We start from the raw sequence: 225,546 nt of genomic DNA, 5'->3' as shown, positions 1-225,546 counted from the left end.
CGCTGAGCCCCCCGCGCCGCGAGAGATTGGCCAGGCCGAAACGCAGCGCCATGCCACCGTGGTTGCGCAGGGGCCGCAGGGCCCAGACCAGCCCCATGCCGAGCAGCGCCAGCACGCTGATGGCAATGGCCGTCCCCAGCAGCACCCAGGCGGCCAGTCCGGGGTCGGCGGCCTGCCAGTACAGCAGGCCGCCGAAGGCCAGCAGCGCGAGCAGGCCGGACAGCCACACCGAGGTCGGCGGCAGGCCGAGATCGCGCCGCAGCACGCGCAGGGGCGAGACCTGCCCGATGCGCAACAGCGCGGGCAGGGCAAAGCCCACGGCGGTGACCAGGCCCACGCCGATCCCGGCCACGGCCGGGCGCGCGCCGGGTGGCGGCAGATCGCCGGCCAGCCACTCGCCCAGCATGGAGGCCAGCACGAACTGGGCGGAGTAGCCGATTGCAAGGCCGATGGCACTGGCGATCAGGGCCACCAGCAGCACGCGGCCGAAGTACGTCAGCAGCACGCGGCGGCCGCTTGCGCCCAGTGCCCGCATCACGGCGGCGGGGTCGGCCCTGCGCTGCGCGAAGTGATGCGCGGCCACCGCGATTGCAGCACCCGCCAGCAGCACCGCCATCAACGAGGCCAGGCCGAGAAAGCGTTCCGCGCGTTCGATGGCGGTGCGCAGCTCGGGGTTGGCATCCTCCAGGCCCAGCAGGCGCTGGCCGGATTCCAGCTCGCCCTCGAGCCAGTCGCGAAAGCGGGCGACATCGGCACTGGCACCCGCCGCAAAGAATTCGTAGCGCACCCGGCTGCCGGGGCCGATCAGGCCGCTGGCGTCGAGATCTTCAAAGGCCAGCATCAGCCGCGGCGCGATATCCAGCAGGTTGGACCCGCGATCCGGCTCGTGGCTGATGATCGCGGCCACCTCCAGGTCCAGATCACCCACCTCGATGTGGTCGCCAACCTCCAGATCGAGCGCCTCCAGCAGGGGTGCCTCCAGCCAGGCCGTGCCGGATTCCGGCCCGCGCTCGCGTGGCGCCTCCGCGGCGTCCCGCGAGGGGCGGGTGCGGGCCTCGCCATGCAGCGGCCAGCCCGGCTCGACCGCCCGCAGTGCCGCCAGGCGCGATTCGTCTGCCGGGCTGAACACCACGCTGGGCAGCGAGGCGGTGCGTACCGTCTGCAGCCCGAGTGTGGCGGCCTCGTCCGACCAGGCCTTCGGGAGCGGGTTGTCGCTGACCACGGCCAGGTCGCCGCCGAGCAGGGCGGTGGCCTGCTGAGCCATGCCGCGATCGACGCGGTCGGTGAAAAAGCCCACCGCCGCAACGGCAGCCACGGCGACCACCAGTGCTGCGGCGAGGACGCGCAGCTCCGCGGAACGCCATTCGCGCCAGGTACCGCGCAGGAAGCCGCTCAGGCGGCTGCGCCGATGCGAACGGCTCATGCGAGCACACCGTCCTGTATGGAGATCACGCGGTCACACTGCGCGGCCAGCTCGGGGTCGTGGGTCACCAGCACCAGGGCCGTCGCCGGGGCATGCTCGCCGGGATCGCGCGCCAGCCCGAACAGCAGCTCAATAATGCGATGGCCGGTGCGGCCATCCAGGTTGCCGGTGGGCTCGTCCGCGAACAGGATGGCGGGGTGGTCCACAATGGCGCGCGCGATGGCCACGCGCTGCTGTTCGCCGCCCGAGAGCTGGTGCGGGTAGTGGGCCGCGCGCGGCCCAAGGCCGACCCGTTCCAGGGCCTGGTTCGCGCGCCGGTTCAGCTCCGCCTGACTGGTCTCGGCGTGGGCCGGGTTGAGCTCCAGCGGCAGCAGCGTGTTTTCAAGCGCCGTCAGCGCCGGCAACAGCTGGAAGGACTGAAACACAAACCCGACGCGCCCGGCGCGCAGGGCCGCGCGGCCGTCCTCGTCCAGCTGGCTGATGGCCTGCCCGAGCAATCGAACTTCTCCGGCACTTGGGGCGTCCAGACCTGCCAGGAGGCCGAGCAGGGTGGATTTTCCCGATCCGGAAGCGCCAAGGATCGCGACCGTCTCGCCGGCCTGGACCGCAAGCGAGATGCCGCGCAGGATATCCAGCCGGCCGCTGGGTCCATTGATTCGCTGCTCGAGGTCGCGGGCCTGCAGTACATACGACGAGGTTGTATCCATGTTCCGTGTTCCGTTGGTCGTAATCGGCTTGATTGCGTTGCTATGGAGTCCCTGCGCGCTCGCAAATTCCCCGGCGGGAGAAAATCCGGCGCAATCGCCACTGCGCATCCTGGTGTACGGCGACTCCCTCAGCGCCGCCTACGGCATGCCCGATGCCTCCGGCTGGCCGGCCTTGCTGGAGGCGCGGCTGGAAGATCGCGACGCCCATTGGGAGGTGGTGAACGTATCGATCAGCGGCGAGACCACGGCCGGCGGGCTCAGCCGTCTCCCGCAGGTGCTGGAGCGGGAGGAGCCGATTCTGGTGATCCTGGCGCTGGGTGGCAACGACGGCCTGCGCGGGCTGCCACCGCAGGCCATGCGCGAAAACCTGGAGGCCATGGTCGATGCGATCCGCGAGGCGGGGGCCGAGCCGCTGCTGCTGGGCGTGCGCATACCACCCAACTACGGGCGCCGCTATACCGAACGCTTCGAGGGTGTGTATGCCGACCTCGCGCAGGCGCGCGGCCTGGTCTTCGAACCCGGATTCCTGGATGACTTCGTGCTGGAGGACGGCATGCTGATGGACGATGGGATTCATCCCAGCGAACGCGCCCAGCCGCGTCTGCTGGACGCGATCTGGCCGCACCTGGAACCGATGATCGAGGGCGTGGAGGCCTGTACGAACGCGCGGCAATCGGCCGCGAACTGAAAACGACCCGCCGGTGTCAGCGGCTGAGCAGGCTGCGCAGCTCGTCCACCACGTCGTCCGGCAGCAGGTGGCGCAATACCGGATGCAGGTCGCGCTCGATCTCCGAGAGGATGGCCAGGGTGCGGATGCGGGAATGCCGGCACAGCGGATTGCCATACTGGTTCGCCTGGATCGCACGGTCCGAACCCATCTCCATCAATGCCACGCCGGGGAGCCCGCGCGGGCCCTCGTCCAGGACCTCGACCAGCTCCACCATGCAGCCGTCCACCTCGCCCTGAATCCCGATCAGGGGGGCGAGGACGTCGATCATGCGGCTGGACTGTTCGGTCGTCAGCAGATCCATCCGCCTACCTTACGGCCGATACGTGCGCGGCGCCAGCACTGCGCACGGCCCCCAACGCCACACCTCTCATACCGGAAACCGCGTAGCGGTTATCCGGGATCGTGTAGCCGGGTTACTCGTAGTGGCTCCATAAACGAATCACCTTGACCACTCTCTCGTCTTCAAGCACCTGGTACACAAGCCGGCGCTGAATATTGATGCGCCGCGAGTACGCGCCGGAGAGATCACCCACCAGCCTCTCGAGAGGTGGAAGTTTTCGATACGGGTCTTCGGCGATCAGCGTCAGCAGTTCCTGTGCCTTCGGCTTCAGGCCGCTGGCCGCCAGCTTCTTCGCATCCTTCTGAGCCTGTCGGGTGTAGACCAACTTCCATGTCACCAATCCAGCTCCTCGTGGCATTCATCCGCCGGGGTCTCCATTCCCTCGCGGATCGACTCCCGCATGCCTGGCACCGATAGCAGGTACAGGGTCTCCTGAATGGCCGACCAGTCCGACTCGGATAGCAGGACTGCGTTGTTCCGTTTGCCGGTGATCACAATCGGCTCATGGGATTCCGCCGTTTCGTCGATCAGTCGGTAGAGGTTGCTGCGCGCCTCTGTAGCCGTAATTCCCGTCATGGCGTACCTCGCAAGTGTGTGGTCTTCGACCAAGAGTACGCCTTCACGTACGTCCAGTAAACCGTACGTGTATTCCGTCACCGCCAGCAACCGCAGCAACCGTTCGGATCGTTCCAGGAATTGCCCTTTCGCCCAGCCTGGAAGGTCATCCCGGAAACCGCGCAGCGGTTATCCGGGATCTCGAGCGCCGGGGCAGGAGCGGACGCCGGAGATCCCGGCTCTCCGCTTCGCTCCGGCCGGGATGACCGTTTGCCGCCAGGGAGAAGCTGGGTGTCCTCTTTCTCTTGATTCATGGCCTGTGTTCTTTCAGGCGTAATTGTTACCTGTTACGTTACGCGTTACATTAGCTGAATGATTCGAAGCTTCAAGCACAAGGGATTGGCGAAGTTTTTCTACTCCGGTAGTGCTGCGGGGATTCAGGCGGTGCACGCAAAAAGGCTTCGACTCATTCTGGGCCGACTCCATGCAGCATCACAGCCCGCAGATATGGACCTGCCCGGCCTGCGGCTACACGAATTCACGGGCGCGCGTGCCGGAATCTGGTCCGTCTCTGTCAGTGGCAACTGGAGAGTGACGTTCCGCTTCAAGGATGGAGATGCCGAAATCGTCGATTACGAGGATTACCACTGAGGTGGCGCCGATGTTGATGCACAACCCCCCCCATCCAGGTGAAGTATTGCGCGAGCTTTGCCTTGAGCCCCTTGGGCTGTCCGTGACCGAAGCGGCAGAAGCCCTGGGCGTAAGCCGAAAAACCCTGAGCGCCGTACTTAACGGCAAAGCTGGGATCAGCCCTGAAATGGCCATCCGCCTTTCCATCGCGTTCGACACCTCGGCGGAAAGCTGGCTGAACCAGCAGTCTCAATATGAGCTCTGGCATGCGGAGCAGCATCGGAAAGACCTCAAGGTAAAGAGGCTCGTAGCCGAATGAATCCAGCTCTTCCCCCTGGCGCAATGCCCGTACCGATGCAGGGCATGCCCCCGATGCAACGCATGGTCATCCCGGAAACCGCGCAGCGGTTATCCGGGATCTCGGGCGCCGGGGCAGGAGCGGACGCCAGAGGTCACGGCTCTGCGCTTCGCTCCGGCCGGGATAACGGTGTGGCACTTCGAAGAAGATGGGTGCTCCCTTCCTCCCTAGGGTGCTCTCAATAGCCCTTTTAACAGGTGCTATAGTCCGCCCTAACGGCGGTTTATGATGGAGCGGATTGTGATGATCAAATTTTCCGAAGACCTAGTCCCCCTGACCGACCTGAAGACGAATCCCGGACGGGTTATGAAACACGTGGCCGAGGTTCACCGGCCCGTACTGCTGACTAGCCGGGGCAGGGGTGTTGCCGTGGTTCAGTCGGTCGCGGATTTCGAAAAGGCCGAGGAAGAGCGGGAATTCATGCGGGCCGTCGTGGCGGGTCTGGCGGACCTGGAGGGCGGTCGGGAAGTCTCGCTGGACGAGGCCAGGGCGCAGCTCGGTCTCAAATAGGGAAACACTGATCAATGTACACACTCGCGTTGGTACCCCAGGTTTTCCGAGACAAGGCGCGGTGCGCAGCCGGTAGTGGTTCTACCGGCAAGGGCCGCAACGCAGGATCGGGGAACATGGGGTACCAACCCCACCAACCATTCAATGCAGGGGCTCGGCCGCTTTTGCGCGGGAACGGCGTTGCGGCTCCCTTGTGCAGAATGACTGCACGGCGGTCACCGCGCCTTGTTCGCACGCAAAAGCGACTCGAGCGCGAGCGTTTACATTAATCAGTGTTTCCCTAGCAGTATGCCCGGCATACGATCACGTTTGCCGAATCCGCCATGCGCGATCTCAAGCAGATGCAGGAGTGGTACTCGGAACAAGGTGTGCCGGAGGTCGGACAGAGGCTGGTGCAAGAGATTTTCCAACGAGTCCAGGCCCTGAACGACCACCCCGACATCGGCAGGGTAGTTCCCGAATTTGACCAGCCATTCCTGCGCGAGCTCGTCCATCCACCGTTCCGCATCGTGTACCGGCGTGATCCCGATCGGGTGAGGGTTGTCCGGGTCTCGCGAAGCGAACGCCTGCTGCACCTCCCTGGTGGAGCGTCGAACAGGAACTAGGCCGCCACCAGACCTCCGCTCACGGTTCGTGGCGAGCGCCATCCCGGAAACCGCAAAGCGGTTATCCGGGATCTCGGCCGGCGGGGTAGGCGTTAGCGTCAGCGATCTCGATTCTCCGCCTCGCTCCGGCTGGGATGACGTTTTGGCCGCGGAAAAATAAATCTGTCCCAGTTTCCCACGGTGATCCGAGGGCAAAAAGCAAGGTCTGAAATCCAAAGGTAGACCCCCGAGTTTCTGCAGCGGAAAACCAGCCCGACAACATGCGATTGTTAGCCATTACCTGCGCCTCGGCAACATGAGCGGGTTGCTTACCCTCCAGTTATAACTTGGAAATTCGTACATATACCACTCAATTGCAATATGAGCAAAAGTTCGAAATTCTTCATCATTCCACAAATCAACTATTAGGTCTCTTTTAAGTCTTTTTATTTGTTTAGATCCCTGATACACCCAACCCAAATAGGAGTCTAATTTAGGCTGATTTTTACCCTTGAAGTGACCATGTGGTATAGATGGATGAAAATCGCGGTCAAACTGATGAAAGACCCAATCATTTAAACCCTTCTTTCTCGAGATAAACTGAAAGTAACCTTTTTTGTCTCTTCTCAAGCCCGGATGAGCTTCATCTTCGCTTGATTTGTTCACGTGTGATGGAGGTGAATCGTCGTCACGCTCATCGTTTTCGAGAGACCAACCCTCTTCGCTATTCCACTCTTCCACAAGAAGGATTCTTTTCGCTTGTTCAGAGACTGGATCGTCTGGCTCACACATGTTTTTCAGTGCCAGCATTCTGTCAAGGTAATGGGTCCAACTGAGTTTCTCAGCATGAAAGTAAAATCGGGATAGTTCAAAATAAAGTTCAGATGCCTCCCTTTCTAGATAAATCACCAGGAATCTCCTTTTGGCTAACAGGGATTGGAAGGCGCGCACGGATATTGGATGAACGTGCGCGCGTGTTTAATTGGATATTGAACCGGGTGCCTGGCGTAAGAAAGCGTGGTTAAATCAGTCGGATGGCGCACGGGGCGGTTTTTAGGACCGTGTTCACCCATGGGGTCAGACCTTGCCTTTCGCCTCTCCCTTGATGCGGGGGGGGGCAAAAGGCAAGGTCTGACCCCCGTGTTAGGGTGGAGATAGTTAGCGTGTTCTGACCCCGTTATGACCGACCCGGTCCGGCCCCGCGACTCCTTGCGCTGGGTGGACTGTGTCGGTTTGGGAATTCCTTCTGGGAGCGTGCGATTTTCGCTTTCATCAACTCGTCCGGATAGCCGTTATGGACCAGCGTGTCGCGGATGTGGCCATAGTAACGGTGGTAGCCCTTGCAGTAGATCGAGGGATTGTCGAAGCCATTTTTCGCAGAGTACCGGTTCTCGATGTCGCCACCCCTGCAGATGCCGCGCCACTCACAGGATAGACATTCGTCAGCTGCGCTAGCCTGGATGCGCTCGATGTCCTCGAAAATGGGGTCATCCAGGAACTCCCGCAGGCTGTGCTGGTGGATGGAGTAGCGGGGCGTGCGGGAATACCAGTCCAGCGCCGGGAGAAAGGAATCGTTCACCGAAACGCTGCCGTCGCTGTGCATCACCACGACCTGGAAGCCTTCCCGTCGGCCCCCCGCGCTGGGGTCTCCCTCTACGTCGTTGTCCTCGCGGACCTGCAGGTGTTGAAGGACCTCGCTGATCTGGCGGACGAAGATGCTCTTGTCGTCCTCTTCCAGCCAGGCCTGGAACAGCTCCGCCAGGCGCTCACCGTAGCGTTCGCTGCTTTCGTCTGGCTCGCTGAAGCCATCATCCCGGTTCCGGTCAGGCAAAAGGAAGCTCATTTGCCGCACCCCCAGGGAGCGCAGGTAGTGGTAGACCTCGGCGTAGTCGTTGCGGTGATCCATCACCGAGATGGTTGACACCCCGCGTCCGTTGCCCGCATCGGCCCATGCGAGAAACCGTTTGAGATTGTTCTCCACCTGTAGAAAGGTGGAGCGGCCCTGATGATCGAGCCGGAAACGGTCGTTGGCGGTGTGGTCGCCGTCGATGCTCAGGCCCACGTGAACCCCGTATTCGTGGAACAAAGCCAACCATTCATCGGTGAGCACGGTCCCATTGGTCTGGATCGTGAGTCCCATCGGCACTTGCGGTTCAATCCGCTGACGGAAGGTTTCGCAGATTTGTTCGAACTCTCGCGGCTTGACCAGCATCGGTTCGCCACCATGAAAGGCGATTAGCACGCGGCGGAAGCCAAGTTCCTGGCAACCCTGGGTGATCCAGTCCGCCATGGCCTCCACAGTCTCGAGTGTGGCCTTCACCGGGCGGTCGAAGGGGGTCTTGTCGCCCATGTTGAAGTAGTAACAGTAGGAGCAGTTGATGTTGCAGCGCTCCACGAGTTTGAAAACCACCTGGAGCGTGGTTCCCGCGAAGCGTCTTTCGGTCGTCTCGGATTGCACCCAGGCTTCCTGCATGTGGGGCTTCCTCCTGTGGCAAACGCCATACACGCCGCAACGGGCAATCCACCGCAAGCCTGCATGCGTGACCTGCAGGCACGGCAGTGTCCGTGCGTGGATGGTTAGGAATGTGAACCGCCCCGCCAGCGGAAACTGACGGGGCTGAGAGGCTAGCGAGGCAGTTCCGACGACTGGGTGTAGTCTCCCCCGCCGGACTGCGAGTAATCCCCGCCACCGCTCTGGCTATAGCTGCCACCGCCGCTTTGGCGGTAGTTGCCACCCTGGCCATGGTTCTGCAGGAGGTCGCCAATCCCGGGGAGGACCTCCGGACGCAAGAGTCCGTCGATAATGGATTGGCCTATGAAGTCCTGGTAACGCTTCTGGAAAGCTTCCTGCTTGCGCGGGTCAAAACTGTCGTCCATGCCGGTCTCCTTTCCTTGGATTAACCTGTCAAGATGTTGTTGCTGTGATTGCCCGTCCGGGACTTCCGAGTCTCGCGCGGGCCAGCAAGGTCGAGCGTAGACGTTGACCGGGGCCGAATCAATAGACGACTCCTGCCAACACGCCATGGCATCCTGCAACGAAGAACATGGGTGTCCACCTTCTTTGGGTCGCTATCGTCGCCTTGCGCGACCCCCTCCAGGGAGCCACAGCGGCCGTTTCCACGCAAAAATGGATGGTTTAAGGCTTTGTACAAGCCTTATAGGAACGCGAATCCCCTTCAATTCAGTAGGTTACTGTGGTCCGACCCCGTTATGAAGCGCCTTAGGCGCCACCAGACCTCCGCTCACGGTTCGTGGCGTTTGAACGCCATCCCGGAAACCGCAAAGCGGTTATCCGGGATCTCGGGCGGCGGGGCAGGCGTTAGCGTCAGCGATCTCGATTCTCCGCTTCGTTCCGGCCGGGATGACGGTTTTGCCGCGGAAAAACAAATCTGTCCCCGTTTCCCGCGCTTCCAGCCATGTCTGGCGATTGAACCACCCCAACAATCGGTTTATATTCGTACGGAGTTACCGTACGGTTGGGGGCAACCATGGAAACAGTTAGCGTCAACCGGTTTCGTGAGAACCTGAAGGCATTCGTGGAGGAAGCAGTTTCCACGCACACCCCGCTCAAGGTCACACGGCGCGCGGGTGAGGCCTTCGTGGTGATGAGCGCGGACGACTGGGAACGTGAGCAGGAAACGCTCTATGTCCTCCAGAACTCCAGCTTGATGCAGCAGATCGCCGACTCGGCTGCCACCCATCGGAAGGGAGAAGGCTACCGTCCCACGGAAGGGGAGATGGATGAGATCACTGGTATTCGAGGGTAATACCTGGGCCGCTTACGAAACGCTCCGAGAGCGCGACCCAAAGCTGCATCGCGCCCTACGCCGCATCCTAAAGGAAATGCTCCGAAACGATCCGGCCACAGGTACTGGCAAGCCAGAGCCCCTGCGTCATTCCCTCTCGGGCTTCTGGTCCCGCCGTCTTTCCGCCCGGGATCGCCTGATCTACCGCTTCGACGATCAAGCCATCTATATCTTCGCGATCGGCGGCCATTACGACACGTTGTGAATCGAGGCGACCTATCCCTCCGCTCGGGCGCGCACAGGCAAAAGCCAAGGCTGGACGCCGAGGCCGCTGGGATTGTCCGGAGTGCGTGAAGGCCCCATTTCGGGGGCAAAATCCCTGGTCTAAGGCTCACAAATCGCCTTTGAGCGCCCGAAAGTCCATTTTCTACAATGCGTTACCGTGGTCCGACCCCGTCATGGCAGGCCGGCCACCAGGCTCTGCATTTCCCAGGCATCCAGACGGCTCACTCGATCCTTGATGATCTCCACCGCCTCTTCACGGTAGCGTTTCAGCAGGGCTTCCTCGTCCTCGCCGTCATCCTGCTCATCTACGGGAACCGGTGCGGTCGCTTGCCCGGTCACCAGGGCCTCGATCTCCTGCCTGACCGCATCCGAGAGCCGGAACAGCGTGAGGGTAGACCCGAGTGAATTCCGCGCAGCGAGCGACAGACGGTCCCGATCCAGCTCCGCCTGCCACTCCACGGCGCGCACGTTTTCGCAGGGCGGCAGCACTGCCGTGTCGTGCTGATATTCCCCTGTGATCGTGCCAACGTGATAGATACGGCGACTGGAGTCGTACGTCAGTACCCGGTCTCCTGCGGCCATCTCGTCCCGAAAACGGATCAGCTGGCTCGCCGCGCTCAGGCGTCGGCCGTCGGGCCAGTCCGGAAAGCGTGAGCGGTACTCTTGTACCAGCGATGCCTTGTCCGCGAAGGCGGACAGATCACCTATCTCTTCCCAGCCGATGCCGACATGGCCCTTCTCACGAAACTCATCGGCCTGCCGCCCTCCCTGGCCCGCACGCACCATCCACATATTCGTTTTAGCCATCGTGCACCTTGTTTAACGTTTCCATGCGGAGCATTGGCCCATTAGCCAAGTCTCCCACCAGCCCGCGTCTGCGGCTGAAGCTCATGCACCTGTCTTGTTCCATGCTGGTTTCAACGTGGAGACCAGGCTGTCTTCGAGGCCGGCGGCCAAGTTCACGTGAAACCCGCCGTAATGAAGTAACCCATTGTCCGGGAGGGCGTATACGGTGACGGCCCTTCCAGCACGTAGCGCCTCAATGATCAATTTGTTGCCCTTGATGTTTGTTGACTGAGTTGGCCCAGGGTTCTGGTAGCCGTAGAGCCGGGACTTCAAGGTGCGGACGGTCTTTCCGACGTACATCACTTCACCGTCCACTACTAGCGCATACAGGATATTTCTTTCAAAGGCGCAATCTGTGAGCGTGCATCGGGCATTGCCGTCTTCAAGCGCCCAGTTCCCTGCGGGTCGAAAGCCAATATGCTCCAGTCTCTGGAGTGCTGTTTCGTCGGTGCTCATGGCGAATTGTGGTCGTATCCTTTAACGGAAGCTGTATGTCGGTTCCTGCCGGGGCAGGCTTGGCCGATGCCGTGCGGTTTCCGTGTCTAGTTGCCGGGGGTGGCTGGCTGCTCAAACACCACCCACTCGTGGGCGCAGTCCTGGCAGGCGCTGGTGTAGGTCGGGCCGGATTTGGTCACTCGGACCTTGCGCGACTGGCAGGCCGGGCAGGGGACCTTCATTGAGGTGTTCGTGCCGCAGGAGTCGCAGCGCACGTAGTAGCCGTATTTGCCGTACATGCCGGTCAGCTTGTCTTGTTCGCCGCATTTCTTGCAGGCGAGAGTGGAGGCCTGACTCGGGCTCGTAGCCGGTGAGGGTGCGGCTTGGGTGGGCTGCGGTTCCGGCGTCGACGGTCGCTGCGAGTTTTGTGCTGGCTCGGGCTTGGCGGAAACGGGCGGCTCCTGGACACGCGGGGCCGGCTCGGCCACGGCCGAAGTATTCGCGCTTGGCCCGAGGTGGCTCTGGAGCAGGAAGTCGCCGATGCCTTCGATTTCCTTTTGGCTGAATCTCGGCCGGGCCGTGACCAGCCCCTTGGCTCGTGAGCCGACTAGCTCGCGCACCTTGTCCGCGACGAACTCGCTCTTCACCACGCGGTTCGCAATCGCACGGGGCATCTCATCGCGATGCAGGATCGCGCTGCTGGATACGGCGCAGAGCGTCCTCCAGTCACGTCCGCCAATCTGGGTCTGGAGGCCCAGCAGTCGGCCCAGGAACTTCTCCACGTTCTGGCGAAGGAGATCCTTGACCAAGGCCTCTTGCAGCTCCGCCTGCCGCACAGGGGAGGGCATGCCGTACCAGTCGCCGCGGTAGCTACGGGACCACTCCCCATGGCCGTTCACCTTCACCTCGCCGTAGATGCTCTTTGACTCGATGATGACCAGCCCATAGGGGTGCACCACCAAGTGATCGATCTGCGCGCGCTCCCCGTTATGCTCGATGCGCAGGTCGTTGATGATCCGTACGGTCTCATCGTCGCCAAATTCGCGTCGCAGGTAGAACGCCACATCCTGTTCCTGCTGGTGCCCGGCCTTTGAGCGTTCATCCTGACCGCTCGGGCCGTCCTTCTCCTTAAGAATCATCGAATCTCCTGAGTTGAGTCGTACAGCCTCTCTGTCGCCGCCCTACACGATTCCCGCCAGGTTCCCCCAGTGGCCGATTTCAACGTCGAAATGGCCGCTTTAAGGCGTTGAACAAGCTTTTGGGGGACGTTAATCGTTTTCAATACAGATGGTTACCGTGGTCCGACCCCGTGATCTTCGCCGTACTGGGTAACAACTGCTCCCGCTCTTCGTCGGTCAGATCGAACGTACTGGCAAGCGCGTCATGCGCATCCCGCAGCCGGCGTTCGTCAGCTCCCGCGGCGTATTCGAGCAACGGACGGTACAAAGTCTGGAAATCGGGTATAGCCATTAGCTCTCGTCTTCGGGTCCGGGTGTGAATCGCAGGTGTGAGTTGGCAGATGGTTGCCGTGGTCAGCCCCCGTCAATTGTCCTGCTGTTGACAAGGCGGCGAAATAGCGGTAACCTGAAATTGCAGATTTGCCCAATCACGATGATCTTTGGCTCCAAGCTGAGGTAGTGTGCGGGCAAATTTTTCTCCCGACTTCTCCTCCGTTTTTTCCTAATTCCCCGTTTCTTCGACCTTTGGTCAAGTGTACTTTGAGATTTGCGTGCCGCTCAAGGGCGTATATTTTCGGAGAATGCGATATTTGAGATCGTTTCGATGCTTATGGTCGAGCTTATTAGCTAGCGCGCCACGCGTAGATGACACCGACTTTTCCTCATCCAGGTATTCGACCATGGCGTGAATCACGATTGTATATTTAACGAATTCGTGCCTGAATTCTTTATCCTCGAACGCTCTAACAAAAAGCATGTTCACGCCGTTTAAGGTTTCGGCAAAAAATGGGTCTTTTTGAACCATTTTGGTAAACCGGTAATAGGATACACCCTCTTTTACACCAAGTTCGTCCGAAAAAGCATCCCCTACGAGACGTTGATAAGATCGGGGTACGATCGATACCTTGATAGCCTCAAGACAGTCCAAGAACCGCAACAGGCTCTTCCCTTCCGGTGTCTGGCTCAGCTTGTAAGACAGGATGTTTTTTCGTATGGCGCTCGTGTGAGCCCAGAAACGCGCCCAGAGATAGACATCATATAGCTGATCTGGATTGCTGACTGCATCGACGGTCTCCGGGCGCCCGTCGTCGCGTTTGAAGTCGTCTTTAGCATGATGATATGTCCGACCCACAAGCTCGTCAGATACCCTAACAAGCGGGTAAAGTAGATCGTCAACGGTTAACTTTCTTATTTTTCTTGAATCAATAAAGTCCTTAGCCCAATAGGATGCCACTTGCAGAAAATAGCCGATGACCATAGAAATAATGGCAATTACGGCGGAGATTATCGATCCGTTCATGTCAGGCGCCAGTGGTCGTTGTCGGTGGTGGCCTGGCCGAGGATTTGGAGGGCGGCGAGGACCTGGGTGATGGATTTCGTGGGTTTGCGCTTGAAGTGGCTGGCCAGGGCTTCGGGGGTTTGGGGGCCGATGGCGAGGAGGCGGCGGACGGCTTCGACCTGGTCGGGCATAGATTTGGGCCAGGTGGGCTTTTTGGCTGGTTCGGTCGGGGTCTCGGCGGCGGCCTCGGGTTTGGCTTCCAGCGTGGCGGTAGTCTGGGTGGCTTCGGGGGCCTGGTAGTCGGGGCGCAGCCAGCGGATGTGGCCCTGGGCTTCTTCTGCGGCGCGTTCGGCGTTGAGCGCGACGAGGCGGCTGAGGAGTTCTTCTTCGGCTTCGGCCTGGTCGGCGGGCTTGTCCGGCAGCGGGGTGGTGGCGCCGGGGCGACCGACGAGGCGGTCGGCGAGGTCGTTCCAGCCGTAGGCGTCGAAGACGGCGTGGTCGAGGTCGTCGTGCAGTTCCCGCAGCAGGGAGACGAGGCCCTGTTCGTGGATGGTGCGTTCCTTGGCGGTCAGCGGTTCTTCGGCGCGCAGTTTTTCCAGCACGTTGTACATGCCGGTGAGGGTGAGGTCCGGGTGTTCGGTCTGGCGCGTCTTGCGGTGGGCATCGATGCGTTCCGCGAGGTCCCCGATGGTGGCGGCCTGCTGGTCGTCGAGTTCCGGGAAGGGGAAGGTCTCGAAGCAGCGGGAATTGTTATAACGGGGATCGTTACCCATCCCCAGGCGCCCGCCCGTTGAAAGGGCCCAAAGGACATGAAGTCGGCTACTGAGCAGCCCTATATGGTCTTCCCGTTCCAGCGAAATAACTATTAGCCCTTGATCCGGGAGCGTAGGCTTAGACACGGTCAAGAATAGGCGGTGCTTGGCAGTCATCGCGGTAACGATAAACCTCTCAAGGGCGTCGATCCCTCCCCTCATTCGTGGCTGATTTTCGGCAAAGAGCCACCACCTCTCTCGACGGGTTTTGCGGGTATCTTGATCTCTGTGTGGCTTCACTCTTGTTCGCACCCACTGGTAGGCGTCTGGGTACATGAGTTTCGCTTGGTGTAAATCTATGCCATAGAAGTCAATAACAAAAACCCCGCGGGGCTTTGACATGACATCTCGACCATTGATGAGCGGCTTCACTATGGTTTCGTATTCAGGCGAAGTCTCATGGAAGCGCCGAGCCTGTTCGGGTTCGAGAACGAATCCGTCGCCCATCAAAACAATCCCGCGATTGCTTAAGCCGCTATTTGAATAAAGCCGCTCTACGTTAGATACGTCGGCACCAACGGTCAGGTCAGGGTATATCTTTCCGGATTTTTTTCGTAGCTTGACTGTTATCGAATCTTTTCCCGCATTGCGTTCGTTCGTTGACGTTTTAAGGACACCAGACTTCTCTCCGGGTACGCCTACGGTCATGGCAATGCGCACGGCGGCGCCATCGGCGCTGTCCACCCAGGGGTGGTCGGGGATGGCGAAGGCGAGTGAGAGGGGCTTCTTGCTGTCGTTCAGGTGGGGTTCGAGCACGCGGCGGTTGAAGGTCTGGCGCAGGCTGTTGGTGGTGATGAACCCGAAGCGTCGCGCCTCGCCCTTGCGGACTTTCTCGGCGGCGATGTGCCACCAGTACATGACGAAGTCGGCGGAGTCCGGGACGATGCCCTTGAAGACCTTGCGCACGGCGTCCACGTAGCCGTCGCCCAGTGCGCGGCGCATGGTGGCGGCGCCGATAAACGGCGGGTTGCCGACGATGTAGTCGGCTTCGGGCCATTCGGTGCGGCGCGGGTTGCTGTAGTGGTAGACGGGGGTGCGGGCGGTCTCGTCGGGGATGAGTTCGCCGGTGATGGGGCTTTTCTTGTAGCTGATGCCGTCCCAGATGGTCACGGGCTGGCCGTGGTCGTCGGTCATGGGTTCGCGGGCATCAAAGTCGATCAGCGCGTCGCGGCATTCGATGTTGTGGAAGTCGCGCAGGATGGGTTCGGGCAGGCTGAGGCGGCCGTGCAGGCGGTAGTGCCATTGCAGGTAGCCGATCCACAGTACGATTTCGGCGATGGCGGCGGCGCGCGGGTTGATCTCGAGCCCGAGGAACTGGTGCGGGTCGACGGTGAGGCCTTCGGTGTCGAAGGTGGCCTGGCCGGCGCTCAGGTCGCGGATGAGGTTGAGCACTTCGCCTTCGAGGCGCTTGAGGTGTTCCAGCGCCACGTAGAGGAAGTTGCCGGAGCCGCAGGCGGGGTCGAGCACGCGCACTTCGCGCAGGCGTTGATGGAAGCGGTGCAGTTCGTCCAGGGCCTTGTCGGGCTTGTTCTGCTGCAGCCAGGCCTCGGCGGCGACCTGCACGGTGTTCCATTCGGCGCGCAGGGGCTCGATGAGCGTGGGCATGACCAGGCGTTCCACGTAGGCGCGCGGGGTGTAGTGGGCGCCGAGCTTGTGGCGTTCGCGCGGGTCCAGTGCGCGTTCCAGCAGGGTGCCGAAGATGGCGGGTTCGACGAAGCGCCAGTCGGCCTTGCCGGCCTGGATGAGCAGGCTGATCTGGTCGGCGTTGAGCGGGATGGGGTCGATGTTCTGGAACAGGCCGCCGTTGAAGCGCTGCAGCTTGTGCATCAGCTGGCCTTCGTAGCCGCCGGTGTTCATCGTCTCCCACAGCGAGCGCATGGCGTCGGGGAAGTGTTCGGGGTTTTGCTGCAGGCGCTCCAGCAGGGCGGTGAAGCTGCCCTTGGGAAGGAGTTCGACGTCCTCGCTGAACATGGTGAACAGGCAGCGCTTGAGGAAGTGGGCCACGCGCTCGACATCGTAACCGTGCTGTTCGAGGGATTTGGCGAGTTCGGCCAGGCGCGCGCTGACCTCGCGGGTGACGCGGGCGGCGTGCTTGCTGGCGTCGAGCTGGTCCGGCGCCAGCCACAGGTGGTGCAGGCGCTGCTGGATCTCGGGGTCGCGCAGGTCTTCCAGGCGGATGCGGTGGCGGCTGGGGTCCGGGTACGGGACGTAGGTGCCGCCGGAGCGGGAGAACTCGGCGTAGAGCTCGAGGCTGCGGCCGACATCGGTGACGACGATGAAAGGCGGGCGGCCTTCGTCTTCCGGCAGGGCGCGCACGTACTGGTCGGCCTGGTTCTGCGCGGCGAGCATGGCCTTGTCCCAGCCCTGGGTGTGCAGGCCCTTGCCGGTCTGCTTGGCCTCCAGCACGAAGCAGCCGCGGCGGTAGAGGTCGATGTAGCCGCGGTTCTCGCTGCCGTCCGGGTTGCGGATGGTGACGCGGCGTTCGAATACGTAGGCGTTGTCGCGGGTGTCGTCGCTGGCCGGGTCGGGCTGGGGAAGGCCCAGCAGCGCGCACAGCTCGGTGAGGAAGAGCTGGTAGTTGGCGCGCTCGCTGCCGCCGGTGTCGCGCCAGCGGTCGAGGAAGGCCTCGACCTGTTCCGGCGCGGCGATGGGGGCGGGGCCGGATTCTTCGGCATGGGCCGGGCGGGCCGCGAGTCCATCCATGTGACAAAGGTCCTTTTGAGTGCTGGGTCCGACCTTACCGCTTCTGTTGGCGGTTGTCCTGTGGGGTGCGGCGGTCAGCGCGAGCTTTGGATTGCTGTGGCGAGCTGTTTCCGGGATGGCCCGTTATCAGGATGGGGCCCGGTGGGTTCGTGCGTGGGAGATCCCGGCTCTCCGCTTCGCTGCGGCCGGGATGACTGAAGATGCGTGCGGCGGCCGGGATGACTGAAGAGGTGCGCTGCGGCCGGGGTGACCGAAGGGGCTTGTGCGGCCGGGATGACTGAAGGCGCGCGGGGGCGACGGTGGCGAGGTGGTGATGCCGGGGCGGGGGACGAGGTGGTGGTGATGCGACAGGGGTGAGGTAGCTGTGCGCGGAGTGCGGGGTGGTGGCCGGGTGCGGCTGCAGAATGGGGTGATGGGCTTCTGCTCGTGTAGGAGCCGCCTTGGCGGCGAAGGGTTTGGCTGGCTTTGACTTTGGCAGGGGCTTCGCCTGCGAGCAGGCTCCCACCGGGGGGGCTGGTGGTGGTGCGCGTAGTGGGGGGCGGGGTGCTCGCGCCATGGTGGGGGAGTTGAGCGGCAGATCCAGCCGCTGGCCACCTTCTTGCCACACCGAAGTGGACGATTGGCCTGGATTGACGCGGACTGGTCGGATGGGTGATGTCTTGTAAGTGGCGGGGACTCAAGGGAGAGGTGGTGTCCCCGGCAGGATTCGAACCTGCGACCTGCCCCTTAGGAGGGGGCTGCTCTATCCAGCTGAGCTACGGAGACGAATGCGACGCGAGTATAAGCGCGCGGTGGGTTTCTCGCCAAAGGCCGGGGAGGTGTTTTCGGCTCGGTAACGTTCAGGGCAGGTCGGTGACGGGCGCTTCGAGGATGAGGGCGACACGGCGGTTTTCGGCGCGGCCGTTGGGGGTGTCGTTGCTGGCGACGGGTTGGGTGTCGGCGCGGCCGACGGCGCGCAGGCGCGGGGCGTCCAGGCCCTGGTCGAGCAGGTAGCGGACGACGCCGCTGGCGCGGGCGGAGGAGAGTTCCCAGTTGGAGGGGAAGCGCTCCGTTGCGATGGGGATGTTGTCGGTATGGCCTTCCACGGTGATGACGCCGTGGTGAGCATCCAGCATGGGTTCGAGCTGGGCGAGGAGGGCCTGGCCTGCCGGTTGCAGGTCGGCCTGGCCGCTGGCGAACAGGATCTCGTCCTGGATGCGCAGTTCGGTGCGGCCGGGGTGTTCGACGACCTCGACGCCTTCCGGGGTCTGTTCGCGCAGGCGGGCGGTGGCCGTGCCCGCAGGTTCGGAGTCGGGTGTTTCCGCTTCCGCCGGGAGTGCCTGCAGCCCCTGTTCGAGATCGCCCAGGTCTCCCAGCAGGGGGGCGATCAGCGGGTCGAGGATGGATTGTCGATCCGGGTGGGCGAGCTGGACCGGCTGCGCGGCGCTGGCCAGCGGGCGGTCGTCGCGCGGGTCGAGGAAGGTCATCAGGATCACGAATACGACGATCACCAGCGTGAGGACGTCGAGATAGGTGAGGATCCAGGCGTGTTCGTCGTCGCGCTGGCGTTCGCCCGGGTAGGAGCCGAGAAAGGCCTGCTCCGGACGTGTGGCGGCGTGGGCGTCCATCTCCGCCTGCAGGGCGGCCCGTTCGGAGGAGGAATAGGCGGGTCCGGGCATGAGGTCAGGGCCGATCGGTGGTCTGGCTGTCGCCGCCGGCGGGTGTGTCCGGGGCCTCGTCGCCGTTGGGCGCGGCCTGGCGGATCTCGTCGCTGTGGTTTTCCATGAACGAGCGCAGGGTCTCGCGGATGTAGCCTGGCGAGCGGCCCTTGCGCATCAGCATGATGCCTTCCAGCACCATGGTCATGAGGACGACGCGCTCTTCGGTGCGGCGCTCGAGCTTGATGGCGATGGGGCGGAATACCAGGTTGGCCAGCAGGATGCCGTAGAAGGTGGTGATGAGGGCGATACCCAGGTTGACGGCGATGACGGTGAAGTCCTCGCTCTCGGTGGTCAGCAGCAGGTTGATCAGGCCGATCAGGGTGCCCAGCATGCCGAAGGCCGGGGCGTAGGTGGCCATGGTGCGGAACATCTGGGCATCGGCCTGTTCGCGGGCGCGCAGACGGGCCATGCGCCAGTTGAGCAGGTCGGATACGTCGTCCATCGGGGTGTCGTCGATCACCAGCTGGATGCCGGTGCGCAGGAACGGGTTGCGGATCTGGTCCAGCCGGTCCTGGATACGGCCGAGGTTCTGCGAGAACCAGTAGCGCGAGACCTGCACGATCTCTTCGAGGTCCTGGGTGACGTCGTAACGCTCTTCGCGCACGGCGTTCGCGCCGGCCCGGAACACGCGCATCACCTCGTGAAAGGGGTAACTCATCAGGGTGGCGGCAATGGTGCCGCCGAGCACGATGCCCAGCCCGGGCAGGTTCAGGAAGGCGTCCAGGTCCTGCGAGGAAAAAACAATGACGCTGCCGAACACCAGCAGGCTGCCGAGAATGCCGAGAAGGGTGGAAAGATTCATGCGGGCTTCCGGGAAAGTGGCGGGGTCAGGATAAATCAGTCCGCTGGTGGCGTCTTTGGGCGTTGGGCGGGCCCGTGCATCCGGCGTACACTCGGGGCTCCAACGGTGAAGGAGTGTGGCGGGATGGATACGAAGTGGGTGGTGCTGGTAATCCTCGTACTGCTGGTGGTGTGGGCGGTTTGGACGTACAACCGGCTGGTGACGGCGCGAAACCGCTACAAGAACGCCTTTGCCCAGATCGATGTGCAGCTGACCCGCCGCTATGACCTGATCCCGAACCTGGTGCAGGTGGCGGAACGCTACATGAGCCACGAGCGCGATACCCTCGAGGCGGTGATCGAGGCGCGCAACCAGGCCAAGGGCAGTCTGCAGCAGGTCGCCGGCGACCCGACCAATGCCGAGGCCATCCGCCAGCTATCCAGTTCCGAGCAGGGGCTGTCCGGTGCGCTTGGGCGGCTGTTTGCGCTGTCCGAGAACTATCCCGAGCTCAAGGCCAACGAGAACATGATGCAGCTCTCCGAGGAGCTGACCAGCACCGAGAACCGGGTGGCCTACGCGCGCCAGGGGTTCAACGATGCGGTCATGCAGTACAACATCCTGCGCGAGATGTTCCCGAACAGCCTGATCGCCAACAACTTTGCATTCCGTCCGGCGCAGCTGCTGGAGATCGAGGACGCGCGCAAGCGCGAGGCGGTGCAGGTCAACTTCTCCTGATGCGGGCGGGTCGATGAACTTCTTCGAACACCAGGATCGTGCGCAGCGACGGACCCGCTGGCTGCTGGTGCTGTTCGGCCTGGCGGTGCTTGCCATCGTGCTGGTGATGAATGCCATCGTACTGGTGCTGTTTGGCCAGGCGGAGCCGGTGGCACAGGGCGAACCCTGGCTGACCCGTGATTTCCTCGCGCGCAACATCGGCGTGATGGTATGGACCAGCGTGCTGACCCTGGGCCTGATCGGCCTTGGCAGCCTCTACCGGACTCTCGGCCTGCGTGACGGCGGAGGGGCGGTGGCGCGGGAACTGGGCGGGACTCGGGTCGACGGGGATACCGGCGATCCGCTGCGGCGGCGTCTGGTGAACGTGGTGGAGGAGATCGCGATCGCCTCCGGCGTTCCGGTGCCGGAGGTCTACGTGCTCGAGCAGGAGTCCGGTATCAACGCCTTTGCGGCCGGGTATTCGCCGGATGATGCGGCCATTGCTGTCACCCGTGGCGCATTGGAGCAGCTGGACCGCGACGAACTCCAGGGCGTGGTCGCGCACGAGTTCGGGCACATCCTGAACGGCGACATGCGACTGAATATCCGCCTGATGGGGATGCTGTTCGGCATCCTGGTGATGGCGCTGATCGGTCAGCGCGTGTTGCTGGCCATGCGCCTGTCGCGCAACAACCGCAACGCCGGGGGCATCGTCGCCGCGGGCCTGGCACTGATGGTGGTGGGCTATATCGGGCTGTTCTTCGGGCGCTGGATCCGGGCCTCGGTATCGCGCCAGCGCGAATACCTGGCGGATGCCTCGGCGGTGCAGTTCACGCGCCAGCCAGAGGGCATTGCCGGGGCGCTGAAGAAGATCGGGGCCGGCCAGGGCGCGCTGCGGGCCGACACCGAGGAGGTCGGCCACATGCTGTTCGCCTCGGGTGCCCTGGGCCAGATGTTTGCCACTCATCCGCCGCTGGTGCGACGGATTCAGGCCATCGAACCCGGGTTTCGCGAGGACGAACTGGAGACGGTGCGCCAGCGCATGCAGGAGGACGCGCAGGCCCGGCGCGCAGAGAAAGAGGCGCAGGCCGAGGTCGAGGCCCGGGAGCAGCCATCGCAAGGGCCGGGCGGCCTGATGCTGGACCCCTCGCGCCTGATGGAACAGATCGGCGACCCGGGGCTGGCGCAGATCCTCGGGGCCGGCCTGCTGGTGGCGGCCATGCCAGGGCCCCTGGAACGGGCCGCGCATTCCGATGCCTGGGGCGTCGAGGTGCTGCTGTACCTGCTGATCAGCCCGGAACAGGACGTCCGCGACGCGCAGCTCTTGCGTGTGGCCGCGGTGCGTGGCGGCGAGAGCGAGTCGCGGGTGCGGACGCTACTGAATGCGGTACCGGAACTGCAGGCGGACCTGCGCATACCGCTGCTGGAGATGAGCTTCCCCGTGCTGCGCCACCGCCCGCGCGAGGAACGTGAGGCATTGCAGGGCCTGATCTCCGAGCTGATCCAGGCCGATGGCCGTGTATCGCCGTTCGAGTACGCGACCGGCCTGCTGCTGCGGCGGCAACTGCGCGACCTGGAGCAGCCGGAGCGGGCGCGACCGGGTGGCCGCGCCCCGCTGGCCCGGAATGCAGGATCCGCGCAGGAGGTGCTGGCCATTCTGGCGCGACACGGGCACCCGGACGATGCCGCTGCCGCGCGCGCGGCACTCGCCGCAGGCCTGACTGCCCTGGGGGTGGAAAACGCGGAAACATCCGCCGACCAGACCCTCGCGCGTGTGGGTGAAGAGGGCGCATGGAATCAGGTGCTGGATCGCGCCCTGGAGACTCTGGATCACCTGCGTCCGGCGGACAAGCAGGCGCTTACCGCTGCGATGCTGGCAACGATCACACACGGCGGCCAGACGGTGATCGCCGAGGTCGAGCTGCTGCGTGCCATTGCGGGTGCGCTGCACGTACCGTTGCCGCTGGCCGAACTGGCGGCGGCAGGGGTCACGGCGGACGGAACAGGCGCGCCCGGCGCCTGACCCCGGCTGGCTGCAACGGGTGCGGCGCTCCAGGGTGCGCGGTATGATGCGGCCGCTCCGGGGGCGTGGCGGAACTGGTAGACGCATCGGACTTAAAATCCGCTGGCCGCAAGGCCGTGCCGGTTCGATTCCGGCCGTCCCCACCACTTGAATGTTCCAGGCCGCAAGCCGCCGGCGTGTTGCCGAGCCCTCAGACATGGCGTGAATCGGCCAGCGTGAGTTGGTGGTTGGCAGGCACGGCTGCCGCTGCGTTCCCGTACGCGCGGGAAAGGCGCATAGTAGGAGCCTGCTCGCCGCGACAAGACCCTGAATGACCCAGTCCACGGACACGACGGAAAGCCTGCAGCAGCCGGTTCGAGAGGCCCGCACCACGGATCCGCACGTGAGTGGCCCCATGGTGGCCGCGCTCGTGGCGGGGTTGCTGTTTGGTCTGCTGTTTATCGGGATCGATCAGGCCTGGAAACAGCAGCTTGCCGACCGCTACAAACAGGCCGTCGCGACCGAGGCCAACAGCCTGCGCTCGCAGCTGGAGAGTGTCCTTAATGCCTCGGTGCACGGAACCATAGGGCTTGCCGCCTATGCCTACGCCCACCCGGATCTGAGCGAAGAGGAATTTGCCCGGGCGGCGGATCGCCTGTACCGCGTGCAGCCGGATCTGATCCGCTCGCTGACCCTTGCCCGTGGCGAGATCCTCGCGCTGGTTTACCCGCGCAGTGGCAACGAGCAGGCCATTGGGCTCAACCTGGCCGAGCACCCGCAGCAGGCGGCGTCCTACCACCGGGTACTCGACCAGCAGGAGACGGTGGTCGCCGGCCCCTGGCCACTGGCTCAGGGCGGGCGCGGCCTGCTGGTCCGCGCGCCGGTGCAGACCGAGGCGGAAGATATCGCTGCGACGGATAACCCGTGGACGATCTCCAGTATTGCGCTGGACTTCGACACCCTGCTGGAGCAGGCCGGGCTGGTGCCCGGGCCGGAAAACATGCATGTGGCGCTGCGTGGCCTGGACGGCAGTGGCGAGCGTGGCGACATCTTCTATAACCCCGATGGCCTTGATCCGGCCACGGCGCCGCTGCTTCTCGACGTGATCTTTGCCGGCGGGCGCTGGCAGATGCTGGCCGAACCCGTGGCCAGTCCCACGGCCACCGCACGTCCGGCGGCCTGGTGGGTGATGGGCACCGTCGGGCTGCTGGCCGTGGCGGGCTACACCTTCCGGGTGGGGCAGGGCATCCAGCAGCGCCGGGATGCGCTGTCGCGGTATCAGGCCCTGGTTAACCGTCTGGAGGATGCGACGCTGGTGATCGGTGCCCGCAGCATCCTGTGGGCGAACCCGGCCTTCACCCGCATGACTGGCCTGGCACCGGAGCCCGGCGAGGCACTGGCGGCGCTGGACATGATCCACCCGGACGACCGTAGCCGACTGCCGCCCGGGCTTGCGTTCTGCGGTGCTCCGGAGGACCCGAAGGGTCGCGAGATTCGGGTGCGCACGGCATCCGGAGAGGAGCGCTTCCATCTTCTGCGCTGGGTCTCCATCACCTGGGAGGACCGTCCGGCCGCCCTGCTGAGCTTCGTGGACGTGCATGAAAACCGCATGCTGTTCAACGCGCTGAGCGAGGCACGTGATCTTCAGGATGCACTGTTCGAGGCCATGCCCGGCGATGCCCTGGTGATTGACGACAATGGGCTGGTGCGCCGTGCCTTCGGCGAGGCTCGCCGCGGAACCGGGCTGCAAGGCAGTGTGATTGGCCATGCCCTGGACGAATTGCTGCCGGAGGAGGTGGCGCGGCGCTTCGAGGGCATCGTGCGGCGGGCCCTGAGCGAAGGCCGCCTGCAGGAGCTGCAGTACCGTCTGCCCGCGGGCCAGTTGCATGGAGCGCAGGAGGGTGCCGCGGGTATGGAAGACACCCGCTGGTACGAGGCTCGCATCCGCCCGATCGACGCCCCGTTCGAGGGGGCGGCCGCCGTGGTCTGGCATGCGCTGGATGTCACCGAACGCAAGCAGCTGGAAGAGCGCATGCAAGCGCTGGCCTGGGAGGATCCGCTGACCGGAACGGCGAACCGGGCCGCGCTGGACCGTGCCTTCCCGCGTCTGGCGGCACGGGCCGATCGGCGAGAGGGGCAGCTGGCGCTGCTGTTCATCGACCTCGACCGGTTCAAGCCGGTGAACGACCAGTACGGTCACGCCGTGGGCGACGAACTGCTGCGACAGTTGGCCCAGCGTCTCGCCGCCAGCCTGCGCCCGGACGACTTGCTGGTACGCCTCGGCGGTGATGAATTCATCGTACTGAGCGCGCCGCTGCGGCATCCCGACGAGGCGTCTGGCCTGATCGAGCGGTTGCGCGGCGCGTTTGAGCAGCCGTTCGAGCTGCGCCCCGGGCATCTGGAGCCGGTGGAACAGACCCTGTCCTGCAGTATCGGCGTGGCGTTCTATCCGCGCGATGGTCAGCGCCTGGCGGATCTGATGATGGCGGCGGACCACGCGATGTACCGGGTCAAGGCGGCCGGTCGCAACGGTGTTGGTTATGCCTCGGCGGAGGAGCCTGCGGGCTGAACGGCCGCGCGCATCGGGTCGAGGCGGGCCCGGCTATGCACGTCGAGGGGCTCGATCAGCCCCAGCAGATGATCCGCCAGCCACTCCCCGGCGAGCGGTGCGTACAGCAGGCCACGCGAGCCGTGGGCCAGGCTCAGCAGCACCCGGGCGTCGGGGTCCATGCGGCTGGCGCCAACCAGCGGCAGCCGATCCCGCACCACGGCCCGGGTGCCGGCCCAGCTCTCCAGTATCGTTACCGCCGAGGCGTCTTCCAGGCCCGGCACCCAGGCAAGGTGTCGAAGGTTGGCCCGGTCGTCCTCTGCGATGGTCTCGGCGGTGGTCGCGGCCGCCCGCGCGTCCGTGTGCCGGTAGGTGGCCCCGATCCAGGCCCGCCCGTCGGCTTTCGGGATGCAGTAGCCCTGTCCGGTGGCCACGAACCCGCCCCAGTCCGGTAGCGGGGCCTGTACCCGGGTCATCTGGCCGTCAACGGTCGCGATCGCCGTCTCCTCCGGGCACAGGGGGCGGTCGCCGCCGGCTGCCATGGCCAGCACGACCGCATCGTACTCCGCGCCCCCGGAGACGCCCTCAAGCCGCAGGGGGCCATCCGGGACGGCCTGGATGCCCTGCACGGCTTCGCGCTGCACGGGAGCGAGCTCCGCCGCGAGCGCCTCGCAGAGGGCGCGCATGTCGAGCGCGAGGGCGTCGGGATAGAACAGGTGCGGGGCCGAGGCGCAGCCCGGCCCCGCGGGGTCGAAGAGCAGGCCGGCGCGTGCCGGGCCGGCCTTTTGCAGGCGCTGTACGCGCTTGCGCCCGTGCGCGCTGATGCCATGAAAGGCAACGCCCGCCGCGAGTCGGATGGCTTGGCCCGTGGCGGCCTCGAGCTGGCCGACGAGGGACGCGGTGCGACGCATCCCGGCCAGTGCGAGCTGATTCAGTTCGGGGTCCTGCGGATGCAGGTTGGGCAAAAGCACGGCGGCCGGGTTGCCGGAGGCGCCTCCCGCTATTCCCGCAGGGTCGAATACATCCACCGCGACACCACGCGCGCGCAGCGCATGTGCCGCGGCAAGGCCGGCAAGTCCCGCACCCACCACCGCGACGCGCTCAGGGATGGCGGGTGCCGGCGGCGCGTCCTGCGGGCGGGTGTGAAGTACTCCCTGGAGCCGCTCGCGCTTGCGGCCGTGCCCCGGCACGCGCTGGACCTCGAACCCGACTCCCTCGAGGTCACGGCGAACCTGCCCGGCCGCGGTGTACGTGCCGAAGGTGGCGCCGGGTGCCGACAGGCGCGCCACCTGCCGAAAGACGCCCGTGTTCCACAGCGCCGGATTGTTGCGCGGGGCGAACCCGTCCAGGAACCATGCGTCCACCTGCCCCTGGATGCCGCTTAACAGCGGCGCGGCATCGCCCAGCGCCAGGGTCAGGGCCGCGCGCGCCTCGGGAAATTCGATGCGGTGGAGCCCGGCCACGGGGGGCGGGTACTGACTGCGTAACCGCTGTGCGTCGACGCCGTCCAGCCCCAGGCGCGCATGAATCGCGGCCAGGTCCTCCGGCGAAAGGGGGTGCGCCTCCAGGCTGAGCATCGACAGAAATGCGCCAGGGGGTGCCTCGCGCCGCCATGTCTCCAGGGCTAGAAGCAGGTTGAGCCCGCTGCCAAAGCCGGTCTCGGCCAGCACGAAGCGGCGGCACTGGCGGAAACGGGCGGCGAGGGCGTTGGCCTCGATGAAGACCTCGCGCACCTCGGCGCGGGGGTCGCTGGAACCGAAGTAGCCGTCACCGTAATCCACGGCGAACGGCTGCCCGTTACGCCATTCGAGGCGCGCCCAGTCGAGCACGGGGTGGGATACGGGTACCGATGTCACGTGCCAGGCCCGAAGGCGTCGGGCCGATGCCGGCCCGACAGTGCCAGTCCCCGCCTAGCGGGTGAGTTCTTCGAACGGGGTGAAGGCGACTTGCTGGTTGCGCTGGCCGTTGTCCAGTTGCGCCAGGAGGGTCTGGCTGATGGACTTGAAGCGGTCCAACTCGTCGCCTTCGAGCGCGTCGCTTTCCGGCAGTTCGACGCGCATGGGGTTCTGCGGCCGGTTGTTCACGTGGATCTCGTAATGCAGGTGCGGGCCCGTGCTGCGCCCGGTATTGCCGGACAGGGCGATGCGGTCGCCACGCTCCACCGTCTGCCCCGGGCGCACCAGCTGGCGGTCCAGGTGCAGGTAGCGGGTGGAATACCCCTGGCCATGCTCGATCACGATAAAGCGGCCGGCATAGGGGTGGTTTTCGACGCGGGTCACGCGGCCATCGGCCGGCGCGAGGATCGGCGTGCCGATCGGCATGGCAAAGTCGGTGCCGTGATGCGGGGCCACGCGGCCGGTGACCGGGTGGCGGCGCCGCGGATTGAAGCTGGAACTGATGCGGTAGTTGCCGGCGAACGGGCGTCGATCGAACGGCGGCAGCAGGCTCTCGCCTTCCGGGGTGTAGAACCGGCCATTGACGTTGCGAGCGGCCCGGACCTGGATGCGCTGGCCTTCGTAATCGAAGGCGAGCAGGCGCAGATTGTGTGGCGTGTCGTCGCCGACCAGGGTCTCCTGCTCGACCAGCAGGGTGAACTGGTCGCCGGTACGGGCGTGCGTGCGCACCGGGAGGTACCGGTCCAGCAGGACCGCCAGGGCATTGGCCGCACCCGGGGAGAGGTCCGCGCGCTCGGCCAGCGCCGAGGCGATGTTGCCGTCGATCTCGGCGTGGATGATCAGGTGGCTGACCTCGCGCCCGTTTTCGACCTGGCCGCGTTCGAAATCCCAGCCTTCGGCCTCGCGCACCCATTCGTGGCCGCTGGCGCGATCGGTCCACAGGCGCATGCGGGTGAGGTAGCCGTCGTCGTCCACCTGCCATTCGATCTCCTGCCCCGGGCGCACGCGGTTCAGGATGGAGGCGTTGTCGCTGTCATCCAGCAGGCGGTAGAGGGTGGCCAGCGGCAGGTCCCACTCGCGTTCCCACAGCCCGGTCAGGCGCTCGCCTTCCTTCAGGGTGTGGCTGTACCAGTCGGATTCCGCGGGGTCGGTCTCGCTGAGGGCCTCGTCATCGTCGAGATCGAAGGTCTCATAGGAGGTCGGGGCGTCGGCGTCGGGATCGATGGTATCCGGGGCGTAGCCCGGGGCGGAGTCGTCCAGCATGTCGGTGGCGAACGCTACGGTCTGCGCGCGGCCACCGGCCTGGCCATTCAGCGCGGGGCTGATGGTGGCCCCGCCGGCGGGGTGCTCGAGCGGCGCCACCGGGATCTGGGTGCTGGAAAGGGGTTTGCCCGCGCCAATCTGGAGCGGCTGGGAGCTCTCGCCGGGTTGCGAGGCCAGGAGCAGGCTGGTGCCCACCAGAATGGTGAGACCGGCGGTGCCCGCCAGAAAGAAATGCGATGTCTTTCTGCTGTTACCCATAAGCCCCTGAACCGGAGAAGTTTCCGCTTTATACCACGTTTTTTCCGCCAATAAACACTGTTGCGGCGCCATCCGCGGCCGTTTCGCGGCGTGCGGGTCTCAGGATCGAATGCCCACACCCCGGTTGAGCAGGACCAGGGCAACGCTGTAGAGCACGGCGATGAAGCCGGCGATGATCGCAAACGACAGCGCGACGGGGAAGTCGCTGTGTCCGAGGCTGCCGTAGCGGAAGGCATCGACCATGTACAGGATGGGGTTCAGCATGGAGAGGCCCTGCCAGAATTCGGGCAGGAGGCTGATGGAATAGAACACCCCCCCGAGGTAGGTCAGCGGTGTCAGCACAAAGGTCGGCACGATGGAGATGTCGTCGAAGGTGCGGGCAAACACGCCGTTGATCAGGCCGGCAAGGGCAAACAGGATCGAGGTCATCAGCACGATTACCAGCATGACCAGTGCGTTGTGCACGCTGAGGGGGCTGAAGAACAGGGAGATCAGGAGGACGGCCACGCCCACTGCGAGCCCGCGCGCCACGCCCCCGAACACGAAGCCGAGGATGATCACGCTGTTGGGGATGGGCGAGACCAGCATCTCCTCGATGTGGCGCTGGAATTTGGAGCCAAAGAAGGACGAGACCACGTTGGCATAGCTGTTAGTGATTACCGCCAGCATGATCAGACCGGGGACGATGAAGTCCATGTAGCGGTGGCCCTCCATCTCGCCGATGCGCTCGCCGATCAGCCCGCCAAAAATGATGAAGTAGAGGGCGGTCGTGATCACTGGGGGCAGGACGGTTTGCACCCAGATCCGGGCGAAGCGCAGGACCTCCTTGGTGACGATGGTGCGGAAGGCGATCCAGTACTGGCGCAGGTGAGATTCGCTCATGCCTGGTTCTCCGGCTGCTCGCTGGTACCGCCGGCGCCCGGCGTCAGGTGGCTCGGACTCTGGCCGTTGCGGGTCATGCGCAGGAACAGCTCCTCCAGGCGGTTGGCCTTGTTGCGCATGCTCTGCACCCGGATGCCGGCCTGATCGAGTACCCGGAACAGGTCGTTCAGGTGCTCGCCGCGGCGGATGTCCGCCTCCAGGGTCAGATCATCGATCTGGCGCAGCGCCACCGGGGCATCCTGCGGGATACCGGGCGGCGGCTCGCTCAGATCCAGGACCATGGTCTCGGTCTCCAGCTTGGCCAGCAGCTGCTTCATGGTGGTGTTCTCGATGATGCCGCCGTCATCGATGATCGCGATGTTGCGGCACAGCGTCTCCGCCTCTTCCAGGTAGTGCGTGGTGAGGATGATGCTGCGGCCGTCGGTGTTGATGCGGGTGAGGAAATCCCACATCGAACGGCGCAGCTCGATATCCACCCCGGCGGTGGGCTCGTCGAGGATCAGCAGGCGCGGCTCGTGCACCAGGGCGCGCGCGATCATCAGGCGCCGTTTCATCCCGCCGGAGAGCGTGCGCGCCATGTCCTTGCGCTTCTCCCACAGGCCCAATTCCTTCAGGTAGTGCTCGCAGCGCTCCCAGGCCTCGTGCCGCGGGATGCCGTAATAGCCGGCCTGATTGACCACGATCTCGCCAATCGGCTCGAAGTTGTTGAAGTTGAACTCCTGTGGCACCAGGCCGATGGAGCGCTTCACCGCCTGCAGGTCGGTGTCGAGGTCGTGGCCGAAGACCTTGACCGTGCCTGCGGTCTTGTTGATCAGCGAGGTGATGATGCCGATGGTGGTCGACTTGCCGGCGCCATTGGGCCCGAGCAGGGCGAAAAAGCTTCCGGGCGCGACCTCGAGGTCGATGCCCTTGAGGGCCTCGAAGCCGTTCTTGTACGTCTTTTTGAGCCCGCGGATCTCCAGCGCTGGCGTCATCGTCACATCCTGTTCGACATGGGGCGGGGTTGATCCCTGGGGATCGACAAGGTGCGTATTATGGAGGCTTTCGCCCCTTTTCGAGGAAAGCCGCGTGGATTCTGCTTTTGTTGCGTCGTCCGATACCGCCGTCCCGTTGATCCCGGTGAGCCGCGAGTCGCTGCCGGTGCGTCTGGAGAGTGCGCCGGAGGCCTGGCGCAACTGGGTGGCGGCCTCCGGATACGAGGCGGAGCCGGGCACTACTCTGCGCATCCCCGATGCGGAGGGCGGCCTGGCCGCGGTGCTCGCGGGTTTTGATGCGGAGACCCCGATCTGGATGCTGGCCGCCGCTGCCGAGAGTCTTGGCACCGGCGACTATCAGCTGGAGGTGGATTTTCTGAACCCCGACGTACAGAACCTGGCCGCGATCGGCTGGGGGCTGGGCCGCTATCGTTTCGACCGGTACCGCGAGGCCCCGGATCGCGCCCCGCGTCTGGTATGGCCCGTGGATGCCGATCGCGAGCGGGTGCTGGCGTTTGTGGAATCCATCGCACTGACCCGCGACCTGATCAATACCCCGGCGGCCGACATGATGCCGGCCAATCTGGCGCTGCAGGCACGGGATCTGGCCGAGGCCTACGGCTGCAGCCTGCACGTGGTGAGCGACAGCGACAAGCTGGAGAAGGAGTTTCCCTGCGTGCATGCGGTCGGGGCCGCCAGCGAGCACGGCGCGCGCGTAATCGAGCTGACCTGGGGGCAACCCGATGCCCCCTCCCTGGTGCTGGTGGGCAAGGGGGTGTGCTTCGACTCCGGCGGCCTCAACCTGAAGCCGGGTAACTCCATGCGGCAGATGAAAAAGGATATGGGCGGTGCGGCGATCGTGCTGGGCCTGGCGCGCCTGATCATGGCGCAGGCCCTGCCGGTGCGGCTGACGGTGCTGATCGGTGCGGTGGAGAACGCGATTGGTGCGGGCGCGTTCCGGCCCGGGGATGTACTGACCGCCCGCAATGGCAAGCGCATCGAAATCGACAACACGGATGCCGAGGGCCGTCTGGTGCTGGCCGACCTGCTGGATCGTGCGGGTTCGTTCCACCCCGATCTGCTGGTGGATTTCGCCACTCTGACCGGCGCTGCGCGCGTGGCGGTGGGGACCGAGATCAGCGCCTGCCTCACCCAGGACGAGGGCTGGGCGCGAGCCCTGGTGGAACCCGCGCGCGAATGGGACGACCCGATCTGCCAGCTGCCACTGCATACCCCGTATCGATACATGCTCGACAGCGACGTGGCCGACATCGCGAACAGCTCCAGCGGGGGCTATGCCGGGGCGATCACCGCCGGTCTGTTTCTGCAGGAATTTGTCCCCGAGGGGGCCACCTGGCTGCATTTCGACATCATGGCGTTCAATGTCCGTGCCCGCCCGGGCCGCCCCAAGGGGGGCGAGGCTATGGGCCTGCGGGCGCTGTACGCGGCGCTGGAATCGCGCTACGGGCAGGCGGGGTAGGGGTGTCCGGCCCCGGAGATACCGGGGCCCGCCGGTCACAGGGCCGAGTCAGATCAGCTTCAGGTCGCTGCGCGCACGGATGATCTTGCGCAGGGCGATCAGGTAGGCGGCGGTGCGGTAGTCCAGCAGTTCGCCGTTACTTTCCACCTCGCGCACCTCGTACATCTCGCTGAAGGCCTCGCGCATGGTGTCCTCCAGCCCCGAGCGGACCAGGTCGATCTCGTCGGCGCCGCGCACGACGGCATCGCGAATCCATTCCGGGATGCTTTCGTTGGTCATCATCTCGATCGCGGACACGATGTGCTGGCCCTGGGCCTGGTCGTAGCGCCGCTCCAGGCGCCCGAAACGCATGTGCGACAGGTTGCGCACCCATTCGAAGTACGACACCACGACCCCGCCGGCGTTGACGTACACGTCCGGCAGGATGGTGATGCCACGTTCGCGCAGGATCTGATCCGCTTCCCAGGTGCAGGGGCCATTCGCGGCCTCGACGATCAGGCGTGCCTGGATGCGCTCGGCGTTGCCACGGTGAATGGCCCCCTCCAGCGCGGCCGGGATCACGATGTCGCAGTCGCGCTCAAGGATGCGGTTGCCGTCGCGTTCGAATTCGACACCGGCGAACCCTTCCATGGTGCCGCTGCGGCGGACGTAGTCATGCAAGGCCTCTACGTCGATACCGTCCTCGGAGTAGACCCCGCCATCGCTCTTGATCACACCGACGATCGTGGCGTGATCGTCGTTCTGCAGGAAGCGCGCCGCGTGGTAGCCCACGTTGCCGAAGCCCTGGATAATGATGCGCTGATCCCCGAGCCCCCCCCTCGAACCCGGCCTCGCGGGCGGCGGACCCTTCGCGGAAAAAGGCCTGGAGCGCGTACTGCACCCCGCGGCCGGTCGCCTCGAGGCGTCCGACGATGCCGCCCAGTTCGACCGGCTTGCCGGTGACCGAGGCGGCGTGATCGAGATCCTCCGGATGGCGTTCGCGATAGGTTTCCATGATCCAGGCCATCTCGCGCTGGGAGGTCCCGACGTCGGGCGCGGGCACGTTCTGGGCCGGGCTGATGTAGTCGCGCTGGATCAGTTCGTGGGCGAAGCGGCGGGTGATGCGCTCCATCTCCCACTCGTCGTATTTCTGCGGATCGACCCGCAGGCCGCCCTTGGAGCCGCCAAAGGGGATATCCACAATCGCGCACTTGTAGGTCATCAGGGCCGCCAGCGCCTCGGCGTGTTCCTGGTCCATGCTGGGGGAGAAGCGCAGACCACCCTTGGCGGGCAGGCGATGCGAGGAGTGCACCGCGCGCCAGCCCTTGAACACCTCGATGCGGTCGCGAAAGCGGATCGGAAAGCTGACCTGGATGACGGAATCGCAGGTCTTCAGTGCGTCGCGGGCGCCCTCCGGAAGCTCCAGGTAGGCCATGGCCCGGTCGACCATGTGTGAGACACTATCGAGAAAAGTTTCCGGTGCTTCGCTTTCCGACATGATGGCAAATCCTTTCTGGCTTGAGGTTGCGGGCGGCCCCGCGTGGAGACTCGCTGGTGACTGACGCGGTCCGCCATTGCGACCCACGGTTCTCGGTGGCCCCGATGATGGACTGGACGGATACCTGGTGTCGCCAGTTCCATCGGCTCCTGACCCGGCGGGCATTGTTGTACACCGAGATGGTGCATGCCAACGCGGTGATTCATGGCGACCGCGACCGGCTGCTCGGTTTTGCCGCGGTGGAGCACCCGGTTGCACTGCAGCTTGGCGGGTCGGACCCGGCCACCCTGGCCCAGGCGGCGCGTATTGCTGCAGAACGCGGCTTTGACGAGATCAATCTGAACGTAGGCTGTCCGTCCGACCGTGTACAGTCCGGGGCATTCGGTGCCTGCCTGATGGCGCAGCCCGCCCTCGTGGCCGAATGCATCGCCGAGATGCAGGACGCGGTCGCTGTGCCGGTCACGGTCAAGCACCGGATCGGGATCGATGACCAGGACTCCGAGGGTGACCTGCACGCCTTTGTGGGCGCGGTGGCCGCGGCGGGCTGCCGGACCTTCGTGGTCCACGCACGCAAGGCATGGCTCAAGGGGCTGAGCCCGAAAGACAACCGCGATGTACCCCCACTGGATTACGGGCGTGTATATCGACTGAAGGCGGAATTTCCGGAGCTGGCCATCGTGCTGAATGGCGGGCTGGATGATGTCGCCGCGGCACGTTTCCACCTGGCGCATGTGGATGGCGTGATGTTCGGGCGGCTGGCCTATCATCAGCCGTGGAGCCTGGCCGGCGTGGACCGACTCTACTTCGGCGCCGACCGCGATCCAAGCCGCGACGAGGTGCTGGCCGGAGTAATCGCGCTGGCCGAGGCGATGCGCCGCGACGGAATTCCGCTGGCGCGCCTGACCCGGCATATCCTCGGGCTGTTTCACGGCGCGCCCGGCGCCCGTCAGTGGCGGCGCATCCTCACCGAAGGGGCGCATCACGCCGATGCGGGCCCCGAACTGATCGAACGCGCGGCTCGGGCCTGTCTCCCTTACGCTGCCTGAGGTCGTTACGGGCGTGAGGTCGTTACGGCCCGGCGTTGAAATCCCGCGGTGCAAGCCAGCCGGCCTCGAGCCCGTCACGCAGGATGTCGCGGATATTCGGTATCGCCTCGCGCCATTCCGCGACGCTGAGGGATTCGGCAGCGCAGAAGGCCTCCAGTACCTCCGGCGCGACCGGCGGCAGCGGATAGTTTTTTCCGGCCAGGCACAGCACGGGGCCGTCCGTACTCTGGAACCAGGCCCGGCGCACCCCCGGATGGATGTCGAAGACCGCGTCCGGGGGCGCGGTGGTGGCCTGTTCCGGATCGTCCGGGGCCAGCTCAAGCGCCGCCGCTGGCCGGGTCAGGAAGCGCCCCAGGTAGGCGTCCAGCTCGGCGTCGTCGGCCGCCAGCAGGGCGCGCAGTCGGTCGCGCAGCGCGCGCCGGTCGCTCGACGGGATCTCGCTCGGATGGACGGCCGGGGCGCGGCCCGGGTCCTCGAACCGTGTCGATTCCTCGAGCGCGCTGGCGCGTTCGTCAAAATAGCCGCCGATCACGTCCACCAGGCTCGGGGCCCGAAAGCCCACCGACCAGGTCATGCACTGGGCATCCAGCGCCAGCCCGTAATGGGGCAGGCTGGGTGGCAGATACAACAGGTCTCCGGGGCCCAGATCCCAGCTGTCGCTGGGCGTGAACTCGCGCAGGATTGCGAGCGGGAGATCGTCGTGGCAGTCCAGCGCGCCGGGCGGGTCCTGGATCTGCCAGCGTCGGTGTCCGGCTGCCTGGAACAGGAATACGTCGTACTGGTCCACGTGCGGCCCCACCGAGCCGCCCGGGGCCGCGCAGGAGATCATCAGGTCGTCACGGCGCCAGCGCGGGATGAAGTCGAAGCGCGCGAGAAAGTCGAGACCGTCGGGCCAGAAACGCTCGACGTCGGTGACCAGCAGGGTCCAGTCGCGGTCGGGCAGCTGTTCCAGTCGCTCGGCCGCGAACGGACCATATTCGACTGCCCAGTCCTGGCGGTCCTGATGGCCGAGCACGAGGCGGCTGCCCGCGTCCGGGTCGGTCGCCAGTCCGGCGAGGTCGTCGGGTTCGATCGGGTTCTCGAAGCCCGGGATCGCGCCGCGCACCAGCAGGGGGCGCTGCTGCCAGTAGTCGCGCAGGAACTCGGCGGGTGTGAGTCCACCCAGCAGGGTCAGCGGCTGCTGCGGGTCCGGCGCGGTCACGCGGCCCTCAGGACTCGCGGGCGAGCCGGCCGGCAATACCGACATAGGCGCCCGGCGTCAGTTCGCGCAGCCGCGCACGCGCCTCTTCGGGGATCTCGAGGCCATCGATGAAGGCGCCCAGGGCCTCGGGGGTAATGCGCTGCCCGCGGGTCAGTTCCTTCAGCTTTTCGTAGGGCGACTCGATCCCGTAACGCCGCATCACGGTCTGCACGGCCTCGCCCAGGACCTCCCAGTTCTGGTCCAGGTCCTCGGCCAGACGGCCGGGCTCGATTTCGAGCTTGCCCAGCCCGCGCCCGAAGGCCTTGTAGGCGATCAGGGACCAGGCAAATGCAATGCCGATATTGCGCAGCACGGTGGAGTCGGTCAGGTCGCGCTGGAAGCGCGACACCGGAAGCTTGCCGGCGAGATGATCGAACAGGGCATTGGCCAGGCCCAGGTTGCCCTCGGCGTTCTCGAAGTCGATCGGGTTGACCTTGTGCGGCATGGTCGAGGAACCGACCTCGCCGGCCACCACCTTCTGCTTGAAGTAGCCAAGCGAGATGTAACCCCAGATATCGCGGGCCGCATCCAGCAGGATGGTGTTTGCGCGCATGCAGGCGTGGAACAGTTCGGCCAGGAAGTCGTGCGGCTCGATCTGGGTCGTATGGGTGTTCGGCACCAGGCCCAGGCTCGTGACCATGCGCTGCGAGAGGGTGGGCCAGTCCACCTCGGGGTAGGCCACGGTATGGGCATTGAAGTTGCCGACCGCACCGTTGATCTTGCCCAGGCACTCGACACCGGCGATCTCGGCACGCTGGCGTTCCAGGCGCCGGACCACGTTGGCCAGCTCCTTGCCCATGGTGGTGGGGGAGGCGGGCTGGCCGTGGGTGCGCGCCAGCATTGGCTGGTCGGCAAAGCGTTCGGACAGCTCGCGCATGGGCGCCAGTACGGCATCCAGCGCCGGCAGCATCACGTGATCGCGCGCCTCGCGGACCATCACGCCGTAGGCGAGGTTGTTGATGTCCTCCGAGGTGCAGGCAAAGTGCACGAACTCGATCTGGCTCTGCAGGTCGGCACGGTCCGCCATCTGCTCCTTGATGTAGTACTCGATGGCCTTGACGTCGTGGTTGGTGGTGGCCTCGATGTCCTTGACCCGGGCACCCGCGACCTCGTCGAAGCTGAACGCAATCTCGTCCAGGAAGGCTGCGGCCTCGTCGGTCAGCGCGGGGACCTCGGGAATCGCCGGCTCCGCCGCCAGGGCCTTCAGCCAGGCGATCTCGACGCGTACCCGCGCCTGCATCAGGCCTTGTTCGGAGAAATAGGGGGCCAGGTCGCGGGTGTGGCGGGCGTAGCGGCCGTCGACAGGGCTGATGGCGCTCAGTGGGGTCAGAGACATGGGGCTTCCGGGGTCGGGTTCGAGACAGGCGGCGCAGTATACTAGGGGGTTCAGGTGCAATACAGCATCGTGCCGGGCCCGGTCGGTCCCGCGGGTCGGTCGGTTTGGCTTGACCCGGACGTCCGGCGCCCGGCGCGGACTCAACCAGGAGGAAGGCATGTCGAAGCCCGCAATGCGTCAGGAACAGGACAGTCTGGGGCCGGTGGAGGTCCCGCAGGAGGCCCTGTGGGGCGCCCAGACCCAGCGAGCGATCGATAACTTCCGGATCAGCGGCCGTCCGCTGCCGCCGGCCTTCATCCGTGCGCTGGCACTGACCAAGGCCGCCTGCGCCGAGGCCAACCAGGCCCTGGGCCAGTTGCCGGATGCGGTTGCCGGCGCGATTGTCGCGGCGGCTGACAGTCTCGCCAGCGGCGATCACGCCGATGCCTTTCCAGTCGATGTGTATCAGACCGGCTCCGGCACCAGCAGCAACATGAACATGAACGAGGTGATCGCCCGGCTTGCCTCCGATGCCGCGCTGACGGTGCATCCGAACGATCACGTGAACCGCTCGCAGAGTTCCAACGACGTGATCCCGACGGCCCTGCATGTGGCGGCCTCTCTGGAGGTGGAGCGGCGGCTGCTGCCGGCCCTGCGCCATCTGATCGCGACGATCGCGCGGCGCGAGGGCGAACTGACGGCGATCGTGAAGACCGGGCGCACCCACCTGATGGATGCGATGCCGGTCCGCATGAGCCAGGAGCTGTCCGGCTGGCGCACCCAGCTGGAGCTGGATGCCGAGCGCATCCGCGACACCCGCATCCGGGTAAACCGGCTGGCCATCGGGGGTACCGCGGTGGGCACGGGTATCAACGCCCCGGCGGATTTTGGTGATCGTGTCGCTCGGCGCCTGGCCGAACGCACAGGGGTGGGCTTTGTGCGCGAGCTGAACGGCTTTGCCGCGCTGGCCAGTCAGGATACGGCCGTAGAGCTGTCCGGACAGTTGCGCACCCTTGCCACCAGCCTGATCAAGATCGCCAATGATCTGCGCTGGATGAATTCGGGGCCACTCGCGGGGCTGGGCGAGATTGCGCTGCCGGCCTTGCAGCCGGGGAGTTCGATCATGCCGGGCAAGGTCAATCCGGTCATTCCGGAGGCCGTAATCATGGCCGCGCAGCAGGTGGTCGGGCTGGATGTGGCGGTCGCGGCGGCCGGGCAGGGCGGCAACTTCCAGTTGAATGTGGGCCTGCCCCTGATCGCCGACAATCTGCTGCAGCAGATCGGCCTGCTGACCGGGGCGGCCGAGCATCTCGCGGACCGCGCCATTGCCGGTTTCACGGTGAATGAGGCGGTGCTGCGTGCGGCGCTGGACCGTAATCCGATCCTGGTGACCGCGCTGAACGCGGAGATCGGCTACGAGGCAGGTGCACGTATCGCCAAAGAAGCCTATGCCAGTGGACGCCCGATCGTGGATGTCGCGGCGGAGCAGACCGATATCCCGCGGGAGCGTCTGCTGGCCATGCTGGACCCGGCGGCCCTGACCGCGCCGCAGCCGAAGTCCTAGCCCCGGCGCGGCGTCAGGTTGCCACCGCCAGAGCTTGGGTCCAGGCCTGGATCAGGCGGTGGCCGTGGGCAGTGCCACCGCGTCGCGCAGCCAGGTGCGGAATTCGCCGAAGGGGACCGGGCGCGAGTACAGGTACCCCTGTGCGGTGTGGCAGTCGAGCTCCTGCAGGATCTCGGCCTGGCGTGCCGTTTCCACGCCTTCCGCGATTACGTCCAGGCCCAGGGTCCTGGCCATCAGGATGATGGCGCGCACGATCTGGGAGTGGCCGTCACCCTGGTCCAGGTCCATCACGAAGGAGCGGTCGATCTTCAGGGTATCCGCCGGGAGCTGCTTGAGCTGCATCAGCGAGGCGTGGCCGGTGCCGAAGTCATCCACGGCCAGCGACATCCCGAGCTCGCGCAGGCGCTGGAAGACCCGTAACGCACCCTGCGGGTCGTCAACAATGGTGCTCTCGGTCAGTTCCAGCTCGATGCAGCGGGGCGGGATGCCCGCGTCGCCAATGATCCGGTGAAAGTCGCCGGCCAGATCGGGCTGGCGCAGTTGCCGGGCGGAGACATTGATGGCGATACGCGGCAGCTGTTCGGGTGCCACACGCAGGGACTGAAGGTCCCGGCAGACCTGGCGCAGCACCCACTCTCCGATCTCCTCGATCAGGGTCATGTCTTCCGCGAGGTCGATGAAATGGCTGGGGGGCAGCAGTCCGAGGGTCGGGTGCTGCCAGCGGATCAGGGCCTCGGCCCCGAGGATGCGCCCGCTGTCGAGCGCGACCTTGGGCTGGTAGTGCAACACCAGCTGGTCGTTGGCAATGGCCTGCCCGAGTTCATTTTCCAGCTCGAAGTGGCGGAAGGTGCGCGAGTTAAGGTCCTGGGTGTAGAAACGAAAGCCGTTGCGGCCGCGCTGCTTGGCCTCGTACATCGCCGCATCGGCGTTGCCGAGCAGGGTGTCCGCGTTTTCCCCGTCATAGGGGTAGACGGCAATCCCGCAGGAGACACTGCTGACCACGGGCTGCTCGAAGATCTGGCGTTCAGTCGCGGTCTTGCGCACGACGTCGGTCACCAGGCGCACGATCCCTTCCAGGCCGAGGGCGTCCTCGACCAGGATGCCGAATTCGTCGCCGCCCAGGCGCGACAGCGTGGTGCGCAGCCGGCGCCCGGAGCGTTCGCGGGCCTGGTCGAGCAGGTCGGACAGATCCTGCGCGACCTTGCGGATCAGTTCGTCACCGGCGCGGTGGCCCAGCGAGTCGTTGGTGCGCTTGAAGTTGTCGAGATCGAGGAGGATGAGCGCGACATGATCGGGGCTCCCGGCATGGCGCTCGATGGCCTGCGACAGGCGGTCGCTGAACAGCATGCGATTGGGCAGGTTGGTCAGCGAGTCATGTGACATGTGGTGCAACAGTTCACGCGACTGCCGCTCGGTAATCCGCTGCAGGGCCTTCTGGCGCCGGTCCATCATCTGGAACAGATCGGCGCTTTCCAGGGCGTAGGCCGTGTTGAACAACACCATGGTCAGCGTCGACAGGATCATCTCGTACCGCTGCAGTTGCGCCTGGCGGAAACGCGCGACGAACATCCCGCGAATCCGGGTGCGAGTGGAGATCACGTGCAGCATGATGCTCTCCTCCGCGACCGGCGAGGGCAGGCAGACCGGGTGGTTCTGATGCAGGGCCCAGGCAAACTGACCGTCCTCGATCAACTGCTCGACGATGCCGGCGAGGTCCGGCTCCAGTGTGTCCGGGTGTTCCTGGTGGGCGAGGTTGAACGAGCAGTCGTTGTCGAGGATGTACACCGCCATGTCCTGCGCCGGAAGCAGGCGGCGAATCGCCTCGATGGTGTTCTGGATGATCAGTTCCGGACTGCGGTTGCGGTCGGTGTCGCCGAAGATCGCCGTGGTGGAGGCGAGCACGTCCATTGCATAGGCATTGGCCTCCAGCGCTTCCTCCAGGAAGTGGATGCGCTCCTGGAGGGCGTTCACCTCATCGGGCGTGCGATAGGAAGGGCTCATGCGACAGGGTCCTTTGCCGGCATAGCGGGTCAGTCGAGGAGGATCGTCTGCATCTGCTCTAGATGCTTTCGGGCGTGGCCGATGATGTCCTCGTAGACCGGCATCTCCAGGCCGACACGGTCGAATGTTTCCGGTGTCACGGGGGGCACGAAGCGTTCCCCGGATGAGCCCAGGCGCAGCGAATTGGCGATGCTGTCCGCCACATGCACGATGGCCGTTTCTACCGGGAAGGCCGGCGCCTGTTCCGGCGCATGATGGTAGCGCGTCGCCTCCACCTGGGCCGGAGTCATGCCCCATTCCTCGAGCAGGGCTGAGCCAATTGCCGCGTGATCGAAGCCGAGCAGCTCGCGCTCGGCCTCGAACAGCAGACATTGTTCGCGCTCGCGGATGTTGATCAGTTCCTCGCTGCGCTGTCCCAGATGCAGGAACAGCAGCAGTCGACCCAGGTCGTGCATGATCCCGTACAGGTACAGGCGCTCGATGTTGGCCTCGCGCCGGAAGCGGGCAATGGAGCGGCTGAGCACACCGACCGCGATGCTGTGGCGCCAGAAGGATTCCATGTCGACTCCGATCACCGGCAGGTCACGGAAGTGCTGGATCACGATCGTGGACATCACGATTTGGCGGATCTGCTGCAGGCCGATGATGGACACGGCCCGGTGCAGGGTCTCGATGGGTTCGGGAAAACCGTACAGCGAGGAATTGGCCATACGCAGCGTCTTGGCCGCGATGGTCGGGTCCAGTTCCACGGCCTCGGTGATCCCGGCCACGTTTGCGGTAGGGTCGTTAAGGCGCGTGAAGATTGTGTTGTAACTCCCTGAGAAACTGCAAAGAGAGTCGTCCTGCTCCAGGAATTCCGCGATGCTCGTCATGGATTGCGGGCCCGTTGACCACGTTGCATCAGCTCCTCGAGGAGTCGCTGGCGCGCAAGGCGGTAGAGCCCATCCATCGGGTGCCGGTTTACGTCGCAGTGGCGGAAGCGTTCCTCAAGGACCAGATCGGCCTGTTCTTCCATCGCGGGGGTGGGCCCGGCATCCGGATCGCCCTGCGGGCCGATTTCCTCAGAGATGTCGGATGTGTCGTTGGCGGCATCCTGTTCGTCATCGACGACTTCGACCGTGCTGATGCCCCAGGACAGCAATACACGGATCTGCTTGTCCTGGAGCACCATCCCGGCCGGGATCAGGAGACGGCCGGAACGGTCATGTACCGCCCCGGCGAGCGTCTGACCGGACTGGATCGCGTCCGTGGATATCCTCCGTCCCATTGGTCGACTTTATGCCGAAGCCGCGAGCTGGCGCAACACGTAGGGAAGGATGCCGCCGTGGCGGAAGTAGTCCACTTCCTGTGGCGTATCCAGGCGCACGCGCACACTGAACGTCTTGCGCTGGCCGTCATCGCTGACGGCGGTGACCGTAGCCTCGCGCGCTTCGCCATTCTCGACCCCGGTGATGCTGTAGGTCTCGCGCCCGGTCAGCCCATGGCTGGCCGCGTTCTCGCCCGGCAGGAACTGCAGCGGGAGGACGCCCATGCCCACCAGGTTGGAGCGGTGGATACGCTCGAAGCTCTCGACGATCACCGCCTTCACGCCCAGGAGCAGGGTGCCCTTGGCGGCCCAGTCACGCGAGGAGCCGGTGCCGTATTCCTGCCCCGCGATCACGATCAGCGGGGTGTCCTCTTCCTGATAGCGCATGGCGGCATCGTAGATGGACATCTGCTCGCCATCCGGCAGGTGCTGCGTGACGCCGCCCTGGGTGCCCGGGGCCAGCAGGTTGCGCAGGCGCACGTTGGCGAAGGTGCCGCGCATCATCACTTCGTGGTTGCCGCGGCGCGAGCCGTAGGAGTTGAAGTCGGCCGGCTTCACGCCCTTGGACTCGAGGTAACGGCCGGCGGGGCTGTCCTTGGCGATGGAACCGGCCGGGGAGATGTGGTCGGTGGTGACCGAGTCGCCCAGCAGTGCCAGTACGCGCGCACCCTGGATGTCGTTCAGGGGCATCGGCGTCATGCCCATGCCCTTGAAGTAGGGCGGATTGCGCACGTAGGTGGAATCCTCCTGCCAGTCGAAACGTTCGCCCTGCGGGGCCTCCAGGTTGCGCCAGCGCTCCTCGCCGGAGTAGAGATCTCCGTAGGCACTGGTAAAGCTGCCGGCGCCGACGTGGCTGGCGACGGCCTCGCGCACCTCGTCGGTGGTCGGCCAGATGTCTTTCAGGTAGATCGGCGCGCCCTCGGCGTTCTCGCCGATGGGATCGTTGTACAGGTCGATATTGCTGCGCCCGGCCAGGGCGTAGGCGACCACCAGGGGCGGCGAGGCGAGGAAGTTCATCTGCACCTCGGAATGAATGCGCCCCTCGAAGTTGCGGTTGCCGGAGAGCACCGAGCTGACGACCAGGTCGTCCTTGATGATGGCCTCGGAGATCGGCTCCGGCAGCGGGCCCGAGTTGCCGATGCAGGTGGTGCAGCCATAGCCGACCACGTGAAAGCCAAGGGCCTCCAGATCGGTCAGCAGGCCGGACTTTTCCAGGTAGTCAGTGACCACGCGCGAGCCGGGGGCCAGCGAGGTCTTCACCCAGGGCTTGACCTGAAGCCCGGCCTCGCGCGCCTTGCGCGCGACCAGGCCGGCCCCCAGCATCACCGACGGGTTGGAGGTGTTGGTGCAGGACGTGATCGCCGCGATCACGATGTCGCCGTGATCCAGCGTGAAGGTCTCGCCGTCCATCTCGATGGCGGTGTGATGGGGCTCCTCCGCCTGGTGTTCCACGCCCACGGCGGTATGCCCGCCCTCGGCCGCGAAGCGCTCGGCCTCGACCGGTTCGTCGGCCCCGCTCTCGCGCTCCTTCAGCATCGTGTCCAGATGGCGGCTGATGGTGGCGCCGGCCTGGCTCAGCGGGATGCGGTCCTGCGGGCGCTTGGGCCCGGCGAGGCTGGGTTCCACGGTGGACAGGTCCAGTTCCAGCTGGTCGCTGTAGCGCGCGACCGGCGCGCTGTCGTCGCGCCACAGGCCCTGGGCCTTGGCATAGGCCTCGATGAACTCGATGTGGCCGGCATCGCGCCCGGTCAGGCGCAGGTAGTCCAGGGTCTCGTCGTCGATCGGGAAGATGCCGCAGGTGGCGCCGTACTCCGGCGCCATGTTGGCGATGGTGGCGCGATCGGCCAGGGGCAGATCGGCGAGGCCGTCGCCGAAGAACTCGACGAACTTCCCGACCACGCCCTTCTTGCGCAGCATCTCGACGATCACCAGCACCAGGTCGGTCGCGGTGGCGCCTTCGGCCAGCTTGCCGGTCAGGCGGAAGCCCACCACCTGCGGGATCAGCATCGAGATCGGCTGCCCCAGCATCGCAGCCTCGGCCTCGATACCACCCACGCCCCAGCCGAGCACGCCGAGGCCGTTGATCATGGTGGTGTGGGAGTCGGTGCCCACCAGGGTATCCGGGTAGGCCATGCAGCCGCCGGCGGCCTGGTCATCCACGAACACGGTGCGCGCGAGGTACTCCAGGTTGACCTGATGCACGATGCCGGTGTCCGGCGGCACCACCTTGAAGGTGTCGAACGCCTGCTGACCCCACTTCAGGAAGCTGTAGCGCTCGCGGTTGCGCGAGTACTCCAGCTCGGCGTTGAGGTTCATGGCGTTGGCGTTGCCGTGGGCATCCACCTGCACCGAGTGGTCGATGACCAGCTCCGCCGGCTGGAGCGGGGTGATCTTCTTCGGGTCGCCACCCAGCGCCTCCATGGCATCTCGCATCGCGGCCAGATCGACCACCGCGGGCACGCCGGTGAAGTCCTGCAGCAGCACCCGCGCCGGGCGGAATGCGATTTCCTGGGCCGGTTCCGCCTGCGGGTCCCAGTCCAGCAGCGCCTCGATATCGGCGCGGCGCACGGTACGCTCGTCCTCGAAGCGCAGCAGGTTTTCCAGCAGCACCTTGAGCGCAAAGGGCAGGTCCTGCGCCCGCGCATCATCGGTGATCGGGACGTAACGGCACTCGCGGCCGCCAGCATTCAGGGTGCGGGTGTTCTTCGGTTCGGCGTGGCTCATGTTGCGTCTTCCGCGGTCAAGTGTTGAGTCGATTGAGGATGTCGTGGGCCTCCCGGATCAGCCGCTTGCGCCCGAACAGCAGCTTCCAGCGCGATCCCCCGGCCTGGCGCCAGAGCACGGCGGCCCGGATCCCGGCCAGCAGCAGCGCCCGGATGCGCGCGGCGGTGTCGGGATTGGAGAGGTTGTTCTGTTCGCCCTGCACGATGATGCGCGGGCCGAGTTCGGAGATGGTCTCCTTGTAGACCTCGGCCAGGCGGGCAATCACGCTTTCATGCGTGATGTGGAAATAGTCGATCTGGCGCTGCGCGCCCTGCAGGCCGTCGGTGAGCTTCTGCAGCATGTCGTCGCGCTTTTGCAGCTTGCGCTCGAGGAAGATCAGCCCGACGGCATACCGGGTGATCTCCATGTCCGGCGGCTTGCTGCCGTTCTGCAGCTGGCTCTCGATGCGTTCGAGCCCACTGCGCAGGCTGACGGCCTCGCGGTAGATCGCCTCGGGGGTGTCGGCATCGAAGGCGAACAGACTGCCGATCAGGATCTCGAATTCGTATTCATCGCAGCTCCCGCGCCAGGCGAGGTCCTTGACCAGGCTGGCGCACTGGAAGAGGGCGGCAAGCGCCAGCGTGCGGTTGTGATCGGAGCGGTCCAAGCCAGTTCATTCCTTGGTGGATCGGGGGCGGGGCGCCAGGGAGGGCTCACTATACCGGAAGTGACCCGGCGGACTCACTCAGGGAGACGCGGATTGAATGGCGCCCGCGCCGTGGTCCATCGTGGTCCGAGTCGCGATCACCGCGCCGCCCAGGCAGACATCGCCGCGGTAAAAGGCGATGGACTGCCCGGGGGTGGCGGCGCGCTGCGGGCTGTCGAACACCACCGTGGTACCCGCCGGCGTCAGCGTCTCGATCCGGCAGTCCTGCAGGGGCTGGCGGTGGCGCAGGCGGGCCCGGAGCGGCTCGCCGGGCGCCGGGCGCTGGTGGATCCAGTGCACGGGCTCGGTGGACAGCGTCGGGCTCATCAGTCGCGGATGCTGCGGGTCCTGGGCGACGACCAGGGCATTGTGCTTGAGGTCCTTGTCGACCACATACCACGGGGCCTCGGCGAAACCGTCGACCCCGCCAATACCCAGGCCCTGGCGCTGGCCGAGGGTGTAGAACATCAGGCCCTGGTGGCGGCCGACGACCTGACCCTCGGGGGTGCGCATCTCGCCCTCGGCGGCGTTCAGATACTGCGCGAGGAAGTCGCGGAAGCGCCGCTCGCCGATAAAGCAGATCCCCGTGGAGTCCTTGCGGGCGTGGTTCGGTAGACCCAGTTCGCGGGCGCGTTCGCGCACCTGCTGCTTGGGGATGTCGCCAAGCGGGAACAGGGCGGGGCGCAGCTGCTCCTGGGTCAGGGTGTGCAGGAAGTAGGTCTGATCCTTGTTCGCATCGGCCGCCAGGCACAGTTCGCTGTACGCGGGATGGTGGCGCACTCGGGCGTAATGCCCGGTGGCGATCCAGCGCGCGCCGAGGGCGCGCGCATGATCGAGAAACGAACGGAACTTGATCTCGCGGTTGCAGAGGATGTCGGGGTTGGGCGTGCGTCCGGCCTCGTATTCGCGCAGGAAATGGGCGAACACTCGCTGGCGGTAATCCTCGGCAAAATTGGCCTTGTGCAGCGGGATCTCGAGCGTCGCGGCCACCTCGCAGGCCATGCGGTAGTCGTCTTCGGCGGCGCAGTACTCGGCGTCGTCGTCATCCTCCCAGTTCTTCATGAACAGGGCCTCGACGCGGTAGCCGGCCTCGAGCAGGCGGCTCGCGGCCACGGCCGAATCTACCCCGCCGGACAGGCCGACGATCACGCGTTCGCCGGCACTCATGCGAAGGGGGCGCGCACCAGGTTGCCGACCGCGGCCAGCGGGAAGCGCCAGCCCTCGCGGTAGCGCTGGATGCTGCGCAACACCAGCGGACTGCGCAGTGGCCAGCCGCGTTCGGCCTCGTCGGGGGTGAGCCAGTGCAGGGCGTGGATGGCCGCGTCGCGCGGTGCGGGTGTCGCGGCGCGGCGCGTCGGGCCACAGAAGCTGACACGGAGGATTACGCTGCCATTGGCCAGTTCCAGCAGGTCGCAGCCCAGCGTCGCCTCGGGCTGGAATTCAAGGCAGGTCTCTTCGCGCACCTCGCGGATTACGGCGGCCACCAGGTCCTCGCCGGCATCGAGGTGGCCGGCGGGCTGGTTCAGTACGTGGCGGCCGGCCTCGGTTTCCTCGACGAACAGGAACCGGCCGGCATCCTCGATGACGGCGGCCACGGTGATATGGCAGGGGAGGCGGTCGGTCATGGCCGCCATGATAACGCAGCACGCGCGGGCACCGACTGCCGGGAACGGGATCGGGGCCGTTCAGAGCCGGCCCGGCTCGCCGGAAAAACGGGCTCGCCATGTATAATCCCGGTATACGCTTTCAACCATTCATTGATCTCTGGATTCCCACAAGGAGTTGGCATGGCCTATCAGCACATTCAGGTCCCGGCAAAGGGCGAGCGCATTACCGTGGACAAGCAGGGCAAGCTGACCGTACCGGATCGTCCGATCATCCCGTTCATTGAAGGGGACGGGATCGGGGTGGACATCACGCCGGTCATGCGCCGCGTCACCGATGCCGCGGTGGAGAAGGCCTATGGCGGGAAGAAGGCCATTGAATGGATGGAGGTCTATGCCGGCGAGAAGGCCACGCAGGTCTACGACGACAATTCCGGACTGCCGGACGAGACGCTTGCGGCGGTGAAGGAATACAGCGTTTCCATCAAGGGTCCGCTGACGACGCCGGTGGGTGGCGGCTTCCGCTCGCTGAACGTGGCGCTGCGCCAGAAGCTGGACCTGTACGTGTGCCTGCGCCCGGTGCGTTACTACGACGGCACCCCGAGCCCGCTGAAGGAGCCGGAAAAGACCGACATGGTGATCTTCCGCGAGAACTCGGAGGACATCTACGCCGGCATCGAGTTCGAATCCGGCACGCCGGAGGTGAAGAAGGTCATCGACTTCCTGCAAAACGAGATGGGCGTGACCCAGATCCGTTTCCCGGATACTGCCGGCATCGGCGTGAAGCCGGTCTCCAGCGAGGGTACCAAGCGCCTGGTGCGCAAGGCGATCGAGTACGCGATCGACAACGACCGCCCTTCGGTGACGCTGGTGCACAAGGGCAACATCATGAAATTCACCGAGGGCTCCTTCAAGGCCTGGGGCTACGAACTGGCGCGCGAGGAGTTTGGTGCGAAGGATCTGGACGGTGGTCCGTGGCAGACCTTCAAGAACCCGAAGACCGGCCGCGACATCGTGATCAAGGATGTGATCGCGGATGCCTTTCTGCAGCAGATCCTGCTGCGCCCGGAGGATTACTCGGTGATCGCCACGCTGAACCTGAACGGCGACTACATCTCGGATGCGCTGGCTGCCCAGGTGGGTGGCATCGGTATCGCCCCGGGTGCGAACCTGTCGGACACCACCGCGATGTTCGAGGCCACCCACGGCACGGCGCCGAAGTACGCCGGTCAGGACAAGGTGAACCCCGGCTCGCTGATCCTGTCTGCGGAGATGATGCTGCGTCATCTGGGCTGGTCCGAGGCGGCGGATCTGGTGGTCAAGGGGATGGGTGGCGCGATCAGTGCCGGCGAGGTGACCTACGATTTCGCGCGGCTGATGGACGGGGTCGAGCCGATTGCCTGCTCGGCCTTTGGCGAGGCGCTGATCAAGCACATGTGAGGGCGGGTGGTCGGAGTGTCCGTGGGGGCACTTGGCTGGAACCCGGAACCATTCGAGGATGGAGACACCCCAAACGAGTAACCGCTGAACGCGTGAGTTCGACCGATGAGTGATGACAAGCCCCAAAACCCCGATCGAGACGACTCGGTAACGGTCGAAGAATCGAGGCCGGAGCTCAAGCCGCCGCGACAGTTCAAGGTGGTCCTGCTCAACGACGATTTCACGCCAATGGAGTTCGTGATCGAGGTACTGGAGACCTTCTTCAGCATGGATCGCGAGAAGGCCACCCGGGTGATGCTGCACGTGCACACGCGCGGCAAAGGAGTATGCGGCATCTTTACCCGGGATGTGGCCGAGACCAAGGTGGCGCAGGTGAACGACTATGCCCGCAGTCATCAGCACCCACTGCTTTGCTCGATGGAGGAGGCCTGACTCCCATGCTCGACAAGGAACTCGAATTCAGCCTGAACATGGTCTTCAAGGAGGCCCGCGAAAAACGCCACGAGTTCGTGACCGTGGAGCACCTGCTGATGGCGCTGGCACAGAACCCCAGCGCGGCCACGGTGCTGCGGGCCTGCGGAGGCGATCTGGACCGCATCCGCGAAGAGCTTGAGGCCTATATCGACGAGAATACGCCGCGCATACCGCCCACCGACTCGCGCGAGACCCAGCCGACCCTTGGCTTCCAGCGCGTGCTGCAGCGGGCCGTGTTCCATGTGCAGTCCAGTGGCCGCAAGGAGGTCTCCGGGGCCAATGTGCTGGTGGCGCTGTTCGGCGAGCAGGACAGCCAGGCCCTGTACGTCCTCGCTCAGCAGAACATCTCGCGCCTGGACGTGGTGAATTTCATCTCCCACGGGATCTCCAAGGTCGGCGAGGAGGACCTCGGTTCACAGACTGGCCCGAACGAGTCGCAGGCCGAACCGGTCGAGGGCGACCGCGAGGAGAAGACCAACGCGCTCCAGCTCTACGCGGCCAACCTGAACGAAAAGGCACGCAAGGACGAGATCGACCCCCTGATCGGGCGCGATCACGAGATCGAGCGCACCATCCAGATCCTCTGCCGGCGGCGCAAGAACAATCCGCTGCTGGTCGGGGAGGCCGGGGTTGGCAAGACCGCGATTGCCGAAGGGCTGGCGCGCCGGATCGTCGATGAAGAGGTGCCGGAGGCCATTGAATCGGCCACGGTGTACTCCCTGGACCTGGGTGCACTGGTCGCCGGTACCAAATACCGCGGCGACTTCGAAAAACGCCTGAAGGGCGTGCTGGCCCAGCTCAAGAAGGAGCCGGGTGCGGTCCTGTTTATCGACGAAATCCACACCATCATTGGTGCCGGGGCGGCATCCGGCGGCGTAATGGATGCGTCCAATCTGATCAAGCCGATGCTCGCCTCGGGCGAGCTGAAGTGCATCGGCTCGACCACCTATCAGGAATATCGCGGCATCTTCGAGAAGGACCGCGCGCTGGCGCGGCGCTTCCAGAAGATCGAGGTGCCGGAGCCGACGGTGGACGAGACCGAGCAGATCCTGCGCGGCCTGAAGTCCCGGTTCGAGGCGCATCACAATGTGCGCTTCACCAAGCCGGCTCTGCGCGCGGCGGCCGAACTGGCGGATCGCTACATCACCGATCGTTTCCTGCCGGACAAGGCCATCGACCTGATCGACGAGGCCGGGGCCAGTCGCCAGCTGCAGCCGGCCAGCCAGCGCAAGAAGACCATCGGCGTGCAGGACATCGAGACCATCGTCGCGAAGATCGCACGCATCCCGCCGAAATCCGTCTCCAGCTCGGACAAGGAGACCCTGCGCAATCTCGACCGCAACCTGAAGATGACTGTGTTCGGCCAGGACGAGGCGATCGGTACGCTGGCGACGGCGATCAAGATGGCGCGTTCCGGTCTGGGCGACATGGACAAGCCGATCGGTTCGTTCCTGTTTGCCGGGCCCACCGGTGTCGGCAAGACCGAGGTTACGCGACAGCTGGCGCAGCAGATGGGCATCCATCTGGCGCGGTTCGACATGTCCGAGTACATGGAGCGCCATACGGTCTCGCGCCTGATCGGGGCGCCTCCGGGCTATGTCGGCTATGACGAGGGCGGGCTGCTGACGGATGCGATCCTGAAACATCCGCATTCGGTCCTGCTGCTGGACGAGATCGAGAAGGCCCATCCGGACGTGTTCAACGTGCTGCTGCAGGTGATGGATCACGGCACGCTGACCGATACCAACGGCCGCGAGGTGGATTTCCGCAACGTGATCCTGGTGATGACCACCAACGCCGGCGCCGAACAGGCCAGCCGGCCGTCGGTGGGCTTCACCCAGCAGGATCACTCCAGCGATGCGATGGAGGCCATCAAGCGGACCTTCACCCCCGAGTTCCGCAATCGCCTGGATGCGACCATTCAGTTCGGCCCGCTCGACGAGGCGACCATCCTGAATGTGGTGGACAAGTTCCTGACGCAGCTGCAGGCCCAGCTGGACGAGAAGAAGGTACACCTGACGGTGGAGCCGGATGCCCGGGCCTGGCTGGCGGAACACGGCTACGATGCCAAGATGGGTGCCCGTCCGATGGCGCGCACCCTGCAGGAGCACATCAAGAAGCCGCTGGCCGACGAACTGCTGTTCGGCCGCCTGATCCATGGCGGGGAGGTGGTGGTGCGCCTCGGCGAATCCGGGCTGGAACTGGATGTGCAGGAGACCGCCGTCTCTTCCTGAGCGGCCGCCTCGCAGGCACAGGGGCCATGGAGGGCCCACAAACGAAGAAGCCCCGGTCCTGCCGGGGCTTCTTCGTGAAAGAGGGGGACCTACTTGTTGCGGTAGACGATGCGACCCTTGGTCAGGTCGTAGGGCGTCATCTGCACGATCACCTTGTCTCCGCGCAGGATGCGGATGTAGTGCTTGCGCATCTTCCCGGAGATGTGCGCCGTGATCGTGTGCCCATTTTCGAGCTCCACCCGGAAGGTGGTGTTCGGCAGCGTCTCGACGACGGTGCCCTCCAGCTCGATTTCGTCTTCCTTCGCCATACAGTTCCTCTCGTATTGAATCAAGGTGGCGACATTATCCGGATGCGTCGGGGGAACACAAGTATTCGCATTTTGTGACCGGGCCGGAGATCCCGCGCATCCGCCGGCTCCGCTGGGGATGCCCCCGTTTCGTGGACATCGGGTCCGTTTGCCGACGTTCACGCGAGCGCCTACACTACGCGCGCTTTCACGAGCGAGACCGACGACGAATGACAACGAATTGGGCAGCCGTATTCCCTGGCCAGGGTTCTCAGTCCACCGGCATGCTGGCGGACCTGGGCGACGATCACGCCATTGTGCGGGACACCTTTCAGGAGGCATCGGACTGCCTTGACGCTGATCTCTGGAGCCTGTGCCAGCACGGCCCGGTGGAACAACTGAATCAGACCGAATGGACCCAGCCGGTGATGCTGGCGGCGGGTGTTGCCGCCTGGCGCCTGCTCTGCGCGCAGACGGATGCCCGTCCGCAGGCCCTGGCGGGCCACAGTCTGGGCGAGTACAGCGCCCTGGTTGCCGCCGATGTGCTGCGCTTCCCCGACGCCGTCCGCCTGGTCGCCGAGCGGGCACGTGCCATGCAGGCCGCAGTGCCGGAGGGCGAGGGTGCGATGGCCGCGATCCTTGGGCTCGAAGACGAAGCGGTGCAGGCGCTCTGCCGCGCCCACGCCGGCGATCAGGTGCTGGAGGCGGTCAATCTGAATGCCCCCGGGCAGGTGGTGATCGCCGGTAACACGGCAGCGGTGGATCGTGCAGTGGGGGCCGCCAAGGAGGCCGGCGCGAAGCGGGCATTGAGGCTTCCGGTCTCGGTGCCGTCGCATTGCGCCCTGATGCAGCCGGCCGCCGAACAGCTGCAGGCAGTTCTGGACCGGACCGCATTCAGCTCGCCGACGATCCCGGTCTGGCAGAATGTGACTGCAGGGCCGGTGGAGTCGGCCGCAGACATCGAGGCCAACCTGGCGGCACAGCTGTACCGGCCGGTGCGCTGGGTCGAGACGATTCGCGGGCTTCGGGCACAGGGGACTGGCGTCCAGGTCGAGTGCGGCCCCGGGCGGGTTCTGAGCGGTCTGGCCAAGCGCATCGACCGCGAACTGGAACTGTTCGACGTGGCCGACCGCGCGACCCTCGAGGCGACCATCCAGCGCCTGTCCGGCAACGGCGCCTAGAATCCGCCCGCACCCACTCTTCTCATTTCGACGTAAAGGCTCAGACATGTCCGACAGCAAACGCGTAGCCCTGGTGACCGGAGCCAGCCGTGGTATCGGCGCCGCGATCGCACAGCGCCTGGCCGCCCAGGGCCTGCAGGTCATTGGCACCGCCACCAGCGAGGCCGGTGCCGGCCGAATCACCGAGGCCCTGCAGGAATATGGCGGCCGCGGTATCGCGATGGACGTGACCGATGCGGAATCCGTGGCCACCGGTCTGAAGGACATCCAGGACCGGGAGGGCGCCATCGAAGTCCTGGTGAACAATGCCGGCATCACGCGTGACAACCTGTTCATGCGGATGAAGGACGAGGAATGGGATGCGATCATCGATACCAACCTTTCCGCGGCAGTGCGACTGACCCAGCGTCTGCTGAAAGGCATGATGAAGCTGCGCCGCGGCCGCATCATCCTGATTGGTTCGGTGGTCGGTTCCGCCGGTAACGCCGGGCAGACCAACTACGCCGCTGCGAAGGCCGGTCTGGCCGGTTTCGCCCGTTCGCTGGCACGCGAGGTGGGCAGTCGCAACATCACTGTGAACACCGTGGCCCCCGGTTTTATCGATACCGACATGACCCGCGAGCTGAGCGATGACACCAAGCAGGCGCTGCTGGGGCAGATCCCCCTGGGGCGTCTGGGCGCGCCGGAGGAGATTGCCGCGGCCGTCGGCTTTCTGGCCTCCGAGGAGGCCGGGTACATCACCGGCGAGACCCTGCACGTGAACGGCGGGATGTTCATGCACTGATCTTCGCGGGCCCACTCGGTGCGGCCCGTGGCCCCCGCGGCGTTGATCGCTAGATCGCGGCGGGGCTTTTCTCTAGAATGGCGGACCTTTAATCGAAGCCGCCTCAATCCGAAGGGGATTTCTGAACCATGAGTAGCATTGAAGAACGCGTCAAGAAGATCGTTGTCGAGCAACTGGGCGTGAAGGAAGAGGACGTGACCAACACGGCTGCCTTCGTCGACGACCTGGGTGCGGATTCGCTGGACACGGTGGAACTCGTGATGGCGCTCGAAGAGGAATTCGAAACGGAGATCCCCGACGAGCAGGCGGAAAAGATCACCACCGTGCAGCAGGCGATCGACTACATCAACGAGCACATGAAGGACTGATCCGACGCCTGCGGGCGCCGGTCAGAACGCGAATGGCGAACGGGCCTTCCTGTGCGCAGGGCGGCCCTTCGTCGTTTCGCTGAACGCGCATTTTCAGTCTTTCGAGGAGAACATCATTGGCTAAGCGACGTGTCGTGATTACCGGACTCGGGATCGTATCCCCGGTCGGATCCACTATCGACAAGGCCTGGAGCAACATCAAGGCCGGCAAGAGCGGCATTTCCCCCATCGATGTATTCGATGCCTCGGAGATGCCGGTGAAGATTTCCGGTGCCGTCCGGGACTTCGAAGCCAATGACTACGTCCCGACGAAAGACCAGAAAAAGATGGACACCTTCGTCCTCTATGGCCTCGCGGCTGGGCTGCAGGCGCTGGACGACTCCGGCCTCGAGGTGACCGAGGAGAACGCCGACCGTATCGGCGTGGCGATCGGCTCCGGCATCGGCGGGCTACCGTACATCGAGCGGTCCTATGGCGCCTACCTCAAGGGTGGTGCGCGCAAGATTTCGCCGTTCTTCGTGCCCAGCGCCATCATCAACATGGTCGCGGGCAACCTGTCGATCATGCGCAACCTGCAGGGCCCGAACATCTCGATCGTCTCGGCCTGCGCGACCGGAACCCACAACATTGGCGATGCGGCGCGCATGATCGCCTATGGGGATGCCGATGCCATGGTGGCCGGTGGCGCCGAGATGGCCACGACCCCGCTGGGGATCGGCGGCTTCGCGGCGGCGCGGGCACTGTCTACCCGCAACGACGATCCGGAACACGCCTCGCGCCCCTGGGATCGTGACCGCGACGGCTTCGTGCTCAGCGATGGCGCCGGCGTGATGATGCTGGAGGAGTACGAGCACGCGAAGGCCCGTGGCGCGAAGATCTACTGCGAGCTGGCCGGCTTTGCCTGGAACGCGGATGCGCACCACATGACGCAGCCGGTTCAGGACGGCTCCGGTGCAGCCAAGTGCATGCACCGCGCGCTCAAGGACGCGGGGGTCAACCCGGAAGAGGTCGGTTACATCAACGCCCACGGCACCTCCACGCCGGCCGGCGATCTGGCCGAGACCCAGGGCCTGAAAAAGGCCTTTGGCGATCACGCCCGCAAGCTCCTGGTGAATTCGACCAAGTCGATGACCGGGCACCTGCTGGGGGCCGCCGGTGGCATTGAGGGTGTGTTTACCGCGCTCGCGCTGCGCGACCAGGTGTCGCCGCCCACGATCAACCTGGAGAATCCGGGCGAGGGCTGCGATCTGGACTACGTCGCCAACGAAGCACGCGACATGAACACCCAGGTCGGCCTGTCGAACTCGTTCGGGTTCGGGGGCACCAACGGCACCCTGGTCTTCCGCACCATCTGACGACGGTTCACCGCCATGGCGGTCCATGAGCTGGCCGCCGGGGCCGATTTCGTCGCCCTGGCGCGGCGGTTTCCCGAACGCTATCCTCACCTGCTGGAGTCGGCCCTGATCGGGCAGGCTCCCGCACGGTTTTCCATCCTCTTTGCCTTTCCCGGGTGCACGCTTTCCAGCGCCACGGGGGATGATGTCCTGGCCGCGCTGGAGCAAGACCTGTCGGCCCCGCAGGCGATCGATCCGGCGTGGGCGCCCTACGCGCATCTGCCGTTTCTGGGTGGCTGGTTCCTGTATGCGGGCTACGAGCTGGCGTGGCGGCTGGAGCCCGCGCTCGGGGACTGTCGTACCGATCCCTGGCTTCCCGATGCGCTGGCGACCTATTTTCCGGCGGCCCTGATACGGGATCATCACGAGGGCCGCACCTGGTTTGTGGACGAGGCCGATAAGGACGCGCGCCGGCAACAGCTGCTGCGCGATCTCGCAGCGCTGGAGGCAGCGTCCCCGATGGAGGCCAGGCCCCTGCCGGATCTGGCCCTCAAGGAAGAGCCGGCGCAGCGGTATCTTGATGCGGTGGCGCGCGGCCTCGAATACATCCGCGCCGGCGATACCTTTCAGGTCAACCTGTCGCGGGAATGGCGGGCGACCGCCGCGGATGAACTGGACGCAGGCGTGCTCTACGAGCGCCTGCGGCGGGCGAACGCGGCTCCGTTCGCGGCCTGGCTGCAGCTGCCCGGCGCTCACGTGATCAGCTCCTCGCCGGAAAGACTGGTATCGGTCGAGGCCGGAGAGGTGGAAACCCGACCGATCGCCGGCACCCGACGTCGGGATCCGGACGCCGCGACCGATCAACGCCTTTTCAGTGAGTTGACGTTCAACCTGAAGGAACGAGCCGAGCATGTGATGCTGGTGGATCTCGAGCGCAATGACATCGGACGCGTGGCCGAGACCGGCAGTGTCCGCGTCGCGGAGCTCATGACCATCGAGAGCTATCGGCGCGTACACCACATCGTGTCCAGCATTGTCGGGCGCCTGCGTCCGGGCACCCGGGCGGGAGAGATCCTGCGGGCGGTGTTTCCGGGCGGGACCATCACCGGATGCCCGAAGATCCGCAGCATGCAGATCATCCAGGAACTGGAAGGGTCCGCTCCGCGCGGCGCCTACACCGGTGGTTGCGGCTATGTGAGTCGGCACGGGCGCATGGATACCAACATCCTCATTCGGACACTGGTGGTGCGCGGGCGCGAACTGCGCTTCCGGGCCGGCGCCGGCATCGTTGCCGACTCAGACCCGCAGCACGAGCTTGAGGAAACCCGTCACAAGGCCCGGGGGCTGATCGAGGCCCTGCTGCAGGACGAGCCGGGGCGGGACACGTGATCCTGGTCGATGGCGTGGCCGCGGATACGGTGGCAGCACTGGACCGGGGCGTCCTGCTCGGCGATGGTCTGTTCGAGACCGTGCGTATGCGGGGAGGTCGGCCGCAGCTCTGGCGCTACCATCGCGAGCGTCTCGCTCGCGGCCTGAGCCGGCTCGGGTTCCCCGGGCTGGAGGAGGGCGCGCTGCTCGAGGAGCTGGGCCGTGCCGCTGCGGGAACGCCTTGTATGGCGCGTCTGACGATCACCCGGGGGGTGGGGCCGCGTGGTTACGCGCCACCCTCGGTGCCCGCACTCACGCGCATTGTCAGTGCCGGTCCCGCCCAGACGTTCGCCGCGCCTGCGGAGGCCGTACCACTGACGATGGGCTGGGCCGAGGTCAGGATCGGGGTCAATCCCGCACTGGCCGGGCTCAAGCATACGAGCCGGCTGGAACATGTGCTTGCGCGCAGTTGCTGGCAGCCCGGGTGGGACGAGGCCATCCTGCGGGATGCGCTGGGGCGGGTCGTGAGTGCGACGCAGGGCAACCTGTGGCTGCGCGAGGGAAGGACCCTGGTGACCCCGCCAGTGGATGAGTCCGGCATTGCCGGCACCCGGCGCGCATGGATACTCGAACACGCGCGCCGCTTTGGTTTGCAGGTGAGCGAGGCCTATCCCGAGCCGGCGCGCATCCGGGCCGCGGATGCGCTGTATGTCAGCAATGCGCGGCTCGGTATCACCCCGGCGCGGCTGGTCGATGCGGACAACCTCGGCGGCGCATGGCAGGATGATCCGCTGTATCCAATGGGAAATGCGTTGCATGAAGCGGATTAGTCTCGGCTTGCTGGGCCTGGTGGTGGTGCTGGCGCTCGCGGCGGCCTGGTGGCTGGGCGAGCACTACCGCGCGCAGCTCGACCGGCCGCTGGCGCTCGAGGAGGTGGAGCGTTTCCAGCTGGAATCCGGACAGGGTCTGCGCCAGATCAGCAACACCTTCGCCGAGCGTGGCTGGGTCGACTCGGCCTGGGTGCTTGAGGTCTACGGGCGCCGTCAGGGCATTGCGCCGCGTCTCCAGGCGGGCGAATACGCGGTGACGCCGGGGATGAGCGCCCGCGAACTGGTGCACGCGATGGCGCGCGGGGACGTGGTGCAGCACCGGCTTACGTTCCCCGAGGGCTGGACCATCCGCCAGGCACTGACGGCCCTGCGCGGGCATCCGGAAGTGATCGCCCCGCCGGAGTCGGTCGGGGTGCACAATCTGCTCGAGGTCCTGGGTCTGGACGACATCGAGCATCCGGAGGGCTGGTTTCTTCCCGATACCTATTTCTTCGGTTCCGGCACCGATGCCATGACCATCCTGCGGCGTGCCCATCAGTCGATGCGGATCCAGCTGGAACAGGCCTGGGAGGACCGCATCGAGGACCACCCGGTGGAGTCTCCCTACGAGCTGCTGATCCTGGCCTCCATCATCGAACGGGAGACCGGTCGCGGGGACGAGCGCGAGCGTGTGGCCGGGGTGTTCGTGAACCGCCTCAAGCGCGGCATGCGGCTGCAGACCGACCCGACCCTGCTCTACGTGCAGGACCCCGGGGTCCAGCGCCTGACCCGCGCCGAACTCGACCGCGACCACCCGTACAACACCTATACCCGGGCCGGCCTGCCGCCAACCCCGATCGCACTGCCCGGGCGCGCGGCCCTGCGGGCAGCCGCGCGGCCTGCGGACACCAGTGACCTGTTCTTCGTCTCGCGCGGGGACGGCAGTCATCACTTTTCCGAGACCTACCGCGAGCATCGCGAGGCCGTCATCCGCTACCAGCTGGGCGGCGACGGCAGCCGCTACGGCATCCGCAATCGCTGAGGGGGAACGCTACGACATGGAACGCGCGCGCCATTCCGGCCGCTTTCTGGTCCTCGAGGGCATCGAGGGCTCAGGCAAGACCACTCAGATTGAACGTCTGGACGCCACCCTGCGCGGCGCCGGCCAGCGCATTCGCCTGACCCGCGAACCCGGCGGCACGGCCCTTGGCGAACGCCTGCGCGGCCTGCTGTTGGATCCAGACCTCCCGGGCATGTGTCCGGAGTCCGAATTGCTGCTGATGTTCGCGGCCCGCGCCCAGCACCTGCAGGAAGTGATCCGGCCCGCACTGCAGTCCGGGGAATGGGTACTCAGCGACCGTTTCACGGATGCCTCGTTCGCCTACCAGGGCGCGGGGCGCGGGCTGGGTGCGGCCCGCGTGGCCCAGCTCGAGTCCTGGCTGCAGGGGGATCTGCGGCCCGACCTCGTGATCCTGCTCGATATCGAGGCCGAGATCGGCCTGGGCCGGGCGGTGCAGCGCGGCCGCCGGGACCGGATCGAACACGAGGCACTGGATTTCTTCGAGCGCGCCCGGGCAGCGTATCTGGAGCGTGCGGCGCAGGCCCCCGACCGCTATTTGGTCGTGGATGCGAACGCGGACCCGGATTGCGTGGCCGAGCGTATCCTCGAGGGCCTGCGCGAACGTCTGCCACTGGCGGCACCGCGAGGCTAGGGATGGATGCGCAGGATACAACCGAACCCCTGCCGCCCTGGCTGCAGGCACCCTGGCAGGTCCTGGTCCAGCGCGGACGCGCCGGGTGCCTGCCCACCGGGCTTCTGGTTCACGGTGCCGCAGGCGTGGGCAAGACCCTGCTGGCCCGCTCTCTGGTGCAGACCCTGCTGTGCCGACAGGCCGCGGGTACCGCGGCGCCCTGCGGCGTCTGCAATGCCTGCCGCGCGTTTCTCGGCGGGGTGCACCCCGAGGTGATGACCCTGGAGCCGGAAGATGCGGGCAAGGAAATCCTGATCGCCGCGGCGCGCGAGGCGATCGAATTCCTCGGCCTGTCCGGCTCCGGCGAGCTGCGCTGCGTGCTGATCCAGCCGGCCGACGCCCTGAACACCAATGCCGCCAATGCCCTGCTGAAGACACTGGAAGAGCCGCCTCCCGGGGCCGTCCTGATCCTGGTGGCCGATCAGCCGGCGCGGCTGCCGGCGACCATTCGCAGCCGTTGCGAGATGGTCGAGATCCCGACGCCGGACCCGGACGCGGCCGGCGCATGGCTGCGCGGGTTCGCCACCGACTCCGAGGCCGCGGACGAGGCCTATGCCGCAGGGCTGGGCCGCCCGCTGCTGGCGCGCGAGATCCTGGTCGACCCGGAGCGCATGAAGCAGTGGCAGACAGACCGTGAGGCCCTGACAACCCTGCTGCGTGCGCCCGGCGTGACCGCAATGGCCAGCGCCATGCAGCGCAGCCTCCCGGAATCCCTGATCCCGCGGTTGCAGGCGCTGCTGCTCGCCGCCCAGCGCCTGCTGGTCAGTGAGCAGGTGGATGCCTTCGGGCGCCAGTTTCCGCCTGACCTGCTGGAGGCGTTCGCGCGCCGGCAGGGGCCCCGGCGTCTTGCCGAACTGTCGTCGCAGGCCCGCGTCTGGCAGCGCCAGGCATCGCGCCAGCTCAATCCTCAGCTCCGTCTGGAGGATATCGCCCTGAGCATCCTCGTGCGCTGAGCCGATGGCGGCGGCCCGAACACGCGCCACACCGTCAGCCCGAACTTACGCCACGACCGGCCCCGGGCTGGCGTGCCGCGGGCTCGATGGGCGATACTCCACCATCCAGCACGTTTTCAGGTCACTCGGGAGGTTCTATGGCCGGGCAGGGCATGCTCACCTTGGCAATCAAGGAAAAACCCGCGCTTTACGCGGCCTACATGCCGTTCGTGACCAACGGTGGCCTGTTCATCCCCACCGAAAAGGCCTACAAGCTGGGGGATCAGGTCTTCCTGCTGCTGTCGCTGCTGGAGGACTCCGATCGCCTTCCGACACCCTGCACCGTGGTCTGGATCACACCCCCGCGTGCCCAGGGCAATCGCCTGCGCGGTATCGGCGTCCAGTTCAACCAGTCGGACAAGGGCGTTACCCACCGCCGGATCGAAGAGCACCTCGGCGGCATGCTGAACTCCGACCGCAAGACTCACACCTTCTAGTCAGCCCGGCCTTACCGCGGGGCTGAGCCCCCGGCATTCCACGAAGGCCTAGCCGCACGTCCTCAGGCGCGCCCGCGCCCCGCCATTCAGCCAATCGCTGACCCTCAGGGCGGGCGGCAGCCTTCAGATCCGTCGTCCGACCGTGGGTGCCGCATCCTCCCGCAGCGCGGCGTCCAGCCCCTGCAGGGCCTGATCGAGCTGCGACCGCGTCAGGTAGAAATGCGGCGCGAAGCGAATCCCGCCACCGCGCAGGGCACAGAGGATGCCGTGCCCCTGCAGCCGGCCGTACAATCCTTCCAGGTCCTCCACCGGCGGCCGAAAGGTCAGGATACCGGCACGCCGCCCGGGCGGTGTCAGGATCTGGCAGCCCCGGGCCCGCAGGCCGCCTTCGAGATACAGCCAGTGCTCGCGGATCTCGTGGTCGATGGTGTCGAGGCCAGTCTCCAGCAACAGCGACAGGCTGGCATGCAGCGCATGGATACCCAAAAGGTTCGGGCTGCCGGGTTCGAAGCGACGGGCGCTGCTTGCCGGCTCGATGCCGGGGTTGGAGAAGTCACCCGCATGCGCCAGCATGTTCCAACCGTATTCCTGCAGCGTCAGCCGCTCACGGACCTCGGGATTTACGTAGAACACACCGATACCTTCGGGACCGAGCATCCATTTGTGGGCATCGGCCATCACGAAGTCCGCATGGCAGCCGGGTGCATCGAAGGGCAGGGCGCCCAGATGCTGGATCGCATCCACGCAGTACAGGATGCGGCGCGCCCGCAGCTCCGCGCCCAGGGCCTGAACGTCGATCCGCATGCCGGAGTCGTAGCGCACGGCGCTGGTGGCCAGCAGGCGGGTCCGTGCGTCACAGGCGGCCAGCAGCGCCAGTTCCGGTTCGCCGTCGATCGGTACCTCCCGCGCCTCGATCCCATACCGGCGCGCCGCCTCCAGCCACACCACGCGGTTGGAGGGAAACTCCCCGGCGGGAAACACCACGTTGTCGCCGGGCTGCCAGTCCAGGCCGAACGCCACCATGGACAACGCCTCGGAGGTGTTCTTCACAAACGCAATATCGGACGCCGCAGGGGCGCCGATCAGGCTGCGGGCCAGCTCGCGCGTGGCCTCGATATGACGAAGCCACGCCGGATAGTCGCGCGACCCGTGGACGACATTCTCGCGCGCGAACGTGCATACCGCCGCTTCGGTTCGTCGCGGCCAGGGGCCTACCGCGGCATGGTTGAGATGGATAATCCCTTCCTGTGGAAATTCCGGGTGCATGCGATCCTCCTGAACAGGAGCCGAAGGGTACCCCGTTACGGCTGGGCTTAGAACCACCGCAGACCGCGGCGCCCGGAGGCACGCTTTTGGCACAATACCGCCCATGGACAACGACAGCCTGAAAAAACGCGACCTGCGTGCCCTGTGGCACCCGTGCACGCAGATGAAGGACTACGGGGAGGAGGGCACGTTGCCACTGCTTCCCATCCAGCGCGGGGAGGGCGTCTGGCTGTATGACTTCGACGGCAACCGCTATCTCGATGCCATCAGCTCGTGGTGGGTCAATCTGTTCGGTCATGCCAATCCGCGCATCGGCGATGCCGTGAAGGACCAGCTCGACCGGCTGGAACACGTGATCCTCGCCGGCTGCACCCACGAACCAGTCGTGGAACTGTGCGAACGCCTGATCGACATCACCCCGGCGGGTCTCAACCGGGTGTTCCTCGCCGACAACGGCAGCGCCGGCGTCGAGGTCGCGCTGAAGATGAGCTTTCACTACTGGCGCAACTGCGGCCAGCAGCAGAAGACCCGCTTTATCCGCCTGTCCAACAGCTATCACGGCGAGACGCTGGGTGCGCTGTCGGTCAGTGACGTACCGCTCTACAGCGCCACCTACGAACCCCTGATGCTGGACGTAATTACCGTGCCCGCACCGGACTGTTTCGAGCGCGAGGCGGGCGAGAGCTGTGCGGAGGTGGCCCGGCGCCAGTTCGGGCACATGGAGGCGGCTCTCGAGCGCCACGCCGACGAGGTCTGCGCCGTGATCGTCGAGCCACTGGTGCAGTGCGCCGGCCACATGCGCATGTACGACCCGGAATATCTGCGACTGCTGCGTGCGGCCTGCGACCGCCACGGGGTGCACCTGATCGCCGACGAGATTGCGGTGGGCTTCGGCCGCACCGGAACGCTCTTTGCCTGTGAACAGGGTCCAATCACGCCAGATTTCCTGTGCCTGTCCAAAGGTCTGACCGGCGGATACCTGCCGATGGCAGCCGTACTGACCACGGAGACGGTGTACCAAGCGTTCTATGACGATTACGAGCGCCTGAACATGTTCCTGCATTCCCATTCCTACACCGGAAACCCGCTGGCCTGCCGGGCGGCGCTGGCCACCATGGACATCTTCGATTCCGATCCGGTCCTCGAACAGAACCAGAGGCTTGCCCAACATATCGCGAAACGACTGGAACCATTGCGCGAGCACCCCCATGTAGCCGATGTGCGCCAGCACGGGATGATTGCAGCCGTGGAGCTGGTCCAGGACAAGTCGAGCCGCACGCCGTACCCATGGCAGGAACGTCGCGGGCTTCACATCTATCGGCACGGTCTCAGCCGCGGGGCACTGCTGCGTCCGCTCGGCAACGTGAGCTATCTGATGCCGCCGTATGTCATCACCGAAGAACAGATCGACTTTCTGGTCGAGGTCATGACCGAAGGGATCGAACGCGCCGTGCGCGCCTGACCGTCGAGCTGCAATCCGCCTGATTACCAACCGGCGCCTGCGGCGCCCAATACCGATCGCGTGATGCAGCGGGAAAACGATCCCGGCGGGCCGGTGCTCAATCCCTCCCTCCCGACACCGCCATAACGTCGCATAATACATATTATGTTAAATATCGATCGCCCTGCCGTTTTTCCCCAACACGAGCCAGTTCGATGATGAGGCGTTGATGGAGCGGCTCGGTGAACTCGAGGCCGAGCTGGAACAGGCGGCCAGCGCGCAGGAGGAGCTGGAGGCAGCGCTGAAAGATGCGCAGACAGATACGGAACGGTTGGCCGAGGTCGTACAGCGGCTTGAGGTCAGGCCGATGGACGTGGTGGTGGTGGTCGATGTGACCGGCAGCATGCAGCACGCGATTGACGGCATCAAGAACGAGACCTCGGAACTCCTGGCAGTCCTCCAAAGGAGTTTCAGTGCATCGTGACGGTGCACAATCCCCTGACGCTCTGCAATCCGGGCGACAGTTATCCGCCCGCCCCGCTCGCCGTCTCCGATATCGATGTCCCGGCGGCCGAGGAGGAGCTGAACCACTACCTGAAGAACATTCTCGCCATCAACATCGGCATGGGGACCGGTCGCCACTCCGGAAACGTCCCCGAGGACATCCATCTGGCAATGGAACAGGTATCACGCATCCAGTGGCGAAGCGAGGCCGAAGAACGGCATGTGGTGGTGTTCACGGACGCGCCGGCGCGCGCCGGATTCCAACAGCGTACGCTGGATGCCACCCGGGCCTTTGCGGAGGCGGATGACAGACACTTCGTATCGACGGTCCAGGTCAGACACGAGATACCCGAGGGTAATGAATTCTGGGAAGACCTTGATCGCCGGACCAGCGAACTACTGGAGGCGATGGCGGCCGTCGGCAATGGCCATTATGTCGACCAGAACCAGGGTCGATCGGTACTGGCCGCCTTGTTGCTCGCCGTGGTTCGCGACCGCACCGCAATGTAGAAACGCTGCCGCTAAAGGCCCTGCGGTCGCGTCCCAGGCGATCCGGAATCCCTGCAGCATGGCGCATGTGCCGCGCGCGGGTGTCCCCATTCCCTCAGGAAAGTGCGTGGATCACGTGGGTCAGCACCTGCTTGACCTTCGCCATGCCCACGTTCAGGTTGGCGGCGATGTCGTCCATGGTGATCTCGCCCGCCGAGCGGCCGGCGGCCCAGTTGGCGATGACTGCGCAACAGGCGTAGTTCAGCTCGAGTTCGCGTGCCAGTGCCGTTTCCGGCATCCCGGTCATGCCCACCAGATCACAGCCGTCGCGCTCCATGCGGTCGATCTCCGCTGCGGTCTCCAGGCGCGGGCCCTGGGTCGCGCCGTAGGTCCCGTGGTCGACGGCATCCAGCTCCAGGTCGTCCACCGCCCGCAACAGCGTTTCCCGAACGGCCTGGTGGTAAGGCCAGGTCATGTCGATGTGGGTGACCTCCTCCAGGTCGCCCCCCTCGAAAAAGGTGCTGGCGCGCGACCAGGTGTAGTCGATGATCTGGTCGGGAATCGCGATCATGCCCGGTCGCATGGCGTCGGTGATGCCGCCGACTGCCGCGACTGCGATCACGTTGTCGACACCGGCATGCTTGAGCGCCCAGATGTTCGCGCGGTAGTTAACCTGATGCGGCGGAATTGTGTGCCGTGCCCCGTGCCGCGGCAGAAACACGATCTCGGTATCGTTGAGGTGGCCGAAGACCAGTGGCCCCGAGGGCTCGCCATAGGGCGTGTGCATGACCTGGCGCCGGGTGATCTCCAGATCCTTCAACTGGGTCAAGCCGGTGCCGCCGATGATGGCGAGTCGGGGGGTCGACATATCGAAATCCCTCAAGGGTCCGCTGGATCAGTGGCCCGCGACGGCAAAGATGCCGGGCGCGTTGCGGAGGTAGTCCTGGTAGTCCATGCCATAGCCGAACACATAGCGGTCCGGGACCTCCAGGGCGGCAAAGTCCACCGTGATCGCCGGGTCGCGCTGCGGGTTGTCCTTCTCGACCAGGACGATGGAATACACCTGTTCCGCGCCCTGCTCGCGGCAGAAGGTATGAATCCCGTCGAGCGTGATGCCCCCATCGAGGATGTCGTCCACGATCACCACGGTGCGGCCCGTCAGTGGTGTCTGAGGCCGTGCGAGCCAGTGCAACTGCTCGCCGCCACGGGTACCGCCGCGGTAGCGCGTGGCGTGCAGGTAATCCACCTGCATCGGGAAGGACCAGCGGGTCAGCAACCCGCCCATCAGTACCACACCCCCGTTCATTACACCGAGCACCAACGGATTGCGGTCTTTCAGCTCCGCAGCGGTGCGCTCTGCCAGCCGGTCAATCGCCGTCTCGACGGCATCCCGACTGAAAAGGCAGTCCGCATCGCGCAGCGTGGCTCGGGCCTGTTCGGGGCTCATGGTCGATCCTGAAATGGGGATGCGAGAAATCATGTGGGAGCGGCCGGAAGTGCGCAAGGCGCCCGGTTCCGCCCCCCACAAACGCAACCGGCCGGCACATGGGCCGGCCGGCTGGCAAACGACGCGTGGAGACCTTAGTAGGTGAAGGTCACGGTGTCGTCGTCCATGGCTTCGGAGATCACGTAGGCGCCGCCCACGGTTTCTTCGATCTCCGGAATCAGGTCGTTGCCCCACAGATCCAGGGTCGGGGTGCAGACCTTCATCACGACGCCGGCTTCGTGGGCGTCCTTCATGAAGTCATAGACGCTCTTGCTGGAGCCTTCCTGCACGAACAGGTTTTCGGCCACGCCCTTCTTGGCCAGCTCACCGGCACGACCGGTCATGATGACCTCAACGTCGTATTCCATCGCGGCGGCCACGGTGGCCTGGAAGAACGGGGCACCCAGTTCGGACGGGCTGCTCGGGTCGGTGTTGACCATGACGATCAGGAGCTTGTCGGCCATTTTTAATCTCCAGCTTAAGTGGTGAGTGTGAATATAACCATTGGCTCAGGTGCTAACCGGTGGCGCATTATAGGCGCGCGAGCGAGCGGGCGCCAATGCCGGGCGCCCCGCGGCCCGCGTGCGGCATGCGCGGAGGCCTTCATACGGAGGTGACAGAACTGGCCGCAAGCCAGTGTTGCAGCTGCGCGCGCAGGGCCTGCAGGCGCCGCGGTGCGGGCTCCACCGGCCGTGCACGCAGGGCCTGCAGGCGCCGCAGGGCCGCCGGGTCCAGCCTGTCCGCGGCACAGGATTCGAGGATTACGTCGGCCTGCTCGGGCTGGTTGCAGATCAACACCATATCGCAGCCGGCCGCCCGGGCGGCTGCGGCCCGCTGGGCCGGGGTGCCCAGCGCCTCCGCGCCGACCATGGCCAGGTCGTCACTCAGGATCGCGCCACGAAAACGCAACTCGCGACGCAGGATGTCCTGCAGCCAGATGCGCGAAAAACCGGCCGGGCGGTCGTCGACCTGCGGATAGACCACGTGTGCCGGCATGATGGCGTCGAGATCGCCCAGCACCGGCCGGAAGGCCGCGAGATCATCGGCCTCGATCTCGGCCAGAGGCCGATCATCCACCGGCAGTGCCACGTGGGAGTCGGCGGCGATGGCCCCATGGCCGGGGAAATGCTTGCCGACACTGGCCATGCCGCCGGCCGCCAGTCCGCGAATGAGCTCGCCGGCCAGCCGAGCAATCACGTCCGGGTCATGGTGAAAGGCGCGATCGCCAATGACCTCGCTGACCTCGATATCGCGATCGAACACCGGGGTAAAGCTGAAATCGATCCCCGCCGCGCGCAGCTCCAGCGCCAGCAGCTCGCCGACCGCATGAGCCAGTTCGCAGGCCTTGTTGCGGTCATAGTCATCGACCAGTCCGAGCTCGCGCATTGGCGGGATACGGGTGAAGCCATCGCGCAGACGCTGTACCCGCCCGCCTTCCTGATCCACGGCGATCAGGATGCCGGGACGTTCGGCCCGGATGGCGTCGGTCAGCGCCCGCACCTGTTCCGGCGTGCCGGCATTGCGAGCGAACAGAATGACGCCACCTGTGGCGGGATGGCGCAGGCGTTCGCGGTCTTCGGCAGTCAGTTCGAGCCCGCTCACGTCGAGCATGACGGGGCCAAGGGGCAGTTCCGGGGGGGCAGCCATGGGTTCGGGCATGAGTTCGGATCTTGAATAGGGCTCCTGCGAGCGATCCTTTCAGGATAGCGAGGCTTCGGGCAGAAAGGCGAGCGCCTTCAGCTTCTCGATCCGGTCGCGCAGCCGCGCAGCCTCCTCGAATTCCAGATCGCGCGCCTTCTGGAACATCTCCTGCTCCAGCCGCTCGATCTCCCTGGCGGCATTTTCCGGGGCGTCGATGTAGTCGGCTCCCTCCTCCGCTACCTTCTTTTGCCCGCGACGGCGGCCGGAACCCGGGGTCGTATGGCGTGCCTCAAGGATATCCGCGACATTCTTGCGGATGCCCTGCGGGGTGATGCTGTGCGCCTCGTTGTGGGCGATCTGCTTGGCGCGGCGGCGTTCGGTCTCGTCGATCGCCCGCTGCATCGAGCCGGTGACCTTGTCGGCATACAGGATCGCCTTGCCGTTCACGTTGCGCGCGGCACGGCCGATGGTCTGGATCAGGGAGCGGTCGGAACGCAGGAAGCCCTCCTTGTCGGCATCGAAGATCGCCACCAGCGAAACCTCGGGCATGTCCAGGCCCTCGCGCAGCAGGTTGATCCCCACCAGCACGTCGAACTCGCCCAGGCGCAGGTCACGGATGATCTCCATGCGCTCCACGGTGTCGATGTCGGAGTGCAGGTAGCGCACGCGCACGCCATGTTCCGACAGGTAGTCGGTCAGGTCCTCGGCCATGCGCTTGGTCAGCGTGGTAATCAGCACGCGCTCGTCGCGCTCCACCCGGTCCCGCACCTCGGACAGGCAGTCGTCGACCTGGCTCCCGGCCGGGCGCACCTCGAGGATCGGGTCCAGCAGCCCGGTGGGCCGGACGACCTGGTCCACGATCGCTCCGGCATGCTCGCGCTCGTAGGCGCCGGGCGTGGCGGACACGTAGATGGTCTGCGGCTGCAGGGCCTCGAACTCCTCGAAGCGCAGCGGGCGGTTGTCCAGCGCCGATGGCAGACGGAAGCCGTACTCCACCAGCGTCTCCTTGCGCGAGCGGTCGCCCTTGTACATCCCGCCGACCTGCGGGACGGTGACATGCGATTCGTCGATCACCAGCAGCGCATCCTTCGGCAGGTAGTCGAAGAAGGTCGGCGGCGGCTCGCCCGGGGCGCGGCCCGACAGATAGCGCGAGTAGTTCTCGATGCCGTTGCAGTAGCCGATCTCCAGGATCATCTCGAGGTCGAACAGCGTGCGCTGCTCCAGGCGCTGGGTCTCGACCAGCCGGTCTTCCTTGCGCAGGAAGTCCAGGCGCTCCTTCAGCTCGTCGCGGATCTGGTCCACCGCGCCCAGCAGGGTCTCGCGGGGCGTCACGTAGTGGGTCTTCGGGTAGATGGTCAGCCGCGGAACGGTGCGTAGCTGCTCGCCGGTCAGCGGATCGAAGTACGACAGCCGTTCCACCTCGTCGTCGAACAGCTCGATGCGCACCGCCTCGATCTCGGACTCGGCCGGGTGGATGTCGATTACCTCGCCGCGCACCCGGTAGGTCGCGCGCCGCAGCTCGGCGTCGTTGCGGGTGTACTGCAGCTCGGCCAGCCGGCGCAGCAGGTCGCGCTGGTCGATGCGGTCGCCGCGCTGAATGTGCAGCACCATGGACAGGTACTTGCGCGGATCGCCCAGGCCGTAGATGGCCGATACCGAGGCGACGATGATCGCGTCGCGCCGTTCCAGCAGGGCCCGCGTCGCGGACAGGCGCATCTGCTCGATGTGGTCGTTGATGGAGGCGTCCTTCTCGATGTAGGTGTCCGACGACGGGACGTAGGCCTCCGGCTGGTAGTAGTCGTAGTAGGAGACGAAGTACTCCACCGCGTTGTTCGGGAAGAACTCCTTGAACTCGCCGTACAGCTGTGCGGCCAGGGTCTTGTTCGGGGCGAGGATGATCGTGGGTCGCTGCAGCTTCTCGATCACGTTGGCGATGGTGAAGGTCTTGCCGGAGCCGGTCACCCCGAGCAGGACCTGGTGAGCCAGACCGGCCTCGATGCCATCCGTCAGCGCGCGGATCGCCGTCGGCTGGTCGCCGGCGGGCTGATACTGCGATACGACCTTGAACTGTTCGCCCTCATCTGCCTGCACGCCTTATCCTCCGCGCCTGATTTCAGTATTATTTCGCAACCTTTCGGCCCGTTCGCGTGCGGGCCCCACGCATTCAACCCGCAAGAGGCCCCGCCTTGGATATCGAGCTCTCCGATCGCGTTCAGCGCATCCAGCCCTCCCCCACACTGGCCGTCAGCGCGCTGGCTGCGCAGCTGCGCGCCGAGGGCCGCGATATCGTCGGCCTGGGTGCCGGCGAGCCCGACTTTGATACACCCGAGCATATCAAGCAGGCCGCGGTGGACGCGCTTGCCCGCGGGGATACCAAGTACACTGCCGTGGACGGCACGACGGCGCTGAAGGACGCGATCATCCGCAAGTTCGATCGCGATAACCGGCTTTCGTTCGAACGTGACCAGATCCTGGTGTCCTCCGGCGGCAAGCAGAGCATCTTCAACCTCTGCCAGGCCCTGCTGAACCCGGGTGACGAGGTCGTGATCCCGGCACCCTACTGGGTCTCCTACCCCGACATCGCCCTGCTCGCGGGCGCGCGACCGGTGATCGTCAGCGCCACCCAGGAGGCGGGGTTCCGTATTACCGCGGAGCAACTGGCGGCGGCCATCACCCCGAACACCCGCCTGGTGTTCCTGAACAGCCCGTCCAATCCGACCGGCGCGGCCTACTCCGCGGACGAACTGAAGGCGCTGGCCGAGGTGCTGCGCCAGCATCCACGCCTGGTGATCGCCACTGACGACATGTACGAACACATCCGCTTCGGCTCCACCCCGTTCGTGAACATCGTAAACGTCGCGCCGGATTTGCTCGAGCGCACCGTGGTGCTCAATGGCGTATCCAAGGCCTACGCGATGACCGGCTGGCGGATCGGCTATGCCGGGGGTCCGAAGAACCTGATCGCCGCGATGAAGAAGATCCAGTCGCAGAGCACCTCCAACCCGACCTCGATCGCCCAGGTCGGGGCCCAGGCCGCGCTGGATGGCGACCAGGGCTGCGTAATCGCAATGTGCTCGGCCTTTGCCGAACGCGCGCGCCATGTCGTCGACGGCCTGAATGCGATCGACGGCATCGAATGCCTGATGCCGGATGGGACCTTCTACTGCTTCCCGCGGGTGACCGGTCTGATGGCGGCTGCGGACATCGACACCGACGTGGCGCTGACCAAGCAGCTGCTGGACGAGGTCGGGGTCGCCCTGGTGCCGGGCAGTGCCTTTGGCGCCCCCGGGCATGTGCGGGTGTCCTTCGCCACCAGCATGGACATGCTCGACAAGGCCCTGGAGCGGCTGCGCCAATTCGCCGAAACCCATCGCTAAAGCGGTATGGGCGATACCGGAGGCAGATTTTCCTTGACGCCTCCGCCCCGCCCGATTACGATCTGCGCCCAATTCCCCGGTAGCTCAGTCGGTAGAGCGGGTGACTGTTAATCACTAGGTCGGCGGTTCGAGCCCGTCCCGGGGAGCCAGATACAGAAAAAGGCCAGGTCGAGATGACCTGGCCTTTTTTCGTTGCGGGCCACCCGCGGGTTTGCCCTACTCCGGTTCGTACTCGATCGGATCCAGCGCGCGCAGATAGACGGCAATGGCCCGGCGATCCTCGGACGTCAGGTGGGATGTCCCGTGATCAATCACGTCGGCCATGCTGCCCCCGGCGAAATCCCCATCCCGGGTGATGCCCATCTCCAGGTAGCGGGCGATGTGGCGTTCGCCCCAGCGACCGATACCGGTATCGCGGTCAGGCGTGATGTTTGGAGCGACATCGCCATCCGGCAGCCGTGACCCCGCCCCGAGCCGGCCCAGCTCCAGACCACCGGTACGGGTTCTCGGGCTGTGGCATTCCATGCAATGCCCCAGGGCCAGGGTCAGATAGGCGCCACGATTCCACTGTTCCGACTGGTCCGGGTCCGGTTCAAAGCGCCCGGGCTGGAAATGCAGCCACTTCCAGCCAATCAACGCCGGACGAAAACGGGCGAACCAGTCGAGTTCGTGGGATCGGTTTTCCTCGGCCACGGGCTCGACCTTGGACTGCAGGTAGGCCCACAGCGCCTCGATGTCCTCGTCTCGCATCCTGGTATACGCGGTATACGGAAACGCCGGGTAATAGTGGTGGCCATCCGGGCTGCGGCCCTCCTGCAGGGCACGCCTGAAGTCGGCCTCCGACCAGTCGCCGATGCCGTACTCCGGGTGCGGCGTGATGTTCGGCCCGTAAAACACACCGAAGGGACTTTCGATCGCGCGCCCTCCGGCCAGAAACTCGCCGTCCTTCGCGGTGTGGCAGGTGACACAGCCCCCGGCGCGCAAGACGTACTCGCCGTACGCGATCCGCTCCTCATCGCTGGCAGCGGGATCCACCTCTCCAATTGCAATCTCGGCCTGGACGGGTGTTAGTGCCGTCAGCCCGGCAAACAAAAGGGCGGCGGGCAGCCAGGCTGCCCGCCGTCTGGATACGGGAACCCCCGCCACGGGTTCAGTCGCGGCGGAAGTCATCGTGGCAGGCCTGGCAGGACTGCCCCAGGTTGCGGAACCGGATCGGATACTCGGACTCGTCCCCGGATTCGACTGCGGCATGCAGGGCCTCTGCGGCATCCCGGCTGTCGTTGGCGAGCTCGACGTAACGGTCCCAGTTGTCCCAGATCTCCTCGCGGGCATCAGTGTCGGGGAAGTCGCTACCCTCCGGGAACAGGGACGGGATGTCACGGGTCAGGTCGACCAGCTGCTGGGTATGGATCTTCAGGTTATCGCCAAAGTCGGCCCCGTCGATCACGATGGCCGCGACCGAACCCATGTTGCCCCCAATGGCACGCATCACACCCTGGCGGTAGTCGATCGTCGCCTCGTGCTCGTCGAAGGCCTGTACCGAGCTGGTGGCAGCCAGACCCAGCGTAAGTGCTGCCGCGACGGAGGCGGCGGTAAAAAGACGTGCGGATCGCTTCATGGTAATTCCTCCCTATTTCAACAAACCGATGCACCCGGGGCCGCTGGGTTGCGGATCGGGCGACGGAGCAAGGACTCGGCCTCGGGGACGATTGCAGCATATCCGCGCCGTCCAGGCACGCGTCTCGGCCAATTGACCACGTAAAATGCGCGGTGTTCCCGCTGCTACAATGTGGTCTCCCTCAGAAGCGAAACCGTTCATGCCCCCTGCCCCCGCCGACCCCAATGAAAACGAACTGCGCGAGGCCCTGATTACCACTGCGCTCGAGACCAATCGCCGTAGTCTGAATCAGGGCACCTCCGGCAATGTGAGCGTGCGCCTGGGCGACGGGATGCTGATTACGCCGTCCGGCGTACCGTACGAGGCCCTGCGTCCTGAAGATCTTGTGTTTGTCGACGCCGACGGGCGCTGGGAGGCGTCCCGCCGCCCCTCCAGCGAGTGGCATTTCCACCGGGCCATCCTGCAGGAGCGTCCGGAGCTGGCCGCAGTGATCCACGTACATTCGGTGTATGCGAGTGTTGTGGCCATCCAGGGGCGGGACATCCCCGCGCTGCACTACATGGTGGCGGCGGCGGGTGGGAACTCCATTCGCTGCGCGCCGTATGCGACCTTCGGCACGGAGGAGCTCTCGCGGCACGCACTGGAAGCGCTGCGCGGGCGCACCGCCTGTCTTCTGGCCAATCACGGCATGATCGCCGCCGGCGCGAATCTGGAACGCGCGCTGTGGCTGGCCGAGGAGGTCGAATTGCTGGCGCGGCAGTACGTGCTGAGCCTGCAGATCGGAGGGCCGCGACTGCTCGACGATGCCGAGATGGAACGCGTGCTGGAAAAATTCCGCGACTACGGGCCGCGCGAGCGCAGCTGATCCGTTCGAGTCAGAGCCCCACCACCCCTCCGCTGGTGTCGGGGCCAAGGCCGCTCAGCGGTGCCGAACGCGGGGCAAAGTCGGTCTGGTCCTGTGTCTCGAGGTAGTGCTGCAGCGCCCAGGAAACGGAGGGAAAGGCCAGTGTCGACGGCAGCCGGTCGAACTCGAACAGCCCTACTTCCTCCGATTCCGGGCCCGGGGCAATCGGATCATCCAGCAGGCGCGCCCGATAAATCAGCTGCACATGACCGATATGCGGCACGCTGTAGACACCGAGCAGCTGGTCGATCTCGAGCTTTGCACGCGCCTCTTCCCAGGCCTCGCGGCAGGCGCCTTCGGCCGGGCTTTCCCTCTTTTCCATGAAGCCCGCCGGAAGGGTCCAGTATCCCTTGCGGGGCTCAATCGCCCGGCGGCAGAGCAGCACGCGTCCGTCGCGGATGGCCACGCTCCCGACGATGATCCGCGGGTTTTCGTAGTCGATGAAACCACAGTGGTCGCAGACCCGCCGTTCGCGGTCGTCGTCCTGCGGGATGATGCGCTGGAATCGGGGCGCGAGGCCCGGCTGCTCATGACTCATGAGGGTTCCGTAACGGGATTGAACGAATCGGGTTTGGGGCCGACCGGCAGCAGACGGTGACGCGCGCCCTGCACGAACACGCGCAATCCTCTACGGTCCACAGTACAGTCGCGCACGAAGCCGTACAGAGGGGAACATGACCACACGCACCCGCTTTTCCGTCGGTGAGCTCGTTCACCATACCAAGTTCGATTACCGTGGTGTGATCGTCGACGTCGACCCGGTCTACGCCGGATCGGACGAATGGTACGAAACCGTGGCCCGGAGCCGCCCGCCCAGGGATCAGCCGTGGTATCACGTCCTGGTCGACGGCTATTCGCACAGCACCTACGTCGCGGAACGCCACCTGGAGCCGGATCTACGCGGCGACCAGATCGAGCATCCGGCACTGGGGCAGTTCTTCGACCACTTCATCAACGGTCGCTACTCGCGGCAAGGCGAACCCGGTGCCCACTAAACCACTTGCCCGTATCGCCCGGGTTCTGACAGCGCGGGCGACGCTAACCCTTCATCGGATACCCGGGAGCCCGCTTCGTCGATGACCCACCCCGATCCCCGGCATCCCGATTTCCGTATCGTGCCACCTGTCATCGGTTTTTTGCTGGTGACCAACGTCGCCCTGTTCCTGGCCATGCCCTGGCTGGGTGACTGGCTGGTCGGGCATTTCGGGCTCTGGCCGGTGGGCACCCCCGCGACCGTTCACCAGGACGGAATCTGGATGCGGGTCCCCGACTTCCAGTTGTGGCAGCTCGTGAGCTACGGCTTCCTGCACGGCGGCCCCCTTCACCTGTTCGTCAATCTGTTCGCCGTCTGGATGCTGGGGGTGCAGATCGAGAACGCCTGGGGGTCGCGCACCTTCGCCATCTACTTTCTGATCTGCGTGATCGGGGCGGGCCTGGTGCAGCTGGTCGTCACCGCCTACGGCAATGGCGACATGATCTACCCCACCATTGGTGCCTCTGGCGGGGTGTTCGGCGTTCTGCTCGCGTTCGGGATGATGTTCCCCAACCAGCGCCTGTTTCTGATCTTCCTGCCGATTCCGATCAAGGCCAAGTACTTCGTGATCGCCTACGGTGCGCTCGAACTCTACCTGGGCATTTCCGGCACCCTCGCCGGCATTGCCCATTTCGCCCATCTAGGCGGCATGGCCTTCGGATTCCTGCTGATCCAGTACTGGCGTGGACGCCTTCCAGTGCGCCCGCGCCAGCGCCGTTTCTGGTGGTAGCGCCGGGTTCAGACCCGGTCACGAACGACCCGATCAGCCCTCCGCGCGCGTCCGCAGGTACGCGGCGAAGCCGTCCTTCAGCTCGGGATGATTCAGCGCAAATTCGACCGTGGCCTCCAGATAACCCAGCTTGCTGCCGCAGTCGAAGCGCCGGCCCTCGAAGTTGAACGCGGTTACGCGTTCATGTTCCAGCAGACGTGCGATGGCATCGGTAAGCTGGATCTCCCCGCCGGCACCCGGTGTCTGCGTCGCCAGCATCTCGAAGATCTTCGGCGTCAGCACATAGCGACCGACCACGGCTACGTTGGACGGTGCCTGATCCGGCTTGGGTTTTTCGACAATACCCTTCACGTCCCAGGCACGCGGTCCCGTCTGTACCGGGTCGATGATGCCGTACTGGTGGGTGCGATCGGCCGGCACCTCCTCCACCCCCAGGACACTGCAACCGTGCTCGGCATACTGCTCTACCATCTGACAGGTGGCGCCGCCATTGGCGGACTCGATCAGGTCGTCCGCCAGGATCACCGCGAACGGCTCGTTGCGCACGATCGGATGGGCACAGGCGACCGCATGCCCCAGCCCGAGCGCGTCCGACTGGCGCACGTACACACAGGTCACGTTGGGCGGAACGATATTGCGCACCTGCTGCAGGAGTTCCGTCTTGCCGCGCTCCTCCAGCTCGTGTTCCAGCTCGTAGGCCTTGTCGAAATGGTCCGGAATGGAGCGCTTGTTGCGTCCGGTCACGAACACCAGGGTCTCGATGCCCGCCGCAACCGCCTCCTCCGCCGCATACTGGATCAGCGGCTTGTCGACTACCGGCAGCATCTCCTTGGGGTTGGCCTTGGTGGCCGGTAGAAACCGGGTACCCATGCCGGCAACCGGGAACACCGCAGTACGGATCGGGGCGTGATTCTGGCTCATTCCATCTCCTGTTGACTGGCGCAAACGCCGTGGCACCGGCGATCGACGTTTCTTCAAGGAAGCACGGATCCATGTTTCCTTAACGACAAACCCCCAGCCGATGCGTCCTGCTGGACCCATCGACCGGGGGCTTGCCTTGGGGTGGCCAGGGCCACCCCTGCGGGACTACTCGACGACGATGCGGTCGAGATTCATCTCCACCGTACGTTCGCCGATCCCGGAGACCTCGGTCAGTGCCTGCACCGACGCAAAGTCACCATGTGCCTCGCGATGCTCGACAATTGCCTGCGCCTTGACCGGACCGACATTGGTCAGCGCTGCAAGCTCCTCGGCCGTGGCCGCGTTCAGGTCCAGTGGCTGCCCCCCGGACGCAGTCATCACCGCCAGAGGCAGCACGCACACTGCCGCCAGGGCCCAGCATTTCGCACACTGAAAAAGCTTCTTCATGAAAACCCTCCTTATCTTCACTGGTTGGCCGGTGCATCCATGCACCATCGGCATCCTAGCCCGATTATTCTTGCGGGAAAACCCTGGCGTTAGTCCGCCCCGCCCAGGCGGCTCACGAACACGTCGACGGCCGCGGCCGGATCGGGCGCACGGGTGATCGGGCGCCCCACAACCACGGCGCTCGCGCCCGACTCGATGGCGCGCTCCGGGGTCATTACCCGCTTCTGGTCATCCCCGCCGGCCGGCTCCAGCCGAATCCCCGGGGTCACCAGCAACGGCGCCGGCCCCAGGCGTTCCCGGAGCATGCGCGCCTCCTGCGCCGAGCACACCAGCCCTTCTAGCCCCGCCTCCTGGATCGCCAGTGCGCCCAGCAGACCGACCTGGTCCACCGGCTCCCGATTCACCCCAATCTCGCGCAGTGTCTGCACGTCGCTGGATGTCAGGACGGTCACTGCAAGCAGGGCCGTGGTGTCGTTGGTTTCGCGGACCGCCGCGTGTGCCGCCTGCATCATTTCCAGACCGCCGCTGGCATGCACATTAAGCAGCCAGACCCCGGTGCGGGCCGCCGCACGGCAGGCCGCGGCCACGGTGTTGGGGATGTCATGGAACTTGAGATCCAGGAACACGCGGAAGCCAAGGTCATGCAGCCGGCTGAGTAGATCCGGCCCCGCCACCACAAACAGCTCGAACCCCACCTTCACCGCACAACGGGTCGGATCGAGCCGCCGGGCAAAGCTCAGGGCGGTATCGGCGTCGGCAAAGTCGAGCGCGACGATCAAACGGATTGCAGGTTCTGTCGGGGCTGAATTCATGGGTTCGGGTTTCCTTCTCGGATCAGCGCCTCTTCGGCCGCCTCTGTACTCTGGTCGATGTCAAAATCGAGGCCGCGCAGCGTATCCCAGCGTCGACAACTCGGGCATTGCCAGACGTGCGCCCGCCCCTGGTAACCGCAGTTCACGCACTGATACAGGTGCTGGCTGCCAAGCTGGTCGGCCAACGCCTTTTCGAAGGCGGCGAACTCCGTGCTGTAGGGCTGTACCGCGGGGAGAATCTTCATCCAGCGCACGGCCTCCAGGAGTCCCGACGTCGGAACCGGACGTTGCGCCAGGATCATCCCCAGTTCCGCCAGGGCCGCATCCAGGCGCTGCGTCCGCCGATACAGTCGCATCAGCGCAATCCGCGCCATGGTAATGCCACGGTTGCGCGCGAGATCGTCCAGGACCTCCTCGAGCTGGGCGAGTCGGTTCTCCCCCGGGAGTTCCTGGTGAAGGCGCTCCAGCCGCGGCACCAGCAGGGGCGCCAGCTGCGGCGTTCGCGCCACGGCATCGCGCCCGAGCGTAATCGCCTCGCGAACCTCGCCCTTCCGGGCTGCGATCTCCGACTGGATCAGCAGCGCTCGCGACAGCCTCGGCACGATCGCCTGCGCACGATCTGCAAAGCCACTCGCGGCTTGCCAATCGCCTTTCTCCAGTGCCGTCTGCGCCAGTTCGCAGTAGTAATGGGCGATACGTTGGTCCTCGTGCGCGACGCCATGCGTCTTCAGGCGATCGCCCACCTCGATCGCTCGCTCCCATTCGCGCTGGGTCTCGTAGACCTGCCGCAAGCCATCCAGCGCGGGTACCGCCTGGTGGGGAGAATCCACCAGTTCCCGAAACACCGCCTCTGCCCGGTCCAGCACCCCCGCGAGCAGGAAATCCTCGCCCAGTTCGCACAGCGCCTGGGCCCGATGCGCGGGCGACAGCGTGGGCCGCGCGACCAGGTTCTGGTGAATCCGAATCGCGCGATCCACCTCGCCCCGGCGACGAAACAGGCGCCCCAGGATCACATGCGTCTCGAAGGTCTCGTGATCGACCTCCACCATCTCGATGAAGGCCTGCAGGGCGTCATCGGTGCGGTCATCCAGCAGATGCCGTACCCCCTCGAGATAGCGATCCAGGGAGGGCTCCTGTTCCTCGCGATCCTCGGGGATGCCATACCGCGCCAGCCACCAGCCGCTCGCGGCCGCAATCGGGAGCAGCAGCCAGAACCAGTCCTCGATCATGGATGGACCGCTGTCACGAATTCGGAGGGGGAATGGAACAGCGCCAGTGGTCGACTCGCGCCGGCTGGGCCAACCGTCCGTCGAACCCAGGGGTAATCGTTTACCCATGCGATGTATCGAACAAGGCTTATGCGAGCACACGATCCATCCGCCGCGCTCTGGGCGTCGAGAGGCCGGAAACATGGACTCGCGACAGGGCGACGCTGGCGACAATCAGCCAAGTCCGCGATGCTCCTAGTAGAAGTCCCGCATCGGTGCGGTACGCAGCTGTTCAACCTCGACCTTGAGGGCATGATTCTGATCGCGCAGGTCGGCGATCTTCTGCCGCAGCCGCCGCAGGCGCAGCCAAAGCACCAAGGTTGCCAGCAGAACGCCGAACAACGCCGACACACCGAGGAGCACCACCAGTGGCGCCTCGATCTGCAGGCCGGGCAGAGCCAGCGTGACCAACTCTTCATTGAGGACGACGAGAATACCCACTGCCGAGGAGATCAAGATCAACGCAGCGAACGCCACGATGTTGCGAATCTTCTGCCGGCGTCTCTCGTCCATAAACGCGCGCCTACTCCGTGCCGGAGATGGCGTCGTTCACCCGTTCGCGCAATTCCTTGCCGGGCTTGAAATGGGGGACATGCTTGCCGGGTAGAGCCACGCTCTCTCCGGTCTTGGGGTTGCGCCCCAGCCGCGGTGGCCGGAAGTGCAGGGAAAAACTGCCAAAGCCGCGTATTTCGACGCGTTGCCCATTGGCGAGGGCATGACTCATCCGTTCGAGCAGTGCCTTGACCGACATCTCCACATCCCGGGCGGGCAGATGGGGGGATTTACGGGCCAGGTTCTCGATCAATTCCGATTTGGTCATCTGGGACTCGTCAGAGAGAAAGGCAATCCGGTTGCCCGGTACAAAATGGCCCACGGCACCCAATGGCGCCGTGGGCCCGGTCGGAACGGACTTAGTCGTTCTTGTCCATCTGTTCCTTCAGCAGGTCGCCCAGGGTGGTACCACCACCGGTGCTGCTGCCGTAGTCGGAGACCATCTCGGCTTCTTCGGCACGATCCTTGGCCTTGATCGACAGGCTGATGGCACGGGTCTTCTTGTCCACGCCCATGAACTTGGCCTCGACCGTATCGCCAACCTTCAGCACGGTGCTGGCATCTTCCACACGGTCCTGGGAGATGTCGGCGGCGCGCAGGATGCCATCGATACCATCGGCCAGTTCGATCACGGCGGCCTTGGCGTCCACTTCCTTCACGGTGCCGGACACGATGCTGCCCTTGCTGTGCTCGGCCACGAAGTTCGCGAACGGGTCGCGATCCAGCTGCTTCAGACCCAGCGAGATACGCTCACGCTCGGGGTCCACGGACAGCACCACGGCCTCGACCTCGTCACCCTTCTTGAAGTTGCGGATCGCCTCTTCGCCGGCTTCGTGCCAGGACAGGTCGGACAGATGGATTAGGCCATCGATGCCCCCTTCCAGGCCAACGAACACGCCAAAGTCGGTGATCGACTTGATCTGGCCACGGACCTTCTCGCCACGGTTGTGGTTGGCGGCGAAGTCGTCCCACGGGTTGGACTGGCACTGCTTCATGCCCAGCGAGATGCGGCGGCGCTCTTCGTCCAGATCGAGGATCATCACCTCGACCTCGTCGCCGATCGCGACCATCTTGCCCGGGTTCACGTTCTTGTTGGTCCAGTCCATCTCGGACACGTGCACCAGGCCTTCCACGCCATCTTCGATTTCCACGAAGCAGCCGTAATCGGTGATGTTGGTGACCTTGCCGAAGATGCGGGTGCCGGTCGGGTAACGGCGGGTGATGTTCTCCCACGGATCCTCGCCCAGCTGCTTCAGGCCCAGCGACACGCGCATGCGCTCACGGTCGAACTTGAGGACCTTGACCTCGACTTCTTCGCCGATCTCGACCACATCGGACGGATGCTTCACGCGCTTCCAGGCCATGTCGGTGATGTGCAGCAGGCCGTCGATACCGCCCAGATCCAGGAACGCACCATAATCGGTCAAGTTCTTGACGATACCCTTGACCTGGGCGCCTTCCTGCAGGTTCTTCAGCAGCTCTTCACGCTCAGCGCTGTATTCCTGTTCGACCACGGCGCGACGCGACACCACCACGTTGTTGCGACGGCGATCCAGCTTGATGAGCTTGAATTCCAGCTCTTTGCCTTCCAGATACGCGGTATCGCGCACCGGTCGGACATCCACGAGTGAACCGGGCAGGAACGCACGGATATCGCCCAGCTCGACGGTGTAACCGCCCTTGACCTTGCCGGAGATCTTGCCAGTGACGTACTGCTCTTCTTCCATCGCACCTTCGAGACGGTCCCAGGCCTTGGCCCGCTTGGCCTTCTCGCGCGACATGCGTGTCTCGCCAAAACCGTCTTCCGGGGTTTCGAGGGCCACCTCGACGACATCGCCGACCTTGACCTCGAGTTCACCCTCGTCGTTCATGAACTGCTCGGTGGGAATGACCCCCTCGGACTTCAGCCCGGCGTTCACCATGACCACTTCCGGGGTGACCTCAATGACGGTGGCACTGAGGATGGCACCCGGCTGCATCTGGGTGTAGGCCATGCTCTCTTCGAGCAGTTGCGCGAAACTTTCACTCATGGGTTTGTGAACCTGTGGTTTAACAAATGCTTGCAGAAACTTCCTGCAACCAGTTCTAGAGGTTGGTGGTCCCGCTTCCGACGGCTTATTCCGCGGGGCGGGGGCTTTGTTCCGGGAGTACGTCCCGGAGGCGTTCGAGGATCATATCCACCACGCCAACGATGTCGAGATCCGTAGTATCCAGTTCCCAGGCATCCTCGGCCGGCTTCAGGGGGGCTACGCTGCGCTCGCGATCGCGGCGGTCACGCGCCTCCATCTCGTCCCGAAGGGCGGAGAGATTAGCACTAAGTCCTTGTTCCTTCAACTGCATGTAACGCCGCCGCGCCCGCTCTTCGGGCGAGGCCGTCAGGAAAACCTTCAGGTCTGCCTGCGGGAACACCACCGTCCCCATGTCGCGGCCATCGGCGACCAGTCCCGGGGCCTTCGCGAACCCTCTCTGACGCTCCAGCAGCGCCTCGCGCACCGCGGGAATGGCCGCCACCTTCGAGGCATCGCTGCCGGCCTGCTCGGTACGCAGCAACTGGTCGACCGGGTCCCCTTCCAGCAGCGTGGTGACGGCAGTGGCGTCCGCATTGACCTCGAAATCCACATCCAGGCCCGCGGCCAGTCGCACCAGGGCGCCCTCGTCCGTCAGCTCCACGCCGTGCTGACGCGCCGCGAGGCCCAGCAGGCGGTACAGCGCGCCGCTGTCCAGCAGGTGCCAGCCCATGGCGGCGGCGATGCGCATGCATACCGTGCCCTTGCCCGCGCCCCCGGGTCCGTCGATGGTCAGTACCGGAATGGTCGTGCTCATGCCGCCTCCACCTGCAGGCCGGCGGCCTTGGACAGCTCGACAAACCCGGGGAAGGAAGTCCCGACATTGGCGCAGTCACGAATGCGGATGGGGCCACGGGCACGCAGCCCGGCCATCGCGAATGCCATGGCAATCCGGTGATCACCATGGCTGTCGATCTCGCCGCCCTCGAAGGCGCCGCGACCCTGAATGCGAATGCCGTCCGGCAGCACCGTGCAGTTGATCCCCAGCGCGGCGAGCCCGTCCGCCATGACCTGGATGCGGTCACTTTCCTTCACGCGAAGCTCCTCCGCTCCGGTCAGCACCGTCTCGCCGGAGGCGCAGGCAGCGGCCACGAAGATCGCGGGAAACTCGTCGATGGCCAGTGGCACCAGCTCCTCGGGAATCGCAATGCCCTGCAGCTGGGAGGCCTCGACTTCCAGGTCCGCCACCGGTTCGCCGCCCGCCTCGCGCGCGTCCAGCACATCGATCCGCGCGCCCATCAGCCGCAGGATGTCGATCACGCCGGTACGGGTCGGGTTGATCCCCACATGCTGCAGCCGCATCCGCGAGCCACTGGCGATCGAGGCCCCCACCAGAAAGAAGGCCGCCGACGAGATATCCGCCGGCACATCCACTGGACTTGCGGTCAGCACCCCGCCGCCTTCCAGGCAGGCCTGCGGCCCGTCGCGCTCGACGCTGTAGCCAAAGCCAGCGAGCATACGCTCGGTGTGGTCACGGGTCGGCGCCGGCTCGGTCACACAGGTGCGCCCGTCCGCCCACAGCCCGGCCAGCAGCAGTGCGGACTTCACCTGGGCGCTGGCCACCTGCAATACATGGTCGGTTCCACGCAGGGGGGCCCCGCCCTGCACCCGCAGCGGTGGCGTGCCAGTCTCGCTGGTGGTGATCCGGGCCCCCATCCGCGCGAGCGGATCGGTCACCCGCCGCATTGGCCGCCCGGTCAGCGAGCGGTCGCCAACCAGTTCGGTGTCGAACGGCTGCCCGGCCAGAACCCCGCACATCAGTCGCATCGCCGTGCCGGAGTTGCCCATGTCCAGCGGTGCCGTCGGCACACGCAGGCCGCGCAGCCCAACCCCGCGGATGCGCACGTCCCCGGGCCCCAGGCGTTCGATCTCCACACCCATCGCCCGAAATGCCTCCAGCGTGGCAATGCAGTCGGCCCCCTCAAGGAAGCCGGTCACGCGGGTCTCGCCTTCGGCCAGCGCACCCAGCATGATCGCCCGATGGGAAATGGACTTGTCGCCCGGCACGCGGACGTGACCCGACAGGTGCCCGCCGGGCTGTACGGTAAAGATATTCATTGTGTCTCAGGTATCCAGTTGTGCATCCGCGGGATCGCAGAGGCGATCGCGGGTTTCCTTGGCATGTTCGAACTGCTGCTCGATGGTGGCGGCATCGCCACGCTCGATCGCGCCCCGGAGGGCCTCCAGGTCGCGTTGATACTGCGCGATCACTTCCAGGATCGCGGCGCGATTCGCCAGACAGATATCGCGCCAGACCACCGGGTCGCTGGAGGCGATGCGGGTGAAATCGCGAAACCCGCCGGCCGCATAGTGAAAAATTTCGTCACGCTCGCTCATCCCGGCCAGCGATTCCACCAGGGTGAAGGCCAGCACGTGCGGCAGGTGACTGGTCGCGGCCAGAACCCGGTCATGATGAGCCGGTGTCATGTACTCCACCCGTGCACCGGTGGCCTTCCACATCGCGGCCACGCGATCGGTGGCCAGCGGGTTGGTCGCATCCGCAGGGGTCAGGATCACCAGGCGGTCGCGGAACAGGCTGGCAAAGGCCGCGCCCACGCCGCTTTTTTCGGTGCCGGCAATTGGATGCCCCGGTACGAACTCGCGCGGGACGCGACCAAACCCGGCCCCGACCGCATCGATAACGGCCTGCTTGCTGCTGCCGACGTCCGTCAGCGGGCTGCCCGCGGGCCAGACGCCCGCTAGATCGCGTGCCAGCGGCTCCATCGCCCCGAGTGGCACGGCCAGCACGCCGATATCGGCACCCTCCGCCGCGGCCGCGACATCCGTGGTCCAGCGATCGATCACGCCCAGGCGCTCGGCCTCGCGCAGGTTGTCGGCATTGCGCGAGCAGCCCACGATCTCGCCCACGGCACCGGCCTCGCGCAGTGCGAGCGCCAGCGAACCGCCGATCAGGCCCACCCCGAATATGACCAGTCGTTCGATCACGCCAGGGCCTTTTTCAGCGCAACCAGAAAGCGGTCATTGTCTTCCCGGGTCGACACGGTCACGCGCAGGTGCCCCGGCAGACCGTAATTCTCGACCGGCCGCGTGATCACGCCATCCCGCAACAGCGCCTCGTACACGGCGCCCGCCTCGCGGCCGGTGTCGAAGGTGATGAAGTTGCCCACCGACGGGATGACCCGCAGACCCATCTCCCGCAGTGCGGCATCCACCTGCTGCAAGCCCTCGCGGTTGATCGCGACCGACTTTTCCACATGCGCGCGATCGTCCAGCGCGGCGAGGCCCGCGGCCTGGGCCACCGCGTTCACGTTGAACGGCTGCCGGACCCGGTTCAGCAGGTCCGCGACCGCAACGGAGCTGACCGCATAGCCCAGGCGCAGCCCGGCCAGGCCCTGGATCTTGGAGAAGGTTCGGGTCACGATCAGGTTGGGATAGCGATCCAGCCACTGCGTGCAATCCGGGTACCCCGCCGCCTCGACGTATTCGAAGTAGGCCTCGTCCACCACCACCAGCGTCGTCTCAGGCATCGCCGCCACAAAGCCCTCGAGCGCCGTTGCATCCACCCAGGTGCCGGTCGGATTATTGGGGTTCGCCACGAACACCACACGGACATCCTGATCCACCCGGGCCTGCATCGCCTCGAGGTCGTGGCCATAGGGCTGCGCCGGGTGACTCGCCGGCAGCGCGGGCACCACCCGCGCCTCGGCATCCACCGCCTGCGTGACCAGCGGATACACCGCAAAGGCATGCGCCGAAAACACCGCCGCCCGGCCCGGTGCCAGCCAGGTGCGCGCGATCAGCTCCAGCACCTCGTTGGAGCCGTTGCCCAGCGTGATCTGTTCCGGCATCACGCCATGACGCTGCGCCAGGCGCGCCTTCAGCTCGAAGCCGTTGCCGTCGGGATAGACATGCGCCTCCGCCAGCGCCGCACGGCCAGCCTCCACCGCCAGCGGTGACGGCCCCAGCGGGTTCTCGTTGGACGCCAGCTTGATCGCCTGGCGAATCCCCAGCTCGCGCTCAAGCGCGGCGACGGGCTTGCCCGGCTGGTACGGGCTCAGCCCCTGCACGCCGGCCACGGCGAGCGCGACAGGGTCGAATACCGGGCCGGCCGTACTGGATACGGAGGAGTTCATTGCCATCAGGAAAAACCTCGACGCGTTCGGGTAGTCGTGTCAGGTCGCGGCCTGGGGGTAACTCCCCAGTACCTTCACGGTGTCGGCGCTCGCCCGCAGCTGATCGAGGCAGTCGCGAATCAGCGGATCCTGCTGATGCCCGACCAGGTCCAGGAAGAACACGTAGTTCCAGGGCGTGCAGCGCGAGGGCCGCGATTCGATGCGGGTCAGGCTGATGCCCGCCTCCGCGATCGGCTTGAGGAGCGAGTACAGCGAGCCGGGGCGATTCGCGGTGCTCAGCATGATCGAGGTGCGGTCGGCGCCACTGGGCTCGGTCATCCCGGAACCGATGATCAGGAACCGTGTGGTGTTATCCGCCCGGTCCTCCACATGCGGGGCCCGCACCGGCACGTTGTAGTGTTCCGCCGCCGCCTCGCTGGCCAGCGCCGCAGCGTTCGGGTCCGCGGCCGCAATCGCGGCCGCGCGGGCGTTGCTGGACACCGCCTCACGCTCGGCATGGGGCAGTTCGCTGTCCAGCCACTGGCGGCATTGCGCCAGCGCCTGGGCATGGGCGAGTACTCGTTTGACCTGACTCAGGTCTTCCGCCTGCGCCAGCAGGTGATGGTGCACCGGGGTGATCACCTCCCCGCAGATCAGCAGGTCAGAATCCATGAAACAGTCGACGGTGTGGGTGACCACGCCCTCGGAGCTGTTCTCGATCGGCACCACGCCAAACTGCGCCCGTCCAGTCTCCACCGCCCCGAATACCGCATCGATCGATGCCAGCGGCTGGGTTTCCACCGCATGCCCGAAGTGCTTGCGGGCCGCCAGGTGGGTGAAGGTCCCGACCGGGCCCAGGTAGGCCACGTTGAGCGGATGCTCGAGCGCCAGACACTCCGACATGATCTCGCGGAACAGGCGCGTGACCGCCTCCGCAGAGAGCGGCCCCGGGTTCTGTTCGCGCACCCGGCGCAGGATCTCGGCCTCACGCTCCGGCCGATAGAACACCGGGTTGCTTTCCTGGCGACGCTTCACTCGTGCGACCGCCTCGGCGCAGCGAGCGCGCTCGCTCAGCAGCCCCAGCAGCTCGCCGTCGAGACTGTCGATGCGCGCGCGCAGGGCCGGCAGGTCCTCCAGCTCGGAGGCCGGGCGCTGCGGATGCTGATCCCCGGCCATGACCTACAGCACCCGTGCTCGCAGCACGCCGTCGATTGCGTGCAGCGAATCCAGCGTGGCCTGGTCCGGGTGGCCGTCCACATCGAGCAGGGTGTAGGCGAGATCGCCGCGCGAATCGTTCATCAGATGCAGGATATTGATATTGGATTCACCCAGGGTGTGCGAGATCCGCCCCACCCGGTCCGGCAGGTTGCGGTTGACGATCGCGATGCGGGTATCCCCCTTGCGATCGAGCACCAGGGTCGGCAGGTTCACCGAGTTGACCACGTTCCCGTTCTCCAGATAATCACGGAGCTGGTCAGCGATCATCACGGCGCAGTTTTCCTCCGACTCGGTGGTCGAGGCGCCCAGATGCGGCAGGGTGATCACCCGCGGGTGCCCCACCATGCCGCGCACCGGGAAGTCCGTGATGTAGGCATGCAGGCGTTGGCTGTCGAGACCTTCCCGCACCGCGTCGTCGTCGACCACGCCCTCGCGGGCCAGGTTCAGCACCATCGCCCCGGGATTCATCCCGGCAAGGTTGCGGGCATTGACCAGCCCGGCCGTGTTTTCGGTCAGCGGAACATGCACCGTGACCGCATCGGCCCCCTCCATCGCCGCCTCCACCGAGCGCGCGCGCTCGATGCCGGAATCCAGGCGCCAGGCATTCTCCACCGTAACCTTGGGATCGAACCCGACGACCTGCATGCCCAGAGCCCGCGCGGCATTGGCAACCCCGACCCCGATCGCCCCCAGCCCCAGCACCGCCAGACGACGCCCGGGCAGCTCGAAACCGGTAAATTTCTTCTTGCCCTGTTCCACCGCGGACATGAAGTCCTCTTTCGATGGGTCGAGTTCCTGAACGTAGCCGGCCGCGGGAAGCAGGTTGCGGGCCGCCAGCAGCAGGCCGGCGATCACCAGTTCCTTGACCGCATTCGCATTGGCTCCCGGGGCATTGAATACCGCGACCCCGCTTTCCGAAAGAGCCGCCACTGGGATGTTGTTCACGCCACTCCCGGCTCGCCCCACGGCCAGCACGGAGCCCGGGATCTCGACCGAATGCAGGTCGAAGGACCGCAGCATCAGGGCATCCGGCTGGTTAATGTCGGATGCAACCTCGTAGCGCTCGCGCGGAAAGCGCTCCAGCCCGCGCAGTGCGATGTTGTTGTAGGTCTGTATGCGGTACATCCGGGCCCTCCGTGATCGGTTACCCCAAGGAGACACGCTCAGGCGTGGCGGTTCTCGAAATCCGCCATGAACTCGATCAGCGCATCCACCGCGCTCTCGGGAACCGCGTTGTAGATGCTGGCGCGCATACCGCCCACGGAGCGATGCCCCTTGAGCGAGGACAGACCGGCCGCATCCGCCTCATTCAGGAAGGTCCCGTCCAGGGAATCGTCCGCCAGGATGAACGGCACATTCATCCAGGAGCGCGCCGACGGCTCCACCGGATTGCGGTAGAACGCCGAGTTGTCGATGAATTCGTACAGCTTGCCGGCCTTGCGCTGGTTGATTTCGGCCATCGCCTTCAGCCCGCCCTGCTCCAGCAGCCACTCGAACACCAGCCCCGCCAGATACCAGCCGAAGGTCGGCGGCGTGTTGTACATGGAGTCGTTCTTGGCTTGTAGTGCCCAGTCGAACACCGCCGGGACCGGGCCCTTTTCCCGTTCCAGGAGGTCGTTGCGCACAATGACCAGCGTCAGCCCGGCCGGCCCGATGTTTTTCTGCGCACCGGCATAGATCACACCGAAACGGGAGACATCGATCGGGCGCGAGAGGATGGTTGAGGACATATCCGCGACCAGTGGCACATCACCCACCTCCGGGATGTCGTGAAACTCCACCCCTCCGATCGTCTCGTTGGGGGTGTAATGCACGTAGGCGGCGTCCGGGTCCAGGTTCCAGCCGGCATGCTCCGGGATGGAGGCATACCCGCTGGACTGCGAACTGGCGACGATATTAACCGAGCCATATTGCTGCGCTTCCTTGATCGCCTTGCCGGACCAGGCCCCGGTATCGACGTAGTCCATGCCGCGGCCACCGCCCAGATTCAGCGGAATGGCGGCAAACTGCCCGGTGGCTCCACCCTGCAGAAACAGGACCGAGTAGTTGTCCGGGATCGCCAGCAGCGTGCGCAGATCCTGCTCCGCTTTCTCGGCCACGGCCATGAACGGTTTGCCGCGGTGACTCATCTCCATCACGGACATGCCGGAACCACGGAAGTCCAGCAACTCGTCCCTGGCGCGTTCCAGCACCGCCTGCGGCAGGGCGGCCGGCCCGGCGCTGAAGTTCATCACTCTGTTCATGCCTGCTCTCCGTTATCGCTGGATTCAGCGCCCGCCTCCGGGTCCTCGCCACCCTCGGCGCCCTCGGGGTCGTCGTCGCCTTCGTCCTGCAGCTGGGCCACGCGCGCAAGTTCCACCAGGTTCTCGCCCTCGTCCAGACGAATCAGACGCACACCCTGGGTATTGCGTCCGATCAGCGGGATCTGGTCGACCGGTGTGCGCACCAGGGTGCCGCCGTTGGTGATCAGCATCACTTCGTCGTCGTCCAGCACGCGCGAGGCCCCGACCAGCGGGCCGTTGCGCCCCTCGGTCTGGATGGCAATTACGCCCTGCCCGCCGCGACGGTGTACCGGGAACTCGTCAAAGCGGGTGCGCTTGCCATAGCCGTTCAGCGTGGCCAGCAGCGCCGAACCCTCGTCGACATTCAGCAGCGCAATCACCCGCTGACCCTCCTCCATGCGCACGCCACGCACGCCACAGGCCGTCCGGCCCATCGCCCGCACGTCGCTCTCGTGGAAACGGACCGCCTTGCCGGCGGTGGTCACCAGCATCACGTCCAGGGTGCCGTCGGTCAGCGACACATCCACGAGGTGATCGCCCTCGCGCAGATCCACCGCAATGATCCCGGTGGCGCGTCGACGCGAGAAATCCGTCAGCGGGGTCTTCTTGACCGTCCCCTGTGCGGTGACCATGAACACGTAGTGATCCGGATCGTATTCGCGCACCGGGAGGATCGCATTGATGCGCTCGTCGGACTCCAGCGGCAGCAGGTTCACGATCGGCTTGCCGCGCGAGGCCCGCGAGCCCTGCGGCAGCTCGTAGACCTTCAGCCAGTACACCCGGCCCCGGCTCGAGAAGCACAGGATCGTGTCATGCGTGTTGGCCACCACCAGACGGTCGATAAAGTCCTCTTCCTTGAAGCTGGTCGCCGCCTTGCCACGGCCGCCACGGCGCTGGGCGCGGTAGTCGGCCACCGGCTGATACTTCACGTAGCCCGCGTGGGACAGCGTGACGACGACGTCCTCCTCGCCGATCAGGTCTTCCAGCGTCAGGTTCGCCTGACGCTCGCGGATCTCGCTGCGGCGTTCGTCGCCGAACTGTTCGGCCACGGCCAGCAGCTCGTTGCGGATCTCCAGCTGCAGGCGGTCGCCGGAGCCGAGGATATCCAGCAGGTCGTCGATCAGTTCCAGCAGCTCGCGGTATTCATCGAGGATCTTGTCCTGCTCCAGCCCGGTCAGGCGGTGCAGACGCAGGTCCAGGATCGCCTGTGCCTGCGTCTCGGACAGGCGGTAGCCGTCGTCGCCGACCCCGTACTGGGCGGCCAGGTCTTCCGGACGCGAGGCGCTGGCGCCGGCCCGGTCCAGCATGTCGCTGACCGCACCCAGCGGCCAGCTGCGCGCCAGCAGGCCGGCCTTGGCCTCGGCCGGGTTGGGGGCGGCCCGGATCAGTTCGATCACCGGGTCGATGTTGGCCAGCGCGATCGCGAGGCCTTCCAGGATATGGGCTCGCTCGCGCGCCTTGCGCAGGTCGAAGATCGTGCGGCGGGTGACCACCTCGCGGCGATGCCGCAGGAAGGCCTCCAGCACCTGACGCAGATCCAGCACCTTCGGTTGACCGTCGACCAGAGCGACGATGTTGATGCCGAAGACGTTCTGCATCTGCGTATGCATGTACAGGTGGTTCAGGACCACCTCGGCCATCTCGCCGCGTTTGAGCTCGATGACCAGGCGCATGCCGTCCTTGTCCGACTCGTCGCGCAGCTCCGAGATGCCCTCGACGCGCTTCTCCTTGACCAGCTCCGCGATCTTCTCGGTCAAGCGCGCCTTGTTGACCTGGTATGGCAGCTCGGTGACCACGATCGCCTGCCGCTGCCCGCCTTCCAGGTCCTCGACGTGCGAACGTGCCCGGATCAGAACCCGGCCGCGACCGGTACGGTAGGCCTCGCGCACGCCGTCAATGCCATTGATGATGCCGGCGGTGGGGAAGTCCGGGCCCGGCAGGTGCTCCATCAGGCCGTCGATGGAGATCTCGGGATCGTCGATCAGGGCCACACAGGCGTTGATCACCTCGCGCAGGTTGTGCGGCGGGATGTTGGTCGCCATGCCCACCGCGATCCCGGCGGAGCCGTTGACCAGCAGGTTGGGGAATTTGCTCGGCAGCACCGCCGGCTCGCTCTCGGAGCCGTCGTAGTTGTCGATGAAGTCGACGGTTTCCTTGTCGATATCGGCCAGCAGCTCGGCCGCGATACGCGCCATGCGCACTTCGGTGTACCGCATGGCCGCCGGGGAGTCGCCGTCGATGGAGCCGAAGTTGCCCTGCCCGTCGGCCAGCATGTAGCGCATCGAGAACGGCTGCGCCATGCGCACGATGGCGTCGTAGACGGCGGAATCGCCATGCGGGTGGTATTTACCGATCACGTCACCGACCACGCGCGCCGACTTTTTGTACGGCTTGTTGTAGTCGTTGCCCAGCTCGCGCATCGCGTAGAGCACGCGGCGATGGACCGGCTTGAGGCCGTCACGGACATCGGGGAGGGCCCGGCCCACGATTACGCTCATTGCGTAATCGAGGTAGGACTGCTGCATCTCGTCTTCGAGATTGACCGGGAAGATTTCCTTGGCAAATTCAGCCATCGAGGGTTACGCCGTCCGTCTGAACAAGCTCGCGATCATACCACAGGGGTAACCAGTGGGGTGCGCATTTCGGCCCTTAAAACGGTTCTCCGAGGCTCTCAGACGCACGCGCGGGGCTTCGACCCCGGGTTTGGCCCGCTGTCAGCTCGATGAGGGCGAGGATGGCGCCTCGCGCAGCGCCGCGAGCCGTTCCCGCGTCGGCGACTCGATGACGCCCCGCTCGGTCACGATCGCGTCGATCAGATCCGCCGGGGTAACGTCAAAGGCCGGGTTGAAGGCACGCGCCCCTTCGGCCGCCACCCGGGTGCCCCCCAGCTGCAGCACCTCGTCCTCGCCTCGCTGCTCGATGGGGATGCCCGCGCCATCCTCCATCGCGAAGTCGATGGTGGCGACCGGCGCGGCCACCATGAAGCGCACCCCGTGCGCACGCGCCAACAACGCCAGACCATAGGTCCCGACCTTGTTGGCGGTATCCCCGTTCGCCGCGATCCGGTCGGCCCCGACAATCACCCAGCCTACCCGCCCGGACCGCATCAGGCTGGCCGCGGCCCCCTCGCACAGCAACTGCACCGGGATGCCGTCGTGGACCAGCTCCCACGCGGTAAGCCGGCTCCCCTGCAGCCAGGGCCGGGTTTCATCCGCGAACACCTCGCCAATACGACCCGCGTCCCAGGCCGCCCGGATCACGCCGAGCGCGGTGCCGTACCCGCCGGTTGCCAGCGAACCGGTGTTGCAGTGCGTCAGTACGCCACTGCCCGGGGGGATCAGCGCCGCGCCCAGGGCGCCGAGCTGGCGATTGCCGGCAATATCCGTCGCCAGCATCTCGCGTGCGTGTTGCCCCGCGGCCGCCAGGGCGGTCTCGGCATCAGCACACCCCGATACCACTGCCTCCATGCGATCCAGGGCCCAGAACAGATTGACCGCGGTCGGCCGCGCGGCCCGCAGGGTTTCGATATCCGCCGCGACGCGTTCGCGCCAGTCCGCCTGCCCCAGTGCGTTCTGGCAGGCCAGCACGACCCCAAATCCGACCGTGATTCCGATGGCCGGCGCCCCACGAACGACCATCGCCCGAATCGCCTCCGCCACCGCCGGGGCGGCGTCATAGGAGTGCCACAGGGTCTCCTGCGGCAACCGCCGCTGATCCAGCAACTGCAGACGGCCCTCGGCAAAATGGATCGGACGGATGGTATCGGAGTGTTCCTGGCGCATCCGGCTATTCTAGCGATGAATGCATATGCCCGCGCAGCGGGCCCCTTTCAAGTCGGTCCGGCTTCCGGTGCTTGCGGGCGGGGAAGCCCGCCGTCCTGCCTACAAGCATGCGGCGGGTTCGGGGCATCGGCCGGTGCCGGGCGCCAAAGCCGGGGCGTGCTGGCCCGAAACCCCGGGCCGACCTTCAGCGTCTGCCGCGCATCCAGGCGTAGCGCCCCGGCTATGCCTGTCTCCTGCAGAGGCACACAGGCCCGTGCCAGGCGCTCGCGCACGGCCACATCGAGGCCACGACCGGCCGTATCCGTGCTCGCCCATGCCAGTGTCGGTGGAGCGTCCTCCAGCCAGCCGCGGGAAAGACTCGACATACCGGCCCCGCGCGGAAGTACCAGGACATCCGCCTGACGCTGCGCGGACGGCCCGCGCATGAATACCGCCTCGCCAAGCCCGCTCAGGCCGCCGGTCAGCAACAGCCGCACACCGGCGTGCGAGGTCACCGCCAGTACACAGGAGGCGGCGGCGGTGTCGTCCCAGCCGGAGGGCGGGTGGAGCACCTCGAAGCGCACGCCGTCCCACTCCCAGGCCTGGCCCGCGCGGCAGGCCCGTTCCCCGGGGTGCTGCGGGCGCCGGCGCAGAACCTCATCCACCGGCAATGCCGCTTGCACCCCCGGCGCGCCGCCCGCATGCGCGGCGTGCTCGTGGCTCAACAGCATGCGGTCAATCGAGCGCACCCCGAGCCGGCGCAGCGTCGGCGCCACCACCTGCTCGCCCGCGCTGTAACCACCCTCACGCCCGAAACCGGCGTCGTACAGCAGGGTGTGATGTCGGGTCTGCACAACTACCGACTGGCCATTCCCAACGTCCAGAAGGTGCATCCGCACCGCCCCGTACTCGATCCCGGGCCGCAACGGCAACACCAGGGCCAGTCCGGCCAGCAGCAGCCAGGGAAGTGCACTGCGTAGACGCGGCTGCAGGGCCAGCAGCACCGCAACGCCTCCCAGCACACTGGCCGCCACCGGGACCTGGCGCTCGTCCACCAGGACCGGAATCCGCGCCAGCTCCATCAGGATGCGCACCAGAATCGCCAGCAACTCGTCGCCCGCATGCAGGAACGGTCGTCCGAGCGGGGCCCACAGGACCGCCATTCCCGCACCCACCAACAGCAAGGGCAGCACCAGCAGGCTGATCACCGGCACCGCAAGCAGATTGGCGACCGGCGCCACCCAGGATCCCAGTTGAAACCAGGCCAGGCTCAACGGCAGCATCGCCAGGGCCAGCATCACCTGGACCGCACCGGCCTCGCGCCAGCCCGGCTTGGCGCCGCGTCCGTGCAGCAGAAGCAGGATCACCGCCACCGCGCCAAACGAGAACCAGAACCCCGGTGCCAGCACGCTGGCTGGCTGCCACAGCACGACAGCGACGGCGGCCAGCATCAGTCCGCGCCAGGCCACCGGGCCGCGCCGCCACCAGATGGCCACCATAAACGCGGCCAGCATGATCAACGCCCGCTGGGTCGGAATACTGAAACCGGCCAGTGCGGCATAGAGTGCGGCGCCGGCCAGCCCCACCAGACCCATCACGGCCGCCTTCCGCGCGAGCGACTGAACCATTGGGAGCCACACCCACAGCCACCCGGCCAGAAGCGCGGAGAAACCGGCCACCAGCCCCACATGCAGCCCCGAAATGGCCATCAGATGGTTGGTTCCAGTGCGCAGGAAAGCCTGCCATTCCAGCGTCGTCATCGCCTGGCGATCGCCGATGATCAATGCCTGGACCAACCCCGGGTGCCGCAAGTCCGGGGCCGCGCGCTCGAGGCGGGTCCGCAGGGCTTCACGCTTGCGATGCAGCTGCGCACGCGCCGCGGCCTCGCGAGCTGCCGGTCGGGCACCCGGGACGAACTCGAACGCCTGCAGGGTGGCGGATCCGTGCAGGCCCTCGCGGTAATACCACCCGGCGCGATCAAACCCGCCCGGATTCGACGGACCGGCCGCGGGCCGCAGACGCAGGGTCATGCGGCCGTAGTCGCCCGCCCCCACCTCCGGACGCCCGGGGTAGGCCGCGACGAGCAGCTCTCGGGCACGGAAAGTCTCCGGTCCCGCCTCCACCGCATCCACGGTGATACGAAAGCGGCTGCGCTCGTCACCATGCTCCGGCAGGCTGGTGACTGTCCCGAGTACTGTGACCTCCTCCCCCGCCAGTTCGGGGCCCAGCACATGCTGCAGCCACTGGCTGGCGCCTGCGGTGACCACCAGCCAGGCCAAAGTGGCCCCCAGGACCATAGCCAGCACAGGCCCCGCCCAGGCACGCCGGAAGGCCCGGCCGGCAACGGCGATCAACGCGATACCGGCAACCACGAGCCCGACGCCGGAGGACAGCGTCAGCGGCTCCGGAAGGCGATGCAGCCACCAGGCCGTGGCCAGCAATCCCAGCGTGAAGCCGATCACGATCGACACCGCCAGGGGATACCTTGCGCCCGCCGCGCACACGAGGCACGCACCGGACTGGCACAATCGGCGACAATGAGAAGAACAGAAGGCGCGGAAACCGCGACGCTGAGGCAGGATCGACAGCCCGGACCATGGCAAGACACATCATCAAGAAGCTGTTTCCCGGCATGGAACACATGCGCGGGCACAAGGCGCTGTCGCCACTGGGGCCGCGCCTGGGGTCGCCGGATCTGTGGCATCTGAACCGCCGCTCCGTGGCTGGTGCGTTTGCCGTCGGGCTGTTCGTGGCCTTCCTGCCACTGCCCATGCAGATGCTCATCGCGGCCGCCGTGGCCCTGCTGGTCCGCGTGAACCTGCCAATATCGGTGATTCTGGTCTGGATCTCGAACCCCATCACCATGCCGCCCATGTTGTATACGGCGTACACGCTCGGGCGCAAGCTGCTCGACGAGCCGCGCCGCGACATTCACCTCGACTGGAGCTGGGAGTGGTTCACCACCGAGCTGCTGACCATCTGGCAACCGCTGCTGCTCGGGAGTGTCCTGATCGGGGCCGCCGCCAGCCTGTCCGGTTATCTGCTGGTGCGCTTCCTGTGGCGGCTCAACGTGGTGCAGCGCGCCCGCAGCCGCCGCTATCTGCGACGCCTGCGCAGGGAAATGGCGGAACGCGAGGCCGCTGCAAGGGACTCCGACCAGGGCCCCGGCAATGGCGACCGGCATCCACGCTGACGATAGCCCAGGCCGGAAATCAGACGCTGCGGGGCTGCACACGCCCCAGAACTTTCAAGGGCTTGGCGCCGCCGGCTACGCTTGCGGTGCCGGGCTCGCGGCCGCGAGTGACGACTGCTTGAGGTGCCCCTTGACCAGCTCAACCGACTGATCCAGTTCGCGCGCCAGGGTGACGTCATGGGTGACCAGTGCCAGCGCCGTTCCGGTGGAACGGTTCATCGCCCGCAACAGCTCGAACACCTGAGCGGCTCGCTCCTGATCCAGATTGCCGGTCGGCTCGTCCGCCAGGATGGCCGACGGTCGGGTAACCAGTGCCCGGGCAATGGCGACCCGCTGGCGTTCCCCTCCGGAGAGCTCCGCCGGCTTGTGATCGAGGCGATGAGCCAGATCCACCTGCCCGAGCCAGTGCTGCGCCTCTTCCCGCGCCTTGCGACTCCCTATGCGGCGGATCAGTAGCGGCAGAGCGACGTTCTCGGCCGCGGTCAGCTCCGGCAGCAGATGATGAAACTGGTACACGAAACCGAGATGCTGATTGCGCAGGTGGCCACGGCGGGCCTCGCTCATCCGGGTCCAGTCTGTTCCGAGCAGTCGGACCTCGCCCGCCGTCGGCCGGTCCAGTCCGCCCAGCAGATGCAGCAGCGTGCTCTTGCCACTGCCCGAGGCGCCGATGATCGCCGTCTGATCCCCCGGATGCAGCACGAAGTTGACGCCGCTGAGCACGGCGACATCCAGCCGGCCGTCACGGAACCGCCGTTCCAGGCCGCGTGCCTCCAGGACCGGGGTATGCGGGTCAGTCATAGCGCAGGGCCTCCGCCGGCTGGGTACGCGACGCACGCCAGGCCGGGAACAGGGTCGCCACCACCGTCAGCAGGAAACCGAGGATCCCGACACGCAGGACATCCGAAAGTTTAAGTTCCGAGGGCAAGTCACTGATGTAATAAACATCCGCTGACAGGAACTCGATCCCGGACACCCGTTCGATAAACGGCACCACCACATCAATATTGGTGGCCAGCGAGACCCCCGCCAGCGTGCCAATCAGAATACCAATGGCGCCGATGACCACGCCCTGCACCATGAAGATGATCATGATCCCGCCGGGCGACAGGCCCAGCGTCCGGAGGATCGCGATATCGCCCTGCTTGTCCGTCACCAGCATGATCAGGGTGGACACGATATTGAATGCGGCGACCGCGACGATCAGCGACAGGATGACGAACATCACCATCTTCTCCATCTGGATAGCGCGGAACAGGTTCGCGTGCTGACGCGTCCAGTCGGACACCCGGAACAGGCCATCCAGTTGCGACGCGACATCGCGCGCCACCACCCCGGCCTGCATCATGTCGGTCAACCGCAGCCGCAGACCGGTGATCTGATCCCCCGTCTGGAAGACGGCCTGGGCATCCTCGAGGTGGATAAAGGCCGTGCCGCGGTCGTATTCGTACATGCCGACCTCGAACAGGCCGGAGACCTCGAAGCGCCGCATGCGCGGCATCACCCCGGCCGGCGACACCGATGCCTGCGGCGCCATCAGGATGATCGAGTCCCCTACCTGAACCCGCAGCTCGGCCGCCAGTTCGCGGCCCAGCACCACCCGGTAGCTGCCGGCCTCGAGGCTGCCCAGCTCGCCGCGCAGCATGTGTTCGCCGATCCGCGCGACCCGTTCCTCGGCCTCCGGCTGTACGCCCCGCACCAGGGCCCCAGAGATGTGGCCCCGGGCACTGAGCATTGCCTCGCCCTGGACGTAGGGGGCCGCGGCAATCACGCGGTCGTCGATCTCGGGCGCCTCGCGTTGCAGGCGCTCCCAGTCCCGGAGCCCGCCATTGACCCCCTGAATAGTCGCGTGCGACGCCATACCGAGGATGCGCTCGCGCAGTTCGCGCTCGAAACCGTTCATCACCGACAGCACGGTAATCAGCGCCATCACGCCAAGGGCCAACCCGATGATGGAGACCACCGAGATGAACGAAATGAAGTGATTGCGCCGTTTGGCCCGCGTATAGCGCAGCCCGATGGCGAGAGTCAGGGGGCGAAACATGCCGAAATCATGCCAGAGATCCCCTGCCCCGCCTATCCCCGAATGCGCCGAACCCTGCGCGAGCCGGCGTCGGGGAGGCACGCTGCCACGGTTGACGCTACCATGGAGATATCCAGCAAACGGAGAGTTGGCGATGCCAGGGAAAAGCGACGTGTCGAACCCCACCCCGAAAACCGGCCAGCGCCGGTCGCGATGCCTTGCGGCCGTGGCCGGCTGGGCACTGGCCGTGACCCTGCTGGGCGGCATCCCCATCACGGCGTCGGCCGACATCCTGCGCAGCCCCGATGGCGGTTTCACCGTACTGCAGAAAGACGGCCTTCCCGTACGCGGTCAGACGCAGACCGCGGTGATCCGCGATCACGGCGAGCCCGAGACGCGCCACGCCACGGTCGGTGACCCGCCCATCACGCGCTGGGACTACACCGATTTCTCGGTGTTCTTCGAGGGGGAATACGTGCTGCACAGCGCCGTTCGCGGCGGATCCCGCTCCGATCGTCCATGAGTACCGGGGAGCCATCCCCGGCACGCAGGCGGCTGCCCGCGGAGTGGGAGCCGCAGGGCGCAATCCAGCTGACCTGGCCGCATGACCAAACCGACTGGGCCGCCACCCTGGATCAGGTGCACCCGGTGCTGGCCACGATCGCCGCCACCATCAGCCGCTACGAGCCGGTACTGATCGTCGCGCGCGACCCCGAGCACATCGAAGAAATCTCCGGCTTTCTGAGCGAGGCCGCCATCCAGCCCGACCGGCTGTGGTTCGCCCTCGCCCCCAGCAACGACAGCTGGGCCCGTGACCATGCCGCGATCACCGTGCTGGAGGACGAAAAGCCCCGCCTGCTCGATTTCGTCTTCAACGGCTGGGGCGGCAAGTATCCCGCGGCGCTGGACGACGCGATTACCCGGGCGCTGGCCAGCCAGGGCGTCTTCGGCGCCTGTGTGCCGGAACCGGTGGATATGGTCCTGGAAGGCGGTTCGATCGAGTCGGACGGGACCGGCACCCTGCTCACCACCAGTCGCTGCCTGCTGACCCCGACCCGAAACCCGGCCCTGGATCGGGCCGCGATCGAACAGCGCCTGGAACAGTACCTGGGTGCCAGCCGCATCCTCTGGCTGGAACACGGGCAGCTGGAGGGGGACGACACCGACGCCCATATCGACACCCTGGCGCGCTTCTGCGCGCCGGACACGATCGCCTACGTCCACTGTGACGATCCACAGGACGCCCACTACCCCGAGCTACAAGCCATGGAGGCGGAACTGCGCGCTCTGCGCCAGCCCGGCGGCGAACCCTACCGCCTGATCCCGCTGCCCTGGCCGGACGCGATCATCGAGGACGGCCATCGCCTCGCCGCGACCTATGCCAATTTCCTGATCATCAACGGTGCGGTCCTGCTGCCGGTCTACGGCGACCCGGCCGATCGCGTTGCCCGCGAACGTCTGGCGACGGCCTTTCCGGGGCGCGAGGTCGTCGCAATCGACTGTCGCCCGATCATTCGTCAGGGTGGCAGCCTGCACTGCCTGACCATGCAGTACCCGGCCGCCGCCCTCGGCATCCCGCAGGAATAAGCCGCCCCCACCGAGCCTGTCCGATGCAATCCAGCCACCTGCCAATAGCCCTGATCCAGCACCGCGACGCCGGTGACGTCGCGTCCAACCTCGACGCCACCGCGAGCGCGGTCGCCACGGCCGCGGCCGCCGGCGCGCGCCTGGTGGTCCTGGCCGAACTGCATACCGGGCCGTATTTCTGCCAGACCGAAGACCTGGCCACCTTCGACCGCGCCGAACCCATTCCCGGTCCCAGCAGCGAACGCCTGGGAGAGATCGCACGGGCCCACGGCGTGGTGCTGGTCGGCTCCCTGTTCGAGCGCCGCGCGCCGGGGCTCTATCACAACACCGCCGTGGTCTACGAGGCCGACGGGCGCCTGGCCGGCTACTACCGCAAGATGCACATCCCGGACGATCCCGGGTACTACGAGAAGTATTACTTCACCCCGGGTGACACCGGCTTCGTCCCCATCGACACTTCGGTCGGGCGCCTCGGCGTCCTGGTCTGCTGGGACCAGTGGTATCCCGAGGCGGCGCGGATCATGGCCCTGTCCGGGGCCGAACTCCTGATCTACCCGACCGCGATCGGCTGGGACCCGCAGGACACCCCCGACGAACAGGCACGCCAGCGCGAGGCCTGGATCACCGTTCAGCGCGGCCACGCCGTCGCCAACAACCTCCCGGTCATCGCCTGCAACCGCTGCGGTCACGAGCCCGACCCCAGTGGCCAGTCCCCCGGCGCGCAGTTCTGGGGCAGCAGCTTCATCACCGGTCCGCAGGGCGAATTTCTCGCCTCGGCCGGCACCGACGACCCCGAGACCCTGCAGGTCACCCTTGACCGCGGACGCACCGAGGCGGTCCGGCGGCAATGGCCGTTCCTGCGCGATCGCCGCATCGACGCCTACGCCCCCATCCTCAAGCGCTACATCGACCCCCACTGATGCAAACAAAAGCATTCACAGGAAGAAGGGAAGATTGGAAGGGTGATGATTTGCACGGCCGCAGGGGCACGACAGGCACCGTGTCAGGCAACGGCGTCCTCATAATCTCTTCACCCTGAAACCCTTCTCGCCTTCCAGACTTCCTGTGAATCGCCCTTGACCGACCTAAGGACCTCGCGCACCCATGCGGTGGAATCCGTATAATTGCGCCCCTTTCCCGCAGCCCCGACAGCGCACTGGCCCATGTCCGATCAACGGCGTAATCCGCTCCATCCCGGCCGCTTCCCCGGCTCCGGCTTCGAGGTATGGTCGGGGCTGAATGCCTCTGCGGCCACCCTTGCCCTGGCGCAGAACGGCGGCGACTTCGACCGCCCCGTTCTGGTCATCACCGAGTCCAACGAGACCGCCGACCGCTGGCAGGAGGAATGGGAGTTCTTTGCCGGCGCACGCAAGCTCCCGCTGATGCGCCTGCCGGACTGGGAGACCCTGCCCTTCGATGTCTTCTCCCCGCATGAGGACATCATTTCCGAACGCCTGCGCACCCTGTATCACCTGCCCGCGCTGGAACGCGGCATCGTCCTGATGCCGGTATCGACACTGATGCAGCGCCTGCCTCCGCGCGACTGGCTGACCACCCAGGGGCTGTCCCTGCGCACCGGCCAGCGCCTGGACCGCATGACCCTGCGCGAGAACCTCGCCAATGCCGGCTACAGTGCGGTTCAGCAGGTCATCAGCCATGGCGAATTCGCCGCCCGCGGCGAGATCCTCGACCTGTTCCCGATGGGGGCCGACGAGCCGGTACGGATCGAATTCCTCGACGACGAAATCGACTCCCTGCGGCGGTTCGACACCGAATCCCAGCGCTCCACGGAAAAAGTCGAACAGCTGGAGATCCTCCCCAGCCACGAATTCCCGCTGAACGACGACTCCATCCGCGAGTTTCGCACCCGCTACCGCGCCCAGTTCTCGGGCGACCCCAGCAGCCACCCGGTGTACCGCGACATCAGCGAGGGCGTGGTGCCGCCCGGCATCGAGGCCTACCTGCCCCTGTTCTTCGAACACATGGACAGCGTGTTTGATTACTGCCCAGACGCGCAGGTCGTGCAAGTGGGCGACATCGCCGGCGCCGCCGAAGGGTTTGCCCAGGAGATACGGGAGCGTTTTGAGCAACTGAGCCACCAGTACGATCGCCCGCTACTGCCTCCGGAACGCCTTTATCTCGACCTCGACCAGCTCGGCGAGCGGCTGGCAAAGTACACCGGGATCGCCCTCGGGGACCCGGCCGCCCCGCTTCCGCCCGGACGCGGGGGCCAGATCGCCTTCGCCTGCGACGCCCTGCCGGATCTTGGCCTGCAGCAGGGCAAGGACGCTCCGGCGCAGCGCCTGAAGACCTTTGTGGGCGACCAGCAGCGGGTGCTGCTGACGGCCGAATCCGCCGGACGCCGTGAGGCCCTGCTGACCCTGCTGCGCGATCAGGGCGTCGCCCATCAGGCGGTCGACAACTGGCGCGCCTTCCTCGCGGCCGAGCCGGGCCTGCACGTAACGGTCGCCGCGGTGGGCGAGGGCTTCGTACTGCCGGAAGGCGTCGCGCTGGCGCCGGAGGCCGCCCTGCTCGGCGAGCGCGCACGGCAGACCCGGGGCCGCAGCCGCCCCACGCGCGATGCCGACGCCATCATCCAGAACCTCAGCGACCTGACCATCGGCGCGCCGGTCGTGCACGAGGAACAGGGCGTGGGCCGTTACCTGGGTCTGCAGACGCTCGATTTCAGCGGTCAGCCCTCGGAATTCCTGACCCTCGAATACGCCGATGGCGCCAAACTCTATGTACCAGTCTCGTCGCTGCACCTGATCAGCCGCTACACCGGGGCCGATGCCGACCATGCCCCGCTGCATCGCCTCGGCAGCGAACAGTGGAGCAAGGCCCGCAAGAAGGCCGCCGAAAAGGCCCGTGACGTCGCCGCGGAATTGCTGGATATCCATGCGCGGCGGGCGGCACGCCAGGGCACGGTATTCACCACCGACACCCCCGAGTACCACGCCTTCGCCGCCGGCTTCCCGTTCGAGGAGACCCTGGACCAGCAGCAGGCCATCAATGCGGTCCTCGCCGACATGGCCGACACGCGCCCGATGGATCGCGTGATCTGCGGCGATGTGGGCTTTGGCAAGACCGAGGTCGCGATGCGTGCGGCATTCGTGGCCGTCCAGAACCACAAACAGGTCGCCGTACTCGTGCCCACGACCCTGCTGGCGCAACAGCACCATCAGAACTTCAACGACCGCTTCGCCGACTGGCCGGTCCAGATCGAGTCGCTGTCGCGATTCCGCAGCGGCAAGCAGCAGGCCGCCGTCCTCGAAGGCCTGAAGGAAGGCAAGGTCGATATCGTCATCGGCACCCACAAGCTGCTGCAGGCGGACCTGGATTTCTCCAACCTCGGCCTGGTCATCGTGGACGAGGAACAGCGCTTTGGGGTGCGCCACAAGGAGGCGCTGAAGAAGCTGCGTGCCGAAGTGGACATGCTGACCCTGACGGCGACCCCGATCCCGCGCACCCTGAACATGGCCCTGGCCGGCCTGCGCGACCTCTCGGTGATCACCACGCCGCCGCGCGAACGCCTGGCGATCAAGACCTTCGTCAACGAATGGAACGATGCCATCATCCAGGAGGCCTGCCTGCGCGAGATCCGCCGCGGCGGCCAGGTGTACTTCGTGCACAACGAGGTCAACACCATCGAGCGCACTGCACAGCGGGTACAGGAACTACTCCCCGGGGCCCGCGTGGGCATCGCGCACGGCCAGATGCGCGAGCGCGAGCTGGAACAGGCCATGCTCGACTTCTACCACCGTCGCTACAACATCCTGGTGTGCACCACCATTATCGAGACCGGGATCGACGTCCCCACGGCCAACACCATCGTGATGAACCGCGCCGACAAGCTCGGACTGGCGCAGATGCACCAGCTGCGCGGACGCGTCGGGCGTTCCCACCACCGCGCCTATGCCTACCTGCTCACCCCGCCGGAAAAGGCCATGACCGCGGATGCCCGCAAGCGCCTGGAGGCCATTGCCTCGCTGGAGGATCTGGGTGTCGGGTTTACCCTCGCCAGCCACGACCTCGAGATCCGGGGTGCCGGCGAACTCCTGGGCGACGAACAGAGCGGGCAGATCCACGAGGTCGGGTTCTCGATGTACAACGACCTGCTGAACCGCGCGGTCAATGCGCTGCGCTCCGGCAAGATGCCGGAACTGGATACCCCGGAGGCCGCCGGCACCGAGGTCGAACTGGGCCTGCCCGCCCTGCTCCCGGCGGACTACGTGCCGGACGTGCACACGCGCCTGATCCTCTACAAGCGGGTAAGCTCCGCGACCTCGCCGGAGGCCCTGCGCGACATGGAGATCGAACTGGTGGATCGGTTCGGGCTGCTGCCCGACCCGGCCAAGGCCCTGTTCGAGGCCGCGCGGCTGCGCCTGCGTCTGACCCCTCTGGGCATCCGCAAACTGGAACTGGGGCCGGCCGGCGGTCGCCTGGTCTTTGGCACCCGTCCCAATCTCGACATCGCCGCGCTGATTCAACTGGTGCAATCCGACCCGCAGGCGTACAAACTGGACGGGCAGAAGGCCTTCCGCTTCTTCGGCCCGATGGAGACCCTGGAAGCGCGCGTCCAGACCGTACTGCGTCTACTGAACACCATCAGCCCCGAACAACAGGCCGCCTGAATGTCCGATCCGAACCCGAACCGCCCCCACCCCCTGCGTCGCCGTCTGCTTGGCGCCCTGGCCACCCTGCCGTTCGTGGGCATGGCCGGGCCGGCACTGGCGCAGGCCGGGCGCGAGTACCGTATCGAGCTGGTGATCTTCGAGCACCGCACCGAAGAAAGCCGCCGTCTGCAGCAGGAACTGGCCATGCCGCGCGAGCCGCGATTCGGCGAATCGGAGCTGGGCGGGCGCATCTACCGCGATTCGCGCCGCGGGTTCCAGTTGGACCGCGTCGTGCGCCGGGTGGAGGACTCCGGGGCCGGGCGCATCCTGACCCGCCTGGCCTGGGATCAGACCGGACGCGATTACGCCTCCGCCCCGTGGCTACGGGTACAACAGGGCCGCCAGATCGGCCTGCGCGACCTGATCGACGAGACGCCGGGGCTACAGGCCCCGCGGCCCCTTCTGGTCGAGGACCACGAGGCGCGTTACGAGCTGGAGGGACGGCTGCGGATCTGGGTCGGGCGTTTCCTGCACCTGGAGACCGACCTGATCTATCACGTGGACGAGCCCCTGCCGGCCGATGCACGCCCGCGCGCGGTCACCGTGCGCGGCAGCCAGCGGATGAATTCCGGCGAGGACCTGTTCTACCTCGACCACCCGGTGATCGGCATGATCGCCCGCGTGACACGGATCGACGAGGACCCGCCCGGCTAACGGGGCAAGCTGCCGCCGTCCTCGTACGGCGATCTACCTCGCCAGGGCGCCCAGGGAGCCGCTGACTTAAACGCACGTACGCGCTCGAATTTAATCGCAGGCAAAAGCGACTCGAGCGCGAGCGTGTACCTGAATCAGTGTTTACCTAGCGCCACTGCGGGGTCGATTCCCAGCTCAGCCACTGCTGCATCGCCGCCATGCCGAGGTCCTCGAACAGCAGCTGCAGCGGCGAGCGCCGCGGCTTGAAGACCACCAGCTTTTCCACGCCAATCACGTCCCGCGCCACGCTGCGGTCGGTACCCAGGCCATCGATCAGGCCCAGCTCCACGGAGCGGTCACCGGTCCAGATCAGCCCGTTGAACAGATCGTCCTCACCCTCGACCAGACGCTCGCCGCGACCGGAGCGCACCACGTCCACGAACTGCTGGTGCACACCGGAGAGCACGCCTTCGAGGTGGTCCACATGGCCGGCATCCAGCGGCAGGAAGGGATCCAGGAAGCCCTTGTTGTCGCCTGCGGTAAACAGGCGCCGCTCCACACCGATATTGTCGATCAGGTCGACCAGACCGAAGCTGTCCATGCGCACGCCGATGGAACCCACCATGCTGGCCTGGCTCGCGTAGATCTCGTCCGCCGCCACCGCGATGTAATAGGCCGCCGAGGCCCCGACGTCGCCAATCACCGCATACACCGGGATATCCGGGTGCTTGTCCTTCAGGCGCAGGACCTCGTCATGCACGATGGCCGCCTGTACCGGGCTCCCCCCGCCGCTGTTAATGCGCAGCATCACGGCGCGGGTGCCCTTCGCCTCGAAGGCATCATTCAGCACCTTGGAGATGTCTTCGGCGTTCGCCCCCGCGCTGGACGCGATCAGCCCCTCGACCTCCACCACCGCTACATGGTCGGCCGGTTCGCGCTCGCTCTCGAACATGCCGGCCAGCCCCATGTCGCCCCCGCGCACCAGGATCAGCAGTGCGATCAGGTACAGCAGGAACAGCAGCTTGAAGAAGATCCCCCAGCGGCGCGCCCGGCGCTGCTCGATCACCTGCGCCTGGACCAGACGCTCGAGGGTCTCGCGTTCCCAGCCCGGTTTGTTTTCGTTCGCCCATCCCATGGTGGTTCCTTTATCCGGTTACGCCTTCGGCCTGCCGGAATACCTCCAGCAGGGCCTCGAGATCCGTCTGTAGCGCCAGCGGCGCCTCCGCCCGGAGACGGTCCCTGGAGTGCACTCCATGGGTAACCGCCACGGCGGGGACGCCGGCATGGCGCGCCATCTGCAGATCATAAACGCTATCACCGACCATGCGGGTCCGCGTGCGTTCCACCCCGGCCCGTTCCATCACGTGTTCGAGCATGGCCGGGTGTGGCTTGGAGGGGTGCTCGTCGCCGGTCGCGGTCGCCACGAAGCGCGCGCCCAGTCCGGTGACTTCAAGGGCTTGATCCAGCCCGCGACGCGACTTGCTGGTGGCGACCGCCAGCAACACCTCGCGCGCATCCAGCCAGTCGAGAAGCCGCGCGACGCCGGGGTACAGCGGGGTTGGCGGGGCGTCGCCGGCCTCCAGATAGCAGGCCCGGTAGGCCGTGGCAAAACGGTGCACAAACGCCGCATCGGCCTCCGGGTAGAGTTCGCGCACGGCCGCGTCCACCCCCAGGCCGATGATGTTGCGCAGGGCCGCCTCGTCCCGCACCTCCACCCCCAGCGCCTCGGCGGCGCGCTGCAGGCAGTGCACGATGCGCAGCGGCGAATCCATCAGCGTGCCGTCCCAGTCGAACACCACCAGGCGCAGCCCACCCGCCACCGGCGGCAGCAACGGCGCTGTCATGCCCCCTCCTCTCCGGCATCGAGGCTGTCCAGCACCGCCACCAGTTCATCCGGCAGGGGCGCGGAGAACAGATGCTCCTCGCCATCCGCCGACCGATAGGACAGCGACTGGGCGTGCAGGAACAGGCGCTGCAGCCCGTGTCGCCGCAACACCCGGTTGGCATCCGGCAGGCCGTAGTCATGGTCCCCGGCCACCGGATGGCCGATCGCCTGGCCATGCACTCGAATCTGGTGGGTACGACCGGTACCGATACGCACCTGCGCGAGCTGGAAGGCGCCATGGGTCTCCAGCGGCTGGAATACGCTGTGGGCATCGCGCCCGCCGGATGCGTCCTCGTCGGCCCGCATGCGGCGACGACCGTCGTCCAGCCGGCCACTGGCGATCGACAGGTCGCATTCGATCGCCTGCTCGCCGCGGAACCGCCCGACCAGCAGCGCCAGGTAGCGCTTCTCGACGCGCCCTTCACGCAAGGCGGCGTGGAAGTCCTGCAGGGCTTCGCGCCGCTTTGCCAGCAACAGGCACCCGCTGGTCTCGCGATCCAGCCGGTGGCCCAGTTCCAGTTCGGTGTCAGGGCGCAGCTGGCGCATCGCCTCGATGATCCCGAAGGCCAGGCCGCTCCCCCCGTGCACCGCAAGCCCTGAGGGCTTGTCCAGCACCAGCAGGCGATCGTCTTCGTGGATAATAGCCCGCCGCAGTCGGTCCAGCACACGTGGCGGGATCTCGGCGCTCGCGGCCTGCGGCCGGTCGAGGTCCGGTACGCGCACCTCGTTGCCCAGTGCCAGGCGCTTGTGGGCCTTGGCCCGGCGCCCGTCCACCCGCACCGCGCCCTGGCGCACCAGACGGTAGATCAACCCGCGTGGCACGCCTTTCAGCTCGCGCAGCAGGAAATTGTCCAGACGCTGGCCGTCACCGCGTTCGGTCACCTTCAGGGTGCGGGGGCCGGATGTTTCGCGCCGGGTATTCATGGCGCGCGATGCTACCCGACGGACGCGCGCCAGGCTACTGCGCGCCACGCGCGGCGACCGGAAAAACTTGCCGAGACGCGGGGTTATGCCCTACATTGGCGCACGGTGCCCTGCTGCAACCGACCTGCAACGCACCTCGAATCACCCGCCGCTCCGATCCCGGGCTCACCGCCGCGCGTTCGGAGGGCCATCGCCGCAAAGCGACACTGTGACACTATTTCTTCTAACCCAGTCCTGTCTCCCCGGCTCCGCCTCCCGCAGGCGGCTGATCCCGTGGTTACTGGTGAACTCCTGGCTGGCGCGCTGGCTTCCGCTACGCGCCGCCGCTGCGAGCGCGCGGATCTACCCGTTGCTGTCTCGCCGCGCGTTCGCCGCTGCCAGGATCCCCGGTTTCGCCGCCGGTCGTCAGGACTTCCTACCGAGTCCATTGCATGAAACGCATCCTGATCAATGCCACGCAGCCGGAAGAGCTGCGTGTCGCCATGGTCGACGGCCAGCGGCTGTACGACCTGGATATTGAACTTCCCTCCCGCGAGCGCAAGAAGGCCAACATCTACAAGGCCAAGATCACCCGCGTCGAACCGAGCCTGGAGGCCGCGTTCGTCAACTTCGGGGCTGATCGCCACGGCTTTCTCCCATTCAAGGAGATCGCGCACTCCGCGGTCGGCGCACCCGCCGACAGCGACAAGCCCATCCGCGACTTCCTTAAGGAAGGGACCGAGCTGCTCGTCCAGGTTGAAAAAGAAGAGCGCGGCAACAAGGGCGCGGCGCTCACGACCTACATCAGCCTGGCCGGCCGCTATCTGGTCCTGATGCCCAACAACCCGAAGGCGGGCGGCGTGTCGCGCCGGATCGAGGGCGAGGATCGCGCCTCCCTGCGTGATGCCCTCTCCGGTCTCAACATGCCCGAGGGTATGGGCGTGATCGCGCGCACCGCCGGCGTCGGTCGCAGCACCGAAGAGCTGCAGTGGGATCTGGACTACATGACGGCCCTCTGGTCCGCGGTCACCGAGGCTGCTGAAAAGGCCAAGGCGCCGGCCCTGATCCATCAGGAAAGCAACGTCATCATCCGCGCCCTGCGCGACCACATGCGCAACGACGTCGGCGAGGTCATCATTGACGATGACGGCGTCTACCAGCAGGCGGAGGACTTCGTTCGCCTGGTCATGCCCAACAGCCTGCGCAAGCTGAAGCGATATGACGACCCGGTCCCCCTGTTCAACCGCTATCAGATCGAAAGCCAGATCGAAAGCGCGTTCGACCGCGAAGTCACCCTGCCCTCCGGCGGCGCACTGGTGATCGACCATACCGAGGCCCTGATCTCCATCGACGTGAACTCGGCCCGCTCCACCAAGGGCGGCGATATCGAGGAAACCGCGTTCCACACCAATCTCGAGGCAGCCGAGGAAGTCGCACGCCAGCTTCGCATCCGCGATCTGGGTGGCCTGATCGTGATCGACTTCATCGACATGAACGCCAACAAGCACCAGCGCGAGGTCGAGAACCGCCTGCGCGAGGCGCTGGAAATGGACCGCGCCCGGGTCCAGGTCGGGCGTATCAGCCGCTTCGGGCTTCTGGAGATGTCGCGCCAGCGCCTGCGTTCCTCGCTGGGCGAATCCTCCCAGAACACCTGCCCGCGCTGTCAGGGCCATGGCCAGGTACGCAGCGTGGAATCGCTGGCGCTGTCGATTCTGCGCCTGATCGAGGAAGAGGCAATGAAGGACCGCACTGGACTGGTCCTGGCCCAGGTCCCGGTCGACGTCGGCACCTTCCTGCTCAACGAAAAGCGCGAGTCGATCACCGATATCGAGGATCGTCACAAGGTCGACATCAGCATCATCCCCAACCCGCAGTACCTCACCCCCCGTTTCGAGGTGCGCCGGGTCCGTGGCGACGAGCGCGAAGACGCCGTCAGCGACCGCGGCTCGCACGAGCTGGTCGAGATCGTCGAAGAAGACAGCGACTCGCACCGCGAACGTCGCGGCAAGGTGGAAAAGCCCCTGGTCCAGGGCGTGAAGATGACCGGACCCGCGCCAGTGGGAGACACCGCGCCGGAGGCCCCGGAGCCCTCCGCCCCGGTCGAGCAGCCCGGATTCTTCACCCGCATCTGGTCGTCGCTGTTCCCCAATGCGCGCCCGGCAGCGAACCAGGAAGAACAGGAAGGCGCGCCAAGGAAGGGCGGTGGCCGCAAGTCCGACGGCAGCCGTGGTGGCAAATCCGGCGGCCGCGGCCGTGGCGGCAACGGCAAGCCCGGTGACAAGCCCGAGGCGGCCGGCAAGGGCCGCTCCCGCCGCGCGGGCGGCAAGAAGGATGGCGCCCCGCAGAAGCCCGAGGCCGAAAAGACTCCGGCAGCGGATGCGGCCCCCGGAAAGTCCGCCGACAAGGCGTCTGACCGACCCGCCGACAAGCCCGCCCGCAGCAAGGACGAGACCACGGCCGGCAGCGATGCCGGTACCAATGGCGAATCCCGCGGCCCCGAGGGTCAGGAGCAGGATGATAGCGGCAAGGGCCGCAGCCGCAGCCGGCGGTCGCGTCGGGGTGGTCGCCGTCGCGGCGGCCGCGGCCGCTCCGGCGAGCAGACGGGGGACTCGTCACGCGAGGCCTCCGGCGACAAGACCGCTGAATCCGGCTCCGGTGACGCCGACGACCGCGGCGCGCCCGCGCCGTCCGGTCGCGGCAACAGCGACAAGCCCGCCGCAGCAAGCGACACCGGGGAACGCGGCAGCGAGCCGGCGGGTACCGAACCGGCCAGCACCGAGCCGAAGCCCGTCAAGGCCAGGGCGCGCAAGCCGGCCGCCGAAAGCGAACCGGGCACCGAGCGCAGCGACACCGCTCCCGCAGCGGCCGATGGCCCGGCCGAAAGCCCGGCGCCGCGCCCCCGCGGCGGCCGCACCCGCAAGCCCGCAGCCGATGCTGCCCCGGCCGCGGATGCGGGCGAGAAAAACGCCCCCGCAACCAGCAGCGACACGGATAGCGGCACCCGGCCGGCACTCGCTGCAAAACCGGATGCAGACACCGCCGCCGGCGCGACGGACGCGGACAAGTCCGCACCCAAACCCCGGCGCAGCCGTGCCAGGAGCAAACCGACCGGGGACGAGGCCGGCCCGGCATCCCCTGCGGGCGAACCGGCCGCAGGCTCGGCGCCGCAAGCACCGGAACAGGCCAGCAAGCCGGCGGCGAAGCCGGAAGCCCCGAGCGCGGCACCTGCCAGCGACACGCCGGAGGCGGCCAAGAAACCGGCTGCCGAGAGCCCGCAACCGGAGCAGCCTGCGACCACAGGTAGCGAGACGGAGCGCAAGGGCGGCGACTGATCGACCGGCCACCTGCGCAGCCAGCGAAGCCCGCCCTTGTGGCGGGCTTTTTATGCGACGGACACGACCCGCTGAGCCTGCGTGGCCCTCGACTGGACAGAAGGAGACGGCTTCCGCAATGCGCTACTGCAGCGGTCCGCCGGCGCGGCCGTCCGTTCGCGGGCCAGGCCCTGGCTGGCCGATCGCGCGCGCCTTACACAACCGTCGCGCAGGACCCGGCCTGTTTCTGAAGGATTCGGACCGCAACGCAGGATCGGGTAACCCGGGGGGCGACCCCGAAGGGGTCGGTCTCCCGTTCCTGCCAAAAATGGGCGAGGGTCCGGCGTTGCGGTTCCCTTGTGCAGGGTGACGGTACGGCAGTCCCCGCGCCTTGTTCGCACGCAAATGCGACTCGAGCGCGCGCGTGCACATTTATCAGTGTTTCCCTAGGAGGCCCTCAGCGCATGCCGCGAACGAATGTGCTCCATCAGGCCATCCGCACCCTTCTCGACCAGGTCCATCACGTGGGCGAATCCCTCGTCGCCCCCGTAATAGGGGTCCGGCACCTCGGTCTCCCCGCTGCCGGGGGCAAAATCCAGAAAGCGCAGGAGTTCGGCGCGCGCATTGTCCGGGCGAATGCGCTCCGCGTTCCGGAAATTCGCATCATCCATGGTCAGGATGTAGTCGAATTCCAGAAAATCCTCCGGTTCCAGCTGTCTGGCCCGCAAGTGCTCCAGGTCGTAGCCGCGTGAACGGGCCTCCTGGCGGGCACGCCGGTCCGCCTGCGCGCCAATGTGGTAGCCGGCTGTCCCGGCCGAGTCCACCTCGATCGCGTCTGCCAGGCCGTGTTCGCGCACGCGCGCCTCGAACACCCCGTGCGCCATCGGCGAACGGCAGATATTGCCCAGACACACCATCAACACCCGAATCTTCGACATCGCCTCAAAACCGGTAATGGGAACCGCATCAGGATAACAAACCGCTCGCAGGCCCGGTCCAGCCAGTTCTTGCACCACCGCCAAGTGTGCGATGCTGAGCCTTTGAGTGGATCTCGGAGCAGCCCATGGCCGATCTCAGCGGCCCCCGGATGCCCGGCTGGACCTCACCGGGTACCGGCGCGACCGGGACAAGCAGTAGTGAACGACTCCCCCTGGTGCCCGGGGCCCGTATCGAGGTCCAGCTCGTGGAACGCGTCGGGGATCGCGGTGTACGACTGCGTCTGGGCCCGGCATCCACAGGCGCGACCGCTGCCACCGCGCCCCCACCGACCTCCGCTCGCCCCGCCGCGGCCCCGGTCGTGACCGCCCAGGTCGCCGGCCAGCTACCGGAGGCACTCCTGAACCGCGCCCCAACCGGCACGCGCAGCCCCGGCATGCTGATGGAGGTCATCCGGACGGAACCCCGCCTGGAGGTGCGGCTGATGCCCCTTCCGGGCGAACGGGCCCCGACCCGCCCGGCGGCGGGTTCGGCATCGCAGATCCCGGCCCAGCAGTGGCTGGGACAGGAACTGCGCCAGCACCTCCCCGGTGCGCGTCCGCTGGCGGCGGCGCTGCAGAGCCTGGCCAGTCTCGCCGGTACCGGTCTGCGCATGGATGCCATGGCCCCAGCCACCCCTGCCGCTCCGGCTCCGGCCGCGCTGCAGCGCGTCCTGGAATCCCTTCCGACCCCGGGGCAGCTCGCGCGCCCGGACACCCTGCGCCAGCAGGTCCAGCAGTCGGGTGTGTGGCTGGAGGCCATGCTGGGTCAGACGGCACGCGGGCACGCCGCACACCCGGCGCTCGCCGCCGACCTCAAGGCACAGCTGCTGCGGGCCGCCGACCAGCTACGCCAGCTGCGCACGGAGGCACGCCCCAATGCCCCGGCGACCGCGCCCCCGGCAGCAGCGAATGCCGCCGCCCTGCCCGCCATGAACTCGCTCCTCGAGGGGCTGCTCAAGCGCGTGACCACGCTGCAACTGCAGTCGCTGCAAACCCTGTCCAGCGACGAATCGGGGAACCCGCGCTGGTTCTTCGAACTGCCTCTTCGCAGTGAACAGGGTCTGCAGGGCATCCTCGCGGAGATCCGCCGCGAAGCCCGCGCGGCCTCCGACGAAGAGGCCCGCTGGTCGATTGTTCTGACCCTGGATCTGCCCGGCATGGGGCCCACCCGAATCGCGGTGGCCTCACGCGCGGGGCATATTCAGGTGCATTTCACCGCGAGTCAGCCCGACACGGTCGCAAGGCTGCGGATGCAGCTCCCCGACCTGCGGGAACGCCTCGGTCAGCGGGAACTGCAGGTCGCCGCCATGTCGGTGCGTCAGGGCGAGGTCGACCCCGAGCCGCACCCGCGCGCAGACGCCCGAATGCTGAACGAACAGGCCTGAGTCATGGCCAGACGCGGGGACGGAAAAACCGGAGCGGAACGGGGCACGGAGCGCCCGGCTCGTGCGGTGGCGCTGGAATGGGATCGGCGGCGGGCACCGCGGATCACCGCCAGTGGCTCGGGGCTGACCGCCGAGGCTATCCTGCGCGTGGCCGAGGAGCACGGCATCCCCCTGCACCAGGACCCGGCGCTGAGCGAGGCCCTCGCGCAGATTCCGCTTGGCAGCGAGATTCCGGAGGAACTGTACGTGGCGGTGGCCGAGATCCTGGCCTTCGTTTTTGTGCTGGCGGGGATTACGCCAGATGATCGCGACGACGACTATCGCGGCCGCGGCCCCCGGCCGCGTTCATGACGATCGCCCCATGCCGGCGCCATCCGCGGTGCCGGAGCCGTGCAGGCTGAACAGCAGGTCCAGCTCGTTGGTCGTCAGCCCGCAACGGCGCCGCACCTCTTCGCGTCCGTGGCCCTCCTGGATCAGGCGGATCGCCTGTTCGTAGGTGCCACTGTCGCCCTCGCGTGCCCGCAGCTCGCTGTGCTGGTCGTGCAGGCGTTCCAGCGCGCGCTGTACCGAGGCCTGCGCCTGACCATGCGTGGCCACCCCCTCGGACAGGGCCTTCATCGCGCCCTTCAGGGCCATGACCGACGTGGCCTGGCGCTGGTAATCCTCGCGCAGGGCAGCGAGCTGACGACGCAGCAGGATCACCAGCCCGACCGCAAAACCGGCAATCACGGTCGCAAGCAGCGCCACCAGTGCGGCCAGCCATATCAGTAATCCATCACCCATCGCACCTGTTCTCCTCGATCCCTGCGCGGATCGATTGTCGCGTGAATCGAGGCCGGCTGACCAGCCGGGCGGATCGGGTAGACGGGATAGGCAAAGTCGGCAGAGACCGGGCGGCTCCCGAGGCTCACCAGTGCGGCGCGCAATCGACCGTAGCCGGTCCAGGTTCAAGTTCAGGCGTAATCGTCGATCAAGCCACGGCGCGGGCGGCGTTCTTCCTTGCGTGGCGGGCGCTGCTGGGTCGGGCGAATCGCAGGGCGAAACACCGGGTCACGGTCATGGTCGTCACTCAGGCGACGACCCGGTACGGTCGTATGGACCGGGCGCACGGTCCGATCCGGCTGGAGCTCGTCGACCATGGTGCACCTCCCGGCTACCGCCTCTCATGGCCCCGTCAGATTGGACCCATCGGGTATCGCTACAGTTCGCGCAGCTGCGCCCACTCCTCATCGGACAGGAGCTTGTTCAGATCGACCAGGATGGTCAGCCCCTCCTCCGTGCTGGTCACACCCTCGATAAAGCGGCTGCTGTCGTCGTTGCCGACCTCCGGGGCCGGCTCGACTGCATCCGCCGCAATCCGCACCACCTCGGATACCGAGTCCACCAGGATGCCGACGTTCTGATTGTCCACATCGATGATCACGATGCGCGAGGCATCGCTCGGCTCCTGCTCGTCCAGGCCCATGCGCCGCCGGGCATCGATGACCGTGACCACGTTGCCGCGCAGGTTGATGATTCCAAGGATATAGTCGGGAACGCCCGGCACGGGCGCGATCTCTGTGACCTTGAGGACCTCCTGTACCTGGAGGACATCGATCGCGTAGGTCTCGTCCGCCAGACTGAAGGTCACGTACGGAGCGGTGTCGGCCTTGGCCATGGCTTCTACGTCTTGTGCGCTGCTCATGTCATCCTCGTTGTTCGGTCCGGGGCGATGTTCGCCAGTGGTATGCGGTCCTGACCGTTGTATCGGCCGCCAGCAACAATGCTTGAATGGGCCGCGGGGCGCGCCCTACTCCCAGGCGCCCTCGTCCAGGGTTCGGTCCAGTGCCGCCAGATCCAGCAGCGTGGCCATCTGTTCGCGCTCCACGCCGGCCAGCCACGGCAGCCGCCGGCGCTGACTGCGCCAGCGCAGCGACTCCGGCTGGATCACCCGGGTACCGTGGATGGCACGGCAGGCCAGCGCAAAGCGCGAACCCGCCAGGAACACCACCTGGCGCGCGGTGTCTGGCTCGTAGTCCCGGTCTTCCGGGGTCACCACCGCGGCCAGGTCGATCAGCTGCACACGGCCCTGCTTGGTATCGGCCAGTCCAAGGTACCAGACCGAGTGATTCGGGGTCGGCCGCACCTCCAGGCTGTCCAGCGGGGCCACGCCCCCAAGGGCTTCCAGCGGGGCGAGCAGGGTCAGGTTGCCCGCCTCGATCACCAGTGCGGAAAATGGCGCTTCCGGCCGCGCATACTCGCGCTCCGCCGGCTCGATCCTGGCGGGAGGGGGCTCCACCGCCACCACCGGGGATTCCGCGACAGCGGCCGGCTCCGGCTCCGGCTCCACCACCGGGCGCGGCTCCAGGATATCGGGGGGCAGTAGCGGCCGCGCCGGTGCCGGCTCGTCCAGCAGGCTGCCGAAGTAGTCATCCAGCGCCTCGGGCTCCGCCTTCAGCGCCAGGTTGTCCGGGCTGGTCCGATTCATCCTCGCCGCCTCCGTTCATGGGGTTCCGACAGGCGTCCGCCAATCGCCTCAAGCAGGTCCGAATACGCCAGTACACCGCGCGCATCCGGGATCATGAAGCACAGCGGCTGTCCTGCGCTCGAAGCATCCCGGAACTTGGTATCGACCGGGATCACGCCCGGCCAGACATCGTCGCCATACAGCCGCCGCAACTCCGCCAGGGCCTCGTGGGCGGCCCGCGTGCGGCGATCAAACAGGGTGGGGATGATGCGGTACTTGAGTTCGGCCTTGCGCGACTTCTGTACCATCTTCAGCGTATTGATCATCCGCTCGAGCCCCTTCAGGGCGAGAAATTCCGTCTGCACCGGGATCAGCAGTTCGTCGCACGCGGCGAGGGCGTTCACCATCAGCACCCCCAGCATCGGCGGACAGTCCAGCAGCACGTAGTCGTACTGGCCCTCCACCTTTTCCAGCGCCTGTCGAAGCACCAGCCCCATGCCACTGCGGGTTCCCAGCTGCCGATCCAGCGTGGCCAGAGCGGTACTCGCCGTCAGCAGGTCCAGGCCGGGAAACCGGCTTTCGCGGATCAGGGCAGTCGGATCGGGCGTAGCACCCTCGGCGCACTGACTGAACAGCTCGTACACCCCCCGCGTGGCGGTCTCGGGGTCGTGTCCGAAGTACGCCGTCAACGAGCCGTGCGGGTCCACGTCCACCAGCAGCACTCGCTGCTCGGGCCCGGACAGCAAACCGCCCAGCGTGACCGTGGTGGTGGTCTTGCCCACCCCACCCTTCTGGTTCGCGACTGCCCAGACCTTCATGGTGTATCTCCGTCCGTCGGAAGCGGTGCCGGTCCCAGATCCTCGCGCAGACGTTCCGGTTCCTGAGCGCCCTCCGCACGCGGACGCGCCCCCGGTAGCACCACGATGGACACCCGCCGATTCTCCGCCCGCCCCTCTACGGTCTCGTTGCTCGCGATGGGGCGATGTTCGCCATAGCCGAGTGCGACCAGGTTCTCGGGATCGACCCCGACACCCTCGAACACGCTCACCACCGCCGCGGCGCGACCGGAGGACAGCTCCCAGTTCGAAGGATAGACCGCCGTCTGGATGGGGACATTGTCGGTGTGCCCCTCGACATGGATCCGCGAGACCCGGGGTGCCAGGATCGCGCCCACCTCCTGCAGCAGGTTCTCGGCCGCCGGGTTCAGCGTGGCCGAGCCGGAAGGAAACAGCAGGCGGCTGGTGATCTCGATCTCCAGCCAGTAGGCCTCGCGGCTCACCCGCAGATCGCCGTCCTCGATCCACTGCGCCATGGCCTGTTCGATCTCGCGCGCGGTATCTGCAAGTTCGTCCAGAAAGGCCTGCATCCCGTCTTCCGGCTCCGCGTCATCCAGCATGCCGCTCAGGGCCATGTCGATGGGCTGTGGGCCGTCCTCCACCAGACCGGGCTGGACCTCGATGGGAACCAGCGCGCGCAGATCCTGTGGCGTGCGATCCTGCGCCACCGTCGGCTCGCCGATCTGGATCGGCTCCGCCTGCATCGGCGCCCGAAACGCATCCACCAGGGATTCCGACAGCACACGGTATTTGCCGTCGTCCACCGAGGAGATTGCGTACATCACCACAAAGAAGGCCAGCAGCAGCGTGACCAGATCCCCGTACGGGATCGCCCATGCCTCGTGATTCTGGTGCTCCTCTGCGCGTTTGCGACGTGCCATGGTGACCTCACTCGTGGATGAAGCCACTCAGCTTGCTTTCGATGTTGCGCGGGTTTTCCCCTTCCGCAATCGCGATCAGCCCTTCCATCAGCATTTGCTGGTGTTGCGAGCGATTCTGGATAATCGACTTCAACTTGTTCGCCACCGGCAGGAACAGCAGGTTGGCCGAGGCAATCCCGTAGATCGTCGCCACAAAGGCCGCGGCAATCCCGGCCCCGAGCTTGCTGGGGTCGGCCAGATTCTGCATGACCGCCATCAGACCCATCACCGCGCCGACAATGCCCAGGGTCGGGGCGTAGATCCCCATGCTCTCGAAAACCTTCGCGCCCTGCATGTCGAAGTGCTCGCGGGTATCGAGATCCGCCTCCATGATCTGGCGGATGGCCTGCGGCTCGCTGCCGTCGACCAGCAGCTGCAGACCCTTGCGGGCAAACGGGTCGGACTCCTCGTCGGCCAGTGTCTCCAGGCCCAGAAGGCCTTCCTTGCGGGCCACGTTGGACCACTCGACGATGCGCTCGACCATCGCCCGGTTGTCAATCCGCGGCGGCTTGAACGCCCACGGCAGGATACGCATCCCGTGCAGAAATACCGCCATCCGCGCCTGCACCAGGGTGGCCCCGAGCGTACCCAGCACCACGATCACGAAGGCCGCGGCATTCCAGAGCGCCCCAAGGCCACTGCCCTTGGCGATGCTCCCACCCAGCACGGCAATCAGCCCCAGGGTGACCCCAACGAGGCTCAGAATGTCCATCTCAGCAGAACCCCTTGACCAGGGCGGGTCCGATCTCCGGCAACGGATAGACGTGGTCGGACAGCCCGGCCTCAGCGACCGCCGCCGGCATCCCGTAGACGACACAGGTGGCCGCATCCTGCGACCACACCTGGGCGCCGCTCGCCTTGAGTGCACGGGCACCCTCGCGGCCGTCCGCCCCCATGCCGGTCAGCACGACCGCGAGCACCTGCCCGCGCAGGGCATCCACGGCGGAACTGAACGCGGCGTCCACACTCGGCTTGTAGATCGTGCCCAGCGGACTTTCGGTCACCCGTACTCGCGTCTGGCTGCCGCGCTCCAGGGTTGTCTGCATACCGCCCGGGGCCAGCAGCGCAAGCCCCGGCTTCAGTACGTCCCCATCGACGGCCTGGCGTACCTCGATGTTGCACATCGCGTTCAGACGCTCCGCGAATGCCGGCGTGAAACTGGCCGGCATGTGCTGCACCAGCAGGATGGGCTGCGGGAAATTCTTCGGTAACGGTTTTAGTACTTCCTGCAGCGCGACCGGGCCGCCGGTCGAGGTGCCAATCAGCACCGCGCGCAGCTGCCGCAGCGGGGTCGGTGGCCGAGTGCTGGCAACCGGTGGCGCCTGCCGGCGGGCATCGGCGGCCGCCTGGCGGTCGGTCTCCTCGCGGCGTGCCGAGGGCCGCGCCTCGCGCGCGGGCGTCGAACTCCCGGGGGCGCTGACCGACCGCGCACGGCTGCGCGACAGAGAGCGCACCCGCCGGCGCAGCAGCATGCGCGCGCTGTCCTCGTCGCTCGCCATGTCGCTGAAACGCTTGGGCAGGAAATCCACCGCACCGGCCTCGAGGGCGTCCAGGGTAGCCTGAGCACCCTCGGTGGTGAGGCTGGAGAACATCAGGATTGGCCGCGGGTTCTCGGCCATGATCTTGCGCACCGCGGTGATCCCGTCCATCACCGGCATCTCGATGTCCATGGTGACGACATCGGGATCGAGTTCGCGGACCTTAGCAATCGCCTGCTCGCCGTTCTCGGCCGAGCCGACCACCTCGATGCCGGAGTCGGAATCGAGGATTTCCGTGATGCGCCGGCGGAAGAAGCCGGAATCGTCTACGACCAGGACCTTGATCGGCATCCTCAGCCCTCGCTCGAGCGCGGCGGGCGCCGCGGACGACCGTGCATCTGCAACTGCCGCATCAGGATGGTGACCAGATCGGCTACATCCAGGATCAGCGCAATGCCGCCATCCCCGGTGATCGTCGCCCCGGCGAGTCCTTTCACGCCCTGCAGGTTCTGTCCCAGCGGCTTGATAACCACCTCTTCCTGACCCACCAGGTCATCCACCACCAGCCCGACCTTGCGATCGGCCGTATGCACCACCACGACGTGGGCATCCTTGCGCGGCTCCGGCTCGGAACCGGGCTTGAGCCAGCGCTTCAGGTAGTGAATGGGCAGCGCCTGCTTGCGCACGATGATGACCTCCTGGTCATCCACGTAGTTGGTCCGGGTCAGGTCGAGATCCAGGATCTCGGACACCGAGGCCAGCGGGATCGCAAAGCGGCGCCCGTCCAGGATCACCATCAAGGCGGGCAGGATCGCCAGGGTCAGCGGCAGCTTCACCCGCAGCGTGGTCCCCACACCGATCTCGGAATCGATCTCGATGGTGCCGTTCAGCTGCGAGATCCGGGTCTTCACCACATCCATGCCGACGCCACGGCCGGATACGTCCGAGATCTCGGTCTTGGTGGAGAAACCCGCCATGAAGATCACGTTGAAGGCCTCGCGATCGCTCATGCGTTCGGCCATCGCTGGCTCCATCAGCCCCTTCTCCACCACCTTGCGGCGCAGGGCCTGCGGGTCCATGCCGCCGCCATCGTCCTTGATCAGCAAGGCGATGTGGTCGCCCTCCTGGGCCGCCCCCAGCACCACGGTCCCTTTGCGCGGTTTGCCGGCGGCTTCGCGCACCTCGGGGGTCTCGATCCCGTGGTCCACCGCGTTGCGCACCAAGTGCACCAGCGGGTCGGAAAGGGCCTCCACCAGGTTCTTGTCGAGATCGGTATCCTCGCCGAAGATCTCCAGCTCGATCTCCTTGCCGAGATTGCGCGAAAGGTCGCGGATCACGCGCGGGAAGCGGTTGAAGACCTTCTTCACCGGTTGCATCCGCGTCTTCATCACCGAGGTCTGCAGGTCCGAGGTCACCAGCGCCAGCGAGCTGATGGCCTTGCCCAGTTCGTCATCCACATGCTGCGAACGCAGCATGCTCAGGCGATTGCGGACCAGGACCAGCTCGCCGACCAGATTCATGATCTCGTCCAGGCGTTCGGTGTCCACCCGCACCGAGGTCTCGCCCTGCGGCGCGGAACGACCGCCTGCCTCGCCGCCACCACCGGCACGTGCACCACCCCCGCCCTGGCCACCCGCCGCGGCCGGGGCCTCCGGCTCGCGGGCGGCGACGGGCGCCGGCGTCTCGGGCGCGGCTTGCGCCGGCTCCGGTGCTGGCGGCGGCGTCGACGCTGCGGCCGGTGCGGAAGCCGCGGGCCCCTCGCCGCGCGCCTGCAGCTCATCCAGCAGGTTCTCGAACTCGTCATCGGAGATCAGGTCACCCCCAGCGCCGGCGGGTGCCGACGCATCGCTGCCCGCGTCGGCATCCGCGGAAGCGTTGACCGGTTCCGGGGCGCCATCGCCATGCAGGCTGTCCAGCAGGGCCTCGAACTCGTCGTCGGTGATCTCGTCGTCTGCTCCGACCAGCGCATCGCCGGCGGCCGGTGCTTCCGGCTCCGGGACAGGTTCCGGCTCGGGTGGCGGTGGTGCCGCCGCCACCGCATCCCCGACATCCTCGTTATTGGCCATCCGACGAAGGTTCTCCACCAGGTCGGCCTCGGCGGGGGTCGGGTCCACCCCGGACCGCAAGTCACCAAACATCACGTTCAGCGCGTCCAGCACCCGCAGCATGGTGTCCATCAAGTGGCTGTCCGCCCGCCGCTCACCGTTACGCAGGAGGTTGAAGACATCCTCGGCGTGGTGACAGACGGTCACCAGGGCATCCAGGCTCAGGAAACCCGCTCCGCCCTTGATGGTATGAAAGCTGCGAAAGACCGCGTTCAGCAGATCCCGGTCATCCGGATTCTGTTCCAGGTCGATGAGTTGCTCGTTGAGCCCCTCCAGCAGTTCCCCGGCCTCGATCAGGAAGTCCTGAAGGATTTCGTCATTGGGGTCGATGGCCATTCAGTCTCTCCAGTCCCGTGGCGCCAGTCGCATGAGGGGTGTCGCCTTAGAAGCCCAGGCTCGACAGCAGATCATCCACCTCGTCCTGTCCTTGAACGACATCTGCGCCGGATTCTTGAGTTTTCGGCACCGTAGGACCGTGGCCCTTGCGATCGGCCTCGCGCGCCTCCTGGCCGCGCTCCAGGGACGCCTCGGCCGCCTCGACCTGCTCCATGCGCCCGCTGGAGAGCCGGATCAGCGAGACCAGGTTCTCTTCCAGATCGGTCACCAGCTGGATCACGCGGCGAATCACCTGCCCGGTAATGTCCTGATAGCTCTGGGCCATCAGCACCTCCGACAGGAGGCGGCGCAGTTCCTCGGTATCGGTTCCGGCCTGGACGAAAAAGGCATCCAGCTCGCGCGCGAACTCGCGGAACTCGTCGACCGAGAGCTCGCGATTGCGAAAACGCGTCCATTTGGCCGTGAGATCGGCCGCGTGCTGACTGAACGATTCGGCGATCGGGAGGCTGGTCTCGATCGCGTTCATGGTGTCGTGGGCGGCCTGCTCGGTCATCGTGACCACGTAGTTCAGGCGCTCCTTGGCATCCGGGATCTCCGCCTGTGCCAGTTCCACCAGCCGCGAATCCCCGCGGAAGCTCTGCAGGGCCTCATGCAGATCCCGGGTCAGTTTGCCCAGTTCATCGAAGAGTTCGCGATCGTAGGGGCGGGCCAGGTCCTGCACCAGGGCCCGGGCGCTGGCGTCATCCCCCGCCTCCAGCGTCTGCACGAGTTGCCGGGCAAGCTCTAGCTGGCCATCGCGGGGCGGATGTTCCTGTTCACTCATGGGGAGCCTCTTGCTGGTACGGCACTGACCGGGCCGGGGTCATATCCGCCCATACAGGCGAAAGGGGCCGGGATTTCCGACCCTGCCCGGGCATTCCGGGGAACGATTTATCCCTGCGCTTCAATGCGCTCGAAGATCTTGTCGATCTTTTCCTTCAGGGTTTCCGCGGTAAAGGGCTTCACGACGTAACCGTTCACACCGGCCTCGGCCGCCTCGACGATCTGGTCGCGCTTGGCCTCCGCCGTGACCATCAGGACCGGCATGGTCTTCAGGTTCGCATCCGCACGGACGGCCTTCAGCAGGTCGATGCCCGGCATGTTGGGCATGTTCCAGTCGGTGATGAGGAAGTCGAAATCGCCGTTTTGCAGCATGGGCAGTGCCGTGCTGCCGTCATCGGCCTCCTGGGTGTTGTTGAAGCCGAGATCGCGCAAGAGGTTCTTGATAATGCGCCGCATCGTGGAAAAGTCGTCCACGATGAGAATTTTCATTCCCTTGTCCACACGTCACTCCGGGGTTCGTAGGGTGAGTTTTAGAATAACTGCAAAGCGGTTCCGTCTTCGAGCCAGGAACCCAGCCTCGCCCGCAGCCGAATCACCGCCTGGCTGCGAATCTGGCTGACGCGCGACTCGGTCACACCCAGTACGGCGCCAATCTCGCGCAGGTTCAGCTCCTCGATGTAATACAGCGACAGCACCAGGCGTTCACGTTCGGGCAGGTCACCAAGCGCCTGCGACAGTTCCTCGCGGAACTCACCGGCCTCCAGGTGCCGCCCGGGAGAGACCTCCTGCCCCTCGATGACCCGGTCGGCGCCGTCCTCGCCGCCGCCGAGGTCATCGAGGGCAAATAGATGCGCCCCGGCATGATCCTGCAGCATTTCGTAGTACTGGTCGATCGGCACCTCCAGCTCGGCTGCGACCTCGCTGCCCCGTGCCGCGCGTCCCTCGCGGGCCTCGACCATCTGCACAGCCTGGGCGATCCGCCGACTGTTGCGGTGCACCGAGCGCGGCGTCCAGTCGCTGCGGCGCAGTTCGTCGATCATGGCCCCGCGGATGCGAATCCCGGCGTAGGTTGCGAAGGTCGCCCCCTGGCCGCCCTCGAACTGGCGTGCGGCCTCGAGCAGGCCGACCATCCCTGCCTGAATCAGGTCATCCACCTGGACCGAGGCCGGCAGCCGCGCCATCAAGTGATGTGCGATGCGATGCACCAGCTCGACGTGATCCGCAATCAACTCGTCGTGACCGCTGGCGGTCGCGGACACCGTCTCGTAGCCGGTCAGTCGATTACGCGTCATCATCATGCGCTCTGCAGCATCCGTTCGATGAAAAACCCGACACCCCCATGGTCACCGCCGCCCACCGGCCAGCGATCGACCGTGCGCGCCAGATCGGCGAAGGCCTTGCCGGCCGGGCTGCCGGGATACTCCTGCACCACCGGCACCCGTTTCTGCACGGCCTTGCGCAAGTGTTCGTCCATGGGAATATAGCCGGCGAGATCCAGCACCACTTCCGGCAGATAATTGCCACAGACGCTATTGAGCTTGCGCATCAGGCGGTCGGCGCCATCGCGTCCACTGACCATATTGGTAACCATACGGAAGCGGCGCATGCCATGATCCCGGTGCAGCACCTTGATCAGGGCATAGGCATCGGTAATCGACGCCGGCTCGTCGCAGACCACCACCACGGTCTCCTGCACTGCTCGGCAGAACGATGTCACCGATTCCTGCAGGCCCGCAGCGGTATCCACGATCAGAACATCCAGCGGCTTGCGATAGGCACTGAAGGCGTGAATCAGCCCGGCGTGTTCAGCCGGCGTCAGGTTCGCCATCGCGGCAATGCCGGAGGCCGAGGGCACGACCTTGACCCCGTCCGGCCCCTGCACCAGCACGTCATCGAGGCTGTCCACCGCGCCCGTGACCAGATCATGCAGGGTGCGCTCCGGGCGCATCCCCAGCAGCAGATCCACGTTCGCCAGGCCGAGATCGGCGTCGAACAGCATCACCTCGCGCCCCAGACGCGCCAGCCCCACCGACAGGTTGACCGACACATTGGTCTTGCCGACCCCGCCCTTGCCCGAGGCCACCGCAATCACCTTCAGTGGCTTGTTAGTGCGTGGCATAACGCCCCTTGCCCACCGGCTGAATCAGTTCCAGGGTCGCCGGCTCGGCGCTGCGGGCCGCTCGCGGCTGCGAACCGGCGCGACGCGGTGGCTGCATCTCGGCGATGCGTTCCGCGGCCCAGCTCTCGCGCGCATTGCCCGTGGCTCGCGCGCCCGTGTCCGGCCCATCCAGCGCCAGACCGGTCAGGTATCCAGTATCGACCCGGTGAAAGTCTTCCGCGATACGCTGCCCGTCACTGACGAAGGCCAGCCCCAGGTATTGATCCAGCAGCACCGAAAGCACCTCCCCGAGTTGTTCCGCCTCGTCCAGCTTGGTCAGCACCAGCGCCGAGGGCTCGGCCTTCTGAAAGGCTTCCAGTACGCGCCGCAGCACGCCGCCCTGGGTCGTCGCGGACACCACCAGCCAGCTCTCGGCGCGGATATCCGGTGGCAGGTGCGCGAACAGGGATTCCTCCTCCACAGCCCGCGGCGCCTGCCCGGCGGTATCCACCAGGATCAGGTGCCCGTCATCGACCCGACGCGCCAGTTCCCGCAGCTCGCGCGCATCGCGCAGGGCCCGCACCGAGATCCCCGCCATCTGGGCAAAGGCCTGGAGCTGGCGCGTGGCACCGATGCGCTGGCTGTCCAGAGTCACCAGCGTAACCGAATCGGGGCCCATGCGGCGGATCTGACGCAACGCGATCCGGGCCAGCGTAGTGGTCTTGCCGACCCCGGTCGGCCCCACCATGGCCAGCAATCCGCCCTCGTCCAGGATCGACGAGCGGTGGGTCGCAATGGCGCCGGACAGACGTGCACGCAGGCGCTCCCAGGCCTGCTCCGGGGAGCTGTCATCCAGGATGCTGCCGGCCAGACTGCCCGCCAGCGCGGGGCTGAAGCCGCGGTCGATCAGGCGTGCCTTGCACTCGGCAGCCAGCGGGTGACGTGCGGCCCAGCGAGCCTCCTCGCTCTCGGCATATTGCCGGGTCATCAGACTGCGCAGATCCCGCAGTTCCTGGCGCATCGCGGTCAGCTCCGGATCAGCCGGCCAGGAGCCCTGGGCCTGGCCACTGGCACGATCCGTGACCCCTTGCGCCGGGCGCGGGGCGCGGGTCTCCTGCGCGCACACCGGCTCCGGACCCGCGCCATCCTCGAGCGCCGCGACCACCTCGAGCCAGCCATCGACCCGGCGACTGGACAGGATGACCGCATCCTCGCCCTGCTGCTCGCGCACCTGGCGCATCGCATCGCGCATGTCCCGGGCCCGGTATCGTCTGACATTCATGCTATCTCTCCTGTGCCGCTGACGCGGCGGAACCCTTCATCGTTTCGCTCAGGCGGGCTGCTTCGGCGTCTCTTCCTGACCAACCGTAGCCACGACCCGGATTCGCCGGTTGTCGGGAATCTCGGTGAACGCGAGCACGGTCAGGCTGCGCACAGCGCCCCGCAGCCAGCTGGCGATCCACGAGCGGATCTCCGGCGCCACCACCAGGATGGCGGGCTGCCCGGCCATCTCCTGGCGGCGGGCGGCATCGGCGACCGAGCGTTGCAACCGCTCCGCCAGCCCGGGCTCCAGTCCTACAGTGCCGCCCGAGCTGCCCTGCAGGGACTTATGCAAGAGCTGTTCCAGAGACGGGTCCAGCGCGACCAGCGGCAGCTCTTCCTCCGGTCCTACAAGGTCCTGGACGATGGAGCGCGAGAGCGCAACGCGCACGGCCGCGGTCAAAGTGCCGGGATCCTGACTCTTCACACCCTCGTCTGCCAGCGTTTCGGCGATGGTGCGCAGGTCCCGGATCGAGACCTGCTCGGCCAGCAGGTTCTGCAGGACCTTGAGCACGATCGACAGCGACAGCGTCTTGGGTACCAGGTTCTCCACCAGCTTCGGGGAATGCCGCGCCAGCTGGTCCAGCAGGTGCTGGGCCTCCTCGTGCCCAATCAGGCGGTGGGCGTTCTCGCGGAACACCTGCGACAGGTGCGTTGCGATTACCGTGGAACAGTCGACCACGGTATAGCCGGCCCCCTGCGCCTGGTCGCGGTCGGCGGGATCGATCCAGAGCGCATCCAGGTTGAAGGTCGGATCCTTGGTGGGGGTCCCCGGCACGGTCCCGAACACCTCGCCCGGATTGATCGCCAGTTCGCGCTCGGGGAAGACCTCGGCCTCGGCCACGGTCACGCCCAGCAGGCTGATGCGATAGGCATTCGGACTGAGTTCCAGGTTGTCGCGGATGTGCACCGGCTGCAGCAGGAAGCCCAGCTCCTGCGAGAGCTTGCGGCGCACGCCCTTGATCCGGCCCATCAGCTGGCCATCCTGAGTGCGATCCACCAGCGGGATCAGGCGATAGCCGACTTCCAGCGAGACCAGATCGACCGGGGGCACGTCTTCCCAGGTCAGGTCGCGATCCTCGGAACGCGCGCCGCCCTCGTCCTCCGCCGGGATACGTTCCACCTCGACCTCGGCCTCCCGCGCCTGACGCTTGAGCAGGTAGGCGCCGCCGAAGATCAGGCCCGCCAGACCCAGGAACACCGCATTCGGCATACCCGGCACAATCCCGAGAGTCGCGATCACGCCACCGGCGACATACAGCACCCGCGGGTTGGAGAACATCTGCCCGAAGACCTGCTGCCCCATGTCCTGGCTGCTGGTCACGCGGGTCACGATGATCGCGGTCGCCGAGGACAGCACCAGCGAGGGAATCTGAGCGACCAGGCCGTCGCCGATGGTCAGCAGCACGTAGTTGGTCGCCGCATCGCCCAGCGACATGCCGTGCTGTACCGCGCCGATGGTCAGGCCACCGATGATGTTCACGAACAGGATCAGGATGCCCGCGATCGCATCGCCGCGGACGAACTTGGAGGCACCGTCCATGGAGCCGTAGAAGTCCGCCTCGCTGGCGATCTCCTCGCGGCGCTTGCGGGCCTCCTCCTGGGTCAGGATGCCGGCATTCAGGTCGGCATCGATCGCCATCTGCTTGCCGGGCATGGAATCCAGGGTGAAACGCGCGCTGACCTCGGACACACGACCGGCACCCTTGGTCACCACCACGAAGTTGATGATGATCAGGATCGCGAACACCACGAGACCCACGGTGTAATTCCCGCCCACTACAAAGTCCCCGAAGGCCTGGATCACCTTGCCAGCGGCATCGGTCCCGGTATGCCCTTCCAGCAGGATGACCCGGGTCGAGGCGATGTTCAGCGCCAGGCGCAGCAGCGTGGCCACCAGCAGCACGGTCGGGAACACCGCGAATTCCAGCGGTCGCGGGGTGTAGATCGCGACCATGATGACCACGAGCGACAGCGCGATGTTGAAGGTGAACAGGACATCCAGTGCCAGTGGCGGCAGTGGCAGCACCATCATCGACAGCATCGCCACCAGCAGGATGGGTGCCCCCAGCCCCCACTTGCCGACGTTGCCCATGCGATCCAGGAAGGCCATCAGCGATTCCTCCGCTTGCCGCGCTGCTGGTCAGGGTCGAGATAGTCTTCCGGTACCGGCAGGTCATCCGGCATCTGCGCATCGGCGTCCGCGCGCTTGAGCTGGTAGACGTAGGCCAGGATGCGCGCAACCGCCACGAACAGGCCGTTGGGGATTTCCTGGTTGAGGTCGGTGGTGAAGTAGATGGCGCGCGCCACCCGCGGTGCCTCCACGCGGATGATCTTGTGCTCGTCGGCTACCGCACGAATCGAGGCCGCTACCTCGTCGGCGCCCTTGGCCACCACTTTCGGGGCCGCCATGCGCGAGGCCTCGTAGACGATCGCGACGGCGTAATGGGTCGGGTTGGTAATCACCACGTCGGCCTTGGGTACCTCTTCCATCATGCGCCGCTGCGCCATCTCCTGCTGCAACTGGCGGATCTTCTGCTTGACCTCCGGCTTGCCGTCGGTCTCCTTGTATTCGTCCTTGACCTCCTGGCGCGTCATCCGCAGCTGCTTCTGGTGATTCCACATCTGGAACGGGGCGTCGATCGCGGCCACCACGATCAGCGCGGCCGAGACCGCGATGAAGGTCCCCAGCACCAGCTGCGCGGCATGGATGATCCCCTGATGCACCGGCTCGTAGCCGAGCATCAGCAGGCGGTCGGAGAAGGTCGCCAGTACCGCCACCGCCACACTCGAGATCAGCACGAACTTGGCAAAGGTCTTGCCGAACTCCATCAGCCCCTGCCAGGAAAAGATCCGCTTCAGCCCCTTGAGGGGGTTCAGCTTGGACGCCTTGGGTGCGGCGGCCTTGAACGAGAAGTTGGCGCCACCGATGACAATCGGGGCCAGCATCGCCGCCACAATCAGCACCGCGAACAGCGGAAACAGCGTGCGCAGGGTGCGGAAGATCTCCTCCGCCAGGTACGGCAGCAGTAGCTGCGGGTCGTAGGCGAGTTCGCGCTCGAAGGCGAAGCGATTGCTCATCTGGTCCGCCAGCTGCGCCCCCATGTTGGGCCCGAACAGCAGCAGAAAACTGCCGGCCGCCATCAGCACCAGGAAGGTGCTCAGCTCGCGCGAGCGCGGAACCTGCCCCTTCTCCTTTGCCTCGCGCAGGCGCTTCGGAGTGGGCTCTTCGGTTTTCTCCTGTCCGCTCTCGTTCTCGGCCATGTCAGAAGCCCATCCGCGTCTGCATCAGGTTGAAGCCCTCGAGCATCAGCTCGCCGAAGCGCTCCGGCAGGCCCGGCAGCGTGAACATCAGCAGCACAAAGCCGATCAGGATCATCATCGGAAAGCCGACCGCAAAGATGTTCAGCTGCGGCGAGGCCCGGGTGATCACGCCCATGGAGATATTCACCAGCAGCAGCGAGGCCACCGCCGGCAGCGCCACCAGGATCGCACCCACGAACATGGTGGAGCCGAACGCGACCAGGGCGTAGAAGGCCTCCGCGCTCAGCCCCGACGGGGCCACCGGCATGGTCTCGAAACTGGTCAGCAGCAGCTCAAGCGCAATCAGGTGCCCGTTCATCGCCAGGAACAGCAGGGTCGAGATGATCACGAAGATGGTGGAGACCACCGGCACCTGCACGCCCTGGGCCGGGTCCACGATGGAGGCGAAACCCAGACCCATGCCCAGCGCGATGACCTCGCCGGCCTGGGTCACCGCGGAAAACACCATCTGCAGGATGAAGCCCATGAACACGCCAATCGCGACCTGGTGCAGGGTGACCAGCAGCCCTTCCAGGCTCAGGGGGTCAACATCCGGGAGTACCGGGCCCTGGAGCGCCACGAAGATCGCCAGCAGCAGCGCCAGCCCGATGCGCACGCGCGCATTCACGGTGTCAGCGCCGAAGATCGGCATCGCGACCAGCATGGCGCCGATGCGCGCGAACGGCCACAGGACCGCCCCCACCCACAGCACCAGTTGCTCGGCCGCCAGCGTCATGCGACTAGCCCACCATTCCCGGCGCGCCCTCGTAGAGCCGCTCGGTGAAATCGATCAGCAGGGCGAGCATCCAGTGCCCGCTCAGCAGCAGCGCCGCGAACATCGCCAGCAGCTTGGGGATAAAGGACAGGGTCATCTCCTGCACCTGGGTGGCCGCCTGCAGCATGCCGATCGCCAGTCCGACCGCCAGTGCGGTCAGCAGCGGCGGGGCCGCCAGCAGCGTCACCACCATCAGGGTCTCCTGCCCCAGATCCACGACCAATTCGGGTGTCATCTCGAACTCCTATACGAAGAAACTGGTGGCGAGGGTGTTCATCATCAGCGCCCAGCCATCCACAAGGACGAACAGCATCACCTTGAACGGCAGCGAAATGATCAGCGGCGACAGCATCACCATCCCCATCGACATCAGCACCGACGCCACCACCAGGTCGATGATCAGGAACGGGATCAGGATCAGGAATCCAATCTGGAAGGCCGTCTTCAGCTCCGAGGTCACAAACGCCGGCACCAGCAGGCTCAGAGGCACGTCGTCCGCGTCCTCGAAGCCGTCAATGCCGTTGATCTCCGCAAACATGGCCAGATCGCTCTCGCGGGTATGCGCCAGCATGAACTCGCGCAGGGGCTGCACCCCGGCCGCCAGCACCTCTTCGGTGCCCATCTCTTCATTCAGGTAGGGCACCACCGCGGTGTCGTAGATCTCCTCGAACACCGGCGCCATTACGAACAGCGTCAGGAAGAACGCCAGGCCGATCAGGATCTGGTTGGACGGCGTCTGGGTGGTCCCCAGCCCCTGGCGCAGGATCGCCAGCACCACCAGGATGCGGGTGAAGGCGGTCATCATGATCAGGATCGAAGGCAGCAGGGTCAGCAGCGTCATCAGCAGGATGATCTGCAGCGTCACCGAATAGGTCTCGCCACCATCGCCGTTGGTCGTGACCGTCAGCGCCTCGATCCCCTGGGCCATCTGAGCCCCGGCCAGCCCGGGTAGCGCCAGCAGGCCCAGCGCCAGCAGCAGACGCGGGATCAGGGCGCTCATGAGCCCCCCCGCTCGGTGTCCACACGCCGGCTTACGGCGCGCTTCAGCGCACCGGAGAAATCCGCCCCGCCACCCTCGGGTGCCGTGACCGGGCTGTTCATCGTGTGCAGCGTGCGCATGCCCGACGGTGCCACGCCAACCAGCACCTGCTCGTCGCCAACTTGCACCAGTACCAGACGCTCACGCGTCCCGACCGAACGCGCCGCGACGATCTCGATCACCTGGGAGCCGCGATTCAGCCCGCCCTGGGTGCGGCGCAGCACCCAGCCGAGGATCACGATGGCCCCGATCACGAGCACGAGCCCGCCAATCAGCTGCGCCAGGTAGCCGGCCGCGCCAATGCCGCCACCCTCGGCCTGAGCCGCCAGCGGCCAGAGCGGGCCCGCGGCCGCCGTCAGCAGTACGGCCAGTTTGCGTGGGATCCGTGGATACATGGCTATTTCAGCTTGCGGATGCGCTCGCTGGGGCTGATCACGTCGGTCAGACGGATCCCGAACTTCTCGTTGACCACCACCACCTCGCCGTGCGCGATCAGCGTGCCGTTCACGAGGACATCGAGCGGCTCCCCGGCCAGGCGATCGAGCTCGACCACCGAGCCCTGGTTGAGCTGCAGCAGGTTGCGAATCGGGATGCGCGTACGACCGATCTCCATGGAGATGGTCACCGGCACATCCAGCACCATTTCCAGGTTCATCTCTTCGCCATCGCCCTGGACCACACCGGAGAGCTGCTCCGGCTTCAGGGCCTCGGCCCCCGGGTCCGGCTGGTGCTTGCGCTCGCGCTTTGCGGATTCCGCCGGCGCGGATTCGCCGCCGCCAGCGTCGCCGCCCTGGGCGGCGTTCAGCAGTTCGTCAGGGTCAGCTGCCTCCGCGCCGTCGTCGTCCTTCTGCTCGGCCAGCGCGGCGGCCCATTCGTCCGCCAGGGCCTGGTCGTCAGCACCACCCTCGGCGGCCGCGTCCACCGTCTCCTGCCCGGTGGTGGAGTCCTCCGGGGTCGCGGTTTCCTGTTTCGGATCGTCGGTGTCTGCCATGTTGCCGCCCTCTATCGTTTAATCATGCGTTCCAGAACCTGGAACGCATTCATGCCATTGGATACCCCGAATTTCCCGCGGAACATCGGGATGTCCTCGACCTGCAGGGTGATCTTTTCGGGGAGCTCCACCGGGATGATGTCGCCCGGCTGGATGTCCAGAAGTTCGCGCACAGTGACCGCGGTCTCCGCAAGGACCGAGCTGATCTCGACCTCGGCGCTCTGAATCTCGTCCTGCAGCGCGTGCATCCAGCGCTGGTCCACGTCGGAACGGTCCGACTGGATGCCGGTGTCCAGCTGTTCGCGGATCGGCTCGATCATCGAGTACGGCAGCGTCACGTGCAGGTTGCCGCCGCCACCGTCCAGCTCGATGTGGAATTCGCTGATCACCACGATCTCGGTCGGCGAGACGATATTCGCGAACTGCGGATTCACCTCCGAGTTCAGGAACTCGAACTGCAGCTCCATGACCGGCTGCCACGCCTTCTGCATGTCCTCGAAGGCGCCCTGGAGTACCCCGTGGACCACTTTCATCTCCATCGGCGTGAAGTCGCGGCCCTCGATACGCGTGTAGTAGCGCCCGTCCCCGCCGAAGAAGTTGTCCACAAGGATGAACACCAGCTTGGGATCAAACACGAACAGGCCCGTACCGTGCAGCGGATGCGCGCGGACCAGGTTCAGGCTGGTCGGCACGAACAGCGAATGCATGTATTCGGAAAACTTGGTGATGCGGGTGCCGACCACCGAGATCTCGGCGGAGCGCCGCAGCAGGTTGAACAGGCGTACGCGCAGATGACGGGCAAAACGCTCGTTGATCATCTCCAGCGTGGGCATGCGCCCACGCACGATCCGGTCCTGAGTGGCAAAGTTGAAGTCGCGCGCCTGGCCGTCACTCGGATACGGGTCTTCGGTCTCGACCTCGCCCTCGTCTACGCCATGCAGCAGGGCATCGATCTCGTCCTGGCTGAGGATGTCCGTCTGCGCCATGACGAGCCCCTACTGCATGACCAGTTCGTTGAACAGCACCGCCTCGACCGCCTGCGGGGCATCACGCGAGGCCAGGATCTCGCGGACCGTATCGCGCAATTCCTCCGCCAGCGCCTCCTTGCCGGCACGCGTATTCAGGTCTTCGTAGCGCTGCTCGCCGAGAATGCCGAGGATGTCGTTGCGAATGGCCGGAAGGTGGCGTTCGATGGCCTCGCTGACAGCGGGCTCGTGGGTGACCAGGCTCAGCTGGATGCGCAGATAGCGGATACGCCCCGGCGCCTCGATGTTCACCGTCATCGGCTCCAGGCTCACATAGAAACGCTGCGGGGGGCCGGGCTCGGCCTGCTCGGTGTCCGCGTCGCCGCCCCCGAGCAAGAACCAGGTCGCCGCCGCACCCCCTGCCACCAGGATCACCGCCACGAGCAGCAGAATGATCAGCTTGCCCTTGCCGCCCTTTTTCCCGGCGCCGTCTTCGCCGCCCAGATTGACTTCTTTCTCTGCCATGTCACACCCGCTGTCCGCCGAGCCCAGGATTCGCTCTTTCCAGGGAACATAGCAAAGCAGATGCCAAGCATCATTTTTATTAACGTTTTTAGTGGCTTGTATTGTTCTGGAGGAAAACAGAGCACGCGCCAGGACGGCGCGCGCGGCCGCGAACGTCAAGAATCAGCCAGCCCCGCAGGCCGGGAGACGGATTCTTGGCGCCAAATCGGCGGGAGAAATGAAACGGTGGCGAGGCTGTTCAAGGCAGCGGTGGTCTGCGTGCCGGCACGGACAACAGGGGCCGACTCCCAGACCCGCAACCGCGATCAGGCAAACAGATCCAGACGACGATTAAGCAACGACAGGGTGCTGCCGTCATGGGCCTCGTCGCCCGGCTCGTCACCCGCGCCCTCGCTGGCGGCACGCGCCTGCGATGCGTCACTCGTATCCTCGCGCTGTTCTTCGGCGGCGTGATCGGAGACGGTCGCATCCTCCAGCTTCAGCCCGCTCTCCGCCAGGCTGTCACGCAGTCGCGGCATCGCGGCCTCGAGCACCTCGCGGGTCACCGGATTGGCGCTGATAAACTGGATGCTGGTGCGGTCACCATCGACCAGCACACGCACATCTAGACTGCCCAACTGAGGTGGATGCAGCTTGAGTTCCGTCCGCCCCCCCTGAGCCTGGGCGAGCATGCGCACCTGATCGGCCAGTTCCCGGGCGCCGTTGGGCTGCTGCAGCAGACGCGTCAGGTCCAGCCGCGGCAGGGCGCGCGCGGGCTCACCGGCCTCGGCCTGACCGGCCGCGGCCGGCAGTACCGCGCTCAGCACATCCGAGCGTCCACGCCGCCCCTCGTCCGCCCCCTGAGTCATCCATTGTGCGAGCACATCCAGTACGTTTTCGCGGGTCAGGCCCGGCATGCCCGTCGGGTCCAGCTTCAGGGACGCGCCGCCCTCGCGGCCTGCCGTGGCCTGGCTGGCGTCGAGGAACAGGCGCATCAGGGCCGCCGGCAGCGGTTTCACCGGGGCCGCCTCGGAGGCGGCGGCCGAGCGACCGGATCGCTCGTTTCCGGTCGCCTCGCCGCGCCCGACCGCGCGTGGCTCGCCCGCGTCTGTGGCCGCCATCAGTGCGGCCAGCGGCAAGCCCTTGCCATCCGCACTCGCGGAAGCGGCCAGGTCGTGCCCGTCCAGCAGGTCCTGCAGGCGGGCCAGCATGGCCTCAAGGTCCAGCCCCTCCAGCTCGTCGGCGGGCACACCCAGTTGCGCCAGAAGCGCCTCCATCTGCGGCTCGAGCACGGAAAGGAAACTGCCTTCCGCATCGGCCTCCAGCGTCTGCAGGCCGTTCTGCAGCGCTTCCAGGTCCTGGGCCGCGCCATTGCCGCCCAGCAACTGCAGCAGCGGCAACATGCCCTGGCCGGTGTTCTGTGTCGCGATCATGTCCGGATCCTCTGTATGCCGGGGACTGCCCGGCGCCCTTGCCTTGGGGAAACACTGATTAATCGTTTACCAACAGGGTCCATTCAAGAACCCTGCCAATCCGTGGCGCCCCCGCGTGCATGCGCCTGCCGCGTCGCCCACATGTCCTGTTCCACCTGCTGCCGCCGGGCATCCTGCTGCGCGGTCTCGGCTCGGCGCCGTTCCAGCAGCTTCTCCAGCGAGAGGCAGTTGCGGTGGCGTTCCAGCCATTCCTGGCGCGCGGTATCCACCTGCGACTCCGCGGCCTGCAGGCGCAGATCCTGCTGCTCCAGCGCCGAACGCAGCTGATCCCGCATCCCGGCCAGCCACTTCAGGGCATTGGCGTCGTCCGGCAGGGTCGCGTGCAGGTAGTCCTGCTGGTAGGTCTCCAGCCGCTCCCGCTGCCCCGCAATCGTGTCCAGTTGCTGCAGGCGTTCCCCGAGCTGACGCGTCGCCTCACTCTCCTCGATCCGCCGCAGCCGCAGCAGTCGCTCAAGACGCCTCGGGTTCATCCCGTCACCCCGCGGCTCCGACCAGCGCCAGCAGTTCGCTGCGCGCCTGATCGAAGCCCACCGCCTCGTTGCGGCCCTGCGCCAGATACGCCTCCAGCCGCTCGTGCATGGCGACCGCCTCGTCGAGGTGCGGATCGGCACCCTTGCGGTAGGCCCCGACCGCGATCAGGTCGCGGTTACGCATGTATGTCGCCGACAGGTCGCGGAAGCGGCGGGCGGCGCGCTCGTGTTCCGGCGCAATCAGCGCCGACATCACGCGCGATACCGAGGCGCCGACGTCGATCGCGGGATAACGGCCGGTTTCCGCGACCTCGCGCGAGAGCACGACATGTCCGTCCAGAATGGCACGCGCGGCGTCCACGATCGGGTCGTTCTGGTCATCGCCTTCGGCGAGCACGGTGTAGAAGGCGGTAATGGACCCGCCCCCGGTATCGGCATTGCCCGCCCGCTCCACCAGTTGCGGCAGGCGTGCGAACACCGAGGCCGCATAGCCCTTGGAGGCCGGGGGTTCGCCAATGGCCATGGCGATCTCGCGCGCGCCCTGGGCGAACCGGGTCAGGGAATCCATCAGCAGCAGGACATGCAGCCCCTGATCGCGAAAGTGCTCGGCCACGGCAGTCGCGACCCAGGCCCCATGCTGACGCAGCAGCGGAGACTGGTCCGCCGGCACCGCCACCACGACCGTTCGCGTCCGCGACTCCTCGTCCAGGATCTCGTGGATGAACTCGTTCACTTCCCGGCCACGCTCGCCGATCAGCCCCACCACGATCACGTCGGCCGTGGTGTTTCGCGTCATCATGCCGAGCAGCACGCTCTTGCCCACCCCGGAACCCGCAAACAGGCCCAGGCGCTGGCCACGGCCGACCGAAAGCAGCCCGTTGATGGCGCGAATGCCGACATCCAGGGGCTCACGCACCGGTGCCCGCTGCAGGGGATTGATCGGGCGCCCGGCCAGCGGTCCGAACACATGCGTCCGGATCGGGCCCTTGCCATCCAGCGGCTGTCCATTGGCGTCAATCACGCGACCGAGCAGGCCTTCGCCCACCGGGATTTGGCGCTGGTTATCCAGGGGCTCGATGCGGGCCCCGGGGGTCAGGCCGGTCGCCAGCTCCTCCGGCATCAGAAAGGTACGGTCGTTCTGGAACCCCACCACCTCGGCCGGTACCGGCGGTCCGTTCTCGCCGTGGATCAGGGCGCGCCCCCCGATTGGCAGGCGCAGGCCCTCGGCCTCGAAGGTGAGTCCCGTCAGGCGGGACAGATGGCCCTCCGACTGTGGCGGATTGACGCGCTCGACCCGCCCGCGCGACTGCTGCAGGCGATCCAGCAGACCACTGCTCAGGCGTTCCCGCCCCTTGCGCCGTACCTCTTCGATCGGGCTGCTCACGTATCCTCCCGGCCGGGGCCGTCCGTACGCGGTTCAGGGTCTTGCTCCGCTCCCGCGTGCGCCTCGGGATCGGGGTAGTCGCCATCCCAAAGCGCCTCTACCGTCTGCTGCAGGCGCCGCTCCAGACTGGCGTCCACACTCGCGGCGCCCGCCTCCACACGGCAGCCGCCGCGAGCCAGCGCGGGGTCCGCGACCCAGGTGATCTCGTTTGGCGCCGCCGCGCCGTAATCCTGTACCAGGGCCTGGTCGTCGGGATTCAGGTAGACCCGGACCGTCTGATTGCGGCCGGGCAGTTGGGCCAGGGCCTCCTTCAGCACAGCCTCGATCTGTTCCGGGCGGGTGTGCAGTTCGCCCTGAACAACCTTGCGCGCCAGCGCCGTCACCAGCGCGAGCAGTTCCGGCTCGAGCGCATCAGTGGCATCGGCCAGCGGGTCCACCAGGCCGCAGGCGACGGCCTCCAGCGCGGCCACGGTCTCCCGCAGCTTCTTGTCCTCGCGCGCCCGCGCCGCCTTCTCGGCCTCCCTCTGACCGAGTTCATGACCCTCGGCATAGCCGGCTTCAAAGCCGTTCTTGCGCGCCTCTTCCTCGATCGCCTCGATCTCGGCAGCCGTGGGTAGCCGCCGGGGCGGCTGCAGGCCATCGGCGCCGATCTCCGGCGGTTCCCAGCGCGACGCCGAGGCGTCCGTGTACAGCCGGGCCGCGGGGGCGTCGGTCACAGCATCGCCTCGCTACCCCCACCGCCCAGCACGATGTCGCCGTTCTCCGACAGGCGCCGTGCAACGGTGAGGATCTCTTTCTGGGCCGCTTCGACCTCGCTGACCCGAACCGGCCCCTTCGCCTCCAGGTCCTCGCGCAGCATTTCGCCGGCGCGCTTGGACATGTTCCGGAAGATCTTGTCCTTCAGGTCGTCATCGGCGCCCTTCATCGCGAGCACCAGCGACTCGGTCTGGATCTCGCGCAGCAGGGTCTGGATGCCACGATCGTCGATCTCCACCAGGTTCTCGAAGATGAACATCTCCTCTTCGATGCGCGACCCCAGATCGGCGTCGGACTCCTTGATCGACTCCATGAGCTCCGCCTCGCGCGAGCCCTCCATCAGATTCATGATGTTGGCGGCGGAACGCACCCCGCCCAGCATGGAGGTCTTGCTCGCGGCATTGCCGGACAGCTGGCGATCGAGGATATCGTCCAGCTCCTGCAGGGCCTGCGGCTGAACGCCGTCCATCGTCGCGATCCGCATCAAGATGTCTGACTGCACGCGCGAAGGGAGGTACTTCAGCGTATCCGAGGCCTGGTCCGCATCCAGATGCGACAGCACGATGGCCACGATCTGCGGATGTTCGTTGCGCAGCATGTCCGCGATGGCGCGCGGATCCAGCCATTTGAGCGCCTCGATACCCTTGGAATTGCGCCCCAGCAGGATCCGGTCGATCAGACCCGATGCCTTGTCGCCCAGCGCGCTCTCCATCACGCTGCGCACATACTCGTCGGCGCCCACGCCCAAGGCCGTCTGTTCCTGCACGTGGGTAGAGAAGTCATGCAGGGCGGCGTTCACGTCGCTGCGCGAGATCCGGTCCATCGCCGCCATCGCTGTGCCGATCTTCTGCACCTCCTTCGGGCCCATGTGGCGCATGACCTCGGCCGCGGCCTCCTCGCCCAGGCTCATCATGAACACCGCGGCGCGCTCGGCGCCTTCCAGTTTGGAGGTCTTTTCAGCGGCCATCTTCACCCAACCACGTCTTCATCACCTGGGCCACGCGCTTCGGATCCTCGCGGACCATCTCGCGCACCGCCTCCAGATCCATTTCCTGCTGGTCCGGCCCCTTCGGCCCGGTCAGCGCGGCCACGGCTGAGCCCTCACCGCTGGCGCCCATCGCCATGCCACCGGATTCGTCCGTCAGCGCCTCGCGTTCATCCTCGCGCCGGGGTGGCGGTTCCGGGCGCTTCATCAGCTGTTTCATCGCCGGGCGCACCACGGTCAGCAGGATGATCAGCGCCAGCAGCAGGGCCGCCACGATTTTGACCAGTTCGAGGAACCAGGGTTGCTCCCAGAACGCGATCTCGTCGGCCATGATCTCCTCGGCCGGGGCCTCGAACGGGGCCGTCACCACGTTGATCGTATCCCCGCGCGCGGCATTGAAGCCAACCGCCTCGCGCACCAGGGCCTCGATCCGGTCCAGTTCCTCGGCATCGCGCGCCACCTGCACGCTCTCGCCGTCCTCGTTGACCTCCTGACGGAAGTCCACCACCACCGCGGTCGAGACCCGCTGCACGCCACCCGGCATTTCACGAATGTGGTTGATGCGACGGTCCACTTCGAAATTGCGCGTGACGCTGCTGCTGCGACTGCCGGGCAGCGGCGCCGGCTGGCCCGCGCCGTTCTCGGCGTCCGCCGCGTCATCGCCGATCACGCCACCGGCGGGCGGCTGGTTGGTCAGGGCCCCGGGCACGCCCCCGGCGCCGGCATCGGGGCCGGTACGCTCGTCGTCGCGCGTCTGCTCGGAACGCAGCGCAATGGTCTCCGGGTCGTACAGCTCCTCGGTCCGCTCCACCCGCGAAAAGTCGATATCGGCATTGACCTGCACCCGCACCCGATCACGCCCGACAATCGGGATCAGCAGGTCCTGGATGCGGTCGGTGTAACGCTGTTCCACGTCGCGGGTAAAGCTGAGGCGATCACTGCTTCCGCCCATGCCGGCCTCGGCGCCGTCCTGCGTCAGCAGCCGTCCACGCTGATCCACGACCGTCACCCGTTCCGGGTCCAGATCCGAGGTGCTGGAGGCCACCAGATGGACGATCGCGCCCACCTGCGACTCGCTGAGCGAGCGCCCGCCGCGCAGGTGCACCACCACCGACGCACTGGCCGGGCGCCGATCCCGAACGAACACGGACTGTTCGCCCTCGGCGATGTGCACGCGCGCCCAATCCACCGCATCCAGCGATGCGACGGTACGCGCCAGTTCGCCCTCCATCGCCCGGTGTCGCCGGGCACCCTCGATCATCCGGCTGGTGCCGAGGCCGGTATCCTCCTGCAGCAGCTCGAAACCCAGATCGCCGGAGCGCGGCAGCCCCTCGCTGGCCAGCTGCAGGCGCGCACTGGCGACATCGCCCTGCGGCACCTTGACCTGCCCCGTGGTGGAATCCACCTGATACTGAATCCCGGCCTGCGACAACACCTGGACCACCTCGGCCGCATCCTCGGCATCCATACGCGGAAACAACGGTACGTAGGTTGGACGCATCGCCCAGTACAACAAGGCCACAATCACGACGACCGCCCCGGCGGCCATACCCATCAGCGCCAGCTGGCGCCCGGCGGGCATCCCGTTGAACTCCCGGATCCCGCTGGTCACGACCGCCGGCAGGGACTGTGCATTTTCGGCCATTGTCCGTTCTCTCCCTCAGCCCGCGCGCCGATCAGACCTGCATCCGCATGATTTCCTGATACGCGGTCAACAGCCGGTTGCGTACCTGATTGGTCGCCTCGAAGGCGATACTGGACTTGCTCATCGCGGTCATCACCTGCGGCAGGCTCACGTTCTCGTCGCCGAGCTCGAAGCGCGTCTGCAGATCGGTCGCTTCCTGCTGCACCTGGTTCACGCCGCGCAGCGATTCGGTCAGGACATTCTGAAAGTCGACCCCGCCCACCCGCTGCGACTCGCGCACGGGCTGGGCCGGCTGCGTATTCTGCACACCGCTGGCCTGGGTCAGCTGACGCATCTGCTGCAGCACATTCTGGATCTGCATCTCGCTCATGTTCTCTACCCCTCGGTGGCCGCGCGGCGGTCACGATCCGTCCGTCCGCCGAAACCCCTAATGTCCTGAACTGTTGAAAAATTCAATGCAAGGCACATGCCACAAACGTCCGCCCTAGCCGGAGGCCGGAACCGCAAACCCGTGTTCGCGCAGTCGCGCAATCTTGTAACGCAATGTTCTGGGGCTGATTCCCAGCCGGTCCGCGGCCTCCTTGCGGCGCCCGCCGGACTCGCGCAGCACGTTCAGGATCACCCGGCTTTCCTGTGTCTGCAGGGTCTGTTCGAGCAAGGGCGTCGGATTCTCGTCAATCGCACCCACCGCGCTTGACGGATACGTGTCCCCGGCGGGTGCGGTCCATGCACCTAGCATGTCGGCGTCCAGCCATACCGACTCCGCGGTCAGCGGCCCGGCGCCGCCCTCGTACAGCGTGATCGCGCGTTCCATCACATTGGCCAGCTCGCGCACGTTGCCCGGCCAGTCATGGGTCTTCAGGCGACGCCGGGCGCCCTCATCGAGATCCTGCAGGCGGCCGCGGCTGAGGCGGCGCAGCAGCGCCTGTGCGAGCGGTACGATGTCCTCGGCGCGCTCGCGCAGTGGCGGGATACACAGGGGAAACACGTTCAGGCGGTAGTAAAGATCCTCGCGCAGCACGCCATCGGCCACTGCCTCGCGCAGGTCACGGTTGGAGGTCGCGATCACGCGCACGTCCACCCGCTCGGCCTGACGCCCGCCCAGCGGTTCGACCTCGCGCTCCTGCAGCGCGCGCAGCAGCTTGGCCTGCAGATGGACCGGGATCTCGGTCACCTCGTCCAGCAGCAGCGTGCCGCGGTGGGCGCGCTGGAATTTGCCCGGCCGTGCCTCCAGCGCACCGGTGAACGCGCCCTTGGCATGCCCGAACAGCATCGCCTCCAGCATCGCCTCCGGGAGCGCCGCGCAGTTGATCGCTTCGAATGGCCCCTGGCTGCGCGGCGAACGCGCGTGCAGCTGGCGCGCCAGCACCTCCTTGCCCACCCCCGACTCACCGGTCACGAAGACCGTCCCGTTACTGCGTGCGATCCGCGAGACGAAACGATCCAGGGCCTGCATCGCGTCACTGCACGCAACCATCGGCGGTGCCTCGAAACCACCCTCGGTGCGCAGCAGCGGCCGCAGCCAGTGTGCGAGGCCGGCCGCCATCTCCGGCAACGCAAAATGCGCCTCGGCCCCGGCACGCATCGCGGCCAGCTCGCGTTCGTGGCTGGGTTCGCGGCTGACGGCGGCGAGCGCGGGACCACCCTGCGCGAGCGCCGGCGGGCTCCAGCCATCAAGCCCCTCCACCTCACCCAGCAGAATCGCCGCCGGCCGCCCCGCCTCGAGCATCGATTCGACCTCCTCCGCGGAAGCACAGGTCTGCAGACGCACCCGGGGAATAGTGGCCAGGACCTGCACCACGGCCTCGCGCACATTCGGATCGGAATTGACCAGCAGGATTGTCGCTCGTGACATGGATGCCTTCCGCAAGAGATTCGGGAGACATAAAGCAAGACATGCGCCAGGTCTTTAGGGGATTGTTTTTTGGAGGGTTATTCGAGCCGTCCTGGATTTTTCGTCGAACTTCCGACGCGTCTGGCCTGCATGCTGGACCGCGGAAGCGACGGGATTCCGTCCCTTCAGCCCTTCCCCAAACCGAACTTGCGCATACGCTCGACGAGGGTCGTGCGGCGCATGCCCAGCCGCCGGGCCGCGCGGGCGACCACATGCCCCGTCTCCTCCAGCGCTCGGATAATCATGTCGCGCTCGAGATCGTTCAGGAAGCTGCGCAGATCTACGCCCTCCGGTGGCAGCCCACCGACCAGCGACAACCCTTCCGCGGCCGCGCCGCCGCTGTTCTCGCGTCCCGCCGTGGGCGGCAGGCTCAGGTCCTCGATGCCGTCCGGGCGCACCCGTGCCGGGAGTTGCGCCAGATCCACCGGCAGATCGGGATACATGATGGCGAGCTGTTCCAGCAGGTTGGCCAGCTCGCGGATGTTGCCGGGCCACTCCAGTTGCCCCAGATGCGCCACCACGGCCGGGGTCAGATGGGCCGGGGTCATGCCCTGCTCGCGCACTCGTTCCTCGAGCGCCGCGATCAGCTGCGGCATATCGCTGGTGCGCTCGCGCAGCGGCGGCAGCTCGATGGGGAATACGCTCAGCCGGAAATACAGATCCTGGCGAAAGCCGCCATCCGCCACTGCGGCATCCAGGTCGCGGTGGGTCGCGGCGATGATTCGCGCTCGCGCCGGGATGGACTTGTTGGAGCCCACACGTTCGAACACCCGCTCCTGCAGCACCCGCAGAAGCTTGACCTGCATGGGCAGCGGCATGTCACCGATTTCGTCCAGAAACAGCGTGCCGTCCTCGGCCAGCTCGAAGCGCCCGGCGCGGGCGGTGAATGCCCCGGTGAGGGCACCCTTCTCGTGGCCGAACAACTCGCTTTCCAGCAGGTCGCCCGGGATCGCCCCGCAGTTCACCGCGACAAAAGGCTTGTCCGCGCGCTCGGAGGCATTGTGAATCGCGCGGGCCACGACCTCCTTGCCCGATCCCGTCTCGCCCAGGATCAGGGCGGTGGCATCGGTCCGTGCGACCTGGCCCACCAGGCGCTTGACCGCCTGCATCGTTGGATGGGACCCGACCAGGCCGGGCATGTCGTCATAGCCCGGCTCGCGGCCAAAACGCAGCCACTGCAGGACCTGGGAGACCCGGGCGATGGACAGCGGATGCTCGACCACGCAATCCACACCATCGGCCTGGACCTCGCCTCCGTCGGTCGGCTGCACCACCACCGCGGCCGGGTCGCCGCGCTCCTCCTGCAGGCGCGCGTCCAGCTCCGCGGCCGGGCCGCAGAGCCACACCGCCGCCGCGGGCGAGCCATCGGTCAGGTCACTGGGATTGCTGTGCGTCTCCGCCTCGCAGCCCATGCAGTTGAGGATGGCCCGTGTGGCCTCCGTCGCGCCGACGTCACCACTCAGCGCAATGCGCAGGGTCTGCTGAACTTCGCCCGGATCCGACATGCTGCTGTGCCTCGGTGGCCGTGACCGTTGCGGACTCCGGGGAGCCCCGGGCCGCATCCGGCGCTGTGATCGAGTTCGCAGTATCCGGCCTAGTTGCGATTGGCGTCAACTTTCTGGCGTTTCTCCGCCACCTCGCGCCGGTGCAGGCGAAAGATCCAGCGCCCGATGGCCTCCTCCAGCGGACCGTCGATGCCGGTCCAGCGTGTGAATTGCTGCGCTCCGCGGGTTGTCGGAGTCTCGACACCCAGCACGCACGGCTGCGGCAGCAAACGGCTGAGATAGATCTCCACGCGGTCGCAGTCCTCCGGCAGCGTGCCTTCCGGCAGCACAATTCCGCGGGCGCTGATGGTGACCGCGACCGGATCGGGCCGCTCGGGGTGCAGGGACTCCGCCACCAGGTGCAGCAGAAGATCCAGCTTGTGTTCCAGCCGCTGCACCTCGGGCGCGCCCTCTTCCTCGTGCGGCGAGACCGCGCGCGACTGAGAGTCGTCGAACAGGTCGAGACTCTCGATCAGACGCTGCGCCAGCACGGGATCGGTCAGCGGGCGGCTCGACGGCCCGATCATCAGGGGGCTGGAAACCCGGAGCTCCTCGCCGAGGAACTCGTTCTCGCTGGCCTCATCCATGCACGCCCCCATGTCCCTGACTGCTCCGGAAACTGCCTTCCTTATAGACCATCCCGGCGCAGCCCCTCAGTTGACGAACACCCTGGCATTGCGGAACAGCCGCATCCACGGTCCGTCGTCGCCCCAGTCCTCGGGGTGCCAGCTGTGCTGGACCGTGCGGAACACCCGTTCCGGGTGCGGCATCATGATCAGCGCACGGCCATCGCCGCTGCAGAACCCGGTGGCGCCACCGGGCGATCCGTTGGGGTTGGCCGGATACCGTGTGGCCGGGGCATCATCGGCCTCCACGTAACGCAGCGCGGCCTGGTCATGGACCGGTGTGTCGCCCGGGTAGCGCACGCGGCCCTCGCCATGTGATACCACGACCGGCAGCACGGACCCGGCCATGCCGTCCAGCAGGGCCGCCGGTCCCGGCTCGACCCGCACCTGCGAGAGCCGCGCCTCGAACTGCTCCGAACGGTTGCGCACGAAGCGAGGCCAGTGATCGGCCCCCGGGATCAGCGGTGCCAGGTGCGACAGCATCTGACAGCCATTGCAGACCCCCAGAGTGAAGGTCTGCCCGCGCTCGAAGAACGCCTGGAACGCATCGCGCAGGCTGGCGTGATTCAGGATGGTCTGCGCCCAGCCACCCCCGGCACCCAGGACATCGCCATAGGAGAAACCGCCGCAGACCGCCAGTCCCTGCATCGAGTCCAGATCCTGACGGCCCTGCAGCAGGTCGGTCATGTGCACATCCACCGGCGCAAAGCCGGCCCGCTCGAAGGCCGCCGCCATCTCCAGCTGCCCGTTCACACCCTGCTCGCGCAGGATCGCGACCCGCGGGCGGACACCCGTTGCGATCATCGGCGCCGCCACATCCTCGGCCGGGTCGAAGACCAGTCGTGGCTGCAGGCCATCGTCCGCGTCCACGCGCTCCAGCTCCTCGTCGGCGCACTCGGGATCATCGCGCAGGCGCTGCATCTGCGCCGAGGTCTCCTGCCACTGGCGCTGCAGGTCCGAGCGGGTCGCGTGCAACAGCGGGCTGCCGCCCTGCTGCACCGTGATCGCTTCGTCCGCACGCAGACGCGCTACCGGGTGCAGATGGGCCTCCAGCCCGGCGGCCGCCAGCGCGTCGCGCAACGCCGATTCGGCGCCTGCCGCAACCTGCACCACCGCGCCCAGCTCCTCGTTGAACAGCCAGGCCGCGGCCGGATGGTCCGCGGGCACCTCGATATCGAGTCCGCAGCGCCCGGCAAAGCCCATCTCCAGCAGCGTGGTGATCAGACCGCCATCGGAACGGTCGTGATAGGCCCGCAACAGCCCGTTACGCCGTAGCGTTGTGATCGCATCAAAGAAGGCGCGCAGGCGCCCGGCGTCCACCACATCGGGGACCGTCTCGCCAATGTGTCCATAACTCTGGGCCAGCGCCGAGCCACCGCTGCGCATCCGGCCTTCGCCCAAATCGATCAGCCACAGGCGGTCGTCGGCGGCCACATCCGGCATCGGGGTCAGCGTCCGCCGCGCGTCGACCACGGGTGCGAACCCGGACACAATCAGCGATACCGGCGCATGCATGTGACGCGACTGGCCTTCGGCGGTCTCCCATACCGTGCGCATCGACAGCGAATCCTTGCCCACCGGGATCGAGATCCCCAGTGCCGGACACAGGTCCTCGGCGATGGCACGCACGGTGTCGAACAGATTGGCGTCCTCACCCGGCACGCCGGCGGCCGCCATCCAGTTGGCCGACAGACGGATCGCATGCGTACCGTCGATATCCGCGCCCGCGAGGTTGGTCACGACCTCGCCGATCGCCATTCGTCCGGAGGCCGGTGCCGACAGGATCGCCAGTGGCGTGCGCTCGCCCATCGCCATCGCTTCGCCGCTGTGGCCGTCGAAATCGGTCAGCGTCACCGCGCAGTCGGCCACTGGCACCTGCCACGGGCCCACCATCTGGTCGCGCGCCACCAACCCGCCCACGCTGCGGTCACCAATCGTAATCAGGAAGTGCTTGGCCGCGACCGCCGGCATGCGCAACACCCGCCCCAGGGCCTCCGCCAGCGGCGCGCCCTCCGGGTCAAACGCGGTCACCGGCGCGGGCAGGCGCCGGTCCTCGCGCGTCATCCGCGGCGTCTTGCCCAGCAGCATGCCCATCGGCATGTCCACCGGCGGCTCGTGAAACAGGCGATCCTCCACCCGCAGGTGTCCGGCATCGGTGGCCTCTCCGACCACCGCGAACGGCGCCCGCTCGCGTTCGGCCAGGGTGCGGAAGGTCTCCAGACGATCGGCGGCGATCGCCAGTACGTAGCGCTCCTGTGCCTCGTTGCACCAGAGCTCCATTGGCGACAGTCCCGGTTCCGCGGTGGGCAGATCGCGCAGCTGGATGACCCCGCCACGCCCCGCATCATCCAGGATCTCCGGGATCGCGTTGGAAAGCCCGCCGGCCCCGACATCATGAATGGAAAGAATGGGGTTGCCGGCACCCAGCGCGGTGCAGCGGTCGATCACCTCCTGACAGCGCCGTTCCATCTCCGGATTGCCGCGCTGCACAGAGGCAAAGTCCAGCTGCTCGGAACTCGCGCCACTGGCCATGGACGAAGCGGCCCCACCGCCCAGACCAATCAGCATCGCCGGGCCGCCCAGCACCACGATCGGGGTACCCGCCGGCACATCCTGCTTGTGCACATGCTCGCCGCGGATCGACCCGACCCCGCCCGCCAGCATGATCGGCTTGTGGTAGCCGTACAGTCGCTCGCCCCCGCTCCCGTCCGGCAACGCCATCTCCAGGGTCCGGAAGTAACCGGCCAGCGCGGGGCGGCCGAATTCGTTATTGAAGGCCGCGGCCCCGATCGGGCCGTCCAGCATGATCTGCCGCGCACTCTCGATCCGCCCGGGGCGACCGAAATCGCGCTCCCAGGGCTGGGCAAAACCGGGGATCTGCAGGTTGGACACCGAGAAACCGGTCAGCGCCGCCTTCGGCTTGGAGCCCTGGCCGGTGGCGCCCTCGTCACGGATCTCGCCGCCGGAGCCCGTGGCCGCGCCCGGAAAGGGCGAGATCGCGGTGGGATGGTTGTGCGTCTCCACCTTCATCAGGATCGGCAGGTCCAGCGTCTCGCGCCGGTACTCGCCGGTGATAGCATCTGGCATCAGGCGGGTTCCCTGGTGCCCGGCGATCACGGATGCGTTGTCACTGTAGGCCGACAGCACACCCTCCGGGTGGCGCGCATGGGTCTGCCGGATCATCCCGAACAGGGTGCGTGCGTCCTCCTGACCGTCCAGCACCCAGGCGGCATTGAAGATCTTGTGCCGGCAGTGCTCCGAATTCGCCTGCGCGAACATCATCAGCTCGGCATCGGTGGGCGCGCGACCCAGGGCGGAGAAGCCCTCGGCGAGGTAGTCGACCTCGTCCGCCGACAGCGCCAGCCCCAGATCGGCGTTGGCGCGTTCCAGGGCCGCGCGGGCATCGGCGCCCAGCTCCACGCGCGCCAGCGAGCGCGGCGTTTCATCATGGAACAGACGGGCCGCATAGGCCGGGTCTTCGATCACGGCCTCGGTCATGCGGTCATGGAACACCCCTGCCAGCACGTCCGCATCGGCGGTCCGAGCCGGCTCTCCGCCGAGCTGCCAGTGCACCCCGCGTTCGATCCTTTCGATCGCACCCTCAAGACCCGCGTGATGTGCGATTTCGGTGGCCTTGGACGACCACGGGCTGATCGTGCCGAAGCGCGGGATCACCACCAGCTCGCGACACACCGCGAACCGCGGGGGAGTCCAGGCCTCACCCTCGTTCAGCAGGCGCCCGAGCACGGCTTCCTCGGCGGCGCTCAGCCGGCGGCGGGTGGCCACGAAATAGACAAACCGAGCGGCCAGCGGACCGGCCCCCGGCACCACCGCCCGCAGCCCAGCCTCCATTGCCTGCAGCCGAAACGGCGAGACCGCCGCGCCCCCTTCCACAACCCGCATTGCGCTTCCTCGAAACCCGACGTGGCAAAAGCAGCGCATTGTACCGGACACGCCCGCCGCGCGGGACCTGTCAGACCGATCTCACCTCGGAGCCCACAGAGGGCACGGAGAAGGTCAAGCGACTGTTCACGGGAAGACGGGAAGGCAAGAAGGTTCTGGGGTGACGAGGATCGCCCTGAACGGTGCCAGTCATCCCATTAAAAATCTTCCCGTCTTCCAATCTTCCTGTAAATCGACCGGCTCTGTGTCCGCTGTGCCCTCCGTGATAAATCCGCCCTTGACCTGCTCCTGGGCGACAATCACATGGCCGGGGAACTTCGGATGCGCTACCATGTCAATGAAGTACTTGGGGGCGACTTGGCTTCGACGCGGGTCGCGAAACCTTAGGTGCATGCCGAGGATGTGGTGAACCTCGTTAAAATCACTGCAAAAAAATAGTTGCCAACGACGACAACTACGCACTCGCCGCTTAAAAACCGGTAGATGCCGTCCGACTGGAGCCGTGCTTATGCGTCCAGTATCGGGCGTCGACTCTCATAAGCTCGTGGTGAAGCGCGCCCGGCGTGGATCCATTAAAACTCAACCGGGATCGCCAGTTGCATTCCCTGCCTGTCGGGTAGTGGCTGGTTAAACTCAAAGACAGAATAAGCATGTAGAGCCGAAGGCGGAGGTCCTGCGGACGCGGGTTCGATTCCCGCCGCCTCCACCACTTTTGACCGACCAATCAAGCGCCTGCGGGCGCTTTTTTGTTTGCATTCGAGAACGCTCATGGCCGTCTACCAGGACACCCTCACACAGCAGACCCGGGGGCGCGGCACCCTCGACATCACCCAGGCGGTGGAACATGTGGTCCGGGCTTCCGGCATCACCACCGGGACCTGTCACGTCTTCCAGCATCACACCAGCGCCTCGCTGCTGATCACCGAGAACGCGGATCCCGATGTGCGCCATGATCTGGAAACCCTGATTCAGCGCATTGCGCCGGACGCCGACCCCGCCTACCGCCACGACATGGAAGGCGACGACGACATGGCCGCTCACGCGCGCGCCATGCTCACCCACAACGACCTGACCCTCCCGGTTGGTCACGGGCGCCTGGTACTCGGCACCTGGCAGGGTCTCTTTTTGTGGGAACACCGATACGCGCCCCACAGTCGCCGACTCACCATCACCATTCAAGGCGAATAGCGCCGCCGCTAACCCTGACCGCCAGGCTCAATCGCGCACCACGTGCACGGTGATCTCCTCGCGGTCGTGATACAGCTGCCGCGCCCGCAGCCGGTAACCCACCCCTGTTGCCTGCAGGCGCTCTTCGATATGGCCGAGACACTGGCGCACCGTCTGCCAGCGGCTCTTCATCGGCAGCTTGAGGTTGAAGATCGTCTCCTGGCACCAGCCGGCCTCCAGCCAGTCCGCGATGCGTGCGGCCACCCTTGCGGGCTTGTCGACGATATCGCACACCAGCCAGCGCACCGGGTTCGGAGGTTCCCAGGTAAAGGCATCCGCGCGGTGGTGCTCCACCTGGGTGGTCGCCATCAGCCGGGCATCCATGGGCCCGTTATCCACCGCATGTACGTACATCCCGCGCCGAATCAGCTGCCAGGTCCACCCGCCCGGCGCCGCCCCCAGGTCCACCGCCTGCATCCCTTGCGCCAGACGTTCCTCCCAGGCCTCGCGGGGGATAAAGGTATGCCAGGCCTCCTCGAGTTTCAGGGTGGATCGGCTGGGGGCCTCCCGCGGTGAACGCAGGTGCAGGATGCCCCCCGGCCATTCGCTGCGCCGTCCCGGCTGGCTGAGCCCGAGCTGGACCCGGTCACCCGCGCGCCAGAACACATGCAGGCGCCGCCCACCCGCCGCTGGTCGCAGCACGCCACGGCGTTTCAGCACCGCCGACAGCGGGCGCTCCACCGCCCGTATCAACCGCCGCAGCGCCTTGCCCTCGTTGGTATCCGGAGTCTCGTGCCAGATCGAGTCGACCCGCCACCCGGCCGCGACCACCTGTTCGATGATCGGCGTCAGACGGTCGCTGCGATCCAGCCCCTCGAGCACGGGCAGAGCCGGAAAGACCTGGCGCGCGAACACCAGCGGCTCCAGCGCCAGCACCGACTCCAGCGACGCCACACAGCCGTCCGCGGGCTCGAACAGGACAAACCCCGCACCCGCCTCCACTCGCGCAAAGCCGGCCAGGCCCGCGGCTGCGGCGCGCTCGGTCAGTTCGGCGGTCAGGTCGCCCTCGAATCCTGCGCGGCAGTACAGCAGCAGGCCGGCAAAACCCTCTTCCCGAGTATCCATCCGCAAGTGCTCTCCCCTGATCGCCGCCCGTCGGGCAAAAAAAACCGCCGTGCACGGCCTGACGTGCACGGCGGCGAGACTACCCGGCCCGCAAAGGCGGGCCAAGTACAGGGCGGCGCCTAGCGCGCCAGACCGGGGTCCCCTTCCACGTTTTTCAGCTTCGGCAGGTACGGCTTGCCGGGCCGGATCGTGTCCTGCTCGCGCAGGTAGTCAGCGACCACATCCCAGACCGGGTCGGTATCCAGCGGCTCATGGACGTTGGCCCAACCGGCGACCACGTAGTTCTTGTCCGCATCCACCGGCTCGCCATTGATGTACATGTCGCTGATTCGGCTCCCCATCGACTCGTGCGGGTCGATGGTGTACTCGATACCGGCGGTACGCACCATGTCGCCACCGCGGTGGTGGTAGGGGTTGGAGTTGAAGATCGAGTTGGCCACATCCTCCAGCGCGTTCTTCAGCTGCGCACCGGTCATCTCGTTGCGCTGCGTCTCCGAATAGGTGGTCGCCGTCTGGGTCATCAGCTCCTCGAAGGTGATCGGCTTGCCCGGCAGCACGCTGATACCCCAGCGGAAGCCCGGAGACAGCGCCACCTCGGCATCCATCTTCTTGATCATCGCGTCCATGATGACCTCGTCAAACGTGCCGTTGAAGTTGCCGCGGCGGTACAGCACGCCCTCGGTAACAGCCAGTTCCTCGTTCAGCTTGTCCTCGTACGGCTCGCGCACCTTGCGGATGTGTTCTTCCATATCCGCATCCGGCTCGATCAGGTTGGAGAACACCGGCAGCAGGGTGAACTTGTAGTCGCGGATGCCGCGATCGGTCACGTCCAGATCCATCACGCCGAGGAACTTGCCATTCGAGCCGGCATTGGTCACCAGGGTACGGCCACCATCGGCATTCTCGATCTCCATCGCGCCCGGGACCGCATCATGCGTATGACCACCCATGATCACGTCCACATCGCGCAGGCGACGCGCCATTTCCATGTCGGTCACCATGCCGTTGTGCGACAGGATCACCACGACCTTCGCACCCTTCTCGCGGCACTCGTCGACCATACGCTGCATGTTCTGGTCACGGATACCGAAGCTCCAGTCCGGGAACATGTAGTCCGGGTTGGCCACCGAGGTGTACGGGAACGCCTGACCGATGACCGCCACCGGCACACCGTTCATCTCGCGGATGGTGTAGGGATCAAACACCGGGTCGCCCCAGTCCCGGTCCTCGATGTTCTGCGCCAGGAAGTCGATGCCGTTCGGCTTGAACTCGTTTTCGACCACCTCGGTCACGCGTTCGGCCCCGAAGGTGAACTCCCAGTGCCCCACCATGATGTCGATCCCCAGCATCTTCTGGGCGTCGACCATGTCCTGTCCGTCGGTCCACAGCGAGGTGGCGGTACCCTGCCAGGTATCGCCGCCGTCCAGCAGCAGCGAATTCGGGCGCTCGGCGCGCAGCTTCTTGACCAGCGTGGACAGATGCGAGAACCCGCCCAGGCGGCCGTATTTCTCCGCGGCGTACTTGAAGTCCAGATGGGAAATGGCATGCGCCATCGGAGTGCCGGGTTCCACGTCGAAGTACTCGAGTATGGCGTTGCCCGCCAGCACCGGCGGCTTGCCCTGCATGTCCCCCACGCCGATATTCACGTCCGGCTCGCGGAAGTACACCGGCTTCAGCTGCGCGTGGCAGTCGGTGTAGTGCAGCAGCGACACGTTGCCGAACTTCGGGAGGTCGTACATATCCGCTTCGGCAGGTCGCCAGCTGCCCTTCTCGCCCGCCCAGGCATTCATCGAGAATCCGGCCGCGCTGGCTGCAACCATGGCTTCAAGAAACTCTCTGCGCGTAAGACTCATTCACGTTCTCCTCGGTGGCTTAAATCGTTTCGGACAATAACGTCCTTCCCGCTTCACGACGCACGTGGCCGCAGAATGTTCCCTGCAAGGGCCCCATTGCCCCGCTCGCATCGCCTTTTTTGGCCGATATTTCCGCTTTATTTGCGTATTTTTCCGGACAATCGCGGACGTTAACGATTTTCATCATTTTTGGACGGGGCTTCACATTTCCCCGGCCCGGACACAAAAAAGCCTGCTATCCGCAGATAGCAGGCCAAGACGCGACATACACCGTCGAAAACGAGCGGACCGCGCGCACGCTGGGGGAGTCGTGCATCCCACGCGGCCCCGCAGTCGAGTCCGACCGCTTCAGGCTAGTAATGCCCGCTACGTCTTTTCTTGATCCAGATCAATAACGCGTGCGATCCGGGGCCGTTCGCCCAGGGCTCAGGCCGCATACCGACCCTGGGAGGCCAGCCCGTTGTCGCGCGCACGCTCGTACACAGTCTGCTGTGCCTTCTCGTAGTTCGCGGCCATATCCTGCCCCCACAGTTGCAGCGCGGCCTGCTGCATGCCGCGCCCGTAGGAAAACGACAGCGGCCACGGTGCCGCGCCGATCCGGTTCATCGCGTCCAGGTGCCGGGTCGCATCCGCATCGCTCTGGCCGCCGGAAAGGAACACGATGCCTGGCAGGATGGCCGGTACCGCGGACTCCAGGCAGCGCAGCGTGGCGTGCGCGACGTCCTCTGCGTCCGCCCGCTCCGGACAGTCCTTCCCGGGCAGCACCATGCTCGCCTTCAGGATCGTGCCCTCAAGCAATACGTGATGTTCGTACAGGGCGCGGAATACCGCCCGCAGGGTGGCCTCGGTCACGCCGTAGCAGGTCTCGATGTCGTGATCCCCGTCCATCAGCACCTCCGGCTCAACGATGGGCACTACCCCCTGCTCCTGACACAGCGCCGCATACCGGGCCAGGGCATGCGCGTTCGCTTCGATACAGGTGTCCGTGGGCATGGTCTCGCCAATCGTGATCACCGCACGCCACTTGGCAAACCGCGCGCCCATCCCGGCATACGCCTCCAGGCGCTCACGCAGACCGTCCAGGCCCTCGGTCACCTTTTCCCCCGGAAAACCGGCCAGATCCTTCGCCCCGGTATCCACCTTGATGCCGGGAAGAATGCCGGCCTCCCGCATCACGTCGACGAACGGGCGGCCGTCCCGGGTGGACTGGCGAATGGTCTCGTCGTAGAGGATCGCCCCGGAGATGTATTCGTTCAGACCCGGAGTGGTCAGCAGCAGCTCGCGGTAGGTGCGCCGGTTTTCCTCCGAGTTCTCCACTCCGACCGCTGCCAGGCGCTTGGCAATCGTACCGGTGGATTCATCAATGGCGATGATGCCCTTGCCGGGCGCCACCATCGCCTCGGCGGTCTCAACCAACTGGTCAATCTTCATGCCTGCTCCTTGCATGCCTTTGCGGCAATGCGCTGTAAGGGCTGAATGCCTTCCACAGGAGCGTAGTCACCCGCCATGCCTTCTTCCAACGGGACGGCGGGTGCTGAACCAGGTTTTTGCGCACGGCCTGGCAGCCGGACTGCCGCGGGGCTCAGGCGTGCTCCCCGGCCGCGTGCCCGGAGGCCCAGGCCCACTGAAAGTTGTGCCCGCCCAGATGGCCAGTCACGTCCACCACCTCGCCAATGAAGTACACACCGGGGACCCGCCGGCACTCCATGGTCTTGGAGGACAGCTCGCCGGTATCCACCCCACCCAGGGTCACTTCCGCCGTGCGGTAGCCCTCGGTCCCGGAGGGCCACACCGTCCAGGGCTGGCAGGCCGCGACCACCCGCTCGATATCGGCGTTGCTTAGCTGTTCCAGGGTCCGGTTCTCGACCCACAGTTCGCACCAGCGCTGCGCCACACGGCGCGTCAGCTGCTCTCCGAGCACACTTTTCAGTTCGACCTTGGGACGTTGCGTGCGCAGCGCCTGGAGGTGCGCGGACAGATCCAGATCCGGAAACAGGTCGATCATCACCGCCTGCCCCTCCTCCCAGTAGGACGAGGCCTGAAGCACGGCCGGCCCGCTCAGCCCGCGGTGTGTGAACAGCAGGTTCTCGCGAAATCCCATCCCGCCGGCCGTCGTCACCGTATCCAGCGCCACACCGGAGAGCCCCTCCAGTTCCTCAAGGGGGCGCCCACTCAGTGTGAACGGCACCAGAGCCGGGCGCGTCGGCTGCAGCAACAGTCCCAGCGTGCGCGCGAGGTCCAGACCGAATCCGGTCGCCCCCATGCGCGGGATCGAGTACCCCCCGGTGGCGATCACCAGCGACTCGCAGGCGATCGCCTCGCCGCCTGCCTCCAGCCGGTGCGGTGCGCCCGGCTGGACGTCGCGCACCGGTGTATCCGTGCGCACCGAGACCCCGACCGCTGCGCACTCGTCCAGCAGCATGCGCACGATATCCCTGGACGAACGGTCGCAGAACAGCTGTCCCAGCTTCTTCTCGTGGTAGGGAATGCCGTGTTTCTCCACCAGGGCGATGAAGTCCCACTGGCTGTAGCGACTGAGCGCGGACTTCACGAAATGCGGGTTGGCGGAGATGAAATTGTCCGGCTCGCAGTACAGGTTCGTGAAGTTGCAGCGGCCACCACCGGACATCAGGATCTTCTTGCCGACCCGATTGGCGTGGTCCAGCACCAGTACCCGGCGACCGCGCCCGCCCGCGGTCAGCGCGCACATCAGCCCGGCCGCGCCACCCCCGATCACGACGACATCGAAGACCTCCGTCGGCTTCGCATCCGCCGTCACTGGTAGCGCCTCGCGCGGCATAGGTCCCGCGACGGTCTCGGCACCTTCAGCGCAACCATTCCTTGCGCACAACCAGGGTGTTCGCGATCAGGTCATGCAGCGCCTGACGCCGCCGGGTGAACGCCACCATGATATAGCCGATCATCAGGATCAGCCCGGACAGAATGGTCGCGAAATGGCGCCCGGTCGCGCGCAGGAACGTGATCCGGTCCCCGTTGAAATCCACCACTCTCAGGCCGAACACCATCTTCCCAAGCGTTGCCTGATACCGGGAGCTGTGCATCCCGGCCCAGTACAGCCAGGCGACCACGACATTCACCAGGAACCAAGCGGCCTCGCCCGGGGGCACGGGATCATCCGGACCGCGCGCCACCATGGTCTCCGGACTGATCAGCGCCTGTGCCACCACCTGCGGCACGCCGATAATCACCGCATCCAGAAGATAGGCCCCGACCCGGATCCAGAAACCACCATAGGCCGCGCGATCCTCTGGCGGGCCGTCGGCCCGCGCGATGGCCCCGTCCAGCTCTGTCCCGCACTGCGCGCAGAAACGCGCATCCGGGGCATTCTCCTTGCCGCACTGTCCACATTCCATGATTGATCGCTCTCCGTTTTCTCTGTACCTGGGGTTTGCTCGTGCCGCCTACAGCAATGGTTCCACCGGCAGAATCCGTGTCATCCCGGACACGAATCGCTGCCAGAATCCCGCCTTGGGCTCGTAGCGACGGGCATTGCCGGATCCGTCCCGCCAGATCAGCCCTCCGACTGCATCCCGGTCCACGCGGTAGGCGACCTCGGAACGCAGCCCCTGCCCGTACAGCTCGGCCAGGCGCTCCACCAGCACCGGATCGCGCAGAAACATGCCCGACTCGCTGTTGGTATGGGCCGAGCGCGGGTCCATGTTGAACGACCCTACGAAGGCCTCCTCGCGGTCGAACACCAGCAGTTTAGTATGCAGGCTGGCCTGCGACGGGTGGATGTCGCGGTCGCGTTCCAGCCGCGCCCAGCGCGGCGGTCCGGTCGGGCGCAGCTCGAACAGCTCGACGCCCGCGTCCAGCAGCGCGTGGCGGCGGCGCGCATAGCCGCCATGGGTAAACGCCACATCATTGGAGGCCAGGGAATTAGTCAGCACCTGCACCCGCACGCCCGAGGTGCTCATGTGCGAAAGCTGCGCGGTACCATCGCGTCCGGGCACGAAGTACGGCGACATAATCAGCAACTCCCGCTCCACTTCCAGCAGCCGCTGGGCCAGCGCATCCGCGACCCGCGAGCCGTCACCGCGTCCGCGCGCCTTGGCCTCGGCATCCACCACGAACTCCGCCTGCGCGGTCCACACATAGGCCGCGGCATCGGCCATCGGCTGCGGCACCGGCAGGCCATTTAACGGCTCCATCTGCATCAACGGATGGGTGTGATTCTGTGCCACCCAGGCGCGCAACGCGCCCTGCTGCACCGCCAGCCGCTCCGGCGCCCCCTCCCCCGGCGCCAGTCGCGCCATGCCGATGGCCCCCGGGCTGTTCCAGAAATCCAGGAAGGACTGCTCGATCTCCCGGACCAGCGGGCCGGCTACCACCAGATCCAGGTCCGCGAAGTTGTAGTCCGGGCTCGCCTCGAAGTATTCGTCGCCGACATTGCGCCCCCCAGTGATTGCCAGATGGCCGTCCACGACCCAGGCCTTGTTGTGCATCCGGTGATTCAGGTCGCTACCGCGGAAGAAGAACTCGGCGCTGGCCCGCAGCAGGCCCTCGCGAGTATGGAAGGGGTTGAAGATCCGCACCTCGATATGCGAGTGCTGGTCGATCGCCGCCAGCTTCGCGTCGCGCCCGCGGGCATCGATGTCATCCAGCAGCAGCGATACCTGCACCCCGCGATCGGCCGCCGCCAGCAGCTCGCCCATGAGCACGCGACCCGCGGCATCATCGCGCCAGATGTACGCCTGCACCTGGATCCGCTCGCGCGCCTTGCGAACGCTCATCACCCGCCAGCGAAAGGCCTCCGCACCCTCGTCGAGCAAGCGAAATCCGCTCTTCCCATCGATCCGGGCTGGCTCGTAGCCCTCCAGCCAGTGCGCCAGAGGCCCGTCCGTGGCAGGCGGCGCCAGCTTCGCCCACGCACGGTCCGGTGCCGGCTGCATCGGCGCACAGCCCACCACCAGCCCCAGCACCGCGGCCAGGACGAACGCCCCGTACAGCTTCCAGTGTCCCATGTGCCCAGCAGATCCCCGTGCAGGCCGCTCCCCCGGCCCGGCCCAAGCATACACAAACCGCCACCCGCAGCCAGGCGCCCATCTGCACCGAGCCCTTCAGGCCATTGGCCAGCGCAGCTCCGAGGAATCAGCGCCAGAGGGTTCCGGGCATCGATCAGGTCCCGACCCGTATGCCCGCAAGCCAACCGGTGCGGAAGTCTTTGACACCCCCGCAAGACGCTGTAGAATACGCCGCTTGAACACGACAGGCGCGTAGCTCAGCTGGTTAGAGCACCACCTTGACATGGTGGGGGTCGTTGGTTCGAGTCCAATCGCGCCTACCAGATCCAGAAAAGGCCGCCCCGGGAAACCGGGGCGGCCTTTTTATTTCCGACGCAGCGCGCGGTTGTGGCCGCCGAAGGGTCCGGGCCTATCCACGCACGGCGTCCAGTAGCCGCTCCAGGTTCTTGCGGAAGGCCTCCTGCTGCGCCGCGGCTGCGGTCTTGAAGCGGGTGTCCTGCTCCACCAGTGTCTGCAGGATCGGGCCCGCACCGGTGAGGGCATCGCCAGCGAACGGCAGCTCCGGGGTCTTCAGACTTTCCCGCAGGGCCTCGATCAGCTGGCCCAGGCGCCGCACCGGCGCCGACTGCTCCGGGGCATCGATCTTCTGGGTCTGTTCGTAGGCCTGTGCCATGCGGTAGACCTCGGTGCGCGTCATGCGCAGGTCCATGGACTTCAGCTGCTCACGGTCGAAGCGCAGGTCCGGCAACATTGCAAAGGCCTGTTGCACGTCGCCGTTGAAGAATTCGTCGGCCACCTGCCCGATATCCCGCACCAGGCCCTGCACGGCGCGGATTTCGTCGGCATCGAGGCTGCCCTGTACGGAGAAACTGAACCCGCTCTCCTGATAACGGCTCACATCCATCCATGCCCCGGCGCCGTCGGCCCCGGTCTCCAGTGCGAGCTGTGCCCGCGCATCCTGGACGCTCTGGAACTCGATTCGGACCTCCGCACCGGAGCGGGTCTGGATGTTCAGCTCCAGGCTCTCCGCGCGCTGGAAGCGCTCCGCGCGCACGAAGCGGGCCTCCTCGGGGGGCATCGTGGCCATCGGGTCGGTCCGCAGTTCTTCCAGACCCGCGAAGATCAGGCGTTCGGTTTCATCCACGTCCGCCGCGATCTGCCCGTTCAGGAGGTTCAGGCCGGACAGGATCTCGCGCGCCTCGCGAAAGCCCTGTTCCACGCCGGCAACCGCCTGTTCCTTCAGCTTGCCAAGTTCCGCCTCCGAGGCCCCGCGGGCGCGTGCATGCGCCAGGCCCAGCTCGACGAAACCGACAATGCGCTCGGCCACCTTTTCCGGGGTGAAATCGTTCGCGTCCAGCCGTTTCAGACTGCCCGGGCTCTGCCCGGGAAGATGCTGCGCGAGCTGATGCAGCAGCTGATTCTGCAACGCTGTGAGGCTGCGCGTAGCGGCCGAGGGGCCACCGGCGGGGCCGGCACCCGGCCCTTCGGAGCCCGCACGCAGGCTGGCAGGAATGGTACGGTTGGAAGCGGCAACGGGGGTATCGATCATCATATCGGTCACGCACACACGGGGACGGGTACGGAAGGTAACGGCCGCGTTTTTGATTTCTTGAGTGGTGCGTTGCACCGCCGCCCGTGCCTGCGCACACTGCCGGCCCCTTAACGCCGCCTGCCGCGAGGCCGGACACCATGCTCAGAAGCCTGATCTACGACCGCCTGATCCTGCGCCTGACCACGCAGTGGTATGCCGCCGTGTTCCAGCGCCTGGCGCCGGGGGCCACGGTACTGGATGTCGGCGTGGGCACCGCCGGGGCCCTGCTCGCTCACGAGCGCCGGATCCGCGAATGCGGGCTGCGCGTGACCGGTATCGACGTTGACCGGGACTATATCCACCGCGCCCGTGCCCGGGTCCGTGCAGCGGGGCTGGAAGACCAGGTCGAGCTGGCGCTGGAATCGGTGTACGACCACGCCGGCGGACCCTATGACGCGGTGTATTTCTCCGGCAGTTTCATGCTGCTTCCCGATCCCGAGCGGGCGCTGCGCCACTGTGCGGGCCTGCTGTCCGACACGGGCCGCATCTACTTCACCCAGACCTTCCAGATTCGGCGTTCGCCGCTGCTCGAGCGCCTCAAGCCATGGCTGCGCCGGTTGACCACCATCGACTTCGGGCAGGTGACCTACGCGGCGGACTTTCGCGCGCATCTTGCCCATGTCGGACTGACCATCGAGGACTGGACCACGCTGGATGAACACCGGAGCCGCGCCGCCTGCCTGGTGGTCGCAAGACCGGCCCGGTCAGACGCCGGCGGGCAAGAACCCCGTCACCAGCACCAACGCCGGGTACGGAACCCGGGGTAATCCGCCGCGAGGGATCGTTTGCAGCCGGGGACGGTCGTAGCACAAACACGATCTCCGCCAGGGGCCGCGCATGACATCTCCCTCCTCCCCGCATGACCGCACGGTCGATCCCGCCGAAGTGGCGCGCTACCGCGCCCTGGCCGACATGTGGTGGGAGCCCGGGGGCCGCCTGTGGCCGCTGCATGTCCTGAACGGCCTGCGCACGGGGTACATCCGTGATCAGCTCTGCGCCGCGCTCGGACGCGACCCGGCACAGCCGGCCCCGCTGGCCGGGCTGCGCATGCTCGACATCGGCTGTGGCGGCGGCCTGCTGAGCGAGGCCATGGCCCGGCTCGGCGCCGACGTGCTGGGCGTGGACGTGGTCGAAAGCAACATCGCCGTTGCCCGCCAGCATGCGCAGGACACCGGGCTCGGCGTGCGCTACGAACTGGCAACCGCCGAGGCACTCGCCGCGCGCGACGAGCGCTTTGACGTGGTCCTGAACATGGAAGTGGTCGAGCACGTGGCCGACCTGTCCGGGTTCCTGCAGGCCGTGCACCGGATGGTCCGGCCGGGCGGATACGGCTTCGTCGCCACCATCAACCGCAACCCGGTGTCCTACCTGGTGGCCATCCTCGGGGCCGAGTACATCTTCCGCATCCTGCCTCGCGGCACCCACCAGTGGCGGCGCTTCGTCACCCCTGCGCAGATGCAGACCTTCTTCGAGCGCGACGGACTCCAGCCGGTGGCCAGTACTGGCATCAAGGTGAACCCCCTGACGCGGCGGATGTGGCTGTCACGCTCGCAGAGCGTCAATTACATGCTGATGGCACACAGACCGGCGTAAGGGCGCCTCAGAGGTCCGGCTCCGGGAACAGATCCAGCTGATCGCCGTCCGGGTGGCCCTGCGGCGATCCACGCCGCCCGCGGGCCGCGCGCCGGCTGCCGTGACGCTTCCGGATGGCCGCGCTCTCGCGCCGGGCGGCCGCGTCCCCACGGATCCCCCGGAACCGCTCGCGGGCGCGCTGGGCCGCGTACGCGTGATCCACCAGCGGGGCTGGATAGTCGACACCGATGCGGCAGCCGGCCCTGCGCTGCAGTGGTTCCGGCATCCGCCACGGCTGGTGGATCCAGTCACCGGGTACCGCCGCCAGCTCGGGCACCCAGCGGCGAATGAACCGACCCTCCGGGTCCTGATCCTGTGACTGCTTCACCGGGTTGTAGATGCGCAGGGCATTGATGCCGGTGGTGCCGGACTGCATCTGCATCTGGCTGTAGTGAATCCCGGGCTCGTAGTCGGTAAACATGCGGGCCAGGTGCAGCGCCGGCTCGCGCCAGTGAAGCCACAGATGGTAGGCGGCGAAGGCCACGACCATCGCCCGCATGCGGAAATTGATCCAGCCGTGATCGCGCAGGACCCGCATGCAGGCGTCCACCAGCGGGAACCCCGTGCGGCCCGCCTGCCAGGCCTCGAAATGGTCACGGCTGAAGCCCTCCTCGCGCAGCCCGTCGCAGGCGCGATGCAGGTTGCGAAACTCGATCGACGGCTGATCCTCGAGCTTCTGCATGAAGTGGCAATGCCAGTGCAGCCGTTCCTCGAACTGGCGCAGCGAGCGCTGCCAGGCCCGGCGCGCCGGTTCCGGGGCACCCCGTAGCGAACGCTGGCGCTCGCGGGTCGCCTGCAGCACCCGCCGCAGGGAGAGCGTGCCGTAGGCCAGATGCGGACTCAGGCGCGAGCTGGCGGTCCAGGCGCGCTCCGGGCTGCTGATGCCGCCGGCGTAGTGGCGCCCCCGGTCCCGCAGGAAATCCCGCAACACCTCGCGCCCGGCCTCCAGACCCGGCGGCTGCAAGTCGATCGGTGGCTCCGCTGCAACCGCCTCGGGGCTGTCCGGAAGCCGCTCGATCCCGCCGGTTACGTCCTCGCAGCCGGTGATCGCCACGGGTGCGGCCTCGGCGGGCTCGGCCATCAGCGCCTCCCATTGCGCGGCCCAGCCATCGCGGCGGCGCAGGCGCCGCACCACCCCGTGCTGGCGGTATTCATGCCACGGTATCCCCCGCGCCGACAGGAAACGCGCAACCGCCCGGTCGCGGTCGAAGGTCCACTGGTTGCCCGTTTCCTGGTGGCTGTACAACGCGGCCACCGGTACGGTCGCGCACAGCTGTTCGATCACGTCCGCGGCATCGCCATGGCGCACGATCAGCGGCTGGCCCAGGCCGCGCAGCGCCCGGTCCAGCGCCACCAGGCTGCCACGGATGAAGTCCCAGTGGCGGCGGCTGGTATCCGCCTGCTCCCAGTATTCCGGTTCGACGACATACAGTGGGAGCACGCGACCCGCCCGCGCCGCCTGCACCAGCGGCAGATGATCGTCAATCCGCAAATCGCGCTTGAACCAGACCACCTGAACCGGTGACGACATGCGAAACCTCCACGGTGACGGGTTGACCGACCCGCTCCATCCCGGCCTCGGTCGGGAGGAACACGAGCTGATTCGACCCATGCCGTTCTGAATGCCAAGGGGCCACACGACGATCCCTGTCACCTGTTCCCGCCTCTGCTTGCGCATATGCGGTACGAGCGCGCCCCTAGCACTGACTCCGCTCGACGCCCCCGGTTCCGGGGCACCGCCCGAAGGGAACTTGCCGGCCCCGTACCGGCCATAGTTCTCATTCGCGGGTGCGACCCTGCGTCCGCCTCCTCACCTACGAACGGGACCTGCCGCCATGAGCCCCCGGACCCTGCTGATCACCGGCGCCACCGGTGGCATCGCCCGCGCCCTGCTGGGGCAGCTCGAACCCGGGCGCGACCGCGTAGCCCTGGCCGCGCGCGACGCCACCGCCCTGCACGAGCTCGCTGCAACGCTCCCGTCGGCATTCGAAGCCATCGCCATCGACGCGGACACCAGCACCCCGGAGGGCGCCCGTGAGGCGGTGCGGGCAGCCTCGGAGCATTTCGGCGCCGCCCCGGTCTGCCTCGCCCACTGTGTCGGAAGCGCCCTGCTGGCACCCCTGCACCGCACCACCGATCGCCAGTATCGAGACTGTTTGGTCGCCAACCAGGACAGCGCCTTCTTCACCCTCCGCGCCTGGGTCCAGGCGCGGCTGCAGGCGGACGTCACCGCGGGCGGCGCGGTCCTGTTCAGCTCGGTGGTCGCGCAGATCGGGGTTTCCAACCACGAGGCCATCGCCATGGCCAAGGGCGCCATTGCCAGCCTGGTCCCGGCCGCCGCGGCCACCTACGCCCCCCAGGGACTGCGCATCAATGGCATCGCCCCGGGGCTGACCCGAACCGGAGCCACCGAACACCTGTTCAAGGCGCGCAATGCCGAGGCCCAGGTCGCCGCGCAATACCCGCTGCAGCGCTACGGTGAAGCCGACGATATCGCCCGCGCCGCAGACTGGCTGCTGTCCGATGCGGCCGCCTGGGTTACCGGGCAGGTGCTGTCCGTGGACGGCGGCTTCTCCCGCGTGCGTCCGCTGGTGCAACGCGCATGACCCGCATCGCCGTCATCGGGGCCGGCATCGCCGGGCTGGCGGCCGCGCGCGACCTGGCCGCTCGCGGCTACGCCTGCACCGTATTCGAGAAAAGCCGCGGGCTGGGCGGACGCATGGCGACGCGGCGCGCGGGGCCACTGCGCTTCGACCATGGGGCCCAGTACTTCACCGCGCGCGGGCCCTCGCTGCAGGCGCGGGCCCGCGAATGGCAGACCCTCGGGGCCGCCGCCGAGTGGGCACCCGGCCGCCTGGTGGGCTGCCCGGACATGACGGCGCCAGCGCACGCCCTGGCCCGTGGCCTGACCATCCATCGCGAATGCCGAATCACACAACTGATCCCCACCGCCGACGGCTGGCGCCTGCAGGCCGATCCAGCCCCCAGCCCCGCCGACCTCGAGGCCGCATTCGCGGCGGTACTGCTGGCCATTCCGGCCCCCCAGGCCGCGGACCTGTCGCGTCCCTCGGGTGTAGAACTGCCCGCGCTGGACGCAGTGCGCTACGCACCCACGATCACACTGATGGCGGCCTTCGACCGACCCCTGAGCGGGATCGGGGAGGCCCTGGAGCCTGAGAGCGGCCCGCTCGCCTGGATTGCACGCAACCACACGAAACCCGGGCGCGCAGCACGGCCCGAGACCGTAGTAGCCCACGCGGGTTCCGAATGGTCGCGCGCGCACATCGAGTCGGACCCGGAGACACTGGTCGCCCCCCTCACGCAGGCCCTGCGACCCTACGTGGGCGAGGCGGAGCCGGTCCATCGACAGGTCCACCGCTGGCTGTACGCCCGGGTCGAACAGGCCGCCGACCAGCCCTGCCTGTGGGATGCCGACCGGCGTCTCGGCGCATGCGGCGACTGGGCCCTGGGCGCGCGGGTCGAGGCCGCCTTCGACAGCGGCGAGTCCCTGGCCGCGGCGGTCGCCGCCAGTCTGCCCGTGGTGCCGACGCCACACCCCCGGGGCATACCATGACAACACCGCTCTTCACGCCCCGGCTGAACGCTGCGCGGGCACGTCTGGAGGCCTTTGCGCCCCTGGCCGGGCGCCATTACGCGGCCGAGCGCAACCGCGACTCCGGGCCAGAGCGCCGCGACAACGTCTCGCTGCTGTCTCCGTACATCCGCCATCGGGCCCTTGCTGAACACGAGGTCCTGGCCGCGGTGCTGCAGCACCATACGCCGGAAACCGCGGAAAAGTTCATCCAGGAGGTGTTCTGGCGCACCTACTGGAAGGGCTGGCTGCAGATGCGGCCACAGGTCTGGCGATCCTTTCTGGACGAATGCGCGGCCCAGCGGGAGCGCCTGGAGCACGAACCCGGTCTGCGCGCGGCGGTGACGGCGGCCGAGCAGGGCCGCACCGGCGTGGAAGGCTTTGACGACTGGGCGCACGAACTGGTGCAGACCGGCTACCTGCACAACCACGCGCGCATGTGGTTCGCCTCGATCTGGATCTTCACCCTGCAACTGCCGTGGACGCTGGGGGCCGATTTCTTTCTGCGCCACCTGCTTGATGCCGACCCGGCCACGAACACCCTGGGCTGGCGCTGGGTCGCCGGCATCCAGACGCCGGGCAAGACCTACCGCGCCGATGCCGACAACATCGCGCGCTTCAGCAACCACCGCTTCCGGCCCTCCGGGCTTGCGCGCGAGACCCATCCACTACCCGCAGAGGCACCCCCCAGCCCGGCTCCACTGAGCGCGCCGCGCGACCTGCCGGCGGGCGAACCCGTGCTGCTGTTGTTGCACGGGGACGACCTCTGCGGTGATGCGGTCCTGCCTGCCGCCACCCGCGTCGCGGCGGTCCGAGTCGCGGCCGGGGGACACACGCAGCACCCCTGGCCCTTCGGGGCGCCCGCCGCGGAGTGGGTCACTTGCCTCGCGGCCGATGCCGCGGACCACGCCCGGCACACGCGGCAGTGCCCGTCCGGGGTGCTGCCCGGGCTGGATGCCGCCGCCCTGCGTCAGGCCTGCGTAGAGATGGATCTGCGTGTCGTGGCCACGCCCGAAGCCCCGGTCGGCCCGGTGGCCGACGGGCTGGAGCGGGTGGCCCGCGAGCTGGCGGCCGAGGGCATCGAACTGGTGCCGCTGCGCCGGCGCTGGGATGCGCTTGCGTGGCCTCACGCGACGCACGGCTTCTTCCGTTTCAAGCGCCAGATCCCGGAACTGCTGGCCGCTAACGGCCTGCTATAGACGCCTGCCTTTCAGGTAGCGCTGCTGGTCCGGGCTCTCGATGGCACCCGGGCGCGCCGCCCGCACCTGGCGGATCGCTTCTTCCGGATCCAGGTGGTCGCGCTCGCTCAGGGTGAGGGCCGCGATGGTGCCGGCACGACCCTGCCCGCCGCCGCAGTGAAAGACCACCCCCTCCCCGGCCTCCAGCCGCGCGTGGATCACGGGGCCGATGCGCTGCCACAGCGACTCCCAGGGGCGGTCCGGGGCGGCCATGTCGCCAATCGGCAGGTGCAGCCAGTTCAGGCCGGCCGCTGCTGCGGCCGCCCCCAGCTCGGGCACACCCAACGCCTCCAGCTCTTGTGGCGGATTCAGCGTAACCAGCGTGGTCGCGCCCCAGTCACGGATCGCGGCCAGATCCGCGTGTAGATCGCCCGTCCCGCGCTCGGCCGCGGGACGGTCCAGCTCGGTGCCGGGACAACGGGTCATGCCCAGGGTCCCACCGCTGATCGGCTTCAGGGTGCCGATCTTCAGGGTGTGTGGCTGCGATGGACGAGAATCGGTCATATCGGACGGGCTCCAGGGGTCACTTGCGCCAGTGTACCCGGCGCAGCCGGGATCGGCCGCGGGCGCCACCAAACAGGGACCGGGATCTTGCATGCCCCATATACTGTTTATATAAACAGTATATGGAAGCCCCAGCCCCCGAACTACCCGACTACGCCGAGCTCACGGCGCTCAGCAATTTCTCCTTTCTGCGCGGATCCTCGCACCCGGAAGAGCTGGTGGAACAGGCCCGGGCGCTGGGGTATCGCGCCCTGGCGCTGACCGACATGGCATCCCTGGCCGGTGCCGTGCGGGCACACACGGCCGCGAAGGCCTGCGGGCTGCATCTGATCCTGGGCGCACGCCTGGAGCTGGAAGACGGCCCTGCCCTCACCCTGCTGGTACGCAACCGCACCGGCTATCAGGGCCTGTGCCGCCTGATCACGCAGGCCCGCCACGCGGCCACCAAGGGCACCTACCGGGTAACCCGTGGCGACCTGGAGCTCCCGCTCGAAGCCCGCGCCGGCTGGCATGTCCTGATGCAGGTACCCGGCGCGGCGGATGCGGAGGCCACCGCGCTGGAACAGGCGTGCTGGCTGGCCGACTGGGCCGCTGCCGGACAGGCGCACCTCGCGGTCGCCCGGCTGCGCACGCCGGAGGATGCCGCACGCACCGCCAATGCCCGCCGCCTGCAGGCTGCGACCGGGCTGCCGATCGTCGCCTGCGGCGACGTGCACATGCACCGGCGCGGGCGCCGCGCACTGCAGGACGTACTGACCGCATTGCGCCTGCGGACCACCGTAGGCGAGGCGGCGGCCCAGCGCTTTCCCAACGGCGAGCGCTGCCTGCGCCCACGGACGGAACTGGCCACGCTGTACCCCGTCGCATGGCTGGCGCACAGCGTGAGCATCGCGCAGGATTGCGACTTCTCTCTGGACGCCGTGACCTACCGCTACCCCACCGACCCGATCCCGGCGGACACGAGCCCGGCCCAGTACCTGCGACGGGAGACCCTACGCGGGGCACGGGCACGCTGGCCCGACGGCATCCCTCGAGGTGTGCAGCAACAGATCGAGCGCGAGCTCGGGATCATCGCGCAGCTCGGCTACGAGCCCTATTTTCTGACGGTCTACGACATCGTACGCTTTGCCCGCGGCCGCGGGATCCTGTGCCAAGGGCGTGGCTCGGCGGCGAATTCCGCCGTTTGTTATGCCCTCGGGATCACGGCGGTGGATCCCTCGCGCTCCAGCATGCTGTTCGAGCGCTTCATCTCCGCCGAGCGTGGCGAGCCACCGGATATCGACGTCGACTTCGAGCACGAGCGCCGCGAGGAGGTGATCCAGTACATCTACCGGCGCTACGGCCGCGAGCGCGCGGCGCTGGCCTGTACGGTAATCCGCTACCGCCGACGCAGCGCCCTGCGCGACGTCGGCCGCGCCCTGGGCATCCCGCGCGCGCGGCTGGATGCGCTGACCGCCAACCTCGCCTGGTGGGACGACGGCATCCCCGCCGAGCGCCTGCGCGAGGTCGGGCTGGATCCGGACGGCGCCCTGGCCCGGCAGTGGCAGGCCCTGACCGCCGAGCTGCTGGGCTTTCCCCGCCATTTGTCGCAGCACACCGGCGGCTTCGTGATCGCCGAGGGCCGGCTGGACGAGCTGGTGCCGATCGAGAACGCGGCGATGCCGGAGCGCTCGGTGATCCAGTGGGACAAGGACGACCTCGACGCGGTGGGGCTGTTGAAGATCGACGTGCTGGCGCTGGGCATGCTCTCCTGCGTGCGCCGCGCGCTGGAGCTGATGGCGCGCCACCGGGGCCGCGAGTGGGGCCTGGCCGACATCCCCGCCGAGGACCCGGCGGTCTACCGCATGCTGCAGAAGGCCGACACCCTGGGCGTGTTCCAGATCGAGTCGCGCGCGCAGATGAGCATGCTGCCGCGCCTGAAGCCGGCGAACTTCTACGATCTGGTGATCGAGATCGCCATCGTGCGCCCCGGCCCGATCCAGGGCGAGATGGTGCACCCGTACCTGAAACGCCGCGCCCACCCGGAGCGGGTGCGTTATCCCAATCCCGAGATCCAGCGCGTGCTGGGGCGGACCCTGGGCGTGCCAATCTTCCAGGAGCAGGTGATCGAGCTGGCGATGGTCGCGGCCGGCTTCTCCGCCGGCGAGGCGGACGGGCTGCGTCGCGCGATCGGGGCCTGGCGCCGTACCGGCCAGCTCGCGCGCTACCGCGAACGCATGATGGACGGGATGCGGCAACGCGGCTATCCGGAGAAGTTTGCCGAGCAGCTGTACAAGCAGATCCTCGGCTTTGGCGAATACGGCTTCCCCGAGTCGCACTCGGCCAGCTTTGCGCTGATCACCTGGGTCTCGTCCTGGCTCAAGTGCCACGAACCGGCGATCTTTGCCTGCGCCCTGCTGAACAGCCAGCCGATGGGCTTCTACGCCCCGGCACAGATCGTCGCCGACGCGCGCCGCCACGGCGTGGAGGTGCGCCCGGTGGATGTGCGATGCAGTAACTGGGACTGCACGGTGGAGCCGGTGACCGGGAGCGACGCGCTGGCCCTGCGCCTGGGCCTGAACCGGGTCGGCGGGCTCGCGCAGGCCGTGGCCGAGCGTGTCGTCGCCGCGCGCACCGAGCGCCCGTTCGCGGACGTGCCGGATCTGGTGGCCCGCGCCGCCCTGACCCGTGCCCAGGCCAACCGCCTGGCCCGTGCCGACGCCCTGAAGGGCCTGGCCGGCAACCGCCACCAGGCGCGCTGGGCGACCGAGGCGGTGGAGGAACCCCTGCCGCTGTTCGCCGACGCCCCGGCGGAGACGGTGCGCGAGGCCGACGTGACCCCGCTGCTGCCGCGCCCGGATGCGGTGGATGATCTGGTGCAGGACTACGCCACCCAGGGCCTGAGCCTGGGCCCGCACCCGCTGGCGCTGATGCGCCCGTTCCTGGAGCAGCGACGACTGGCCACCGCCGCCCGGCTACTGGAACGCCCCGGGCACCCGGGGGCGCGCTATGCCGGGCTGGTGATCACCCGCCAGCGGCCGGGCTCGGCCAACGGCACGGTGTTCCTGACCCTGGAGGACGAAACCGGCACGCTGAACCTGATCGTCTGGCCGGACCGGGTGGAGCGCTTTCGCGTCGAGGTCCTGCACGGCCGCCTGCTGGAGGCCCACGGAGAATGGCAGTACAGCGACGGGGTCGGCCATCTGATCGTGCAGCGCCTGATCGACCGCAGCGTCTGGCTGGGCGAGCTGACCACCCGCTCCCGCGACTTCGGCTGATCGCCATTCGTGATCCGCACAGCGACTAAAAGACCGGGGCCTTATTCACCACGAAGCTCACGAAGGCACGAAGGAAAAGGACGTGGGAACCACAGAGCACACGGAGTCCACCGAGAATTCCCGGGATGCATCGCTGAATCGATCACGCGAAACAGCTCTGGTTGGACAGGCGTGATCTTTCGGCCTGACATCCCCGGCCCGGAAAACACCTCAGCCAGCGCGGCCGGAGAGGTGGCCGATGCGCTGGGTGAGTTTTTCCCAGGCGCCCTCCAGGGCGGCCAGTGGGTCGCGACGGCGCAGGGCCCGGCGCGAGTGGATCCACTGGCCGGTCGGCCCGGCTGGTTCTGTGTCGTGTGCGGCCTCGATGATGCGCGCGGCAACGGCGAACTGGTTGTACTCCTCCAGCACGCGACGCCGGGCCTCAAGGATGTGCGGCAGCCGCTGTTCGTATTCGTTGTCGCGGATCGCGCGGCGAATGCGCTCGGCCGTTCCATCGACATCGTCGATGTCGATGGCAATGAAGCTCTCCGGCGGAAAGTAGTCCGCAGCATTCGGCGCGCCGTAGTAGAACGGCAGGGTCGCGCCGAGGAAGGCATCGGCCAGCTTCTCGGTCCAGTGATGCGGCCCCACGTAGTTCTCCACCGCGACGTGATAGCGATACGCGTCCAGGCACTCGGCCTTGTCGTCCAGCGGCTGTACGCCCTTGCCGAAGATCTCCAGCTCGGGCAGTTGGGCCTTCAGGGCCCAGGTGAAGTCGTAGCGCCGCCGATGCAGGGTGTGGCGCTGGCGCTTGGCCGAACACATGGTGGCGATCTCGCGGGTCTTTTCCAGCGGCGGGTGTGCCCGCATCTCGTTGTACGGCCGCTCACCCTGGCTGCCGAAGCCGTAGTACCAGATCATTCCCTGCTGGGAATGGATGCGCCGCCGGTGCTTGAGCGCCCATTCCGGGTGCGAGGTCAGCACCTGGCCGAACTGGCGGGTAAAGCGCCGGCCGTAGGACTTGATCGAGGGCGGCTCCATGGTCACCAGCAGGGTGCGCTCGGCGCCACAGGCGAGGCGTTCGCTGTAATGCCGGTTGCGCCCTGTGTTGGACGGGAATTCGTCGTACACCACCAGCCAGTCGTACTCGGTCGCCTGCGGGTCGAAGGTGAACTCGCAGCGCCCCCAGCGCGCCTCGCCGTCCGGCAGCTGGTGGCGCCAGATCGACTCGCGCATGGTCGACAGGAACTTGACCCGGATCGGGTCTGCCGGCGAATCGCTCACCGGTTGGCTCACCGGTTGGCTCCGCCGTGTTCCAGAAACTCGGCATAGGCCCCGGCCAGCCCTTCGTCGAGCCCGATACGGGCCTTCCAACCCAGCGCCGCGAGGCGCGAGACGTCCAACTGTTTGCGCGGGGTACCGTCCGGCTTCGAGCGGTCAAAGCGCAGCTCGCCCCGGAAGCCGACCACGCCGGCCACCCGCTGCGCGAGTTCGGCAATGGTCAGGTCCTCGCCCGTGCCCACGTTGATGTGGCTCAGCATCGGCTCGGTGTGCTCCGCATAGGTGGTCTGGTCGAGGTTCATCACATGCACACAGGCCCCTGCCATATCGTCCACGTGCAGGAACTCGCGGCGCGGGGTGCCACTGCCCCAGACGGTCACGTGATCGGCGCCGGCCTGTTTCGCCTCGTGAAAGCGCCGGATCAGCCCGGGGATCACGTGGCTGTTCTCCGGGTGGTAGTTGTCGCCCGGGCCGTAGAGGTTGGTCGGCATGACCGAGCGATAGTCCGTGCCGTACTGTCGGTTGTAGCTCTCGCACAGCTTGATGCCGGCGATCTTGGCGATGGCGTAGGGCACGTTGGTCGGCTCCAGCGGCCCGGTCAGCAGGGCCGCCTCCGCGATCGGCTGCGGGGCCTCGCGCGGGTAGATGCAGCTGGAGCCGAGAAACAGCAGCCGCCGCACACCGGTGCCATGGGCAGCGTGAATCACGTTGGTCTGGATCGCCAGGTTGTCGCGGATGAACTCGGCCGGATAAGTGTTGTTGGCGTGAATCCCGCCCACCTTCGCCGCCGCCAGGTACACCTGGTCCGGGCGTTCCACGCGCATGAAGGCCTCCACCGCGGCCTGATCGGTCAAATCGAGCTCGGCGTGCGTGCGGGTCAGCAGCTCCACGCCCGGCCAGTCTTCGAGCTGGCGGCAGATGGCGCTGCCCACCATCCCCCGGTGCCCGGCGACGAAGACGCGCTGCGGCTTATTCATGGCGGCTCAGGGTGCGGTAGCCGTGGTCGCGCACCAGTTCGTCGCGCTCGGCGCTCTTGAGGTCCTCGCGCACCATCTCGGCCACCAGTTCGTCGAAGCGGATGCGCGGCTCCCAGCCGAGCTCGCGCTTGGCCTTGCTGGCATCGCCCAGCAGGGTCTCGACCTCGGTGGGCCGGAAATAGCGCGGGTCCACCGACACAATGCAGCGGCCCTTGTCGTCAAAGCCCTGCTCGTCCACGCCCTCGCCGCGCCACTCGATGCGCATGCCGAGCTCATGGGCCGCGGCGTCGACGAAGTCGCGCACGCTGTGCTGTTCGCCGGTGGCGATCACGTAGTCGTCCGGGGTGTCCTGCTGCAGCATCAGCCACTGCATCTCGACGTAGTCGCGGGCATGGCCCCAGTCGCGTTTCGCGTCCAGGTTCCCGAGGTACAGCCGCTCCTGCAGCCCGAGCTTGATGCGCGCCAGCGCCCGGGTGATCTTGCGGGTGACGAAGGTCTCGCCGCGCACCGGGGATTCGTGGTTGAACAGGATGCCGTTGCAGGCGTACATGCCGTAGGCCTCGCGGTAGTTGACCACGATCCAGTAGGCATACAGCTTGGCCACCGCATAGGGGCTGCGCGGGTAGAACGGGGTGGTCTCGTCCTGCGGCGTGGCCTGCACCTTGCCGTAGAGCTCCGAGGTGCTCGCCTGGTAGAAGCGCGTGGTCTGCTCCATGCCGAGGATGCGGATCGCCTCCAGCAGGCGCAGGGTGCCCAGGGCATCGGAGTTGGCGGTGTATTCCGGTTCCTCGAAGGAGACCGCCACGTGCGACTGCGCGGCCAGGTTGTAGATCTCGTCCGGCTGCACCTGCTGGATGATGCGGATCAGGCAGGTGGAGTCGGTCAGATCACCGTGGTGGAGGATGAAGCGGCGATCGCTCTCGTGCGGGTCCTGATACAGGTGGTCGATGCGATCGGTATTGAACAACGACGAGCGGCGCTTGATGCCGTGCACCTCGTAGCCCTTGTCCAGCAGGAACTCGGCCAGGTAGGCCCCGTCCTGTCCGGTGATCCCGGTGATCAATGCCACTTTGGCCATATCGACTCCCGCTGCCGGGCGGCGTGCGCGCCACGCCCCACCCAAAACGCGGAATCATACCATTCCCGCCCCCGGCGGCACGTGCTTCAGGCGCGCCCGTAGACGTCCTCCAGGCGCACGATGTCGTCCTCGCCCAGGTAACTGCCGGACTGCACCTCGATCAGCTCCAGCGGCAGCGCGCCGGGGTTCTCCAGGCAGTGCACCTGCCCGATTGGAATGAAGGTCGACTCGTTCTCGGTGACCAGGTAGTTCTGTTCGCCGTTGGTGACGCGGGCCGTGCCGCTGACCACCACCCAGTGCTCCGCCCGGTGGTGATGCATCTGCAGCGACAGGCGCGCGCCGGGGTTCACGGTGATGCGCTTGACCTGGTAACGGGACCCGGTATCGATGGATTCGTAACAGCCCCAGGGCCGGTACACCACGGTATGGTCCACGTGTTCGTTGCGATTGGCCGCCTGCAGGCGTTCGACGATGCGCTTGACGTCCTGCACCCGGTCGCGATCGGCCACCAGCACCGCGTCGCGGGTGGCCACCACCGCCAGATTGCGCAGGCCGATACCCGCGACCAGCAAGCCATCGGCATCCACCACGCAGCCCTCGCTGTCTTCCAGCAGACAGTCGCCGCGCAGGGTATTGCCCTGCTCGTCCATGCCGCGAACCCCGGCCAGGGCCGACCACGAGCCGATATCGCTCCAGCCGGCCGCCAGCGGTGTGACCGCGGCATGCTGGGTGCGCTCCATCACGGCATAGTCGACCGAGATGTTGGGGGCCGCCGCAAACGACTCGGGGTCCAACCGGAGGAAGTCGAGGTCTTCCTGCGCGTTATCCAGGGCACTTCGGCAGGCGGCCACGATGACCGGTTCGAAGCGCTCCAGCTCCTCCAGATACTGCGAGGCCCGAAACACGAACATCCCGCTGTTCCAGAGGTAATCGCCGCCCTCGATGTATTCGCGGGCGGTGGCGGTATCCGGCTTTTCGACGAAGCGCGCGACGCGCGCCCCGTCCGCACCCAGGGACTCGCCCTGCTGGATATAGCCATAGCCGGTCTCCGGCGCTGTGGGCACGATCCCGAAGGTGACGAGATGCCCGGCCTCGGCCAGCGCCATCGCCCGCACCACCGCGCCCCGGAAGGCCTCGGGATCGCCGATGTGGTGATCCGCCGCGAGCACCAGGAGCAGCGGATCACGCCCCTCGGACCGCGCCTGCAAAGCGGCCAGCGCGATCGCCGGCGCGGTATTGCGGCCCTCCGGCTCCAGCAGGATGCGCGTCTGTTGCACACCCGCCGCGCGGAGTTGTTCGGCCGCCAGGAAACGGTGCTCGACATTCGCCAGCACCAGCGGTGGGGCCGCGCCCAGACCGTCCAGGCGCTGAGCGGTTTGCTGCAGCAGGGTCTGCTCCCCAATCAGGGGCAGGAACTGCTTGGGATAATGGCTGCGGGATACCGGCCACAGGCGGGTGCCCGAGCCGCCGGCCAGGATCACCGGTTGCAGTTCGGTCCGGCTATGCGTCTGTTCCATCGTCCTCAACCCCGTATCAGGCGGGAAATCTCGTCCACGCGGCGCTCCAGCAGGGCCGGGTCCGCGCGGGTCTCCACGTTCAGGCGCAGCAGCGGTTCGGTATTGGAGCTGCGCAGGTTGAACCGCCAGTCGCCGAACTCCAGGCTGACACCGTCCGTGTGATCCTCCACCCCACCCTGTCCGGCGTAGGCCTGCAGCACGCGCTCGCTGGCGGCTGCGGCGTCCTCCACCTGGAAGTTCAGCTCGCCGCTGCAGGGGTAACGGGCCATGCGCTCGGCAACCATCTCGCCCAGGGACTGTTCGCGCCGCCCCATTAGCTCGGCCACTCGCAGCCACGGCAGCATGCCGGTATCGCAGTAATAAAAATCGCGGAAATAGTGGTGCGCGCTCATCTCGCCGCCGTAGATCGCGTCCTCGAGGCGCAGCCGCTCTTTCATGAAGGCATGCCCCGTCTTCGACTGGATCGGCTCGCCCCCCGCGGCGCGCACCATCTCGATAGTGTTCCAGGTCAGGCGCGGGTCATGGACGATACGCTCGTCGGCATGCCCATCCAGGCAGGCCTCCGCGAGCAGGCCGACGATGTAGTACCCCTCGATGAAGTTCCCCTGGGCGTCGAACAGGAAACAGCGGTCGAAGTCCCCGTCCCAGGCCACGCCGAGATCCGCGCCATGGGTCCGCACTGCGTCAGCGGTGGCGGAGCGGTTCTCCGGCAGCAACGGGTTGGGAATGCCATTAGGGAAATGCCCGTCCGGCTCGAAATTGACCCGGATCAGTTCGAACGGCAGATGCGGCTCCAGCGCCTCCAGCACCGGCCCGGCGCCCCCGTTGCCCGGATTGACCACGATCTTCAGGGGCGGCAGGGCGTCGCGCTGGATCGAGGCCAGCAGCCGTGCGACGTAATCACCCCGGTGGTCCAGATGCCGGATCTGCCCATTGGGCATGGGCCGGAAATCCCCCCGCTCCGCCCGGTCACGAATCGCCTGCAGGCCGGAGTCGCCACTGATCGGGCGGGCCTCGCTGCGCACCAGCTTCAGGCCGTTGTAGTCCAGCGGGTTGTGGCTGGCCGTGACCATAATCCCGCCACCGGCGCCGTAATGCGCCGTTGCGAAATAGACCTCCTCCGTGCCACACATGCCGATGTCCGCCACATCGCTACCGCCCGCGGTAAGGCCCTCTATCAGCGCCCCCGCCAGCTCCGGGCTGGACAGGCGAATATCGTGGCCGACCACGGTCCGGCCCGGCCGGATCTCCTCGGCAAACGCGCGCCCGATGGCCCGCACCACCTCCGGATTGAGCTGATCCGGCACCCGGCCGCGTACGTCATAGGCCTTGAAACAGTCGATCTTCATGCATGTCCCTTTTCGGCATCGTTCCGTTCCCGCGCGGGCGGGACCGGACGGGTTCTCCTTTCATGATACATAGCCGAAACCGGCAGGGAGACGCTGCCGTCATCAATGCCGTCAGTGGCGTTACTTGACGATTCCGCCGCATACCCACGAGCATGGTGGGTTTATCCAACCAGGAGAAGCCGATGAGTGAGCCGCAAGTGAAGACCGAGGAGAAGAAACAGCATTTCGACGACATCTACGTCGCCGAGACGCCGGTACCGTTCAAGGAGCGCATCATCGACGCGCTCGATTACATCTCCGACGACTTCAACCGGCAAACCTTCGACCGGCTGATCCTCCCCTGGGCCGAGAAGCAGTCCGCCGCCGGCAAGACCCTGAACTACGTGGACCTGTGCTGCTGCTTTGGCAACACCACCATGGCCGCCATCCACAACATGGATGTCGAGGCGATCCGCGCCAACTGGGCCGACGAACAGGCCTGCAAGACCGTCGCCGCGCCGCGGCGCCTGCCGATGAAGACCACCGGCATCGACATCTCCGGCAACGCCCTGGCCTACGGCAAGAGCGCCGGCCTGTTCGATCAGACCTTCGAGGCCGATCTGAACCAGCCGGCGCCGGACACCCAGGCCGGCATCGAAAAGGCCCTGGCCGACGCCGACATCGTGATCTCCACCGCGTCGCTGGTCTACCTCGATCCGCCGGCGATCGAAAAGCTGGTACGCGCGTTTGCCGAGGCGCCGCGCGAGGGCTACATGCTGGTGAACTTCCTGAACCCCTTTGCCCTGGAAAAGGCGGACGCCACCAAGCGCCTGCTGCTGGAGCACCTGGAGTTCGTGGGCAGCACGGCCAGCCGCCATCGTCGCCTGTCGCCGCTGGAGCAGGAAAACTATCCGGGCGAGGACTGGGCGCTGCTGGAGATCTGGGTCCTGCGCCGCCGCGGCTGACCCGGTTCGCCACACCGGCATCCGAAGCCAGACATCGGGCCGACCCTCAGGGGTCGGCCCGTTTTGTTTCTACAGGGCCGCCCGGGTCGGGCCCGGGCGTTACAGCAGGACGACCCGGTTCCTGCCAGCCTCCTTCGCTTGGTACATCGCCTCGTCGACGCGCCGCGTCAGCGACTTCGGCGTATCCCCCGGGCGCATCTCGGTCACCCCGAAGCTGGCGGTGACGGAGATCGGACAGGATGTCTCCATGGCGGCGACGGCCTTGCGCAGTTTCTCCGCCATGGCCTCGGCCCCGCTGCCGCTGGTCTCCGGGACCACCACCAGGAACTCCTCCCCGCCCCAGCGGCCCAGGGAGTCGGCCTCGCGCAGGCCCTCACGCACGGTCACGGCCAGGCGCTTGAGGACCTCGTCCCCGGTCTCGTGGCCGTAGTCGTCGTTGAAGTCCTTGAAGTGATCGATGTCGAACATGATCAGCGACAGTGGCCGCCCGTAGCGGCGGCTGCGTTCCATCTCGCTTTCCAGGGTATTGCCCAGACTGAGCCGGTTGGCCAGCCCGGTCAGCCAGTCGGTATGCGCCAGGCGCCGGATCTCCTCTTCCATGCGCACGCGGTCGGTCACGTCCTTCCCGATCGAGACGTAGTGCGTAACCTCGCCCTCGGCGTTTGTCACCGGGCTGATGCTCTGCTCCATGTGCATCAGGGATCCATCCCGGCGCCGGTTCACGAACTCGCCACGGAAGGCCTCCCCGCGCTTCAGGGTCGCCCAGAGCTCCTGGTAGAAGGCCGCATCCTGCTGACCCGATTTAAGGATGCGCGGATTCTGCCCCTGGGCCTCGTTTCGGCTGTAGCCGGTCTGGTCCTCGAAGGCCGCATTCACGTAGGTGATGGTGCCCTCCGGGTCGGTAATCAGCACCGGATCGGCCGAGACCTCCAGCGCCGTCGACAGCAGCCGCAGCTGGTCGTCGCGGCGACGGTCCTCGCTGATATCCTGCTGCACCGAAACGAAATGCGTAACGCGCCGCTCGTCCTCCTGGGAGTGCACTGGCGAGATGTGCCAGCGCACGTAATACCAGGAGCCGTCCTTGCGGTAGTTGATCGCCTCGCCATCAAAGCATTCGCCACAGGCCAGCGCGCCCCGCATCCGGTCCAGCACCGCACGCGAGGTCGCCGGCCCCTGCAGCATGCGCGGGGTCTGGCCCAGGGCCTCCTCCCGCGTGTAGCCGGTCATGCGCTCGAACCCGGCGTTCACGTAGATAATGCGAGGACCGGCATCCAGATCCGCATCGGTAATGACCACCGAGTTGTGCGACTGCTCGATAGCCGCATCCAGAAGGCGGAGCTTCTCGAAGCCCTCGATAAACGAGATGGGAGGCATCAGACGGCCTTTGCGATACGAATGGGCACCCGGCGCGAAGCGGGTGCGGAATGCAGTACGAACTCGGACCCGCGGTGGCGAACGAGGTTCCGTCCCGCCCGATTCAATCGAGGTCGGCCATCTGCAGGATGGAGCCGACGATGTCACTGGTCGTCACGATGCCCTCGAGCTCGTTGCCCCGCAGCACGACCAGACGCCGGATGCCCTGACTGACCATCAACCGGGCCACGTATTTCACGTCCATCTCCGCGGGTACCGTAATCACGGGCTTGGTGCAGACGTCATAGACATTGGACAGGTCGATGTCGCCCTCCTCCGCCACGATCGTCTTCAGGATCGTGGTGTAGGTGATGATCCCGTAGGCATCATGGGCATGCTGTTTCTCGACCACCAGGGACTTGACCCCGTGCCTGCGCATCAGCTGCATGGCCTCGCGCAGCGGCGCCAGCGGCGAGACGGTCACGACATTCGATTTCAGGATTTCACTTACCAGCATGGTGTTCTCCGTCAGATTTCTTCCTTGACCTGTTCCTGGAACTGCTCGATCTGATTGCGTCCAATGCCGGCCAGGTGCGCCACATCCACCGTAAAGGCGATCCCCCGAGGGTCGTTCGCCAGATCCAGTTCACGCGCAATGGACTTCAGCACGTCCAGGGCCACGCGCTTCTCCAGCACCCACAGCAGGACCGACTGACTGCCCTCGTAGGTCATGCCCAGAAAGGTCTTGCGCGCCTCGGCCCCGATACCGCGGGCATCCATGATGGTGACACCGCCCGCGCCGGCCGCCTTCGCGGTGGCAATGGCCTGCTCTTCCAGGTCGTCCGGAAGCACGGCCACCAGTGCGGAAAATTTCATTTTTCAGTCCTCCTGTTGCTCGTTGCGCGCAAACCAGCGTTCGTACAGATCCACGGCAATGGCATAGAGCATGACCGTGACAATCGGGAAAATCGAGGCGAACGCGATCAGGCCAAAGCCGTCGATCAGCACGTTGCGGTCCTCGAGGTGCGTGGCCAGGCCGATACCCAGCGCGGTGACTAGCGGCACCGTGACCTCGGAGGTGGTTACCCCGCCCAGATCGAAGGCCAGCGCCACGATCTGCTTCGGCGCGAGGATTGTCAGCACGATCACCAGCAGGTAGCCAGCCATGATGTATTGATGGATCGAATCACCGGCCAGGATACGGTGGACACCGATGGTGATACCGATGGCCACCCCCAGCGCGACCAGGATGCGGATCACATTGCCGCGCAGCGAGCCGCGCGCCGCCTCCTCGGCCTTCTGGCCGATCGCGATCAGGGCCGGTTCCGCCATCGTGGTCGCAAAGCCGATCGAGAACGCGAACAGGTAGACCCACAGGAACAGCTCGTTGGTGATCAGCTGCTCGGCCATGCTCTCGCCGATCGGGAACAGGCCCAGCTTGAGCCCGACCACAAAGGCGTACAGGCCCAGCACCACCAGCACGAAGCCGAAGATCACCCGCGGCAGGTACGGGATGCGCTTGCGCAGCACGAAGTACTGGAACACCACGATCACCGCGATGATCGGCGCGACGTCGCGCAGCATCAGCAGCAGATCCATCCCCATCGCGGACAGCCAGTGCCCCTCATCCGCGCCCGGCAGATCCGTGTCCGCATCCATCGCCGCGGTCTCGCCGTTACCCGGGGCATCGATCTCGGCACCGGCGAACACGATGATCCCGTACAGCTGCACCGTGATCATCGGCACCATCACCGCCAGCGCCACCAGGCCAAAGCCGTCGCGCAGAGGATTGCGCCCGCTGATCGAGGCGGCCAGACCCAGTCCCAGCGCGGCCACCAGCGGCACGGTCACGATGTTCGTGGTCACCCCGCCCGAGTCGTAGGCCAGACCCACGATCTCCTCGGGGGCAAAGAAGGTCACCAGTACCACCAGCACGTAGCCGGTCAGGATGTACCAGTGCAGCGGGTGGCCCATGACCGTGCGCAGGATGCCCAGCGCCACCACGGCACCCACGGACAGCGCGACAATCAGGCGCAGGACCAGGCCCTCGATGCGTCCCTCGCTGATCAGCTCGGCCTGTTCCGCCACCGCGATCAGGGCCGGTTCCGCGATCACGGTCGCAAAGCCGAGGGTAAAGCCGAACGCCATCAGCAGCAGCAGCGAACCACGCCGGGCCAGCGCGTTGGAAAGGTTCTTGCCGATGGGGAAGATGCCCATCTCCAGGCCCTGCAGGAACAGCGCCACGCCAAAGACCACGATGGCCAGGCCGATCACCATCGACAGCAGGCCGTCCGGCACCGTGCGCAGCACCAGTGCCTGAAACACCGCGACTACGATCACGATCGGTGCCAGGTTGCGTGCCGCGTGCCCGAGGGTATGGAGAAAATTCATGCGCTCTCTGTCCGATTCCGGCACGCGCCGGGGCCACCGCAACCGAATCAATTACCGGGCCTGCGGTCATAGTGTCATGGAATCCCTGCAGACACCCTATCGCGCCGTGATCGTCGGCGCCACGGGCGGACTCGGCGCCGCCTTCGTGCAACAGCTCGAACAGGATCCCGACTGCGGGCAGGTCGTTGGCCTGCACCGGCATAGCAAGCCTCGGGTAGACCTGCTGGACGAGGTCAGCATCGAACACGCCGCCAGCTGGCTGCGGGAGCAGGCACCGGAATGGGACCTGATCCTGGATGCCACCGGCATCCTCACCATCGACGGCCACGGCCCGGAGAAGCGCCTGCGCGATCTGGACCCCGCGATCATGGCCCACGCGTTCGCGATCAACGCCATCGGCCCGGCTCTGCTGTTCAAGCACCTGGCACCGCTGCTGCCCCGCACGCGCAAGGGTGTTCTCGCCACCCTCTCCGCCCGGGTGGGCTCCATCGAGGACAACCACCTCGGCGGCTGGATCAGCTATCGCGCCTCCAAGGCCGCGCTCAACCAGATCGTGCGCACCACGGCACTCGAACTGCGCTTCAGCCACCGCCAGGCCGTGGTGCTGGCCCTGCAGCCCGGCACCTGTGCGACGCGCCTGTCCGAACCCTACCGCGCCCGCGCCCCCGAGGTGCTGGAGCCGGAGACCGCAACCGGCGCACTGCTGAAGGTCCTGGACCGGCTGGACGCCACAGACTCCGGCACCTTCTATGACTTCGAGGGGCAGCGGCTGCCGTTCTGAAAACCGTTGCCACAGATGATCTGCATCAACGTTTTCTGATACGGGCCGCGCGATAGTTTGCGCGCACCCCTAATAATTCGGAGGAACCGAACATGCGACGCACCCTGACCTTCCGCTCCCTGGCACTGGCCGGCCTGCTGGCCCCCGCCGCCCTGATCCCGGCCCACGCCACCGCCGCCAATGCCGACGTCTCCGCCGGCGACTGGCTGATCCGTGGCGGCCTGACCCACGTGGCCCCCAAGTCCGATAACGGCACTCTGGCCGGTTTGGGCGACGCCGCCGTAGACGTCGGTTCCAACACCCGTCCCTCCGGCAACATCACCTACATGATGACCGACAACCTGGGCCTGGAGCTGCTGGTCGCGATCCCGTTCAAGCACAGCCTGAACGTTGGCGGAGACGACATCGGCAGCACCCGCCACCTGCCACCGACCCTGAGCCTGCAGTACCACTTCAACACCGGCACCGCGGTGCGTCCGTATGTCGGCGCCGGCATCAACTACACCTACTTCTTCGACGAGGACACAGCTGCGGTGACAGGGCAGGATATTGACCTGGACGATTCCTGGGGTGCGGCGTTGCAGGCCGGGATCGACTTCGCAGTGGACGATAACTGGTTCGTGAATGCCGAAGTGCGCTGGATTGACATCGACACCGACGTCTCGCTGGGCGGCGCCCATCTGGGCACGGTCAACATCGACCCCTGGACCTTCGGGATGAACGTCGGCTACCGCTTCTGACCAATCGCCTCCGGAGACGCCTACGGGCGTCTTACCGGTCCGCGATATCCACCACGAGGCCGAGGACGCGCTGTATGCGCTCCTCGGCCTCGTGTCGTTCCAGCCCTCCGGGATGCGGCGTTCCCCAGACCGGCCCCGGCCAGGCGGCATCGTCCGCAAAGCGGGCCACATGATGGAGATGGAGCTGCGCCACGATGTTGCCAAGCTTGGCCACGTTCAGGGCCGTGGGCGCGAAGGCCTGCTCCATCGCCCGGGACAGGGCGCGCGACTCGCGCAGCAGTTGCGCGGCGTCCGTGTCATCCAGCTGGTGCAGCTCCGCCACCTCCGCCCGCCGCGGAACCAGCAGGAACCAGGGATAGCCGCGATGATCCATCAGCCTCAGGCTGGATAAGGGCCACTCCGCCGCCGCCCAGGTATCCGCCTCCAGGCGCGGGTCCAACACGAAATCATTCGTCATCGTTCAGTTCCTGCCAGACGCCGGGCACGGGCCACAGACCGGTCTTCGGCGCATCGCCCTGCCCCGGCAGCAGATAGCTGTAGTGAGAACGGTGGCGCAGTGCGGCGGCCACCTCGCGCCGGGCCTCCGCATCGGTCCCGCTGATCACGACCACCGCCGCCCCCGGCACAGCCCAGGCGCGCGGGCCGGACGCCACCTCCAGGTCCGGCTCGACCACCCCGGGGTCTGCGGGCAGCCCGCGCTCCCGCAGCCAGCGACTGGTGGCGGTGTGATCCCCCAGCACGATGCGCGTACCCTGATCGCTGTCGGCCGCGTCCGGCACCCGCCCCAGCCAGGCCGCCACTTCCTCGGCGCGCGCATCCCCGAGGGTCACCAGGCGCACGCGCGGGTCCAGCGCCGCCTGCCGCAGGATATCCGGGGACTCCCCGGCCGTCAGGTGGCGGAACAGTCGCCAGTCGGGGTCCACCGCGACCGCCAGCGGGCGCACGGCCGTCTCGACGATGACCTCGCGCCGGGCCTGATCGAGCTCCACCCAGTGGGTTTCGCGCCCGGCCTCCGTCTCGACTTCCAGCGGCACGCGCAGCATCCAGGGCTCACCCGGTACGCGCTGATGCAGTTCTGCACGCACCCGCCACCCCGCCTCCCCGGCCTCGCGCTGCAGCTGTGCAAGCTCCAGCAGCGGCGCGCCGCTGCGACCGGTCCACTGTTCAAAAAAGGGCCGCAGGTCCTGATCGGTCTCGCGCTCGAAGGCAGTGATGACCGCATCCCAGTCCGCCTCGCGAAAGCGCCACTGCGCGAACAGTCGGCGCGCGCCGGCCAGCAGCGCCTCGCGTCCGATCCAGTCTTCCAGCATCAACCACAGCATCGCCCCGCGATGGTAGCCCGCGATCCGCGCCGCCCCGGCGTTGCCGCCGCGAAACGCCGCATGGGGCCGATCCTCCGTGGGTGGCAGCGCCGCGTAGTCGCGCAGCCACTGGCCGCGTTCGGCGCGTGCTTCCCCCGCCTCGCGCTTGAACTGGTAGTCGGCGAGGAAGGTTGTCAGCCCCTCCGACCAGTTGCCCCCTGCGGGGTCCACATACACGCCGGTCCCCCACCAGCTGTGCAGCACCTCGTGGCCCAGCGAGGTGTACGGGATAAAGGGCAGAGGAATCACCTGTGTGCCCAGCAGGGTAAAGCCGGAAAACGCGAGGCCCACCGGCTGCGGGCTCGCGGCAATGGTAAAGGTGGCAAAGGGGTACGCACCCAGCTCGTCCGAGAAGCGCTCGATATAGGCTGCGGCCTGCTCGCGATAAAGCTCGCCAAAAGCGACCTCCAGCCCGGCCGGGAACAGGGTGCGGATCTCGACTTCGCCCGCCGCCTGCGTCACCGGCTCCCAGGGTCCGGTCGCAACTGCCAGCGCGCGCCCGCCGGGGTGCTCGAAGGTGGCACGGTAGCGGCCATTCTCGTGCTGCTCCGCCACCCGCGAACCGGATGCGACGCCGAGATGCCCGTCCATCACCTCAAGGTGCACACGGAACGGGTGCGGCTCGGCCGCCGGGCGGCGCGGGTACCAGTCGGCGCCCGGCGGCAGGAAGCCACCATCGGTACCGAGATAGCCACCCCCGCGCGGGCCCCGCGGGGCGTCGGGGATGCGAGCCCCGTAGCGAATCACCAGTGTGCCCCTTGCGGCCTCGAGTGCCCGTTCCAGTTCCAGCCAGCCGTCATCGCTGCGGGTGTATGCAAGCGCCTCTCCGTCCAGCTCGACCTTATCGACGGCAATGCCCGGGTCCAGACGAAAGCGCTCCAGGGTTGCCGCATCCACCTGCTGAAGTTCGACCTGGAAACGCCCCTCCAGTCGCGCCTGCTCGGGCCAGAGCACCAGTTCCAGCTCGGGCCCGGAAAGGTGGTCTGCATCCGCGGCCGCACCGACCGAAGCCAGCAGACAGACCAACCCGCACAACCACCGCCGCCAGGACACCGGCTAGTCCTCCCGCGGGAAGCGCGCGACGAGTTCCAGGCGTTCGCCCTCGCGCTCGATTTCAAGCGGCAGCCAGGTGCCCGGCTGCACACCGCGCACCACGCGCTGCAGGTCCCCGGCCGCGTTCACCTCCTGCTCACCGGCCCGCAGCAGGCGATCCCCGGCCTTCAGGTCGGCCGCCGCGCCCACCGAGCCGTCCTGTACCCCGAGAATACGGACGCCTGGATCGGCCGCCTCGATGTGCACACCGAGCATTCGCCTTTCTGGCTCGAAACGCGGGTCGGCGGCAACGCCGAACACCGCACGCGCCAGCGCCGGGTCGGACTCGGCGCATTCGCCCGGCTCGCGCGGGAGCAGCACCGGCGCAGCCTCGACCCCCAGGTCGGCCAGCTGATGCGGTACCCCGTACCCGTATTCCAGGTGTCCGGAGCCAATGATCGCTGCGACCAGCGGCGGCTCCTCACCGCCCGCCTCGATGCGGCTGGCGATTGCGCCCGCCATCATGCGGTCCCAGGCCAGCTGAGTCGCAATAAAGCGGTCACGGTTCGGGCCCATGCCGGTCGGGTGCCGCTCCAGCACCGCCTCGAGGTATTCGCGGTATCCGGCGCTCGCCGCCGCCGGGGCGGAAACGCCATCGCGCGCCTCGGCGTCCAGCGCATCCCAGCCCTCGTGGCCCAGGGTACGGATCTTGTCGCGTTCCAGATTCAGCGCCAGCAGCGGGATCGCATGCACCCGCGCAAAGTGAAGGATGGGCCAGTAAAGGGCCGGGTCGAATCCCCAGTGGGTATACCACTCACTCGCCTCCAGAAAGGCCTCGGGGTCCAGCTCGCCGGCCACCCAGGCATCCAGCACCGGCTGCTTCGAGCGGGGCAGCATCTCCAGCCCGATGACCAGATCGGGCCGATGACCGTGCAGGGCCGCCAGTGTGCCCAGCTGCCAGCGGTGGTGATCCATGCGGTCGTGGCGCTCGCCGAGCAGCACCGCATCCGCCGTGGCCAGCTCCGCATACAGCGCCGCGCGGTCCACCGGCTCACCCCCCGGCGTGGTCCAGGCGCCTGCGGGCGGACACTCGCCGTCCGCGTACGCGGGGCCTGCCAGTACCATCCCCAGCAACACCCCCACACCCAGCCATCCCGACAATCGCCCGCGCACGTTCATCTGCATCTCCTGCTTGTTTGGGGTTACGCGTCGCGCGCGCAACGTAGCCTTCCAGAAGACACCGACAGGCTCTCGGCGTTCCCCCGCGCCGCGCGACCGGTTAGCCTGCACGCATGACCGCTACCCCGCCAGCCACATCCAGAACCGCCTGGCTCGACCACACCATCGGCGTCCTGCGCTCGCTGCTCATCTATCGTCGCCCGGGGCGCCAGCGCGGCCTGCAGCGCATGTATGCCGAGTTCGTCCATCCGGGGGACCTGGTCTTCGATATTGGCGCCCATGTGGGCGACCGGACCCGCGCATTCGCGGACCTCGGGGCACGCGTGGTGGCCCTGGAGCCCCAGCCCCAGTTGCTGCCCTGGCTGCGCCGCGCGGTTCGTGGTCGCCCGGGCATCGCCATCCGCCGCGAGGTCGCCGGGCCATCGCCCGGCACTGCGCGCCTGCAGGTGAGTCGCCGCCACCCCACGGTCTCCTCCGTCTCGCGATCCTGGGTGCAATCGCTGGGGCAGCGCAACCGAAGTTTCCAGCACGTCCGCTGGGACGACGAAATCGCGGTTCCGATGATCACCCTGGACCAGCTGATCGCGGAATACGGCATGCCCCGTTTCTGCAAGATCGACGTGGAAGGGCTGGAAGCGGAGGTACTGCGCGGACTGGGCCACCCGCTGCCCGCACTGTCCTTCGAGTTCGTGGCCGGGGCCCTCGAGATCACAGCTGACTGCCTGCAACAGCTCGCCGCCCTTGGCGAATACGAATTCAACCTGATCCGCGGCGAGCGACGCGGGTACGAATTCCGCGACTGGCAGGGCGGCAGCGACATTCTCGCCTGGCTCGAGGAACACGGCGAGCGGCTCGGCTCCGGCGACCTCTACGCGCGCCTGCGCCCTTGACGCCCTACGCTCCAGCGGCAAGGCTTGAACCATGGATACCCATGCGCTCCCCTGGTGGCAGAACCTGACCAGCCGCGAGATCGCCGCCCACGCCGAACGCGATGCGGTGGCGATCCTGCCGCTGTCGGCGATCGAACAGCACGGCCCGCACCTGCCGCTGGACACCGACTACCGCATCGGACTGGGGCTACTGGCCGCCGCCCACGCGAGGCTTGGCGAAGAACCCTCGCGGCTCATCCTGCCGCCGATGTGCGTCGCCACCAGCACCGAACACTCGGGCTTTCCCGGCACCCTGACGCTGCGCCCCGAGACCGCACTGGAAACCCTGCGTGACCTGGGCCACAGCGTGGCGCGCAGCGGGTTTCGCCGCCTGCTGCTGGTCAACAGCCATGGCGGCAACACCGCCATCTGCGACCTCGCCGCCCTCGACCTGCGCCAGCAGGCGGGCATGCTGGTCGCCAAGCACCACTATTTCCGCCAACCGCTGCCGGATAGCCTCGGCATCCCGCTCGAGGAACAGCGCCACGGCCTGCACGGAGGCCTGGTCGAAACGGCCATGATGCTCACGCTGGCACCTGAACAGGTCCGTCTCGACGCAGCCACCAGCGCCGCATCGCTCGGCGCGACCCTGGCCGATGAACTCGAACTCCTGGAGCCGGAAGGCCGCGTCGCCTTTGCCTGGATGGCGGGCGACCTGAATCCGACCGGGGTGGTCGGCGACGCTGGCGCCGCCTCCGCGGAGCTGGGCCGGGCGCTGGTCAGCCACTATGCCGAATCCGTGACCGCCGCCATTCGCGACACGGCACGCTTTGACCTGGGACGACTCGTGCCCTGATCCGGGGAAGGTCCGGGCACAGGGATTCATGGAGGCGCTCGCACCGGTAGGCAGCAGCGAGCCGATGGATCCGTGTTGTGCTAGGGAGACGCTGATTTAATCGCACGTCCGCGTTGGCGCCCCCTGTTTTCCGAGACAAGGCGCGTCGTGCAGCGGGTAGTGGTTCTACCCGCAAGCGGCGCAACGCAGGATCGGGGAACAGGGGGCACCAACCCGACAAGTGATTGAAAGAGCGGGCTCGGCCGCCCGTTGTTGATCGAAAACGGGCGCGCGCACGGCGTTGCGGCTCCCTTGTGCAGAATGACTGCACGGCGGTCACCGCGCCTTGTTCCCACGCAAAAGCGACTCGAGCGCGGACGTGCGATTAAATCAGCGTCTCCCTAGCCGCGCTCCGCCTCGGAGGCCAGCAACTCCTGCAGCCAGTGACCGCCGCGGTCGGCCTTGGTACTGAGGTAGCGCAGATTGTGCGGATTGAGCTTGCCATGCACCGGTTCGCGCGCCACCACGTCGATGCCGCCCGCACGCAGCGCGTCAATCTTGCCGGGGTTGTTGGTAAGCAGACGCACGCTGTCGATGCCGAGAAACTCGAGCATCTCCACCGCCGCGTCGTAGCGCCGGCCATCCGCCTCGAAACCCAGCTGGCAGTCGGAGTCGATCGTGTCCAGACCGGCCGACTGCATGGTGTAGGCCCGCAGCTTGTTGGCCAGGCCGATCCCGCGGCCCTCCTGGGCCAGATACAGCAGCACCCCGCCACCGGACTCGTTGATGGTCTTCACCCCCAGACGCAGCTGGTCACCACAGTCGCAGCGCAGGCTCCCGAACAGGTCTCCGGTCAGGCAGGCCGAGTGCAGCCGCACCGGCACCGCATCCGGCCAGTCGCGCGGCTCGCCGATCAGCACCGCAACATGCTCCAGGATCCCGTTGCCCTCGCGGAACAGCATGAAACGCGTGACCGGGGCATCCGCGAGCGGTACCGGGGCCTCGCTGACATAGGCCAGCTCGAGGCGCGGGTGCCGGGCCACCGCACGCGCCTCCTGCTCGTCCACGTCGAGAAACATGCCATCGGACAGCGCCGATGCGATTGCCTCGGGCACCGGGTCGGGAACGCGCGCGGCCACCACAGCCGGCAGCAGCCGCCCGGCGCGCACCAGTTCCAGTGCGGCGACCTCCGCCGGCAGGGCACGGGTCACGCTTGGGTGGCCCAGGGCGGCATCCGGCTGCGCGCCCTCGTTCGAGGCCTCGGGGGCACTCGCCAGAGTAAACAGCGCCTCCGGCTCGGTATCCGGGGCGAACTCCAGCGCCACGCCCTCCCAGCCCTGAGCCAGGGGTTCCGACCAGCCCATTGCAGAGGCGCGGTGCGCCGTTAGAATCAGGCGAGGCGCCGACCCGGTCATATGGGTCAAGCGATCCAGCAGCACGGGGGTCAGACCCTCGACGGCCGCAACGAGTACACTCGACTGCGAACCACTGACCAGGACCGGATGGCCCCGTCGAAGATCAAAGATCCCGCGATCGGCGTTGTGCATCGGGTGTTTCCATAGGGAGTTTAGTTTATGACCAGCCCGCGAACCGCGAATTCCCCGGCCCGGACCCCCGTCCCGACCGGACGGATCACACTTGCCCGTAGCGTACCGCAACTGGCGACTCGCGGTCCCGAAACCCCGGTTTTCGCGGCATGACGGCCTATCCCGTCTCCGAGGAACAGGCCTGGCGCTGGCTGCTGGCCCGCCGCGCCGACCCCGGCTGCTGCCCCCTGCCCGGCCCACTGGCACCGGCCGCCCATGACCTGCTCGACCTGTACGGGCCAATCGTGGAAGCGAGGAGCATCACCGTCGCCCAGCTCGGGCAGAGCCTGGATGGCCGCATTGCCACGCATAGCGGGCATTCGCAGTTCGTCACCGGCCCCGAGGACATCGAACACCTGCACCGACTGCGCGCCCTGGTGGACGCGGTGGTCGTGGGTGCCGGCACGGTCGTCGCCGACGACCCGCGTCTGACCGTACGCAAGGCCGAGGGCGATCACCCGGTGCGCGTGATCCTCGACCCGGACGGGCGCATTCGCCCGGAGGCCCACGTCTTCCAGCATGCCGAGGTCAAAACACTCGTCCTGCACGCAGCGGGCTTCGGGCCCTGCAACATGCCCGCACACGTCGAATGCATGGAGATCCCCACGGGGCGTGACGGGCGCTTTGCGCCAGCCGAAATCCGTGACCGCCTGGCCACCGCCGGCCTGCACCGCCTCCTGATCGAGGGTGGCGGCAAGACCGTCTCGCGGTTCCTCGAGACCGACACCCTGGACCGCCTGCACCTGACCATCGCCCCGATGCTGATCGGGTCCGGGCGCCCCGGCATCAGCCTGCCCGAGATCGAGAATCTCGATCAGGCACTGCGTCCGCCGTGCCGAATCTTTCGTCTGGGGGCCGACACCCTGTTCGACCTGGACCTGCGCAGCAAGCCCTGATCCCGCGCCGCGCCTCCCAGGGAGGCGCTGTCGTCAGGACAGGTTGTCGCGAATGGCGCGCGATACCGCGTCCAGCTCGGCCGGAACCTTGGTCGGCTGCACTACGCTCTGGGCGATCGCAGTATCCGGGTCCTTCAGGCCGTTGCCGGTCAGCGTGCAGACCACGGTCGAACCCTCGCGGATCTTGCCATCGCGGATATCACGCAGCGCACCCGCAAGAGAGGCCGCCGAGGCCGGTTCGCAGAAGACCCCCTCGCGCTCGGCCAGCAGCTTCTGCGCGGCCAGGATTTCATCGTCCTGACATTCGTCGAACCAGCCGTCGGATTCCTCGCGCACCTTCCAGGCCATGTCCCAGGACTGCGGATGCCCGATCCGGATCGCGGTCGCCACGGTATCCGGGTTGTCGACCATCGCGCCGCGCATGAAGGGCGCGGAGCCGGCCGCCTGGTATCCGACCATGTGCGGACGATTACCCACCATGCCGCCACCGGCATACTTGCAGTGCCCCTTGCAGTAGGCACAGGCCTCGGTCACGTCATCGCTGGCCTTCGCCGCCATTTCGCTGTAGCCGATCCAGTGCGCGGTGATGTTGCCGGCGTTCCCTACTGGCAGGCAGTGATAGTCCGGGGCCCGGCCCAGCTCTTCGACGATCTCGAAGGCCGCGGTCTTCTGCCCTTGCAGGCGATACGGGTTGACCGAGTTCACCAGCGTGACCGGCGTGTTCGAGGCCACCTCCTTCACCAGGCGCATGCCGTCGTCGAAGTTGCCCTCGATCTGGATCACCGTCGCGCCGTGCATCATCGCCTGCGCCAGCTTGCCCATGGCAATCTTGCCGTCCGGGATTACCACAAACGCGGTAATCCCGGCGCGCGCGGCATACGCGGCCGCAGCGGCCGAGGTGTTGCCGGTCGAGGCGCAGACAATCGCCCGCGAGCCCTCTTCGACCGCCTTGGTCACGGCCATGGTCATGCCGCGATCCTTGAACGACCCGGTCGGGTTCAGGCCCTCGAACTTCACGTAGATCTCGACCTCGCGGGTGAGTTCGCGCGGGATGTTGTTCAGCCGGATCAGCGGCGTGTTGCCCTCGCCCAGCGAGATGATGCGGGTGTCGTCATGCACCGGCAGGCGGTCGCGGTAACGCTCGATCAGTCCGGTATAGCGGTGTCCAAAGGCCATGATGTTCTCTGTCGTTGCGGTTGCAGTCCGGGCGCCAGGATCAGCGCGCCAGCCCTTCCATGCGGATACGGGTAATCGGGGTCAGCAGGTGATCCAGCGCCTCGAGCGCGGCAATCGCCTCCATCATCGCCCCCTCGCGCACCTTGTGCGTGAGCATGATGATCGTGGCCTCGCCACGCTCCGGGTCCGGCTCGCGCTGCAGGATTGCCTCGATGCTGATGCCGTGTTCGCCGAGGATGCGGGTGATGTCGGCGAGCACGCCCGGGCGATCAAGGGTACGCAGGCGCAGGTAGAAGGAGGTCTCCACCTCGGCCAGATCCAGCACCGGTCGGTCCGACAGCGCGTCCGGCTGGAAGGCCAGATGCGGCACCCGGTTCTCCGGGTCGGTGGTCAGGGCCCGCACCACATCGACCAGATCGGCGACCACGGCCGAGGCCGTGGCCTCCGCGCCCGCACCCGCGCCGTAGTACAGCGTCGGGCCGACGGCGTCGGCATTGACGAGGACCGCGTTCATCACACCATCCACGTTGGCGATCAGCCGGCGCTCCGGGATCAGCGTCGGGTGCACCCGCAGTTCGTACCCCTTTGGCGTGCGCCGGGCGATGCCCAGGTGCTTGATGCGGTAGCCCAGCTCGGCCGCAAAGCCGACATCCTCGCGGGTGATGCCACTGATGCCCTCCACCGCCACCCGATCGAACTGCAGCGGAATGCCGAAGGCAATGGACGCCAGGATCGCCAGCTTGTGCGCCGCGTCGATCCCCTCGACATCGAAGGTCGGATCGGCCTCGGCATAGCCCAGCGCCTGGGCCTCGGCGAGCACGTCGTCGAAATCACGGCCCTTGTCGCGCATCTCGCTCAGGATGAAGTTACCGGTGCCGTTGATGATCCCGGCCAGCCATTCGATCTGGTTGCCGGCCAGGCCCTCGCGGATGGCCTTGATGATCGGGATGCCCCCGGCCACGGCCGCCTCGAACGCCACCATCACGCCGCGCTGCTGCGCGCGCTCGAAGATCGCGTTGCCATGCAGTGCAATCAGGGCCTTGTTCGCCGTGACCACGTGCTTGCCGGCGTCGATGGCCGCCAGCACCAGGTTCAGCGCCGGGTCGGTGCCGCCCATCAGTTCCACAACGACCTCGACCTCGGGGTCGCTGACCACTGCGGCCGGGTCCGTCGTCAGGCGGATACCGGAACAGTCGCAGTCGCGTTCACGCTCGATGTCACGGGCGGCGGCCGCCACCACCTCGATACCGCGTCCGGCGCGGCGAGCAATCTCGGTCCCGTTGCGCTCGAGCACGTTGACCGTGCCGCAACCTACCGTTCCCAGCCCCAGAATTCCGATCTTTACCGGCGTCATATAACCCTTTGCTCAAATTGCGCCGGGCCCGTTCCTCCGGCCCGGCATGTTCCCAATAACGGTGTGGTGACTACTGCGTCTGACCGGGTGCGGCCGATGCCGGCGCCGCATCCGCAAGGATGGAATCGGCGCGAAACATCGCCTTGATTCCGCGCAAGGCCTGGCGGGTGCGCTGCTCGTTTTCGATCAGGCTGAAACGCACGTGGTCGTCGCCGTAGTTGCCGAAGCCGACCCCCGGCGAGACCGCCACCTTGGCATCCCGCAGCAGCTTCTTGGCGAACTCCAGCGAACCCATCTCGCGGTAGGGCTCCGGGATCGGAGCCCACACAAACATCGTCGCCCTCGGCTTTTCCACCTGCCAGCCCAGCTTGTTCAGCCCCTCGCACAGCACGTCGCGGCGCACCCGGTAGAGTTCGCGGATCTCCTCGACGCAGTCCTGCGGGCCCTCCAGAGCGGCGATCGCGGCCACCTGGATCGGGGTAAAGGTGCCGTAGTCCAGATACGACTTGATGCGCGCCAGTGCCGCCACCAGGGTCGGGTTGCCGCACATAAAGCCGACCCGCCAGCCCGGCATGTTGTAGGTCTTGGACAGGGTGTAGAACTCCACCGCGATGTCCTTGGCGCCCGGTACTTCAAAGATCGACGGGGCCTTGTAGCCATCGAAGCTGATCTCGGCATAGGCAAGGTCATGCACGATCCAGATGCCGTGTTCCTTGCAGATCGCCACCACCCGCTCGAAGAATTCGCGATCCACGCACTGCGTGGTCGGGTTGGCCGGGAAGTTCAGGATCAGCATCTTCGGCTTGGGCCAGGAATCCTGTATCGCCCGCTCCAGCTCGGCGAAGAAATTCACGTCCGGGGTCAGCGGCACGTGACGTACATCCGCCCCGGCGATCACGCAGCCATAGGGATGGATCGGATAGGCCGGGTTCGGCACCAGCACCGCATCGCCCGGCCCCAGCGTGGCCAGGGCCAGGTGCGCCAGCCCCTCCTTTGAGCCGATGGTCACGATCGCCTCGGTCTCCGGGTCCAGGTCCACGTCGAACTGCGTCTTGTACCAGCGGGTGATCGCCCGGCGCAGACGCGGGATGCCCTTGGATACGGAATAGCGATGGGTATCACCCCGCTGCGCCGCCTCGCACAGCTTGTCCACGATGTGCTGCGGCGTCGGCTGATCCGGGTTGCCCATACCGAAGTCGATGATGTCCTCGCCGCGGGCTCGGGCCTCGGCCTTCAACTGGTTCACGATGTTGAAGACGTAGGGAGGAAGGCGCTCGATACGGGGGAAGGCGTCGGTCACGGGTATGGGTCCTGGTTGGGGCCGGGTTGGGGCCTGCGGCGCTTTGCGGGGGCATCCGGAAACACGCGCAGGCGTTTCGACGGACCCTCCGGGTGCCGCACCGGAAAACGCGCCAAAGTATAACCCGGACCTGCACCTGTCAACGAATCGACCGTCCCGGACAGACCCTGACCACGGGCGGATTCTTGAGAGATTTCGCCCCGCGGAGTAGCGTAACGGCATGCTGTTTTCCGAAGTCACCAGCGACGAATTCTATATCGTCACCGGCTACGAGCCCGGGAAGGTAGGGATCAACCAGGTCGCCTACACGCGTAGCCTGATCGTGCGCCCGAACGCACTGCAGGCGCAGTGGCCGGTCGACGCGGTGCAAAATCTGGAATTGCAGCACTTGCAGCCGGTACTGGACGCCCCACCGGAGGTCCTGCTGATCGGGACCGGCCTGCAGCAGCGGTTTCCCGACCGCGCGCTCTGGCGCCACCTGCGTGAGCAGGGCATGGGGGTGGAAATCATGGATACCGCCGCCGCCTGCCGGACCTACAACCTGATCATGGCCGAGGGCCGCGATGTGGCCGCGGCGCTGATCATCGACGGCAACGACTAGGAATCAGGAGTTGGGCAACACCTCGTCGCCCTTCATCCCGCGCGATTCCAGCAGCTTGCGCAGGCGCTTGAGGGCGTCCATCTGGATCTGACGCACCCGCTCGCGGGTCACACCGATCTCCGCACCAACCTGCTCCAGCGTCGAACGCTCGAACCCATGCAGGCCGAAACGACGCACCAGCACCTCGCGCTGCTTGTAGTCCAGCTCGCCCAGCCATGCCTCCACCAAGTGCTGGATATCCTGATCTTCCAGCAGCATGGATGGCTCCGGGGCATTCACGTCGGCGAGGATGTCGGTCAGCGAGCGGTCGCCATCCGGTCCCGAGGGCAGGTCCATGGATGTCGAAGGTTCCGACATCGCCCGCAGTTTCTGGATATCCGCCACCGGTTTGCCCAGACGCTGGGCCAGTTCGTCCTCGGTCGGGTCGCGGCCCAGTTCCTGCGTCATGTTGCGCGCAACCCGCGCATGCATGCGCAGCTCCTTGCTCACATGCACCGGGATGCGAATCGTGCGTGCCTGATTCATCAGGGCACGCTCGATGGTCTGACGGATCCACCAGGTGGCGTAGGTGGAGAAGCGGAAGCCGCGCTCCGGGTCGAATTTCTCCACCGCGTGCATCAGCCCGAGATTGCCCTCCTCGATCAGATCGAGCAGCGGCAGGCCGCGATTCAGGTAACGCCGGGCAATCTTCACCACCAGACGCAGATTGCATTCGATCATGCGGCGACGCCCCGACTCGTCGCCGTCGCGCGCCAGGCGGGCGTATTTGCGTTCTTCCTCGGGGGTCAGCAGCGGGCGGTATTCGATATCACGCAGGTAGATCTGGATTGCATCCAGCTCGGCGGGCCGGGCATCACGCAGCGTGCGCGGGCGGGCCGGGGCCTCGTCTTCCGGCTCCGGTTCGGCGCTGGCCGCGACCGGGTCGGCCTCGCCCTCTGCCGCTTCGGGATCATCGACCACATCCGCAGCACTGGCCAGGTCTTCAGGCTCGCTGGCTGCGGTATCGCCGGATACGCGGTCCGGCATCAGGCTGTCGTCGTCCAGTTCCGGATTCACCGGCTGCCGGGTCTTGGCCATGTAGTGTCCTGCTCTTGCTCGAGTCAGCGGTCCGGGAGATATCGCGCCGGATCCACCGGCGTCCCATCCACTCGGATCTCGAAGTGCAACATCGGGCGCTCGGCTCCCGACGAGCCCAGACGCGCAATCGTCTCGCCCGCCTGTACCTGATCACCCTCGGCTACCAGCAGTTCGTCGTTATGCCCGTAGGCACTGAGAAAACGATCGTCGTGCTTGAGGATGATCAATCGACCATACCCCACGAGGCCGCCACCTGCATAGACCACCTCCCCGGCCCGCGTTGCCCGAACGTCATCTCCGCGTTCACCGCCGATTGCCAGCCCCCGCCGCGTACCGCTACTGGAGTACGCTCGCAGCACTTCGCCATCAGCCGGCCAGCGCCAGCCACCGGGATCACGCGCGGCCGGAGGGCTTGCGGGTGCCGACGACGGACTGGAACCGGTGGACGACGGCGTGCTCTCCCGCTGTTGCTGGGTGCTTGCGCCCCCGGTCTGCCCGGCCGTCTGGGTGGACGAACGCTGCGGGGCCGGAGGAGGGGTCGCGCGCGCCGCGCCGCGCAGGCGCAGACGCTGCCCCGGGTAGATCAGGTAGGGAGCGCCAATGGCATTGCGCTCGGCCAGATCGCGCCATTCCAGGCCATAGCGCTGGGCGATGCGGTACAGCGTCTCGTTGCGCTGGACCACATGCGTGTCCGGCATGGATGCGCCGCTGGGCGCCCGCGCCGCACAGCCCGTAACCAATCCCGCCACCAGTATCAGTAGCAGGCCGGCCAGCAGGATCTGTACGGCAGGCCGCCGCATCAGTCCATTACCAGGTAGATCGCCATCGCGGCCACCAGCAGGAACACACCCGCCCAGCCGAGGCGTTCCATGTACGGCCGCAGGTAGTGCTCGGCCCTCGGCCCGGCCCAGGCCATGACCAGTGCCACCAGGAAAAAGCGCAGCCCCCGGCCCACCAGTGACGCGATCACGAACGGCAGCAGGGCCATGGACAGCGCACCCGCCGTCACCGTGAACAGCTTGTAGGGAACCGGGGAAAAACCCGCCACCAGAACCACCCACACGCCCCAGGTCGCAAACCATGTCTCGGCCTGCTCGAGCTCCCCGCCATAGCCGATCTGTTCCAGCCACGGCCCGATCCACTCGAAGGCCAGCCACCCGATCACGTAGCCCAGCACGCCCCCCAGGGCGGAGAACACGGTGGTCAGCGCGGCCAGGCGCCAGGCCGAAGCCGGGCGTGCTGCGGCCATGGGGGCCAGCATCACATCCGGAGGCACGGGAAAGAACGAAGACTCGGCGAACGACAGTCCCGCCAGATAGCGTGGGGCATGACGATGACGCGACCAGCCCATCACCCGGTCGTATAGCGGCTCGAAGAGCTTCATCCGTCCCCCGCCACCCCGGACCGTTCAGACACGCCTGGAACCCGCCGGCAGCGGCCCCTGCCCGCGCGCCGGGGTCACTGCTCGGCCCCCGGCAGCATCGGCACGAACAGCACCGCATCGAGAATGTCGCGCACGAAGGCCTCTTCGGTGCGCGTGTAGCGCACCAGCTGCTGGCGTCCACCCCCGGACTCCACCGGGGCGACCAGCCGCCCGCCGGGCGCCAGCTGGGTCAGCAGGGCCTCCGGCACCTCCCGCGGTGCGGCCGTCAGGATGATGCCGTCGAATGGCGCGCGTTCCGGCCAGCCCTCGCCGCCATCGCTGTGGCGCAGGTTCACGTTGTTGATGCCCAGTCGGCTCAGCAGCTCGCGGGCATTGCGGCTCAGCGCCTGGATCCGCTCCACCGAGTACACCCGGTCCACGAGCTGCGCCAACACCGCGGCCTGATAGCCCGAGCCTGTGCCGACCTCCAGCACCGTACGCAATGGCCCGCCTTCCAGCAGCGCCTCGGTCATGCGCGCCACGATGAACGGCTGCGAGATCGTCTGGCGGTGGCCGATCGGCAGCGCCGTGTTTTCGTAGGCTCGGTGACGCAGCGCCTCTTCGACAAACAGGTGCCGCGGAAGCGTCCGCATCACCTCCAGCACCCGCGGGTCCCGGATCCCCTGCCCCTCCAGCAGGCGGACAAGACGGTCCCGGGCACGCTGGGAAGTCAGGCCGGCGCCAGCGGCATCAGGCACCATGGCCAGCCTCCGGCAGGGAATCATCCAGCCAGCGCCCCACGGTATCGATAGCATCAAAGCGGGTCAGATCCACCTGAATCGGCGTGATCGAGACATACCCCTCGCGCACGGCATGAAAATCGGTGCCGGGTCCCGCGTCCTGCTCCGAACCCGCGGGCCCGACCCAGTAGATCGGCCGGCCGCGCGGGTCCGTGTCCGCGATCATCGGCTCCGCCCGGTGCCGGTGACCCAGCCGGGTCGCCTGCACCCCTCGGATCTCGCTGCGCGGCAGGTCCGGGACATTGACATTGAGAATCGTCGCCGCGGGCAGCGGCACGCGATGGATGCGGTCCAGCAGTTCGACCACGACACTGGCTGCGGCGTCGTAATGCCGCAGCTCGGTGCCCACCAGGGATACCGCGATCGCGGGCAGCCCCAGGAAGCGCCCCTCCATCGCCGCCGCCACCGTGCCGGAATAGAGCACGTCATCGCCCATGTTGGCACCCGCATTGATGCCCGAAATCACCACGTCGGGCTCGCGCTCCAGCAGGCCGGTAATCGCCAGGTGCACGCAATCGGTCGGGGTGCCATCGACCTGCACATCGCCCCCCTGCAGATGCCGCGCCCGCAGCGGGCGAACCAGCGTCAGGCTGTTGCTGGCGCCACTGCGGTCACGATCCGGGGCGACCACCGAAACCTCCGCGATCCGGCGCAGGTGGGTCGCCAGGCACTGGATGCCCGGGGCGTGAATTCCATCGTCGTTACTTACCAGAATGCGCATGCAGGAACAGGCCGTTGAGCGGGCTCTCAATATACTGGAAACCGGGAGGCTGCTGATCGCCATCCACACCCGCGGACCCCCGCAATCGCGTCCGCCCCCCGAAAAGTGCGAGTATCCTGCCATGAACTCCGGGGACGATCCCAACGATTTCGACGAATTCCTGCAGGCGGTCGGCAACGTACGCCGGCTGCACAGCGATCAGGCCGACGTGCGTCCCCCGCGTCCGGCAGCGCGCGCACGCCAGCGCGACGCCGACGAGGCCCGGGCCCACGCCGACTGGCTCAGCGACCCGCTCAGCACGGCTGATCTGCAGCCTGGCGATGAACTCCGCTTCGCACGCCCGGGCATCAGCCAGCGTGTGTTTCGCAAGCTGCGCGGCGGCCACTACCGCATCCAGGACGAACTCGACCTGCACGGACTGTTTGCCAACGAGGCACGCCGCGCGGTCGGGCTGTTCCTGGATGACGCCCGCCGCAACGGCGCCCTGTGCGTGCGCATCGTGCACGGCAAGGGCCTGCGCTCGCGCCAGCAGGGACCGGTGCTCAAGGGGCTGACCGATCACTGGCTGCGCCAGCGCGACGACGTGCTCGCCTTCTGCTCCGCCCGCCCGACCGACGGCGGCACCGGCGCCGTCTATGTCCTGCTCAAGCGGCCCCGCAATCCGGACGCCAGCGGGCGCTGAATCCCGCCCTTCGTGGCCGTTCCGACCGGGACAAACGGCAGACTCACATACGCCGTTCGATATATTCGCATTTTGCGATCTGCATGCTTAGACTGAATCTTGGTTCTAGTGGTTGGCGTGCGTGGTTCGCTGTGGACGCAGTCGCAATCCCCTACGCCCGCCCTTGCATTTATTCGACAACCGGTCCAAGCTTTGTATAGCTCTTGTAAAGGTACAGGACGCAACGGACACTGCACTGCGAGGAATTGTCATGAAGAATCGGAAGCTTGCCCCCCTGGCCCTCGGCCTGCTGGCCTTCACGCTTGGCAGCGGTACCGCGAGCGCCGACAGCCCGATGCCACAGCTCAGCCAGGAAGACCTGCAGGAGCGCATCGCCGCGAACCGCGAGGCCATCCAGAAGTTCGCCAGCACCCTGCAGGGCGAGCTGATGGCCGCCATGCAGTCGGGCGGCCCGACCGAGGCGATCCAGGTCTGCAACGAGCGCGCCCCGGCGATTGCCCGTGACATCTCCGCGGAGACCGGCATCGACATCGGGCGTACCAGCCTCAAGCTGCGCAACCCGGACAACGCCCCGGACCGCTGGGAACGGCTGACTCTGCAGGGCTTCGAGGCCCAGCATGCGGCCGGCACCCCGGCGCCGGATCTGCCGCCGCGCTTCGGCGTGGTCGAGTCCGATGACGGCGAACCCAAGTTCCGCTTCATGGCTGCCATCCCGACCGGCGGGGCCTGCCTGGCCTGCCACGGCTCCGACGTCAGCGGTGACGTCAAGCACGCCCTGGAACGCCTGTACCCCGATGATCGCGCGACGGGCTACAGCGAAGGTCAGGTGCGCGGCGCCTTCACCGTGACCCAGGAGATGTAGCCCGGGACATGCACCCGCGGCACGCATGATCGCAAGGGCCGCCTTCGGGCGGCCTTTTCTATGGGCACAGCACCCACGTGAAGGGCGCAGGCTGGATACAAACGCCCGCGAACGTGCTATTTTCATGCCATACCAGCACGGCAGGCCTGCGGCCCGGCCGGACCTGCCGCTCCTGCACCAAACTTCGTACCGATCCCTTTATGACGCGAACGATTGACGCCGAACTTCTCGCCCTCGCCGTGGACGCCTCCAACGACGGCATCGTAATCGCCGAGCGCGAGGGCGACGACAACATCCTCATCTACGTGAACCGCGCGTTCGAGGAACTGACCGGCTATCGCTCGGAAGAGATCCTGTATCGCGACTGCCGCTTCCTGCAGGGCGAGGACACCGATCAGGAAGTTCGCCGTCAGATCCGCGAGGCCATCGAGGAAAACCGGCCGTGCCGCGTGATCCTGCGCAACTACCGCAAGGATGGCAGCCTGTTCTGGAACGAGCTGTCGCTGACCCCGGTGTTCAACGACGAAGACCGCCTCACCTACTACATCGGCATCCAGAAGGACATCACCGACCGGATCGAGGCCGAGCAGCGCGCCGAGCGCGCCGAACGTCAGCTCAAGAGCTCGGCCTGACGCAATAGCGAAAGGCGCTCAGCCAGCGTCGCTCGCGCGCGGCGTGCAGACGGCATCGAGCACCCCGGTCGCGTACTCACCCGGCCCCAGTTCCAGCGAAAGCAACAGGTCATCACCCTCCCAGTGCCATGCAACGGCGCCCGGAACCATCCGCAGGGGCCGCCGCGCCGCCTTTACGTCGGCACTCTCCAGCCCCGCCGCAAGCGCGGGCTCGCGCGCCGCAATACGGGCCTCCATGGCCTCCACCTCGCCCCCGGTCTGCATCGCACCCCGCCCCCACAGCGGGCCGGTGGGATGCACATCCAGGCGCGCCGCGCGGGCCTCCAGTTCGGCATCCACCTCGGTCACGGCGAACACGCTCCCGGACCCCTCCAGGTTGGCGACATCTCCCGCCAGCAGATGATCCCAGTCGCCCCGGCGCACCCGCTCGGCAAGCACTGCGTTGAAGATCGCCGAGCGCGCCGCCGACAGCAGCAGACTGCGCTGATTGCGACTGCGCGGGGCGCGCCCGCCACCCAGCCAGGCCCGCGCCCGGGACAGATTGTCATGCCCGAAACGCTGGACACCGAAGTAATTGGGCAGACCTCCGGCACGGATAGCCGCAAGAATGGTCTCGGCGGCCGCGCGGTCCCCCTCCACGTCGGCCAGCCGGATATCAAAGCGGTTGCCCCGCAGGTGACCGGTACGCAGCTTGCGGGCATGCCGCGCCACGGACAGCACCCGCATCACCCCCTCGTCACCGGCAGCGGCGCGCGCGGCATTCCAGTCCTCGGCGCGTCGGGTCCAGTCCGGCTCGGCCTCCGGCGGGCATTGCACACTGAACCACTGCCGGGTAACGGCATGCCGATCCTTGCGCCCGGCGTAGCTCACACGGCCACGCCCGGCGCCGGACTCCCGCGCCAGCCAGACCGCGACATCCTCGCTGTTCAGCAGGGTCTTCTCGATCTCGAGCCAGACATGTTCTCCCGCCCCCTCGGGCACAGTGGCGGAAAGCTCCTCGACCCGGAAATCCTCTGGGCGTCCCTTAACCGTCGCAATCAGCGGCGGCTGCCAGGGATACGGGGTCTCGAATCCACGCATGTCAGTATTCATCGCGCTGGCCCCGGGCGAGCGACATCATCGCGCACATAGACGGGCTGGGCCTCCTCGGGCGCCACCGCCTCACCCCGCTCCCAGGCGTCCACCGCCAGCAGTGCGACATCGTGTGCATCCGGCAGGGCGTGCGCGTCGACCTGACTCGCCTCCAGCCCCAGCGCCGGCGCCAGATCGGGATACGCGGCAAAGGCCGAGCCCAGCGCGAAACGCCCGCCGTCCGGCCATTGCGGTCGTAGGTCCGCCGGCGCATCGACCTGCTCCGAAGCCGGCAGCACACGATCACCCTGGACCGGACATAGCGCCCAGTACACCTCACCCATGCGCGCATCCAGCCCGGCCAGCACCGCCGTCGGACGTGCCCCGCCGCGCAGCGCCTGCTGCGCCAGGGCCTGCAGCGTGGAAACCGGCACCACCGGGCGGTCCAGCGCAAAGGCGATGCCCTGCGCCACGCCCAGCCCCAGCCGAACCCCGGTAAAGGCCCCCGGGCCGCGCCCCACGGCGATACCGTCGAGACTGCTGCGATCAACGCCCGCCGCCTCCAGCAACTGTTCGATCTGCCCCAGGATCAGCTCGCCGTGACGACGCGCCGCACGCTCGCGCAGCGCATAGATGGTGCCGTCCAGATACAGCGCGGCCGAGCACTGTTCGCTGGCCGTCTCGATGGCAATCAGACGCATGTGTCACGCTCCCGTGCCTGGGCCAGGAAGTGCAGCGCACTGGCCGGCTCCCAGGTCCGGTGAAAGGCCGGCAGGCTGTCCAGGAATCGGCGTCCGTACGACTTTCCGGTCAGGCGCGGATCGCACAGGGCCAGGATCCCGGCGTCATCGGCATCCCGGATCAGACGCCCGGCCCCCTGCTTCAGGGCGAGCACCGCCTGCGGCAGGGTGAACTCCATGAACGGCGAACGCCCCTCCGCCTCAAGCGCCGAGGCCCGCGCCTGCAGCACCGGGTCACTCGGGGATGCGAATGGCAGGCGGTCGATGATCACCACCGACAGCGCCTCGCCACGGATGTCCACGCCCTCCCAGAAGCTGTGCGCCCCCAGCAGCCAGGCATTGCCCGACTCGCGAAAGCGCGCCAGCAGATCGCCGCGCGGCTGCTCGCCCTGCACCAGCAGCTCGCGTCCGGGCGGTAGCTCGGCACGCAGGATCGCCGCGGCCTCGCGCAACGCGCGGTGGCTGGTAAACAGGAAAAAGCCCCCTCCCGGATTGTCCCGCAGCAGCGGCCAGGCCCAGGCGATACAGGCCCGGGTATAGCCCGCATCGTTCGGGTTCGGGAGCGGCGGCTGCGGATGCACCAAACAGGCCTGCCGCGGGAAATCGAACGGGCTGTCCAGGCGCTCGCTGATCACATCCGCAGGCAGCCCCAGGCGCCGCGCGGCGTGACCAAAGTCATGCCCGACAGCCAGGGTGGCCGAGGTGAACACCCAGGCCGCCGGCCGTGCCGCGCGCCGCTGGGCCAGCGGCCGGGCCGCATCCAGCGGTGTCCGGTGCAGAATCAGGCTCTGGCTGAAGCGTTCCGCCCAGGCCACGGTATCGGGACTGTCCTCGCGCCATTCGCGCAGGCGCTCCAGCAGCTGCGCGCTGCGCCCGCGCAACTGCTCCAGGCCCGGGGCCCGGGGTGCCGCGGCCTCAAGCGCGTCGCGCGTGAAGCCCAGGCACGCATCCAGACGATCCAGCAGCGGGTCCAGCGCGCCGTCCGGGTTGATCGCATCCCAGCTGGAACGACCCTCCAAGGTGCGCGAGGCATCCAGCAGATCGCCCACACAGGCCTCCAGTTCCGCGATCCGCTGGCGAATATCCAGCATCTCCGGGGCGTGCTGTTCCTGCTCGCGCCGGGCATCCCGCGCCAGCTCCTTCAGGGCCCGGGTACCCACCGCGACGCCGAAGAAGGATCCCGCGATATCGGGCAGCTGGTGCGCCTCGTCCACGATCACGGCATCCACCTCCGGCAGCAGCTCGCCAAAGCCCTCTTCCTTCAGGGCCATGTCCGCGAGCAGCAGATGATGGTTCACCACCACCACGTCCGCCTCCTGAGCCCGCTTGCGCGCCTGCACCACGAAACAGTCGTTGTAACTGGGACACTCCCCCGCGAGGCAGTTGTCCACGGTGGAGGTCACCTGCGGCCACAGCAGCGAATCCTCGGCCAGGATGCCCGCCTGGCCGAGGTCGCCGGTGTCGCTGGTTCGCGCAAAGCGCTGCAGCGCCTCGATCACCGGCAGGCGTTCGCGCTGCACGGAGCCATCCCTGGCACCGCCAGCCTCGGCTGCCGCCAGTTCCAGTCGGTAATGACACAGGTAGTTGGCGCGCCCCTTCAGCAGCGCCGCGCGCGGGCGATACCCGAGGGCCTCGCAGACCACGGGCAGATCGCGTTCGAACAGCTGGTCCTGCAGCGTCTTGGTCCCGGTCGATATCAGGGCACGACGACGCGACTGCAGGATCGGCACCAGGTAGGCGAAGGTCTTGCCCACGCCGGTGGCCGCCTCCACCAGCAGGGCGCCCGGCGCGGTGGCCAGGGCGTTCTCCACGGCCAGCGCCATCTGCTGCTGTGGCGCGCGCGGACGAAAGCCCTCGACGGCCTCGGCAATCTCGCCCCCAGGGCTCAGCGCGCGCACCGCCGCGGATGCGACGGGGGTCGGATCGGATGCGTCAGACAATGTCGGCTTCCAGACGCTGGATGGCCTCGCGCGCCTCTTCGGCGCCGCCCGCGTCGCCCTGGGCCTCGCGGGCCTCCAGGATCACCCGCCAGTTGCGCAGGGCCAGTTCGCGATCGCCATCCCCCGCCATCTGCAGCGAACGCGCGGCCAGGCGCTCGGCCTGCTGAAAACGCTGCTGGTCCAGGCGCAGCGCCGCCATCTGGTGCCACAGCCCGGGATCGCGCGGGGCAATCCGCAGCGCGCGCTCGAGTCGCTGCTCCGCGCGCGCGGTGTCCCCCGCCTGGCGCGCCGATTCGGCCTGCTGCGCCAGAGTCAGGGCCGCGGTAGGCGTCGTCCCGAAATCGGCCTCAGGGGCCACCTCCGGCGCAGCCGCATCGGACCCGGAGGAGGCGGCCTCCGGCACCGGTGCCGCCGCGTCCCGCGGCGCCGGGGTGGCGCAGGCCGCGAGCGCAAGGACCAGCACGAGTATCGCGCCTCCCCGCAGCGGTGTCGCAGACCACGCGCACGGGCAGACCGCACGGGCCACGGGGGCTGCACAGGCAACGGATTTAGCGATACTCGGGGTCTTCACCGGAATAGCCTCTCGAACCAGCCCTGACGGCCGGGGTCACCGCGCAGATCGCACTCGGCGCGTGTCTCGGGGCCCGAATTCTGCCAGAACGGCAGCGTCTTCACCGCCTCGCAGGCATGGTCGTCGTTATCCACGCGCAGACCGGAGGCCAGATCGACACCCTGATACTCGATCCCGGGGTGGCCTTCCAGACGCAGGGACTGCACACCGATTCCGTCCATGATTTCCGCCCAGACCGGCGCCGCCGAGACCCCGCCCGTCAGGCCGGTGGGACGATTGTCGTCCATCCCCAGCCACACCACCGCAACATGGCGATCATCGAAACCGGCGAACCAGCTGTCGCGGAAATTGCTGGTGGTCCCGGTCTTGCCGGCGACGACCTGACCGTTCAGACGGGCGTCAATGCGGCGGCCGGTCCCCTCGCGAGTACTGTCATGCAGGGCGTGGGTGAGCACACGCACCGAGCCGTCTGCGACCGCCCCCTGCAACGCCAGCCCGTAGTGCGAGAGCACCGCGTCATCCTGGTCGAGCACGTCGCGAATGACGCGCGTCCCGGTGGCATACCCGCCATTGGCCAGCGCCTGGTACAGACCCGCGACCTCCAGCGGCGAAAGCTCGATCGCGCCCAGGGCCAGCGAGGGCAGCGGCGCCGGGTTGCGCTGCAGCCCCAGGGTCTGCAGCAGGCTGACCACCTGCGAGACGCCGATGTCCTCGGCCAGGCGCACGGTCGCCACGTTGTAGGACTGCACCAGCGCCTCCCAGGCGGTGACCTGCCCGCGATACTCACGATCGAAGTTGCGCGGGGTCCAGGGCTCGCCGTGCGGCAGCTGCAGCGTGAAGGCACTGTCGTCCAGCAGCGTGGCCAGGGTGTAACGCCGGGGATTGGTCAGGGCCGCCAGGTAAACGAAGGGCTTGATCACCGACCCCACCTGCCGCTGCGCCTCGACCGCTCGATTGAAGCCGGGGTAACGCGGATTGCGGTCCCCGACCACCCCCAGCACCTCGCCCGACTGCGGGTCCGTCACCACTGCCGCGGCCTGCAGGCCCTCCAGGCGCCCGCCTTCACCACGCTCGCGTACCACCGCATCGACCCCCTGCACCAGACGTTCCTCCAGGCGCAGCTGCACGACCGGGTCCATGGTGGTGAAGATGCGCAGGCCGTCGCTGCGCAGATCCTCGTCCGCATAATCGGCCCGCAGCTCGCGGCGCACGAGATCCAGGAACGCCGGGAACCGGCTGCGCCCCTCCGGCATCACCGGGGATACATCCAGCCCGGTCGCCAGGGCGCGCTCGACCCGCCCGCGCTCCGCCAGCCCGGTGTCGGCCATCGCCTCCAGTACCCGGTCGCGGCGCTGTTTTGCCCGCTCCGGAAAACGCCGGGGGTCGTAGTAGCTCGCGCCCCGCGCAAGGCCCACCAGCAGGGCCAGCTGATCCAGGCGCAGCTCGTTGAGCGGGCGCTGGTAGTAGAACTGCGCGGCCTGACCAAAGCCGTGGATCGCCCGTTCGCCGGCCTGCCCCAGGAACACCTCGTTGAGGTAGGCCTCGAGGATCTCGCGCTTGTCGTAGCGGTACTCCAGCAGCAGGGCCATCACCGCCTCGTTCAGCTTGCGGGTCAGCGTCTGGTCGCGGGTCAGGTAGAAGTTCTTCACCAGCTGCTGGGTCAGGGTGCTGCCCCCCTGCACCGTGCGACCGGCACGCAGGTTGGCGACCGCGGCCCGCCCGATCCCAACCGGATCGATACCCCGATGGGACATGAAGCGGCGGTCCTCGATCGCCAGCAGGGCCCCGATCAGTTCGCGCGGCACCTCATCGATATCCACCAGGATGCGATCCTCGCCGTGGGTCGGGTAGATACTCCCGATCAGCAGCGGCTCCACCCGCATCAGATCCACATTGCGCCCGCTGGACTGATCACTGACCGACTGGACCCGCCCCCCGGACAGGCGCAGCCGCACCGAATGCGCCGGCTCCGGGCCATCGCCGAATACGAACGGACGCGTGGTCAGACGGGCACTGGAGTCGTCGATGCGGAATTCGCCAGGCCCGGCGCCATCGGGTGTCTCGCGATAGTTCAGCGCCCGCAGCTCCGTCTCCAGCGCCTCGGCGGTCAGCGGCCGTCCGGCATACAGCTCCAGCGGCCGGGCATATACCCGCGCCGGCAGCGCCCAGCGCTGCCCCTCGAATCGTTCGCGAATCTCGCGGTCCAGTTGGTGAACGTAAAAACCACCCACCGCAACGCCGGCGAGCAGTAGCCCGGTCAGCGTCCAGCCTCCGGCCCCCAGCAGGCGCCGGATGCGACCACGCCGGGGCGTGCTGCGCTTGCGGGAACGGGAAGAGGACTTTCGCGGCATGAGCGGTGCTGGACGGGGTAACGAAAACGGCTGCAATGGTAACCTGACCCGGCGATGAAAACGGGTGCACAGCCGGCGATTCCGGCAAAAAGCCGCCGCCATGCCCGCCTGCGGAGACCCAATGAGCGAACTGGAACAGCATCACCAACTCCTGCGCAGCCTGGTCGAGGGCATGGGCTTCCCGGCCCCGGCCCCCGATGCCGCCACCGTTCGCAGCATCGAGACCCACATCTCCACCGTGATCCTCGCAGGCGACAGCGCCTACAAGTTCAAGAAGCCCCTGAACCTCGGCTTTCTGGACTTCTCCACGCTGGAGGCGCGCCGCCAGTACTGCGAGACCGAGCTCGCGATCAACCGGCGCCTGGCGCCACAGATCTATCTGGCCGTGGTCACTCTCAACGGCGACCCGGCGCATCCCGTGATCAACGGCGCCGGCCCCGTACTCGACTATGCCGTGCACATGCGCCGCTTCGACCGCAAACGCCAGCTCGACCGACTGCTGGACGAGGGACGCCTGCCCACCGCGGCGATGGACGCCCTGGGGCACTACATCGCGGCCTTCCATGAACAGACCGAGCGCACCGACGAAACCGCCGCATTCGGGACCGCCGCGGCCGCGACCCAGCCGATGCTGGACAACTTTCCCGCCCTGGCCGAACACGTACAGGGCGCAGCCGATCGCGCCCGGCTTGAACGCCTCGAGCAATGGACCCACAAGGAAATCCATCGCTTGCAGCCACATCTTGAGAAACGTCATGACCAGGGATTCGTTCGCCACGGCCACGGCGACCTGCACCTGGGCAACCTGGTCTACGTCGACGACCCCGACAGCGGCGAGAGCGTACCGGTGGCCTTCGACGCCATCGAGTTCGACCCCGCCCTGCGCTGGATCGACGTGATATCCGAGATCGCCTTTACCACCATGGATCTGCTCGCGCGCCAGGCCCGCGCCCACGCCTGGCGACTCCTCAACGCCTATCTGGACGCCCGCGAGGACTTCGACGGCCTGGAGCTGCTGCCGCTGTATCAGGTCTACCGCGCGCTGATCCGCGCGAAGGTCGCGGGCATCCATGGCTCCGAGACCGGCCTGCCCTCGGATGAGCAGGCCGCGCACCGCGCGGAGATGGGCCGCTATCTGGCCCTGGCCGAGCGCCTTGCCGAACCCCGCACGCCGCGCCTGATCCTGATGCACGGCGTCTCCGGCAGCGGCAAGACGGTCATCAGCACCCAGGTGCTCGAGGCCCTGGGCGCGATCCGTCTGCGCTCCGACATCGAGCGCAAGCGTCTTTCCGGGGCCGTGTCATACAGCGATTCGGCCCGCGCCGAGATCTACGCCCACCTTCAACGACGCGCCGATACGCTGCTGGCCCTCGGTCTGACCGTGGTGGTGGACGCGACCTTCCTGACGCGGGCCCAACGAGAACCCTTCCGGAAACTGGCCGCCGCGCGCGGGGCCGGCTTCGCCGTCGTCGCCTGCCATGCCCGCGAGGACATCCTGCGCCAGCGCCTGGAGGCGCGCACCCAGGCCGGAAACGATGCCTCGGATGCCGGGGTCGAGGTCATGCGGCAACAACAGCCGCAACAGGAGTGGCCCACCGCAGAGGAAGGCTGCATCGAGGTTGCACCCGAGGCCCCGCTAGACCCGGACGCCCTCGCCCGGCAACTCCTGACCCCGGCCACGGCCTGACGCCAGGGCTGCGCTACAATACGAACTGCGACCGCCATTTGCTCACCCGCAGCCGATCCCGGCGCGCACCCGGTAACCCGGCTGCGTAACCCGCCCGTCCAGGAGCCTGCATGTATCCGCGCCATTCCCGCATCCGCCACCGCCTCCGCCACGGCGCCGCCGTACTGACCGCCGCGACCCTGCTGGGCGCGGGCACCGTGCAGGCCGACGCCCTGCTGCACTACGTCGACGACGAGGGACTGGAAAGCCAGATCCTGGTGCGTGGCGACATCGTCCGCATGGAACTGAACGAGGCCATCAGTGGAACCTCGGGCTACATGCTGTTCGACGCGCGCAATGACCAGCTCACCGTGGTGGACGATCAAGAACAGACCTACACCGCCCTGACCCGCGAGGTCATGGATCAGCAGATGCGCGCCATGACCGACATGGTGAGTGATCTCCGGCGCCAGATGGAACACCTCCCGCCCGAGGTGCGCGAACAGCTGGAGCAGCAACTCGGGATCGGGACCGAGGGCTTCGAGGCCGATATCCGCACCCGCGCCACCGGCCGCGAGCAGACGATCGGGGATTTCGTATGCGACGAATACGAGGTACTGGTCTCGGGCGAGGCACAGAGTACCGTTTGCGTGGCGGAGCCAGAGGCACTCGGACTGGGCCGAGAGGATTTCGCCACTCTGGGGGCGCTGATGGAGCGCCTGTACGAACTGTCTCTCAGCGCCCTCGAAGCTGGCGGACCCATGGCCTCGCAGATGGGCGCGTCCCTGCTGCCACGGGTCGACGGCATCCCGCTGGAGGTCAGCGAACGCGACGGCATCACCACGCGCCTTGCGGGGATCTCCAGCGACGAGCTGAGCCCGCAGCTGTTCACTGTCCCCGACCGCTATGAATCGCGCGACCTGTTCTGACCACCGCCTTCCGCGCCTGCGGCTCGCGCTGGTCGCCGGCGCTGGCGCACTCCTCCTGGCTGCGTGCAGCTCCAGCCCGGAGCCACGCCCTGCCGCGCCGAAACCCCTGATCAGCCCGGAACCCGCCGCTGACGGTCCGTTCAGTCCGGCCCCGGAGGCCGCGCTGGCACGCTCCGAGGTCGTCCTGACTGCACTTGGGCACCTCGACACCCCCTACCACTATGGCGGCACGGACGCCTCCGGTCTCGACTGCTCGGCGCTTGTGCAGCGCGCCTACCGCGAGGCCGGGCGCGAGGTCCCGCGCACCACCCGCGACCAGGCCCGGGCCGCCACCCGCCGCGACGGCGCACCCAGTCCGGGCGACGTGGTCTTCTTCGCCATCAACGGGAATCATATCGACCACGTCGGGGTCTACGTGGGAGACGGCCGCTTTGTGCACGCCCCCAGCTCCCGCGGCCAGGTTCGCATCGAACAGCTCGACAACCCCTACTGGCGGCCGCGCACGCGCTTCGCCGGTCACTTCTTTGACTGAGCCCCGCCCGGGGCCCCATCCATACAAGAGGAAGGAACCATGAACGCATTCTCACGCCACTCCCTCGGCCAGACACTTCGGCGCACGGCACTGGCCGCCGTGCTGGGGCTGGGCCTGGCCGGCTCCGGTATCGCCGCCGCCTACGAGACCTTTATGGAAACCGACGAGCGCGTGATCTTCAAGACCGAAGGCGAGTTCGACTTCTACTTCGAAATGGTCGAGGAAGCCATCGCTTCCGAGGGCCTCGTCATCAACAACGTCGGCCACATCGCCGACATGCTGGATCGCACCGGGGGCCAGGAAAAGGGCGAGGGCATCTACCTGAACGGACGCTCGGTGGACTTCTGCAGCGCAACCTACTCGCGCGCCACCATGGAGGCCGACCCGCACAACATGCTCTTCTGCCCCTACATCATTACCGTCTACGAGCTGAGCGCCGAACCGGGAACCATCTACATGGGCTACACCCCGGTACCGGAGATCGGCGACGAGGATTCGAAACAGAGCCTGCGCGACGTGAACCAGCTGGTGGAACGCATCGTCAAGGAGGCCCTCGCCTTCTGATCGCCGTGTTGTGACGGCCGGAGGGCCAGCAGGCCCGCCGCATACGGCGCCCAAACAAACGCCCGGGACATGCCCGGGCGTTTCTGTCTGCATGTACCGCCAGCGGAAAACACCGCTGGCGTTCCGTGTTCACTCAGGGCGTCGGGTCTTCCTCCGCACCTTCCTTCTTCACCGGCAGCAGGACCTGGCGATCCACTCCCAGCATCAGCGCCGCGGTGGCGGCAATGAAGATGGACGAATAGGTCCCGACGATCACGCCAATGATCAGGGCAATCGAGAAATTCTGCAGGGCCGCGCCCCCAAGGAATGCGAGCGCGAACAGCACCAGCAGCGTAGTGGTACTGGTCACTATGGTGCGCGCCAGGGTCTTGTTGACCGCATGGTTCATGACCTCCTCGGTACCCTTCTTGCGCTGGATACGGAAGTTCTCGCGTATTCGGTCATACACCACGATCGTGTCGTTCAGCGAATACCCGATCACCGCCAGCACGGCGGCCAGCACGCCGAGATCGAACTCCAGCTGCAGCAGCGAGAAGATGCCCAGGGTGATCACCACGTCGTGGATCAGCGCAAGCACGGACCCGATCGAGAACCGCCACTCGAAGCGCACCGCCACGTAGATCAGGATGCCGGCCAGCGCATAGATCATCGCCAGGCCACCCTGCTCGCGCAGTTCCTCGCCCACGGCAGGCCCCACGAACTCGACCCGGCGCAGGTCGGGATCATCCGGGCCGCCATCGCGCAGCGTGTTGAGTACGCGGTTGGACAGCAGCGCCGCGTCATCGTCGTCCTCGGTCGGCGGCAGCCGGATCAGCACGTCGCGCGAGGTGCCAAAGGTCTGCACCTGCGCGCCGGAGAAACCGCCATCGGCCAGCGCCTCGCGGATCGGATCCAGCTCCACCGCCTCGGGGTAGCCGACCTCGACCAGCGTACCGCCGGTGAAATCGATCCCGAAGTTGAGCCCGCGGGTGGCGAGCATCGTGATCGAGGCCAGGATCAGAATCAGCGAGATCACGATGGTGATCTTGCGCTTGCCGAGGAAATCGATGTTCGAATCGGCGAAATTCAGATGCGGAAGCATAGTCGTATCTCCGCGCTAGATGGCGAGGCGCGTCAGCCGACGCTGGCGCCCATAGGTCAGGTTGACGACGGCGCGGGTCACGATGATGGCCGTGAACATCGACGCGATGATGCCGATCGAGAGCGTAATCGCAAAGCCCTTGATCGGTCCGGTGCCGAACAGAAACAGCACCAGCGCGGCGATCAGCGTCGTCACGTTGGCATCCGCAATGGTGGTGAACGCGCGGTCGTAACCCGAGGCGATCGCCGCCTGGGGTGACAGCCCGTTGCGCAACTCCTCGCGTATTCGCTCGAAGATCAGCACGTTGGCATCCACCGCCATCCCCACGGTCAGTACGATGCCCGCGATCCCCGGCAGGGTCAGGGTCGCCTGCAGCATCGACAGCACCGCGACGATGAACACCAGGTTCAGGGCCAGGGCCAGGTTCGCGATCAGCCCGAACACGCGGTAGTAGAGGATCATGAAGATCATCACCGCGATGAAGCCGATCACCACCGACTGCATGCCGCGGTCGATGTTCTCCTGGCCCAGGCTCGGCCCGACCGTGCGCTCCTCGACGATGGACATGGGCGCGGCCAGCGCGCCGGCGCGCAGCAGCAGGGCGAGGTTGCGCGCCTCGCGGGTACTCTCGAGCCCGGAGATCTGGAAGCGGCGCCCCAGCGGCTCGTTAATGCGCGCGACGTTGATCACCTCCTCGGTGCGCGACGTCCGCATCACCTGCTCGCCGTCTTCCTCCACCGTCTCGGTGGTGGTTTCGATGAACACCGAGGCCATCAGGCGGCCCACGTTGTCGGAGGTCACGCGCGAGAAGATGCGGGCGCCCTGCCCGTCCAGATTGATGAACACGGCCGGTCCGCCGGTGTCCTGGGCAATGCCGGACGAGGCATCGGTGATGTAGTCGCCGGTGAGCATGACCTGGCGCTGCAGCAGCACCGGTGTTCCGTCACGCTCGTAGTACAGACGCGTGCCGGACGGCGCACGCCCGCTCGAGGCCGCCTCGGAGGGATCGCCGGATTCCGAGACCAGACGGAACTCCAGGGTTGCGGTCGCCCCGAGTACCTCCTTCGCCCGCGCGGTGTCCTGAACGCCCGGAAGCTGCACCACAATCCGGTTCTCGCCCTGCTGGGCGATGATCGGTTCGGCCACACCCAGCTCGTCGACGCGCGAGCGCAGGGTGGAGATATTCTGCTGCAGGGCCTGACGGCGCAGCTCGGTCAGATGGTCGTCCTCCAGCGTCGCCACCATGCGGCTGGTGTCGCCGGAGCCGCGCATCTCCCATTGCAGCTCGCCGCGGTACTCACGGGTGAGCCACTGCTGTGCGGACTCGCGGCTCGACTCGCTGGTGAACATCACGGTCAGGTCGCTGGAGCTGCGCTCCACGGTGTCGAACTTGATGCGCTCATCGCGCATGCGGCCGCGCAGCTCGTTGGCGTAGCGTTCCATGGCAGTACCGATGACCGCCTCCAGGTCCACCTCCATCAGGAAGTGCACGCCCCCGCGCAGATCCAGCCCAAGCGCCATCGGCTGGCCATTGATCGCACGCAGCCAGTTCGGCGTGGCCGGCGCCAGGTTCAGGGCCACGGTGTGATTGCTGTCCAGTGCATTGCGCAGGATTTCGGCCGCGCGGGACTGGTCGTCGGTGGTCTCGAAGCGCAGCAGGATCTGCCCGTCGTCCTGCTCCTCCACCTGCATCGGCGTCACGCCCTGCGCCCCGAGGATGGTCCCCATGAGCTCGCGGATGTTCTCGTCGATCTCGCCGGTGGTCGGATTGCCGATCTGTACCGACGGGTCTTCCGGGAACAGGTTCGGCAGGGCGTACAGCCCCGCCCCCAGAATGACCACGACGATCAGGGCGTACAGCCACGCCGGATAGGAATTGCGCATATCGAGGACCTTAGAGAGTCACTACAGGGTGTTGGCGTGAAAACAGGCGCCGGGCCAGGCCGGCCCGGCGCCGCCCTTGAACGGCTTGCGAAACGGGAGCCCGGACGCGCCGGAGAGGGCCCCATCGCAACGGATACGGTACGCCGGGGACCCCCATGCAAGCATGAACATCAGTCCGCGTCTCCCGCAGCGGGTGCTCAGATGTCCTTAAGCGTGCCCTTGGGCATCACCGAGGCGACCGACTGCTTCTGCACCACCACGTTCACGCCATCGGCGATATCGACCTTGATGAAGTCGTCGCTGACCTCGGTGATCTTGCCGGCTACACCACCGTTGGTCACGATCTCGTCACCCTTGGACAGCGCCTCGACCATGTTGCGGTGTTCCTTGGCCCGCTTGCTCTGCGGACGGATGATCAGGAAATACATGATCGCGAAGAAGATCACGATCATGATCAGGAATTCGATCATCCCGCCGCCGGCGGCTCCGCCTTCCTGGGCGTGCGCTGCAGAAATCAGAAAGTCCATCGATGTACTCCGTTTTGGTTTCGGAATCGGCCGCTGACAGGGCATGCACAGCGCACCCGGCCAGCGCGAAAAATAACGCGCGGATTATGGCACAGGCGGGACCGGCATGCCGCGCCGCGCGTAGAAATCGGCCACGAACCCGTCCAGCGTGCCGGCAGCGATCGCCTCGCGCAATCCGCGCATCAGGTCCTGGTAGTAGTACAGGTTGTGCGTGGTGGCCAGACGCGAGCCCAGGATCTCGTTGCACTTGTCCAGGTGCTTGAGATAGGCACGCGAATAGTTCCTGCAGGTGTAACACCCGCATTCCGGGTCCACCGGTGCGGTGTCGGCGCGAAAACGCGCATTGCGGATACGCAGCACGCCTTCGCGCGTGTACAGAAAGCCATTGCGGGCGTTGCGGGTCGGCATCACGCAGTCGAACATGTCCACCCCGCGGCGCACGGCCTCCACGATATCCTCCGGCCGCCCCACCCCCATCAGGTAACGGGGACGCTCCTCCGGCAGCAGTGGCAGCGTCACGTCCAGCGTGGCCAGGCGTTCCTCCTCCGGCTCGCCCACCGACAGCCCGCCGATCGCATAGCCGTCGAACCCGATCGCCTGCAGGCCCGCGGCCGATTCCCGACGCAGCCCGGGGTACATGCCGCCCTGCACAATCCCGAACAGCGCCGCCGGGTTGTCGCCATGCGCGGCCCGCGAGCGCGCGGCCCAGCGCAGCGACAGCTCCATGGACCGGCGCGCCTCCGCCTCGGTCGCCGGATAGGGCGTGCACTCGTCGAAGATCATCACGATGTCCGAGCCGAGTTCGCGCTGTACCTGCATCGAAGACTCGGGGGTCATCAGCACTTTAGAACCATCCACCGGCGACTGGAAGCGCACGCCTTCCTCGGTGATCTTGCGCATCTCGGCCAGGGAAAACACCTGAAAGCCGCCGGAATCGGTCAGAATCGGGCCCTCCCAGTGCATGAAGTCATGCAGGTCGCCATGAGCACGGATCACCTCGGTCCCAGGGCGCAGCATCAGGTGGAAGGTATTACCCAGAATGATCTGTGCGCCCAGCTCGCGCAGCTCCTCCGGCGTCATTGCCTTCACCGTGCCGTAGGTGCCCACCGGCATGAAGGCCGGGGTCTCCACCGTGCCGCGCGGGAAATGCAGACGTCCGCGGCGGGCGGGACCGTCATGCCCCAGGTATTCAAACTCCATCGGATTCCTCGTGCGCGCTTGGCGGCAGATCGGCGGGATCGCCGGGGGCCAGCCACATCGCATCGCCATAACTGAAGAAGCGGTAGCGCTGTGCCACCGCATGGGCATACGCATCCAGAATGCGTCGGTATCCGGAGAAGGCGGCCACCAGCATCAGCAGCGTGCTCTGTGGCAGATGAAAATTGGTCACCATGCGGTCAACCACCCGAAAGCGGTAGCCCGGCTGGATGAACAGCCGCGTCTCGCCCTGAAAGGGCTGCAGCTCGCCACCGGCGGCGGCGGTTTCCAGCGACCGTACACAGGTCGTGCCTACCGCAACCACACGCCCGCCACGTGCCTTGCAGGCCGCCACCGCCGCACAGGCCTCCGGCCCCACCTCCAGCCACTCCGCGTGCATCTGGTGCGCCCGGGTGTCCTCGACCTTCACCGGCTGAAAGGTCCCCGCGCCCACATGCAGGGTCACCGTCGCCGTCTCCACGCCCCGGGCTTGCAGACGCTCGAGGAGGCCGGCGTCGAAGTGCAGTCCCGCGGTGGGTGCGGCAACCGCCCCTTCCCGCCGCGCAAAGACCGTCTGATAGCGATCCGCATCGTCCGCCTCGTCCGAGCGTTCGATATAGGGCGGCAACGGGATGTGGCCATGCGCCCGCAGCAACGCCAGCACGTCATCGCCATCCACCAGCGCCAGGCAAAAGAACGGACCTTCACGCCCGGTGACCTCGACCTCGAAGGCCTCCGCCAGCCGCAGCCGCGTTCCAGGCTTCGGCGCGCGGCTGGCCCGCACCATCGCCAGCACCTGCCGCGGCGACTCGATCCGCTCCACGAGCACTTCCACCTGCCCGCCGCTTGCCTTGCGGCCGAACACCCGCGCCGGAATCACTCGGGTATCGTTGAGGACCAGCAGATCACCGGGACGCAGCAGGGCCTCGATCTCGGCAAAGCCGGCATCCCGTGGGCGCTCACCCTCCAGCACCAGCAGACGGGAACCCGCCCGCTCGGGCAGCGGATACTGGGCAATCAGCTCCGGCGGGAGCTGGTAATCAAAGTCGGCGACACGCATGGCGCGCGATCCTACCACGCGCGGCCCCCGGGGGCGCCCCGCCTGGGTGCCCGGGCAACAACGCGCCACCCCGCCCTTGTCTAACCCCCCACGTGCGCTACACTACGCCCGATCCCTGTGCCGGGATGGCGGAACTGGTAGACGCGCCGGACTCAAAATCCGGTTCTGGCAACAGAGTGCGAGTTCGATTCTCGCTCCCGGCACCACCGATTACGGGCCCTCCGCCAGGCCCTTCTCCGCACCAGGCCGGTGTAGCTCAGCTGGTAGAGCATCTGATTTGTAATCAGAGGGTCGCAGGTTCGACTCCTGTCACCGGCTCCATATCGCATAAAGAAAACGCATACAGAAAAAGGGCCAGCCACGATGGCCAGCCCTTTGACTGTACGCCCTCCCGCAGCTCGCGCTTAGCGGAAGATGCTCTCGTGCCGCACTTCGCTCATCTCGGGGGCGTCTGCCGGGCACACCGACTCCGGATCGATCCGGGCCGCGTCGTCCACCAGGCCGAGCTCCGCCATGCTCGGCATGTCGCCACGCGAGATATCCAGGTACTCCAGCAGTCGGCCCATGCCGTTCAGTGCCCGTGCCTTGGCGATCTCCATATCGTGCTGGGCATTGATGAAGGCCCGGCTCGCCTCGAAGTACTCGTTCTCCGTGTCCAGCAGGTCCAGCAGGCTGCGCTGGCCAATGCCGAACTGCTGGCGATACGCCGTACGCACGCGGTCAGATGAGTCGCGATGCTGGCGCAGGAAGCGCAGCTGGCTATCCAGAGAACGCATATCGTTGTACGCAACCGATACGGTCTGACGCACGTTGCGGCATACCGACTCCTGCTGGTCGCGCGCCTGATTGAACTCCTCGGTGAACTGGCGCACCCGCGCCTGATCGGTACCACCACGGAACAGGTTCCAGGTCATCACCACCAGCGCCGAGGTGTCGTGGATCCGGGTGTCCTCGCGTTCGAACACGTCATTTTCGTAGGCGTGCCGCAGGCGCAGGTCCAGACGCGGGTGGAAAGCCGAGCGCGCGACGTTGCGCTGTTCCTGTGCCGCCTCCATGTTGCGCAGTGAGGCAAACATGGCCGGGTTGGTGGTGATCGCCGTGGTCAGCGCCTCCTGGACGGTGCCGGGAATCGGCTCCTCGGAGAAGCTTCCGACCAGATCGACGCGGTCGCCCGCGGGCATCTGCCCCACGATCCGGTAGTAGCGCGCATTCACGTCATGCAGGTTCTGACGCTCGGTCAGCAGGTTGGACTCGGCCAGGGCCAGGCGACCCGAGGCCTGCTCGAGATCAACGCCTCGGCCCACACCACGCTCGGTCTGGTCCACGATCTGGTCGTACACCTCCTTGTGCGCGTCGTAGTTTTCCTGCGCCAGGTCCACCAGGGCGCGCTGGCGCTGAACATCGGCGAAGGCCCGTACGGCCTCCAGCGCGATCTCCTCGGTGGTCTCGCGCAGTTCGAAGTACCGAACCCGCTGAATCTCGCCCAAGCGGCTGACTTCGCTCGCGGTCTCGAATCCGTCGTACAGCATCTGCGTCAGCGTAATGTCGACGCCGCGCGGATTTCGTGAAAATGAATCGAAGGCGTCGTCGCTGGAGCGCTGACGCTGATAACCAGTACGGGCGTTCAGATCGATCTCGGGCATGAAGCGCCCGCGGGCGCCGGTCTGCTCCTCACCGGAGGCACGAAAGGCATGCCAACGCGACTGCACATCGGGGTTTGAGAGCACCGCTTCCAGCGCGGCGTCGCGCAGCGGTTCCGGGGCCTCGGCCTGAGCCGTTCCCCCCGCGACCATCGCGACAGCCGCCGCCAGGGCCAGCCACCCACTTTTTGCAGTGATCGACCTTGTTACGTCCGTCATGCCTACCCCCATCAATCTTGCTCGAATATTCGCTTTGTCACCCGGCCCTGGCAGCGCCGGGCCTGAGAAAACGCGGATTTGTGACTCAAACCCAAGAACGATAGACCCGTGCCTACACGCGAGCAATGATTTTTTGATGGAAATCACATAACAAGGAGCAAACGCAAGAAGCGCTGAACACCTTGGCACGGGGCATCACTTCATGTTTTCGTTTCTGGCTTTCCATACAGGCGTGGCCCATCATTCAGGGTGTAGGAATTCTTCACCGCCACCGGAGGGCCGCCTGCGTGCCTGCAATCTGGCCCAGCAATCCGTCCCGCTTGATACGGCGCGCGAGCCTGGTGCTCGTGCTCGTGCTCGTGACCGGGGTGTGGCTACTGGGCTCCAGCCATGCGGGGCTCGACAGCCTGGTACAGCTGGAGCAGGTTGCGGCCGAACGCTACGGGCCCGAAACCGCAGAGCGTGTTCGGCGCTGGCGGGAACTGCTGGAAGATCTCGCCGGCGAAGACGAACAGACCCAGATCGCCCGGGTCAACGAGTTCTTCAATCGCCAGCTGCGCTATCAGGACGATGAGATCACCTGGGGACAGGAGGATTTCTGGGCGACACCGCTGGAGGCCCTGGACAAGGGCGCGGGGGACTGCGAGGACTTCTCCATCGCCAAATACGTCAGCCTGCGCAAACTGGGCATCCCCGATGAACGCCTGCGGCTCTTCTACGTACGAGCGCGGCTGGGCGGCCCCGGAAGCAATCTCAGCCAGGCGCACATGGTTCTGGGGTATTTCACCGATCCGCGCGAGGAGCCCATGGTGCTGGACAACCTCGTCACCCGCATCGAACGCGCGTCCCAGCGAGACGACCTGACCCCGATCTTCTCGTTCAACAGCGAGGGGCTCTGGCCGGACGGGCAGGCACAGTCCGCTGCCGACCCCACGGCGCGGCTGTCACGCTGGCGCCGCATCCTGGAGCAGCTGGACGAATATGGCCTTGATCTCGACCAACCCATTCACTCGACCCCGGAATGAGGGCGCCGCCATGACGCTGAGAAAACAACTCTGGATCGCCATCGCCATCATCATGCTGCTGGCGCTCGTGGTCAGTATCGTGGTGAGCACCTTGTCGGCCCGCAACTATCTGGCACAGCAACTGCTGACCAAGAACATCGACAACGCCGCTTCCCTGGCCCTGTCGCTCTCTCAGCTGCCCAAGGACGAGACCACCGTGGAGCTGCAGATCGCCTCGCAGTTCGACACCGGCCACTATCAGCACATCCGGCTGGTGGACCCGACCGGCGAACTGATGATTGAACGGCGCAACCCGGATCCGCCCCAGGGCGTACCCGCCTGGTTCGTGGAGCGCCTGGCCTTCAACGTGCGCCCCGGGGTCGCCCATGTGTCCGATGGCTGGAGCTCCTTCGGTACCCTGATCATCGAAAGCCAGACCAACTACGCCTACGAGGCCCTGTGGGAGGGCACGCTCCGTCTCACCGCGATCTTTGCCGGCGGCTTGCTGATCGTCGGGCTTCTGGGTTCCTACCTGCTGGGGCGGCTGATCCGGCCGCTGAACCAGGTTGTGGAACAGGCGGAAGCGGTCGGTAAAAGGCGTTTCATCACGACCCCCGAACCGCGCACCTGGGAATTCCGCGCCCTGGTGCGCGCCATGAACCAGCTGACCGATCACGTACGCATGATGCTCCAGGAAGAGTCCACCCGCCTGGAGCGGCTCAAGAACCGCCTGCAGCACGATGATGTCACCGGACTCCTGAACCGCGATGCCTTTCTGGCTCGCTTTCAGGCCACACTCGACAACCGCCACGGCGGCTCCGGCGGCAGCTTTGTGGTGCTGCGCATCTCCGACCTTCCCGAACTCAACCAGACGATCGGGCACGCTGCGCTCGACCAGCTTCTGACCCGCATCGCAGGCGTTGCCGAGCAGCAGGCGAGCGTGACCAACCATGGTGCTGCCGGACGTCTGAAGGGCTCCGACATCGCAATTTTTGGTGACGGCATTGATGACAGCGAGCGCTTCGCCGAATCCCTGCTGACCGCGATTCGCGCCGACCTCGCTGCCCCGGAAACCCCGCAGGCCCTGACCCTGCACCTGGCCGGAACCCCCTTCCACCCCGATGACACCACGGGCGAGGTTCTTAGCCGAGTGGATCAGGCGCTGGCCCGCGCCGAACTGGAGCCCGGCGACTCCGTCGCCGAAGAGCCGCACGCCGTTCTGCCCCACGCCAGTCAGAACGAATGGCGTAGCGCCATCACCCAGGCCCTGGGCAGCCTTGGTGTTCAGCTGGCGCGTTTCCCGGTGATCGATGCGGACCACGAACTGATGCACCACGAGGCGCCGATGCGCCTGGTGCTGGACGGCGAGTCACGCCCTGCCGGCTACTTCATGCCCTGGGCCGTGCGCCTGGATCTCATCCGGAAGCTCGACGATGCCGTGCTCGATGTCGCACTCGAACAACTCGGCCGCACCGGTGATCGCCTTGCGATCAACCTATCGGTGGACAGCCTGCGGGATACCGGTTTCCGGCAGCGGCTGGAAGCTCGCCTGACAACCGAACCGGAGATCGCCGGCCGCCTGTGGCTCGAATTCCCGGCACGAGGCGCACTGGCCCACCCTGCCGAACTGCGCGACCTGTGCCGTATTGCCCGTGTGGCAGGCTTTGTTGTCGGCCTGGAACACGCCGGACCCGAGGCCTTCCGCTCGCACGACCTCACCGCCTTCGGACTGCACTTCGTCAAGCTGCAGGCGTCCCTGGTCCAGGGTGTCCAGCGCTCCACCGAAACACAGGCCCTGATCCGCGGACTCTGCACCCTGGCCCATTCTATCGGCATCCTGGTCATCGCCGAAGGCTGCGACCATGCGGACGACGTGGAGGCCCTGCTGGATCTCGGAATCGACGGGGTAACGGGCCGTGCGGTGCAGGCACCCGAGGCCTGACCGGGACAGACCTCGGGCTGCCCGACACTAAAAGGCCCGGGACCACCACGCGGCCCGGGCCTGTTCCATCGGGGGGAGAACGGCGCTTACTGATCGATGGTCAGATGACCATTCTCGATCAGCGTCTGGATGAAGTCATAGGACGAGTCAAAACCGTCCATGCTGACTCCTTCCAGCGTAATCGCGTAATCGACGCCGCCCGTGTCCGTTCCGAGCATGCCCCCGGAACTGATGTGCAGCACGGTATCCTCGCCCTGCGGCTCGGCCAACAGGTACTGGTCGATCGTCTCCTGGCTCGCACTCGACAGCAGCTCGCCGAGCGTAATCTGGGCCGCACTGCTCTCGCTTTCCAGGCTGAAGCCCTGGATCACGAAGCGAGCGGGGTCGTCCGTCGTGCCCTGCCCGCCTTCGGCGACCACGAAGATGTCCTGATCCGTATCCACGGTCAGGAAGTTCGCGCCGAAGTCATCGGCCTCGTCGAGCGTCTCTACCGACTCGGCGGCAAGGGCTTCCACGCCGTCGGCAGGATAAAACTCGGCACCATCGCCCTCGCCCACCTGGACCGACAGATCCACCGGTCGCACGGAGAATTCGCTTCGATCGCCACTCCCTCCGGGCCCCGTGGTCCCGCCCTGGAACGCGATGTAGGAAAACGTCTCACCGCTCAACTCCAGGAAACCGTCTTCGTTCACATCCGCGGCAAGCTCACGAGCCCCGCCGATGCGCACCCCATCGGCATCGTACAGGTGATACGAGCCGCCATTGATGGCACCTTCAATCTGGAACACCGCGGTATCGATGGGGCTGACCAGCGTAAACAGCAGGGCCTCGCCAAACTCGATCGCGTTCGGATCATCCGATGCCGACTGATGGTCGATCGCAAAGAACCCGTCCTGATGTGATACCGCAGCACTCTGCGCACCCGTCGACTTCAGGCTGTCCGCATTCGCCATCGTCCCCTGCACATCACTGCCGCCGACCACATGAGCCGAGGCAAACAGATCCGGCATGGGCTCGGGCGGTTCTTCGCCACCCGGCTCGGGCACCGGCGCAAAAGCGCTGCCGGTATCCACAAGATCGGGAAGCTCCACCAGTTCAATCGTGCCCTCCACGGTCACGTTCAACTGGTTATCGTCCACCAGACCCGCGCGGATTGCGGCCGCTCCCGCCTCTGTCAGCACCACCACCCAGTTGCCCGCCCCATCCTGAGCGAACTCCAGATAGGCCGTATCCCCGCCGACAATGCTGTAGACGATTGCGCTGGCCAGGGCAGGGTCCAGCCCATCCAGATTCAGGGTATCGGAGACCTCGAAGACCACATCACCCGCAGCCGCATCGTTCGCGTCTGCATACCCATATCCGGCTGCCACGGATACGGACACCACAAGCGTCGGGTTGGCCGTCACCGGGGGTGGCGGCTCAACCGGTGGCTCTGCAGGCGGCTGGCCGGGAGGCATAACCGTGCCCGGGGTTTCCCCTCCGGGCACCGCCACGGTCTCGCCCAGCGCATCGGGGCGACCAAACACATTCTCCGGGAAGGTGTAATTAATCGGCTCCACCGGCTCGCTAATTCGCGCGACACGCACAAACCCGCCGCCTTCGCTATCACCACCCTCGAGACCGGCCGCGGGTGGCGCAATCAACGCATCCAGTGATTCGCCGCGCTCCAGGGCCGCAATCACCTCTTCCGCCGTTGGAATCTCAGGGTTGTCCGCGCGGCCGCTATCCGCGAGAACTTCACCCACCAGGGCCTGCTGGCCCTCCCCGAGCGACAAGGCACCCCCATCCATAGCCTGCAGATCGACCGAAGCCCCCTGCAGAGGAATCAGCTCATCTCCCGCATACACCGGATCGCCGACCGCGAGCACCCTGGAACTGCCGTCTGCATCCCTCGCAATCACCGTCCCGGTCAATGCCTGGACGGTGGCCACTACCGTATTCACTGCCATCGAATCCCTACCCGCTTCAGGCCCACCGGACACGCTCCAACAGGCGCCTACGCGCCCATACTCACACCAACCTCAATGCCGCGCCTGGCCACACAGCCACAGCACCCCATCCCACGTGACACACGCAGATAAAGTCCGTCTCTACAGAAGCCCGTCATCATCTTCCACCAGATTCAGACGCTGCGCAGACGCCCGGAGATCCTTTCGCCCCAGCAGCTTCCGCTGCGCCGCATCCGGGAGGTCCGTAAACCGAATCACACCCTTGTCGGTCAGCACCTCCACCAGGTCCTCCAGCACCCGGATCAGTTCGAGATCCGACGCCTGCAATGCCGCGGGCGCCGGTTCAGGCTCCTTCCCAGACAGAAACTCCTGCAGGTCAGGGGCATGGGCTGCCACGAATTCCGTGCAAGCACCAGTCGCCTCCCGACTCACCAGATCGATCCTGCCGTCTGCGTCCCTTCTCACATACATGCGCGGCCTCCGGACCGGTACGACACCCTACCCTCAGCCTACACCCTCAGACACAAGAAAGCCCCGCCAATTCACACCGGCGGGGCTTTCCACACGCCCTCTTAGGAAACACTGATTTAATCCGCCGCCGTTCCCGCCCGGTGAGCGGGTTTGGGATAATGACGCCAAGTGTTCCGCCCGAGGTGATGGCCGATGTCTCAGCGCAGTTTTTCCGATCTCGAGTACTCCGCCAAGCGCAAGCAGACGCGGCGCGACCGGTTTCTGGGGGAGATCGACGCGATCACGCCCTGGGCGGCGCTGGTGGAGGCGATCGAGCCGCACTACCCGAAGGGGAAGCGTGGCCGTCCGCCGATCGGACTGGAGCGGATGCTTCGGATGTACGTGGCGCAGCAGTGCTTCAACCTGTCGGATGAAGGGATCGAGGACGCGGTGTACGACAGCCAGGCGATTCGTCGCTTTGTCGGGATCGACCTGAGCCGGGAAGAGGCGCCGGATGCCACGACCCTGCTGCAGTTCCGCCGGCTGCTGGAGCAGCACAACCTCACCCAGGTGATCTTCGACCGGATCAACGCCCATCTGCAGCAGCGGGGCCTGCTGCTGCGTGAGGGCACGGTGGTGGATGCCACCCTGATCGCGGCCCCGCCTTCCACGAAGAACCGGGAGAAGGCCCGCGATCCAGAGATGCACCAGGCCAAGAAGGGCAACCAGTGGTACTTCGGGATGAAGGCGCATATCGGGGCCGATGTTGTCACCGGCCTGGTTCATACCGTGAAGGGGACGGCCGCGAACGTCTCGGACGTGTCGCAGGTGACGGAACTGCTCCACGGTGAGGAACAGAGCCTGCATGGTGATGCCGGCTACATCGGCGCGGAGAAGCGGCTGGAAGGGCATCGCCCGGATCTGCACATCGCGCGCAAGCGCGCGAAGGTGCGCGCGATGCTGGAAGGTCCAGCGCGCGACCAGGTCCGCGCCAATGAACGGCACAAGGCCCAGCTGCGTTCGATCGTGGAGCATCCGTTCCATGTGGTGAAGAACCTCTTCGGGTATCGCAAGGTGCGTTACCGGGGCCTCAAGAAGAACACCGCGGGCCTCAAGAAGAACACCGCGCAGCTGCACAGCCTGTTCGCCCTGGCGAACCTCTACCGTGCGCGACGATGGGGGCTCCTGCCGCAGGGGTAGTGTGTTCGCAGGACTGGGAATCACCCCTGTAACCGCCAAAAACGGCGGTTACAGGGGGTAAAACAGGCCGCCGTGGCCCAATGTCCTTCCAAAAACGCGGCGGCGGGACATGAAGCCGGACGCAGGGCCATTGATCAGTGTTTCCCTTACTGATCGATCTTCAACTGATCGTTATTCAACAAGTAATTGATGACGTCCTGAGACGCCGACGCGCCCCCGAAATCACTGAACGACTTCCCTTCCAGACGAATCGTCTGATCAGCCTTGGCCTCATCACCACCCAACTCACCAGCCGAACTGATGTAAAGGACCGTATCGTCACCATCTTCTTTCGCAATGATAAAGCCAGACAAGCTGGTCTCGGTCGCGTCATCCAGAAGGTCGGAGACATCCAGCACGTTCTGACCATTACCAAAGTCGGTCACCACATCCCTGGCCGGCGACCCCGCTTCACCCTGGTCCCCATCATTCCACCGGAAGATATCGTCTCCCTCACCCCCGGTCAGAATGTCGTCTCCTGCCCCACCGACCAGAATGTCATCCTCATCCGTACCGATGATCACGTCGTTACCCGCCGAACCCTCGAACACATTATCAGCACTGAAACTCAGCTCGAACGCCCCGGTAGTCGCGCCACCATCGCTCCCCAGAGGATCACCATCACCATCGACAGCATCAAACTCAAACGGGATACTAAAACCGTACGCCTCACCCGTAAGATCACTGAATCGCCCGACGCCAAAATCATCCGAATCCGAAGCGGGCGAAACATGCACCTCGTCAAACGAACCGACCCCACCAACAAAGGTTCCAGAGCCAGACCCAACCAGCTCCCCATCGAGGAAAGCGGACCACTCGACCTTTGCACCGCCTTCCGACGCCCCCAAGGCTCAATCTCAAGGGAGTTCAATACCTTCCGATCAGTTGTGCTGCCACTTTCGAAAAACTCGGCCTTCAACGTTTGACCTTGACCGATCCGCGGGCCGGACCCGACGCCAAAAGAGTTCGCCGAGAAGTTAACGGACCTCTCACCATCTTCATCTTCTGCAGTAAATCGAATCGCCAGATTCGCATTATCATTTTCAATTACAGAGCCTGTATTCCCCCCCCTTACAGGCTGAAAAAATCCCAAGCTTTCATTTATAGGATCCAGGGATTGCTCGAGAGAAACGCTGTAGGCCCCGGTTGCCACATCCAGAGAAACCGTAAAGACCGTTTGATCCCCGGCATAAGCCGTCAGCGTACCCCCGTTAGATTCGTACCAGACATGTTCGCCGCCAGACGTCAAGTTAGTCATCTCTCCGGTAACGCTGGACTCGACGAGTACGTAATTCTTGCCATCGACCGTATCAACGGAAGCCTCGTTAATGTGGAGCGACGTCACCTTCGCGCCATCGGCATCTGCCCCGATGCGCAATCCGGAATCGGCCGTCAACGTGGCGCCTGCGGAAAGGTTTAAGACACCATTCCATGCGTCTTCGAGGGTAGGCGCATCGTCGATCACGACCACATTGATCGCGCTGTTCGAACTGTTGCCGGCGTTGTCGGTCACGATTATCTCGATTCCCGCCTTGTCCAACAGATTGCGCGCGACATCTTCATCTTCCGGATGTGCGAACGTAGTCCGCAATTCAAACTCGTAATCGACACGCCCGGTGTCGGCGTCGAAGTCGGTCAGCCGGAGCACGTTGCCTTCTGCTGTGTCGATCTCCACCGGCGACTCGGAATCGATATTTTGCAGATCCGCCCAGCTAACAGTAACGAAATCTCCATCCTCGGTAGCGGTGCCGGAATGCAAAGTGCCAGCAAACGCCACCGACGCGATTCCAGACGCCGAACTCACCCCGAACCAATTCTGATCCACGATTGAACCTTCACCCGCCTGCGTCCCTCCCTCAAGGAAGGATTCATCGACCGTGACGTCACCCGTCTCATTAAGGTTGGTGATATCCGGCGCGGTGGTGTCGACCTCGGCGCTCGCCGTGCCCTCGTCAGAGGTGTTGCCCGCAGCATCGGTGATCGTGGCCACAACCTCGAGGGTCTCGCCCTCGTCCGGGGCGGCCACCGCAGTCACGACTTGGCCGGCGTTAATGTGGTCCTCGGTCAGCGTGATCTCGTTACCGTTGACCGTCAGGATGTCATCGGCCTCGGCGTTGGTGTCAGTCAGGTCGATGGTCACCGCCACGTTGCCGTCTTCATCCACCTCGTCGGCATTGATGAAGCCGTCGCCGTT

The 225,546-nt window shown here is 66.5% G+C and carries 204 protein-coding genes, 6 tRNA genes, 1 other RNA gene and 4 pseudogenes (1 of these 215 only partly in view); 72 read left to right on the top strand and 143 right to left on the bottom strand.

Features of this window, described 5'->3' with window-relative positions:
- Positions 1-1,423, bottom strand: the 5' portion of a protein-coding gene (locus D000_RS0105960) for an ABC transporter permease (RefSeq protein WP_018872627.1). It extends 1,094 nt beyond the left edge of the window; 1,423 of the gene's 2,517 nt are visible here — the first part of the coding sequence; the start codon lies at positions 1,421-1,423; its stop codon lies beyond the left edge, outside the window.
- Entirely contained in the window at positions 1,420-2,130 is a 711-nt protein-coding gene (locus D000_RS0105955) for an ABC transporter ATP-binding protein (RefSeq protein ID WP_018872626.1), read from the bottom strand. The genes D000_RS0105960 and D000_RS0105955 overlap by 4 nt, the downstream gene beginning before the upstream one ends.
- Between D000_RS0105955 and D000_RS0105950 the strand changes: the two genes are divergently transcribed.
- On the top strand, positions 2,129-2,818 hold the full coding sequence (locus D000_RS0105950) for an arylesterase (protein WP_026279797.1): 690 nt from the start codon (positions 2,129-2,131) through the stop codon (positions 2,816-2,818). The two genes, D000_RS0105955 and D000_RS0105950, sit on opposite strands and share 2 nt — an antisense overlap.
- Before the next feature lie 16 nt (positions 2,819-2,834).
- On the opposite strand, the gene D000_RS0105945 is transcribed toward D000_RS0105950, so the two are convergent.
- The 3 genes from D000_RS0105945 to D000_RS0105935 all read right to left on the bottom strand — a co-directional run bounded on the left by D000_RS0105945 (position 2,835) and on the right by D000_RS0105935 (position 3,776).
- Complete coding sequence (locus D000_RS0105945; protein ID WP_018872624.1) at positions 2,835-3,161, bottom strand: hypothetical protein; 327 nt, start codon at positions 3,159-3,161, stop codon at positions 2,835-2,837.
- A gap of 112 nt (positions 3,162-3,273) precedes the next feature.
- Positions 3,274-3,537: a Txe/YoeB family addiction module toxin gene (locus D000_RS0105940; RefSeq protein ID WP_018872623.1), complete on the bottom strand. Its 264-nt coding sequence runs from the start codon at positions 3,535-3,537 to the stop codon at positions 3,274-3,276.
- Positions 3,534-3,776: a type II toxin-antitoxin system Phd/YefM family antitoxin gene (locus D000_RS0105935; protein ID WP_026279796.1), complete on the bottom strand. Its 243-nt coding sequence runs from the start codon at positions 3,774-3,776 to the stop codon at positions 3,534-3,536. Before D000_RS0105935 ends, D000_RS0105940 begins: the two co-directional genes overlap by 4 nt.
- A gap of 351 nt (positions 3,777-4,127) precedes the next feature.
- Between D000_RS0105935 and D000_RS13805 the strand changes: the two genes are divergently transcribed.
- From D000_RS13805 to D000_RS13800, 4 genes are all read left to right on the top strand, one after another.
- Positions 4,128-4,406, top strand: a complete 279-nt coding sequence (locus D000_RS13805) for a type II toxin-antitoxin system RelE/ParE family toxin (protein ID WP_081616643.1) — start codon at positions 4,128-4,130, stop codon at positions 4,404-4,406.
- A 10-nt stretch (positions 4,407-4,416) separates the two neighbouring features.
- Positions 4,417-4,704 (top strand): HigA family addiction module antitoxin, encoded by a 288-nt coding sequence (locus D000_RS0105930; protein ID WP_026279795.1) that lies wholly within the window; start codon positions 4,417-4,419, stop codon positions 4,702-4,704.
- 264 nt (positions 4,705-4,968) lie between these two features.
- Positions 4,969-5,253 carry a type II toxin-antitoxin system Phd/YefM family antitoxin gene (locus D000_RS0105925; RefSeq protein WP_018872620.1) on the top strand — a complete coding sequence of 95 codons (285 nt, stop codon included), beginning with the start codon at positions 4,969-4,971 and terminating at the stop codon, positions 5,251-5,253.
- Between the two features lie 302 nt (positions 5,254-5,555).
- Complete coding sequence (locus D000_RS13800) at positions 5,556-5,858, top strand: type II toxin-antitoxin system RelE/ParE family toxin (protein ID WP_255349464.1); 303 nt, start codon at positions 5,556-5,558, stop codon at positions 5,856-5,858.
- Positions 5,859-6,134: 276 nt separating this feature from the next.
- Here the strand turns inward: D000_RS13800 and D000_RS14150 are convergent, their stop codons facing one another.
- From D000_RS14150 to D000_RS0105910, 3 genes are all read right to left on the bottom strand, one after another.
- Positions 6,135-6,746, bottom strand: coding sequence for a hypothetical protein (locus D000_RS14150; protein ID WP_155999227.1), 612 nt, complete (start codon positions 6,744-6,746; stop codon positions 6,135-6,137).
- A 268-nt stretch (positions 6,747-7,014) separates the two neighbouring features.
- Complete coding sequence (locus D000_RS0105915) at positions 7,015-8,310, bottom strand: radical SAM protein (protein ID WP_018872618.1); 1,296 nt, start codon at positions 8,308-8,310, stop codon at positions 7,015-7,017.
- 152 nt (positions 8,311-8,462) lie between these two features.
- A complete protein-coding gene (locus D000_RS0105910; RefSeq protein ID WP_018872617.1) occupies positions 8,463-8,714 on the bottom strand; it encodes a hypothetical protein in 252 nt (83 codons plus the stop codon).
- 611 nt (positions 8,715-9,325) lie between these two features.
- Between D000_RS0105910 and D000_RS0105905 the strand changes: the two genes are divergently transcribed.
- Both D000_RS0105905 and D000_RS13795 read left to right on the top strand, forming a co-directional pair.
- Positions 9,326-9,604, top strand: coding sequence for a type II toxin-antitoxin system Phd/YefM family antitoxin (locus D000_RS0105905; protein WP_018872616.1), 279 nt, complete (start codon positions 9,326-9,328; stop codon positions 9,602-9,604).
- Complete coding sequence (locus D000_RS13795) at positions 9,579-9,848, top strand: Txe/YoeB family addiction module toxin (protein ID WP_081612146.1); 270 nt, start codon at positions 9,579-9,581, stop codon at positions 9,846-9,848. Before D000_RS0105905 ends, D000_RS13795 begins: the two co-directional genes overlap by 26 nt.
- A 197-nt stretch (positions 9,849-10,045) precedes the next feature.
- On the opposite strand, the pseudogene D000_RS13380 reads toward D000_RS13795, so the two are convergent.
- The 9 genes and pseudogenes from D000_RS13380 to D000_RS0105865 all read right to left on the bottom strand — a co-directional run.
- Positions 10,046-10,660, bottom strand: a pseudogene (locus D000_RS13380) (restriction endonuclease); the annotation flags it as partial.
- Positions 10,661-10,756: 96 nt separating this feature from the next.
- A complete protein-coding gene (locus D000_RS0105895; RefSeq protein WP_018872614.1) occupies positions 10,757-11,170 on the bottom strand; it encodes a GIY-YIG nuclease family protein in 414 nt (137 codons plus the stop codon).
- An 86-nt stretch (positions 11,171-11,256) separates the two neighbouring features.
- Positions 11,257-12,288, bottom strand: a complete 1,032-nt coding sequence (locus D000_RS0105890; protein ID WP_018872613.1) for a nuclease-related domain-containing protein — start codon at positions 12,286-12,288, stop codon at positions 11,257-11,259.
- 139 nt (positions 12,289-12,427) lie between these two features.
- Positions 12,428-12,619 carry a winged helix-turn-helix domain-containing protein gene (locus tag D000_RS0105885; protein ID WP_018872612.1) on the bottom strand — a complete coding sequence of 64 codons (192 nt, stop codon included), beginning with the start codon at positions 12,617-12,619 and terminating at the stop codon, positions 12,428-12,430.
- A 237-nt stretch (positions 12,620-12,856) separates the two neighbouring features.
- Complete coding sequence (locus D000_RS14145) at positions 12,857-13,627, bottom strand: hypothetical protein (RefSeq protein ID WP_155999224.1); 771 nt, start codon at positions 13,625-13,627, stop codon at positions 12,857-12,859.
- Complete coding sequence (locus D000_RS0105880) at positions 13,624-17,121, bottom strand: DNA methyltransferase (RefSeq protein WP_018872611.1); 3,498 nt, start codon at positions 17,119-17,121, stop codon at positions 13,624-13,626. The genes D000_RS14145 and D000_RS0105880 overlap by 4 nt, the downstream gene beginning before the upstream one ends.
- Before the next feature lie 688 nt (positions 17,122-17,809).
- Positions 17,810-17,886, bottom strand: a tRNA-Arg gene (locus tag D000_RS0105875).
- Positions 17,887-17,960: 74 nt separating this feature from the next.
- On the bottom strand, positions 17,961-18,779 hold the full coding sequence (locus D000_RS0105870) for a flagellar motor protein MotB (protein WP_018872610.1): 819 nt from the start codon (positions 18,777-18,779) through the stop codon (positions 17,961-17,963).
- 4 nt (positions 18,780-18,783) lie between these two features.
- Complete coding sequence (locus D000_RS0105865) at positions 18,784-19,623, bottom strand: motility protein A (RefSeq protein ID WP_018872609.1); 840 nt, start codon at positions 19,621-19,623, stop codon at positions 18,784-18,786.
- Positions 19,624-19,746: 123 nt separating this feature from the next.
- Here D000_RS0105865 and D000_RS0105860 point away from each other — a divergent pair, with 123 nt between their 5' ends.
- The 4 genes from D000_RS0105860 (at position 19,747) to D000_RS0105845 (ending at position 24,887) form a co-directional block, all read left to right on the top strand.
- On the top strand, positions 19,747-20,337 hold the full coding sequence (locus D000_RS0105860; RefSeq protein ID WP_018872608.1) for a LemA family protein: 591 nt from the start codon (positions 19,747-19,749) through the stop codon (positions 20,335-20,337).
- Between the two features lie 13 nt (positions 20,338-20,350).
- Complete coding sequence (locus D000_RS0105855) at positions 20,351-22,339, top strand: M48 family metallopeptidase (RefSeq protein ID WP_018872607.1); 1,989 nt, start codon at positions 20,351-20,353, stop codon at positions 22,337-22,339.
- Positions 22,340-22,398: 59 nt separating this feature from the next.
- Positions 22,399-22,485 (top strand) — tRNA-Leu (locus D000_RS0105850).
- Between the two features lie 164 nt (positions 22,486-22,649).
- Positions 22,650-24,887, top strand: a complete 2,238-nt coding sequence (locus D000_RS0105845) for a diguanylate cyclase domain-containing protein (protein WP_018872606.1) — start codon at positions 22,650-22,652, stop codon at positions 24,885-24,887.
- Here D000_RS0105845 and mnmD read toward each other — a convergent pair.
- The 4 genes from mnmD to D000_RS0105825 all read right to left on the bottom strand — a co-directional run bounded on the left by mnmD (position 24,857) and on the right by D000_RS0105825 (position 30,138).
- Positions 24,857-26,695 (bottom strand): tRNA (5-methylaminomethyl-2-thiouridine)(34)-methyltransferase MnmD, encoded by a 1,839-nt coding sequence (gene mnmD, locus D000_RS0105840; RefSeq protein WP_018872605.1) that lies wholly within the window; start codon positions 26,693-26,695, stop codon positions 24,857-24,859. The genes D000_RS0105845 and mnmD overlap by 31 nt on opposite strands.
- A gap of 81 nt (positions 26,696-26,776) precedes the next feature.
- Positions 26,777-28,282 carry a peptidoglycan DD-metalloendopeptidase family protein gene (locus tag D000_RS0105835; RefSeq protein WP_018872604.1) on the bottom strand — a complete coding sequence of 502 codons (1,506 nt, stop codon included), beginning with the start codon at positions 28,280-28,282 and terminating at the stop codon, positions 26,777-26,779.
- Positions 28,283-28,381: 99 nt separating this feature from the next.
- A complete protein-coding gene (locus D000_RS0105830) occupies positions 28,382-29,164 on the bottom strand; it encodes an ABC transporter permease (RefSeq protein ID WP_018872603.1) in 783 nt (260 codons plus the stop codon).
- Positions 29,161-30,138 (bottom strand): ABC transporter ATP-binding protein, encoded by a 978-nt coding sequence (locus tag D000_RS0105825; protein WP_018872602.1) that lies wholly within the window; start codon positions 30,136-30,138, stop codon positions 29,161-29,163. Before D000_RS0105825 ends, D000_RS0105830 begins: the two co-directional genes overlap by 4 nt.
- Positions 30,139-30,232: 94 nt before the next feature.
- Here D000_RS0105825 and D000_RS0105820 point away from each other — a divergent pair, with 94 nt between their 5' ends.
- A complete protein-coding gene (locus D000_RS0105820; protein ID WP_018872601.1) occupies positions 30,233-31,618 on the top strand; it encodes a M17 family metallopeptidase in 1,386 nt (461 codons plus the stop codon).
- Between the two features lie 48 nt (positions 31,619-31,666).
- On the opposite strand, the pseudogene D000_RS13370 reads toward D000_RS0105820, so the two are convergent.
- Positions 31,667-33,095: pseudogene (locus D000_RS13370) on the bottom strand (Glu/Leu/Phe/Val dehydrogenase).
- A gap of 56 nt (positions 33,096-33,151) precedes the next feature.
- Here D000_RS13370 and dusA point away from each other — a divergent pair.
- The gene (gene dusA, locus D000_RS0105810) at positions 33,152-34,141 is read left to right on the top strand and encodes a tRNA dihydrouridine(20/20a) synthase DusA (protein WP_026279794.1); all 990 of its coding nucleotides are present in this window, start codon (positions 33,152-33,154) and stop codon (positions 34,139-34,141) included.
- 22 nt (positions 34,142-34,163) lie between these two features.
- On the opposite strand, the gene D000_RS0105805 is transcribed toward dusA, so the two are convergent.
- Together D000_RS0105805 and purB are read right to left on the bottom strand one after the other, a co-directional pair.
- The gene (locus D000_RS0105805; RefSeq protein WP_018872599.1) at positions 34,164-35,342 is read right to left on the bottom strand and encodes a JmjC domain-containing protein; all 1,179 of its coding nucleotides are present in this window, start codon (positions 35,340-35,342) and stop codon (positions 34,164-34,166) included.
- 7 nt (positions 35,343-35,349) lie between these two features.
- Positions 35,350-36,717, bottom strand: coding sequence for an adenylosuccinate lyase (gene purB / locus D000_RS0105800; RefSeq protein ID WP_018872598.1), 1,368 nt, complete (start codon positions 36,715-36,717; stop codon positions 35,350-35,352).
- A gap of 157 nt (positions 36,718-36,874) precedes the next feature.
- Here purB and D000_RS0105795 point away from each other — a divergent pair, with 157 nt between their 5' ends.
- Positions 36,875-38,260, top strand: coding sequence for a lyase family protein (locus D000_RS0105795; RefSeq protein ID WP_026279793.1), 1,386 nt, complete (start codon positions 36,875-36,877; stop codon positions 38,258-38,260).
- A 51-nt stretch (positions 38,261-38,311) separates the two neighbouring features.
- Here D000_RS0105795 and D000_RS0105790 read toward each other — a convergent pair whose 3' ends face one another.
- The 7 genes from D000_RS0105790 to D000_RS0105760 form a co-directional block, all read right to left on the bottom strand.
- Positions 38,312-40,261: a bifunctional diguanylate cyclase/phosphodiesterase gene (locus tag D000_RS0105790; RefSeq protein ID WP_018872596.1), complete on the bottom strand. Its 1,950-nt coding sequence runs from the start codon at positions 40,259-40,261 to the stop codon at positions 38,312-38,314.
- A gap of 29 nt (positions 40,262-40,290) precedes the next feature.
- Positions 40,291-41,133, bottom strand: a complete 843-nt coding sequence (locus D000_RS0105785; protein WP_018872595.1) for an HDOD domain-containing protein — start codon at positions 41,131-41,133, stop codon at positions 40,291-40,293.
- Positions 41,130-41,528 carry a hypothetical protein gene (locus D000_RS0105780; protein WP_196800590.1) on the bottom strand — a complete coding sequence of 133 codons (399 nt, stop codon included), beginning with the start codon at positions 41,526-41,528 and terminating at the stop codon, positions 41,130-41,132. The genes D000_RS0105785 and D000_RS0105780 overlap by 4 nt, the downstream gene beginning before the upstream one ends.
- Before the next feature lie 9 nt (positions 41,529-41,537).
- Positions 41,538-44,291 (bottom strand): aconitate hydratase AcnA, encoded by a 2,754-nt coding sequence (gene acnA / locus D000_RS0105775; RefSeq protein ID WP_018872593.1) that lies wholly within the window; start codon positions 44,289-44,291, stop codon positions 41,538-41,540.
- A gap of 16 nt (positions 44,292-44,307) precedes the next feature.
- Positions 44,308-44,937, bottom strand: coding sequence for a high frequency lysogenization protein HflD (hflD, locus tag D000_RS0105770; RefSeq protein ID WP_018872592.1), 630 nt, complete (start codon positions 44,935-44,937; stop codon positions 44,308-44,310).
- Between the two features lie 78 nt (positions 44,938-45,015).
- Positions 45,016-46,143, bottom strand: coding sequence for a tRNA 2-thiouridine(34) synthase MnmA (gene mnmA / locus D000_RS0105765; protein WP_018872591.1), 1,128 nt, complete (start codon positions 46,141-46,143; stop codon positions 45,016-45,018).
- A complete protein-coding gene (locus D000_RS0105760; protein ID WP_026279791.1) occupies positions 46,140-46,601 on the bottom strand; it encodes an NUDIX domain-containing protein in 462 nt (153 codons plus the stop codon). Before D000_RS0105760 ends, mnmA begins: the two co-directional genes overlap by 4 nt.
- Positions 46,602-46,763: 162 nt before the next feature.
- Here D000_RS0105760 and icd point away from each other — a divergent pair, with 162 nt between their 5' ends.
- The 3 genes from icd (at position 46,764) to clpA (ending at position 50,728) form a co-directional block, all read left to right on the top strand.
- Positions 46,764-48,020: an NADP-dependent isocitrate dehydrogenase gene (icd, locus tag D000_RS0105755; RefSeq protein WP_018872589.1), complete on the top strand. Its 1,257-nt coding sequence runs from the start codon at positions 46,764-46,766 to the stop codon at positions 48,018-48,020.
- A 105-nt stretch (positions 48,021-48,125) separates the two neighbouring features.
- A complete protein-coding gene (gene clpS, locus D000_RS0105750; RefSeq protein ID WP_018872588.1) occupies positions 48,126-48,452 on the top strand; it encodes an ATP-dependent Clp protease adapter ClpS in 327 nt (108 codons plus the stop codon).
- Positions 48,453-48,457: 5 nt separating this feature from the next.
- Positions 48,458-50,728 (top strand): ATP-dependent Clp protease ATP-binding subunit ClpA, encoded by a 2,271-nt coding sequence (gene clpA / locus D000_RS0105745; protein ID WP_018872587.1) that lies wholly within the window; start codon positions 48,458-48,460, stop codon positions 50,726-50,728.
- Positions 50,729-50,817: 89 nt separating this feature from the next.
- Here the strand turns inward: clpA and infA are convergent, their stop codons facing one another.
- A complete protein-coding gene (infA, locus tag D000_RS0105740) occupies positions 50,818-51,036 on the bottom strand; it encodes a translation initiation factor IF-1 (RefSeq protein WP_012982660.1) in 219 nt (72 codons plus the stop codon).
- Between the two features lie 209 nt (positions 51,037-51,245).
- On the opposite strand from infA, the gene fabD reads away from it, so the two are divergent.
- The 10 genes from fabD (at position 51,246) to D000_RS0105690 (ending at position 60,039) form a co-directional block, all read left to right on the top strand.
- Entirely contained in the window at positions 51,246-52,196 is a 951-nt protein-coding gene (fabD, locus tag D000_RS0105735) for an ACP S-malonyltransferase (RefSeq protein ID WP_081616641.1), read from the top strand.
- A 46-nt stretch (positions 52,197-52,242) separates the two neighbouring features.
- Positions 52,243-52,980 carry a 3-oxoacyl-ACP reductase FabG gene (gene fabG, locus D000_RS0105730; RefSeq protein WP_018872585.1) on the top strand — a complete coding sequence of 246 codons (738 nt, stop codon included), beginning with the start codon at positions 52,243-52,245 and terminating at the stop codon, positions 52,978-52,980.
- Between the two features lie 128 nt (positions 52,981-53,108).
- The gene (acpP, locus tag D000_RS0105725) at positions 53,109-53,348 is read left to right on the top strand and encodes an acyl carrier protein (protein WP_018872584.1); all 240 of its coding nucleotides are present in this window, start codon (positions 53,109-53,111) and stop codon (positions 53,346-53,348) included.
- A 134-nt stretch (positions 53,349-53,482) separates the two neighbouring features.
- Positions 53,483-54,703 carry a beta-ketoacyl-ACP synthase II gene (fabF, locus tag D000_RS0105720; protein WP_018872583.1) on the top strand — a complete coding sequence of 407 codons (1,221 nt, stop codon included), beginning with the start codon at positions 53,483-53,485 and terminating at the stop codon, positions 54,701-54,703.
- 15 nt (positions 54,704-54,718) lie between these two features.
- Complete coding sequence (locus D000_RS0105715; RefSeq protein ID WP_018872582.1) at positions 54,719-56,071, top strand: aminodeoxychorismate synthase component I; 1,353 nt, start codon at positions 54,719-54,721, stop codon at positions 56,069-56,071.
- Positions 56,068-56,880, top strand: coding sequence for an aminodeoxychorismate lyase (pabC, locus tag D000_RS0105710; RefSeq protein ID WP_018872581.1), 813 nt, complete (start codon positions 56,068-56,070; stop codon positions 56,878-56,880). The genes D000_RS0105715 and pabC overlap by 4 nt, the downstream gene beginning before the upstream one ends.
- Positions 56,867-57,901: an endolytic transglycosylase MltG gene (gene mltG / locus D000_RS0105705; protein WP_018872580.1), complete on the top strand. Its 1,035-nt coding sequence runs from the start codon at positions 56,867-56,869 to the stop codon at positions 57,899-57,901. Before pabC ends, mltG begins: the two co-directional genes overlap by 14 nt.
- Positions 57,902-57,917: 16 nt before the next feature.
- The gene (gene tmk, locus D000_RS0105700) at positions 57,918-58,571 is read left to right on the top strand and encodes a dTMP kinase (protein WP_018872579.1); all 654 of its coding nucleotides are present in this window, start codon (positions 57,918-57,920) and stop codon (positions 58,569-58,571) included.
- Positions 58,572-58,573: 2 nt separating this feature from the next.
- Entirely contained in the window at positions 58,574-59,563 is a 990-nt protein-coding gene (locus tag D000_RS0105695; protein ID WP_018872578.1) for a DNA polymerase III subunit delta', read from the top strand.
- Between the two features lie 137 nt (positions 59,564-59,700).
- Positions 59,701-60,039, top strand: a complete 339-nt coding sequence (locus D000_RS0105690; protein ID WP_018872577.1) for a PilZ domain-containing protein — start codon at positions 59,701-59,703, stop codon at positions 60,037-60,039.
- Between the two features lie 123 nt (positions 60,040-60,162).
- Here D000_RS0105690 and D000_RS0105685 read toward each other — a convergent pair whose 3' ends face one another.
- On the bottom strand, positions 60,163-61,305 hold the full coding sequence (locus D000_RS0105685) for an aminotransferase class V-fold PLP-dependent enzyme (RefSeq protein ID WP_018872576.1): 1,143 nt from the start codon (positions 61,303-61,305) through the stop codon (positions 60,163-60,165).
- A 103-nt stretch (positions 61,306-61,408) separates the two neighbouring features.
- On the opposite strand from D000_RS0105685, the gene D000_RS0105680 reads away from it, so the two are divergent.
- The 3 genes from D000_RS0105680 (at position 61,409) to D000_RS14365 (ending at position 63,760) form a co-directional block, all read left to right on the top strand.
- Positions 61,409-62,767 carry an adenosylmethionine--8-amino-7-oxononanoate transaminase gene (locus D000_RS0105680; protein ID WP_018872575.1) on the top strand — a complete coding sequence of 453 codons (1,359 nt, stop codon included), beginning with the start codon at positions 61,409-61,411 and terminating at the stop codon, positions 62,765-62,767.
- Between the two features lie 208 nt (positions 62,768-62,975).
- On the top strand, positions 62,976-63,230 hold the full coding sequence (locus D000_RS14370; RefSeq protein WP_018872574.1) for a hypothetical protein: 255 nt from the start codon (positions 62,976-62,978) through the stop codon (positions 63,228-63,230).
- Positions 63,227-63,760, top strand: coding sequence for a hypothetical protein (locus D000_RS14365; RefSeq protein ID WP_018872573.1), 534 nt, complete (start codon positions 63,227-63,229; stop codon positions 63,758-63,760). The genes D000_RS14370 and D000_RS14365 overlap by 4 nt, the downstream gene beginning before the upstream one ends.
- 94 nt (positions 63,761-63,854) lie before the next feature.
- Here D000_RS14365 and D000_RS0105670 read toward each other — a convergent pair whose 3' ends face one another.
- The 5 genes from D000_RS0105670 to uvrB form a co-directional block, all read right to left on the bottom strand.
- Complete coding sequence (locus D000_RS0105670; RefSeq protein WP_018872572.1) at positions 63,855-64,607, bottom strand: S-methyl-5'-thioinosine phosphorylase; 753 nt, start codon at positions 64,605-64,607, stop codon at positions 63,855-63,857.
- 27 nt (positions 64,608-64,634) lie between these two features.
- Positions 64,635-65,186, bottom strand: a complete 552-nt coding sequence (locus D000_RS0105665) for a hypoxanthine-guanine phosphoribosyltransferase (protein ID WP_018872571.1) — start codon at positions 65,184-65,186, stop codon at positions 64,635-64,637.
- Positions 65,187-65,320: 134 nt separating this feature from the next.
- Entirely contained in the window at positions 65,321-65,689 is a 369-nt protein-coding gene (locus D000_RS0105660; protein WP_018872570.1) for a DsrE family protein, read from the bottom strand.
- 139 nt (positions 65,690-65,828) lie between these two features.
- Complete coding sequence (nagZ, locus tag D000_RS0105655; protein ID WP_018872569.1) at positions 65,829-66,836, bottom strand: beta-N-acetylhexosaminidase; 1,008 nt, start codon at positions 66,834-66,836, stop codon at positions 65,829-65,831.
- Positions 66,837-66,923: 87 nt separating this feature from the next.
- Positions 66,924-68,957 (bottom strand): excinuclease ABC subunit UvrB, encoded by a 2,034-nt coding sequence (gene uvrB, locus D000_RS0105650; RefSeq protein WP_018872568.1) that lies wholly within the window; start codon positions 68,955-68,957, stop codon positions 66,924-66,926.
- A gap of 95 nt (positions 68,958-69,052) precedes the next feature.
- Between uvrB and D000_RS0105645 the strand changes: the two genes are divergently transcribed.
- Positions 69,053-70,243 (top strand): pyridoxal phosphate-dependent aminotransferase, encoded by a 1,191-nt coding sequence (locus tag D000_RS0105645; protein ID WP_018872567.1) that lies wholly within the window; start codon positions 69,053-69,055, stop codon positions 70,241-70,243.
- A gap of 73 nt (positions 70,244-70,316) precedes the next feature.
- Positions 70,317-70,392, top strand: a tRNA-Asn gene (locus D000_RS0105640).
- 67 nt (positions 70,393-70,459) lie between these two features.
- Here the strand turns inward: D000_RS0105640 and D000_RS0105635 are convergent.
- Together D000_RS0105635 and D000_RS0105630 are read right to left on the bottom strand one after the other, a co-directional pair.
- A complete protein-coding gene (locus D000_RS0105635; RefSeq protein ID WP_051074941.1) occupies positions 70,460-71,413 on the bottom strand; it encodes a cytochrome c in 954 nt (317 codons plus the stop codon).
- Positions 71,394-71,861, bottom strand: a complete 468-nt coding sequence (locus D000_RS0105630) for a cytochrome c (protein ID WP_018872565.1) — start codon at positions 71,859-71,861, stop codon at positions 71,394-71,396. The genes D000_RS0105635 and D000_RS0105630 overlap by 20 nt, the downstream gene beginning before the upstream one ends.
- A 199-nt stretch (positions 71,862-72,060) precedes the next feature.
- Here D000_RS0105630 and D000_RS0105625 point away from each other — a divergent pair, with 199 nt between their 5' ends.
- Positions 72,061-72,726 (top strand): L-fuculose-phosphate aldolase, encoded by a 666-nt coding sequence (locus D000_RS0105625; protein WP_018872564.1) that lies wholly within the window; start codon positions 72,061-72,063, stop codon positions 72,724-72,726.
- A gap of 10 nt (positions 72,727-72,736) precedes the next feature.
- Here D000_RS0105625 and D000_RS0105620 read toward each other — a convergent pair whose 3' ends face one another.
- Positions 72,737-73,303 carry an NUDIX domain-containing protein gene (locus D000_RS0105620; RefSeq protein WP_018872563.1) on the bottom strand — a complete coding sequence of 189 codons (567 nt, stop codon included), beginning with the start codon at positions 73,301-73,303 and terminating at the stop codon, positions 72,737-72,739.
- 136 nt (positions 73,304-73,439) lie between these two features.
- On the opposite strand from D000_RS0105620, the gene hspQ reads away from it, so the two are divergent.
- Positions 73,440-73,760 carry a heat shock protein HspQ gene (gene hspQ, locus D000_RS0105615; protein ID WP_018872562.1) on the top strand — a complete coding sequence of 107 codons (321 nt, stop codon included), beginning with the start codon at positions 73,440-73,442 and terminating at the stop codon, positions 73,758-73,760.
- Between the two features lie 81 nt (positions 73,761-73,841).
- On the top strand, positions 73,842-74,528 hold the full coding sequence (locus D000_RS0105610; RefSeq protein WP_018872561.1) for a rhomboid family intramembrane serine protease: 687 nt from the start codon (positions 73,842-73,844) through the stop codon (positions 74,526-74,528).
- Positions 74,529-74,561: 33 nt separating this feature from the next.
- Here the strand turns inward: D000_RS0105610 and galU are convergent, their stop codons facing one another.
- The 17 genes from galU to D000_RS0105525 all read right to left on the bottom strand — a co-directional run bounded on the left by galU (position 74,562) and on the right by D000_RS0105525 (position 94,390).
- Positions 74,562-75,449: a UTP--glucose-1-phosphate uridylyltransferase GalU gene (galU, locus tag D000_RS0105605; RefSeq protein WP_018872560.1), complete on the bottom strand. Its 888-nt coding sequence runs from the start codon at positions 75,447-75,449 to the stop codon at positions 74,562-74,564.
- A gap of 165 nt (positions 75,450-75,614) precedes the next feature.
- A complete protein-coding gene (locus tag D000_RS0105600; RefSeq protein ID WP_018872559.1) occupies positions 75,615-75,896 on the bottom strand; it encodes a helix-hairpin-helix domain-containing protein in 282 nt (93 codons plus the stop codon).
- A gap of 89 nt (positions 75,897-75,985) precedes the next feature.
- Complete coding sequence (gene pyrF / locus D000_RS0105595) at positions 75,986-76,708, bottom strand: orotidine-5'-phosphate decarboxylase (RefSeq protein ID WP_026279789.1); 723 nt, start codon at positions 76,706-76,708, stop codon at positions 75,986-75,988.
- Positions 76,705-77,937: a tetratricopeptide repeat protein gene (locus D000_RS0105590; protein ID WP_018872557.1), complete on the bottom strand. Its 1,233-nt coding sequence runs from the start codon at positions 77,935-77,937 to the stop codon at positions 76,705-76,707. Before D000_RS0105590 ends, pyrF begins: the two co-directional genes overlap by 4 nt.
- 234 nt (positions 77,938-78,171) lie before the next feature.
- Complete coding sequence (locus D000_RS0105585; RefSeq protein WP_018872556.1) at positions 78,172-78,489, bottom strand: lipopolysaccharide assembly protein LapA domain-containing protein; 318 nt, start codon at positions 78,487-78,489, stop codon at positions 78,172-78,174.
- Positions 78,490-78,499: 10 nt separating this feature from the next.
- On the bottom strand, positions 78,500-78,796 hold the full coding sequence (locus D000_RS0105580; RefSeq protein WP_018872555.1) for an integration host factor subunit beta: 297 nt from the start codon (positions 78,794-78,796) through the stop codon (positions 78,500-78,502).
- A gap of 91 nt (positions 78,797-78,887) precedes the next feature.
- Positions 78,888-80,558 (bottom strand): 30S ribosomal protein S1, encoded by a 1,671-nt coding sequence (gene rpsA / locus D000_RS0105575; RefSeq protein ID WP_018872554.1) that lies wholly within the window; start codon positions 80,556-80,558, stop codon positions 78,888-78,890.
- Between the two features lie 85 nt (positions 80,559-80,643).
- The gene (gene cmk / locus D000_RS0105570; protein ID WP_018872553.1) at positions 80,644-81,351 is read right to left on the bottom strand and encodes a (d)CMP kinase; all 708 of its coding nucleotides are present in this window, start codon (positions 81,349-81,351) and stop codon (positions 80,644-80,646) included.
- A complete protein-coding gene (gene aroA / locus D000_RS0105565; RefSeq protein ID WP_018872552.1) occupies positions 81,348-82,652 on the bottom strand; it encodes a 3-phosphoshikimate 1-carboxyvinyltransferase in 1,305 nt (434 codons plus the stop codon). Before aroA ends, cmk begins: the two co-directional genes overlap by 4 nt.
- Positions 82,653-82,658: 6 nt before the next feature.
- The gene (locus tag D000_RS0105560) at positions 82,659-83,540 is read right to left on the bottom strand and encodes a prephenate dehydrogenase/arogenate dehydrogenase family protein (protein WP_018872551.1); all 882 of its coding nucleotides are present in this window, start codon (positions 83,538-83,540) and stop codon (positions 82,659-82,661) included.
- Positions 83,537-84,694: a histidinol-phosphate transaminase gene (gene hisC / locus D000_RS0105555; RefSeq protein WP_026279788.1), complete on the bottom strand. Its 1,158-nt coding sequence runs from the start codon at positions 84,692-84,694 to the stop codon at positions 83,537-83,539. Before hisC ends, D000_RS0105560 begins: the two co-directional genes overlap by 4 nt.
- A 33-nt stretch (positions 84,695-84,727) precedes the next feature.
- Positions 84,728-85,843, bottom strand: a complete 1,116-nt coding sequence (gene pheA, locus D000_RS0105550) for a prephenate dehydratase (protein ID WP_018872549.1) — start codon at positions 85,841-85,843, stop codon at positions 84,728-84,730.
- 3 nt (positions 85,844-85,846) lie between these two features.
- Complete coding sequence (locus D000_RS0105545; protein WP_018872548.1) at positions 85,847-87,010, bottom strand: phosphoglycerate dehydrogenase; 1,164 nt, start codon at positions 87,008-87,010, stop codon at positions 85,847-85,849.
- A gap of 38 nt (positions 87,011-87,048) precedes the next feature.
- Positions 87,049-88,128 carry a 3-phosphoserine/phosphohydroxythreonine transaminase gene (serC, locus tag D000_RS0105540; protein WP_026279787.1) on the bottom strand — a complete coding sequence of 360 codons (1,080 nt, stop codon included), beginning with the start codon at positions 88,126-88,128 and terminating at the stop codon, positions 87,049-87,051.
- Positions 88,125-90,740: a DNA gyrase subunit A gene (gene gyrA, locus D000_RS0105535; RefSeq protein WP_018872546.1), complete on the bottom strand. Its 2,616-nt coding sequence runs from the start codon at positions 90,738-90,740 to the stop codon at positions 88,125-88,127. Before gyrA ends, serC begins: the two co-directional genes overlap by 4 nt.
- A 141-nt stretch (positions 90,741-90,881) precedes the next feature.
- Positions 90,882-91,949, bottom strand: coding sequence for an S-methyl-5-thioribose-1-phosphate isomerase (mtnA, locus tag D000_RS0105530; RefSeq protein WP_018872545.1), 1,068 nt, complete (start codon positions 91,947-91,949; stop codon positions 90,882-90,884).
- 47 nt (positions 91,950-91,996) lie between these two features.
- Positions 91,997-94,390: a DNA internalization-related competence protein ComEC/Rec2 gene (locus D000_RS0105525; protein ID WP_081616645.1), complete on the bottom strand. Its 2,394-nt coding sequence runs from the start codon at positions 94,388-94,390 to the stop codon at positions 91,997-91,999.
- A 134-nt stretch (positions 94,391-94,524) separates the two neighbouring features.
- On the opposite strand from D000_RS0105525, the gene D000_RS0105520 reads away from it, so the two are divergent.
- Complete coding sequence (locus tag D000_RS0105520) at positions 94,525-95,121, top strand: DUF2062 domain-containing protein (protein ID WP_018872543.1); 597 nt, start codon at positions 94,525-94,527, stop codon at positions 95,119-95,121.
- Positions 95,122-95,196: 75 nt separating this feature from the next.
- Here D000_RS0105520 and D000_RS0105515 read toward each other — a convergent pair whose 3' ends face one another.
- Complete coding sequence (locus tag D000_RS0105515; RefSeq protein WP_018872542.1) at positions 95,197-95,919, bottom strand: ABC transporter ATP-binding protein; 723 nt, start codon at positions 95,917-95,919, stop codon at positions 95,197-95,199.
- Complete coding sequence (locus D000_RS0105510) at positions 95,912-97,162, bottom strand: lipoprotein-releasing ABC transporter permease subunit (RefSeq protein ID WP_018872541.1); 1,251 nt, start codon at positions 97,160-97,162, stop codon at positions 95,912-95,914. The genes D000_RS0105515 and D000_RS0105510 overlap by 8 nt, the downstream gene beginning before the upstream one ends.
- A 133-nt stretch (positions 97,163-97,295) precedes the next feature.
- Here D000_RS0105510 and D000_RS0105505 point away from each other — a divergent pair, with 133 nt between their 5' ends.
- From D000_RS0105505 to D000_RS0105485, 5 genes are all read left to right on the top strand, one after another.
- On the top strand, positions 97,296-97,664 hold the full coding sequence (locus D000_RS0105505; protein ID WP_038047542.1) for a hypothetical protein: 369 nt from the start codon (positions 97,296-97,298) through the stop codon (positions 97,662-97,664).
- Entirely contained in the window at positions 97,661-98,728 is a 1,068-nt protein-coding gene (locus D000_RS0105500; RefSeq protein WP_018872539.1) for an agmatine/peptidylarginine deiminase, read from the top strand. Before D000_RS0105505 ends, D000_RS0105500 begins: the two co-directional genes overlap by 4 nt.
- Before the next feature lie 23 nt (positions 98,729-98,751).
- The gene (locus D000_RS0105495) at positions 98,752-99,648 is read left to right on the top strand and encodes a carbon-nitrogen hydrolase (protein WP_018872538.1); all 897 of its coding nucleotides are present in this window, start codon (positions 98,752-98,754) and stop codon (positions 99,646-99,648) included.
- 243 nt (positions 99,649-99,891) lie between these two features.
- Entirely contained in the window at positions 99,892-103,362 is a 3,471-nt protein-coding gene (gene mfd, locus D000_RS0105490) for a transcription-repair coupling factor (RefSeq protein WP_018872537.1), read from the top strand.
- Positions 103,363-104,058, top strand: a complete 696-nt coding sequence (locus D000_RS0105485) for a CsiV family protein (protein ID WP_018872536.1) — start codon at positions 103,363-103,365, stop codon at positions 104,056-104,058. It abuts the gene before it with no gap.
- A gap of 145 nt (positions 104,059-104,203) precedes the next feature.
- Here the strand turns inward: D000_RS0105485 and D000_RS0105480 are convergent, their stop codons facing one another.
- From D000_RS0105480 to D000_RS0105470, 3 genes are read right to left on the bottom strand one after another with little or no spacing between them, the layout of a single operon-like run.
- Positions 104,204-105,172: a S49 family peptidase gene (locus D000_RS0105480; protein WP_018872535.1), complete on the bottom strand. Its 969-nt coding sequence runs from the start codon at positions 105,170-105,172 to the stop codon at positions 104,204-104,206.
- Positions 105,173-105,182: 10 nt separating this feature from the next.
- Positions 105,183-105,881, bottom strand: coding sequence for an HAD family hydrolase (locus D000_RS0105475; RefSeq protein ID WP_018872534.1), 699 nt, complete (start codon positions 105,879-105,881; stop codon positions 105,183-105,185).
- Positions 105,878-106,846 carry an RluA family pseudouridine synthase gene (locus D000_RS0105470; RefSeq protein WP_018872533.1) on the bottom strand — a complete coding sequence of 323 codons (969 nt, stop codon included), beginning with the start codon at positions 106,844-106,846 and terminating at the stop codon, positions 105,878-105,880. The genes D000_RS0105475 and D000_RS0105470 overlap by 4 nt, the downstream gene beginning before the upstream one ends.
- Before the next feature lie 431 nt (positions 106,847-107,277).
- Between D000_RS0105470 and D000_RS0105465 the strand changes: the two genes are divergently transcribed.
- Positions 107,278-110,157 (top strand): Rne/Rng family ribonuclease, encoded by a 2,880-nt coding sequence (locus D000_RS0105465; RefSeq protein ID WP_018872532.1) that lies wholly within the window; start codon positions 107,278-107,280, stop codon positions 110,155-110,157.
- A 425-nt stretch (positions 110,158-110,582) separates the two neighbouring features.
- Here D000_RS0105465 and D000_RS0105460 read toward each other — a convergent pair whose 3' ends face one another.
- Positions 110,583-111,074 carry a low molecular weight protein-tyrosine-phosphatase gene (locus tag D000_RS0105460; RefSeq protein ID WP_018872531.1) on the bottom strand — a complete coding sequence of 164 codons (492 nt, stop codon included), beginning with the start codon at positions 111,072-111,074 and terminating at the stop codon, positions 110,583-110,585.
- Between the two features lie 125 nt (positions 111,075-111,199).
- Between D000_RS0105460 and D000_RS0105455 the strand changes: the two genes are divergently transcribed.
- Both D000_RS0105455 and D000_RS0105450 read left to right on the top strand, forming a co-directional pair.
- Positions 111,200-112,498, top strand: coding sequence for a flagellar hook-length control protein FliK (locus tag D000_RS0105455; protein WP_026279785.1), 1,299 nt, complete (start codon positions 111,200-111,202; stop codon positions 112,496-112,498).
- A 3-nt stretch (positions 112,499-112,501) separates the two neighbouring features.
- Complete coding sequence (locus tag D000_RS0105450) at positions 112,502-112,849, top strand: EscU/YscU/HrcU family type III secretion system export apparatus switch protein (protein ID WP_026279784.1); 348 nt, start codon at positions 112,502-112,504, stop codon at positions 112,847-112,849.
- Here D000_RS0105450 and D000_RS0105445 read toward each other — a convergent pair.
- From D000_RS0105445 to purL, 34 genes and pseudogenes are all read right to left on the bottom strand, one after another.
- Positions 112,844-113,281: a DUF2802 domain-containing protein gene (locus D000_RS0105445; protein ID WP_018872528.1), complete on the bottom strand. Its 438-nt coding sequence runs from the start codon at positions 113,279-113,281 to the stop codon at positions 112,844-112,846. The genes D000_RS0105450 and D000_RS0105445 overlap by 6 nt on opposite strands.
- 170 nt (positions 113,282-113,451) lie before the next feature.
- Positions 113,452-113,637, bottom strand: a complete 186-nt coding sequence (locus D000_RS0105440) for a hypothetical protein (RefSeq protein WP_018872527.1) — start codon at positions 113,635-113,637, stop codon at positions 113,452-113,454.
- A 59-nt stretch (positions 113,638-113,696) separates the two neighbouring features.
- Complete coding sequence (locus tag D000_RS0105435; protein ID WP_018872526.1) at positions 113,697-114,155, bottom strand: chemotaxis protein CheW; 459 nt, start codon at positions 114,153-114,155, stop codon at positions 113,697-113,699.
- A gap of 132 nt (positions 114,156-114,287) precedes the next feature.
- Complete coding sequence (locus D000_RS0105430) at positions 114,288-114,965, bottom strand: chemotaxis protein CheW (protein ID WP_018872525.1); 678 nt, start codon at positions 114,963-114,965, stop codon at positions 114,288-114,290.
- Positions 114,962-115,762 (bottom strand): ParA family protein, encoded by an 801-nt coding sequence (locus D000_RS0105425; protein WP_018872524.1) that lies wholly within the window; start codon positions 115,760-115,762, stop codon positions 114,962-114,964. The genes D000_RS0105430 and D000_RS0105425 overlap by 4 nt, the downstream gene beginning before the upstream one ends.
- Positions 115,759-116,661 carry a flagellar motor protein MotD gene (motD, locus tag D000_RS0105420; RefSeq protein ID WP_018872523.1) on the bottom strand — a complete coding sequence of 301 codons (903 nt, stop codon included), beginning with the start codon at positions 116,659-116,661 and terminating at the stop codon, positions 115,759-115,761. The genes D000_RS0105425 and motD overlap by 4 nt, the downstream gene beginning before the upstream one ends.
- Positions 116,662-116,668: 7 nt before the next feature.
- On the bottom strand, positions 116,669-117,412 hold the full coding sequence (locus tag D000_RS0105415) for a flagellar motor protein (RefSeq protein ID WP_018872522.1): 744 nt from the start codon (positions 117,410-117,412) through the stop codon (positions 116,669-116,671).
- 1 nt (position 117,413) lies between these two features.
- Positions 117,414-118,529 carry a chemotaxis response regulator protein-glutamate methylesterase gene (locus D000_RS0105410; protein ID WP_018872521.1) on the bottom strand — a complete coding sequence of 372 codons (1,116 nt, stop codon included), beginning with the start codon at positions 118,527-118,529 and terminating at the stop codon, positions 117,414-117,416.
- Positions 118,530-118,531: 2 nt separating this feature from the next.
- Positions 118,532-120,619, bottom strand: coding sequence for a chemotaxis protein CheA (locus D000_RS0105405; RefSeq protein WP_018872520.1), 2,088 nt, complete (start codon positions 120,617-120,619; stop codon positions 118,532-118,534).
- A 46-nt stretch (positions 120,620-120,665) separates the two neighbouring features.
- The gene (locus D000_RS0105400) at positions 120,666-121,442 is read right to left on the bottom strand and encodes a protein phosphatase CheZ (RefSeq protein ID WP_018872519.1); all 777 of its coding nucleotides are present in this window, start codon (positions 121,440-121,442) and stop codon (positions 120,666-120,668) included.
- 107 nt (positions 121,443-121,549) lie between these two features.
- Positions 121,550-121,930, bottom strand: a complete 381-nt coding sequence (cheY, locus tag D000_RS0105395) for a chemotaxis response regulator CheY (RefSeq protein ID WP_018872518.1) — start codon at positions 121,928-121,930, stop codon at positions 121,550-121,552.
- Positions 121,931-121,971: 41 nt separating this feature from the next.
- Entirely contained in the window at positions 121,972-122,739 is a 768-nt protein-coding gene (locus D000_RS0105390) for an RNA polymerase sigma factor FliA (RefSeq protein ID WP_018872517.1), read from the bottom strand.
- Positions 122,736-123,560: a MinD/ParA family protein gene (locus tag D000_RS0105385; protein WP_018872516.1), complete on the bottom strand. Its 825-nt coding sequence runs from the start codon at positions 123,558-123,560 to the stop codon at positions 122,736-122,738. The genes D000_RS0105390 and D000_RS0105385 overlap by 4 nt, the downstream gene beginning before the upstream one ends.
- A gap of 168 nt (positions 123,561-123,728) precedes the next feature.
- Positions 123,729-124,821: pseudogene (gene flhF / locus D000_RS0105380) on the bottom strand (flagellar biosynthesis protein FlhF); the annotation flags it as partial.
- A gap of 48 nt (positions 124,822-124,869) precedes the next feature.
- The gene (flhA, locus tag D000_RS0105375) at positions 124,870-126,972 is read right to left on the bottom strand and encodes a flagellar biosynthesis protein FlhA (RefSeq protein ID WP_018872514.1); all 2,103 of its coding nucleotides are present in this window, start codon (positions 126,970-126,972) and stop codon (positions 124,870-124,872) included.
- Positions 126,972-128,123 carry a flagellar biosynthesis protein FlhB gene (gene flhB, locus D000_RS0105370; protein WP_018872513.1) on the bottom strand — a complete coding sequence of 384 codons (1,152 nt, stop codon included), beginning with the start codon at positions 128,121-128,123 and terminating at the stop codon, positions 126,972-126,974. Before flhB ends, flhA begins: the two co-directional genes overlap by 1 nt.
- Position 128,124: 1 nt before the next feature.
- On the bottom strand, positions 128,125-128,898 hold the full coding sequence (fliR, locus tag D000_RS0105365) for a flagellar biosynthetic protein FliR (RefSeq protein WP_018872512.1): 774 nt from the start codon (positions 128,896-128,898) through the stop codon (positions 128,125-128,127).
- A 4-nt stretch (positions 128,899-128,902) separates the two neighbouring features.
- A complete protein-coding gene (gene fliQ, locus D000_RS0105360) occupies positions 128,903-129,172 on the bottom strand; it encodes a flagellar biosynthesis protein FliQ (protein ID WP_018872511.1) in 270 nt (89 codons plus the stop codon).
- 9 nt (positions 129,173-129,181) lie between these two features.
- Positions 129,182-129,937, bottom strand: a complete 756-nt coding sequence (gene fliP, locus D000_RS0105355) for a flagellar type III secretion system pore protein FliP (RefSeq protein WP_018872510.1) — start codon at positions 129,935-129,937, stop codon at positions 129,182-129,184.
- On the bottom strand, positions 129,934-130,371 hold the full coding sequence (fliO, locus tag D000_RS0105350) for a flagellar biosynthetic protein FliO (RefSeq protein ID WP_018872509.1): 438 nt from the start codon (positions 130,369-130,371) through the stop codon (positions 129,934-129,936). The genes fliP and fliO overlap by 4 nt, the downstream gene beginning before the upstream one ends.
- Before the next feature lie 2 nt (positions 130,372-130,373).
- The gene (fliN, locus tag D000_RS0105345) at positions 130,374-130,967 is read right to left on the bottom strand and encodes a flagellar motor switch protein FliN (protein ID WP_018872508.1); all 594 of its coding nucleotides are present in this window, start codon (positions 130,965-130,967) and stop codon (positions 130,374-130,376) included.
- Between the two features lie 11 nt (positions 130,968-130,978).
- Positions 130,979-131,953, bottom strand: coding sequence for a flagellar motor switch protein FliM (gene fliM / locus D000_RS0105340; protein WP_018872507.1), 975 nt, complete (start codon positions 131,951-131,953; stop codon positions 130,979-130,981).
- 9 nt (positions 131,954-131,962) lie between these two features.
- Positions 131,963-132,457 (bottom strand): flagellar basal body-associated protein FliL, encoded by a 495-nt coding sequence (gene fliL / locus D000_RS0105335; RefSeq protein ID WP_018872506.1) that lies wholly within the window; start codon positions 132,455-132,457, stop codon positions 131,963-131,965.
- 305 nt (positions 132,458-132,762) lie between these two features.
- Positions 132,763-133,869, bottom strand: coding sequence for a flagellar hook-length control protein FliK (locus D000_RS0105330; RefSeq protein ID WP_018872505.1), 1,107 nt, complete (start codon positions 133,867-133,869; stop codon positions 132,763-132,765).
- 83 nt (positions 133,870-133,952) lie between these two features.
- Complete coding sequence (fliJ, locus tag D000_RS0105325) at positions 133,953-134,399, bottom strand: flagellar export protein FliJ (protein WP_018872504.1); 447 nt, start codon at positions 134,397-134,399, stop codon at positions 133,953-133,955.
- 4 nt (positions 134,400-134,403) lie between these two features.
- A complete protein-coding gene (locus D000_RS0105320; protein ID WP_018872503.1) occupies positions 134,404-135,783 on the bottom strand; it encodes a FliI/YscN family ATPase in 1,380 nt (459 codons plus the stop codon).
- The gene (locus tag D000_RS13360; RefSeq protein WP_018872502.1) at positions 135,780-136,499 is read right to left on the bottom strand and encodes a FliH/SctL family protein; all 720 of its coding nucleotides are present in this window, start codon (positions 136,497-136,499) and stop codon (positions 135,780-135,782) included. The genes D000_RS0105320 and D000_RS13360 overlap by 4 nt, the downstream gene beginning before the upstream one ends.
- Positions 136,496-137,506 (bottom strand): flagellar motor switch protein FliG, encoded by a 1,011-nt coding sequence (fliG, locus tag D000_RS0105310; RefSeq protein WP_018872501.1) that lies wholly within the window; start codon positions 137,504-137,506, stop codon positions 136,496-136,498. Before fliG ends, D000_RS13360 begins: the two co-directional genes overlap by 4 nt.
- Positions 137,496-139,169 (bottom strand): flagellar basal-body MS-ring/collar protein FliF, encoded by a 1,674-nt coding sequence (gene fliF / locus D000_RS0105305; protein ID WP_018872500.1) that lies wholly within the window; start codon positions 139,167-139,169, stop codon positions 137,496-137,498. Before fliF ends, fliG begins: the two co-directional genes overlap by 11 nt.
- Positions 139,170-139,200: 31 nt before the next feature.
- Complete coding sequence (fliE, locus tag D000_RS0105300; protein ID WP_018872499.1) at positions 139,201-139,539, bottom strand: flagellar hook-basal body complex protein FliE; 339 nt, start codon at positions 139,537-139,539, stop codon at positions 139,201-139,203.
- Between the two features lie 114 nt (positions 139,540-139,653).
- The gene (locus D000_RS0105295) at positions 139,654-141,024 is read right to left on the bottom strand and encodes a sigma-54 dependent transcriptional regulator (RefSeq protein WP_018872498.1); all 1,371 of its coding nucleotides are present in this window, start codon (positions 141,022-141,024) and stop codon (positions 139,654-139,656) included.
- Between the two features lie 164 nt (positions 141,025-141,188).
- Entirely contained in the window at positions 141,189-142,568 is a 1,380-nt protein-coding gene (locus D000_RS0105290; protein WP_018872497.1) for a sigma-54-dependent Fis family transcriptional regulator, read from the bottom strand.
- Positions 142,569-142,657: 89 nt separating this feature from the next.
- Positions 142,658-143,194, bottom strand: coding sequence for a PilZ domain-containing protein (locus D000_RS0105285; RefSeq protein WP_026279781.1), 537 nt, complete (start codon positions 143,192-143,194; stop codon positions 142,658-142,660).
- Between the two features lie 66 nt (positions 143,195-143,260).
- Entirely contained in the window at positions 143,261-147,136 is a 3,876-nt protein-coding gene (gene purL, locus D000_RS0105280) for a phosphoribosylformylglycinamidine synthase (RefSeq protein WP_018872495.1), read from the bottom strand.
- A gap of 348 nt (positions 147,137-147,484) precedes the next feature.
- Between purL and ssrA the strand changes: the two genes are divergently transcribed.
- Both ssrA and D000_RS0105270 read left to right on the top strand, forming a co-directional pair.
- Positions 147,485-147,845, top strand: a transfer-messenger RNA (tmRNA) gene (ssrA, locus tag D000_RS13790).
- Between the two features lie 59 nt (positions 147,846-147,904).
- On the top strand, positions 147,905-148,324 hold the full coding sequence (locus D000_RS0105270; protein WP_018872493.1) for a secondary thiamine-phosphate synthase enzyme YjbQ: 420 nt from the start codon (positions 147,905-147,907) through the stop codon (positions 148,322-148,324).
- 27 nt (positions 148,325-148,351) lie between these two features.
- On the opposite strand, the gene rlmM is transcribed toward D000_RS0105270, so the two are convergent.
- The 6 genes from rlmM to D000_RS0105240 form a co-directional block, all read right to left on the bottom strand.
- Positions 148,352-149,428 carry a 23S rRNA (cytidine(2498)-2'-O)-methyltransferase RlmM gene (rlmM, locus tag D000_RS0105265; RefSeq protein WP_018872492.1) on the bottom strand — a complete coding sequence of 359 codons (1,077 nt, stop codon included), beginning with the start codon at positions 149,426-149,428 and terminating at the stop codon, positions 148,352-148,354.
- A 119-nt stretch (positions 149,429-149,547) separates the two neighbouring features.
- Positions 149,548-151,281, bottom strand: a complete 1,734-nt coding sequence (gene soxB / locus D000_RS0105260) for a thiosulfohydrolase SoxB (RefSeq protein WP_026279780.1) — start codon at positions 151,279-151,281, stop codon at positions 149,548-149,550.
- A 426-nt stretch (positions 151,282-151,707) separates the two neighbouring features.
- Positions 151,708-152,712, bottom strand: coding sequence for a class I fructose-bisphosphate aldolase (locus D000_RS0105255; protein WP_018872490.1), 1,005 nt, complete (start codon positions 152,710-152,712; stop codon positions 151,708-151,710).
- A 151-nt stretch (positions 152,713-152,863) separates the two neighbouring features.
- Positions 152,864-154,081, bottom strand: a complete 1,218-nt coding sequence (locus D000_RS0105250; protein WP_038047537.1) for an NAD(P)/FAD-dependent oxidoreductase — start codon at positions 154,079-154,081, stop codon at positions 152,864-152,866.
- Positions 154,082-154,106: 25 nt separating this feature from the next.
- Complete coding sequence (locus D000_RS0105245) at positions 154,107-154,655, bottom strand: RDD family protein (RefSeq protein ID WP_018872488.1); 549 nt, start codon at positions 154,653-154,655, stop codon at positions 154,107-154,109.
- 48 nt (positions 154,656-154,703) lie between these two features.
- Entirely contained in the window at positions 154,704-156,266 is a 1,563-nt protein-coding gene (locus D000_RS0105240) for a phospholipase D family protein (RefSeq protein ID WP_018872487.1), read from the bottom strand.
- A gap of 246 nt (positions 156,267-156,512) precedes the next feature.
- Between D000_RS0105240 and D000_RS0105235 the strand changes: the two genes are divergently transcribed.
- Positions 156,513-156,589: transfer RNA gene (locus D000_RS0105235), tRNA-Val, on the top strand.
- 86 nt (positions 156,590-156,675) lie between these two features.
- Here D000_RS0105235 and D000_RS0105230 read toward each other — a convergent pair.
- Positions 156,676-157,818 carry a DUF5610 domain-containing protein gene (locus D000_RS0105230; protein ID WP_018872486.1) on the bottom strand — a complete coding sequence of 381 codons (1,143 nt, stop codon included), beginning with the start codon at positions 157,816-157,818 and terminating at the stop codon, positions 156,676-156,678.
- A 137-nt stretch (positions 157,819-157,955) separates the two neighbouring features.
- On the opposite strand from D000_RS0105230, the gene D000_RS0105225 reads away from it, so the two are divergent.
- Together D000_RS0105225 and ubiG are read left to right on the top strand one after the other, a co-directional pair.
- Entirely contained in the window at positions 157,956-158,624 is a 669-nt protein-coding gene (locus D000_RS0105225) for a bifunctional 2-polyprenyl-6-hydroxyphenol methylase/3-demethylubiquinol 3-O-methyltransferase UbiG (RefSeq protein ID WP_018872485.1), read from the top strand.
- Positions 158,625-158,694: 70 nt separating this feature from the next.
- The gene (ubiG, locus tag D000_RS0105220) at positions 158,695-159,450 is read left to right on the top strand and encodes a bifunctional 2-polyprenyl-6-hydroxyphenol methylase/3-demethylubiquinol 3-O-methyltransferase UbiG (RefSeq protein WP_018872484.1); all 756 of its coding nucleotides are present in this window, start codon (positions 158,695-158,697) and stop codon (positions 159,448-159,450) included.
- Positions 159,451-159,457: 7 nt separating this feature from the next.
- Here the strand turns inward: ubiG and D000_RS0105215 are convergent, their stop codons facing one another.
- Positions 159,458-161,020, bottom strand: coding sequence for a deoxyribodipyrimidine photo-lyase (locus D000_RS0105215; RefSeq protein WP_018872483.1), 1,563 nt, complete (start codon positions 161,018-161,020; stop codon positions 159,458-159,460).
- A 304-nt stretch (positions 161,021-161,324) separates the two neighbouring features.
- Here D000_RS0105215 and D000_RS0105210 point away from each other — a divergent pair, with 304 nt between their 5' ends.
- Genes D000_RS0105210 through D000_RS0105200 form a run of 3 tightly spaced genes read left to right on the top strand, consistent with a single transcriptional unit; the run spans position 161,325 to position 164,280 of the window.
- Complete coding sequence (locus tag D000_RS0105210; protein ID WP_018872482.1) at positions 161,325-162,095, top strand: SDR family NAD(P)-dependent oxidoreductase; 771 nt, start codon at positions 161,325-161,327, stop codon at positions 162,093-162,095.
- Positions 162,092-163,063, top strand: a complete 972-nt coding sequence (locus D000_RS0105205) for an NAD(P)/FAD-dependent oxidoreductase (RefSeq protein WP_018872481.1) — start codon at positions 162,092-162,094, stop codon at positions 163,061-163,063. Before D000_RS0105210 ends, D000_RS0105205 begins: the two co-directional genes overlap by 4 nt.
- On the top strand, positions 163,060-164,280 hold the full coding sequence (locus D000_RS0105200; protein ID WP_018872480.1) for an FAD-binding domain-containing protein: 1,221 nt from the start codon (positions 163,060-163,062) through the stop codon (positions 164,278-164,280). The genes D000_RS0105205 and D000_RS0105200 overlap by 4 nt, the downstream gene beginning before the upstream one ends.
- Here D000_RS0105200 and D000_RS0105195 read toward each other — a convergent pair.
- Positions 164,275-164,823 carry a cyclin-dependent kinase inhibitor 3 family protein gene (locus D000_RS0105195; protein WP_018872479.1) on the bottom strand — a complete coding sequence of 183 codons (549 nt, stop codon included), beginning with the start codon at positions 164,821-164,823 and terminating at the stop codon, positions 164,275-164,277. The two genes, D000_RS0105200 and D000_RS0105195, sit on opposite strands and share 6 nt — an antisense overlap.
- Before the next feature lie 122 nt (positions 164,824-164,945).
- Between D000_RS0105195 and D000_RS0105190 the strand changes: the two genes are divergently transcribed.
- Complete coding sequence (locus D000_RS0105190; RefSeq protein WP_018872478.1) at positions 164,946-168,080, top strand: error-prone DNA polymerase; 3,135 nt, start codon at positions 164,946-164,948, stop codon at positions 168,078-168,080.
- A 210-nt stretch (positions 168,081-168,290) separates the two neighbouring features.
- Here the strand turns inward: D000_RS0105190 and D000_RS0105185 are convergent, their stop codons facing one another.
- From D000_RS0105185 to D000_RS0105165, 5 genes are all read right to left on the bottom strand, one after another.
- Positions 168,291-169,343, bottom strand: coding sequence for a glycosyltransferase family 10 domain-containing protein (locus tag D000_RS0105185; protein WP_026279778.1), 1,053 nt, complete (start codon positions 169,341-169,343; stop codon positions 168,291-168,293).
- An 8-nt stretch (positions 169,344-169,351) separates the two neighbouring features.
- The gene (locus D000_RS0105180; RefSeq protein ID WP_018872476.1) at positions 169,352-170,317 is read right to left on the bottom strand and encodes a GDP-L-fucose synthase; all 966 of its coding nucleotides are present in this window, start codon (positions 170,315-170,317) and stop codon (positions 169,352-169,354) included.
- Positions 170,310-171,395 (bottom strand): GDP-mannose 4,6-dehydratase, encoded by a 1,086-nt coding sequence (gene gmd, locus D000_RS0105175; RefSeq protein WP_018872475.1) that lies wholly within the window; start codon positions 171,393-171,395, stop codon positions 170,310-170,312. The genes D000_RS0105180 and gmd overlap by 8 nt, the downstream gene beginning before the upstream one ends.
- An 86-nt stretch (positions 171,396-171,481) precedes the next feature.
- Positions 171,482-172,912, bottom strand: a complete 1,431-nt coding sequence (locus D000_RS0105170; protein WP_018872474.1) for a mannose-1-phosphate guanylyltransferase/mannose-6-phosphate isomerase — start codon at positions 172,910-172,912, stop codon at positions 171,482-171,484.
- A 5-nt stretch (positions 172,913-172,917) separates the two neighbouring features.
- Positions 172,918-174,261 (bottom strand): phosphomannomutase/phosphoglucomutase, encoded by a 1,344-nt coding sequence (locus D000_RS0105165; protein ID WP_018872473.1) that lies wholly within the window; start codon positions 174,259-174,261, stop codon positions 172,918-172,920.
- Positions 174,262-174,443: 182 nt separating this feature from the next.
- On the opposite strand from D000_RS0105165, the gene D000_RS0105160 reads away from it, so the two are divergent.
- Positions 174,444-175,205 (top strand): class I SAM-dependent methyltransferase, encoded by a 762-nt coding sequence (locus D000_RS0105160; RefSeq protein ID WP_018872472.1) that lies wholly within the window; start codon positions 174,444-174,446, stop codon positions 175,203-175,205.
- Between the two features lie 99 nt (positions 175,206-175,304).
- Here the strand turns inward: D000_RS0105160 and D000_RS0105155 are convergent, their stop codons facing one another.
- The 4 genes from D000_RS0105155 to D000_RS0105140 form a co-directional block, all read right to left on the bottom strand.
- On the bottom strand, positions 175,305-176,579 hold the full coding sequence (locus D000_RS0105155; protein ID WP_018872471.1) for a sensor domain-containing diguanylate cyclase: 1,275 nt from the start codon (positions 176,577-176,579) through the stop codon (positions 175,305-175,307).
- 103 nt (positions 176,580-176,682) lie between these two features.
- Entirely contained in the window at positions 176,683-177,075 is a 393-nt protein-coding gene (locus D000_RS0105150; RefSeq protein WP_018872470.1) for a CBS domain-containing protein, read from the bottom strand.
- 11 nt (positions 177,076-177,086) lie between these two features.
- A complete protein-coding gene (locus D000_RS0105145) occupies positions 177,087-177,434 on the bottom strand; it encodes a hypothetical protein (protein ID WP_018872469.1) in 348 nt (115 codons plus the stop codon).
- Positions 177,435-177,437: 3 nt separating this feature from the next.
- Positions 177,438-178,949, bottom strand: coding sequence for a DUF1538 domain-containing protein (locus D000_RS0105140; protein ID WP_018872468.1), 1,512 nt, complete (start codon positions 178,947-178,949; stop codon positions 177,438-177,440).
- Positions 178,950-179,025: 76 nt separating this feature from the next.
- Between D000_RS0105140 and D000_RS0105135 the strand changes: the two genes are divergently transcribed.
- Both D000_RS0105135 and D000_RS0105130 read left to right on the top strand, forming a co-directional pair.
- Complete coding sequence (locus tag D000_RS0105135; protein WP_026279777.1) at positions 179,026-179,730, top strand: SDR family NAD(P)-dependent oxidoreductase; 705 nt, start codon at positions 179,026-179,028, stop codon at positions 179,728-179,730.
- Between the two features lie 92 nt (positions 179,731-179,822).
- Positions 179,823-180,470, top strand: a complete 648-nt coding sequence (locus tag D000_RS0105130; protein WP_018872466.1) for an OmpW family protein — start codon at positions 179,823-179,825, stop codon at positions 180,468-180,470.
- Between the two features lie 31 nt (positions 180,471-180,501).
- On the opposite strand, the gene D000_RS0105125 is transcribed toward D000_RS0105130, so the two are convergent.
- Genes D000_RS0105125 through D000_RS0105115 form a run of 3 tightly spaced genes read right to left on the bottom strand, consistent with a single transcriptional unit; the run spans position 180,502 to position 183,988 of the window.
- A complete protein-coding gene (locus D000_RS0105125; RefSeq protein ID WP_018872465.1) occupies positions 180,502-180,927 on the bottom strand; it encodes an HIT domain-containing protein in 426 nt (141 codons plus the stop codon).
- Positions 180,917-182,884 carry an aminopeptidase N gene (locus D000_RS0105120; protein ID WP_038047533.1) on the bottom strand — a complete coding sequence of 656 codons (1,968 nt, stop codon included), beginning with the start codon at positions 182,882-182,884 and terminating at the stop codon, positions 180,917-180,919. The genes D000_RS0105125 and D000_RS0105120 overlap by 11 nt, the downstream gene beginning before the upstream one ends.
- Positions 182,885-182,887: 3 nt before the next feature.
- The gene (locus tag D000_RS0105115; protein ID WP_231371001.1) at positions 182,888-183,988 is read right to left on the bottom strand and encodes a ChaN family lipoprotein; all 1,101 of its coding nucleotides are present in this window, start codon (positions 183,986-183,988) and stop codon (positions 182,888-182,890) included.
- Positions 183,989-184,155: 167 nt separating this feature from the next.
- Here D000_RS0105115 and D000_RS0105110 point away from each other — a divergent pair, with 167 nt between their 5' ends.
- Together D000_RS0105110 and D000_RS0105105 are read left to right on the top strand one after the other, a co-directional pair.
- Positions 184,156-184,932, top strand: a complete 777-nt coding sequence (locus tag D000_RS0105110; protein ID WP_018872462.1) for an FkbM family methyltransferase — start codon at positions 184,156-184,158, stop codon at positions 184,930-184,932.
- 31 nt (positions 184,933-184,963) lie between these two features.
- Positions 184,964-185,767, top strand: coding sequence for a creatininase family protein (locus D000_RS0105105; RefSeq protein WP_018872461.1), 804 nt, complete (start codon positions 184,964-184,966; stop codon positions 185,765-185,767).
- Between the two features lie 380 nt (positions 185,768-186,147).
- On the opposite strand, the gene ribA is transcribed toward D000_RS0105105, so the two are convergent.
- Complete coding sequence (ribA, locus tag D000_RS0105100; RefSeq protein WP_018872460.1) at positions 186,148-187,293, bottom strand: GTP cyclohydrolase II RibA; 1,146 nt, start codon at positions 187,291-187,293, stop codon at positions 186,148-186,150.
- Positions 187,294-187,442: 149 nt separating this feature from the next.
- Here ribA and D000_RS0105095 point away from each other — a divergent pair, with 149 nt between their 5' ends.
- Positions 187,443-188,228, top strand: coding sequence for a RibD family protein (locus D000_RS0105095; protein ID WP_018872459.1), 786 nt, complete (start codon positions 187,443-187,445; stop codon positions 188,226-188,228).
- A 33-nt stretch (positions 188,229-188,261) separates the two neighbouring features.
- On the opposite strand, the gene thrC is transcribed toward D000_RS0105095, so the two are convergent.
- From thrC to alaC, 3 genes are all read right to left on the bottom strand, one after another.
- Positions 188,262-189,404 carry a threonine synthase gene (gene thrC, locus D000_RS0105090; protein WP_018872458.1) on the bottom strand — a complete coding sequence of 381 codons (1,143 nt, stop codon included), beginning with the start codon at positions 189,402-189,404 and terminating at the stop codon, positions 188,262-188,264.
- Positions 189,405-189,444: 40 nt separating this feature from the next.
- Positions 189,445-190,758, bottom strand: coding sequence for a homoserine dehydrogenase (locus tag D000_RS0105085; protein WP_018872457.1), 1,314 nt, complete (start codon positions 190,756-190,758; stop codon positions 189,445-189,447).
- A 70-nt stretch (positions 190,759-190,828) separates the two neighbouring features.
- Complete coding sequence (gene alaC / locus D000_RS0105080) at positions 190,829-192,058, bottom strand: alanine transaminase (protein ID WP_018872456.1); 1,230 nt, start codon at positions 192,056-192,058, stop codon at positions 190,829-190,831.
- A 220-nt stretch (positions 192,059-192,278) separates the two neighbouring features.
- Between alaC and D000_RS0105075 the strand changes: the two genes are divergently transcribed.
- Positions 192,279-192,659: an Mth938-like domain-containing protein gene (locus D000_RS0105075; RefSeq protein WP_018872455.1), complete on the top strand. Its 381-nt coding sequence runs from the start codon at positions 192,279-192,281 to the stop codon at positions 192,657-192,659.
- Positions 192,660-192,662: 3 nt separating this feature from the next.
- On the opposite strand, the gene rpoS is transcribed toward D000_RS0105075, so the two are convergent.
- The 5 genes from rpoS to surE form a co-directional block, all read right to left on the bottom strand.
- On the bottom strand, positions 192,663-193,736 hold the full coding sequence (gene rpoS, locus D000_RS0105070) for an RNA polymerase sigma factor RpoS (protein ID WP_018872454.1): 1,074 nt from the start codon (positions 193,734-193,736) through the stop codon (positions 192,663-192,665).
- A 23-nt stretch (positions 193,737-193,759) separates the two neighbouring features.
- The gene (locus D000_RS0105065; RefSeq protein WP_018872453.1) at positions 193,760-194,536 is read right to left on the bottom strand and encodes a peptidoglycan DD-metalloendopeptidase family protein; all 777 of its coding nucleotides are present in this window, start codon (positions 194,534-194,536) and stop codon (positions 193,760-193,762) included.
- Positions 194,536-195,120 (bottom strand): YqaA family protein, encoded by a 585-nt coding sequence (locus tag D000_RS0105060; RefSeq protein WP_018872452.1) that lies wholly within the window; start codon positions 195,118-195,120, stop codon positions 194,536-194,538. Before D000_RS0105060 ends, D000_RS0105065 begins: the two co-directional genes overlap by 1 nt.
- 74 nt (positions 195,121-195,194) lie before the next feature.
- Positions 195,195-195,860, bottom strand: coding sequence for a protein-L-isoaspartate(D-aspartate) O-methyltransferase (locus D000_RS0105055; protein ID WP_018872451.1), 666 nt, complete (start codon positions 195,858-195,860; stop codon positions 195,195-195,197).
- A complete protein-coding gene (surE, locus tag D000_RS0105050; RefSeq protein WP_018872450.1) occupies positions 195,850-196,620 on the bottom strand; it encodes a 5'/3'-nucleotidase SurE in 771 nt (256 codons plus the stop codon). Before surE ends, D000_RS0105055 begins: the two co-directional genes overlap by 11 nt.
- A 121-nt stretch (positions 196,621-196,741) precedes the next feature.
- Between surE and D000_RS0105045 the strand changes: the two genes are divergently transcribed.
- The 3 genes from D000_RS0105045 (at position 196,742) to D000_RS0105035 (ending at position 198,796) form a co-directional block, all read left to right on the top strand.
- Entirely contained in the window at positions 196,742-197,302 is a 561-nt protein-coding gene (locus D000_RS0105045; protein ID WP_026279776.1) for a Smr/MutS family protein, read from the top strand.
- 250 nt (positions 197,303-197,552) lie between these two features.
- Positions 197,553-198,164: a DUF3365 domain-containing protein gene (locus D000_RS0105040; protein WP_018872448.1), complete on the top strand. Its 612-nt coding sequence runs from the start codon at positions 197,553-197,555 to the stop codon at positions 198,162-198,164.
- Between the two features lie 200 nt (positions 198,165-198,364).
- A complete protein-coding gene (locus tag D000_RS0105035; protein ID WP_018872447.1) occupies positions 198,365-198,796 on the top strand; it encodes a PAS domain S-box protein in 432 nt (143 codons plus the stop codon).
- Between the two features lie 18 nt (positions 198,797-198,814).
- Here the strand turns inward: D000_RS0105035 and truD are convergent, their stop codons facing one another.
- From truD to mrcB, 5 genes are all read right to left on the bottom strand, one after another.
- A complete protein-coding gene (gene truD, locus D000_RS0105030) occupies positions 198,815-199,888 on the bottom strand; it encodes a tRNA pseudouridine(13) synthase TruD (protein WP_026279775.1) in 1,074 nt (357 codons plus the stop codon).
- On the bottom strand, positions 199,885-200,568 hold the full coding sequence (gene tsaB, locus D000_RS0105025; protein WP_018872445.1) for a tRNA (adenosine(37)-N6)-threonylcarbamoyltransferase complex dimerization subunit type 1 TsaB: 684 nt from the start codon (positions 200,566-200,568) through the stop codon (positions 199,885-199,887). The genes truD and tsaB overlap by 4 nt, the downstream gene beginning before the upstream one ends.
- Entirely contained in the window at positions 200,559-202,547 is a 1,989-nt protein-coding gene (locus D000_RS0105020) for an ATP-dependent DNA helicase (RefSeq protein ID WP_018872444.1), read from the bottom strand. Before D000_RS0105020 ends, tsaB begins: the two co-directional genes overlap by 10 nt.
- A complete protein-coding gene (locus D000_RS0105015) occupies positions 202,540-203,031 on the bottom strand; it encodes a tetratricopeptide repeat protein (RefSeq protein WP_026279774.1) in 492 nt (163 codons plus the stop codon). The genes D000_RS0105020 and D000_RS0105015 overlap by 8 nt, the downstream gene beginning before the upstream one ends.
- An 83-nt stretch (positions 203,032-203,114) precedes the next feature.
- The gene (gene mrcB, locus D000_RS0105010) at positions 203,115-205,469 is read right to left on the bottom strand and encodes a penicillin-binding protein 1B (RefSeq protein ID WP_018872442.1); all 2,355 of its coding nucleotides are present in this window, start codon (positions 205,467-205,469) and stop codon (positions 203,115-203,117) included.
- 121 nt (positions 205,470-205,590) lie between these two features.
- Between mrcB and D000_RS0105005 the strand changes: the two genes are divergently transcribed.
- From D000_RS0105005 to D000_RS0104990, 4 genes are all read left to right on the top strand, one after another.
- Positions 205,591-207,156, top strand: coding sequence for a bifunctional aminoglycoside phosphotransferase/ATP-binding protein (locus D000_RS0105005; protein WP_018872441.1), 1,566 nt, complete (start codon positions 205,591-205,593; stop codon positions 207,154-207,156).
- A gap of 110 nt (positions 207,157-207,266) precedes the next feature.
- The gene (locus D000_RS0105000; RefSeq protein ID WP_018872440.1) at positions 207,267-208,064 is read left to right on the top strand and encodes a hypothetical protein; all 798 of its coding nucleotides are present in this window, start codon (positions 207,267-207,269) and stop codon (positions 208,062-208,064) included.
- Positions 208,042-208,596 carry a C40 family peptidase gene (locus tag D000_RS0104995; RefSeq protein WP_018872439.1) on the top strand — a complete coding sequence of 185 codons (555 nt, stop codon included), beginning with the start codon at positions 208,042-208,044 and terminating at the stop codon, positions 208,594-208,596. The genes D000_RS0105000 and D000_RS0104995 overlap by 23 nt, the downstream gene beginning before the upstream one ends.
- Before the next feature lie 39 nt (positions 208,597-208,635).
- Positions 208,636-209,160: a DUF302 domain-containing protein gene (locus D000_RS0104990; protein WP_018872438.1), complete on the top strand. Its 525-nt coding sequence runs from the start codon at positions 208,636-208,638 to the stop codon at positions 209,158-209,160.
- A 133-nt stretch (positions 209,161-209,293) separates the two neighbouring features.
- Here the strand turns inward: D000_RS0104990 and secF are convergent, their stop codons facing one another.
- The 5 genes from secF to queA all read right to left on the bottom strand — a co-directional run bounded on the left by secF (position 209,294) and on the right by queA (position 214,909).
- The gene (gene secF / locus D000_RS0104985; protein WP_018872437.1) at positions 209,294-210,241 is read right to left on the bottom strand and encodes a protein translocase subunit SecF; all 948 of its coding nucleotides are present in this window, start codon (positions 210,239-210,241) and stop codon (positions 209,294-209,296) included.
- Positions 210,242-210,256: 15 nt separating this feature from the next.
- Complete coding sequence (gene secD, locus D000_RS0104980; protein ID WP_018872436.1) at positions 210,257-212,125, bottom strand: protein translocase subunit SecD; 1,869 nt, start codon at positions 212,123-212,125, stop codon at positions 210,257-210,259.
- A 197-nt stretch (positions 212,126-212,322) separates the two neighbouring features.
- The gene (gene yajC / locus D000_RS0104975) at positions 212,323-212,652 is read right to left on the bottom strand and encodes a preprotein translocase subunit YajC (RefSeq protein WP_018872435.1); all 330 of its coding nucleotides are present in this window, start codon (positions 212,650-212,652) and stop codon (positions 212,323-212,325) included.
- 84 nt (positions 212,653-212,736) lie between these two features.
- Positions 212,737-213,852, bottom strand: coding sequence for a tRNA guanosine(34) transglycosylase Tgt (tgt, locus tag D000_RS0104970; RefSeq protein WP_018872434.1), 1,116 nt, complete (start codon positions 213,850-213,852; stop codon positions 212,737-212,739).
- Positions 213,842-214,909 (bottom strand): tRNA preQ1(34) S-adenosylmethionine ribosyltransferase-isomerase QueA, encoded by a 1,068-nt coding sequence (gene queA, locus D000_RS0104965; RefSeq protein WP_018872433.1) that lies wholly within the window; start codon positions 214,907-214,909, stop codon positions 213,842-213,844. The genes tgt and queA overlap by 11 nt, the downstream gene beginning before the upstream one ends.
- Before the next feature lie 119 nt (positions 214,910-215,028).
- Here queA and D000_RS0104960 point away from each other — a divergent pair.
- Positions 215,029-215,115, top strand: a tRNA-Leu gene (locus tag D000_RS0104960).
- Between the two features lie 39 nt (positions 215,116-215,154).
- A tRNA-Thr gene (locus D000_RS0104955) sits at positions 215,155-215,230 on the top strand.
- An 83-nt stretch (positions 215,231-215,313) separates the two neighbouring features.
- Here D000_RS0104955 and D000_RS0104950 read toward each other — a convergent pair.
- Entirely contained in the window at positions 215,314-216,702 is a 1,389-nt protein-coding gene (locus D000_RS0104950) for a TolC family outer membrane protein (RefSeq protein ID WP_018872432.1), read from the bottom strand.
- A 413-nt stretch (positions 216,703-217,115) separates the two neighbouring features.
- On the opposite strand from D000_RS0104950, the gene D000_RS0104945 reads away from it, so the two are divergent.
- Positions 217,116-217,793 carry a transglutaminase-like cysteine peptidase gene (locus D000_RS0104945; protein WP_026279771.1) on the top strand — a complete coding sequence of 226 codons (678 nt, stop codon included), beginning with the start codon at positions 217,116-217,118 and terminating at the stop codon, positions 217,791-217,793.
- Positions 217,794-217,803: 10 nt separating this feature from the next.
- Positions 217,804-219,714 (top strand): LapD/MoxY N-terminal periplasmic domain-containing protein, encoded by a 1,911-nt coding sequence (locus D000_RS0104940; RefSeq protein WP_018872430.1) that lies wholly within the window; start codon positions 217,804-217,806, stop codon positions 219,712-219,714.
- Between the two features lie 86 nt (positions 219,715-219,800).
- On the opposite strand, the gene D000_RS0104935 is transcribed toward D000_RS0104940, so the two are convergent.
- Positions 219,801-221,663: a retention module-containing protein gene (locus D000_RS0104935; protein ID WP_026279770.1), complete on the bottom strand. Its 1,863-nt coding sequence runs from the start codon at positions 221,661-221,663 to the stop codon at positions 219,801-219,803.
- A gap of 141 nt (positions 221,664-221,804) precedes the next feature.
- A complete protein-coding gene (locus D000_RS0104930) occupies positions 221,805-222,134 on the bottom strand; it encodes a hypothetical protein (RefSeq protein ID WP_026279769.1) in 330 nt (109 codons plus the stop codon).
- Positions 222,135-222,326: 192 nt separating this feature from the next.
- Here D000_RS0104930 and D000_RS0104925 point away from each other — a divergent pair, with 192 nt between their 5' ends.
- Complete coding sequence (locus tag D000_RS0104925; protein WP_018872427.1) at positions 222,327-223,313, top strand: IS5 family transposase; 987 nt, start codon at positions 222,327-222,329, stop codon at positions 223,311-223,313.
- A gap of 146 nt (positions 223,314-223,459) precedes the next feature.
- Here D000_RS0104925 and D000_RS14360 read toward each other — a convergent pair whose 3' ends face one another.
- Together D000_RS14360 and D000_RS14355 are read right to left on the bottom strand one after the other, a co-directional pair.
- Complete coding sequence (locus tag D000_RS14360) at positions 223,460-223,903, bottom strand: type I secretion C-terminal target domain-containing protein (protein WP_018872426.1); 444 nt, start codon at positions 223,901-223,903, stop codon at positions 223,460-223,462.
- Positions 223,904-223,920: 17 nt separating this feature from the next.
- Positions 223,921-225,546, bottom strand: a pseudogene (locus tag D000_RS14355) (hypothetical protein); the annotation flags it as partial.

It is taken from the genome of Thioalkalivibrio sp. ALJ16 (assembly GCF_000377345.1).
In the GTDB taxonomy this organism is placed as follows: Bacteria; Pseudomonadota; Gammaproteobacteria; order Ectothiorhodospirales; family Ectothiorhodospiraceae; genus Thioalkalivibrio.
The sequence above is the reverse complement of the archived record's forward strand: the minus strand, read 5'-3'. Positions and strand labels throughout refer to the sequence as shown.

What these genes read in the sequence shown, in the direction of transcription:
- D000_RS0105890 (WP_018872613.1), bottom strand. Translation starts at nt 12,288, where the DNA reads ATGATTCTTAAGGAGAAGGACGGCCCGAGCGGTCAGGATGAACGCTCA.
- D000_RS0105460 (WP_018872531.1), bottom strand. Translation starts at nt 111,074, where the DNA reads ATGTCGAAGATTCGGGTGTTGATGGTGTGTCTGGGCAATATCTGCCGT.
- D000_RS0105935 (WP_026279796.1), bottom strand. Translation starts at nt 3,776, where the DNA reads ATGACGGGAATTACGGCTACAGAGGCGCGCAGCAACCTCTACCGACTG.
- D000_RS0105795 (WP_026279793.1), top strand. Translation starts at nt 36,875, where the DNA reads ATGTCGAAGCCCGCAATGCGTCAGGAACAGGACAGTCTGGGGCCGGTG.
- D000_RS0105165 (WP_018872473.1), bottom strand. Translation starts at nt 174,261, where the DNA reads ATGAAGATCGACTGTTTCAAGGCCTATGACGTACGCGGCCGGGTGCCG.
- D000_RS0105620 (WP_018872563.1), bottom strand. Translation starts at nt 73,303, where the DNA reads ATGAGTCATGAGCAGCCGGGCCTCGCGCCCCGATTCCAGCGCATCATC.
- truD (WP_026279775.1), bottom strand. Translation starts at nt 199,888, where the DNA reads ATGAATACTGACATGCGTGGATTCGAGACCCCGTATCCCTGGCAGCCG.
- D000_RS0105055 (WP_018872451.1), bottom strand. Translation starts at nt 195,860, where the DNA reads ATGGTGCCTGATGCCGCTGGCGCCGGCCTGACTTCCCAGCGTGCCCGG.
- purB (WP_018872598.1), bottom strand. Translation starts at nt 36,717, where the DNA reads ATGTCTCTGACCCCACTGAGCGCCATCAGCCCTGTCGACGGCCGCTAC.
- D000_RS0105155 (WP_018872471.1), bottom strand. Translation starts at nt 176,579, where the DNA reads ATGCCTCCCATCTCGTTTATCGAGGGCTTCGAGAAGCTCCGCCTTCTG.
- gyrA (WP_018872546.1), bottom strand. Translation starts at nt 90,740, where the DNA reads ATGGCTGAATTTGCCAAGGAAATCTTCCCGGTCAATCTCGAAGACGAG.
- D000_RS0105495 (WP_018872538.1), top strand. Translation starts at nt 98,752, where the DNA reads ATGCAATCCAGCCACCTGCCAATAGCCCTGATCCAGCACCGCGACGCC.
- D000_RS0105290 (WP_018872497.1), bottom strand. Translation starts at nt 142,568, where the DNA reads ATGTCGGATCCGGGCGAAGTTCAGCAGACCCTGCGCATTGCGCTGAGT.
- D000_RS0105190 (WP_018872478.1), top strand. Translation starts at nt 164,946, where the DNA reads ATGGAAGCCCCAGCCCCCGAACTACCCGACTACGCCGAGCTCACGGCG.
- secD (WP_018872436.1), bottom strand. Translation starts at nt 212,125, where the DNA reads ATGCGCAATTCCTATCCGGCGTGGCTGTACGCCCTGATCGTCGTGGTC.
- D000_RS0105225 (WP_018872485.1), top strand. Translation starts at nt 157,956, where the DNA reads ATGCTCAGAAGCCTGATCTACGACCGCCTGATCCTGCGCCTGACCACG.
- flhA (WP_018872514.1), bottom strand. Translation starts at nt 126,972, where the DNA reads ATGGCCTTCCTGGATCGCATGGGCAACGTCGGCAAGTGGGGGCTGGGG.
- D000_RS0105060 (WP_018872452.1), bottom strand. Translation starts at nt 195,120, where the DNA reads ATGAAGCTCTTCGAGCCGCTATACGACCGGGTGATGGGCTGGTCGCGT.
- motD (WP_018872523.1), bottom strand. Translation starts at nt 116,661, where the DNA reads ATGGCACGTCGCAAACGCGCAGAGGAGCACCAGAATCACGAGGCATGG.
- mnmA (WP_018872591.1), bottom strand. Translation starts at nt 46,143, where the DNA reads ATGAGTGCCGGCGAACGCGTGATCGTCGGCCTGTCCGGCGGGGTAGAT.
- D000_RS0105475 (WP_018872534.1), bottom strand. Translation starts at nt 105,881, where the DNA reads ATGACAGCGCCGTTGCTGCCGCCGGTGGCGGGTGGGCTGCGCCTGGTG.
- D000_RS0104950 (WP_018872432.1), bottom strand. Translation starts at nt 216,702, where the DNA reads ATGGTCGCGGGGGGAACGGCTCAGGCCGAGGCCCCGGAACCGCTGCGC.
- D000_RS0105200 (WP_018872480.1), top strand. Translation starts at nt 163,060, where the DNA reads ATGACAACACCGCTCTTCACGCCCCGGCTGAACGCTGCGCGGGCACGT.
- fliF (WP_018872500.1), bottom strand. Translation starts at nt 139,169, where the DNA reads ATGGCCGAAAATGCACAGTCCCTGCCGGCGGTCGTGACCAGCGGGATC.
- D000_RS0105430 (WP_018872525.1), bottom strand. Translation starts at nt 114,965, where the DNA reads ATGAATCGGACCAGCCCGGACAACCTGGCGCTGAAGGCGGAGCCCGAG.
- D000_RS0104995 (WP_018872439.1), top strand. Translation starts at nt 208,042, where the DNA reads ATGAATCGCGCGACCTGTTCTGACCACCGCCTTCCGCGCCTGCGGCTC.
- D000_RS0105065 (WP_018872453.1), bottom strand. Translation starts at nt 194,536, where the DNA reads ATGCGGCGGCCTGCCGTACAGATCCTGCTGGCCGGCCTGCTACTGATA.
- D000_RS0105385 (WP_018872516.1), bottom strand. Translation starts at nt 123,560, where the DNA reads ATGCCACGCACTAACAAGCCACTGAAGGTGATTGCGGTGGCCTCGGGC.
- ubiG (WP_018872484.1), top strand. Translation starts at nt 158,695, where the DNA reads ATGACATCTCCCTCCTCCCCGCATGACCGCACGGTCGATCCCGCCGAA.
- D000_RS13795 (WP_081612146.1), top strand. Translation starts at nt 9,579, where the DNA reads ATGAGATCACTGGTATTCGAGGGTAATACCTGGGCCGCTTACGAAACG.
- fliG (WP_018872501.1), bottom strand. Translation starts at nt 137,506, where the DNA reads ATGGCCGCTGAAAAGACCTCCAAACTGGAAGGCGCCGAGCGCGCCGCG.
- D000_RS0105450 (WP_026279784.1), top strand. Translation starts at nt 112,502, where the DNA reads ATGGCCAGACGCGGGGACGGAAAAACCGGAGCGGAACGGGGCACGGAG.
- D000_RS0105285 (WP_026279781.1), bottom strand. Translation starts at nt 143,194, where the DNA reads ATGGATGAGGCCAGCGAGAACGAGTTCCTCGGCGAGGAGCTCCGGGTT.
- D000_RS0105400 (WP_018872519.1), bottom strand. Translation starts at nt 121,442, where the DNA reads ATGAGTGAACAGGAACATCCGCCCCGCGATGGCCAGCTAGAGCTTGCC.
- tsaB (WP_018872445.1), bottom strand. Translation starts at nt 200,568, where the DNA reads ATGCGTCTGATTGCCATCGAGACGGCCAGCGAACAGTGCTCGGCCGCG.
- D000_RS0105390 (WP_018872517.1), bottom strand. Translation starts at nt 122,739, where the DNA reads ATGATGATGACGCGTAATCGACTGACCGGCTACGAGACGGTGTCCGCG.
- fliL (WP_018872506.1), bottom strand. Translation starts at nt 132,457, where the DNA reads ATGGCAGAGAAAGAAGTCAATCTGGGCGGCGAAGACGGCGCCGGGAAA.
- fabG (WP_018872585.1), top strand. Translation starts at nt 52,243, where the DNA reads ATGTCCGACAGCAAACGCGTAGCCCTGGTGACCGGAGCCAGCCGTGGT.
- queA (WP_018872433.1), bottom strand. Translation starts at nt 214,909, where the DNA reads ATGCGTGTCGCCGACTTTGATTACCAGCTCCCGCCGGAGCTGATTGCC.
- acpP (WP_018872584.1), top strand. Translation starts at nt 53,109, where the DNA reads ATGAGTAGCATTGAAGAACGCGTCAAGAAGATCGTTGTCGAGCAACTG.
- D000_RS0105945 (WP_018872624.1), bottom strand. Translation starts at nt 3,161, where the DNA reads ATGGATCTGCTGACGACCGAACAGTCCAGCCGCATGATCGACGTCCTC.
- D000_RS0105470 (WP_018872533.1), bottom strand. Translation starts at nt 106,846, where the DNA reads ATGAATACCCGGCGCGAAACATCCGGCCCCCGCACCCTGAAGGTGACC.
- D000_RS0105685 (WP_018872576.1), bottom strand. Translation starts at nt 61,305, where the DNA reads ATGCACCCGGAATTTCCACAGGAAGGGATTATCCATCTCAACCATGCC.
- D000_RS0105125 (WP_018872465.1), bottom strand. Translation starts at nt 180,927, where the DNA reads ATGACGAATGATTTCGTGTTGGACCCGCGCCTGGAGGCGGATACCTGG.
- fliM (WP_018872507.1), bottom strand. Translation starts at nt 131,953, where the DNA reads ATGGCGCAGACGGACATCCTCAGCCAGGACGAGATCGATGCCCTGCTG.
- D000_RS0105625 (WP_018872564.1), top strand. Translation starts at nt 72,061, where the DNA reads ATGCCCCCTGCCCCCGCCGACCCCAATGAAAACGAACTGCGCGAGGCC.
- D000_RS0105910 (WP_018872617.1), bottom strand. Translation starts at nt 8,714, where the DNA reads ATGGACGACAGTTTTGACCCGCGCAAGCAGGAAGCTTTCCAGAAGCGT.
- rpoS (WP_018872454.1), bottom strand. Translation starts at nt 193,736, where the DNA reads ATGGCCAAGACCCGGCAGCCGGTGAATCCGGAACTGGACGACGACAGC.
- fabD (WP_081616641.1), top strand. Translation starts at nt 51,246, where the DNA reads ATGACAACGAATTGGGCAGCCGTATTCCCTGGCCAGGGTTCTCAGTCC.
- mltG (WP_018872580.1), top strand. Translation starts at nt 56,867, where the DNA reads ATGAAGCGGATTAGTCTCGGCTTGCTGGGCCTGGTGGTGGTGCTGGCG.
- D000_RS0105715 (WP_018872582.1), top strand. Translation starts at nt 54,719, where the DNA reads ATGGCGGTCCATGAGCTGGCCGCCGGGGCCGATTTCGTCGCCCTGGCG.
- infA (WP_012982660.1), bottom strand. Translation starts at nt 51,036, where the DNA reads ATGGCGAAGGAAGACGAAATCGAGCTGGAGGGCACCGTCGTCGAGACG.
- D000_RS0105410 (WP_018872521.1), bottom strand. Translation starts at nt 118,529, where the DNA reads ATGCCGATCAAGGTCCTGGTCGTAGACGATTCCGGCTTCTTCCGCCGG.
- D000_RS0105665 (WP_018872571.1), bottom strand. Translation starts at nt 65,186, where the DNA reads ATGAGCCCCGAACAGGCCCGAGCCACGCTGCGCGATGCGGACTGCCTT.
- D000_RS0105515 (WP_018872542.1), bottom strand. Translation starts at nt 95,919, where the DNA reads ATGACTGACCCGCATACCCCGGTCCTGGAGGCACGCGGCCTGGAACGG.
- icd (WP_018872589.1), top strand. Translation starts at nt 46,764, where the DNA reads ATGGCCTATCAGCACATTCAGGTCCCGGCAAAGGGCGAGCGCATTACC.
- acnA (WP_018872593.1), bottom strand. Translation starts at nt 44,291, where the DNA reads ATGAGCCACGCCGAACCGAAGAACACCCGCACCCTGAATGCTGGCGGC.
- D000_RS0105885 (WP_018872612.1), bottom strand. Translation starts at nt 12,619, where the DNA reads ATGGCTATACCCGATTTCCAGACTTTGTACCGTCCGTTGCTCGAATAC.
- D000_RS0104940 (WP_018872430.1), top strand. Translation starts at nt 217,804, where the DNA reads ATGACGCTGAGAAAACAACTCTGGATCGCCATCGCCATCATCATGCTG.
- D000_RS0105435 (WP_018872526.1), bottom strand. Translation starts at nt 114,155, where the DNA reads ATGGCCAAGGCCGACACCGCTCCGTACGTGACCTTCAGTCTGGCGGAC.
- D000_RS0105115 (WP_231371001.1), bottom strand. Translation starts at nt 183,988, where the DNA reads ATGGTACTGGCAGGCCCCGCGTACGCGGACGGCGAGTGTCCGCCCGCA.
- D000_RS0105250 (WP_038047537.1), bottom strand. Translation starts at nt 154,081, where the DNA reads ATGCCGCGCGAGGCGCTACCAGTGACGGCGGATGCGAAGCCGACGGAG.
- D000_RS0104935 (WP_026279770.1), bottom strand. Translation starts at nt 221,663, where the DNA reads ATGGCAGTGAATACGGTAGTGGCCACCGTCCAGGCATTGACCGGGACG.
- D000_RS0105785 (WP_018872595.1), bottom strand. Translation starts at nt 41,133, where the DNA reads ATGACGAGCATCGCGGAATTCCTGGAGCAGGACGACTCTCTTTGCAGT.
- D000_RS0105510 (WP_018872541.1), bottom strand. Translation starts at nt 97,162, where the DNA reads ATGTTTCGCCCCCTGACTCTCGCCATCGGGCTGCGCTATACGCGGGCC.
- D000_RS0105295 (WP_018872498.1), bottom strand. Translation starts at nt 141,024, where the DNA reads ATGTCACGAGCGACAATCCTGCTGGTCAATTCCGATCCGAATGTGCGC.
- D000_RS0105480 (WP_018872535.1), bottom strand. Translation starts at nt 105,172, where the DNA reads ATGGGATGGGCGAACGAAAACAAACCGGGCTGGGAACGCGAGACCCTC.
- fliQ (WP_018872511.1), bottom strand. Translation starts at nt 129,172, where the DNA reads ATGACACCCGAATTGGTCGTGGATCTGGGGCAGGAGACCCTGATGGTG.
- cmk (WP_018872553.1), bottom strand. Translation starts at nt 81,351, where the DNA reads ATGAGCACGACCATTCCGGTACTGACCATCGACGGACCCGGGGGCGCG.
- D000_RS0105505 (WP_038047542.1), top strand. Translation starts at nt 97,296, where the DNA reads ATGCCAGGGAAAAGCGACGTGTCGAACCCCACCCCGAAAACCGGCCAG.
- D000_RS0105580 (WP_018872555.1), bottom strand. Translation starts at nt 78,796, where the DNA reads ATGACCAAATCGGAATTGATCGAGAACCTGGCCCGTAAATCCCCCCAT.
- D000_RS0105680 (WP_018872575.1), top strand. Translation starts at nt 61,409, where the DNA reads ATGGACAACGACAGCCTGAAAAAACGCGACCTGCGTGCCCTGTGGCAC.
- D000_RS0105860 (WP_018872608.1), top strand. Translation starts at nt 19,747, where the DNA reads ATGGATACGAAGTGGGTGGTGCTGGTAATCCTCGTACTGCTGGTGGTG.
- gmd (WP_018872475.1), bottom strand. Translation starts at nt 171,395, where the DNA reads ATGGCCAAAGTGGCATTGATCACCGGGATCACCGGACAGGACGGGGCC.
- D000_RS0105500 (WP_018872539.1), top strand. Translation starts at nt 97,661, where the DNA reads ATGAGTACCGGGGAGCCATCCCCGGCACGCAGGCGGCTGCCCGCGGAG.
- aroA (WP_018872552.1), bottom strand. Translation starts at nt 82,652, where the DNA reads ATGAATATCTTTACCGTACAGCCCGGCGGGCACCTGTCGGGTCACGTC.
- D000_RS0105455 (WP_026279785.1), top strand. Translation starts at nt 111,200, where the DNA reads ATGGCCGATCTCAGCGGCCCCCGGATGCCCGGCTGGACCTCACCGGGT.
- soxB (WP_026279780.1), bottom strand. Translation starts at nt 151,281, where the DNA reads ATGAGTCTTACGCGCAGAGAGTTTCTTGAAGCCATGGTTGCAGCCAGC.
- D000_RS0105150 (WP_018872470.1), bottom strand. Translation starts at nt 177,075, where the DNA reads ATGCTGGTAAGTGAAATCCTGAAATCGAATGTCGTGACCGTCTCGCCG.
- D000_RS0105760 (WP_026279791.1), bottom strand. Translation starts at nt 46,601, where the DNA reads ATGACCGACCGCCTCCCCTGCCATATCACCGTGGCCGCCGTCATCGAG.
- D000_RS14370 (WP_018872574.1), top strand. Translation starts at nt 62,976, where the DNA reads ATGGAGCGGCTCGGTGAACTCGAGGCCGAGCTGGAACAGGCGGCCAGC.
- D000_RS0105590 (WP_018872557.1), bottom strand. Translation starts at nt 77,937, where the DNA reads ATGATCGAGGACTGGTTCTGGCTGCTGCTCCCGATTGCGGCCGCGAGC.
- fliR (WP_018872512.1), bottom strand. Translation starts at nt 128,898, where the DNA reads ATGACGCTGGCGGCCGAGCAACTGGTGCTGTGGGTGGGGGCGGTCCTG.
- fliP (WP_018872510.1), bottom strand. Translation starts at nt 129,937, where the DNA reads ATGAGCGCCCTGATCCCGCGTCTGCTGCTGGCGCTGGGCCTGCTGGCG.
- D000_RS0105865 (WP_018872609.1), bottom strand. Translation starts at nt 19,623, where the DNA reads ATGAATCTTTCCACCCTTCTCGGCATTCTCGGCAGCCTGCTGGTGTTC.
- hisC (WP_026279788.1), bottom strand. Translation starts at nt 84,694, where the DNA reads ATGGCAATGAACTCCTCCGTATCCAGTACGGCCGGCCCGGTATTCGAC.
- D000_RS0105230 (WP_018872486.1), bottom strand. Translation starts at nt 157,818, where the DNA reads ATGATGATCGATACCCCCGTTGCCGCTTCCAACCGTACCATTCCTGCC.
- purL (WP_018872495.1), bottom strand. Translation starts at nt 147,136, where the DNA reads ATGCGGGTTGTGGAAGGGGGCGCGGCGGTCTCGCCGTTTCGGCTGCAG.
- fliO (WP_018872509.1), bottom strand. Translation starts at nt 130,371, where the DNA reads ATGTATCCACGGATCCCACGCAAACTGGCCGTACTGCTGACGGCGGCC.
- D000_RS0105255 (WP_018872490.1), bottom strand. Translation starts at nt 152,712, where the DNA reads ATGAAGATTGACCAGTTGGTTGAGACCGCCGAGGCGATGGTGGCGCCC.
- D000_RS0105110 (WP_018872462.1), top strand. Translation starts at nt 184,156, where the DNA reads ATGACCGCTACCCCGCCAGCCACATCCAGAACCGCCTGGCTCGACCAC.
- D000_RS0105085 (WP_018872457.1), bottom strand. Translation starts at nt 190,758, where the DNA reads ATGACGCCGGTAAAGATCGGAATTCTGGGGCTGGGAACGGTAGGTTGC.
- D000_RS0105240 (WP_018872487.1), bottom strand. Translation starts at nt 156,266, where the DNA reads ATGGGACACTGGAAGCTGTACGGGGCGTTCGTCCTGGCCGCGGTGCTG.
- tgt (WP_018872434.1), bottom strand. Translation starts at nt 213,852, where the DNA reads ATGGAGTTTGAATACCTGGGGCATGACGGTCCCGCCCGCCGCGGACGT.
- D000_RS13805 (WP_081616643.1), top strand. Translation starts at nt 4,128, where the DNA reads ATGATTCGAAGCTTCAAGCACAAGGGATTGGCGAAGTTTTTCTACTCC.
- mfd (WP_018872537.1), top strand. Translation starts at nt 99,892, where the DNA reads ATGTCCGATCAACGGCGTAATCCGCTCCATCCCGGCCGCTTCCCCGGC.
- D000_RS14145 (WP_155999224.1), bottom strand. Translation starts at nt 13,627, where the DNA reads ATGAACGGATCGATAATCTCCGCCGTAATTGCCATTATTTCTATGGTC.
- D000_RS0105425 (WP_018872524.1), bottom strand. Translation starts at nt 115,762, where the DNA reads ATGAAGGTCTGGGCAGTCGCGAACCAGAAGGGTGGGGTGGGCAAGACC.
- D000_RS0105955 (WP_018872626.1), bottom strand. Translation starts at nt 2,130, where the DNA reads ATGGATACAACCTCGTCGTATGTACTGCAGGCCCGCGACCTCGAGCAG.
- D000_RS0105630 (WP_018872565.1), bottom strand. Translation starts at nt 71,861, where the DNA reads ATGAAGCGATCCGCACGTCTTTTTACCGCCGCCTCCGTCGCGGCAGCA.
- ribA (WP_018872460.1), bottom strand. Translation starts at nt 187,293, where the DNA reads ATGCACAACGCCGATCGCGGGATCTTTGATCTTCGACGGGGCCATCCG.
- fliE (WP_018872499.1), bottom strand. Translation starts at nt 139,539, where the DNA reads ATGAGCGAGATGCAGATCCAGAATGTGCTGCAGCAGATGCGTCAGCTG.
- D000_RS0105170 (WP_018872474.1), bottom strand. Translation starts at nt 172,912, where the DNA reads ATGGAACAGACGCATAGCCGGACCGAACTGCAACCGGTGATCCTGGCC.
- D000_RS0105600 (WP_018872559.1), bottom strand. Translation starts at nt 75,896, where the DNA reads ATGAAGAAGCTTTTTCAGTGTGCGAAATGCTGGGCCCTGGCGGCAGTG.
- D000_RS0105045 (WP_026279776.1), top strand. Translation starts at nt 196,742, where the DNA reads ATGAACTCCGGGGACGATCCCAACGATTTCGACGAATTCCTGCAGGCG.
- D000_RS0105690 (WP_018872577.1), top strand. Translation starts at nt 59,701, where the DNA reads ATGGCCGGGCAGGGCATGCTCACCTTGGCAATCAAGGAAAAACCCGCG.
- D000_RS0105780 (WP_196800590.1), bottom strand. Translation starts at nt 41,528, where the DNA reads ATGGGACGGAGGATATCCACGGACGCGATCCAGTCCGGTCAGACGCTC.
- mtnA (WP_018872545.1), bottom strand. Translation starts at nt 91,949, where the DNA reads ATGCGCCAGGAACACTCCGATACCATCCGTCCGATCCATTTTGCCGAG.
- D000_RS0104930 (WP_026279769.1), bottom strand. Translation starts at nt 222,134, where the DNA reads ATGTATGTGAGAAGGGACGCAGACGGCAGGATCGATCTGGTGAGTCGG.
- D000_RS0105465 (WP_018872532.1), top strand. Translation starts at nt 107,278, where the DNA reads ATGAAACGCATCCTGATCAATGCCACGCAGCCGGAAGAGCTGCGTGTC.
- cheY (WP_018872518.1), bottom strand. Translation starts at nt 121,930, where the DNA reads ATGAAAATTCTCATCGTGGACGACTTTTCCACGATGCGGCGCATTATC.
- D000_RS0105695 (WP_018872578.1), top strand. Translation starts at nt 58,574, where the DNA reads ATGGATGCGCAGGATACAACCGAACCCCTGCCGCCCTGGCTGCAGGCA.
- fliN (WP_018872508.1), bottom strand. Translation starts at nt 130,967, where the DNA reads ATGGCAGACACCGACGATCCGAAACAGGAAACCGCGACCCCGGAGGAC.
- D000_RS0105005 (WP_018872441.1), top strand. Translation starts at nt 205,591, where the DNA reads ATGAGCGAACTGGAACAGCATCACCAACTCCTGCGCAGCCTGGTCGAG.
- surE (WP_018872450.1), bottom strand. Translation starts at nt 196,620, where the DNA reads ATGCGCATTCTGGTAAGTAACGACGATGGAATTCACGCCCCGGGCATC.
- D000_RS0105145 (WP_018872469.1), bottom strand. Translation starts at nt 177,434, where the DNA reads ATGAAATTTTCCGCACTGGTGGCCGTGCTTCCGGACGACCTGGAAGAG.
- D000_RS0105905 (WP_018872616.1), top strand. Translation starts at nt 9,326, where the DNA reads ATGGAAACAGTTAGCGTCAACCGGTTTCGTGAGAACCTGAAGGCATTC.
- D000_RS0105950 (WP_026279797.1), top strand. Translation starts at nt 2,129, where the DNA reads ATGTTCCGTGTTCCGTTGGTCGTAATCGGCTTGATTGCGTTGCTATGG.
- clpA (WP_018872587.1), top strand. Translation starts at nt 48,458, where the DNA reads ATGCTCGACAAGGAACTCGAATTCAGCCTGAACATGGTCTTCAAGGAG.
- D000_RS0105670 (WP_018872572.1), bottom strand. Translation starts at nt 64,607, where the DNA reads ATGTCGACCCCCCGACTCGCCATCATCGGCGGCACCGGCTTGACCCAG.
- D000_RS0105445 (WP_018872528.1), bottom strand. Translation starts at nt 113,281, where the DNA reads ATGGGTGATGGATTACTGATATGGCTGGCCGCACTGGTGGCGCTGCTT.
- D000_RS0105835 (WP_018872604.1), bottom strand. Translation starts at nt 28,282, where the DNA reads ATGGGTAACAGCAGAAAGACATCGCATTTCTTTCTGGCGGGCACCGCC.
- D000_RS0105195 (WP_018872479.1), bottom strand. Translation starts at nt 164,823, where the DNA reads ATGACCGATTCTCGTCCATCGCAGCCACACACCCTGAAGATCGGCACC.
- D000_RS0105845 (WP_018872606.1), top strand. Translation starts at nt 22,650, where the DNA reads ATGACCCAGTCCACGGACACGACGGAAAGCCTGCAGCAGCCGGTTCGA.
- secF (WP_018872437.1), bottom strand. Translation starts at nt 210,241, where the DNA reads ATGCTTCCGCATCTGAATTTCGCCGATTCGAACATCGATTTCCTCGGC.
- clpS (WP_018872588.1), top strand. Translation starts at nt 48,126, where the DNA reads ATGAGTGATGACAAGCCCCAAAACCCCGATCGAGACGACTCGGTAACG.
- D000_RS0105925 (WP_018872620.1), top strand. Translation starts at nt 4,969, where the DNA reads ATGATGGAGCGGATTGTGATGATCAAATTTTCCGAAGACCTAGTCCCC.
- D000_RS0105415 (WP_018872522.1), bottom strand. Translation starts at nt 117,412, where the DNA reads ATGGACATTCTGAGCCTCGTTGGGGTCACCCTGGGGCTGATTGCCGTG.
- yajC (WP_018872435.1), bottom strand. Translation starts at nt 212,652, where the DNA reads ATGGACTTTCTGATTTCTGCAGCGCACGCCCAGGAAGGCGGAGCCGCC.
- D000_RS0105215 (WP_018872483.1), bottom strand. Translation starts at nt 161,020, where the DNA reads ATGTCGTCACCGGTTCAGGTGGTCTGGTTCAAGCGCGATTTGCGGATT.
- D000_RS0104990 (WP_018872438.1), top strand. Translation starts at nt 208,636, where the DNA reads ATGAACGCATTCTCACGCCACTCCCTCGGCCAGACACTTCGGCGCACG.
- D000_RS0105915 (WP_018872618.1), bottom strand. Translation starts at nt 8,310, where the DNA reads ATGCAGGAAGCCTGGGTGCAATCCGAGACGACCGAAAGACGCTTCGCG.
- D000_RS0105205 (WP_018872481.1), top strand. Translation starts at nt 162,092, where the DNA reads ATGACCCGCATCGCCGTCATCGGGGCCGGCATCGCCGGGCTGGCGGCC.
- flhB (WP_018872513.1), bottom strand. Translation starts at nt 128,123, where the DNA reads ATGGCCGAGAACGAGAGCGGACAGGAGAAAACCGAAGAGCCCACTCCG.
- D000_RS0105040 (WP_018872448.1), top strand. Translation starts at nt 197,553, where the DNA reads ATGAAGAATCGGAAGCTTGCCCCCCTGGCCCTCGGCCTGCTGGCCTTC.
- D000_RS0105520 (WP_018872543.1), top strand. Translation starts at nt 94,525, where the DNA reads ATGGCAAGACACATCATCAAGAAGCTGTTTCCCGGCATGGAACACATG.
- pheA (WP_018872549.1), bottom strand. Translation starts at nt 85,843, where the DNA reads ATGGCCGGGGATCAGCATCCGCAGCGCCCGGCCTCCGAGCTGGAGGAC.
- galU (WP_018872560.1), bottom strand. Translation starts at nt 75,449, where the DNA reads ATGAGCCAGAATCACGCCCCGATCCGTACTGCGGTGTTCCCGGTTGCC.
- D000_RS0105855 (WP_018872607.1), top strand. Translation starts at nt 20,351, where the DNA reads ATGAACTTCTTCGAACACCAGGATCGTGCGCAGCGACGGACCCGCTGG.
- D000_RS0105635 (WP_051074941.1), bottom strand. Translation starts at nt 71,413, where the DNA reads ATGACTTCCGCCGCGACTGAACCCGTGGCGGGGGTTCCCGTATCCAGA.
- D000_RS0105830 (WP_018872603.1), bottom strand. Translation starts at nt 29,164, where the DNA reads ATGAGCGAATCTCACCTGCGCCAGTACTGGATCGCCTTCCGCACCATC.
- D000_RS0105895 (WP_018872614.1), bottom strand. Translation starts at nt 11,170, where the DNA reads ATGAGCACCGACGAAACAGCACTCCAGAGACTGGAGCATATTGGCTTT.
- serC (WP_026279787.1), bottom strand. Translation starts at nt 88,128, where the DNA reads ATGAACAGAGTGATGAACTTCAGCGCCGGGCCGGCCGCCCTGCCGCAG.
- D000_RS0105440 (WP_018872527.1), bottom strand. Translation starts at nt 113,637, where the DNA reads ATGGTCGACGAGCTCCAGCCGGATCGGACCGTGCGCCCGGTCCATACG.
- mrcB (WP_018872442.1), bottom strand. Translation starts at nt 205,469, where the DNA reads ATGCCGCGAAAGTCCTCTTCCCGTTCCCGCAAGCGCAGCACGCCCCGG.
- D000_RS0105870 (WP_018872610.1), bottom strand. Translation starts at nt 18,779, where the DNA reads ATGCCCGGACCCGCCTATTCCTCCTCCGAACGGGCCGCCCTGCAGGCG.
- rlmM (WP_018872492.1), bottom strand. Translation starts at nt 149,428, where the DNA reads ATGGATACTCGGGAAGAGGGTTTTGCCGGCCTGCTGCTGTACTGCCGC.
- D000_RS0105585 (WP_018872556.1), bottom strand. Translation starts at nt 78,489, where the DNA reads ATGGACGAGAGACGCCGGCAGAAGATTCGCAACATCGTGGCGTTCGCT.
- D000_RS0105790 (WP_018872596.1), bottom strand. Translation starts at nt 40,261, where the DNA reads ATGAGCCCTTCCTATCGCACGCCCGATGAGGTGAACGCCCTCCAGGAG.
- D000_RS0105075 (WP_018872455.1), top strand. Translation starts at nt 192,279, where the DNA reads ATGCTGTTTTCCGAAGTCACCAGCGACGAATTCTATATCGTCACCGGC.
- D000_RS0105105 (WP_018872461.1), top strand. Translation starts at nt 184,964, where the DNA reads ATGGATACCCATGCGCTCCCCTGGTGGCAGAACCTGACCAGCCGCGAG.
- D000_RS0105405 (WP_018872520.1), bottom strand. Translation starts at nt 120,619, where the DNA reads ATGGCCATCGACCCCAATGACGAAATCCTTCAGGACTTCCTGATCGAG.
- D000_RS0105330 (WP_018872505.1), bottom strand. Translation starts at nt 133,869, where the DNA reads ATGATCGCGACACAGAACACCGGCCAGGGCATGTTGCCGCTGCTGCAG.
- hspQ (WP_018872562.1), top strand. Translation starts at nt 73,440, where the DNA reads ATGACCACACGCACCCGCTTTTCCGTCGGTGAGCTCGTTCACCATACC.
- nagZ (WP_018872569.1), bottom strand. Translation starts at nt 66,836, where the DNA reads ATGCTCGACGTGAGCGGGCTCGAACTGACTGCCGAAGACCGCGAACGC.
- D000_RS0105825 (WP_018872602.1), bottom strand. Translation starts at nt 30,138, where the DNA reads ATGACGCCAGCGCTGGAGATCCGCGGGCTCAAAAAGACGTACAAGAAC.
- D000_RS0105035 (WP_018872447.1), top strand. Translation starts at nt 198,365, where the DNA reads ATGACGCGAACGATTGACGCCGAACTTCTCGCCCTCGCCGTGGACGCC.
- D000_RS0105545 (WP_018872548.1), bottom strand. Translation starts at nt 87,010, where the DNA reads ATGTACCGCATACAGACCTACAACAACATCGCACTGCGCGGGCTGGAG.
- pyrF (WP_026279789.1), bottom strand. Translation starts at nt 76,708, where the DNA reads ATGAATTCAGCCCCGACAGAACCTGCAATCCGTTTGATCGTCGCGCTC.
- D000_RS0105610 (WP_018872561.1), top strand. Translation starts at nt 73,842, where the DNA reads ATGACCCACCCCGATCCCCGGCATCCCGATTTCCGTATCGTGCCACCT.
- D000_RS0105245 (WP_018872488.1), bottom strand. Translation starts at nt 154,655, where the DNA reads ATGGAATGTGGACAGTGCGGCAAGGAGAATGCCCCGGATGCGCGTTTC.
- D000_RS0105660 (WP_018872570.1), bottom strand. Translation starts at nt 65,689, where the DNA reads ATGGCCGACAAGCTCCTGATCGTCATGGTCAACACCGACCCGAGCAGC.
- D000_RS0105930 (WP_026279795.1), top strand. Translation starts at nt 4,417, where the DNA reads ATGTTGATGCACAACCCCCCCCATCCAGGTGAAGTATTGCGCGAGCTT.
- fliJ (WP_018872504.1), bottom strand. Translation starts at nt 134,399, where the DNA reads ATGAACCCGAGGCGTCTTGAGCGACTGCTGCGGCTGCGGCGGATCGAG.
- D000_RS0105485 (WP_018872536.1), top strand. Translation starts at nt 103,363, where the DNA reads ATGTCCGATCCGAACCCGAACCGCCCCCACCCCCTGCGTCGCCGTCTG.
- tmk (WP_018872579.1), top strand. Translation starts at nt 57,918, where the DNA reads ATGGAACGCGCGCGCCATTCCGGCCGCTTTCTGGTCCTCGAGGGCATC.
- rpsA (WP_018872554.1), bottom strand. Translation starts at nt 80,558, where the DNA reads ATGAGTGAAAGTTTCGCGCAACTGCTCGAAGAGAGCATGGCCTACACC.
- D000_RS0105270 (WP_018872493.1), top strand. Translation starts at nt 147,905, where the DNA reads ATGGCCGTCTACCAGGACACCCTCACACAGCAGACCCGGGGGCGCGGC.
- D000_RS0105000 (WP_018872440.1), top strand. Translation starts at nt 207,267, where the DNA reads ATGTATCCGCGCCATTCCCGCATCCGCCACCGCCTCCGCCACGGCGCC.
- D000_RS0104925 (WP_018872427.1), top strand. Translation starts at nt 222,327, where the DNA reads ATGTCTCAGCGCAGTTTTTCCGATCTCGAGTACTCCGCCAAGCGCAAG.
- D000_RS0105095 (WP_018872459.1), top strand. Translation starts at nt 187,443, where the DNA reads ATGACGGCCTATCCCGTCTCCGAGGAACAGGCCTGGCGCTGGCTGCTG.
- D000_RS0105140 (WP_018872468.1), bottom strand. Translation starts at nt 178,949, where the DNA reads ATGAATTTTCTCCATACCCTCGGGCACGCGGCACGCAACCTGGCACCG.
- D000_RS0105880 (WP_018872611.1), bottom strand. Translation starts at nt 17,121, where the DNA reads ATGGATGGACTCGCGGCCCGCCCGGCCCATGCCGAAGAATCCGGCCCC.
- D000_RS0105180 (WP_018872476.1), bottom strand. Translation starts at nt 170,317, where the DNA reads ATGAATAAGCCGCAGCGCGTCTTCGTCGCCGGGCACCGGGGGATGGTG.
- D000_RS0105135 (WP_026279777.1), top strand. Translation starts at nt 179,026, where the DNA reads ATGGAATCCCTGCAGACACCCTATCGCGCCGTGATCGTCGGCGCCACG.
- D000_RS0105160 (WP_018872472.1), top strand. Translation starts at nt 174,444, where the DNA reads ATGAGTGAGCCGCAAGTGAAGACCGAGGAGAAGAAACAGCATTTCGAC.
- D000_RS0105130 (WP_018872466.1), top strand. Translation starts at nt 179,823, where the DNA reads ATGCGACGCACCCTGACCTTCCGCTCCCTGGCACTGGCCGGCCTGCTG.
- D000_RS0105210 (WP_018872482.1), top strand. Translation starts at nt 161,325, where the DNA reads ATGAGCCCCCGGACCCTGCTGATCACCGGCGCCACCGGTGGCATCGCC.
- thrC (WP_018872458.1), bottom strand. Translation starts at nt 189,404, where the DNA reads ATGGCCTTTGGACACCGCTATACCGGACTGATCGAGCGTTACCGCGAC.